The sequence below is a fragment of the Leptobacterium flavescens genome (genome assembly GCF_010671605.1).
GTDB lineage: Bacteria > Bacteroidota > Bacteroidia > Flavobacteriales > Flavobacteriaceae > Leptobacterium > Leptobacterium flavescens.
This window is the reverse complement of sequence record NZ_JAABOO010000002.1, coordinates 400,931-631,616: the sequence shown is the minus strand read 5'-3', so window position 1 is coordinate 631,616 and position 230,686 is coordinate 400,931. Positions and strand designations below refer to the sequence as shown.

The window sequence follows — 230,686 nt, the reverse complement described above, 5'->3', positions numbered from 1 at the left end:
AACACAGTACTCGGATACGCAACACTCATCATGATAATAGTAGGAATATGTTTAATAGCACTCGGAGCATTCAGATATCACGAAGTATCGGGATACGGTTTTGCTGCCGTTGGTATTGGCTTCTTTGCTATAGCATGGGTATTTAATGCACTTAAGGGAAGAGTGTGATCATATAATTACATAACCAACTTTTTACAATTAACTAATTATGTCAGACGATAAGAAGGTTATTTTCTCCATGTCCGGAGTATCAAAGACCTATCAAAGTACCAACAAACAAGTTTTAAAGGATATCTACCTCAGTTTCTTCTACGGAGCCAAGATCGGTATTCTCGGTCTCAACGGATCGGGAAAATCCACTTTGCTGAAGATCATTGCAGGTGTGGAAAAGAATTATCAGGGAAATGTGGTCTTCTCTCCCGGATACTCTGTGGGATACCTGGAGCAGGAGCCTCAGCTTGATGAAGACAAGACCGTAATTGAAGTGGTCAAGGAAGGAGTTGCCGAAGTTGTGGAGGTCCTTGACGAATACAATAAGATAAACGATATGTTTGCGCTGCCGGAAGTTTATGAGGATGCAGATAAGATGCAAAAGCTGATGGACAAGCAGGCAGAACTACAGGATAAGATAGATGCGACCAACGCATGGGAACTGGATACCAAGCTGGAGATCGCCATGGATGCGCTTCGTACCCCGGAACCGGATACTCCTATCAAAGTACTTTCCGGAGGGGAAAGAAGAAGGGTGGCGCTTTGCCGCTTGCTGCTGAAGCAACCCGATATCCTGCTTTTAGATGAGCCTACCAACCACCTGGATGCCGAATCGGTACTCTGGCTGGAGCAGCATTTACAAAATTACAGCGGTACCGTTATTGCCGTAACGCACGACAGGTACTTCCTGGATAATGTTGCCGGATGGATCCTGGAACTTGACAGGGGAGAAGGAATTCCATGGAAAGGGAACTATTCTTCATGGCTGGATCAGAAGTCCAAAAGGCTGGCGCAGGAAGAAAAGCAGGCCAGTAAAAGAAGAAAGACCCTGGAGCGGGAGCTCGAATGGGTTAGGATGGCACCTAAAGGCCGTCAGGCAAAACAAAAGGCACGTCTTAATAATTATGACAAGCTGCTTAACGAAGATCAGAAAAAGCTGGACGAGAAGCTGGAGATCTATATTCCTAACGGACCCCGTTTAGGAACCAATGTTATTGAAGCCAAAGGGGTTTCCAAGGCTTTTGGCGATAAATTACTCTATGAAGACCTGAATTTCACTTTACCTCAGGCAGGTATCGTGGGGATCATCGGGCCTAACGGAGCAGGAAAAACCACGATCTTCAAAATGATCATGGGTGAGGAAGCACCGGATAAAGGAAGCTTTGACCTGGGAGATACGGCTAAGATCGCTTATGTAGATCAGAGCCATTCCAATATAAACGCTGAAAAATCTATCTGGGCTAATTTCAGTGATGAACAGGAACTGGTCATGATGGGAGGGAAGCAGGTAAATTCCAGAGCCTATCTGAGCAGGTTTAATTTCTCGGGAAGTGAGCAGAATAAAAAAGTAGCTACCCTTTCCGGAGGGGAGCGTAACCGACTGCATCTGGCGATGACCCTTAAGGAAGAGGGTAACGTATTACTGCTGGATGAGCCGACTAACGACCTTGATGTAAATACATTAAGGGCTTTGGAGGAAGGTCTGGAGAACTTTGCAGGCTGTGCTGTGGTTATTTCACACGACAGATGGTTCCTGGACAGGATATGTACGCATATCCTGGCTTTTGAAGGCGATTCTCAGGTATATTTCTTTGAAGGAAGCTTCTCCGATTACGAAGAGAACAAACGCAAGCGTCTGGGAGCAGATGTTACGCCTACAAGGATCAAGTACAAAAAACTGATCAGGGATTAGTAATCTCCTGTTTTTAAATTATATAACCCGTTAATTCAAGTAATTAGCGGGTTTTTTGTTGCATCTAAGCTCAGCTTTAAGCTATAACTGTAACAAAAGAAATATTTCCCATACCTATATAATACACGATCACTTTTCGAAAAGAACCATCATGAAAAAAAAGTAGTATTTATTTTACATTTTTTTCAATATTAAAATTATTAATTCGTAATTTTTTACCCTGATTAAGGAAATAAAAAACAGATTTTGTACAACCACTTTAAATACTAACTAACTATGTCTGATGATTTTGATTTATTAGAAACCGATTCTTCCTCCGAACAGGAAAAAGTTGATGTTAATTGGGGCAAGACCATTGACCAGATGAAATCCAAGTTATCTCAGGAGCAGAATCCTGAGGTACGTCAGAAAATATTGAATGCAACATTAGACGATGTTGTAAAAATGGCAGAAACAGACAGAAGATCTCTTCTTGATGCCATTAAAGACCTTACGGATTACCAGGATGAGGTAGGGATCATCTTTGAAAAATTCTCTACCCTTAATGCGGAAGAACAAAGAGTAATCGATGATGCCCAGAAAAGACTGGAAAGAGCAAAAGCAGAATTGGAATCTGCCAGGGCAGTAAAAGATAATTGGTGGAATAACCTCTTTGGCCGCAAAAGCAGGATAAAGAAAAAGGAAGCCGAATTAAAAGCTGCCGAAAAAGAAAGGTCCTATGCAGATTCCAAGGCCAAGCAGATGTTTCAGGAAAGAATTGAAAAGGCCGATATTCAAACCCTGTTAAGCGAACTTTCCTATAAAAGCCAGGCAGCGGTCAATCGTTTAAAGAACCGTGAGGTAGAGATCAAGGAAGTGGAGGATAAATTACAGGTAGCCATTGTAGAAGCCAGTAAGAACCATACCAGAGCCCTTGAAAAAAAGAAAGAGACCGAGGAAAAACTTGAAGAACAATACGCTTTGTTAAAGCAGGCCCGCCAGGAGCTGGATGAGGTCGTGGATAAGCAATCTGCAGAGTATTCCAATGCCATCAGTAAAGTAACCACAATAGAACAGAAGGTTGAAGAACTGGAAGGTTTAAAGAACGCATATATTACTTTGGCCGCCAGTAAGGACAGTTTTGTTCATAAACACAACCTTACGATCAAGGTACTTACTTCATTGAGAAGTAATTTACAGACACACAGGGCCAAACTGAAATCGGATACCGAAGAACGGATCAAGTACTACGACGGATATGTAGTAGCACTTAAGGCCAGGACCGATCAGGAGTTTGCAGCCATTCTTGAACACCTCGGAGTACGCACGGACGAGCATATCGGGCAAACCCTTGCTTCTATGCATACCGCCAGTTCCAAAGCCCGTCAGAGTATGATGGAGAATATTCCGGTACACGAGAAAGTAATGAAAGGAATTTACAGCAGCTATGCCGAATCACTTCAGGAGATAAGGGCAAAAGATTCTGAGATCCGCAAGGATTTTGCCAACAGATACGGAATAGATATGAAAGAGCTGTTCGAAGAGTATTACAATTCGGATAATAACCCACCTTCAGATGAGGGAGGAGATACATCCGGAGATCAGCCTTCAGACAATTCCGGCGACGATCTCCTGTCGTAAGAAATATACTTTAGCCTCCCTGCAGTAGGCAGGGAGCTTGTTTTATGTTTTAAGTTTAAACCGATCAAATGCCTGTTAATCAGATAGTCACCCCTTTGGACTCTGCGGTTTTAGATTCTAAGGAGCAATACTCTTTTTACTTTAAAATGGTAGATCATGTGCTGAACGAATTGCTTTCGGCACTGAGAAAATACTATATCTGCTCCAATCAGGAAACCGTATTCTTTAAGCAGTATTGCGAGCTTCTGAGCTATTCCATAGAAGCAATGCGGGTTAAATATATGTATGATGAAGAAGAGAACCTGAGAGTGGATCTTACGGATTCGGGTTTTCCGAATTACCTGGAACTCAGATACCTGTATAATGACTTACTCTTAAGGCATGAGCATATCGGTAAACTCCCGGCAGTAGAAGAGTTGAAAGCAGAATTTCTCGATAGCCTGATGAAAGACAAAAAGCATGTTTCCAAAGAAAAACTGCACCAGGCATCTTCTATTATTTACTATACCACAATCGATAAGAACTACATTTTTAAGCGCTTTGTACAGGGTAAAATAATAGAGACCGAAGAATACGATGCTTCCTATCTGGTGAGCTGGAGTTTTTACGATATAGGCAGCAACCGTCCTTTCGTATGCTTTATGTACTTTGATTATGACGGAAAACGAATAGATGAATACACTCCGGAGATCTACGAGACCCTGCAGCAGGTAGCTGACAGGAATATGGACCTGGATGCTATGGCCTACGGAATAGATAAAAAACTGGATAAGGTCCGGCCGAAGAAGATCAGAAGGATAGACCTGGGGCCTTTACACACGGTTTTTGCAAAGGACGAGAATAATATAACCCATGTGCTGCTGAGCAGTATTGCTAAAAAAGATATCGAACTGTCTTCTTTTGCGCTTTCCCTGAAAATAGATCAGGCGGTCAGTACCGGGGTTTTTAAGGAAGGAGGCCTGTTATCCAGCCAGAAGCTTCAGATATGGAAGGTAGAGCGTGCAGAAAAGTATCTTTTTGCGCCACACAGGATCATTCAGCTTTTATATGCTAAACTGCCTAAGTTGATAGATTCGTTATCGGCAGAACCTTTTGAAGCTAAAGAATTAAGAATTTAAAGAACAACTAATCACATCTTCATGGAACACAATACAACTTTTCCCATTAAGAAATCGGAACTCGCTATCGTAAGGGACGAGGCATCCTCCTATTTAAAAGGAATACAGTGGGAGCAGGGGTATAAAGCCAAAAACAGGGATAATTCTAACAAAAAGGAAGATAATATCCTCCTTTATTTATCTAAAGCAACCAGCGGGAGCGGTACCAGGGAAATTACCTCGGTATCCAAGACCATCCTGGCCTTGAAAAAGAGGCTGCTTCCCGATTCTATTGCTATTCCCCTGTATCTGAACCAGACCCTTTTTTCAGTTCAGGAAGGAATAAGTATTGGTATCTGGCTTAAAGACAGTTATTATGATGCATCCGGGCTTTCCGTACTCAATGAGGCTAAAGCTACCCTTAGCGGGGAACAGAAACGGGAATACGAATCCAAACTAAATACGGCCACGGCATTTATGCTGTTCGGTACGGCCTACTATATTTTATACGAACTCAGAGATAAAGCTTCGGACGACCTGAGTGTGATGAAGAATAAATTTGCCGGGATCCCGGAACTTTCCCTTCAATCACCTCTAAAAGGTATTTCCTGTGCCTTATTTTATTTTGACAGGTATTTAAACCATCCGGACCTCATTACTTCCGATAAGGATGTAATTGATTTTGCTGCGGTGTATTTTGAGGCTCTTATCGATGAAATTCAGCTTCGCAGAAGTTCTCTCGATCATACCGAGGTAATAACAGATCGCACCTATAAACTGGAAGATTCGGAATTTGCCGTTTCCGGCTGGGAAAATGTATTTGCCGGAGCAGCTAAGAGTGTGGAGTTTAACCAGGTAAAGTTTGAAGATATAGTCGGGAATAGAGATGCCAAGCACTTTGCCCGAAGGCTTACCGAACGTATTTTAAGTTACGATTTCAGCACCAAGAAAAACCCTTTTCAGGAACTGGGAGGTTTTATGCCGGTATTTATGGGCTATGGTATCCCCGGAACCGGGAAGAGTATGCTTATCGCTGCCATAGCTACTATGCTCAAGGAGCGATGTGAGCACCTGTCTATCCCTTTCCTTTTTCACCCTATGCCCGATACGCTGATATCGACTTTTCAGGGCGGCTCGGCCGAAAAAATGGTACAATGGATGAAACCTATGCAGGATCCAACCCGGATCATTTTTGCGCCTATAGACGATGCCGAGAATAACCTCCAGGAAAGAACAGCTCAGGGAGTCTCCGCCGGGGTTAAGGAAGTGATAGGTGTATTTTTAAGATATACGGAAGGAGCTTATGCCGTGAATTACGGGAATAGTTCCATTGGGCTGTTTACCAACCTGCCGGAACAGCTGGACAAAGCGGTTATTTCGAGAATACAGGGAAGGTTTAAAATAGACGGGGCCAGGACAACTGCAGACTTTCTTGATCAGGATTATCTGTGGTGGAATAAACTGGAAAAAACAATGCCCGATTTTGTAAATATGAAGGATCCGAAATATACCTACCTGAGCGATCAGGGCCTTGCTGCCAATCTGGGGGAGATCCTTCAGCAGGTAGAAAAACCGACCGAAGAGCGGGTACTGGAAATATACGATAGAATTGAAAAGGATCACAAGACTTCGGAACATGAGTTTTATGCAGACCTGTATAAGGAGATACAGAAGCAGTTTCCCTTCTTCTCTTCGAGGGATGTGCGAAATATTCAGAGTGCCGTATCTCTCAGACTAACCGATTTTGACCTGCCGGAAGAATGGTTTGATAATCCGGAGGCCTATTTTCAAAAGGATTACGATACCAAATATGCCATGTTGCAGGAATTGATGAGAGCGAATATGAAAGGATTGAACTTTTCAGATATCAGAAGGCAGGAAGTCGTAAGGTATCTGGATAATATGGCCATTATTGCCGATACCGACTTTAAACGCAAAGTAGACAAGCAGGTAATGCAGATGAATATTAATCTGGAAGCCGGAAAGGCTTTTGACAAGCAGAACGGAAAGTAAAATGGATAAATTAAAAGCAGAAAAACTATTTGGAGGTGCTTTGGTACCTGTTACCGGATCGTTGGTAGAGCGGTATAATCAATGCCTGACCATGATCGGGCAGACCCCTACCGGGCTGGATGGCTTTTCTGTGGACGGGATCGGATGGAGCCCGGAAATTGCAGAGGAAAAGAACGATCTGTACTATCTGAATAACGGAGAGGCAAATCCGCATGCTATTATTATCAGCCCTATGCAGGAAGGAAGGCCGGTTTATGTTCCTTTTCACAGTTTTGACAGGGAGATCATGGCTATCATATTCGATACCTATAGCGCGGTTTTAAAAGATATTACCAAGGACGGAGCGGTCTGTGTGGACCTCGATCAGTATATAGATGCATTTTACGAGCCATTCGATCTCTTAAAATATAAGAATATCTCCGTAGGCTTTAAGCTCCTGAACGAACTGGATAAAGTGCAGAAAGAGCAGCAGGATCTTATAACTCATTTTAATGAAGGCAATAATTTTATAGATGAGGAAATACATATTCAGCTTTTGGCTTCCGCCCGTAAATACGGCGACCTGAGAAAAAGGAAGCTAAGCCTGAAACCTATTGATTATAAGACTTCCTCCTTCTATACTAGGGCATTTGGCGGGGTTTTTATCATCAGGAAGTTCGCCAGGCCTATTATGATCTTCGAATCGCGGGAATGGCATCAGAAGGCAATTCAGGATACGTTGCACGATGTGCTTATCTATCATATTCAGGACAGAGAACTGATCGCGCAGCTGGAAAAGAACATCCTTATAGATTACAACCTCAAAAAGGTTGTTGAGACCGAGCGTTATGAAAGGATCAAAAAACACATCCTTATCGAACAGCTTGAAGAAATAGAACACAGTACGGAAGAGATCATCAGTAACCAGATATTATTTAAGAGTTATCTGAACAAAATGGATATTTCAAGGAGAAATATCGTAATGGGAGTAGAAAGGTATAACGAAAAAGTGCTGATCGATAAACAGTTAAATGTATATGATCATATAGACCATCAGTTTTTTCATGCCCTCTGTGAGCCGCATGCTACCTTATCTGAAAAGCAAAAGGACCTGATCTGGAAGCTTTTGATCAAAATAGCTCCCAAAGACCCTTTATTCCTGTATTGGTACGACAAGGAATCTTTTTATGAAACCTATAAAAAGTGGGACTCGTCCTATCAGGAATGGATTATAGATTATATTAAAGAACAACATAAAAATGAAGAATCATGACACTGGAGATCATTGTTTTTATAGCCGCTATATTACTTGGGATCCTCCTGTACTGGAGGGAATCCAGAAATAATTCACTTTACCGCTTTTTTAATAAGCTGGCAAATGCCAAAAAGCTACAGATGAAACCCGACGACCGCAAAGGTTTTTTGCATCAGCAATCCTTTATAGCCCGCCTGGTTTATATTCTGCTGTTCTTTTTGCTAATATATGGAGGAGTGAGTGTACTTACTCCCCTGAACATTTTTAGTTTTCAGCTGTTTACCGCTTCTGTGGTAGGAATGCTTATAGGGACCTATATTGCTTCAGCCATTGTATTTGCCAATAAGAAGATAGATGACAATAAAGGAGCCTTTGATGAAAAGTTCGAAAAAGGGAAGGAAATGGTATCTGATATTTTCTCAGATAAGAAAGAAGAGACCCCAGAGGAGGATGTAGAAAAGAAACCTGCTCCCGAAAAGGAAGAGAAGAGCGCCAGGGAGCGCTTAAAAGATCAGGGATTGCTGTAACCTAACTTAAAAATACCAAAAATGATTAAACGAATCTGGCAAAAAGGAAGAAAACAGAAGGTTGTACTTATAGTAACGGGCTTTGTCCTGTTGCTCCTTCTTATCATTATGAGGGATGATTATCAGCCGGCATTGCTGTTCCTGAGGAAATACATCTTTATGGGGCTTCTGGCTGGGGTTGTTTTATATTTTGGGATATCCAGGTTCAGGAATTCGGAAAAGATAGGCAGGCGGATGCTTATTTTGGGGCTTACAGGCCTGTTCCTGGCTGCGGTTTATTTTGTGGGATGGAATATGGGGATGTACAGCTATATGCAGAAGTACAATATTTTTAACGACCTGAACTTAATAGAAATAAATGAACTCCCTCTAACAAGGAATGAACGTATACAGCCTTATAATAATATTGTGACCATGGCTTATGAGTCGGTTTCGGAGACCCAGGAGGTTTCCCCTCCGCAATTGGTAAGGGTAGATAATGTAAACCAGTGGACGATGGCCGTACAGCCAGCCAAGGAATATTTCTGGCAGCGGGTTAATGACAATACCGAAGAGATCTTTTCGGTTTCCAGCACTTCACCTTTTCCCAGGTTTTCCGGGGAGAACAGGGTGGGAGTAACCTTTTCCATCGGGGAATCCCTGGCTTTTAGCAGGAATACCTATAATGCAGTGGTACAAAGGTTCAATCCCTGGCAATTATTGACCATGGAGCCCGATCAGGTGTTTTATATGAAGAATGATGAAGGGAAATGGGTTCAGGTGGTCAGTCTTATCAGGTGGAAAGGTTTCTTTTTTCCGTATCCCGTATTTGGAGGGGTGATGGTCATAGAGTCCGGAGAGCATAATTTTGGAGATTATCTGGAACGTATCTTTTTGGGAAAGGGAACCTATATCAGCCCGAAAAAAATGAAGAACTATTCCTATTTACGGGGGCAGAATACATTATCCGAAAAAGTATCCCGCTTGCAGGCACAATCGCTTATGTTCCTGGGTGGGTTTACAGACCCCCTTCCGTGGAATATGGAAACCGCGGTAAAGATCCCCGATCTTAAAGAAGATCAGAATGAGCAACCCTTTGTTACCGATTTTAATTTTGACGGAGTAGACAAGGAGGCCTACGAAGGGCTGTATCACTGGTTTGGCCTGGAACCGGTGGGAGAGGAGCGAACCAGTCTTGCCTTTAGTGTTTTTGTTCCCGCCGATGGTACCGACAGGCTCTGGTATTACAACCACGCCAAAAAGAAAGAAGGTAAGGCAGGAGTATCTGCAATGCCTTTAAAGGTAATGGAATCTAAAAAAGAATACGACTGGTCTGTAAATGCCCCGGTAGAATTCAGACCGTATATAAAGGAAATAGCCGGAAGGAAAAGAATGTTCGTCCTGACCACTATAGCTGCCAAACGGGACGAGAGCAAGAAATTTGACGGATCGGCCACTCCGGATCTGGCTTTGGTAGATGTAGAATACAGAGATGTGATCTGGATAGATGCAAAACACCCTTCAGACTGGGATAAAAGTATTTATACACAATTAAATGAAGTATGGAGGTCTTCTGAGAAGATCGGACATTATTTTCAGGAGGAAAACCGGTTAAAGGATTCTGTTCCGGAATTACCGCTAAAGGAGCTGGATTCTGTTGTTATGGACAAACGGGCGGAAATTAAAGCAGAGACAGACAGTCTGAAGCTATCAGACAGCCTGCCTGCGGGAAAACAATAATATTATTGATACCAGTTCCTTAAACGAACCTCTATTTTCTTGTTTTTATCATTTACAAGCTTTTTAAAAGCCTGGGTATCGCTTATGTTGGGCCTTCCCCTGTAATGATAAGGATATACGATCTTAGGTTTAAAATCGAGAACTGCATCTGCTGCCTGCTCCACGTTCATGGTAAACGGAAGGTTCATACATACAAAAGCAATATCAATATTCTTCAGCGCCCTCATTTCCGGGATATCCTCGGTATCCCCGCTCAGATAGATCCTGTTTTTACCCAGTTTTACCACATATCCGTTACCTCTGCCTTTGGTATGGCGTGAAGTTTCATCTTCCGGAAGGTTATACATAGGAATGGCTTCGATATTAATATTCTGAATGTCTTTTTTCTCACCATTATTAATGACCACCAGTGTTTTTTTGAATTCTCCCGGTAGTCTGTCTGCAACAGCCTGAGGAACTACAAATGTAGCTTTGGACGTTTCTATGGCTTTTAAAGTAGCGGGATTGAGGTGATCTCCGTGTATATCAGTGATCAAAATAATATCGGGGGCCTTCAGGCCTTCAAACTTGGCGCCTCCGCCAAAGGGATCCACATATATTACTTTATTGTTCCATTCAAGGGCCAAAGTACCGTGAGTAATAGGGTGAATACTGATATCATCTATTTTATCCGGACTGATACGTTGTGAAAATACCGTAGTGACCATTAATAATACGGGAAGGATAATTAGTTTTTTCATGATTCTTTTTTTATAAAGATAGTTGCTTCTTCTTTTATATGGTAATCAGGGCGTTTTTAAAACAGATTTACAGACGGATGTTTTCTTTATAAATGCAAAAAAAGAAATTTTTCACTCCCGAATAATTTTTTTGACTTTTTCCCGTTCTATAAAATTTGCTTCTTTTCAGGAAAAAAATCCAACTCATATAGACGATTTTTAACATTACTTCCAAGAAATTAATCATTTTATCGTCTAATTGGTCGAAAAATTTTTTGGCTGCATTTAAATCCTTAAAATTGTTCGGTTATTGTTCAAAAAATTGAAAAGAATCCTCATTTCAATACTTGTATTTTTATGCTGTTTTTCTGTAAGGGCACAGGAAGATAACAGTCGCGTTATGGACAGCATACACAGTGCTTTTTCTCTAGCAGAAGAGTATCAGGCCAGATATCAGCTGGTGAACTCTACGGAAAAAGCATTCGATGTCATCCGTTTGGCTAAACGCCTGGAAAACAGCTACTACCAAAGTATCGCCTATAACTTAATAGGTATTAATTACGAGACCATCTTAGATTTTCAGAAGGCACAGGACAGTTATAACAGTGCTCTTTCCCATGCGTTAAAGATAAAGAACGATACCCTTACAGGGCGGATCTATAACAACCTGGGGAATATAGAATATATGGCATACGACGATTTTGACAAGAGTAATGAATATTACAATAAGTCTATCGACATTGCCAGTAAGCAAAACGACATAAGAGAGGTGATCCCGCCTACATTGAACCTTGCCTGGAACCATCTGGACAGAGATGAGCTGGAAACAGCCTTTAGTTACCTGACCAGTGCAAAAAGCTATATAGAGTTACTGGACGAGCTTGATGATCATATCTATATTAATTACCTCTTCGGAATATACCATACCAAGAACAGGGAATACGGACAGGCAATGGAAAGCTTTAACAACGCCATTGCAATAGGGGAGCGCCTGGGTAGTTTTCTGGAACTCTCCGATGTGTATCTGGCGCAGTCAAAGTTATTTGCTTCGATCAATGAGCCAACAAGGGAAACAGCAGCCCTGGAAAAGTATTATGAATACAGGCTTCAGGTTTCCGATATAGAAAATCTAAAGCAACTGGCTATTGTTGAGTCTAATAATAAAGATGAGATCACGGCTACGGAAAGCAGGGATAGAAGGAACGGAGACCCGGTAGCGGGCCCGGATGAAGATGCAGGTTTCTTTGAAAAATACAAACAACTTATTATTTATGCTTTACTCGGGTTGGCGTTTGCTGCAGTTGTTTCTGTAATTGTATACCGAAGCAGAAAGTCGCAAAAAAGACTGACCGATATGCTGGAAACGAGAAATGAGCACCTGGAAGAAGCCAAGGAAGAAGCCGAAAAACTTTCCCGATTAAAGTCGCAGTTCATTTCTACGGTAAGTCACGAGTTGAGAACACCGCTGTACGGAGTTGTCGGGTTGACTTCCCTCTTACTGGAAGGAAATACCTTGTCATCTGAGGAGAATCAGTATTTAAAATCCCTTAAATTCTCCGGGGATTACCTTTTAAACCTGATTAACGATATCCTTCACCTGAGTAAGATAGAATCTAATAAAGTGATCCTGGAAAAACGTCCTTTCAATATCCGCGACCTGGTTGAGGATGTGATCAGTTCGTTTAAATTCCAGCTGGATCAGAAAAATAACAAGATCCACCTGTATATCGATAAAAAGATCCCTCCGTTCCTTCGTGGAGATGAGGTGCCTCTTTCCCAGATACTGATCAACCTTATCGGGAATGCCGTAAAGTTCACCTCTTACGGAAATATCTGGATCTTCTTAAAACTGACGAATATTTCGGAAGAAACGGCGGCTATCAACTTTATTATAAAAGATGACGGACCAGGTATACCCAAGGAAAAACACGATGAGATCTTTGAGAATTTCTCTCAACTGGACAGAGAGAACAACGAATATCAGGGTACAGGGCTCGGATTGTCTATTGTAAAGAAGCTGGTTGACCTTCTTCAGGGAGAGATCAAGCTGATAAGCGATGAAGGAGAAGGAGCTACCTTCAGTTTTAACCTTAAGTTCGATACCGTTAAAGAGAGCAATGCTGCCATTGAAAGGCGTCAGACAGAAAGTGTATCTGCTCCCAGCACTATGCCTTCGGAAAGTATTTTCGGCAAGGGTTACAGAGTGCTTATCGTAGAAGATAACAAGATCAATCAGATCGTAACTAAAAATATCCTCCTTAGAGAGAGTTTTGAATGCGAGGTGGTAGATAACGGACTCTCAGCTATAGAATACGTTAAGAACAGCAAATTCGACCTGGTGCTGATGGATCTGAATATGCCGCTGATGAGCGGAATAGAGGCTTCGGCCAAAATCAGGGAATTTGACCAGGAAACCCCTATAGTTGCTCTTACCGCCGTAGAAATTGAGGATGTTAAGGAAGATATTATCAGGGCCGGTATCGATGATATTATCAATAAACCTTTCGATAAAAGCGAATTCTACAAGGTAATTATCAGAAATATCAACAGGAGGGCAGGTAAAAAAAAAATGAGTGTTAGCTAAGTGGTAATTCCATCTTTATATTGCTCCTTAAATAAGGTACATTCTTCTCCAATTCAATTTCTTTAAAACCGTATTTTCTGTAAATGTGTATTGCGTTCTCTAATTTGGTGTTGGAGTAGAGAAGAAGCTTGTCCCACGACTGTTTCCTGGAAAAATCAATACAGAATTCCATTAGTTTCTGGCCTATCCTTTGCCCCTGGAATTTAGGGTCAACAGCCATCTTTCCTAATTCGTAAACCCCTTCTTCTACCTTGATAAGAGAAAAAGTGCCTGCTATTTCCTCGCCCATTCTCGCAAAGAAAATATGTCCGCCTTTGTTAATTATATTCTCCTCACATCTGCTCAGCAGATCTTCGTCGTGAGGTTCAACAACAAAATATTTCTTTAGCCAGGCTACATTCAGTTCTTTAAAATCTTCTGCATATCTGGTTTCAAATGGAATGATCTCCATTTCCTGTGTCAATGTGGTCTGATATTTATTCATGATCCTGTCGCTTAGTTTTTCTTTTTCCATTTGTGTTTCAAAATGATGTAAATGTTCAATAAGATTGTCTGTTTGCTTTTGAGTGAGTTGTTTTACTTCACTTTCAATAACTCTCCATAGTACTTTTAATTCTGGCAGGAGTGCTTTTCCTTGTGAACTAAGACTGATAAGTTTGATCCTTCCATCGGTTTTATCATCTGCAAATTCGATCAGCTGTTTCTTTTTTAGTTTGTTAATTGCCTGTGTAACAGCTGGTTGTGAAATATGCAATAACTCCTTGATCTGAGTAGTCGTGGTAATTTCCTGATCTACAATGATCTTGAAGATAGGGAAGTGGTAAGGATCGAAATCTATATTTGCTCTGTCATAAACCAGTTGGATCTCTTTCATTACCCGCTCACTTAACCGGGCCATTCGCGACCCTAATCCTAGTTCTTTATAAGTATTAAATACATCCATATAAATATTTATATAAGTACTTATGCAAATATAATAATTTTAATCAAAACAAAAGGGAAGAGTCTATTTTTTAATAAAATCGGAAATAAGGTAACTGATAAGTTTCCCGGTCTGCTGTGTTTCCCTGGCATCTTCCGGGTTGGGGGCAGCTTCACAGATATGAATATAAGAGGCCGTTTTCATAGCCCCCAGATTATGGATCATTCGCCTGACCTCCGTGCTGCTAAAGCCTGAGGGGGTCATAGCACTGCTGGGAACATTTTCTATGGCATCGCAATCTATTTCGATCCCGAAGTTATTTCCGCAGATAAAATCCCTGATCTTTTCAAAAGCCCTGGTCTCATCAACCGTTTTTCTGAGTTTCAAGCTTTCGAAGGTTGCGTATTTAACCCTTCTATCCTTTTCCATAAGCTGAAAAACAGCTTTGGAAGTATAATTTTCATGAATACCGTAGATAAAGTAATTTTTCAGAAAACCTTCCTTCATCGCAAAGGTAAATCCGTTCCCGCTATGCCTGCCCTCGCGATCTCTCAGATCGGTATGAGCGTCGATATTGATGGCATTTACGGAACGCCCCAATCCTAATGCCACTCCCTTGATGATACCATAGGCATTATTATGACCGCCTCCTATAACAACAGGGATCTTTCCGGCAGAGACGATGGTCTGGATAATAAAAACCACTTCTTTATCTATCGTATCCGTAAATTTTCTGGCGACTTTTACTTTTTCCAGCGGATCCTTATCTAATTTTTCCAATGCTTCCATCTCTTTGCTGAAATCGAGATATCCCATTAAGAACATTTTAGATTCTTTGAGGTAGGATGTGTATTGAATATTCAGCAGGGAACGCAGGCCGGTTTCCCAGGCATATCTTGTTCCCGGCTTGCCTAGATTGCCTACTACACCAAGATCTTCCGGAATACCCAACAGTACGAACCTGGCCTTTGAAGCCCTGAGTTGATCGCCTATTTCCATATCGGGAGAGGGGAGTTCTATCTTCTCTCCAAACTTGGTTTCTCCCTTCCTCTTATTGATATAGGTGTTAATTTCTTTGTGAGAATAAGTCTTCAGGTATTGGTACATGGAATCTTTAAAGTTGTAAATTTGAAAAAATAAACTATCTGTAAATCTAAAAAACTATTTTAACTCGTATATACAAAACAAGCGCAAAAACGTTAAAAAAAAAAGCGCGAATTTAAAATCGAAATATTATGACTGAATCTAAAAACAACAATGGATTAAAAGTAATTGCAATTTTACTTGGTGTGGTTTTGGCCGGAACATTATTCTATACGGCTAGTCTTTACAACGATAAAAAAGAGACTACTGCAAAACTCACAAACGAGAAAAATTTGGTTGTTGAGGATCTAAACAATCTTAAAGCTGATTACGATCGAGCTATCGAAGAGAGCGAAACCACAAATCAGGAACTTGTAGAAGCTAGAAACAGAATAGCACAATACATCGACTCTGTTAAAACTATGAAGGCAGATATCTCTGCACTTTACAGATACAGAAGACAGGTGAGATCTCTTGAAAAGGAAAGAGAGTTTCTTTTAGCTCAAAATGATTCATTGCGTAAGTCGAACACTTTATTAGCTATGGAGCGTGACAGCACCTTTGTAGCTTTGGAGAAACAAACAATTTTATCGGATTCTCTTGTTACACAGAACACGCAGTTAGCTAAAGTAGTAGAGATAGGTTCTGCACTGAATCTTTCTAAATTCTCAATCGACGCTGTAAAAGAGCGTACAAGCGGAAAACTGGTTTCTACCAACAGAGCTACCAGAGCTGATAAAATTAAAATTTGTTATACAGTTGCAGGAAACAACATTGCAACTTCAGGAGACAGACAATTCTATATTCAGGTAGTTGATCCTGCAGGAAACATTCTTGGAGAAAACGGAACAGCTTCTACAGAAGAAGGACAGAGCGTTACCTACAGTAAAGTTTCTAATTTCTTCTATGAGAACAGTGCACTGGATGTTTGTGATTACGTAAGCAAATCAGGTGATAAATTTGCTAAGGGAAATTATGAAGTAAAAGTTTACGATGCTAAACTAAGAGAGTTAAGTACTTCAAAATTTGCACTTAAGTAAGCAATTCACTAATCAATAACTGAAAAACGCTCCCATCGGGAGCGTTTTTTTATGCTTTTTACTGAAGTTTTCCGTTTACCAGAACCTTATATATCAGGTCTTCCCCAAAGGAATAGGGGAGATAGTAGTAGGAAGATATCTTTTTTGTTATGATAAGGTTGGCGGCCTTACCTTCTGTAATACTTCCGTGGGTGTCGCTTATTCCCATGGCATAGGCACCGTTAATGGTTGCTGCATTAATTGCCTCTTCAGGGGTCATTTTCATTTTAATACAGGCTGTACTTACGACAAAGTTCATATTTCCGCTGGGAGATGAACCCGGATTGTAATCGGTGGCCAGTGCAAGTGCCAGACCCGCATCTATCATTTTCCTTGCCGGAGTATAGGGGATACTCAAAAAATAAGAACAGGCGGGTAAAGCAACGGGCATTGTAGCCTCTGCCTGAAGCAGGCTATCTATATCCTCTGTCCTCATTTCTTCCAGATGGTCTACCGATAGTGCATTGTATTTTATCCCGGCCTGAACCCCTCCGATAGCATTAAACTGATTGACGTGGATCTTAGGGATAAGTCCGTGTTCCTGCCCTGCTTTTAAGAGACGTTCCGTATCGGCTACGGAAAAATACCCTTCTTCACAGAAAATATCTATATAATCGGCGAGTTTCTGCTCTGCAATTTCCGGGAGCATGGAAATAACCTGGTCCAGATATCCGTCTTTATCCGATTTAAAGTCGGAGGGTAGAGCATGTGCCCCTAGAAAAGTAGCTCGTACAGGAAGCTCGTAATTCCTTTTTAAACGCTGAATAACCTTTAGCATTTTAATTTCGGCCTCCGGGTTGAGTCCGTATCCCGATTTTATTTCTATAGCCGTTGTTCCCTGACATATTGCTGTTTCCAAACGCAACCTCGATTGCTCGTAGAGTTCGCTTTCGGAAGCTTCCTGAAGCTTTTTTGCCGAATTGAGAATACCACCGCCACGTTTGGCTATTTCTTCATAACTAAGACCGTTGATCCGATCTACGAACTCCTGTTCTCTGTTTCCGGCATAGACAATATGAGTATGGCTGTCACACCATCCGGGCATGACAATTCTCCCCTCAGCATCTATGATCTTATCTACCTGCATTCCTGAAGTATCCAGATTGCTCATCAGGCCGAAATCCTCAATCTTTCCGTCCTTTACATAGACATAGGCCTTTTTAAGGCTGGGGAGCGATTTCATTTCTTCTCCGGCCACCTTTTTTACGCTCTGATCCCGTATCTGTAGTAATTCTTTTATGTTCGTTATTAGTAAGTTCATCAAAATCTAAATTATTCGGTTTAAAGGTAATTAAAAAGAAAAACCCTGACGGTAATGCCAGGGTCTCTTTTTGTATTTTCAAAAACTCTTATTTAAGAGATCCTGTCATGTCTTCGGGTCTTACCCATTCATCATATTCTTCCGGACTTACATAGCCTAAGTTGATGGCTTCTTCCTTCAGGGTAGTTCCATTCTTATGTGCTGTATTAGCTATTTCTGCCGCCTTGTAATAACCTATCTTGGTGTTAAGAGCGGTAACCAGCATAAGCGAATTGTTCAGTAACTCCTTTATTCGGGTGTGGTTGGGCTCAATACCGGAAGCGCAGTGCTCTTCAAAAGAAACACAGGCATCTCCCAGTAACTGGGCAGACTGAAGCAGGTTAGCAGCCATCACGGGTTTGAATACGTTTAATTCGTAATGTCCTTGTGTTCCACCAACGGTAACAGCTACATCATTCCCCATAACCTGAGCACATACCATGGTAATGGCTTCTGCCTGGGTTGGGTTTACTTTTCCAGGCATAATAGAACTTCCTGGTTCGTTGGCCGGGATAATGATCTCTCCGATACCACTTCTTGGCCCGGAAGCCATTAAACGGATATCATTGGCAATCTTGTTCAGGGAAACTGCCAGTTGCTTAAGTGCTCCGTGCGTTTCAACGATCCCGTCGTGAGAAGCTAAAGCTTCAAATTTATTTTCCGCAGTTTTAAACGGCAATTCCGTAAAAGTGGCAATAAATTCTGCAACCTTTTCTGCATAACCTTCCGGCGTATTTAATCCGGTTCCTACTGCAGTACCTCCCAATGCCAGTTCGGAAAGGTGATCCAAAGTATTGTTCAGCGCCTTTAATCCGTGGTCCAGTTGGGAAACATAACCGGAGAATTCCTGCCCGAGGGTGAGGGGAGTGGCATCCATCAGGTGGGTCCTTCCAATCTTCACCACATCTTTAAATTCTTCCGACTTTCTTTTAAGTGTATCTCTTAACCGGGTAACTCCCGGGATCGTAACTTCTACGATCTTTTTATAGGCCGCAATGTGCATCCCCGTGGGAAAGGTATCGTTGGAAGATTGAGATTTGTTTACATCGTCATTAGGCTGGATCGTCTTTTCACCTTCACCGATTACTTTTCCGGCAAGCTGATGGGCTCTGTTGGCAATAACCTCATTAACATTCATATTGCTCTGTGTCCCCGAACCTGTTTGCCAGATCACCAACGGAAATTGATCATCGTGTTTTCCTTCCAGAATTTCATCACATACCTGGGCGATCAGATCTCGTTTTTCGACGGGTAATACCCCCAATTCACAATTCGTATAAGCAGCTGCCTTTTTTAAATAGGCAAAACCGTATACAATTTCCAAAGGCATTGAAGCCGATGGTCCGATCTTAAAATTATTTCGGGAACGTTCGGTCTGGGCTCCCCATAATTTATCGGCGGGTACTTTTACCTCGCCCATGGTATCTTTTTCTATTCTGAATTCCATTATGACTGTTAATTTTAGTGCTACAAATTTACTATTTTGTCGTCTATTTGCTTCCGGCTTTACTGCTTTTTTTAACAAAGTACGAACGATCGGATTTTTAAGGCCTCAAGAAAATTTTAAAAATGCCCGGAATGCTTATGAAAAATGGATTTTATGCAATATCTTTGGGCTCGAATTCGAAAATTTCCGGAAATTATGTTTGATTTTGATCAATACTTAGGCTTTTTAGCATTTTTGACCATCCTTACCATAGGTTTTTGGTTAATGATCTTTTTGTTAACCTTCGTTATCCCTTATTGGATAGGTGGTTCGGTTATCGAGCTTCTTAAAGAGCGAAAAGAAGCTAAAAAAGCCAGACGAATCGAATAAAAAAAAGAAGCCATTTGGCTTCTTTTTTGTTTATAGGGGTCGGGGTATTTCTTAAGGCCTTCCGAATTCTTCTCCTTCTTCAAAATCCTGTTGCTGTCCGCGTCTGTTTCTACGCTGAGAATCTCTCTTACTCTGATTAAATCTGTAGGTGAATGCCAATCTGGCTGTCGTTTGCCTGAACTGGAACTCACTGTCTATAAAATTAAAATCGGTAAGGGTTTCACTTCGCCTTCTCGAAGAATTGAACACGTCGCTTATATTGAGAGATATGGATCCTTTATCTTTTAAGACATCTTTGCTGAATGCCAGGTTAAGTGAAAATAGTCCCTGGGTCTTTGTCTGAGCATTCTCATTTGGACCTCTGTAGAACAAACGGGTTTGCCAGTCGATCTTAGCCGGTAAATTAATGGTCGAATTCAATCTGGCGAACCAGCTGACATTGGAATTGTCGAAATTCTGGAAGAATTCGTCACCGTCGTCATTTACAAAGGTGAAATCGCCGTCTGTTACCGAATAGAAGAGATTGAAGTTCCCGTTCAGTCTCCACCATTTGTACGGGCTGTATGAAAGCGTAAACTCAACTCCATAACGGTCGTTGGTAGACAAGTTGGTGGGGAATCTTATATTGATAAGATCTCCGTTATCCGTTCTTTGATCCGGATCCGTAAAGGTGATAAACTGGAATACATCTGTAGATCTCTGATAGAAGATAGATCCGTTAAAGGTGAATTTTTTCCATCGCTTTAAATAACCCAGGTCAAAACCATTGGTAAATGCCGGCTGTATATCCGGATTTCCCTGGAAGAGGTTCGCTTCACTACTTCTTGATGGGAAAGGGTTGATAAAACGTGATCTCGGCCTTCTGATCCTTCTGTTATAACCAAAAGTAATGCTTTCGGTCTGGTTAAATTCATAACCCAGGTTAACAGTAGGGAAGAGGCTGGTATAATTCTGTGTAGACACATCGTTGGTCGTTACCTGATTAACCACCACATTGGTCACTTCCGTTCTCAGACCTAAAAGGAAAGACAGTTTTCCTACCTTGCTACCGAACTGAGAGTAAAATGCGTTTACATCCTCATCATAGATAAGGCGGTTAGACAGGTTGGTATCTCTGTCCAGAACCCCTGTGTTGATATTTAAGGTATCCACACTGAAATCGGTATCCAGTTCTCTGAAATTCCCTCGATATCCGGCTTCAAACTGTGCATTTTCTCCGATAGGAAGTACATAATCTGCCTGAAGCAGGATCCTGCTCTGGTCTTCCAGGGTTTGTACATTTTCCAGTTCGTCCGGAGTAGCTGCGATAAACTCTTCTTCCGTAATGATCGAGAACTCATCTTCCTGACTGTTCTCTACCTGGAAGTCTACGGTGAGGGTATGACCGTCCTTTTTAAAGTTCTGACTGTAATTAAAGGAGTACTGAAAGGTCTTGTCCTCTTCATCTTCATTGTCTATACGCAAACTTCTACTCGTCAGGGCCCTGTTAGGATCGAACCTGAGCGTATTGTTATCTGTAGTGCTTGAGTTGTTACTATTCCTGTAGAATACAGAGTTGATAATGGTGATCTTATCGGAAAGGAAATATTCCAGGCCGAGATTGGTATTAAATCCTTTTCGTATCCTGTCAAAATTCCTGTCTTCTTCAATAAAACGGTTATCACTGAAGAAGTTTTCTGAGTTGTTTTCTGCGTTTCCGGGAACTTCCCTGTAATTATAACCGGAAGTGTTGAAAAGGTTAAAGTTCTTGCTTCGGTAATTAAGGTTTACAGAAGCTCCGTGATTGTCGGGGACCCCTGTATTCACACTTACGGAACCGTTCAAGCCCTGTGCTTTTCCTCTTTTAAGGATGATATTCAGGATCCCTACAGTACCTTCCGCATCGTATCTTGCAGAAGGGGAGGTGATCACCTCTACTTTTTCTATGGCGTCTGCCGGAAGCTGACGCAGGGCATCGGTAGAACTCAATCCTACCAGTCCGGAAGGTTTTCCGTTAATAAGGATCCTTACATTGTCATTCCCTCTTAACGACACATTTCCCTCAACATCAACGGAAACCGAAGGAACATTATCCAGTACATCACTTATAGTTCCTCCTTTTACGGTAAGGTCCTTTCCGACATTGTATATTTTTTTATCCAGCCTGATCTCTACCTGGGTGCGCTCTGCAACTACTTCAACTTCATCCAGGGCGGCTACATCCAGCTGAAGGGAGATAGGCCCGAGATCCATATTTCCTCTGATCTGTTTATCCTTGATCTCCACAGATTTAAAGGAGATATATTCTACTTTTATATTGTAGGTACCGGGAAAGATCTCGATTTCAAAGGCCCCTTGTTCATCTGTAATACCCCCTGTAAGGAGGTTTGCCCTTTGGGTATGCTGCAAGCTCACCGTTGCATACTCCAAAGGCTGATTGGTGTCTTTATCCAAGACGGTACCTGATATTTTTACTTTTTTAAACCCCTGACGTTGTTGTGCCAGAGAAAGGTTTGATGCAGCCAGGACGGCTACGATCAACATCAAAATTTTCTTCATTTTAGTGTTTAGTTAGCAATTTCTATTAAAACCGTCTCCTACCCCTTCTGGATCGGGTTCTTCTACTTTTTCTCTCTTTTTCCTGGAGTTCTTCCAATTTGGTAAGTTGCTCTTCAGAAAGGAATGTTGCCAGTTCGGTACGTTGTTCTTCCCGAAGTGCTCGCATCATTTCACCGGTAACCCCCTGGGTTTCCCTTTTGTCAAGGATTTCCTGGGTCTTTTTGTTGTACTTCAGGAAATTACTTTTCAAAAGCGCTTTTTGGAGGTCATCTAATTCTAACTCTTTTCCGTATTTTTCTACCTGGTCATCAATAAAATTCTCGATGTCTTTCTGATTCCATTTCTTGCCCTGCCCTTGCTGGGCCTGAACAGAAGAAGATAACCCGCAGAAAAGAAGGAAAAAAAGAACAAGTCTTAGTGTTTTCATTAGTGGTGTTTGTTAGAGTTACTGAGCTTTAGATTGCTAAAGTAAATGAAGGTTTAATGGGCCTTGGTTAAATATTTGTTAAATAAAAAACCGGCATTTTTACACCGATTTTGTATTCAAAAAAGTGTATTGCTAAATAATATCGATTATACTTTCGGGCGGTCTTCCAATAACGGCTTTAGTTCCGTTAATGACGATAGGCCGCTCAATAAGTTTTGGATTTTCTATCATGATGCTGATGAGTTGTTCGTCATTTAACAATTTTCCTTTAAATTGTTCTTTCCAGATAGCTTCATTTTTCCTGATAAGATGCTCCGGTTTAATATCGAGAATATTGAGAATATCTCTTAACTCCTTCTCGGTAGGTACATCTTCCAGATATTTTACAACTTCGTATTCTTTTCCTGAATTCTCCAGTATTTCAAGGCCTTGCCTTGATTTACTACATCTTGGATTGTGGTATATTTTAATCATTTTTTTAAAGTGTAATTCCGTATTCGTTTAAACTTGTTTTCAGGTCTGAAGCAGAAGTAAAACGTATTCCGTTTATCCCCAGGGCTTCAGCTCCTTCTATATTTCTCTGATTATCATCGATAAAGAGGGTGTTTTCGGGCTTAATATTAAAACGATCTATGGCAATATCATAGATCTCCTTAAAAGGCTTTCGGGTATTTTCTGCCCCTGAAACAACAATATCCTTAAACCAGTGCAGGAATTCATAGCGTTCCAGCGCAACAGGGAAGGTCTCGGCACTCCAGTTGGTAAGCGCATAGATCTCGTAACTGTCTTTGTCGAAAAGAGATTTCAGAAGGCTTACCGTTTCATCAATCGGGCCTCCCAGCATTTCTTCCCATCTGCCGTAATACATCCTGATCAGTTCTTCATGTTCCGGAAAAAGCGCTATACGTTCTTCGGTAGCGGTTTTAAGCGGTCTGCCTGCATCCTGTTCTTCGTTCCAGTCGGAAGTGCAGATATGTTCGAAGAACCACTGCATCTTTTCTCTGTCTCCTTTAAAAACATCCAGGTATACATATTCCGGGTTCCAATCGATCAAAACGCCTCCTAGGTCGAAGATAATGGTGTTTATTGTTTTCAAAATGGCTGGTTTTGGTTTATTCCTCTACTTTTTGCCCCATCATCATCAAATAGGCTTTTAAGAACTCGTCTATCCCTCCGTTCATAACAGCATCCGTATTTCCGGTTTCATATCCCGTTCTTACGTCTTTTACCAGTTTATAGGGGTGAAGCACATAATTCCTGATCTGCGACCCCCATTCGATCTTCATTTTGGAAGATTCGATCTCATCACGGGCAGCCTGGCGTTTTCTCAACTCTATCTCATACAACTGAGATTTCAGCATTTGCATGGCTTTTTCCCTGTTTTCCAGCTGAGAACGGGTCTCAGAGTTATGGATCACGATCCCCGAAGGATGGTGAGTAAGAATAGCTTTGGTCTCTACCTTGTTTACATTTTGCCCTCCAGCTCCGCTCGATCTGGCAAAATCCCATGAAATATCTGCCGGATTGATGTCTATTTCAATAGAATCATCCACCAGGGGATATACATATACCGAAGCAAAAGAAGTATGGCGTTTGGCATTACTGTCGAAAGGAGAAATACGAACCAGTCGGTGTACCCCGTTCTCTCCCTTGAGGTAACCAAAAGCGTATTCGCCCTCGATCTCCAGGGTAACGGTCTTTATTCCGGCAACATCGCCTTCCTGAAAGTTAAGTTCCTTGATCTTGTAGCCGCTCTTCTCGCTCCACATCATATACATTCTCATAAGCATGGAGGCCCAATCACAACTTTCCGTTCCTCCGGCACCGGCCGTGATCTGCAGTACGGCACTCATCTGATCTCCCTCTTCCGAAAGCATGTTCCGGAATTCTATATTCTCTATATGTACTGATGCTTTTTCAAATTGCTGATCCACATCCTCTTCGGAAGCTTCTCCTTCTTTGTGGAATTCATAGAGAACCTCCAGATCTCCCACCAGGGTCTTGGCAGTTTCATAATCTTCCACCCACTTTTTCTTGCTTCGGAGAGATCGCATTAAAAGTTCGGCTTCCTTGGGTTTCTCCCAGAAATCGGGAGCAAAAGTTTTTTCTTCTTCGTTGGTTATTTCTATCAGTTTGGCATCAATGTCAAAGATACCTCCTTAACGCGCCAAGGCGTTCCATAAGATCCTTTATCTGATCTGTAGTTACCATATAAATTCAATTTTGAACAAAAATACTATTTACGTGATGGTAAGAAAACTATTTTGTATAATTTTATAGCTTCTTCAACCAAAAAATTGATATGAAATGAGCGTACATAAAGTGAAAGATATTTTCGGTTTGTGTTGCCATTTGCATTAAAAAATGAAAACATTAAAATATTTCAGAATGAAAAAAATTCTACTCCTGCTCGCAGTCTTCACAGGCTTCGTAACGCACGCCCAATTCCTGGAAAAAAAGAAAGACCTTAAGAAATACGAAGGTTTTTTTGATTTTTATTACAGTCAGAAAGAAGATAAAATATTCCTGGAAGTATCCGATCTGAATAAGGAATTCCTTTATGTTTATTCGCTTAGCAGCGGAGTGGGAAGTAACGATATTGGCCTGGACAGGGGACAATTGGGGAACGAACAGGTAGTAAAATTTCAAAGGGCAGGGAATAAGCTCTTACTGGTACAACCCAACCTGGATTACAGAGCTATTACCGATAATGAACTGGAGCGCCGCTCTGTAGAGCAGGCATTTGCCAAGTCGGTTCTTTACGGTTTTAAGATAGAAGAGGAGAAAAACGGGAAGTTTGTCATAGATATTACTTCTTTCCTTCTTCAGGACGCTCATGGTGTTAAAAGGCGCCTGGCACAGCAAAACCAGGGGAACTACAGCGTAGATGCTTCCAAGAGTGCCCTGGCCATGGAACGCACCAAAGCTTTCCCTAAAAATGTAGAGTTCGAAGCCCTTCTTACTTTTAAGGGAGAGGCAAGAGGAGGAAATATCCGTTCGGTAACCCCGAACCCCAATCTGGTTTCGGTTATAGAACATCATTCTTTTATTGAGCTTCCGGATGCGAATTACGAAAAAAGGATCTTCGATCCGAGAAGCGGAGCTATTTCCATTTCTTATCTGGATTACGCAACCCCGGTATTTGAGCCTATCAGAAAAAGATATATCATTCGTCACAGACTGGAGAAAAAGGATCCGAATGCAGCTGTGAGCGAAGCTAAAGAACCCATTGTTTATTACCTGGACAACGGTACTCCCGAACCGATCCGATCGGCTTTGTTAGAGGGAGGAAAATGGTGGAACCAGGCTTTTGAAGCTATTGGTTTTAAAGATGCTTTCCAGGTGAAAATATTACCCGATGATGCAGATCCGATGGATGTAAGATATAACGTTATTCAGTGGGTACACCGTTCTACCAGGGGATGGAGTTACGGTGGAAGCGTGATAGATCCGAGAACGGGAGAGATCCTTAAAGGACACGTAAGTCTTGGAAGCCTCAGGATCCGTCAGGACTTCCTTATTGCACAGGCCCTGATGAACAAGCCTTTTGCAGAAAGAGATGATAATTACCAACCCATGCTGGAGCTGGCACTGGCCAGGATACGCCAGCTTTCGGCGCACGAGATAGGACATACGATCGGTTTTGCCCATAATTTTGCTGCCAGTGTAAGCGGAAGAGCATCGGTAATGGATTATCCTCATCCTCAATTCAGTGTAAATAACGGAGAGATCGATTTTAGTAATGCCTATGACACGGGGATCGGAGAATGGGATAAGGTAACCGTAGCATACTCGTACAGTCAATTCCCTCAGGGAACGAATGAAAGAAATGCGTTGAACGCTATCCTTGCCAAAGCAGGACAGGACGGTCTTAGATTTATTTCCGACAGCGATGCACGGCCAAGAGGTGGTGCGCATGCCCTTGCACATTTATGGGATAACGGAGCAGATGCTGTAAACGAGCTGGAAAATGTTCTGGAAGTAAGGAAAACAGCGATCTCTAATTTCTCTAAAGACAATATCAGGACGAACGAACCCTATTCGGTTCTGGAAGATGTTTTTGTACCCCTGTATTTCTTCCACAGGTACCAAACGGAAGCTGCTGTAAAGCTTATTGGTGGTCTGGATTATAATTATGCGGTAAAAGGAGATGGGCAACAGATCACGAAAGTAGTTGACAGCAAAGAGCAGAAAAAAGCGCTGGACGGGCTGCTTAATACCCTGAGTACGGAAGTACTGATCATTCCCGAAGACAAGCTGGCACTTTTTCCTCCAAGAGCTATGGGCTACGGAAGAAGCAGGGAATCGTTCAGAAGCAAGGCGGGAGTGGCTTTCGATCCTGTAAGCGCTGCTTCTACTGCCAGCGATATGACCCTGGGACTTCTTCTTCATCCGCAAAGAGCAACAAGATTGATCCAGCAAAAAGCGATCGACAAAAGACAACTGGGACTGGAAGAGGTACTGGACGAGCTTATCTCCAATACCATAAAGGCAAAAGCACAAAGTGGGTATGAAGGAGAGATCCAGCGTGCAGTGAATTACAGTGTATTAAGGCATATCATCAACTTATCTGCAGGAGAGCAAGGACCTTCTCAGCTAAAAGCCATTACCGATTACAAACTTGCCGAATTGAGGGATTGGCTGAAAACCAGGACTGGTGATGCTTCGGCAGCATTGATGAGCAGTGAAATAGATAAGTTCCTGAAGAATCCTAAAGGCTTTAAAAATACCCCGGCTCCTCAGATTCCTGACGGTTCTCCTATAGGTATGCCGGCCTGCGATTTTAACGGGTTTTAAAATTGAATAATGCTAGAAAAAGAATATAAATTATAACTAAAGAATCAATGAAAATCAATTTAATCAGCGACACTACTACACATCCTACACCGGGAATGCTGGATGCTATGATGAATGCCAGAGTAGGGGATGATGTGTTTAAGGAAGATGAGACCATTAACCTTCTGGAAGCTAAGGTAGCCGATCTTTTCGGGATGGAGGCTGCTCTTTTCTTCCCCAGCGGGACCATGGCAAATCAGACAGCTATTAAAGTACATACACAGCCCGGAGATCAGTTAATATGCGATAAATACGCCCACGTATACAATTATGAAGGCGGAGGTGTGAGTTTTAACGGGGGAGTATCCTGTAAACTGGTAGATGGAGACCGGGGAATGATGACGGCAGAACAGGTGGCGGCATCGATCAACCCTCCCGACTTTTATCACAGTCCGCTAAGTTCTCTGGTATGTATTGAAAACACAACCAATAAAGGAGGAGGTGCCTGCTGGGATTTTAGCGAAATAGAGAAGATCAGAAAAGTTTGTGATGATAATAAACTGGGCTATCATTTGGATGGCGCCCGTCTGTGGAATGCCCTGGTAGCTAAAAATGAGTCGCCGAGACAATACGGGGAAATATTCGACAGTATTTCGGTTTGTTTCTCTAAAGGCCTCGGATGCCCGGTTGGTTCTGTGCTGGTAGGAAGTAAGGATTTTATGGATAAGGCACTTCGCATCCGCAAGATACTGGGTGGAGGAATGAGACAGGCAGGATATCTGGCTGCTGCTGCGGTATACGCCCTTGACAATAATATAAGCCGCCTTGCCGAAGATCACAGGAAAGCAAAGGAGATCGGTAAACTACTGGAAACCCTTCCGTACATTAAGAGTGTGGAACCAATAGAGACCAATATTATCATTTTTAACCTGGAAGATGGAATTGAGGAAGGTGAGTTCCTGAATACACTAAAGGAAAATGATATACATATTATCGGAATGGGACAGGGGAAACTCAGAATAGTTACCCACCTTGATTATACAGATGCCATGCATAAGCGTTTGCTTGAAATACTGCAGGGTCTGGCCATAAAAAAAGTATAGTCGGAAGACTATACTTTTTTATAATTTTTTACGAGTTAAATATTCAAATTACTCCGTAGCGTCATTAACATCGGCATCGGGAGCATTGGTCTTAACAGATTCTATTCCGTTTTCCATTCCTGCTTCAGATGCATACATCTGGCTACTTCCGATAATCTGACCGTTAGCAGCTTTTAAGTTAAAATGGAATTTTCCGTTAGAAGCAGTTTTACGCTCGTATTTGCTGTCATCCCCACAGTTTGTCTTGATAGAATCGATCCCGTTTCTGGCGCCGTTTCTGTCAGCATACCCCTGACTGGATAAAATAACCTGTCCGTTCTTAGCTTTCAGGTTGAAGTAGTACTTCTGATTGTTTTCACTTTGAAATAACTCGAACATATTCTTATTGATTTGAAAATTGATATTGTTATAAAAATAATAAAATATATCTACAATTGTTGATTTTTTTATCAATCCTTTTGACAGATCATTTAAAGAGATCGAGTCCGGGAATATTCGGCATCCCTTCCTTGGCAACCGCAGCCAGTTCGGCTTCCTGAACTTTAGTGGCTTTTTCTATCACTTTGTTCAGTGTAAGAATAAGAAAATCCTCCAGTTGCTCCTTATCTTCCAATAATTCGTCAGAAATATTTATAGATTTAATCTCCCTGTTGGCCGTCATGGTTACGGAAATTTCTCCATTAGGAGAGGTTTCTTCCACCATTACGGTATTCAACCTGTTTTTAGTCTCTTCAATTTTGGCCTGGGTTTCCTTGAGTTTCCCCATCATGCCCATCATATCTCCTAACATGTGTACTGATTTTAAAAATTAGGTATACAAAACTATTAAATAGATTCGTTTTATGATAAATAAACAACCTAAATTCTTTCATGAAAAAGCTCATATCTATCTTAGTAATATATCTTATTTTTGCAGCTTCCTGTAAACAAAATAATAAGACACAAGTGGCAGAACATATAATTCCACCATCGGCAGACAAGATCCCGACTACCCTGGAGAAGCACGAGGATATCAGGATCGATAACTATTTCTGGATGAATGACAGAGATAATCCCGAAGTGATTGACTATCTGGAACGAGAAAACGATTATTGCGATAAAATGACGGCCCATACCAGGGATTTTCAAACAGACCTTTTCGAGGAAATGAAAGCGAGGATAAAGGAAGATGATGAATCTGTACCCTATAAATTCAACGGATACTGGTATATTACCCGTTATGAGGAAGGAAAGGATTATCCTGTTTATCTGAGAAAAAAGGAAAGCCTGGATGCCCCTGAGGAAATTTTATTCGATTGTAATGAAATGGCTGAAGGTCATGCCTATTTTAATCTTGGAGGGATTAATATTAGTCCGGACAACAAATTAGCTGCTTTCGGAGTAGATACGGTAAGCCGGAGGATATATACCATTCAGGTGAAAAACCTGGAAACAGGAGAGATCTATCCGCTTAAAATAGAGAATACAACCGGTGGCAGTACCTGGGCGAATGACAATAAAACCCTCTTTTACACAAGAAAGGATGAACAGACCCTCCGTTCAGACAGGATCTATAAACACCTTTTGGGAACAGATCCTACAAACGATATGCAGGTGTTTAAGGAAGAAGATGAGACTTTCTATTCTTTTGTCTATAAAACGAAGTCCAGGAAATATATAGTTATAGGATCTAGCAGCACGCTGACTTCGGAATACAGGATCCTGGATGCAGATCATCCGGAAAGGGATTTTAAGATATTCCAGCGACGCATAAGAGGATTGGAATACAATATTTATCACTATAATGGCAGTTTTTATGTACTGACCAATGCCGATAAGGCCACCAATTTTAAATTGATGGTCACTCCCGACACAGCGACTGGGAAAGAGAACTGGAAAGAGGTTATTCCTCACAGAAAGGGTGTACTCCTGGAAGATATAGATATCTTTAAGGATTACCTGGTTATTAATGAGCGGGATAACGGCCTGAACAAAATAAGAATACAGACCTGGGACGGAAGCGAAGATTATTACCTGCCTTTCGATAATGAGACCTATACTGCCTATACGGCGACCAATCTGGATTTTGAGACCCACATTTTAAGATATAGGTATAATTCTATGACCACCCCTAATTCTACGATCGATTTTGATATGCGAAGCAGGGAAAAAGAGGTTAAAAAAGAACAGGAAGTCCTCGGAGGAAAGTTTTCCAAGGATAACTATACATCCGAAAGGGTATGGGCAACTGCCCGTGACGGTTCCAGGATCCCGATCTCTCTCGTGTATCGAAAGGGCATCAGTAAAACAGGAAACAACCCTTTGCTGCTGTACGGATACGGTTCTTACGGGGCTACGGTAGATCCGTATTTTTCCACAACCCGGCTAAGCCTGCTGGACAGGGGCTTTATTTATGCTATAGCCCATATCAGAGGTGGAGAATATCTCGGAAGGGATTGGTATGAGAACGGAAAACTCCTGAGCAAGAAAAATACATTTACCGATTTTATAGATTGCTCCGCTTACCTTATAGAACAGAATTATACCTCGGCAGATCATCTTTATGCCATGGGAGGCTCTGCAGGCGGATTGCTAATGGGAGCAGTACTGAATATGGCCCCGGAATTGTATAACGGGATAGTGGCTTCGGTACCTTTTGTAGATGTGGTTACCACGATGCTGGATGATTCTATTCCGCTAACCACCGGAGAATACGACGAATGGGGAAATCCGAATAAGAAAGAATTTTATGATTATATGAAATCCTATTCGCCTTATGATAATGTAAGGGCACAGGAATACCCTAATATCCTTATAACTACGGGCTATCACGATTCTCAGGTACAGTACTGGGAGCCGGCAAAATGGGTAGCTAAACTGAGAGAACTGAAGACGGATTCGAATATCCTTCTGTTCCGTATTAATATGGATGCGGGTCACGGAGGAGCATCGGGACGTTTTGAAGCTCTGAAGGAAATAGCTGAGGAATATGCCTTTTTACTGGATATGGAAGGAATAAAAGGCTAATAAAAAAAAATAACTAAATTTGCACTGTTTTGTTATATTTCAAAACACATCCTATACCTAATCGACTTATATGGAAAAAAAGATAGACGCTTATAATAATATCCTCGAACTTATAGGCAATACTCCACTCATAAAGTTAAATACTATTACCAAGGAGATCCCCGGCGATTTTTACGCGAAAGTAGAAGCTTTTAACCCAGGGCACTCTACCAAAGACAGGATAGCTTTGCATATTCTGGAGGAGGCGGAGCGCGCAGGGATATTAAAGCCCGGAGATACGATTATAGAGACTACTTCCGGGAATACCGGTTTTAGTATTGCCATGGTAAGTATCATTAAAGGATACGAGTGCGTTCTGGCGGTGAGTTCTAAATCGTCTAAGGACAAAATAGATATGCTGCGTTCTATGGGAGCAAAAGTATTTGTTTGTCCTGCGCACGTAAGTGCAGATGATCCTAGATCGTACTACCAGGTAGCCAAAAGAATGCACGAGGAGATAAAAGGGTCTGTATATATCAACCAGTATTTTAACGAACTTAATATAAACGCTCATTTTGTTACCACCGGACCTGAAATCTGGGAGCAAACCAAAGGGCAGATCACCCACTTGGTAGCATGTAGCGGTACGGGAGGAACTATTTCCGGAACTGCAAAGTTCCTAAAGGAGCAGAATCCGAACATCAGGATCCTGGGAGTAGATGCTTTTGGTTCCGTACTTAAAAAATATCACGAAACCAGAGAATTCGATTCAAACGAGATCTATCCGTACAGAATTGAAGGTCTTGGGAAAAACCTGATCCCGACAGCTACGGATTTTGATATGATCGATAAGTTTACCAAGGTATCCGATGAGGAAAGCGCCCATACGGCAAGAGAAATTTCCAAAACAGAAGGGATATTTGTCGGATATACCTCCGGAGCAGCCATGCAGGCGGTAAAACAACTTGCAGCAGAAGGGGAGTTTGATGAGAACAGCAAAGTAGTGGTTATATTCCCGGATCACGGATCCAGGTATATGAGTAAGATCTATTGTGATCACTGGATGAACGAACAGGGATTCTATGACAGCAAGCACAGTGAGGCAGCTCAGAAAATCGAATATATAAAATAAAGAGACCAAACAAATTTAAATAAGGACCGTCCGGAATAATATTTCGGGCGGTTTTTTTGGCTATTAGTATTGAGTACAGAGTATTAAGTAGTGAGAAGAATGTCACTTCGAGCGCAGTCGAGAAGTACGGTTGGGAAATGATGAATGTTGAGTGTTAAATGCTGAAATATATCTCTGGCTAATGCTATCAACCAACACCCAAATTCCAAATTCCAATTATCAACCACCAACCACCAACCACCAACCACCAACCATCAACCAACAACCAACAACCAGTCCCTGCTTTTAAATATACAAAGGGATATGAAGCGGTGATCAATCACGGAGAAACGCTGTTTATCCCTCAGTTGTGGTGGCATTATGTTTATTACTCCAGGGTAGGGTATTCTCTTGCACTCAGGGTAAATAATAAATTTTCGACAAAATTAAAGGGAATGTATAATATTATCCGTTTATTTACTATAGATAATAGTATGAACTTTCTCTTAAGGGAAAGATGGAAGAAATGGAAGTATAAAAAGGCCCGGAAAAAGGCCGATAATGCCTTAAAAAAAATAATTAATGAATAATATTCTGATTACGGGGGTTTCAAGTGGAATAGGACATGAAACCGCTTTAAAGTTTTTGCGTAGCGGAGACAGGGTATTTGGGAGTGTGAGAAAAGAAGAAGATGCCCGGTCATTATCTGCAGAATTCGGAGAAATGTTTGTTCCCCTGTTATTCGATATAACCGATGAAAAAGCTATAGGGGAAGCCAGGGAAAAAGTAGCCGGAATTATAGGAGATGCCCACCTTCATTGCCTGATCAATAATGCAGGAATGTCTGTAAACGGGCCTATGGCCTATGTAAGCATAGAAGAGTTCAAAAAACAGTTCGATATAAACATTTACGGACTTATACGTGTTACGCAGATATTTCTTCCTCTACTTGGTTTTAACAATGAAAGAAAGAAGGGAAAGATCATCAATATAGGATCTGCCGCAGGAAGGGTTACCAGGCCGTTTATGGGGCCGTATGCTGCTTCCAAGCACGCCGTAGAAGCCATTTCGGATGCCTGGCGCCGCGAATTAATGGCTTTTGGGATAGACCTTGTGCTGGTAGAACCCGGGCCTATTAAATCCAAAATATGGTCCAAGGCAAAACAATACGACAACAGTTATGCCGATACACCTTACGCAGCTCAGTACTCAAATCTGAGCGCTGCTATAGATCAGATAGAAGACAATGCAATCCCGACAGAACAACTGGCCAATCTTCTTTATACCATTGCATATCGCAAAAAGAACAGGGCCAGATACCTGATAGCCCCAAAGAAATGGATGGTTTGGCTGGCAATTCATGTATTCCCGGATCGCATGTTGGACAAAATGTTCTTTAAACAACTCAAAAAACTCAGGGGCGAATAATAATGGATATTTCTGACAGTCGTAATATTCAAACCAATAATTATGAAACCCGATGAAAAATAATTATTTTTGCCTCTTGGAAAAAATTAACATTTATTTAATAAACACCTCAGACCTAAATGAAAGATTTATTTGATAGGATTATAAAGAATAAAGGACCTCTTGGAAAATGGGCATCTCAAGCCGAAGGTTATTTCGTATTTCCGAAGATTGAGGGGGAGATTTCGAATAGAATGAAGTTCCAGGGAAAGGATGTGATTACATGGAGTATCAATGATTATTTAGGTTTAGCCAATCATCCGGAAATAAGAAAAGTAGATGCGGAAGCAGCTGCAAACTACGGTTCGGCTTACCCGATGGGGGCCAGGATGATGTCCGGGCATACCGATCTTCACGAGCAACTGCAGGATGAACTGGCAGCATTTGTTAACAAGGAAGCAGCTTATCTTTTAAATTTCGGGTATCAGGGAATGGTATCAACTATAGATGCCCTGGTAACCAAAGACGATATTATTGTTTACGACGTAGATTCCCATGCCTGTATCATAGATGGGGTACGTCTGCATATGGGAAAACGTTTTACCTATAAGCACAATGATATTGAGAGTATAGAAAAGAACCTGGAGCGTGCCAAGAACATGGCCGAACAAACAGGAGGAGGGATCCTGGTTATTTCCGAAGGTGTATTCGGAATGCGTGGAGAGCAGGGGATCCTGAAAGATATCGTAGCGCTTAAAAAGAAATATAACTTCCGTCTGCTGGTAGATGATGCTCATGGTTTTGGAACTCTTGGAAAAACCGGAGCAGGAGCAGGAGAAGAACAGGGAGTTCAGGACGATATAGACGTTTATTTTGCAACTTTTGCTAAATCTATGGCCAGTACCGGTGCTTTTATTGCCGGAGATAAGGAAGTCATAGATTACTTAAAATACAACCTGCGTTCTCAGATGTTCGCAAAATCCCTTCAGATGCAGTTAGTGGTAGGTGCTTTAAAGCGTCTTGATATGCTTCGCACTATGCCTGAACTTAGAGAAAAACTATGGGAGAATGTAAATGCATTGCAGAACGGATTAAAAGAAAGAGGTTTCGATATAGGAACAACCCAGAGTTGTGTTACTCCTGTATACCTTAAAGGAAGTATTCCGGAAGCAATGGCCCTGGTTAAGGATCTGAGAGAAAATTACGGGATCTTCTGTTCTATTGTAGTATATCCTGTAATTCCAAAAGGGCTTATCCTTCTGAGGATGATCCCGACGGCTACACATACGCTGGAGGATGTTAAGGATACACTGGATGCTTTCTCTGCTATCAGGGATCGCCTTGTAAATGGTACCTATAAGAGATTATCGGCTGCTGTAGCTGCTGCTATGGGAGAATAATCTCCATCCGCATAAAAAACAAAACCCCTGATATTCATTGTCAGGGGTTTTTTGTTTACAGTGTCTTTCTGTAGGTTCTCCTTCGCTTGTGCAATCGGTGATCATAACTGTTCCACAAGGCCTGGATAGCTTTATTCTCTTCCAATTCCGGATTGGTTTCAACCCTGGTGATTCCCCGGCGGTGGAATACTTTCAGCATTTCCTTAAAAATAATAGCTGTAACTCCTTTGTTCTGATATTCGGGATCAATACCGATAAGATAAAAGGAAGCTGTATCATTTTTTTTCTGCGCTCTGAGGATATGAATAAAACCGAAAGGGAAGAGCTTGCCGTTTACCTTCTGAAGCGCCTTCGAAAAAGAGGGCATTGTAATGGCGAAAGCAATAAGTTTGCCTGTTTCGTCGGTTACACAGTTGATGAATTCCGGATGTATATAGCGAATGTATTTTTCTTTGTAATGATCTATCTGGTATTGTTGTATCGGAACAAAGGTCTGCAGGGAATTATACGTCTTGTTAAGCAGGCCGAACATTTCATCCACATAAGGAATGATCTCTTTAGAAGATTTAAAAATCAGGAGCTTAAGTTTATATCTCTCCATCACCATTTTGGAAAACTTTGTCACTTTTTCCGGCGCGCTGTCAGGGATATCTATTCTGTATTCCACCCATTCGGCGGCTTTTTCAAAGCCCAGTTGCTCAAAATGATCTTTGTAATAAGGGTAGTTATACCAGGTGATCATGGTATTCAATTCCTCAAAACCTTCTGTCAGCATTCCCGCTTTATCCATATTGGAAAAACCTACAGGGCCTTCAATATATTCCAATTGCTGTTCCCTGCCTATTTCGTAGACTTTTTCAAGAAGGGCAGAGGTGACCTCTATATCGTCTACAGTATCAAACCAGCCAAAACGGATCTTCTTTTTTTGCTGCTCCTTTACTTCAACCCAGTTAACAATGGCTGCTATCCTGCCAACAACCTTGTTATCTTTATATGCCAGGAAGAAACGGGCTTCCGCATTTTTGAAAACCGGGTTTTTGTCCTTGTCCATACTCTCCAGTTCTTCATTGATGATAGGAGGTACCCAGTATTCGGAATTCTTATATAATTGAAATGGAAATTTTACAAATGTTTTTAAATCATTCTTCTTCGTTACTTCATTTACAATGATCATACACTATTAATTATGATTTCTACCGCTGTTGAAAAGGGTTGTTGTCTGAATTATTTTTTTCGTTGTCTTTTTTTCTGCTTCTCTTGTTTTTCTTCCTTCTTTTAGGAGGTCTGCTGTCGAAGGTCTTAGGTTCATCAGTGTGGTTATCCAGGCGATAGGAAACCCCGATAGTACCGAATAAACGAGAAGGCGTGTCTTTAAAGCTCGTTCCAATGGAAGCATCTACCTGAAAGTTCTCATTGATCAGGCGGGCTGCTCCTCCTCTGAGAGAGATATCGGCAAAGGCATCACTGTTTATTCCCTGGTTTTCCAGGAATACAGACCATTTTGGATTTCTGAGGTTATGAGTAACACTAAGAACGTAACTCAGGATAGGATCGTCTGTAGTGAATTTATCGTAAATAATATTCCCTATAACCACCCATCTTCCGGCAATATGGCTTTGAGTAGCGATGGCCACTCTCGGGCTGATGGAAGGATCTTCCGGTAAAAACGGATTTCCGGAGAAAATAATATTGGCACCTGCATATAGGGAAATGGCCGGAATAAGGTCTTTCCATTTAAAAGAATTATTGGCCTTCCAGCTATACAGATTAGGCTTGGTATTTTCAGGATTTTTATAAGGATCGAATATCAGGTATTTAACACCGAGGGTATGTCTCAGAAAGTTACTGTTATTAAGTACTACCGGAGGATTAACACCATTTAATGTCAATTCCTGGAAAGTATAGGTCCCTTCCCATATTACTTCAAGCTCTTCGAGAAGCAATCCGTAGCGGATCGCAAAATCGACAGCAAAATCCCTCGATTCTGTTCGAAGACCGTCGTGTTCCCTTTTTTCGTAAACAAGCCCGAACTCACCTTGCAGTACATTTTTCCCTACGGCATAGGCTCCCGTAGAGACTCCCGGGCGGTTAGAATTGATAACTTCTGTGTATTGAGCATAAAGAGAGGGGCTTAGTAAAAAAAACGCTATGCATATTAAATTTGGCAGGTGTTTCATTGTATAGGTTTTAGTCAAATATAGGAGAATTTATTATTTTTTTAAGAGAACAAGCTATTTTTTCAGATATTAGAGTCGTATTTTTGAATATTGTTAAAATTTAGATATCCATGGGATTATTAAGAACATTATTTTTTATTGTTTTAGTATACTATCTGATGAAAATTCTCGGAAGAATTTTCGGCCCGGCACTTTTTGGATATGCAACAAGAAAAGCTGAAAAACGTTTTAATGAAAGATTTGGACAGCAGCAACAATACTCAGCAGGACCGAACCGTGAAGGGGAGGTTACCATAGACAAACAACCTGAAAAAAGATCAAAATCAAGCAAGGAAGTTGGAGAGTATATTGATTTTGAGGAAATTGACTAACCAAATATTTCTTAAATGAACCTAGACTTCAAGAAGCTATTTCCGCATGCTATTGCCATTCTTTTATTTATAATTGCTTCCCTGATCTACTTTTCTCCTGTTTTACAGGGAAAGAAGATCTTTCAGAGTGATATTGCGCAGTATACCGGTATGGCCAAAGAGCAGAACGATTATCGCAAGGCCACCGGAGAAGAACCTTACTGGACAAACAGTGCGTTTGGAGGCATGCCAACCTATCAGTTAGGGGCTAATTACCCTCATAATTACGTAAAAAAAGTAGACAGGCTCATCCGGTTTTTACCCAGGCCTGCAGATTACCTCTTTTTGTATTTTATCGGGTTCTATGCCCTGCTTCTTGTTTTAAAAATAGATTATAAGTATGCTATTCTTGGGTCGCTGGCCTTTGGCCTTTCCACCTACCTGGTCATTATTCTGGGAGTAGGACATAATGCCAAGGCGCATGCTATCGGTTATTTTCCGTTGGTTTTGGCGGGGATCCTCCTTACTTTTCAGAGGAAATACCTCTATGGTTTCCTGCTTACGGCTTTTGCCATGGCATTGGAGATAGGGGCGAATCACTTTCAGATGACCTATTACCTTATGTTACTTGTTTTGGTAATGGGTGCCGTATACCTGGTAGATTTTTATAAGAAAAAGGAATTACCACATTTTTTTAAATCGGTTGGGATCCTGGCAGCAGCTGTAGTATTATCTATAGCCGCCAATGCTTCCAACATCCTGGCTACTCAGGAATATGTAAAATGGAGTACCAGGGGACAGAGTGAACTTACGATCAATGAAGACGGAAGCCCGAAGGAAGCTACAAGCGGACTTTCCAAAGATTATATAACTCATTACAGTTACGGAATTAGCGAGTCACTCAATCTTTTTGCATCCAGGCTTTTCGGAGGTGGAAGCTTAGAAGGGTTGGATGAAAGCTCCGAAACCTATCAGTACCTGGTACAACAGGGAGTTCCGCGGGCACAGGCTAAGGAGTTTGTTGCAGATGCCCCCACTTATTGGGGAGATCAGCCCGGAGTGGAAGCTCCCGCCTATGTTGGCGCAGTGGTCATTTTCCTTTTTATTCTGGCACTCTTCCTGATAAAAAGCCCTTTAAAATGGTGGCTGTCACTGGGAGTGGTACTCTCGCTTTTGCTTTCCTGGGGAAAGAACTTTATGCCGCTAACCGATTTTATGATCGATTATTTCCCTCTTTACAGCAAGTTCCGGGCGGTTTCATCTATACAGGTGATTCTGGAACTCTGTATTCCTATCCTTGCTATTCTGGGATTATACGAACTCATAAAAGGAAAAGAAAGTGCTGAAAACAAATTAAAAGCTTTAAAACTGGCCTCAGCTACCACGCTGGGGATCATAATTGTTTTGTTTCTCTTTAAGGGAAGCTTTGATTTTCAAGGAATACGGGATGCTTCCTATCGCCAGCAATTCGGACAGATCGGACTTCCCGAACTGATGGATTTTATCGTGATAGACAGGAAATCGATGTATAATCAGGATCTGCTGAGATCCTTCCTGCTGGTGGCTATTTCTATCGGTGCTCTTTGGCTCAGCCTCAAAGGGAAGCTGAAAGAGACCTTTTTAATAGCTGTTTTTGCAGGCCTAATCGTTTTCGATCTGGGCAGCGTGGATAAGAGATATGTAAATAAAGAAGATTTTGTACAGGCCAGGGTAATGGAAAAACCTTTTCAGCAAAGTCCGATAGATACCGAGATCCTCAAAAATAAAGGATATTACAGGGTTTTTGACCCTGCAGTTGGGCTGAATGGTGCTAGAACTTCCTATTTCCATAAATCTATCGGAGGTTACCACGCGGCTAAACCCAGGCGGATGGAAGAGTTATTCTACCATCAGATAGCTAAAAACAATGTAGGCGTCCTTAATATGCTGAATGTAAAATACATTATCCAGCGAAATGAGCAGGGACAGGCCTATCCTGCTACAAACCCCTTTGCCAATGGTAATGCCTGGTTTGTCGATAGCCTTGAGGTAGTCAGTTCGGCCGATGAAGAAATTAAGGCTCTGACCGATCTGGATGGGAAAACAAAGGCTGTGATCAACAGGAATGATGCACCCGAGGCCGTATGGTCTAAGAGTTTCGAGAAAGATTCTACAGCGGTCATCAACCTGACTTCCTATCAACCGAATCAACTGAAATACGAATCTTCCTCAGAGAAAGATCAGTTTGCCGTATTCTCCGATATGCATTACCCGCATGGATGGAATGCCTATATAGACGGGAATAAGGTTCCTCATTACAGGGTAGATTATGTGCTCAGGGCGATGGAGATCCCGGCGGGAAAACATGAGATCGAATTTAAGTTCGAACCTACCGTGGTGAAAAAAGGAAGTCTGATCACCCTGGGAAGCTCACTTGTATTTCTGATCTTACTGGCCGGAGGCCTGTATCTTGAATGGAAGAAAAAAGGGAAACTCCCTGCTGCCGATGAGTAATCAGAGGCTTTGATCCAATAAAAAACAAATTCGTGAAAAAAACGTTGATCATAACGTATTATTGGCCACCTGCCGGAGGGCCCGGAGTACAGCGATGGTTGAAGTTTGTTAAATACCTGAGAGATTTTGAGGTAGATCCTGTTGTTTATATCCCTGAAAATCCGGATTATCCTTTTAAAGATGAAAGCTTCCTTGGGGAAGTTCCTGAAGATATTACAGTATTAAGACATCCGATCTTTGAACCTTATGCACTTGCATCGGTCTTTTCTAAAAAGAAATCGCAGCAACTGAGCTCGGGGATCATCAGCGAAAAAAAACAATCCTTTACCGAGCGGCTTTTATTATGGATACGGGGAAACTTCTTCATCCCGGATGCAAGGAAGTTCTGGGTTAAACCCTCAGTACGCTTTTTAAGCACCTATCTGAAAGAAAACAATATAGATACCATTATCACCACAGGGCCGCCTCACAGTGTACATCTGATAGGGATGCAACTGAAAGAGAAATGCGGAGTACGATGGATCAGTGATTTCAGGGATCCGTGGACCACTATAGGCTATCACAAAAGGCTTAAGCTCACCGGATCTTCCAGAAGGAAGCATAAACAGTTGGAAAGAGAAGTGCTTAGAAACTCAGATCAGATCGTGGTAACCAGTAAAACCACTAAAAAGGAGTTTGAAGCCATCACTCAGCAACCCATAGAAGTGATCACCAACGGTTATGACCGTCATGGAGGTCGTGCCACAGAACCTGATAAATTATTTAGTTTATCTCATATCGGCTCTCTCCTGTCGGGAAGAAATCCGGAGATCCTCTGGCAAAGTCTCTCCGAATTAACCAGGGAGCGGGAGGATTTTAAAAAGGACCTGGAATTAAAGCTCGCAGGAGTGGTAAGCGAGGATATTTTAAAAAGCATAGAAGCACAGGGCTTAAAGCCTTATCTTAATATGCCGGGATATCTCTCTCATGAAGATGCACTGAAAATGCAAAGATCGGCCCGTTTACTGTTACTTATAGAGATAAACAGTAAAGAGACCGAATGCATTATTCCCGGGAAACTATTCGAATATATGGTTGCCGGGAGGCCTATTCTTGCAATAGGCCCCGAGAATTGGGATGTACGGGATATATTGAAGGACACCAATACGGGAGTGTCTTTTTCCTATGAGCAAAAAACAGAATTAAAAGAAAAGATAGTATCTTGTTACGAAGATTATAAAAGGGGAGCTCTGGAATCGCACCCTATCGGCTTGCAGCAGTACAGCAGAAAGTCGCTTACACAAAAGCTGGCGTCTATAATTCATAAGGGATCTTAAATGGGAATCATTGTAAACCAGTCGTTAAAGAATACTTTTTTTACCTATCTCGGATTTGCTTTTGGCGCGATCAATGCCCTTTTCCTTTATACAAATTTTCTAACCGAAGAATATTACGGCCTGGTTACCTATCTGTTGTCGGCAGCCAATATTGTTATGCCTTTACTCACTTTTGGGGTGCATAACAGCTTTATCAAATTTTTTTCGACCTATAAGGAAGGGAAGGAACAACAGGGCTTTGTGAGTTTTATGCTGTTGTTGCCGCTGGCTATTATTATTCCTGTTGGATTGATAGGAATCCTGTTCTATTCGGGTATTACACAATGGCTGTCTAAAGAGAATACTCTGGTTGAAGGTTATGTATGGACCATCTACGCCATAGCTGCGGCCATTGCCTATTTTGAAGTCTTCTTTGCCTGGTCTAAAGTACATATGAGAACGGTTTTCGGGAATTTTTTAAAAGAAGTCTTTCACCGGGTGGTAGTCATGGTCCTTTTATTTCTGGTATATCTGGGATATATGGATGCCAACCAGTTTATCCTGGCTACAGTAGTGATGTATGCGATAAGAACTGTTCTTATGTTTCTGGTTACCCTTTCAACCAGTAAGCCCCGTTTTAAATGGGCATTACCATCAAATTCGAAAAGTATTCTGAAATATACGGCTTTGATCATTCTGGCCGGTTCTGTTGCCAATGTTTTGCTGGAGGTTGATAAGTTTATGATCGGACAGTACCTGATCCTGGAGAATGTAGCTTTTTACTCGGTGGCTATTTTTATAGTGATGGTTATTACGGTGCCTTCGCGTTCCATGCACCAGATCACCTATCCGATCACGGCCAAGCTGATGAATGAACGGAAGATGAAGGAACTGGGAGAACTGTATAAAAAGAGTTCGCTTACTCTTTTTATTATTGGAGGAGCTATTTTTCTTCTTATCGCTCTTAATATTGGAGAGTTGTATAAGATCGTCCCTGCGGAATATGGAGGAAAAGAAGCGATAATGGTGGTTTTCCTGGTGGGTCTGGCAAAACTGTCGGATACCCTGCTGGGGAATAATAATTCCATTATTTTTAATTCCGATTATTACCGTATGATGCTGCTTTTCGGAGTATTACTGGCTGTATTAACAGTGATCCTGAATATGATCTATATTCCGATCTGGGGAATAAGAGGAGCTGCATTTGCGAGTTTAATGGCTTTTCTGATCTATAACAGTCTGAAAATATGGTTTGTGTATAAAAAATTCGGAATGCATCCTTTTTCCGGAGGAAGTTTAAAGACCGCGGGGCTGTTATTACTTGTTTTCGGGATCTTTTACTTCTGGAACTTTCCTTTTCACCCGCTTATCAATATAGGTTTAAAATCGCTGTTGATAGGAGGGAGCTATGTATTGGCGGTACATCGACTGGCGATATCGGGAGATATTTCGGCCCTGATCTCCCGCTTTATAAAATAGGAAAAACCCGCAGTCTAAAGTTCGACTAACGGGTTTTCTAAAACTAACCAACCAAAAATCTTAATTTCTTCCTCTGCGATCTGATGATCTTCTGCTTCCGGAGTTATTTTTTTTAGTAGAACGACTTCTGGAAGAACTTACCTGTCTTTTAGATGAAGACGGTTTTCTTACCTGCGATCTGCTTCTGCTGTTACTGTTTCTTTTTACTTCCGACTTTCTGCTTACGCTTCTCTGTTGCGTTCTCGTGCTATTTGAATTTCTTCTGGCCGTTGTTGTTCTTCGTTGAACTGAATTATTGCCGGAATTTTTTCTAGTCGTTGTCGTTCTTCGTTGAATATTACCATTGTCATTTCGTCTTGTGGTAGTGGTTCTACGCTGAACATTTCCGTTAGAAGGGTTTCTTCTGGTCGTTGTTGTTCTTCGCTGAACATTCCCGTTGTTATTATTTCTTCTTGTAGTGGTTGTTCTTCGCTGAACATTCCCATTATTGTTATTTCTTCTGGTAGTCGTGGTCCTGCGCTGTACATTTCCGTTATCGGTGTTCCTTCTACTCGTGGTAGTTCTTCTCTCCACTCTGCCGTTCCTTCCGGTAATGGCATCATTCCTTCTAACACCTCTGCGGTTATCTGCATAGTCCCTGTTACTACTTCCTCTTCTGGAATTCACATAACCGTAATCTTTTCGGGTTACACGTCTGTCATTTCTATAGATAGACCTTCTTCTGTTATTATCTCTGTATCTGTACTCTCTTCCAACATTTACATATCTCACTCTCTTATTATACCTGTAAGGTCTGTAATAAGTATATCGTACCGGAGCGTAATACCTTCTGTAAGGACGGTAGTCAATAATACAAAAATCTCTGTAAGGTCTTCTGAAGTATCTATAATAGGGTCTGTATACAAAGCGTCTGTTATAGATGTTTATATATCCTGTATAGTGACTGTATACGCCGTATCTGTTATAGTGAACGTAGAGCCCACCCACACGGATCAATCTTCCGGCATTATAGTAGATATTTACAGATCCGATTCGTGAAACTCTTCCGTAGTAATCGTAGAAGATAGGAACATTCTCAATCTGGATCACGGCTCCGTAATCGTCATACTGCACAAAGGCATCGTAATTATATCCGGAGTTAAAACTGATGTTTACAGCTCCCAGATCTACGTTCGCACCAATAAAAGGTCCCCCGTCAGCATAAAAATCAAATTGACCGTCCGGAAAGACAGAGAAGGTAACTCCACCTTCAACGAAGATAAAAGAATCCCCATAGTCGTAGCGGTAACGGTCTGCGTCTGCAGCACTCAGGGAGTAACTGCTAAAGACGACTGCTGTGAAGAGTAATAATAGTTTTCTCATAACTGTGGTTTTAATGTTTATTAAACTTTATTGGTTGGAACTGCTTTATAAGAATCAAACAGCGTGCCAAAAACCGGAAGAGAGATTTTGATCTATATGATTTTTGTTATTATTTAATTGATAATCAGTTAATTATGATTAAATGTTAAAAAGAGAAGATTGCCGATGTATTAAAATAGTCTAAGATTACGATTTTGATGAGGGGAGGAAAAGTTGAATGACTTCACACTTATTTTTAGGTGTTAAAATTTTGAAATTACATGAAACATTATTTTTTCATGAAATAATTAAACTGCTGATATACAGTACCTTATTTTTCTTTTGATGAAAGAAAATATCGATGCGTGAAAAAAGAAATAAACAGTCTTATTAATTTCTAATTTAATGCCTCAATTAACATATGATCACTTTTAGCGCAGATGTTTATTTGTGAATTATTTAAGGTTGTTTGGTGATCATAATCAGGCGGAACTTTCTAAGATATCCCGACTCATCGAAATCCACTAAACAAATATGTAAAGATCGTGTTATACCACATCTGCTGCATATTGGTTCTCGAAGTTGAATTAGCTAAAACATATCTTATTTGGAATTCCGCCTTTTTTATTCATATGGAAATTATCTTGTGTTAATATGATTGAAAAACTGACTATTCCAGAGGAAACGGTAGTTCGCAGGATTTACCATGTCAGAAATCAAAAAGTAATGTTGGATAGCGATCTGGCAGAACTCTATCAGGTAGCTACCAAAAGACTTAATGAACAAGTAAAAAGGAATGCAGATCGCTTTCCATCTGATTTCATGTTCCGGTTAACCAAGGAAGAGTGGACAAGCTTGAAGTCGCAATACGCGACTTCAAGTTGGGGCGGGCGAAGAAGCGAACCCTATGCTTTTACCGAACATGGGGTATTAATGTTATCCGGTATACTGAATAGCGAACGGGCTATTGCAGTTAATATACAGATCATGAGAATTTTTGTCAGGTTGCGTAAGATGTTAGTTGATAACAAAAGCCTTAAAATGGAGATCGAACGTATAAAAAATAAAATCTCCAAACAAAACAAAAATATTGAGCTGATTTTTGATTGCCTTGACAAACTTATTCTTAAAACGGAAAACTCCAGGGCTCGTCCTAAAATTGGCTATAGGAAAAGATAATTTATAGATATAAGTGCGTTTATACAAGAATATTCCCGGTTCAAAAAGCAATGGTAAACTAAATGATACTTAAAACCTAATAGCCAATTCTAAAATAATAACACAAAAACACCCCTGCCGAAAGCAGGGGTGTAAAACTAACCAACTAAAAAATTTAAAATGAACCTTAGATAAGGTCAATTAATCATCGTAACGATGTCCTTTTTTGTACCTTTTACGTTTCTTATTTTTATAGTAATAAGGATCTTTTTTATAGTAATAATCATCTCTGTAATCATCCCAGTACTCATAACCACATTCCTCACTTACATAACCGCTGGTATCTACAATTCTTCCCCATCTGTCATAGTGGATATAGAGTCCACCGATATTTGAAGCCAAACCTCTTCGGTTATAACCGATATATACGGTACCTGCTCTTTTAATCCTTCCTCGTCTGTCGTAGTTAATGAATACATTACCTATTCGGTGTACTCTCCCGTAATAATCGTACTCAACACGAACACCTCTGTGTCTTCTCTTGGGAGATCTGTAATGAACTCTTGTTCCTGAAGTACCGATACTTACATTAAGATTAGTTCTTCCTCTGTAATAGGCTACTCCTGAAGTGTTGTAATCGAATTCACCATTTGGGAAAACAAAGAATTCAACACCACGCTCCACAAACTTAATAGGCTTTGTATAACGATAGCGTTTGGTTAACCCTTTAGTTTTTCCGTGTTTTACAGGAACGACTCCTCCTGCTAATGCAATTGTACTAACTAATAGTAAACTTGTTGTTAAAAGTAAAACTCTTTTCATAGTGCATAAATTTTGGGTTACGCCTACTCTTTAGCTTTTCGGCTTACGCTATTTACCTCTCATAAACCAAACAGCGTGCCAAAAAATATGAAAAGAATCTAACTTATTTTATATCAGTTTGTTACAATGATTCAAGTACGGCGATGATCTTTGAAGGCTCTGCTCTCTTCGTGTAATCTTCATGGGTAAAACTGTAAATGATCTTCCTGTCTTTATCAATTACATAGGTAGCAGGCATTGGTAATTCGTAATCGTCATTCCCGTTATAATCGTCTACATGAAGACCGAACTCGTGATAGAGTTTCTGTAATTCATCAGGCATTCTGAATACCAGACCGAAATCTTTAGCGGTCTTATTGTTAACATCACTCAGTACTTCAAAACTCAATTCGTTTTTTTCCTGGGTAGACAGGGATTTATCCGGCTGTTCCGGGGAAATGGCAATAAGCTGTGCCCCGTTTTTCTTGATCTGTGGCAATACACTTTGAAGCGCTTTTAATTCTATATTACAATAGGGACACCATCCACCGCGATAGAAAGAAACCACGGCTATTTTTTCTTTTAATACTTCCGATAGGGACACTTGCTTTCCGGTGGCATTGGACAGCCTGAAATCAGGTGCTGTATCTCCTTCACCCAATGCGCTTCTGGATATTTCTTTGGCTAAAAGTTCATTAGTGGCATTTTCCATTATTACCCTTTTTTCTGCCGGAATAGCTTTTTTGGAAGCGGTAAGACGTGCTTCCAACTGATCTTTTAAACTCATAGTATAATTTTTTACTTGTTTTATTAGAATATTAGGCGTTCTCAGTCTTAATGCTTTACAAGTTTTACTATTAAATTTTTGTTATTCTTTAAACTTCTTCCGGCCAGGATTAGTTTGGCAAATGTTAAATTTTTTATATTTTTAATTTCCTTAACTGATCAGAGCCTTGGAAGAACAGCAGACCATTTGCCAGAATTGTGAATCCCCCATGGAGGGTTCTTTTTCGTATTGCCCTAATTGTGGCCAGAAAACAGTTGAAGACCTGACATTCGGGGTCCTGTTTAACAACACGATCAGTAACTATTTCTCTTATGATGCCCGTTTTTTAAAGAGCTTTGTTCCCCTGGTGTTCAAACCGGGCTTTATTGCCAGGCAATTTGTAAACGGAAAGCGACTCAAATACCTGCATCCGGCGCAGTACTATTTATTTGTTTCGGTGGTATTCTTCTTTTTGTTCTCTATCAGTACAAGAAGCGGACAGGAGAATGTAGATAAGATGTTGCAAAAGGGCATGGAGAGCGGCCGTGCTTTTGCTGCCGATTCCCTGAGTGCAGTTAAAGTAGTAGATTCGCTGGCCCTGGCAAAATCGATGGAAATATTAGAAAATCCCAATCTGAATATTCCGAAAGAAGATCTGGAGGTGCTGGATTCCTTAAAAAGATCGAGAACAGTAAATGCCAGCCTTAGCGATATTGAAGGGAATAGCCTTAATACGAGAAAACTGGACTCGCTTATTGCCGCAGGAGCTACCAAGAAAGAAAAACTGGCTGTCTTTGGAGTGACCGATAGCACAGGCGTTTTTGCACGAACGATGGCTACTCAGGGATTAAAATTATATGAGAGCAGCGGGCAGGGGATCCTGGCGGCTTTTTACGATACCATTCCCATTTCTATGTTCTTCCTTATTCCGATCTTTGCACTTATTCTCAAGTTATTGTACTACAGGAGGAGCCGTTTTGCACATAGTATGGTGTTTAGTTTTTACTTTTTCACCTTCCTTTTTATTGTACTCAGCCTGATCTTACTGGTTAATTTTGTTGTAGATATCCCGGATTGGATCGACTGGCTGGTCGCACTCTCCACGATATTCTACCTCCTCATAAGCCTCAAACGGTTCTATGGCCAGGGGTATTTTATAACCATTATAAAACTGTGGATACTTTCTTTTACCTATCTGATGTTTGTCCTGCCTTTCTCTTTCGGAGTTATGGTACTGGCAACCTTCTTATTGTATTAAAGCTTTTCCTTTAAATACTGTGCAGTAAAGGATTCTTTATTCTGAATGACTTCTTCCGGAGTCCCTTCAGCCACCAGTGTGCCTCCGTTCTCACCTCCGTGCGGACCCAGGTCTACAATATAATCGGCGCATTTGATCAGTTCTATATTGTGTTCTATCACAATAATGGAATGTCCTTTTTCTATCAATGCATTAAAAGAGGTCAGCAATTTTTGTATATCGTGAAAATGAAGCCCTGTGGTAGGCTCATCAAAAATAAACAAGGCTTTTTCCTTGGTTTTTCCTTTAATCAGAAAGGAAGCCAGTTTTATACGCTGCGCTTCACCTCCGGAAAGGGTAGAGGAAGACTGACCTAAAGTCACATAACCGAGACCTACGTCCTGCAGGGCTTTGATCTTGTTTATTATCTTGTTTTGCTTGTGCTGACCGAAGAAATCGATGGCCTCATCTATGGTGAGGTTTAAAATATCATCTATATTCTTATCTTCAAATTTCACCTCCAGTACATCCTTTTTAAAGCGTTTCCCTCCACAGGTCTCACACTGAAGGTGTACATCGGCCATAAACTGCATTTCTATAGTTACTTCGCCTTCACCTTTACAGGTTTCACATCGCCCTCCATCAACATTGAAAGAGAAATGTTTGGCCTGATACCCTCTTATTTTAGATAATTTCTGAGAAGCAAACAGGCTTCTGATATCATCATAAGCCTTGATATAGGTAACAGGATTGGAACGGGAAGAGCGACCAATAGGGTTCTGATCTACAAATTCTACCGTACCAACGCCATCGTATTTCCCTTCAATAGAAGTAAACTGCCCGGCTTTTTCTCCATAACCTCCTGTTTCTTTCAGGATTGCCGGATAAAGGATCTTTTTAATTAGGGTACTTTTTCCACTTCCTGATACTCCGGTTACAACCGTAAGCATATTTAGAGGGAAGGTTACATCTATATTCTTCAGATTGTTCTCTCTGGCTCCCAGGATACGGATATGACTCCTTGAAGTACGGCGGTTTTCAGGGACTTTGATCTCCATTTTTCCGCTCAGGTAACCAGCCGTAAGGGTTTCATTGCTTAAAATGGTATCGAAATCGCCGGTAGCTACCACATGACCTCCATTTATTCCTGCTTCGGGCCCTATATCGATAATTTCATCCGCAGCCCTCATAATATCCTCATCATGCTCTACAACAATTACCGTATTCCCTAGATCTCTAAGCGATTTCAGAACGGTTATCAGTTTCTCTGTATCCTTCGGATGCAGACCAATACTGGGTTCATCGAGGATATACATAGACCCTACCAGACTGCTCCCAAGAGAAGTAGCCAGGTTAATACGTTGGGATTCCCCTCCCGAAAGTGTATTCGATTTACGGTTCAGGGTGAGGTATTCCAGTCCCACATTCGAAAGGAACATCAATCTGTTGTTGATCTCCTTTAGCAGGCGGGAAGCAATTTTCTGATCGTATTTATTAAAACTGAGATCTTTAAAGAAATCAGCCAGTTTATTTAATGGCATTTCCACCAGATCGGTAATGGTCTTTCCGCCAATTTTCACATAATTAGCTTCCGGACGGAGGCGCTTGCCTTTACACTCGATACAACGGGTCTTCCCTCTGTATCTGGAAAGCATTACCCGATTCTGTATTTTATAACTTTTCTCTTCCAGGAAGGAAAAGAAGTCGTTCAGACCTTCAAAATGCTCATTTCCATCCCATACCAGTTGTTTTTGTTCCTCGCTGAGTTCAAACCACGGTTTGTGGATGGGGAAGTCAAATTTATAGGCATTGTTTACCAGCTGATCCCTGTACCAGCTCATGCTTTCACCTCTCCATGGGAAAACGGCATTCTCATAAACCGACAGGGCCGTATTCGGGATTACCAGATTTTCATCGATCCCGATCACATCTCCGTAACCTTCACATTTAGAACAGGCACCGAAGGGGTTATTAAAACTGAACAGGTGTACATTGGGCTCCGGGAACTGCATCCCGTCTAATTCGAACCTGTTACTGAATTCCGTTTGCTTACCCGAATCCACTTCTTCAATGATACAGCCTCCTTTTCCTTCGAAGAATGCGGTATCTGCGGCATCGGCCAGTCGATTCTGAAAATCTTCATCCTTTTGTACCACGATACGATCTACTACCAGGAAAAAATCGTGATCGATCTCTTCGGTTATTTCGTCAATACGCAGGACTTCGCCTTTATATTTAATACGGGCGTATCCCTGTTGTGCAAGGATCTTAAGTGTCTGAAGGGTATCTCGCTCCTCAGGAACATGAACCGGCGATAATAAAAGCAGTTTTGAGCGTTCCGGAAAAGAGATGACAAAATCTATAATATCGGAAACCGTGTGTTTTTTTACTTCCTTACCCGAAACAGGGGAGTAGGTCTTCCCGATCCTGGCATATAACAATTTAAGGTAATCGTATATTTCTGTGGTGGTACCTACGGTAGATCTCGGATTGGTGGAGTTCACCTTTTGCTCAATAGCAATTGCCGGAGCAATACCTTTTATATAATCTACCTTGGGTTTGTCCAATCGCCCTAAAAACTGACGTGCATAGGAAGACAGGCTTTCCACATAGCGCCTTTGCCCCTCGGCATAGAGCGTATCGAAGGCGAGGCTGGATTTCCCGGAGCCCGAAAGCCCGGTAATAACCACTAATTTATTTCTCGGGATGCAAACATCTATATTTTTAAGGTTATGAAGTTTGGCCCCTTTTATAAGTATATTTTCCTTAGGATCTAGAAGTGAAATATCGTTCATAGCAGTAAACAAAAGCCAAAGATACTAATCTGATTCCGTCCTGTAAAATGATGGCTTAAAAAGATTTATAGTTAAAAAAAACAAAAAAAAATTTGCATTTTCGGTTGCAATCACCTTATATTTGGAATCCTTATAGGAACCAAAACTATTTGCTTATACAATAAAATTACTTTTTAGTCAACCAAATTTTATTTAACATCATTCGCCAGAATGGTGTTGCCAGTTTAACCTAAAAAGTAATTGTATGGAGCAACTTCATCAAGATTCGACCTTATTAGAATGGTATCTAGCAGGAGATGAGAATGCATTGGAAACTCTCATCAACCGACACTCGCAACGAATTTACAGTTTTATTTTTTCTAAAGTTTTTGACAAAGATGTAGCTGAAGACATTTTTCAGGACACTTTTATCAAGGTAATTAAGACCTTAAAAAGAGGCTCTTATAACGAGGAGGGTAAATTTTTACCCTGGGTTATGAGAATCGCCCACAACCTTGTGATCGATCATTTCAGAAAGAACAACAGAATGCCCAAGTTCGAAGGAAATGACGATTTTAATATCTTTTCTCTTATTGGGGATTCGTCCTTAAACGCTGAAAAACAAATCATTAAAGATCAGGTGGAGACCGACCTGAGAAAACTGATCGAAGAATTGCCCACCGATCAGAAAGAGGTGTTGATCATGCGTATGTATAAGGATATGAGCTTTAAAGAAATATCGGAGATCACAGGCGTTAGTATTAATACTGCTTTAGGTAGAATGCGCTATGCGATCATTAACCTGAGAAAAATAATCAACAAGCACAATATCGTTTTAACCAACTAATACAAACTAATACAATAAAGTAAGTTTTGCCCCGTTATTATTTTATAATAATCTAAAAATCACATATGGCAAAACTTTACTCTAGGTATTCATCAGAGATGAAAAACTTAAAACCCCGAAAAGAAACTATAGAATTTTTATTAAATTATTCTAAAGCTTTAAGTGTTATTAATTATAAGAAAATGAAGTTTGAAATGCTTCTAAACTAAACTTTGTTGAAGGCTCGTTTTTAACGAGCCTTTTTTGTTTTTGCACGGTATTCGTCCAATACGCTTTTCCTTCCGATAGTTTTTGTAATGATATCCTTTTCCAGGTCCCATCCGCGGGCCGGAGAATATTCTCTTCCGTACCAAATGATCTGAAGGTGCAGATTATTCCATTTTTCCTCCGGAAAGAGGCGCTTGGCATCTTTTTCGGTCTGAACAACGTTCTTTCCGTTAGAGAAACCCCATCGATACATTAAACGGTGTATGTGTGTATCTACCGGAAAGGCAGGTACGCCAAAAGCCTGCGACATAACCACACTGGCTGTTTTGTGCCCTACGGCCGGCAAGGATTCCAAAGCCTCAAAACTCTGAGGCACCTCTCCGTTGTATTTATCGATCAGAATATGGGATAGCTCATAGATCCCTTTGGATTTCATGGGGGAAAGCCCCACGGGTTTTATGATCTCCCTGATCTCTTCCTGAGATAATTTGATCATCCGATAAGGATTATCGGCTTTTTCGAAGAGCAGGGGAGTGATCTGATTTACTCTTACATCGGTACTCTGGGCAGAGAGCAATACTGCTATTAAGAGGGTGTAAGGGTCTTTATGATCTAGTGGAATGGGTATTTTCGGATAAATTTTTTCGAGGGTGTTGATAGTAAATTCTACTTTTTCAGCTTTGGTCATTTTTCTTTATTTTTAGGCAAAAATAATCAAATTAAAAATTGACTATGAATACACTTCAGGCAGGTGATAAAGTACCTGAGTTTACAGTTAAGGATCAGGACGGAAACGATATCTCATTATCAGACTATAAAGGAAAGAAACTGGTGGTTTTTTTCTATCCCAGGGCAAGCACTCCGGGATGTACGGATGAGGCCTGTAACTTAAGGGATAACTATTCCGAACTTCAGGCTGCGGGCTATGAATTACTGGGAGTAAGTGCAGATACCCAGCGCAAACAGACCAATTTCAGGAATAAATACGATTTTCCTTTTCCGCTGCTGGCAGATACCGAAAAAGAAGTGATCGATGCTTTTGGTGTATGGGGACCGAAAAAATTTATGGGAAGAGAATTCGACGGAATTCACAGAAAGACCTTTATTATAGATGAAAGCGGAACGGTAGAACGGGTTATCGATAAAGTAAAGACCAAGGATCACGCAGCACAGATCCTCTAAATATAAAACCCTGACATTTATCGTCAGGGTTGTTTTTTATTATACCACTTCTTTTTGTTTAAACCCTTCCGTCTTTAACTGCGTTAAAGCCACCTTCCCTTAACAAGGGAAGGAATTTTTTAAGCCTGGTAATATTGGAACTTTCCTTTTGTCACCCTGAGCGCAGTCGAAGGGAAAGGCGGGGTGGTTTTTTATCCCCCTCTTGTTTTCTCCCCTCCAGGGGAGAACAAAATTTGTCAATTCGAGTGATCCCAAAAGGATTGTATCGAGAATCAAATTTTGTGTTTACCTATGTTCAACTGTTCTCGATACTTTTTCCTGCGGAAAAAACTCGAACTGACATTTTTCTCATCCCGATAGCTATCGGGACTTAATACTTTGTACTCAATACTCATTACTAACCACCAAATTCCAAACTCCAAGCACCAAAATTCAACATTTCCAATCATACTTCTCGACTGCGCTCGAAGTGACATTTTTCTCATCCCGATAGCTATCGGGACTCAATACTTTGTACTCAATACTCATCGCTAACCACTAACAACTAACAACCACCAACGTGCTCTGAAGCTTCAGCGTAGGAGCAACAACCAAACCAGCCTTCCATAAAACAAAAAGACCCCAGCAAATAAGGCTTTGCTGAGATCTGTTTTTTATGAATTTGATCCTGTAAAACCGTAAAGGTTATTTAAGATCAATTGAATATGGTTCTATTTTTTCTTCTGCAGGGCTGCCCGTCTTCTGGAATATCCAAATAATCGATGCTCCTTAATAAGTTCCGCAATCCCTTTTGGTAACATCTCTTCCCAACCGTCTTCCTGATTGGCGATCATAGAAAGCACCTTTCTGGAGAAGATATTAAGGATCTTATCGTTGTATTCCTGAATATCGACGATCTTCCCGTTGTATTTAAAGAACTTGTACAATTCTTTCATACGCGGATGAACCTTCAGGTTGTCGCTGTTCATCACTTCCTTGGTTTCCTGATCTACAAACGGATACAGGTAGATCTTCAGGTCTCTGAAGAACAACTTACCAAAGGCCTCGAGGATCCCTCCACTGAGGTTGCGATAGTATTTCTCATCAAAAATGTCGATAAGGTTGGTAACTCCCATGGCAATAGCCATCCTACTCTTGGTAAACCTCGAGAAGTAATCAACTACCTTATAATACTCCTGGAAATTAGAGATCATTACGATCTGTCCCAGCGAGCACAGTAATTCTGCCCTGTCCAGGAAGTCCCGCTCATCTATCTTTCCTTCCGCCCGTAAATTGGAGAGGGTGATCTCAAAGACCACCTGGGTATTATCTTTTTCTACCCGGTTTTCGTTTACGAACATTTCGTAAGACTTCTCGAGCATATCCATATTAACCTTGGTAACAGGCCTGAAACTACCTCTCAATGCAAGAAGGTTCTTTTTATAAAGTACCTGTGCCGGTAATACGTTAAAGCCGTCAGAACCGAACATTACCGCATCGGTCATTCCGTTCTTAACCAGTTGTAAACTCATCAGGCGGTTATCTACATACATAAAGCGGGGTCCGGAGAAATTGATCATATCAATCTCGATCTGGTACCTGTCTAAATGATGATAAAGCGATTTCAGGAGCTCCTTCGGCTGATCGTACATATAGAAAGCCCCGTAGATAAGGTTAACCCCCAGGATCCCCAGGGTTTCCTGCTGGGACTGGGCATCGGTCTGATGAAACCGAATATGAAGGATAATTTCATTATAATCTTCCAAAGAATCCAGTTGGTAACGGATACCAACCCATCCATGGCCTTTAAATTTTTTGGCAAAGTCTATTGTAGCTACGGTATTGGCGTAACTAAAAAAGAGTTTGTCCGGATGTTTCTTCCTGCTCAGTCGGTCTTCGATCAGTTCTACCTCATGGCGAAGCATCCTTTTTAAGCGCGATTCTGTTACATATCGCTGATCGTCCTCTACACCGTAAATCGCATCACTAAAATCTTTATCATAGGCAGACATAGCCTTCGCAATAGTACCCGAAGCTCCACCGGCCCTGAAAAAGTTACGAACTGTTTCCTGACCTGCGCCTATTTCTGCAAAAGTTCCGTAGATATAGTCATTAAGATTAATGCGTAGTGTTTTTCTCCTTATGGAGGGGATATTTTCAATTTCTTTATCCCCTTTCAGTGTGACACTCATTATGATAGGAATTTAGAGTTTAAAGCCGTTAACAAAAGTACTAAATCCGAATGGTAAACAAAAAATAAGATTTATTTTTGTTAAAATTATTATCGCATTTGAAAGTTACTTTTTTAGGCACGGGAACCTCTCAGGGAATCCCGATTATCGGTAGTACACATCCGGTTTGTCTCAGTGAGGATTCACGGGACAAGCGTCTCAGGGTTTCCATTCTTGTAGAGTGGGGGACCCATACTTATGTGGTTGACTGTGGTCCTGATTTCCGCCAGCAAATGCTCAGTAATAATGTGGAAAAGATAGACGGAATACTGTTTACCCACGAGCATGCCGACCATACCGCCGGATTAGATGATATCCGTCCCTTTTTCTTCAGACAGGGTGATATTCCGGTATATGCACATAAAAGGGTATTAGAAGGGCTTAAAAGGCGTTTCGACTATATTTTTGATAATGAGAACAAATATCCCGGAGCACCTTCCGTGCAGACATACGAGATCAAAAACAACAGCCCGCTTAGACTGGGAGGGATAGATATCATTCCCGTTAATGTGTTGCATAACCAACTTCAGGTCTTTGGATTCCGCTTTGGCGACTTTGCTTACCTCACAGATGTGAAACGGGTAGAGGAGGAAGAGATAAAGAAGTTACAAGGGCTCAAGGCATTGGTGGTTAACGCTCTGCGTATAGACCCGCACCCTTCTCATTTTAACCTGGAGGAGGCTCTGGCCTTTATTGAAAGGATACAGCCAGAAAGAGCTTACCTTACCCATATAAGTCATTTACTGGGTTTTCATGCCGAAGTAGAAAAAACTTTGCCCGAAAATGTATTCCTCGCATATGATAATCTGGTAATTGACGTTTAACTGAATAGAAATTTTATACTCATGAAGAGCAGGATCTTTTTATACCTATTTATTTTTACCTTACTTTTTGTTCTCTTTCAATATGTGAACAGCAAGAATTATTTTAAGACGACCGAAGCCAAAATAGGAAAACTGGAAAAGGATATGGCCAGTCAGAAGGATTCTATTCAGGATCTGATCTTCGACAATCTGGATCTTCAGTATTTTGCCCTTGAGGGGAATGACGATGCTCTTGTGTATTATGACAACCTCGGTATTCAGGACCTGCCGCTTTATATTTCAGACCGATTGCTGGAAACCAATGAGCAAGGGGGAGATAACCCTCTGGTACCTTATGCGGCTATGACCGATGGCGGAGCAATGAAGATCAATAAGATCAGGGTATTGAATCACAAATGGATCATTGCCGATTTTAGTGACGGGAAATTCTGGGGAGAATTGTTTATCACCTATGAAATTAAAGAAGACAGGAGTGTTACCTTCGAAGTAAAGGAGCACTTACTCTACGGAAGAAGTGGCTTCTAAGATCTAGTCCAGACGCTCTTCCAGCCACTTTTTAAAGGCATAGAAATTCTGAGGCATCACCCCGTGACCTGCCGGATACTCTTCGTAAATATGTTTTATTCCGAGTTCTTTTAGTGCAGGAGATGTATTCCTCGCCCAATCTACAGGGATCACCTGGTCTACCGACCCATGTGAGCAATAAATATCGATGGCTGAATGATCAGAATCCTTATAATTTTCTCCAAGGATATCTTTATTCAGATAACCGCTCAAGGCGATGACATTTTTTACTTTGGAAGGATAGGTGAGAGCTACCGCAAGACTTAGTATGGTACCCTGGCTGAATCCGAGCAAACTTACATTAGAAGCATCAAGCCCATAAGCTGCTATCGCCTCATCAATAAAACTTGCAATGGCATCTCTGGATGATCTTGCCTGCTCATCATCACTCCATTTCCCGTTGGTATTATCGAAATGAATTGCATACCAGGCATGGCCGAAGGGTTGCAACGGATAAGGTGCTCTGACAGAGATCACAAAAAGCGATCCGGGAAGTTCGGGAGCAAAGGAATAAAGGTCTTCTTCATTACTTCCGTAACCGTGAAACATAAAAAGCACCGGTGGTTTTTCGTTAGCTTGAAGAGGTTCTCTGATGATATGATAAAGGGAGAGGTCTTTGGTATTCATTATTTAATAAAAGTAAACCATTTTTGAAATTGTTCGCCAAGGATAGGAATAAGGTTTTTACGTAGCTGTACTGCCCCTACAAATCCGTAGATCCATAGAACGACAAAAAACAGATAGAAACCCGAAGAGATGGTCCAGCTATCAAACTGACTCACCAGTATTCCGATAGCGTAAAACCCTATATTGATCCCGAAAGCCTGCCGGATATGAAAACGGGCAAACTCGTTTTTAGGCTCCATATTCATAAACAGGGCTATGATAGTCCCGACGATGGTAATATAGCTGATAATAGCAGCCGTTTTTCCTTCTTTATAAGTTAGATTTTCCATGATTAGTCGTTTAAGATCAGCTGATCGTTTGCAATGATCCCGTAAGCTTTTCCTTTTAGCTGACGCCCCAAAAAGGCAGAGTTTTTAGAAGCGGAGAAGATATCGTCTTCAGAGAACTCGTATTCAATATCCGGGTTAAACAGGCTCAGATTGGCTTTTTCTCCTACACCGATTCCGGGTGAAGCGATACCAAATCTCTCCTGGCCTCCGGTCAAAAGGGAAACTGCAAGCTCAGTGTCTACGATCGAGTTTAAAGCTCCAAAAGCGCTTTCCAGTCCGATAGTCCCGTCCAGGGCATAATCAAACTCTACATTTTTACGCTCCACATCTATAGGATTATGATCGGAAGTTACAATATCTATGGTTCCGTCCTCAAGTCCTTTGCGGAGTGCCTGCAGATCGTTTTCAGTTCTGAGTGGCGGAAGTACTTTACAGTGAGTGTTGAATTCCTTTAGCACATTATCGCTCAGTAATAGATTGTGAATGGCTACGCTACAGGAAACATCCAAACCTTTTGCTTTAGCTTCCCGAATGAGAGATACTGATTTTGCGGTTGATATGGTGGGGATATGTAGTTTTCCACCGGTATATTCAAGGATAAAGAGGTCGCGGGCAATCTGTAATTCCTCTGCTAGGGCAGGAATACCCTTGAGTCCGAGGAAAGTTGCATTTACTTCCTCGTTAACCACTCCTTTTCCGGCGATCTGATCTTCCTGTGGAAAGGAAAATACCAGGCCGTCAAAACTCTGAACATACTGAAGGGCAATTTTAAGGAGGTTAGGATTGGAGATCGATCGTTGATAGTCACCAAAAGCAATTGCTCCGGCATTTTTCATATCGAATAGCTCTGCCAGGTCCTTTCCTTCGCTTTTAACCGTTAATGCCCCAATGGGATATAGATCTACCGCCTTGTTAAAGGCACGTGATTTTACAAAAGATATATCGGCATTCGTGTCGAGGATGGGGTGGGTGTTAGGGTTTACCGCAACAGCCGTAAAACCGCTTCTTGCCGCTACATTGAGTCCGTTTTCAATGGTCTCTCTGTCTTCGTACCCCGGTTCTCCTAAAGAAACACTACTGTCAAACCATCCGCGTGAAATATGAAGATTCTCTTTTTCAATGATCGTCCAGTCCTTTTTGGCTTCGATAGCAGTAGCTATCTCTTTTATTAATCCGTTTTCTATTAAAATATCCTGAGTCGTCTGATGAAATTTAGAATCTTTAGGATCTATTATTCTGGCCGATTTGATTAGGATGTTCATTAGTATACTATCATTTTAAATATTTCAGCAAAAGGATCTCAGCTAGTAAGAATATCAGTGCAAAAATAACAAACCATTTCCAAAGCTCATTAATATTGTTCTCATCATTTAACTGGCTTAGCGAAACATCAACCGAATCGTTTATCGCATTAACCTGAAAATCACTGATATCACGATAGCTTAAATTACTTTCATTTCTCGGATAATTAAAACTGATATTTTGTAATTCGATGTCGTTGTTTTTAATCGTATAGGTCCCGGATTTACTGGGATTTTCATTAGTGGTGATCGTTACCTTGTCGGGGAACGACTGTTGAAGCGGAATAAACTGAGAAGAACCGTTCTCTATATTGAGAATAGCATCCTGCTGAATGGAAGTCTTTACATCTACCTGGTTCTCTCTTCCTGTCAGATAATATAGTTCGGCCAGCTGAAGGCTCTTTTTCCCGATACTGTAAAAGGTTGGTACAATAAGAGGGGAGTTCTTGAAATTAGATATATCCTTGTTTAAGGGCGATGCAAAAACATATATTCCATTCCTTTCATACAGAAATGGGTTTCCATCTTCAAAATCCAGCAGACTGGGGAGTCTGGCACTGGTGTCAAAACTCATCGAGACCTTCGGATACTGAAAATTACTTACCTGCTTATCAAAGACATCCTGATATACCGGATGAGAGAACTGTATCCCGGTTATTCTTTTTTCATTGGTATTTACGGTGGTAAAAGCTCCCAGTCCGAATGTTCCCATAAATCTGGAATAATCAGAGAAATTAGGGTCTGCAGAAGGGATAAGAATGATCTTCCCGTCCTTTTTATAAAAGGCATCCAGGGCATTGGAAAGCGAATTCGGAATATCTTTCAGTTCGTTCAGAACAATAAGATTCTGGCGTTCTATAGCGCTATAATCTAACTCATTGGATGCGTACGAACCCAGATTGAACTCGTCCTGTGTAAAGATACGGTTCAGAAAATCTCCGTCAGTACCGTTAATGGCCATAACGTTTATTTTCTCGGTAGCATTGATATTAAAATACATGCTATTGTCGTATTGCAGCCCGTCATCTTCTACCGTCAGGCGTCCGTTCACGATCTCATTGGAAGGAATGGTAAAGTTAACTTTAGCACTCCCTGAATTCCCGTTAAAATCGGCACTTACCTTCGCCATCAGTTTATCCTGATTGTAGAAAGAAACAGGATATTCCCCGTTAAGGTTACCATGTGTACTTAAAACGGCTTCCAGCTCTATATTGGATGGAGTGGTGCGCGAAATATAAATACTGTCTATAGAAATGTTATCGGTTCTTACCGGCGATAGTTTTACGACCTCTACATTGATAAGGGAATCCCTTTCGGGAATGCTGTTCCCGTTCTTTTGCTGAAAATCAGAAATAACCAGGAGATTCTTAAGGCTGTTACCGTCTCTGCTGAAGCTATTCCGTCCTTTTAAGAGGATCTCGTTTATATCTAACTGTTCCGGAGAATACGGAAGCTGCAGCAATTCATTTCTGATAGCTTTTATGCTCCCCTTCGGAAAGGAATTATCGTTGGTAAAAAGGGTTATTTCCTCTTCATCCGGAATATTGCTCAATAACTCCTGAACCGCCCTTTCTAAAAGCGGGCCTTTTTCGCCTTTCATCTGCATGCTGAAAGAATTATCGAGATAGATAACCGTTTCCCTGGACGTGGTGGTTATATTCCGGTTGGCAAAATAAGGTTGGGCAAAAGCCAGGACAGCAGCGGCAAATAACAATAACCTGCTGCAGAGGACCAGCCATTTTTTAAGCTGAGAACTTTTTCGAGTTTGTATGGTCACTTCCTTGAGGAACTGAACATTGGTAAAGGGAACTTTCTGGAACCTTCTGAGTTGAAAAAGATGAATAAGGATTGGAATGATCAGTAGTAGTAGTGCCCAAAGAATTTCCGGATGTTTAAACTGCATTCCTATTAAAAATTTCTCAAATATAAATCTTTAAGCTATAATACGGTATTAATTAAGATTTTTTTAAATAGAAACGGGAGCTTTGCAACAGAGTTAAAATTTAGCAAAGCTCCCGATCCGTCTCTAAAATATTGATTTAGTCGTATTTAGCCGGCTTGTTGCCCGGTGTTGTTCTTAAAATAAATTCCCTGATATCCTGATTGGCATTTATAAGGTCTTCATTCCTCAGATACATCATATGTCCGCTTCGGTATCCTTTAAAGCTGAGCCTGTCTTTCATCTTCCCGCTCGGATCCAGTTGCCACATACTGTATTTAGCATTAAAATAGGTGGTAGCACCGTCGTAATAACCGGACTGGTACATCACATGCAAATAAGGATTCTGTGCCATGGCCTGACGCAGGTTATCCCTGGTATTGTCGTTGCTGTTATCCCACGGACGTACGGGCCCGAACATATTGTATTTGATATCGGTCTTAAAGTTAAGTTGTTCCCTGATATAATAGTTTATGGCAGGGGTGAAGGAGTGCAGCCAGGAAGTGATCTCCGAATTGTAATCGGGAGAATCTCCGGCATCCATTTTATCGATCCCCAGATAACGGGAATCCAGCCTTCCGATGGTCCTGCCACGGTCACGTAACAGTTCTTTCCAGAAAAAACGGGTAGGAACATCCAGGTTATGCTGCAGGATGACCTTTTCGGAAAGTCCGGAATAATAAGCCATTTTCTTGGCTACCTGCTGTTTTTCACTTGCGGAGATAAAACCGCCTTTTGCCAGGGCCGGGATCAGGGTGTTGATGGCATACTGCTCTACTTCCGGTAAAACTTCCAGGAGATCCTTTTGCTGAAGCTCCGGCGGCAGTGCCTTTTGATACCAGGCTGCAGCTGCAAAATAGGGGAGGTTGATCCCAGATGAAACAGGGCCTCCAACTCTTAGTACTTTATAATCTGCGGGAGATACCATAATTACTCCGTTCAGGTACATCCACTGTCGGTTCTGAAGTTCCAGGGCCAGTCCGGCTACTCTGGTACCTCCATAACTCTCTCCGATGATATATTTTGGCGATAACCACCGGTTATTCCTGCTTACAAAGGTATTCAGCCATTCAGCCAGGTATTTGATATCGGCATTGATCCCGAAAAACCTGGAGCGGTCCACTTCCTTACCACTGGCAGGGATTGTTCTTGAGTATCCGGTATTAGCGGGATTTACAAAAACAATATCGGCCACATCCAGTATGGAGTTCGGATTGTCTTTTACACCATAAGGCTGAATGGGGTAGCCTTCATCGTCTATCTTCAGGATCTTCGGGCCTGTATAGGCCAGGTGCATCCAAACCGAAGCAGAACCCGGTCCCCCGTTAAACGACATAATAAGAGGACGTTTTTCCTTGTTTTTAATATCAGATCGTTGATAATAGGTGTAAAATAAAGTAGCAATGGGCATACCGTTTTCATCCCAAACGGGCTGAGTTCCGGTAGTTGCAGTGTAGGGTATCTGCTTTCCTTTAATGGTTACTACGTTTTTGGTGATGACGGTCGTGTCTATCGGTATTTTACGATCCTGTGCATTGGTTGAAGTAAACAACAGTAATGCCAGGCTAAAAATAGCTAGAGTGTTTCTCATTTTGGTTGTAATTAGTTTGTGCTATAAGAGAAGCTCAGCTCCTCATTCTCAGCATAAAAATAAGTAAACACAACCAAAGACAATGACCTTTACCGGCGATAAATTGTTAAATCTGTAACTGGTGTATTTGTTTGGAGGCCAGAAATATGATCACTATTCCGGTGAGATATTAAAATTTCTCGAACACCCCCAGACCAAAAAGCGCAAAGTCGTACTTAACAGGGTCTTTGGGATCCATCTTCCTCAGGCTGGTATCGAGCTCGGCCAGGGCTTTGGCATCATTCTGTTTCCTTTTAAGAATTCCCAGTTTACGGGCCACATTCCCGCTGTGTACATCTAAAGGGCAGGACAGGAGGGAAGGAGAAAGGCTTTTCCATATGCCAAAATCCACTCCGGTATCTCCGGGGCGTACCATCCAACGAAGGAACATATTAATACGTTTGGCAGCACTGCCTTTTAAAGGATCGGAAATATGCTTGGTTGTTCTCTGCAGATGATCTGTTTCAAAGAAGACCTGTTTAAAATGATGAATACTGAGTTGAAGAGAATCCTCTGTGGCATTTGCTTTAAACACTTCTTCAAGGCCCCCGTGATTCCGGTAAATGTTTTTCAGGCTTTTGACAAAATAGCTGAGATCTTCTCCGTTAAAGGTGCGGTGAACAAAAGTTTTTAGGGGTTCCAGATCTTCTTCCGAATGTTCCAGGATAAAATCGTAGGGAGTATTTCCCATCAGCTGCATCATCCTGTCGGCATTTTTAATAATGCTTTTCCGGTTTCCCCAGGCGATAGTAGCGGTGAGGAAAGCACATATTTCGATATCCTCCTTAGTGGTATAACGATGGGGGATCTGAATAGGATCGGATTCTATAAAACGGGGATGGTTATAGAGGGCGACTTTTTCGTCCAGGAATTCTTTTAATTCGGCCCGGGTCATTTAGGAGACAATTTTTCCGTCTTTCATGACCAGTTTCCTGTCGGCCATATTTGCCAGCTCTTCGTTGTGGGTAACGATCACAAAAGTCTGCTCGTATTTGTCTCTGAGCTTAAAGAACAACTGATGCAGGTTTTCGGCTGATTCCGAATCCAGATTCCCGCTGGGCTCATCAGCAAAAATAACCGAAGGATCATTTACAAGGGCCCTGGCTACAGCTACCCTTTGTTGTTCTCCTCCCGACAATTCGGAAGGTTTATGATCATACCTGTCTGAAAGCCCCAGGAAATCCAGTAATTCTCTGGCCTTTTTCTCGGCATCTGCTTTGGAGGTCTTTTTTATAAAAGCGGGGATACATACATTTTCGAGGGCCGTAAATTCAGGTAATAACTGATGGAACTGAAAAATAAAGCCTATGTGCTCATTCCGGAATTTTGCCAGCTCTTTATCCTTCAATTTGCTGACATCCGTACCATTGACCTTTAACTCACTCACACCGTTACCACTCATTTTATCGAGTGTTCCGAGGATCTGAAGCAAGGTGGTCTTTCCCGCTCCGGAGGCGCCTACAACAGAGACGACTTCTCCTTTTTTAATGTGCAGGTCCACTCCTTTGAGCACTTCCAGCTTCCCGAAATATTTGTGAATGTTTTTTGCAATGATCATTTTACCGCTTTAGAATGTGTGAAAGTAAAAATTACGGACCGATCCTGCAAATTAGCTTTTAAATGCGTTCCTGATATTATTAACATCCAGGAAGTATACAATACGCAGAGAAAGGGTATGCCTGATAGGTTGATCGAACAGATTACTCAAACTTCTTGAATAGTTGATCTGTGACTGATCGTCCTGATTAAAAATGGCATTTCTGTACAATAGAATTGCCTCACTTCCGGGAGCAAACCTCCAGTTAAAGCTCAGGTCAAGGTTCCAGATATTAAAGTTGGTATTCGGATTGTTTTCCGAAATATCGAAATCTGTTTCCGACCTGCTACCGTCGTCGTTCAGTATAAAGAAAATATCATCGCTGTAATCTGCAGTACTCCAGAAGTTCCTGAAACGCAGGTTGATGGCTTTATAAGGATTAAAATTATAACTCGCCTGCATGGAATTCTCTACACGGGTAATATCTCTTTGCCCCAGGAATACATCGGTCCCGTCATCGCTGATATAACCGAAGTTGTTGTCCTGTTTGGAGATATCGGTACTCCATATAAGCAAAAAGTGATCGGAAAAGCGGTAACGCGGGGATACCCTTAAGGAATAATTGACCTGTGGGTCCGCAAACCAGCTTCTGTAACCTACATTTATATCGTATGCGAATTTCTTTCTGAAATCTGATGATACAAAGGCACTTCCACCGAAATTGGAACTGAAGGTTACAAAACGCCCTTCGATCCTCGGTTCGAAATAATCGTCATCATCACTGTTGTAATTGGCGTTAAGGCCAAATGAAAAACGTTTTGGAGTAGAGAAGAAGGAGTTAAAGGAAATGGAGTTACGTGTAACTACCGAAGGATCGAACAGCCTCCTGTGATTTACCCTCAACGACAACCTGTATCGATTAAAACGCTTGGTAGGCTTAAAGATCTCATAGGAGATCTCTCCCATAAAGTTATTAAAGTTGTTTCGGAACAGGATCCCGAAATCGTTACTGTTATAATTCGTGTCGGCCAGGAAATTGGCAAGGCGCCATCTGAAATTCCCTTTGGTCTTTCGTATTCCCAGATTAGTACGGATACCGGTAGTGGTCCCGTCAAGATCCTTAACATGACTGTAGCGTATCCCACCGTCAAGGTTATAGGAATTTTGTTTGTTGGACAGATTAAAAAGAAGACCCGTAACATTGGCATCTCTGAAATCTCCTGCTCTTGTAACATTGGTATTGATCAGGGAAACCGATGAATTCTGATTGAATTGCTGATCAAATACAAGAATATTGTAATTGGTAAAGGATTCTGTGGTTACCTCCCTGATATCTCCGGTAATGGTATCCCGTACCGTAGCATTTGTCCTTTCGGTAATGGCATTCAGAAAACCGATTCCCAGTTTGTTTTTGGTACGCCCTGAGATCTTTACTGCGTTAAGCAGGTTTACATCGTCGGGATTATCGATGATCTCTTCATTTTCCTCCAGTTGGTCGCTCACGGCTCCTCTTCTTGTGGGCGCATTTCCGATCCTGCGGCTAAAGAAAAGACCCCCGCGGTTAAAGAGCTCGGTCCCTTCGGTAAAGAACTGCCTGTTTTCGGAGAATATCTGTTCAAAAGGCCCCAGGTTGAGCTCCACATTGTCAAAAGCCGCCTGCCCGAAATCCGGAATCAGGGTAGCATCCAGGGTAAAATTATCACTAAGTCCGTATTTTACATCCAGACCGGCACTGAAATCCGTGCTCCTGGTACCGTCAAAAGTAGAGGCGCTTCCCTGAGCAAAAGGAAACAGGATTAATCTGAAAGGAGGATCGATATCTGTTAAACCGGTTACCGTTCCGCTGTATTGTGTTCTGGACCCTACCTGTCGGTCTACATAGTTCCAGCTGTATGATTCGTTAATATGTCTTACCTGTCTGAAGAAGTTAATACTCCAGTTCTGTACTTCCACTTCCGGAAAACGCAGGGCGTTATATGGAATTCTGTATTCTGCATACCATCCTTTTTCATCATAGGAGATATTACACTGGAATACCGCGTTAAAGCTAAAATCTTCCCTGTTGTTCTCTCTCCGGGAATCACCTATGGTACCGGCACTGGTAACATAAAAAACAGTTTCGTTGATCCCGTCGTTCAGGGTATTGATATTTACAGAGAAAAAATCGGACTGAACAAAAATATTGTCCCGTTGGCTAAATTGCTTCAGGATCCTGTCCGGTTCATTGTCGTAAAGATATACAGCAAAGTAAACGGCTTTATCATCATAAGCCATTTTTACCTGTGTTTTGTGGGTCTCTCTTTCCGTTCCGGTATTACTGGGCTGGAACATAAAAAAATCTCCGTAGGCAGGTAAGTCGGCCCATACTTCATCGTCTAACTTACCATCTATTTTAGGAGCATTATCTATACGGGTTGCCTTAAGTGATTTCCTGTCTGTTTGGGAAAATAGGGATAGTGTACTTAAAAGGAATATTAAGACAAGTGTTTTTTGTAACATTGATGACGGACAATAAGGTTCTCTAAGCTTGGTTTTCGGCACACAAAACTAAAAGACTGAAGTAGATAAAAGTCCCAATTAAAAGTTAAAAAAACTGTTAATTGTTCTAATGTTTTGTGAATTAACGCTTTTCTGCTTTTAAGGATAAAAACGATATGAAAGACAATACAAAAATAAGGGTTGCCACTTTTGCCGGAGGTTGTTTCTGGTGTACGGAAGCGGTTTTTAAAAGGCTGAACGGGGTAAAGGAAGTTGTATCCGGCTATACGGGAGGAAATGTTGAAAATCCGACCTATCGGGAAATATGTACGGGAACCACCGGGCATGCCGAAGCAGTACAGATAACTTACGATCCCACAATAATCAGGTTTGAGGAGCTGATGGAGATCTTTTTTGTGACCCACGATCCGACCAGTCTGAACAGGCAGGGGAATGATGTCGGAACCCAGTACAGATCGGCTATTTTTTATTCCGATAACTGGCAAAAGGAAAGAGCTGAAGAATTAATTGCTATATTGGATGCCGATAAAGTGTTTAAAAATAAGATTGTCACCGAGGTGGTGCCTTTGGAAGTTTTTTACAAGGCGGAAAACGAGCATCAGGATTATTACGATTCCAACAGGAAACAACCTTATTGTCAGTTTATCATCAACCCTAAAATAGGGCATTTAAAAAAGTATTATCAACATAAATTAAAGACGCCTGATGTCTCCATATAACAATTTCGAAGAATACAATATCAAGATCACCGACGAGGTGAAAGGCCGTTATAAAACAATCATTACAGAATTAGGAGAGGACCCGGAAAGAGAGGGACTTCTGAAAACCCCGGAAAGGGCAGCCAAAGCCATGCAGTTCCTTACCCAGGGTTATTATAAGGACCCGGCAGAGATCCTGAAAGGAGCTATGTTCAAGGAAGATTATAACGATATGGTTATCATCAAGGATATAGAATTGTATTCGCTTTGTGAGCATCATATCCTTCCGTTCTTCGGAAAGGCTCATATTGCCTATATCCCTGACGGACAGATCGTGGGATTGAGCAAAATACCACGGGTGGTAGATGTTTTTGCCAGGAGATTACAGGTTCAGGAACGCCTGACCCATGATATTCTGGAATGTATAAACAACACATTAAAACCCAAAGGAGTAGCAGTGGTTATTGAAGCTTCCCATATGTGTATGATGATGCGCGGGGTACAGAAGCAGAACTCGGTAACAACTACCTCCGGTTTCAGAGGACAGTTTGAAAAAATAGAGACCAGGAACGAGTTTTTAAAGCTGATAAGTTCTGATCTCTCATAATTTTTTTGGCACTTTTGTTGTTATGTTCTTATAAATGTTAATTTTATAAGATGACGACAAACAATTCCTCCAATAAATTTACCAAATTATTCTTAGGGCTCGTTTTTGATGCAATGGGCTATGTTTCTTTTATTATTCCTGGAATAGGGGAGTTTTCCGATATTATCTGGGCTCCGCTGGCCGCCTGGCTGATGACCAGGATGTACAAGGGCACCTCGGGGCAAATAGCGGGAGTTGTGGCTTTTGTGGAAGAACTGATGCCAGGCCTGGATATAGTGCCTACTTTTACCCTGATGTGGATCTATACTTATGTCCTAAGAGGGAAAAAAGCAGACAAGGCAATAGAGGTATAGGTATAAAAAGGAAAAATCCTCATCCACCGAAGCTTCAAAGGATTTAACACTAACTATCAAATCTTTAGATCTTAGTTCTACAGAATTTATTGAATGGTTACAGGGAAGGTAACTTCTACGTCAGTATCCCCACCTGCATTAGTAATATCTCCATCGGAAACTCCTGCAGCATTTTTATCCAGTTGGTGACGAAGGGTAACTACCAAATTCCCGGTACTTGCATCACCGGTTGTTAAAGTAATCTGGATCCCAACAGGATTTCCATCACCGTCCTGATCTGTATAAGCTGTCGTAACTGCCGCATTTCCGATTACCTGATAAAAGAACTGATGTTCGTCATCTTCTTCCTCTACCTCTTCGGTAATATCTTCTGCCGGGTTCTCTGTTTCATTCAGCACCTGAACAACTCCTGTATAGGTAGTATTGGGAGCCAGATCCGCAACTGTTACCGTTGGAGGGTTAGGACCGTCTGCATCCAGATCACGACTTGTGAATACGATGTCTGCTCCTCCTGCCTGCGGACTAAGCGTTAGCGTCAGGGTGGTAATTACTTCTTCTTCATTCACAATCTGAGGTCCCCCGTCATCGTCGCTGGAACAGGAAGCTATGAATAAAACAAGCATTGATAATGATAATAATTTAATCGTTTTCATGATAATTGGTCTTTTTTAAAAGATTAATAATTAAATTTAAGTCTCAAGGTGAAATTCCTGCCCAGGTCGTCGGCAAATAAGCGAAACCTGTTCAGGTATTGTCTGTAATTCGTATTAAAAATGTTCTCTACCGAGAAGCCTAGTTCCATGTCTGTTCCGCCAAATTTAAACTGCACAGATGAGTCAAAGTGAAGCAAGTGGTAACCAGGAGGCGGTGTGCTTACATCTACCAGGACATCCACAAACTCATTGTTTTCAACTACCTGTGCAATGAAGTTGTTATCGGGAAACCTGTTTTGCCTGAAAAAAGCCTCACTTTTTAGACTCAACTGTAAATTTTTCCACTTTTCGTTCTTATAGGAAAGTGTGTTAAACCAGTTGGTTTGAGGGATATTTATAATGGGCTGATCCCTTTCCGTATCCTGCCCTCGTAAATAAGAAAAGCTGGTCTTAAAGCTAAATTGCTCATTGAGGTCGTAGGTAGCATCAACATCTACCCCATAGAGTGTAGCGTCGTTTTGCAAATACTCAAATACCTGGAAAGTACCACGGCTTGTAGCCAGAACTCCGGTAGGCTCCAGGACAATAAAATCTGAAATAAAATTGGCGTAGGGGGTAAGGTTAAAATTAAGCCTTTTGTCCAAAGCCCTGCCCTGAAAAGAAAAGGACAGTTTATTGGATATTTCCGTATCGATACGAAGATCTCCAAGCTCGAATGCAGCAGATGACTGATTCAGGCCTTCACTAAAAAGTTCGGAAGGGTTTGGGGGTCTGCTGGCAAGGCCATAGTTAAAGAGTAATTCCAGATCCTCCTTAATTTTATAATTAAGCCCTACGGTTGCAGATAAGTTGGTGTAATCAAACTGCGGATTCGTCAATAACTGAGTTCCAAAATCCTGTACCACGATATCTGCAAAGTCGACATCATATCCTCTCGATTCAAAGAAACTGGTTCTGTAGAATTTCTCAGCATCTATATTAGTGTAATCTACTCTTGCTCCCAGGTCCAGAAGTAAGGATTCGTTAAAATTAAAAGCCAATCCTCCGAAAACTCCTATTCCGTATTTTTCATAGTCAGGAATAACACGTCTTACCCCGGTAAGCGGATCTGCAAAGTTTTCCTGGTATATTGCACTGACCCCAGCTGTAACTTCCAGGTCTTTAGTTGGATGGGTTTCTACCACAAGATCCAGGTTATGTGTTGTCAGTTCAAGATCTACAATTGGTATTCCGTCATCTTCACCTCTTCGGTTATCAAACTCCTGGCGGTCGTTGAACTGAAAAGCATACTGAAGGGAGATCTTCCCAAAACGTTCCAGCCGTACAAATGCACTTGCCTTCAGAAGATGATGACTTACTTCCTGTCTTGGAGGGTTGATAGTATATGAGAAATCATCGGTAAATGCTGGTACCGGAGAATTAATAGCTCTTACAAGATCTGTGATATTCCCAAAATCCGCAGCTCTTAGGATACCGATAGCTGTATCGAAATAACTGTAAAACAACTCAGCTCCATACTGAAATTTATTAATTCCGAGATTTACGGAAAAAGATTTCTGTTCGGTTCCCGTATTGGTTAAAAAGTAATCTGGAGCTCTGAAATCCCCGAATTTTTTATAAGTACCTTGTACCCTGACACCTAACCCGTTATCAAAACCTTTGTCGAGGGAAGAGGTAATACTTCCACCGCGACCGTTTGAAGAAGCCGAAAGAATGGTCTTTCCGAAAATAGTATCGTGATTAGCCAGCCGCCTTGGCTTGGCAAGGACAATCCCACCAATGGCATCACCTCCGTATTGCAAAGCTCCCGATCCTTTTACAACGGTGAGCCTGTCTGCAGTATTCAGATCGACATTCGGGGCGTGTTCTATACCCCATTCCTGATCCTGTAATCGTACATTATTGGTAATAATAAGAATTCGACTGCTGTTTAATCCCTGAATAATGGGCTTTACTATGGTACTCCCTGTGTTAAGAGAGGAAACACCACTTATTTCTCTTAATGCATCTCCCAGGGTAGCATCTGAAAACTGAACTAATTCTGCAGCTTTTAATGATTGAGAGTTAACGGTTTCAGCTACCTGACGCCCGTTATCTCCGGTTACTACCACTTCTCCTAACTTTTCCAGATGATGCTCCAGACGAACTTTTTTGAACGTATTTCCTTCTATTTCAACAGGGACGATCTTGGATTTACATTCAGGATGTGATACTTCGATCTCATAAGTCCCTATACAGATATTTTTGATGGAAAATTTCCCTTCCAGATCGGTTATGACCGATTTTGAGGGGGTTCCGTCCTTTAAGAGGATTACGGTAGCACCGACCAGTGGAGTTCCATCGTGAAAATCTATAATTTCACCTTTAAGGTTTGCTTCACATTGCTGTGAAAATGTCTCTGATATCCCGAATAGCAACAGGATAATCATCAAATATGATTTCATAATAAATACGTAAAAATGTGTAATCTGGATAGTCTATACCCCTGGATAGGGTATATTAAAATGAATTAGCCTAATAAAGAGGCAGGAGGGGGGCGATTGAAATATTTTCCCGAAACGGAGCTTGAAGGTACGAATAAAACGAAAGTGAAACTCTCTGTTGGTTCAGGGAAATAAGGATTGAATATTTCAAAGCTTTCCGTAAAGGAGGGTACAATAAGATCGTTATCTTCCTGTACCTGATAATATTCACAAACCTGGCAATTTTCAATAGAATTCTCATCCCCAAAAAGATGAGAATAAGTATGCGCATTGGCAATCTTAACAAAGACAAAAACTGCCAAAAAAGCAAATGAAACTAATCTGAAAATGCCCTTTTTCATTATTAGCAACAAACTTAGGGAAAAAAAGAGATAAAAAAATGTTAATTAAAAATTAAATTTTCAGGAGACTAACTTCCCAAGTCCCATACGTTTAAGCATTTTCTTTTCAAAAGACCAGAAAAATTTAAACTGCCCGAAGAGCCATCCGAAGAAGACCAACAAAACCTGATAGATCGGGAAGATCAATAAAATCCTGACCGGCCAGTAGATCCAGCCATTGGTATTTTCTTTTGTGAGGCCGATATACTCGGTGAGGGGAGCTGCCAGTTTAGCCGAAACACTTCCGGTAATGGCAAATACTATAAATATTACAAGGACTTGAAAATTAGAGTGGATACCCCAACGTTTCTTTAATTTTTCCATTTCTCATTTTTAAAGGGCACAAAAATAAGGAATTATACTCGTGGAACAAATCCGGAAAGCCGCTGGTTGTACCTCCGCTGGAAAAAGATAAAGTAATTGTAAAGAAGATAATTCACTTCATAACCGTAATCAATCCCCGGGCTGTAGTCAATTCGCCATGGATAGAGATTAGGATCAAACCTTAAAGGACTATTTACCCGGATATTGTATTCAATCACCAGGATGCGGTTCCTGTTTTCAAGGAAATTCTGAGAATAATAACCGCGTGGCCGTGCAATACTGTTCAGCCAGAAATTAAAGCCGGGTTCAATGATAATGATCTCGTATTCCAGACTGTCGTTCGCTATACGTACGGTATCCTTGGTTTTAGAACTAAAAGCCTCTTTCTCTTTGCCTATAACAGCTGTATCCGTACTCCTGGTGGAAGTACAACTCAAGGAAATAAAAAGAATTCCGATAAAAAGGCCAATTACATATCTCATAAGCTTAAAATTACTAAAATTAACTTTATTTATCAGTTGATTTAGAAGTTTTTAACAAAAAAACCGGGTGATCTACCCGGTTTATTAGCATCAATATTCATACCATTATTTTTTTCCGAAGAGCCCTCCCAGTAATCCGCCGAGACCGCTTTTCTTCTTTCCGCCGCTCATGACCATTCCTGCAACATCATCTATAATACTTCCGTCTCCGTCAGCATCGATCAGAGATTCTATAAGGCTCTGGTTTTGCTTAGGCTGATTTCCCATTACACTTCCGAGTAAACTTCCAAGTCCGCCTGCATTATTCACATTGCTCTGGCGACTTTGCCTTCCCAGGTATCCCATAAGGATAGGAGCAGCTACCTTCAGGATCTGTGCAATAGTTCCGGTATCCATTCCTGACTTCTGACTTAATGCAGATTCGACACTTGCCTGTCTGTTTCCAAGGACATGCCCCAGGATCCCTGCACCATCATCCATAACAGATTTATCCACGCCACCACTAAAAAGACCTCCAAGGTTATCCAGGATACTTCCGTCATGTTTGCCCGAAAGTGCCCCCATAAGTCCCTCGGCTCCCTGTGGGGATGCAGCGTTCTTTTTCATAGCTCCCATTAAGACCGGAAGCGCCATACTGAGAACATCGGCAGTCTTACCCTCAGATTGCCCGGTTTCACTACTCACTCCTCCTATAATTTGCTTTCCGAGATCGCTATTTAATAAGTCTAAAATTCCTGACATTTTATTTGTTTTATGATTAGAAATTTCAAGATACAAAAAAGTCCCCTACTTAATGTAAAGGACTTTTTAAATTTATATTTATCGACGATCAGACCGATTCTGTCTTTAAAATGCTTATTATCTGCTCCGCAAGCTCTTTTCCGATCCTGTCCTGTGCTTCATTGGTAGCAGCACCGATATGCGGTGTTAAGGAAATATATGGGTTCATTAATACCTTGATAGCAGGGGAGGGTTCGTTCTCAAAAGTATCCAGCCCTGCAAAAGCAACTTTCCTGCTTTCCAAAGCCTCAATAAGAGCAACTTCGTCTATCACACCTCCACGGGCAGCATTAACGATAGCCACACCGTCTTTCATAGATTCTATTTCTTTTTTTCCGATAACGTAATCTTTCTGCGCCGGAACGTGCAGGGTAATAAAATCAGAAAGTTTCAGGATATCTTCCACAGGTTGTGTTTCTATCGCCACATTAATAGATTGTCCGTTATAGAAATCTACTTTGATCTCTGCATTACCTACATACTTATCGGAAGCGATCACCTTCATACCTATTCCGAGAGCTATTTTGGCAACTTCACGGCCAATACGGCCAAAACCGATAATACCCAGGGTCTTTCCTCTTAATTCTATCCCTTTTGCATACGATTTCTTAAGCTGAGCAAATTTGGAATCCCCATCTAAAGGCATATTCCTGTTACTGTCGTGAAGAAAGCGCACTCCTGCAAACAAGTGAGCGAATACCAATTCTGCCACCGAGCTGGAAGAAGCAGCCGGGGTATTGATTACGTGTATCCCTTTTTCACGGGCGTAATCTACATCTATATTATCCATTCCAACACCGCCACGTCCGATAACTCTGATCCCGGGACAGGAATCAATGACATCTTTTTTGACTTTTGTTGCCGAACGTACCAGGATCACATCAACATTGTTCTCGTTAATAAAGCTGATAAGCTGTTCCTGGGCTACTTTGGTTGTAATTACTTCAAAGCCTGCCTGCTGTAGCGTGTCTATTCCGCTTTGAGAAATTCCGTCGTTAGCTAATACTTTCATTTATAGGGTTTAAAAATTAAGTTCTTATTTTCTTTTTTGTGCAATTATTATGCCTTTCTTTCAAGCTCCTTCATAACATCTACCAATACCTGTACACTCTCCAAAGGTAATGCATTATACATAGACGCCCTGTAACCGCCCACACTGCGGTGTCCGTTAAGCCCGTTAATTCCCGCTTCTTTCCACATAGTATCAAAGCTTTCTTTCAGGCTGTCATCGGTCAGATTAAAGGTGGCGTTCATATTGGAACGATCTTCTGTCGCTGCAAAACCTTTAAACAGGGGATTTCTGTCTATCTCGGTATAGAGAAGGTCTCCTTTTTTATCGTTTACCTTTTCTATGGCTGCTATACCTCCCAGGTCTTTCAGCCATTCGAGGGTAAGCATGGATACATATACGGCAAATACCGAAGGAGTATTGAACATACTGTCTTTGGAAATATGCACTTTATAATCCATCATAGAAGGGATCTTACGCTCTACCTTTCCGAGGATATCTTCTTTTACAACAACCAGGGTAGTACCTGCAGGCCCCATATTTTTCTGTGCCCCGGCATAGATAAGGTCGAATTTGGAGAAATCCATTTCCCTGGAGAAAATATCCGAACTCATATCGCAAACCAATGGAACATTCACTTCCGGAAAAGATTTTAATGAAGTTCCGAAAATGGTGTTGTTACTGGTACAGTGGAAATAATCCACATCTCCGGGAACCGTATAATTTTTAGGGATATAATTAAAATTAGCATCCTTGGAAGAAGCTACTTCTATCACCTCACCGAATAAACGGGCTTCCTTGATCGATTTGTCAGACCAGGTACCCGTATTGAGGTAAGCTGCTTTTTTGTTGAGAAGATTATAGGCAACCATCAGGAATTCAGTACTTGCTCCTCCCTGAAGGAACAGCGCCTGATAACCTTTTCCTTGTAACCCGAGTAATTCGAGAGCCAGAGATCTGGCATTTTCCATTACTTCTACAAAATCTTTACTTCTATGAGAGATCTCTATTAATGAGAGATTCAGGTCGTTAAAATTTAAAACTGCATCAGATGCCTTTTTCATAACTTCCTGCGGAAGAATGCAAGGCCCGGCGCTAAAATTGTGTTTCCTCATAGTTTTTTAGAAATAAATGGTTTACGTTTAAAATTTAAAGTTACAAAGGTGATAATTTCTCAGTGATTTTTTGTTATGAAAATGATAATAATTCCGCTATATTTTTAACAAGAATTCAATAGTATCAACATCATCCGCATAATCGTATAATTGAGGGAGTTGGGTTTGCCCGAAATCTACTTCTTTTCGGCTAAAACCATCTGCCACAACACATTGGATGTTCTCCTTTTCATCTTCTAACCTTTTTCTCAACGATTCAACATCCTTATAAGTCTCATAAAACAGCGTAGCGATAGGGGATGCAAACTGCTCATCTTCTTTAAGCATCAGGAAGCCGTTTTCCAGCAGCTCAAATTGACTCATCAGATATACGGCTTTATTATAATCGTAATTATTGGCGTATTTAGCAGAATCTATAATACTTTTCTGTTTGTACATCGCTTTAAAGAAAGCATCGAAATTGTAATTTTCAGGAACAAAGAGTTTTGAGACATTCCTGCAACCCAGGCCGTAGTACCTGAAAACATCTTCGCCTAAAGCCTCCAGTTGTGCCTTGGATTCCGTTCCATCGAGTACGGCAACCGAATTCCGGTTCCTGCGAATGATATGAGGTTTCTTTCCGAAATAATATTCGAAATACCGGGCCGTATTATTGCTTCCCGTAGCAATAACCGCATCAAAACCTTCCAGTTTATCTTCGGTAAAGGATATTTTTCCTTTGAATTCAGGCTCTGCATACTCAAGGTATTTAGAGAGCATGGGTAACAGGTGCTTATCATTGGAAGATTGCTTGACGATCACAGAATGCCCCGCCAGCAATACACATAAGAAATCGTGAAAACCAACCAGCGGAATATTCCCGGCAGTAATAAGAGCTACTTTCCTGGAAACCTGATCTTCATTAAACTCATAAGGTTTCAGCCAATCATTGAACTTTTCCTCGGTAAGGAGCTCACTCCAGCCCTTTATAGCAAACTGTATATTGCTGTCCGTAAACCAGCCATTGTGCTCCTGCGCCAGTTTTAACTGATGTTTGAAGGCGTCAAAGAAAAGATCATTATTTATTACACCCTCTCTTCTTTTTGTGTTTTTAGAGGAGAATTGATCTAAAAAAGAACCTAATTTAACAAAAGCTTTAACTCTGTTCTTCAAGCTACTCATTATATTTGCGTAAAATTACTTTGGGTATTATTTTTGCACAAAAGTATAAAAAGAAAATGCTATGGCTATCATTATAACAGACGAATGTATTAATTGCGGAGCTTGTGAGCCGGAATGCCCGAACACTGCAATATATGAAGGTGCGGACGACTGGAGATACAGCGACGGAACATCTCTTACCGGAGATGTGGTCTTACCCGATGGAAAGTCGGTAAACGCAGACGATGCACAAACCCCGGTTTCTGATGAGATCTATTATATTGTACCTGATAAGTGTACTGAGTGTAAAGGGTTTCACGAAGAGCCTCAGTGTGCTGCAGTATGTCCTGTAGATTGTTGTGTGCCGGATGATGATCACGTAGAAAGTGAAGAAGTACTTCTCGGGAAGCAGCGTTTTATGCATCCCGAATAAGGATATTGACAAAATAAAACAAAAAGCCCTGACATTTCTGCCAGGGCTTTTTTAATAAACAGAACTTGCTTATAGCGACTTAAAAATCAAATCCTAATCTTGCGTAATAAAAGGCTCCGCCAAAACCCATCTGAACAGCGTCCCAATAACCCCCAGACTCTGTTTCACCATCATTTTGCTGTGAAGGGTATTCGTTAAAAATATTATTCCCTCCAATGCTAACCCTCAGGCTTTCAGATAAGTTATATCCAAGATTCAGATCGAAAGTGAATTTTGGATCGTAAACATCTTCTGTTCCAGCGAAATCTATTAAAACGATCTCGCTAAATCGTGTTGCTGCAAGTGCAGCGCTGAATTTTTCTTCTGTATATCCCAGATTAAGACCGAATTTACTATCGGGTGCCGATGCCAGGAGAAAGGCTCTCTCCCTGGGACCGAAAAATGTATCTTCATCCAGATTACCGTTATTAATGCTCTCGATCTTCATATCGTTGATATTTCCGATCAGAGAAGCTGTTAAAGTGGCATTGTCTAATTGTTTCCTCCAGGAAAGCACAATATCCAGACCGGTGGTTCTGGTATCCGCACCATTGGCAAAGAACTGGGCTTCATTTACGTTGGGGATCTGTGGTGCAGCAAATGTACCCGTAAGTACGATCCTGTCCTGAACATCCACAAAATACCCGTCTATGGTAGCGTTAAAGTCCCCGAAAGTAGCCGTAAAACCAAGTGATGCGTTAAAGGCTTTCTCCTCTTTTAGCTGACTGATCCCGAAAGATTGGGTAACAGGACTGTTATTAGGAGATAAAAGCGTTTCCGTGGCCACACCACCCTGGAAATCCGTAAATCTCAGGTTGTAGTAGATCTGGGCCAGGGAAGGAGCCCTGAAGCCTGTACTTACCGATCCTCTGATATTAAAATTATCGGATGCTTTCAGCCTGGCGGCGAGTTTTCCGTTCAATGTACTTCCAAAATCGCTGTACTCCTCAAAACGAACGGCAGCTCCCAGCAGGAAGGTTTCCGTAAAATCGAATTCTGCATCTGCATAGAGAGAGAAGTTCGTTCTGTTCCTGTCTACTTCATTGGCCGGACTGTATCCGGGGAATCCCTGTGAACCTCCGGGGCGTAATTCGCCTGTTTCCGGATCTGTAGGTTGCGTCTGATTGGCCGGATCTGTTATAAGGATACCATTGGTATCGAAAGTCCCGTACGATCCTTCTTCTCCGGCAAAAATGATAAAATTCTCTGTCCTGTATTCCAGTCCGAAAGCCAGGTTCATCCCTTCAAAAACATCGTCAAAATATTTGGAGAAATCGATCCCCGTCGTATTCTGGCTTAAACTGTGCCCTCCCGCATCAAAATCGGTAGGAGAGCTTTCTTCAAGAGATGCATTCAACGTACCCAGAATAAAATAGTGGAAAGTATTTTTTCCATAGGTATTGTTTATATCGATCTTCCATCCGCTGTTGGTCTCTGTTCTGACCCCTACGGATGCCGAGTTATCTATAATATTGGAAGTAATACGTGGTGTAAATCCGTTAGGGTATATGCTCAGAACATTTCTTTCTGTAGGATTGTTCCTGGTAAAGGCAAAGGCGTCCGTATCTCTGTAGTTACGGCCTCCGAAGGCATATACTTCCGTTCTTTCGGATAGTGGTATTGCTGCATTTACAAAGAAATTAAAACCGTCTATAGCCGCCTCACCGAAACCTCTTCTGAAGTCAAATCCGGGACGCAGGGTTTTGTTCTTGCTGATATACTCCGTAGTGAAATTAGCATACCCGCCTTCACCGATCCCGACTCCGTAATTGGCAGTGATCTTAAGTGATCCTCCGTCAAAATTCTGATCGTCTCCTATAGCATTACCATCCCTGTCCGTATCCAGGCGGTTTCCATCGGTATTCGGTGTTCCGTTCGGAAAATCTCCCTGTGCATTGGCGTTGTAAAATCCGTAACTGATACTTCCCGAAAATTGCTCCACATTGTCCTTTAAAACAATATTGATCACCCCGGCAATAGCGTCAGATCCGTACTGGGCGGCAGCACCGTCTCTAAGGATCTCTATTCGTTTAATGGCCGATGCGGGAATGGCATTGAGGTCGGTACCTGAATTACCCCTTCCTCTCGTACCGAATATATTGATAAGAGAAGATGAGTGCCTGCGTTTTCCGTTGATAAGGACCAGGGTCTGATCAGGCCCCAGGCCACGAAGGGTAGCAGGGTCTATATGATCTGCACCGTCTGCTCCCGATTGCTTGTTAGCATTAAAGGAAGGAGCTGCATACTGCAGGAGTTCATTTACTTCTATTTTACCACTTTGGGTAACCACCCCCGATACATTGATCACATCTACAGGTACTGCCGTATCGGTAGAGGTCCTTTTCGGGCTTCTGGAACCCACCAGTTGTATCTCATCCAGCTGCAAGCCGCTGATCAGGGTAACATTAACGGTAGATCTGTTATTTACCTGTATTTCCTGACTCTCATAACCCACATAGCTGAATACCAGAGTAGCATTATCCCCGACAGAAATGGAGTAATTCCCGTCAAAATCGGTAGTAGTACCGTTTGAAGTTCCTTTCTCCACAACATTTACTCCGGCAATAGGTGCTCCCTCCTGATCGACAACTTTTCCGCTTACGTCAGCAAGTCTGGCATCTATGGTCATTTCTTTGAGGTTTGCATTCTTCGGAGCCTGAATTTTCTTCAGAATGCTGGTCTTATTTACCTTGTGATTGGAATTGTAAATGACGTAGTATTTATTTCCGAGGTATTCAAACTGAAGCTTGGTCTGGTTTTCCAGTTTATTAATGATCTTTTTAAGCTTTTTATATTCGTACTTACTTGGGTCGAGTATCCTCCCCTCAAGTAGTTTAGGTTCATATGTAAAGAACACATGATGTTTCTCACTCAGGTGTTCCAGGAATTCGGAAAGAGCGATGGTCTGTTTGCTTTCTATAGCATAGGCCATACTATTTGTTGCCCCCAGGATCAAAAACAGAAGAAGCACTAAATAGGAACTTTTCAATTTTTGTTTCATAATTTAATGTTTATAAAGGTTTGGTTGTTCAATTATTAGACATGATCAATAGTGTATTGTTGTCTCTGTCTATTCTGACATTTGCCGCTTTTTCGATGGCCATAATGCAGATCTCAAAATTCTCGGTGGGAATACCTCCCGATATTACTTTGGTAGCGCTTATTTCATCGGCAAACTCCGCCGGAGTTCCGTAGATATCTTCAATTTTTGTCATTACCTCTTGCAGGGAAAGCTGGTCCAGGATCAGGGTTCCGTCTTTCCAGGAAGTAAGTACTTCCGGTTTTTCAACCTTCTTCCGGGTAAGCAGGGTTTCGCTTTCGGCAGAAAAAGAGATAAACTCGCCCGGGATCATTTCCTTTACGGATCCATCGCTTAAAACAATGTTTATGGCGCCTTCGTCCAGGATAACATCTGTTTTTTGATGCCTGCTGTTCACGTTAAATTCCGTTCCGTATACTTCAACGGTAAGGTCGTCTGTCATTACCTGGAATTTAGCTTTGGCAGAAGGTTTCTTCTTTACCCTGAAATAAGCTTCCCCTTTGAGCCATACTTTTCTGGGATTGTTCTTTTGATACCTGATCTCCGAATTGGCATTCAGGGTAAGATTGGTACCGTCCGGTAATCTCAAATTGATAAACTCTCCGTTTTTTGTCTGATGAATGATCTCGTTTTTTGACAGGGATGATTGATAGAGCCAACCGAGTACCATAAGTGCGCAAATACTGGCAGCTATTGAGATATAACGGTATAGGGGTGCTGTTCGTTTTTTAAGTGAAGGAATGTCGTTTTCGGTCTTGTTTTCAATGGCATTTATGAGGCTTTCCCAGCGGGCTTCTGTTTTCTCCGCCTCATGAGGGGTTTTTTTGAACTGGATCCCGTTTACCACGGCTTTTGCATTCAGGACCAGCTCCAGCTGATCCGGATGTTCTTCTATCCATTTCTCCCAGAAATTGATGTCGCTGAGATTTTCCTTGTTCACCCAGTTAACAAAGGATGCATCTTCAATAAAGTCCTCGATGGACTTGAATTCCCTTTTTGCCATTTTGATCGGAGTTCAGATTAAAATGAGATAGCTCTCTATGGGTATAGAGGAACTTTTTCGGGATCCATACCCTCTTTTTTTAAACTTTTTTATAAAAAAAATGAAAACTGTTCTGTAATTGATTGATTTACAGAAATGTAATTAAAGTTTAATTTTTAAGCAATTGCTGTAGCTTTTGCATTTCTATATCCGATCTGAGCTTTTTAAAAGCTTTCTGAAGTGTATTGATAACGCTCTGATAATTAATGTCCATGATCTCCGTAATATCTTTAATATCTATCTGGCAGTAGTACCTGAGATAGATAACTTCTTTTTCTCTTTTGGAAAGTGTATTCAGGATCTCCGACAGCTTTTCTTTTCGGATATGATGGAATTCTTTCTGGATCGCTAATTCTTCGGGAGAGAATTGCATTTCCATCATCTCTGTATTCAGCTTGTTATACTCTACGGACGGAACGGCTTTTCCCATTTCTTTGAATAACCGTCTTCTGAAGGAGGCAAAAAGATAGGCCCTGATACTGTCGAGTTCTCCAAGTTTTTGTCTGTTATCGTGCAGATAGATAAAAAAATCCTGTAAAGTATCTTCCGTTAAGGCTTTATGGCCACAGAGTTTTGAGCCATAGTGAAACAACTCGGGATAATAGATGCAGAACATACTTTTAAATGCATTCTTATCTCCGTTCTTAAAAGAAAGCCACAATATTTTTTCAGGCAAGTTCTTCAAATTCCTATATGGTTGTTCTCTGTTGGAAATTATTGGTTTATAGTCAGGTGGCGGATATCAAATTTATAATAATTTATTTACATCGATTTAACATCGCCGGAAGGCTTGTAAAAATCTCTGAAAGTATAGGCGGTGTTTTAATTAGAAAACTTGACAGAATTAATTACATTTGCACTCGCAAAAACAAGGCCACCCGGAAACGGGTTTTTATTGAAGGCCCGGCTTTTTGAAGAAATAAAAAAGAATACAAATGAAAGCAGGTATAGTAGGCTTACCCAACGTAGGGAAATCCACATTGTTTAATTGTTTATCAAACGCCAAGGCGCAGAGTGCCAATTTCCCCTTTTGTACTATAGAACCCAATCTGGGAGTGGTAAATGTTCCGGATCCGAGACTGGAGAAGCTGGAAGAGCTGGTAACACCCGAAAGAGTGATCCCGGCAACCGTAGAGATCGTAGATATTGCCGGATTGGTAAGAGGAGCCAGTAAGGGCGAAGGTCTTGGGAACCAGTTCCTGGGAAATATCAGGGAATGCCATGCGATCATTCATGTGCTTCGTTGTTTTGACAATGACAATATTGTACACGTAGACGGGAGTATAGACCCGATCAGAGATAAAGAGACCATCGATATAGAATTACAGCTAAAAGACCTGGAAACAGTAGATAAAAGACTGGATAAGGTAAGCAGGGCTGCAAAGACCGGTGATAAGGACGCAAAAAAGGAACAGGATGTACTTTTGAGGTTCAAAGAAGCCCTGGAAGCCGGAAAATCGGCCAGAGCCGTTGAGGTAAATGAAGAAGAGGAAGAATTTGTAAAAAGTTTCCAGTTACTTACCGCAAAACCCATTTTATACGTATGTAATGTAGATGAAGCTTCGGCCAAGACAGGGAACGCATATGTAGAAAAGGTAAAGGAACTTGTAAAAGATGAAAGGGCAGAGGTAATAGTGCTGGCAGTTGCTACGGAGGCAGATATAGCAGAACTGGAAGATTATGAAGAAAGACAAATGTTCCTGGAAGATATAGGTCTGGAAGAGCCCGGAGTATCCAGACTGATCAGAACAGCCTATAAATTACTCAGTCTGCAAACCTATTTTACGGCCGGAGAGAAGGAAGTAAGAGCGTGGACAGTGAATACGGGAGCTACGGCACCTCAGGCAGCCGGAGTAATACACACCGACTTCGAAAAAGGGTTTATCAGGGCGGAAGTGATAGGATACAACGACTATGTGGAGTACGGAAGCGAGACCAAAGTAAAAGAAGCCGGAAAGATGAGGGTGGAAGGAAAAGAATATATCGTTAAGGACGGAGACGTCATGCATTTCAGATTTAACGTATAAAGAAGATAGAGAAACTTAAAAATCAGCCGAAAAGCCCATGTTCTCAACAATATGGGCTTTTTTATTGTTAATTACTTTATTTGGGCTAAGTTTTATTTTTTAAAGACAGTTGTTATATTAGCGCAGAACCTACAAAATATTCTTATTTAATGTCACAAACCTCCCAATATACTGAAGAAAATATACGTTCGTTAGACTGGAAAGAGCATATCCGGATGCGACCGGGTATGTATATCGGAAAGCTGGGGGACGGATCTTCTGCAGATGATGGTATTTATATCCTTTTAAAAGAAGTTATCGATAACTGTATCGATGAATTCGTTATGGGGGCAGGAAAGACCATCGAGATCACCATAAAGGACAAACAGGTAAGTGTACGGGATTACGGAAGGGGAATACCTCTTGGAAAAGTGGTGGATGTAGTGTCCAAAATGAATACGGGAGGAAAATACGATAGCAGGGCATTTAAAAAATCTGTGGGACTTAACGGAGTAGGTACCAAAGCGGTCAATGCTTTGTCTTCCTATTTTAAGGTGGAGTCCAACAGGGATAATAAAACCAAGGCAGCAGAGTTTGAAATGGGGAACCTCATTAATGACGAACCTGCAGAAGCATCTTCCAAAAGAAAAGGAACCAAAGTAAGCTTTGTTCCCGATGATACGATCTTTAAGAACTACAAATTCAGGAGTGAGTATGTAGAGCGGATGCTGAAGAATTACGTATACCTGAATCCGGGACTTACCATTGTTTTTAACGGAGAAAAGTTCTATTCCGAAAACGGCTTGAAGGACCTCCTGGAGGATTCTACCAACGAAAGCGATATGCTGTATCCTATCATTCACCTGAGGGGGAATGATATTGAAGTAGCCATTACGCACAGCAGGACGCAATACAGCGAAGAATACCATTCCTTCGTTAACGGGCAGAATACCACGCAGGGAGGAACTCACCTTGCGGCCTTCAGAGAAGCGATCGTAAAGACGCTGAGGGATTTTTACGGAAAGAATTACGAAGCTTCCGATATCAGGAAATCCATTATTGCAGCGGTTTCTATCAAAGTGATGGAACCTGTTTTTGAAAGTCAGACCAAAACAAAACTGGGATCTACCGATATGGGTGGCGGTTTACCGACCGTACGTACCTATGTAAACGATTTTATCGGCACCCAGCTGGATAACTTCCTTCATAAGAACGCAGAGGTAGCAGAAATACTTCAGCGTAAGATCCTGCAGGCAGAAAGAGAACGTAAGGAGCTTTCCGGAATACGTAAACTGGCTAAGGAAAGGGCTAAAAAAGCCAGCCTTCACAATAAAAAACTCAGGGACTGCAGGGTACACCTCGGCGATATGAAGAATGACAGAAGACTGGAGTCTACTCTGTTTATTACGGAGGGGGATTCGGCTTCGGGATCGATCACCAAATCCAGGGATGTAAATACCCAGGCAGTTTTTAGTTTAAGGGGAAAACCTTTAAACTCATATGGAATGTCCAAGAAGATCGTTTATGAGAATGAAGAGTTCAATCTGCTGCAGGCAGCATTGAATATCGAAGAATCTCTGGAAGATCTCAGATATAATAATATTGTAATAGCTACCGATGCCGATGTTGATGGAATGCACATCAGGTTGCTGCTCATTACTTTCTTTTTACAGTTTTTCCCCGAACTCATCAAGGAAGGACATCTGTATATTCTGCAGACGCCTTTGTTCAGGGTAAGGGACAAGAAAGAAACTATTTATTGCTACAGTGAAGAGGAGCGTAAGGCAGCTATCGATAAACTCAGGGGGAAACCCGAGATCACCCGATTTAAGGGATTAGGTGAGATATCTCCGGATGAATTCAAGCATTTTATAGGAGATGATATCAGGTTAGACCCTGTAATGCTGGATAAAGCCATGTCTATTGAAAATTTACTTAAATTCTATATGGGTAAAAATACCCCGGACAGGCAGGAGTTTATCATTAATAACCTGAGAGTGGAATTAGATCTGGCAGAAGAAAAATAATTAAGAACCAATAAAACCATACTTCCTTTCATGGAGGAGAATCTCAACCCAAATAACGAGCAGGAAAATCAGGAAGAATCAAGTCATGATACCATTACCAAGGTAACCGGTATGTATAAGGACTGGTTTCTGGATTATGCATCTTACGTGATCCTGGAAAGAGCTGTCCCGGCTATTGAAGACGGTTTTAAACCGGTGCAACGCCGTATTATGCATGCACTTAAGGAACTGGATGACGGAAGATATAATAAAGTAGCCAATGTAGTGGGGCATACCATGCAGTACCACCCTCACGGGGATGCGAGTATTGCAGATGCCATGGTACAGATAGGGCAAAAGGACCTGTTGATAGATACCCAGGGAAACTGGGGTAATATCCTTACAGGTGACGGAGCCGCAGCTTCCCGATATATCGAGGCCAGGCTTTCGAAGTTTGCGCTGGAAGTAATTTATAGCCCGAAAATAACAGAGTGGCAACTCAGTTATGACGGAAGGAAGAAAGAACCTATCAATCTTCCGGTAAAATTCCCTTTACTGCTTGCTCAGGGGGCCGAAGGTATTGCGGTAGGTCTTTCTACCAAAATAATGCCTCATAATTTTGTGGAGCTTATAGATGCCTCCATCAAACACTTAAAAGGAAAGAACTTTACTATTTACCCGGATTTCCCGACTGCGGGGATTATGGATGTTTCCAATTATAACGACGGGAACAGAGGCGGAAAGATCAGGGTAAGGGCCAAAATATCCCAGTACGATAAGAATACGCTGGTAATTACTCAGATCCCTTATGGTACCAACACTTCATCCCTTATCGATTCTATCCTTAAGGCCAATGAAAAAGGGAAAATAAAAATTAAAAGAATTGAAGATAATACGGCCGCTGAGGTAGAGATCCTGGTGCATTTACCATCGGGGATTTCTCCCGACAAGACCATAGATGCCCTTTATGCTTTTACTTCCTGTGAAAGCTCTATTTCTCCTTTAGCCTGTGTTATTGAAGATAATAAACCTCTTTTTATAGGGGTTTCGGAAATGCTGAGGCGATCTACCGACAATACGGTCGATCTCTTAAAGAGCGAGCTCGAGATCCAGCTGGATGAACTGGAAGAACAGTGGCACTTTGCTTCCCTGGAACGTATTTTTATTGAAAACAGGATATACAGGGAAATTGAAGAGGAGGAAACCTGGGAAGGTGTTCTTAAGGCTATAGATGATGGTCTTAAGCCTCATATCAAGCATTTGAAGCGGGAAGTGACCGAAGAGGATATTGTACGCCTTACGGAGATCCGTATAAAGCGTATCTCTAAATTCGATATTGATAAGGCCCAGCAGAAAATAGAAGCGCTCGAAGCCGATATCGCCCAGGTAAAGCACGATATTGAACACCTGATAGACTATGCAATAGCCTATTTTACCAAGCTCAAGAAGACATACGGAAAAGAGAGAGGACGTAAGACCGAGATCCGTGTTTTCGATGATATAGAAGCCACCAAGGTGGTGATCAGGAACACAAAACTATACGTAAACAGGGAAGAAGGATTTATCGGAACCTCGCTGAGGCGTGATGAATACGTGACCGACTGTAGTGATATTGACGATATCATCGTCTTTACCAAAGAAGGCAAGATGATGGTCACCAAAGTAGATAGTAAGATCTTTATTGGTAAGAACATCATTCACGTAGCTGTTTTCAAGAAAGGGGACAAGCGTACCATTTACAATATGATCTATAAGGATGGACGTGGAGGCGCAAGTTTTATAAAGCGTTTCTTTGTCAGCGGGATAACCAGGGATAAGGAATACGACCTTGCCCAGGGGAAGAAACTGTCTGAAGTCCTTTATTTTACTTCTAATCCAAATGGAGAGGCCGAAATTGTCACGGTTCACCTGAGGCAGGCAGGAAGTATTAAAAAATTAAAATGGGATATCGATTTTGCAGATGTCCTGATCAAGGGAAGAGGATCTAAAGGAAATATCGTTACCAAATATGCGGTAAAGAGAATAGAACTCAAGGAAAAAGGAGTTTCAACCCTTAAACCTAGAAAGATCTGGTTTGACGAAACGGTTAAAAGGCTGAATGTGGACGGAAGAGGAGAGTTGCTCGGAGAATTCAGAGGAGAAGATCGTTTATTGATCATTAATCAGAAAGGGTATCTGAAAACGATAGTTCCCGAGCTGAGCACGCATTTTGATGATGATATGATCGTTCTGGAAAAATGGAACCGCAAAAAACCGGTTTCTGCCATTTACTACGACGGAGACAAGGATCGTTATTATGTAAAACGCTTCCTGATCGAGAATGGAAACAAAGAGGAGCTCTTTATCTCCGAGAATTCCAAATCGCAACTGGAATTGGTAGCTACAGACTGGAGACCCGTTGCCGAAGTAGAGTTCGTAAAACCAAGAGGCAAGGATGCAAAACCTAACCTGACCATAGATCTCGAGGATTTTATTGCCATTAAAGGAATAAAAGCCCAGGGAAATCAGTTGACGACAGATAAGGTAAAACAGATCAATCTTCTGGATCCTTTACCTTACGAAGAGCCGGAAGAAACTCCGCCGGAAGAAATTGAAGTGATCGATGAAGAAAATGTAAAGGCAAACGGAAACGGAGAAAACAACGAGGATGACGATAAGCAAATATCAATGGAACTATAAAAAAAAGCGCCGGTCAGGCGCTTTTTTATTATTTGGTGTTTTCCAGTTTCTTTTTCATTCTCAGGTTCAGGAACTCTACCAGTAGCGAAAATGCGATGGCAAAATATAAATACCCTTTAGGTACTGCGCCTATTTCCGAATTGAATATTCTGGTATGAGAGAGGTGTGCTGCCTCCGCAATAAGCATAAACCCGATAAGGATCAGGAATGCCAGACCTAATAGTTGCACGGAAGGGTGCTTCTCTATAAATTCACGCACAGCATTAGCAAAGAGCATCATAACGATAATAGAGATCACTACCGCAACGATCATTAGTATCAGGGCGTGATTGGGATCTTTGGAGATCCCGTTGGTCATTCCCACCGCGGTAAGAATGGAATCTATAGAAAAAATAAAATCGATGATCACGATCTGTACAATGGCCCTGGAAAGAGTGGTAACCTTTATTTTGGCAGCCTGCTGTTCGTCGTGCTCCGGGAGTTCTACTTTCTCGTGAATCTCGGAGGTACTCTTATAAAGCAGGAAAAGGCCTCCGCTAAAAAGAATAATGCTCTGCCAGCTTATCCCGGCATGTAACCAGGAAGTGTCTATATAATAAAAAGGATTTTTAAGGCTTACGAGGAAAGAGATGGCAAAGAGCAGAATAATACGCTGTACCATTGCCAGCAGGAGACCGATGTTAGTAGCTTTCCTTCTCTGATGTTTGGGTAGCTTATTGGCGGTGATCGAAATAAAAACAATATTATCTATTCCTAATACAATTTCAAGAAAGGTGAGTGTTAAAAGCGCTACCCAGGCATCAACACTGGAAAAGATTTCTAACATAATCAGTTTATTTTTTTAGCGGTTCCCCGTTGTTTATTTTTCAGGTCGCCAACCACGGCATATTCAAAAGTATAGGAATCCGCTGTTGTCGACAGTATTTTTATATGAATGGCTTTTTGTTCCGAGATGGTCTTCGGGTTTAATTTCTTTACGATGAATTCGCAGTCATTGATCCATCGCACAGAAGATGTATCTATAGTATTGTTTATTTTGGCAATTTCCAAAGAATCATTCCGGCTGAATCTGTTGGTGATCTCTTTTCCGTCCAAAGTGTAACTGAATTCAAAAGTTCCGGTTCTGAACTCATCACAATTTCTTTCGGCCTGGTAACAGGAAATAAATAATAAAATAAACAAGCAGGATAGTACTGAAGATCTCATAAAACTAATTTGCCCGAAATTTACGGAAAAATCAGTTTTTGTACTCATCAAAACGCCCGTCTTTATAAAAAATAATTATTCGGGATATGGAAGTGTCTCCGGAAGGAGGTAAGCGAAATTCTTTTTTTTCGGTTTGTGTTTTTCCTTCCGCGGTATTTTCTTCGATGGGTTTTTGAATTTCCGTTTCCGGCTTTTCATTTTTTTGGGAAGGGAAGTTGCCTTCATCTTTTAACAACCAGTAAAGATCTACTTCAGAAAAAGTATCACTTAGCTTAATGATAAAATCCAGACTCGGTTTATTTCTTCCCGATAATAAATGTGAAATGGAAGAGCGTTGCACACCAATTTTTTCTGCAAAAGCAGAAGCAGAAAGCTCATAGTATTCTATGATTTTCTGAAGCTTTTCTGCAAAATCTTTACTGGTGATCATTGTAAACGGTAAATCTGAAAATGTTTGTTTACAAAATTAATCATTCCTATTGTTTACAACTATAAATTATCAATATTTAACATTATTGCTTAAACTTTTAGTGTAAATTATAGGTTATAAGTACCTGAATAATAATTTTTTAATTACATATTTTAAAATTGTGTTTCCAAAAGTAACACTCCATTGCTAAAAAGTAAGAGATTTTGTTTACAACAATACACAAATCATTCAAAACAGCTGTTTACAAAAGTGAAACTTTTCTTGTTTACTTTTGTAATCGTATTTTAAACACAGCTATGGAAACAGGATCGATTGCAGAGAACTACAACAATTTTTTTGAGGCCGGATTAAGCGGAAGATATATCCCCCTATCGAGAATAGAACCCCTCTTCGGGAAGCATAAAAAAGTGATCGCTTTGGATAAGATCGGAAGCTCGGTTGGCGGATTGGATATTCATAAATTTAAGATCGGTCATGGTAAAAAGAAGATATTAATGTGGTCTCAAATGCACGGAAATGAATCGACCACCACCAAGGCTGTTTTCGATCTTCTTAATTTTTTCGACTCAGATTCCGATCTGTCAGCATCGATCTTAAATGAATGTGAGATCCATATTATCCCCATTTTAAATCCGGATGGGGCGATGGCATATACCCGAATAAATAAAAATGAAGTGGATCTGAACCGGGATGCCCAGGATCTGTCTCAACCTGAAAGCAGGGTTTTGCGATCTGCTTTTGAGGAAATAAAACCGGATTACTGTTTTAACCTCCACGATCAGCGCACCATTTTTAATGTGGGAAAGACCGATAAACCCGCAACCGTATCTTTTTTGTCCCCGGCAGAAGATCAGGAACGAACGGTTACTTCCACGCGTAAGAAGAGTATGGAGCTTATTGCAGATATGAATAATATGCTTCAGCAAATGATCCCGGGCCAGGTGGGGAGGTATGACGATTCCTTTAATATAAACTGTGTGGGCGATACATTCCAGTCGATGGGGGTTCCTACTATCTTGTTTGAAGCCGGGCATTTTCCGGGAGATTATAAAAGAGAAAGAACAAGGGAATACATTTTTTATGCTCTGGTAGAGGCGCTGAACAGCATTTCCCACCGTAAAATTAATGGGGAAAATTCCGAAAATTACTTCGATATCCCTGAAAACGATAAATTATTTTGCGATATTATTCTTAGAGATTTCCCGGTGGTTCGAGCTGAAAAGATGGAAAAAGTAGATGTAGGTATCCTTTTTAAAGAGAAGAGATCGGGAGAGAATATTCTTTTTGAACCTTATGTTGAAAAAGTAGGAAGTTTACACTATCTTTACGCCCATAAGGAGTTTATCCGATGTGATAGACTTATTTCCCCCTTGAAAGAGAGTGATCTGGATACAAAATGGCTGGAGGATAATTTGCGAATCTTTCAAGAAAATTAACAATTTCATAACAAAAAACCCAATAAAACCTTGCGTTCCATTGGATTTTTTTTAGTTTTTTTGCATATTCTTTAACAAAAATGTAGCCATGGCGAAATTTAAACTTGACGATGTAGACCATCAGATACTTGACATGTTGATTGACAATACCCGTACCCCTTTTACAGACATTGCTAAGAAATTACTTATTTCTGCAGGTACGGTTCACGTAAGGGTGAAAAAGATGGAAGATGCCGGAATTATCAGAGGTTCTTCCCTGACTTTAGACTATGTGAAACTTGGCTACTCTTTTATTGCGTACGTGGGAGTTTTTCTTGAAAAGACACACCAGACAAAATTCGTATTGGAAAGACTTCAGGAGATCCCTTATATAACGGTAGCTCATATTACGACCGGGAAATTTAATATTTTCTGTAAGATCAGAGCGAGAGATACCAAACACGCAAAAGATATTATTTTCAGGATTGATGACATTGAAGGAGTATCCAGAACGGAAACCATGATCTCTCTTGAAGAAAGTATTAATGATAAGAAACGTTTAATGCACTCTATTTTTAACGAAATGTAGAGGGTGGTAAGAATAAAAATTTATTTAAACCCTTTCAAAGTTTTTCGTTGAAAGGGTTTTTTGATTTAATAAACAAGCTATGCCAAGAAAACCAAAAATAGACCGATTTAATGAAAATGTACTTTCCCGATACCAGATTTATAACAGTATTTTTATAACACTTCCTTTTGATGACATTGTCAATACCGGAGTTTTATTACCGCTGTTCAGTGAGATCTGTGAAAAAGGATATGAAAAAAATCAGAACCCTACCCAGATCGTAGACAGGTTCTTTTCCAAGTATGGTAACGGCGGGGATGAGGAGGCCAAAATAGATCTGCTGTTCAAGTTTATTCAATATATAGAACGCCAGGTGGTGTTGTTTGACGCTATAGAAGACGCGGCTTTTCCGGTAGTCAATAATATGGACGGAAGGGGAACCCTCCGAAGTGTAAAGGAAGAAGCAGAAGCTAAAAACAAGATCAAAGAACTCCAGCAGTATTTGGAACGTTTTAAGGTACGCCCGGTACTGACGGCCCATCCGACACAGTTTTATCCGGGATCAGTCCTTGGAATTATTACCGATCTGGCCAATGCCATTGAAGAGAGGGATCTGTCTATGATCAAGAAACTGATGGCTCAGCTGGGGAAAACCCCATTTTTCAAAAAAGAAAAACCCACTCCCTATGATGAGGCGGTCAGCCTGATATGGTATCTTGAAAATGTATTTTACCATGCGGTAAGCAAGATATTCAACTATCTGCAAAATACCGTTTTCGAAGATATAGAACTGAACAACCAGGTGGTGAACCTGGGCTTCTGGCCCGGAGGAGACAGGGATGGAAACCCTTTTGTGACCACAGATATTACCCTGCAGGTAGCCAGGAGACTGAGGTCTACCATTATTAAGAACTACTACAGGGATATCAGGAAACTCAAGAGAAGGATCACCTTCGATGAAGCTGATAAGCTTATCACTTCCATAGAGTCGAGACTGTACGATGAGATCCTTAACGATGGCGGCGGTGATATAAGTCAGCAGGAATTACTGTCAGATCTGAATAAGATCAGGGCCATCCTGGTAGAAAAGCATCAATCTCTCTTTGTAGATGAGATCAACGATATGATCAATAAAGTAAAGATATTCGGGCTTTACTTTGCCTGCCTGGATATTCGTCAGGATTCCAGGGTGCATCACAATGTACTGACCAATATTGTAGATACAACGCTGGAACTGGGATTGGATATCTTCCCTGCAGATTACAATAAACTCACAGAAGAAGAGCAGATAAAAATACTGGGGAAAGTAGGAGGTAAACTCAATCCCGAACTCTTTAAAGATGAGATCACCAGGCGTACACTCGAATCTATCTATGCCATTAAGGAGATCCAGAAACAGAACGGAGAGGCCGGGGCTAACCGTTATATTATAAGTAATAACCAAAGCATGCTGAATGTCATGGAAGCCTTTGCCATGGTAAAGCTTTGCGACTGGAAAAGCCCGACAGTAGATATTATCCCACTTTTTGAAACGGTAGATGACCTTCAGGTGGCCGGAAAGGTAATGGAAGGCCTGTATACCAATAAAGCATACGCTGCTCACTTAAAGGCAAGAGGGAATAAACAGACCATAATGCTCGGATTTTCAGACGGTACTAAAGACGGTGGATATCTGATGGCGAACTGGAGTATCTTTAAAGCCAAAGAAGTGCTTACCGAAGTATCCAGGAAGTATGACATAAAAGTAGTTTTCTTCGACGGTAGGGGAGGTCCGCCGGCAAGAGGAGGAGGAAAGACACACCAATTCTATGCTTCCCTCGGGCCAACCATTGAAGATGAAGAAATACAGATCACCGTTCAGGGACAGACCATCAGTTCTAATTTCGGAACACGGGAATCCTGTCAGTATAACCTGGAACAGATACTCAGTTCCGGAATTGCCAATGAGGTCTTTGCAGATGAAGAGAACTTGTTGAAGAAAGAAGACAGGGCTACTATGCAGCAGTTGGCAGAGATCAGCTATCAGGCCTATACCGATTTTAAGGGACATCCTAAATTCCTTCCATATCTGGAAAGGATGAGCACCCTTAAATATTATGCCAAGGCCAATATTGGTAGCCGCCCTTCCAAAAGGGGAAAATCCAGTGAACTGGTCTTTTCAGATCTCAGGGCTATCCCATTCGTGGGTAGCTGGAGTCAGTTAAAACAGAACGTTCCCGGTTTTTACGGAGTGGGAATCGCAATAGAGGAGTTTGATAAGAAAGGAGAGCTGGATAAAGTGATCTCGCTCTATAAAAATTCTGCCTTTTTCAGAACGCTGTTGGAAAACAGTATGATGAGTCTTACCAAATCTTTCTTTAAGCTCACTGCCTATATGAAAGAGGATGAGGAGTTCGGGGAATTCTGGAATATTATCCACGGAGAGTACGAACGAAGCAGGAACATGATCCTTAAGGTAACAGGCTATAAAGAACTAATGGAAGATACCAGGTCTATGAGGGCTTCCATCCAGGTAAGGGAAAAGATCGTACTGCCATTGCTTACTATCCAGCAGTATGCGCTTAGGGAAATACAGCAGTTGCAGAAGGGCGGTAAAGCGAATGCAGACTTACTGGAAGTATATGAGAAAATGGTGACCCGTTCCTTATTTGGAAATATTAATGCCAGCAGAAACTCAGCTTAAATAAAAAAAATATGAAAAGAACAGAATTAAAAGCGGATGAATATCATCCGTATTACAGCCCGTATATGGAGATCCTCGGAGATGCCGAACTAATGGAAGCTTTAAGTTCCAGTGCAACCGAGCTTGAAGAGTTGATCATTGATCTTCCCCGGGAAAAAATGAGCTACTCCTATGCGGAAGGAAAATGGACTGTTGCCGAGATCCTTTTGCATTTAATTGATGCGGAACGTGTTTTTCAGTATCGCGCCCTGCGTTTTGCGCGAAAGGACATGACAGATCTTCCGGGTTTTGAACAGGACGATTACGTGAAATACTCAAATGCAGAAAAACGAACCAAAAAGGACATTCTGGAGGAGTTTAAAGCGGTACGATCGAGTTCCTTAAATCTATTCGGATCTTTTAGCGAGGATACCCTCCTTCAGAAGGGAACGGCCAACCAAAGCTATATGTCGGTCAGAGCACTGGGATTTGTACTTAGCGGGCATGTTCGCCATCATATGAAAATAATAAGAGAACGTTATCTCGATTAATAAAAAAGGAAGCTAAACAGCTTCCTTTTTTATTCTTCCTTGTCTTTTTCCGGCATCTGAATTTCTTCGCCTGCCGGCTTAAAATCATCTTCGTCATCAAAGAAACTCTCCATAGAGCTGGCGAGTTTAGTACTGACCTTTACCAGGTAAATAGTATCACTTGTCTTTACTTCTACGGCTTCAATAGTCTCATTACTTGCATTTTTAAAAGTAATGATATCGTTGTCTCCGTAACCGTCCGGATACTTGTCAACCAGCATGGTCAGTATTTCTTTGGTTAGTTTTTTGTAATCAACAATAATGCGTTTCATAGTTGCGAGTTGTGCGTTGTTCGGTTAGTTAAATGTATATCAAAAATTTTAAATTCCGATATTTTTTATTCAACAAAAATGTGCTTGTTTATTATAAAAAAACGACAAGAAACGCACAGAAACACGAAAGATATAACTACGCTAAATAAGGATGTAACAATATGTTTTAAAAATATATTTAAGTAGAATAATACTCAAAAGCCTTCAGGATATTTTCATTAGGAACTTTACAGTCGATCCTCGTTTTGGCAATATCCTCCAGAAGCACGAAGTTAATATTGCCATGGGAGTTTTTCTTATCGAATTTCAACAGCTCAATGATCTCCTGAATATCCTGCTCATTAAATTCAACCTTCTCAAAATACGAAAGCATACTTTCCTTAACAGCATCTACTTTTGCTTCCGGAAAATCTGCCAGTTTCGAAGAAATATAGACTTCCAGGATCATCCCGATGGCAATAGCCTCTCCGTGAAGGATAGCTTCCCTTGTTTCACTTTGAAGAAGATATGATTCTATGGCATGCCCCAGGGTATGGCCGAAGTTAAGGATCTTTCTCAGACCCTTTTCAGTCGGATCGGATATAACCACTTCATTCTTTATACCTATGGATTCGTGGATAAGAGCATCCAGATCGTTCAGGTTGAGTTTGGACAGGTCCTGTAATGAATCCCAATGCGATTCCGAATAGATGAGTCCATGTTTCAACATCTCCGCCAACCCGCTTCGCATCTGGTTAGGAGGAAGGGTAGCCAGGTAGGCTGTATCTATCAGTACCATTTCCGGAAGTCGGATGACCCCGACCTGGTTTTTTAACGGCCCGAGATCTACTCCCGTCTTTCCGCCAACGGATGCATCGACCATAGAAAGGAGGGAAGTGGGAATATTGATAAAACTGATCCCCCTCATAAAAGTAGAGGCTACAAATCCGCCCAGATCGGTCACTACACCACCTCCGAGGTTGATAAGTAAACTCTTCCTGTCGGCTCCGAGTTCCGAAAGGGTTTCCCAGACTCCGGCACAGGTGTGTATATTCTTGTGTTCCTCTCCGGCTTCAATTTCAATGATCTCAAAAGTCCTGTCGGTTCCTATAGCATTAAAAAAGGCGGAAAGGCAATGTTCATGGGTGTTCTGATCGACCAGGAGAAAGAGTTTGGAATACTTTTTTTCATCCAGGTGAGCGTTTAATTGTTGATAGGCCGTCTCGTTAAAATGAACCGGACATCCCGCAGAATCTATTGTTGAGAGCATCGTCTGATATTACTTAAAAATGAAAGAACAAAATAAAGGGATTTTCATGAAAAAATATCATTTCAATAACTATATTTACACACATTTTTGAATACTTCAATGGAGAAAATTTTTGAGAACACCGAAATCGCTTTTGCGCTTAAATCGAATTCGGATTTAAAAAAAGCACATTTTTTATTCAGTATGATGGCAAAGCCTGCCATGGTAAGACTTGGAACTTCCCTGACTAATTTTTCACTTAAGATAGGACTCCCTGTTAAAGGACTTATTAAGAATACCATTTTTAAGCAGTTCTGTGGTGGAGTTACCGAAGATGATTGCCTTCCGATCATTAATCAGTTAAGTGAAAAAGGTGTTATGTCCTTATTGGATTATTCTGTGGAAGGAAAAGAAGATGAGGAAGATTTTGATAATGCCATGCGCAAGAAGATCGCTTTGATCGATTTTGCCGATAGCCATAACGGAATTCCCTTTGCTTCGCTTAAGCCGACAGCTCTGGGACGTTTTGCCCTTTGGCAGAAAGTTTCCGAAGGCAAGGAATTGTCATCCGCAGAAACAGCAGAGTGGAAACGTATAGAGAACAGGTTTGATGCGATCTGTAAAAATGCTCATGACAAAAATATACCTGTATTGATAGATGCCGAAGAGAGCTGGATGCAGGATGCAGCCGATAGGCTGACCGAAGAAATGATGCTCAGGTATAATAAAGAGAATACCATTGTATACAATACTATCCAGTGCTATCGTTGGGACAGGCTGGAATATACAAAGCACCTTCAGACCCTTGGAAAAGAAAAGGGGATCAAAGTAGGAGCCAAGATCGTTCGTGGTGCCTATATGGAAAAGGAAAATGAAAGAGCGGAAGAAATGGGATATAGATCGCCTATTTGCGAGAGCAAGGAAGCTACGGATGTAAATTTCGACAAGGTGCTGTCCTATATCCTGGACCATCTGGATACTTTCTCCCTTTTTGTGGGCTCACATAACGAAAGCAGTACTTACCTGGCCATGGAGCTGATGAAAGAAAGGCAAATCGTTCAGGATCACGAAAAAATATGGTTCGGGCAATTATACGGAATGAGCGATCAGATCAGCTATAACCTGGCATTCAATAAATACAATACGGTAAAACTTATTCCTTTCGGACCCGTAAAGGAGGTGATCCCTTACCTGATCAGAAGGGCGGAAGAGAATACTTCTGTTGCCGGACAAACCGGAAGAGAACTTACACTTATCAAAGCGGAGTTAAGAAGAAGAAAATTGTAGCCATTAGCCATTAGCGGTTAGCTATTAGTCTTGTCCCCTTGAGGATTTCGTTCTCCCCTGGAGGGGAGAAAACAAGAGGGGTGTATTTTAATACTGGATACAAAGATTGAATAGTAATAGTGTCACCTTGAGCGCAGTCGAGAGGTGGATGGAGGCACGCGGGCGCTCGATACAGGCTCGTCGAGAGGTGGAATTCCATTGCTGGTTGTTACACCTTCGCTTGGGCTTCGGTGTATGTTGATGGTTGTTGGTTTTTAGTTGTTAGCAATTGGTGATTAGCATTGTCCCCTTGAGGATTTCGTTCTCCCCTGGAGGGGAGAAAACAAGAGGGGTACACGAACCACCCCGCCTACCTAGGGGCAGGCACCCCTCCTTTGAAAGGAGGGGAATTTTGTATATCTCCTGCTTAAAAAAATTCCTTCCCTTATTTAAGGGAAGGTGGCTTTAACGCAGTTAAAGACGGAAGGGTTAAATCTGCAGGAAAAAGTATCGAGAACAGTCATAAAGGGTAAACACAAAATTTGATTCTCGATACAATCCCCTTGGGATCACTCGAATTGACAAATTTTGTTTTCACTTACTTGCAACTTAGAATTTGGAATTTCGATCTTAGCTAAAGACACATTCAAAACTCAGCACTTAACATTCACCACTTCCTGCTTCCTTATTTCATGCAAATACAAAACACATTCTTGTTTGTAAATAACTGATAATCAATTTTTTGATTCCGTTTCATGAAAAAAAAACTTCGTTCGTGAAAAAAAAATAAATCGATCACTTAAGACTGTAATTTAACCTTATAAACAAATCCCTTTTACAGTTTTAACTATGGGGCGAAGAAATTTTTTAAAGAAACTCACATTGGTAGGTACCACAGTAACCATGGGGGCTTTGGGTGCTCTGTTCGGACCTATGCCGGTTTCAGGAAGTACGGGAAGAAAGGGTAAAAAGAGAAAGAAACTAAGGCTTATCCATATTACCGATACCCGTGTTTTTGAAGGAAGGAACTGCCCGGAACATATGGAGTTGTTTATAGAAAAGCTCCTGGCACTGGAACCTAAGCCTGATTTTATGATCCATACCGGAGATGTGATCTACGATGCCCTGGCATCTGAAAGATCAGAAGTTCAAAAGCAATGGGGCATTTGGAGCCAGCTTGCCGAAAAGATCCCTTTCCCCATAAAATATGCGATCGGAGATCACGATGTTTTCGGTAACAGAACTGATAAGGGCTGCTTTGGAAAGCAATGGGCTATAGATGAACTTCAGATCCCCGGCCGTTATTATGATTTTCGGAAAAACGACTGGCACTTTATCATTTTAGACAGTGTTCAGAAAGTCAGGGGAGAGCTATATGATGCCGAGATAGACGGTGAGCAAAAGAGATGGCTGAAGTCAAAACTCTCCGAGATCCCGGAAACAAGGCCGGTAATGATCATTTCCCATATTCCTATCCTGTCCGCTTCTGTCTTTGACTGGGCAAAATCAGAAAACTCATTTTGGTTACTTCCTGCCTGCCTGATGCATAACGATTCTCTGGAGATCCAGCATATACTCACTCAAAAAAAGAATGTGAAGCTCTGTTTAAGCGGACACCTTCATCTGCTGGATATGGTAAGCTATGATGGGATTGACTATCTGGGTGGCGGAGCCGTTAGCGGGAGATGGTGGGATTCGGAAAGCTGGAAGAAGACACATTGTGGTTTTTCCGTGATCGACCTCTTTTCGGATGGCTCCTATAAACGTACCTATCACACTTATAAATGGACCTGATACATCCTGATAACAATGTTTAACCCCTATTAAAACAACGGAAATGTATTCCATCAGATCAAAAGAACAAACAAAGGAAATCACCACTGAAATTGAAGCGGTAAAAGCCTTAAAACAGGGTAATAAATACGCATTTAAACATCTGTTCGAACGTTACTACCAGCGTCTTGTGGCTTATATTATGAGTTATAACAATAATCAGGCTCAGGCAGAAGATATCGTACAACAGGCTTATATCCGTCTTTGGGAAAACAGGAACAGGCTGGATGAGGGTCGGTCACCAAAACATTATCTGTATGCCATTGCTTACAACAACTATATAGACAGTGTAAAAAAAGATAAAAGAAAACAAAAACTACTGAACGAATTGTGGGAACGAGCGTTGCAGGACAGGGTGGAGGAGGATACGGAATCTATGGAAAAGCGGATGCTTAAATTACGCTCGGTCATAGACGCATTGCCCCCGAGATGCCGGGAGGTGATCCGCCTGAATAAAATAAGCGGCGCCGGTTATAAGGAAATCGCAGAACGATTGAGTATTTCGGTCAAAACGGTAGAATATCATATGTGCACTGCCTATAAAAGGATCAGGGAAGCCTTTGAAAAAGACAAGCTATTCCTGCTGATCCTGATCGGGAACTCAAAATAAGTATCATTACCGCCCCGAAAAAAAATCGGATTTAACCCGGGGTTTTTCAAACATTTACAGTATTGGGTATGATAGGTTAATTCATGAAGGGGTTCCTTACCCTTCTGATAAAACCAGTACAGCGGAGAACTTGTAGAACTTCCTTGTCTAAAGTTCATTGATCCGCAGTTTGAGTAGTTTGTTTAGTTTTTGAAAAAGCTCCGGACCGTTTCGGGGCTTTTCTCTTTTTTATTCCTGAAATCGCAGGCATCAAAAAAATCAAAAACAACCTAGGGTTTTTTCCACTCCGGGAGTATTGGGAGTATAAAATTCATAATAAGATATAATGGAAAACCTTAATCCCGGGCTATTTGCGGAAGCTCTTAACACAGAAGAATACGATGTATTCCATAGATGGTTGAGCGATCCGAAAAACCGATCCACGCTTGAGGCCTATATACGTATTCAACACGATCTGAACCTGGCCGTGATAGACTGCGATTGGGAAATGGCCTGTAATAAGGTAATGAAACATATTCATAACGAAAAGAGGCCTGTGAGGGGAATGGTCACAGGTTGGAAAAGGTATGCGGTAGCATCCATAGTGTTCCTGACCATTAGTCTTATTCATCAGCAGGACCATCATACCCCTCAGGGTATTGATGGTGCTCTGATACCCGAATACACCCCTATTACATTAATACTGGAAAACGGACAAAAGGAAGCGATCGATACCGGAGCTGTTAAAAAGATCCGGGATTCCCGGGGACGGCTTATCGGGATCCAGAACGGCTTGCAAATCACCTATAACCGGGCGACTGCTTTTGAAGAAATAGAATACCATACCCTCCAGGTTCCCTATGGAAACCAATTCCGCTTACAATTATCAGATGGAACAAAGGTGTATCTCAATGCGGGAACCTCCCTGAGATACCCGGTAAAATTCCCCGAAGACGGGGATAGGAAAGTGTTTCTGGAAGGAGAAGCCTATTTCGATGTTGCTGCGAATGATCCTTATCCTTTTATGGTTAACGCGGAGCTGTTAAATATAGAAGTGACCGGAACCGAATTCAATGTTTCCGCTTATCCGGAAGATAAGACTACGGAAGTGGTTTTGGTTGAAGGGACTGTAGAACTCTCCGCTGATAGCAGCTCTCCGGAAGCTGAAACTTCACCTACCGCTTTGTCTGCCGGATATAAAGGCTCCCTGAGTAAAAACAACGGGATCATAAAGCGTGAAAAAGTAAATACTTCTGCCTATGTGGCCTGGATGAATGGAGAGCTGGTATTTCGAAACCTGGCATTCAGTGATATCCTTAAAAAGCTGGAAAGGCATTATAACATCAGGATCATTAACCAAAATACAGCACTGGGCAAAGAGCTGTTCAATGCCAGCTTCGGGAAAGAACCTATAGAAGATCTCCTGGAATATTTTAACGAAGCTCATGCGATAGACTATCGCATAGAAGACAACCAGATCATTATTCAATGATGTTTGGTCCGGTGAAATGAATCCTGTTTTGAATTTTAAAAAGATGATAAAGAATTGATTAACCAAGATAAACAATATAAAATATGAGAAAACTACCTAAGTGGGATCGGGATCTTTTTCCTTTTCCGCGATTTGATCTGAAAACAGGACTTGTATTCCTTTTTATGGGCATTGCCATCTTTGGCGCCCGCGCCGATAGTTATTCGCAACATACAAAGATCACTTTAAACCTGACGGGCGCTACAATTGCAGAGGTCATCGATCATATAGAATCTAAAACCGAATTCAGGTTTGTCTATAAGATGACAGAAGTAGATACAGATCGCAAAGTCTCTGTTAAAGTTGTTCGTGAGAAGATGATCAGGGTGCTGGACCTGCTGTTTGCAGGAACCGATACCGAATACAGGATCTTAAACCGGCAGGTTATTCTAAAAAAAGCACGGACTACCAATAATATCCCGAAAAATACAGCATCCGCAGATCAGGAAACCATTCTTATTGATGGAAAAGTGACTGATGAGAACGGAATTCCCCTGACCGGTGCCAGTATTGTGGAAAAAGGAACCTCCAACGGGGTGATCACAGATTTTGAAGGAAGTTATGTAATTAATGTTGCTTCCAAAGATGCCGTTCTGGTATTTAGTTATTTGGGATATATCAGTCAGGAAATACAGGTGGGGGACAGGACCACTATTAATGTTTCCCTGAAAACCGCTGTAGAAAAGCTGGACCATGTAGTGGTAACCGCTTTGGGTATTAAAAGGGCCGAAAAAGCCCTGACCTATTCCGCTCAAAGCGTTGGCGGGGAGGAACTCAGCAGGATAAAAGATCCCAGTCCGATCAATAGCCTGTCGGGAAAAGTGGCGGGCCTGAACATTAACAGAAGTTCCTCCGGAGCCGGAGGATCGGTAAAAGTGGTATTGCGTGGAAATTCTTCAACCAGGAATAATCAGCCCTTATACGTCATAGATGGTATTCCGATCCTGAACGTCAACGTCGGACAACCCAATGACCCTTTCGGAAGCCTTATTGGGGGTGCACGTGATACAGGTGATGCGATCTCTCTTCTCAATCCGGATGATATTGAAAGCATCAACGTATTGAAGGGAGCTTCGGCTTCTGCATTGTACGGAAGCCAGGGAGCCAACGGGGTAATAATAATCAATACCAGAAGAGGAAAAGAAGGAGAGGCAAAAGTGATCATCTCTTCCAATATTACCACAGAAAACGTATTCAATCTGCCCGATTTTCAAACCGAATACGAAGCTACCGCCAGTACGGCACAAACCACATGGGGAGGAAGAGCTACTGTTGAAGATCATGTAAAGGGCTTTTTTCAGACGGGACTGACCGCTATTAATTCGGTTTCCCTCTCATCGGGAAATAAAAAGGCACAAACCTACCTGTCCTATTCAAACACCTCTACCAAAGGAACATTACCAACCAACAATCTTAACAGGCATAATTTAAATGTAAGAGAAACTGCCGGTTTTTTTGATGACCGGCTTAGTTTGGATGCCAGCATCACGGTATCCAAACAGACGATAAACAACAGACCGATAGCCGGTTTTTGGTTTAGTCCGCTTACCGGATTATATCTTATGCCACGCGGAAAAAACGATTTTGATGAATTGCGGGAGAACTTTGAGGTCTTTGATCCGACCCGGAATTTATTTGTTGAGAACTGGCCCATTGATGAGGATATTGAACAAAACCCGTACTGGGTTCTGCACAGACAACCGAGTATTGACAGGAATCAGCGGTTCGTGGGGGCGCTGGCACTTACGGGAAAAATAAATGACTGGTTATCCCTCCAGTCGAGAATAAGTTATGACCGGCTTTATAGCTCTTTTGAAAAGAGGATCCATGCCGGAAGACAAACTACCCTGGGCCATGTAAACGGGCGTTATATAGAAGAGCATTTAGGAAATACCCAGGTTTATGGGGATGTAATAGCCAGCATAGATACAGATATAAACGAAGACCTGGATTTTACAGTAAATATAGGTAGCAGTATTACCAAAAGTACGATCGGAGAACTGACCTATTTTGATTCTCAGGCTACAGGGGGTGGGCTTAAGCTTGCCAACTGGTTTACACTGGCCAATTTCAATTCAACCATAGGTATCGGAAAGGATGTGGGGCAACGTAAGGAGTTACAGTCCTTATTCGGGAGTATACAGGCGGGTTATAAAGGAATGCTGTATGCTGATATTACCGCCAGAAACGACTGGTCTTCAACTTTGGATCGCTCTTATTTTTACCCTTCTTTTGGTCTGAGTGCTATCCTGAGTGAGCTATTGGATATGCCGGAGGATATCAGTTTTTCCAAGATCAGGATCTCTTATGGAGAGGTGGGGAACGATGTTCCTTCTTTCCTGACCAATCCCATCAATTTATACAGAAGAGGAGGAGGGAGTATCACTCCTCTGATCGGAACTCTGGAAGATACTACCCTGAGGCCCGAAAAACAAAGGTCCTTTGAGATCGGGACCGAATGGAAATTCTTCGAAGCCAAACTGGGTCTGGCACTTACCTATTACAGGACCAATACCATAGATCAGTTTTTTCAGATCCCGGCGCCGTCATCCAATCCGCAGGGATACGATTTTTTTGCGGTTAATGCGGGGAATATAGAAAATAAGGGAATAGAGCTTTCCCTGGAGGCAACTTTAATGAGTTCGGAAGGTTTTAACTGGAATACCCTTTTTAACTATGCCTCCAATCAAAGCAAGGTACAACTGGCCGATGTGTTGGGAGGGAAGTCTTTCTTAACACCGCCGACAGGGATCGTAAATTATAACTATGCCCTGGTAGACGGCGAAGCTTTCGGCTCCATAGAAGGAATAAAGCTTACCCGGAACGAAGATGGTAAACCGATCATAGAAAGGGACGATAACGGGAACATTATCGGCCTGACCAAAGATGGTGAAATGACTACGGTTGGAAATGCCAATCCCGATTGGATCCTCGGCTGGAACAATGCCTTTAGCTACGGGAATTTTACGCTTAACTTTTTGATTGATGCAAGATTTGGCGGAGACGTAATGAGCCTTACCCAGGCCATGCTCGACGATTTCGGGGTTTCTCAACAAACTGCAGATGCCCGGAATGCGGGCGGGGTAACACTGGATGCCGTAGAGCAGGACGGAACGCCTTTTACAGGGACTATCCCTGCCGAAATCTACTATAGAAGTGTTGCCGGAAGATCCGGTGCCACAGGCGAATATGTATATGATGCCACCAATATCAACTTTAGGGAACTCAGACTGGGATACAGATTTGACCTCTCACAGGAAAACTTCTTTAAATCCCTGGACCTTTCCCTGATTGGGAGGAACCTGTTCTTTATCTATAAAAAAGCTCCTTTCGATCCGAATGTTTCCTTTAGTACTGCTGAAGGATCGCAGGGGGTGGAATCATTCTCATCCCCAATAACCAGAAGTATAGGAATGAACATTAGAATAACGCTGTAAAACAAAAAAAATGAAAAGGTATAACAAAATAATGATCACAATTTGCACATCGCTTTTTATATGGGGGTGTACTTCCGATTTTGAAGAAGTGAATACGAATCCTGAAGGCTTTTCCAACGAGCAGCTGACACAGGACTTTAATCATGTAAAAGAGCTCCTTCCCCCGATGTTGTACAGTATTTACCCTTTTAGCCTGACCTCCAGTCTGGGGAGTTACCAGCTTCAGGGAAGCTTAATTGCTGATGTATATTCAGGATATATGGGAATCCCGACGCCCTACAGGGGTAATAATAATAATACGCATTACTCATTGGTGGACGGCTGGAATCAGGAACCGTGGACCATTGCCTACGGTTTTAATATGAGTAATTTTCTGAAGTTGGAGGAACGGTCCGAGGACAATGTCACACTGGCCCCTTTTTTGGCCCTGGGCAGGATCGCCAGAGTAGAGGCCATGCACAGGGTATCCGATATCTACGGACCCATAATCTTTTCCAGATATGGAAGCTCGGATACCGCCACCCCATTTGATAGCCAGAAGGATGTATATTACCAGTTTTTTGCGGAACTCGACCTGGCTGTTAACGACCTGACGAAGGCGATTAATTCGGAGCAACCGGAAATAGTCGGGAGTGCCGATGTAAGCAAATATGCCGGGAGTTACCGAGCCTGGATAAAATTTGCAAACTCCCTGAGGCTTAGGCTGGCAATGCGAATAGTGAATGCCGATGGGGACAAAGCCAGATCGGAGGCAGAAACGGCCATGGCAAACGAATTTGGGGTTATCGAAAGCCCTTCGGAGAATTTTATAGTAACCAATACCGCTTCGGTACATCCTGTAGAGATCTTAAGTTCCGGTACAAATGATGTAAGAATGGGAGCAAGTATCGAATCCATTATGGTAGGATACAAGGATCCCCGTTTATCCAGGTATTTTGATTTTTCCACTTTTCCGGGCCTCGAAGACACTTATAAAGGAATGCGGTCAGGTATAAATATAGATGATAAGAACGATTACCTTCCTTTTTCTTTAATCGGAGATGTGGTAGAGGATACACACGATGCATTATTAATGACAGCCGCTGAGGTTTATTTCCTGAGAGCGGAAGGTGCTCTAAGAGGATGGGCCGGAATGGGAGGAACTGCTCAGTTCCTCTATGAAACGGGTATCAGAAGTTCTTTTGAACAACACGGCCTGGCTGGTGCCGAAGAATATATTGCGGATGAAAGCAGCAAACCGATTAATTATATAGATCCGGCTAATAAGGGCTACAATATCGAGGCCGTTAGTACGGCTACCATTAAATGGGATGAAAGCGCAGAGCCAGAGGTTAAACTCGAAAAGATCATTACCCAGAAATGGATAGCCTGTTTCCCGGAAAGTAACGAACCCTGGGCTGAGTTCAGAAGAACCGGCTATCCGAAGCTATTTCCCGTAGCAGAAAACAAAAGCAGAGGTGAGATCAGTACCAAAGAATTTATCAGAAGGATCAATTTTCCTATAACCGAGAAAAACGGAAATCCCCAGGGGGTAGCAGATGCAGTAAAACTGTTGGGTGGTGGCCGCCCTGATACAGGGGGAACACGATTGTGGTGGGATGTTCCGGGAAGTAATTTTTAGACCCTCTTCCGGCAACATCTGATATTATTAAATCTTTAGAACGGGCCTGCCTCCGTCATCGGGGGTAGTGCTCATGCTTTCTGCTGATCTAAAAATTATTTCTTATGAAAAAAACAGTGTCCTTTCTTATATTATTGATGGTTCTTACAGGCTACACCCAAACACAGCGACCAACAATACATTTTTGCGGGAATGCAGATAATGATCTTTATCGTGTTTTACTGGCCGAAGAAAACCTGAATGTAATCCGTTATGATAACCCGGAAACAGCTGTAGATGGAACGCCCCAAGGAGGAGCATTGATCATTGCCGCCGATGAATATGGTATATACGATAGTATTGAAAAAGAATATCGGTGGCAAAGGAATTCGATCCCGCAGGAAGTTTATACAAAGGTCAATGACAGGAACATAAAGCTCTATATAGAATATCCCGAAACTGATGTCCCCGGAGTAATGACCGTTACTTCAACAGATCATGATATTCCCAGATTAAACAGAGGGGTGGTGAATGAGAACATTAATGTATTTGGTGAGGGCCTGCCACCGAGGAGCATTTTAGGGATCAATAATTGCCGTGTTGTAGGGGTGGGATCTCTTAATTATACCCCTTTTATTGTTATTGGCAGGGTAGCAGGTTTTGATTCGGCAATATATGGTCTCGGAGATGTCAATACCCGGCCTGTACTTATTAAAGGAGGAAATACTGTAGTAGCCACAACCAAGCTTACCAATTTCCGGACTGCTCGTTATGGCCCCCATGCCTCCTGGAAGATAGTATGGGAAACCATTCTTGGCTGGTTAACAGAGGAAACCATTCAATTAAATACCTGGTCATCAGCCCGGGATATAGTTCCCATGTATGAAAAGAACGAACCTTTACCCGATGATGTGCTCAGAACATCTATATCCAAGGGGGTGGAGTGGTACTATAATGGACGTTTTTTTGTACATCCGGATTGGAAAAAGATATGGTTAGATAATAATACTTACACTCCTCTGGGTACGCCTTTAGATCAGAATCTTCCTAATGGTGATGGAACTTTGGGGATCCTGGAGGGGCAGGGCACCAAAATATTGGTCGATGGCCCTCAACAATACCGTTACTGGGTACGGGCAGATGTACAGGGAGAAGCAGCTTATACCCTGGCTATGGGTGGGGATTTCCTGCAAAGGCCCGATTATCTGCAACAGGCAGAAAATATAGGGGACTTTTTGTTCTTTAGCGAAGATAGCCCGATAAGGACCGACCCTCAGGCAGCCGACTACGGCCTTATTGGCTGGCGTTGGGGAGGGCAGACAAATGTACATTATGGCGATGACAATGCCCGCCTTATCCTTGGTATGATCGGTGCTTCCGCTCGCCTGGGCACCAATAAATGGAACAAGGAAATTACCCGGAACATTCTTTCCAATTTCAGATTAAGTAGTAGACAGGGATTCCAGAGCACAGATCATACTTTTGAAGCAATAAATGAAAACGGATGGCGGCATTATTTCGATAGGGATTATCAGAGATTTCAGCCCCATTTTGAAATGTGGCTACCGGCCCTTTATCTCTGGCTGTACGATAAAATAGCCTATAAACCCTTACTGGAAAAGGCAAGAACGGCTATACGATTAACTATGGAGGCATATCCTTCTACGGAAGACTTTCCTCATAGTTGGAGGTCGACTAACGGCTTTCAGCAGGAGCGGGCCCGGATGGTTCTGCCCCTGGCCTGGCTGGTACGGGTAGAGGATACCGAACAGCACCGACAATGGCTGGATACCATAGTCTCTGATATCCTGGAAGATCAGGATAGTTCCGGAGCGATCCGGGAGGAATTGGGGCGCATAAATAATTATGGTTTTGATCCTCCATACACTAATGCCCAGTACAGCGGTGCAGAGGCTCCCTTGAATATAACTAATAACGACCCGGTATCCGATATGCTCTATACCTGTAACTTTGCCTTTTTTGCATTGAACGAAGCGGCCCACGCCACAGGGAACAGCAGGTATTATGAAGCGGTAGCCAAACTCTCAGAATTCCTGGCCCGTATTCAGGTAAATGTCCCCGAAGAAGCAAAACAAAAGAATGACAAGCTCAATGCCCTGGACGGTGCCTGGTTCCGGGCTTTCGACTATAATCGCTGGGATTATTGGGGCTCGGACTCCGATACCAATTGGGGGGCCTGGGGTACTCTTACCGGTTGGATCCAGACCTGGATCGTTACCACCCAGGCCCTGGTGGAAGAGCAAAACAGCTATTGGGATCTGACCGACAACCTGGACATTGCCGAAAACGCCAATGATATCATTAATTTTATGATGGAAGAAGAGCCCAATGTGATCGATAGCAAGGCCTATGGTGCCCGATCGGTCCGGGCTGCCGATATAGATGGCGATGGTGATATGGACGTACTTTCGGCCTCTGCAAACGCTCAGCACAATAATATAAACTGGTATGAAAACCTGGGTGAAGGAGAATTTAAGAACCATTTGATCAGCCGACATGCAGAAGGTGCCCGATCGGTACATGCCGCCGACCTGGACGGTGACGGAGATACGGACGTACTCTCTGCTTCCTATGATTCCAATAAGATTGCCTGGTACCGAAACGATGGGACGGGAAGATTCACGAAACATTTTTTTATCAGCCGGCATGCAGAGGGCGCTACTTCGGTTTACACCGCCGACCTGGATGGTGATGGGGACCTGGATGTACTGTCGGCTTCAAAAGAATCCGATAAGATCGCCTGGTACCAGAACGATGGGACAGGAAAGTTTCCCAAACACCATTTTATCAGTCGGCATGCAGAAGGGGCTTCTTCGGTCTATGCAGCCGACCTGGATGGTGATGGCGATATGGACGTGCTCTCGGCCTCAGAGCTGAGCGATAAGATCGCCTGGTATGAGAACGATGGGAGCGGACGTTTCCGTAAACATCACTTTATCACCAGAAGAGCAGATGGCGCGTCTTCCGTTCGTGCTGTCGATCTGGATGGCGATGGCGATCTGGATGTACTCTCAGCTTCCTACCTGGACGATAAGATCGCCTGGTACGAGAACGACGGGCATGGAAATTTCCCTAAGCATCACTTTATCAGTAGAAGTGCAGATGGTGCCGCTTCTGTCCATGCTGTCGATCTTGACGGGGACGGAGATATGGATGTGCTCTCGGCTTCTTTTCTGGATGATACGATTGCCTGGTATGAGAACCTGGGTGGTGGGAATTTTGGCAATTTACGAACCAGTCAACGAATAATAAACAGTAATGCAGACAGTGCTATTTCGGTCTATACGGCGGATCTGAACGGCGATGGTGATCCGGAAATCCTATCAGCTTCTTTCAGAGACAACAAGATCGCCTGGTACTATAATCCTGTTGACAGGAAAAATCCCGGTATCACAGGCCCGGATAAAAAAGTGATCAGCAAAGTGGCCGGAGGTGCCCGATCTATTCACACAGCCGATCTGGACGACGATGGAGACAAGGATGTTATCTCTGCTCATTATGGCGATGACAAGATCGTCTGGTTTAAAAACAAGGATGGCAAAGGGAATTTTGATTTCAGAGCAGGGAATCCCTATTCTAACCAGAATGTGATCGCTGCTACGGTAATAGATGCTGTAACAAAGGACACTATTGTTAAAGTAAATGGTGTTACTTCGGTTTATGCAGCCAGATTGAATGATGACAACCATACAGATATACTTTCGTCCTCCTACCATGACAATAAGATAGCCTGGTACGGAAATGACGGGAACGGAAACTTTGGAGAACAACAGATCATCTCTACAGATGCTAAGGGAGCAATGACTGTACATGCAACAGATTTAGATGGAGATGGGGATCAGGATGTGCTCTCCGCTTCCTATAATGATGATAAGATTGCCTGGTATAAAAATGATGGGGATGGAAACTTTGGAGAGCAGCAAATCATCTCTACAGATGCAAAGGGGGCAATGGCCGTACATGTAGCAGATTTAGATGGGGACGGAAACCAGGATGTGCTTTCTGCCTCCTATAATGATAATAAGATAGCCTGGTATAAAAACGATGGGCATGGAAATTTCACCGATCAGGCGAATATCTCCAACCCATTTGAAGCTAAGGATTTTATCAGTGCCACGGCAATGGGAGCTACTTCGATCTATGCTGCCGACCTGGATAATGATGGCGATATGGATGTACTCGCTGCATCAGCCGGAAATAATACCATTGCCTGGTATGAAAACAGAATAAAACCATTCGGACTCATCTCCGGGATAAGGATACGAATATGGGTAGAACATAAAATATCTATCACAGCATTGGGAGCCAGCTCGGTACGTGCAGTGGATCTGGATAATGATGGCGATATGGATGTTGTGGCAACTTCCCAAAAAGACAATACAGTAGCCTGGTATGAGAACCTGGGTAGAGGATACTTCGGAGATCCCTCAACCAATGAAAAACTGATAAGCAAAGATGCAGACGGCGCCCGATGGGTACATACCGAAGATCTGGACGGCGATGGGTACCCGGATGTACTTTCGGCTTCTTCCGGAGATCATACCATTGCCTGGTACAAAAACAACAGAGAGGGAGGTTTTTCCGAAAAATTTATCTCCACCTGGAAAACTACCACGACCAATGAAAAGATCCGCTTGCCACTGGTAGAAACGGGTTCCTATAATTTTACGGTAAACTGGGGAGACGGCTCTTCCAACAAGATCACAGCCTGGGATCAGGATGCAGTAACACATACCTATACCGGACCGGGGGACTATACCGTAACCATTAGCGGGGAAATTGATGGCTGGAGTTTTAAAGATAATGACAGCAGGGAAAAAATAACAGAGATCTCTTCCTGGGGCTCCTTAAGATTAGGCAGGAACGAAGGGCACTTTTACAAATGCACAAATTTAGAGATCACTGCTCCCGATCTTTTAAATACTTCGGGAACCATTAGTTTTAAGAATGCTTTCCGTAAGGCCAGTACTACTCTCATTCCCCGAATAGAGGACTGGGATACGAGTGAGGTGACCAATATGGGTAGTATGTTTACAGAAGCTCCGGAATTTAACCAGGATATTGGCAATTGGGATGTGGGTAAGGTCACTAATATGGCCTTTATGTTCCATGGAGCTGTCAATTTTGACCAGAACATAGGTAATTGGGATATCAGAAGAGTTATCGATATGAACAGTATGTTCGGTAGGGAAGCAGGTCTTTCCAATGAAAATTATAACGCCCTGCTCGAAGGCTGGGGAGCGCAGGAGGTACAACAGAATGTGGTTTTTGATGCAGGGAATTCTACCTATACTATAGGTTCTCCCGCCGAAATAGCCCGGACCAACCTTATAGAGAACGACGGCTGGCGGATTACCGATGGAGGTGGAGTAGGAGGAGATAATACGGCTCCGACAATTACTAATGTTACTTCCGATGCCCCGGATGGTGATGCCAATGTTTACCGAGCGAATGACCGCATCCAGATCCAGATAGTATTTTCTGAACCGGTCACAGTCACCGGAACCCCTCAACTCACCCTGGAAACAGGCGATAATGACCAGATAATAAACTATACCTCAGGATCCGGTAATAATACCTTAACCTTTACCTATACCGTTCAAACAGGTGATTTTTCCAACGATCTTGATTATGCCAGTACCCAGGCATTGACTCTTGGAGATGGAATAAGGATTAAGGATCCGGCGGGTAATGATGCCAGTCTTACACTTCCCTGGCCGGGTGACCCTCATTCATTGAGAGCCAATAAAGATTTGATTGTCAATGCGCTGCCCACGGTCACTCTTTCGGTAGATAAAACACAAATTCCCGAGACGGATGGAGTGGCCACATTAACTGCCAGCTTATCGGCTGTCTCTACCACAAATGTGGAGGTAGATCTTCTCTATTCCGGAACTGCCAGCAGAGGAACAGATTATGATGCCCCCGAGACTATAAACATTCCTGCCAGGGAAACGGAAGCCGGTATAAGCATTAGCGCAATTCATGACACTGCAGTAGAAGGTGATGAAACCATTATAGTAGAGATTTCTTCTGTGAACAATGGTATTGAAGAAGAAGAACTACAACAATTTATCATTGTCATTTCCGATGACGACCTGCCAACGATCTCTTTTGCAAACAGCGATTCCTCAGCTTATGAGGATACAGGTTCAGCCGATGTGGAAGTTAGCCTTTCTAATATCGTTGAACGAGAGGTAAGTGTAGAATATACGGTTACAGGAACAGCAACGCAAGGCACGGATTATACTCTGGGCAACGGCACATTGACTTTTTCAGCCGGAAGCCTTTCTCAAAGTATTTCCATTACGGACATCATAGATGACAATATCGTTGAAACTGATGAAACTATAATCATTACTTTATCCAACCCTTCATCTGATGTTAGCTTGGGAACCGGCAACCAGCATACCTATACCATTCTCAACAATGATATTGCCGAAGTAACCATAGAAGATGTTTCAGTTTCAGAGGATGAAGGCCCTGTTATGTTAAATGCTATTCTGGACCGTCCGGTGGATGGGGGCTTTGAAGTGAGATTGAGTACTTATAACGGAACAGCTATGTCCGATAGTGATTATACCCCTGTAAACATGCTTCTGACATTTGAAGGGATGGAAGGCGAAACAAAGTCAATTTCCATTCCCTTGATCAATGACATGGAAAAAGAAGGATCGAAAGACCTGACGGTGCTTATGTCCGATCTGACGGCACATAGCGTATCTGAAAACCATATTGACATTACAGATATGGCCACTGTAACCATTATCGATGATGATAACAAGCTTCCGGAAGTGATCAATAATATTGAAGATCAGAAACTCACAGAAGGCTCAGAAAGTGCTCCTATAGCCCTGGCCAATGTTTTTACTGATAAAGATGATCCGGACGAGGAACTTTCCTTTTCTGCTGATTATAACCGAGATATTATGGCTGTATATTTTATTCCCTCAAATGAAGGTGTTCCTCAGTTGGTTCTAAAAGGTATAGGTACAGGAGAAACCGAGGTTACCCTGACGGCCACGGACCCCCACGGCGCTTCGAAAGACCTTAGTTTCAAGGTAGAGGTAAGGGGCTGCGCCCTCCACGGGCTTGCAGCAAACAATTTCCAGCTACAAACCTCCGGGGAGACCTGTACTGACAAAAACAACGGGGCCATTGCCATTACCGTTGAACAGGAAGAGAGTTATACAGCCAGGATCGGGGACAGGTCCTACGAATTTACCGGGGAGCTGAAGGTGGGGGACCTTTCCCCGGGAACCTATGATGTATGTATCAGCCTTCAGGAACCACCTGACTGCAAACAATGTTTTGAAGTAGAAATAGCAGAAGCTCAACAATTAAGCGGAAGAACTACGATAAGTGAAACAAACGGAGTAGCAGATAAGCTATCTGTAGAGATCAGTTCGGGTACAGCTCCCTATAGTGTGCAGATAAATGACAGGCCAGCAGGTCGTTATCATACAAACCGTTTTTCCCTTGCTGTACAGCAGGGAGATAAGATAGAAGTCACTTCCGGTGTGGCCTGTGAAGGGAAACTTCTGCTGGAAACACCCTGGTCTGAAGAGCTCCTGGTGTATCCCAACCCTACCGGATCGGATGTAGAGCTTGTTCTTCCAAGAGATCGAACAAGTATAACCGCAGCTATCTACAATGTATCTGGAGTAAAGGTATCCTCAAAAACATATGCTGTTAGCAATCGTAAAGCAGTGATAGGAATGAAGAAATTACCCGCCGGAGTGTATTTTTTACATCTGGGAAATAAGAACCCAACCATAGTGAAGATCATAAAAGAATAAGGGTATGAATAAAACAAAAAGATCTGCGGTCATTTGTTTCCTGTTGATAATGATAACTGTTCAGGGATATTCCCAAACTCAAAGACCGGAAATAGTTTTTTGCGGAGATGTCAATAACGATCTCTATCGTGTTTTGGCTGCTGAAGAAGGTTTGGAGCTAATTCACTATGATAACCCGGAAGAAGCTGTAGAAGAAACACCTGTAATGGGAGCCTTGATCATTGCCGCCGACGGATATCCGAACCAACGGAATCAGATACCCTCCGGAGTGTATACAGAGGCGAGGGAAAAGAACATAAGGCTCTATGTGGAATACCCCGGCAATACGATCCCCGATATACAGATTGGTTCAGATTACTATAATAGCACAAGATTGGAGCGGGGGATCGTGATCGATGAATCATTCGGAAATAGCCTGCCTCCTATGAGTATACTGGGGATCAATGATGCCCGTATTTTAGCGTCCAACCTGACTTCTGATACCCAACCCGGTGCCTATGCCATGATCAAACTCGGGAAGGTAGCGGGTTTTGATAAAGCCGAATATGGCCTTGAAGGTGTACATACCCATGATGTGCTAAATCATGTTTTTTACACGGGCGATTCCAATTGGGAGATGCTCCTGGCCATGACCAAACTTACCAATTTCCGCACCGCACGCTCTGGCCCTCATGCTTCCTGGAAAATAGTATGGGAAACCATTCTTCGCTGGTTAACGGGAGAAAGGATCCAATTAAATACCTGGTCATCGGCCAGGGATGTGGCTCCTATGTATGAAAAGAATGAACCTTTACCGGATGATGCCCTCACGACTTCGGTGGCCAAAGGGGTTGAATGGTATTACAATGGCAGGTTCTTTATTCACCCTAACTGGAAGGAGTATTGGTTAAAGGAACAGGAAGATGGCAGAAGGCCTTATGGTCCTCCTGTACCTCAGGAATACCCGAATGGAGATGGATCTCTGGGCATCCTCGAAGGGCATGCCTCCAGATTGTCCTATGACGGTTCACAACAATACAGGTATTGGTTAAGGGCCGATGTACAGGGAGAAACAGCTTATGCCCTGGCAGCAGGAGGGGTGCTGTTGCAAAGGCCTGACTATTTACAGCAATCGGAGAATCTTATGGATTTTCTATTTGAGTCCACCTGGAGAAAATCAGATAGAGGAAAGGCTAGTTTTGGCCTGATTGCCTGGGCGTATACCAGCCTGAATGATCATTGGGGAGATGACAATGCCCGCGCAATTCTTGGAGCGATCGGTGCTTCCGCTCGTCTTGGAAACAAGAAATGGAACCGGAAGATCGTAGAGAATATCCTTTCTAATTTCAGGTTGAGTAGCAAACAAGGTTTTCAAAGCAGACGCCTGCATCATTCGAGTATAAACAGGAATGGGTGGAGGCATTATAATAACAGGGATTATCAGAGTTTCCACCCTCATTTCGAGTCGTGGATATGGGCCTGTTACCTGTGGTTATACGATAAAACAGGGTATGAGCCCCTGTTGGAAAAAGCGAGGACGGCTATAGGGCTGACCATGGGAGCCTATCCTGATAACTGGAGATGGACCAATGGGATACAGCAGGAGCGAGCCCGGATGATCCTGCCTCTGGCCTGGTTGGTCCGGGTAGATGATTCCGAAGAACACCGTCAGTGGCTGGATGCCGTAGTCTCCAGATTATTAGAGAACCAGCAACCCTCCGGTGCCATTCAGGAAGAACTTGGAGGAGCAGGTGGTTTATACGGCTCCACGCCCAGTAATGAGGCTTATGGCACTACGGAAGCCCCTTTGATCTTTGAGAATGGCGATCCTGTGGCCGATATGCTCTATACCAGCAACTTTGCTTTTTTCGCTCTGAATGAAGCGGCTCATGCCACCGGAAATAGTAGATATCATGAGGCTGTTGCCAAACTTTCGGAATTTCTGGCCCGTATCCAGATAAAAAGTGAAAAACACAATGATATGGACGGGGGCTGGTTCAGAGCCTTTGAATATGAACGCTGGGATTATTGGGCCTCCAATGCAGATGGTGGCTGGGGAGCCTGGGGTACACTTACAGGCTGGATACAGAGTTGGATCGTTACCACCCAGACTTTGGTTCTCGAACGGAGAAGTTACTGGGAGCTTACCGATGATTTTGATTTTAAGGAAAATATTTCTTTACCCCACAGAGAGCACAGTTTAATTGATGGCTACAAGGATGGTATTGCTTCAATTCCCGAAGCAGGTCATCTAAAATCAGAACATAAATGCATTCCAACCTGTGAAGAATAACAAAGAGATCTTGAGTCAAATAAAAGATCGATTATTAGTAATAAGAACTGTAGTAGAGTAGGAGCTCTTTCTATTTCGCTACTCTCATAATGCCGGAAAAACAAAAAAAATAGAATAACCAAAAGATTAGACAATGCAAGATTTAAATATAAATGACCTGAAAGAAATTTATCATTCCGCCCTTTTTGATGATGTTATCCCCTGGTGGGAAAAATATTCTATCGATTGGGAACAAGGTGGGTACCTTACCCGATTGAACAGAAATGGCACGGCATATTCCGGCGATAAAGATATGTGGATGACCGCCAGGCAGGTATGGATGTTCAGTCACCTGTACAACCATTATGAAAAAAAGGACAGATGGCGGGAACTGGCAAAGCACGGCCTGGATTTTATGATGAAGAATGCTTTTAAGGAGAATGGAAAAATGTATTTCCGGCTGGATCGTCACGGACATCCGCTTTCGGGAGTATTGAGTATCTATACGGAAGTATTTGCTTCTATGGCTGTGGCCGAATATACCGGTTTAACAGCTAATAAAACGCTGGAGCAAAAAGCAAGGTCGATGTATGATTTTCTGGTTCCCAGGCTTGGTTTACCTTCCGATACACCGATGCTTGGCTACTCTCTTTTTCGGGAGTTCCATCTGCACGCTCACGATATGTGCCGTATTACCGTAGCCCGGGTATTCAGGGATCTATGGCCGGAAAAAAGATTTGAAGAAGATATAACCTTATCTATAAATTCTATTTTAACCAGGCATTGGAAAGCAAATGAACAGTGCTTTCTGGAGAATGTAGCTATGGATGGAACTGCAATGACCGATATTCCGGAAGGGCGACTATTTCACCCTGGGCATGCTATAGAAAGTGCCTGGATGATCCTGGAAGCGGCAATTGAGAAAAATAACGACTTATGGGTGAAGGCCGCAGTAGACATCATACTGGATTCCCTGGAAAAAGGATGGGATAAGGATTTCGGAGGGATCAGATATCTGATCAATATTGATGGGTCCCCCTGCCATGAACTGAGCGCCGATCTGAAGCTATGGTGGCCACATTCGGAAGCTCTTTATGCATTGCTTCTGGCCTGGATACACACAGACAGGGATGATCTGAAGCAGTGGTATATAAAGGTGCACAACTATACTTTTAGCTGTTTTCCGGATAAAGAGTATGGAGAATGGTACGGATACCTTAACCGGGACGGGAGCCCCGTGTGGCAGGCAAAAGCCAATGGTTGGAAAGGCTTCTTTCACCTTCCGAGGGCATTGTTTCGCACATATCGACTGCTGAATGATCATGATAATTCCCTAACCGAGCCGAACGATGAATAAACCAATAGTTACGAATGATAAAAGGACTCACAGATCATTTCTGTTACTGATCTGTTTTGTGGCTTCCTTGGGGGGTATTCTTTTTGGTTTTGATACGGCGGTTATTTCAGGAACGTTTTCTATGGTGGAATCTCAGTTTGCCCTGGATAAACTGGCAGTTGGATGGTTTGGGAGTTCGGCCCTCGTCGGAGCTATTGCAGGCTCTCTGGTAGCTGGTACTTTGAGCGATAAATACGGACGAAAACCGATATTGATCCTTTCAGCACTTTTGTTCTTTATATCTGCTTTAGGCTCTGTGATACCTCCTTCCTTTAGCTTTCTGATCCCTGCAAGACTCGTCGGTGGATTTGGAATAGGGATGGCTTCCGTTCTGGCGCCTATGTATATTTCCGAATTTTCCCCTCCCGGGATCAGGGGACGACTGGTGGCTTTTTACCAATTGTCAATAGTACTGGGGATATTACTGGCTTATTTTTCCAACTGGGGTTTACTGAAATTTTCACATAGATACGGAGACGCTTTTTGTAATATTGAATGGTTACATAAAATAATGGTCTCAGAAGTATGGAGGGGAATGTTTGGTGCCGAAATGGTTCCGGCAGCCCTTTTCTTTCTTTTGTTACTCATTATTCCCGAAAGTCCGAGATGGCTGATCAAAGCAGGGAAGGAGCAAAGAGGATATAAGATACTTGAAAAACTCAACGGAAAAACAAAAGCTGAAGCAGAGCTAAAAGCCATTCGAAATTCACTCCTGAGGAAACAGGGGAATTTTAGAGAATTATTTAAACCGGGCTTGAGACTAGCTTTGCTCGTAGGCCTTGGATTATCTGTTTTCGGGCAATTTACCGGGGTCAATATTATTGTCTATTATGGCCCGGAAATCCTGGGAGATGCCGGTTTTAATTTTGATAACGCTCTTAAATTTCAGGTGGCTATTGGACTTATAAACCTGATCTTTACTTCCCTGGCACTCTGGAAAATCGATAGCTGGGGACGCCGAAGCCTGTTAATAGGAGGGATGTCTTCTGTTTGCATTTCCTTATTTGTTATCGGTATATTGTTTTCCCTGACCGGGATACCAGGTATCTGGATCCTGTTAATGCTTTGCGTTTATATGGCCAGCCTGGCATTTTCTATTAATGCGGTAATATGGGTGCTGTTGGGCGAGATCTACCCAAATCGCTTAAGAGGAAAGGCTATGTCGGTAGCCACTTTTGCCAATTGGGGAACCAATTTTGCCACTGCTTTTATTTTTCCCTGGTTTGTTGCGCAAATAGGAATGAATGCCGGGTTCTTTGTATTTGCAGCTTTCTGCTTTATAGCAGTAGTGTTCTTCTACAAATTTGTTCCTGAAACCAAAGGAAAAAGCCTGGAAGAAATAGAGGATTACTGGAAAGGATAGTTATTGATCCTTAGAGACAAATTCCAAACCCCAAATTCCAAGTAAGTAAAAACAAAATTTGTCAATTCGAGTGATCCTAAGGGGATTGTATCGAGAATCAAATTTTGTGTTTACCCTTTTTAACGGTTCTCGATACTTTTTCCTGCGGAAAAAACTCGAACTGACACACTTCTCATCCCGATAGCTATCGGGACTAACCACTAATAGCTAACCGCTAACAATGAAAGGTTTGCTTCGCATGCACTCGCAAAGACAGGAAATGTTGAGTTTTGAGTGTTGAATATACTTTGGCTAATAACCAACAACAATCAACTAACAACCACCAACGTGCTCCGAAGTCTTGACGAAGGAGCAACACCAACAACTAATCCAAATAATTCACCTCCTGCACAACAGCGGTGCTATCGCAGTTCTTTACTTTGAGTTCGATAAGTTTTTCTTCGGATTTCCCTTCAATAACATAGGTTTTGCAGGGTTTACTTTTGGTATCGCTTTTAGAGAAGACGACATCTCCGTTTTTAAGGATAGAATGAATAACAAGTGTATCGCTGTTAGGATAAGTGATCTGTTTGGAACGAATGTTCTTTAATACCCTGCAATTAGGGCTGTAGCAGAATTCTGTGGATTTTTTCCTGAAAAAAAATGCAAGAATAATTAAACCTAGAGCAACGCCGCCCAAATAATATCCGAGTCTCCTGAGGAAAGGCATATGTTTTTAAAAAATAAGTAAATTAATATCGCGGTAGGAAAGGTCAAACCAATCCGCAACCGATTTGTTTGTCAAAATTCCGTGGTAAAAATACAAACCACTTCGCAAACCGCGATCAAAACGCAAAGAATTTTCCAAACCACCGTCTTCTCCGATCTTCAGAAGGTAAGGAGTAAAGATATTACTCAGAGAAACAGAAGCCGTTCTGGCATATCTGGATGGGATATTAGGAACGCAGTAGTGGACTACTCCGTGTTTTTCGAAAGTGGGGTTATCATGGGTGGTGATCTCACTGGTCTCAAAACAACCTCCCATATCAATACTTACATCTATAGCCACCGCTCCCTTTTTCATATGCTCCATCATAGTCTCCGTTACAATAATAGGAGCCCGGTCTTTCCCGCGAACAGCACCTATCACCACATCACAACGCTTCAGCGCCTTTAATAAGGTCTTGGGTTGTAGGGTAGAGGTGTAAAAAGATCTGCCAAGATTGGTTTGTATGCAACGTAGTTTAGTAAGGGAATTGTCAAATATCTTGATATTAGCTCCCATTCCCATGGCGGAACGTGCAGCAAATTCGCCTACGGTCCCGGCGCCAATGATCAATACATCAACCGGAGGTACCCCGGTTATATTTCCGAATAACAAACCGTTTCCTTTATTGGCATTTGCCATCAATTCGGCAGCTATCAGGATAGAAGCGGAACCGGCAATCTCACTAAGAGCACGTACTGCGGGATAATAACCGTCTTCATCTTTTATATATTCAAAGCCAACAGCTGTAATGCGTTTTTTAGCCAAGGTCTCGAAATATTTTTTGGTACGTGTTTTTATCTGAAGTGCAGAAATGATGGTACTCTGAGGGTTCATCATTTCCAGTTCCTCTATAGAGGGTGGTTCTACTTTAAGGATAAGCGGGCAGGAAAATACCTTTTTGGTATCTGCAGTGATCTCTGCGCCTGCATCGCTGTAATTCTTATCTGAAAAGTTAGCGCCTTCTCCCGCATTGGATTCTATCATCACTCTGTGACCGTGTGCAGTAAGGGCATTTACGGCATCGGGGGTAAGGCATACCCGTTTTTCCTGGAATGCCAATTCTTTGGGAACCCCGATAAAAAGTTCTCCTTTTTGTTTAAGTACTTCCAGCATCTCCTCCTGAGGGAGCAGTTCCTGTTTACTAAAAGGGGATAGGGGTTCACTCATTTGAAGTAAAGATTAATAAAACTAAAGATAAGTGAAATTAATGAATATCGGAAAGTCTTTTTTTACGTTCTTCTTCTTTTTTAAGCTTTTCTAAGCGCTCTTTTTCTTTATACTCGTCCAGCTCTCGTTCGATAGCCTTTAAATCAATTCCATAAACCAGTTTGTCGAATAATCGAATACGAATCCAATAAACTAGGGGTATGATGATCATCATTATTGGAATTAAGTAGAATATTTCAACTTCATCAACATAACCAGCTTCGTCATTAAAAGCTTCGAAGAGCTGAAAAGCATACATTGAAATTGGAATTAACAAAATATGATACCACCAATGCTTACAGGTGAAAAACCATATAATAAAAAGGTATAGAGGAACAATTTTGTTCATATATACCCACATTGCAATCTGTACATTGGAGTAATAATTACTATAGAAAGTAAAAAAACGGGTTTCCCAAACTTCAGCATTAGGGAAGCTTTCATACAAATAAAATATGTATGGACTTATAGCGATAAGTGCGGCAACAATACTTGTTTTAACTAAGTACTTTTTTCTTTTGCTCTTGGTTAGGTCTAATTTGTTTTTGTTCTCCGCAGAGGTCATTTTCAAAAAAAAATTTGGTTTTCCGTGACAAGATACGAATAATGCATCACGAAAAACCAAAATATTCGATATACTTTATTATATTCTAGTTGCTTTGACCAGGTATTCTGATTTTGGATTTATCAACTCCACCTTTATCCTGGTATAAACTATCTTCATCAGCTACGCTGTTAGGGCTACAAGAAGCCATTAGAATAGAAACTGCAAAAGCAAGTCCGAGTAAAAGTTTTTTTGTATTCATGATGTATTATTTTTTTGGTTACCGATATTACAAACGTAAGCCAAAAAAAAATATGCATGTTAAATTCTTTTGTTGTATCTTTATCGATTTTTTTATGTGTTTTATCGAATATTTACGGTAGTAAGGTAAGTAAAAATAAGAGCTCAACCATAAATTCTCGTTAAAAGGTAATAAATCGCTGTTGAACGTTAGTCGTGCCTAATTTTAATTCCAAACAGTTTTTTGGTAGGAAATCGATTACTTTTTCAGGCCATTCTATAAAGATATAATCGTCTTTTATCAGGTAATCTTCCAGGCCCATATCCAAAGCTTCGTAGGCGTCTTTTATACGATACAGATCGAAGTGATAAATGTTCTTTTCCCTCCCCTCATATTCATTTACCAGGCTAAAGGTCGGACTGCTGGTTTCGTGTTCCACTCCCAACTGTCTTGCCAGGGCTTTTATTAAGGTTGTTTTCCCGGTACCCATCTCTCCGTAAAACAAAAATATATTCGAGCTAGCATTCTCCAGGATTTTTTGGGCTACCTGGTCTATTTCTTCTAAACTATAGTGTATGGTCATTTTAAAAATGCATCAACGTATTAAATGGATCCCCACTTTCGCAGGAATGACATGGTGGTGTAAAGGATGCAAAATTAGGTTAATTGAATGAACAGTCAATGATTAACAATAAAAAGTTTGCTTCAAGAATGAGAGAAAATGTTGAATTTTAAATTCCGAATTTCACCTCTCGACGAGCCTGTATCGAGCGCCCGCGTGCCGCTGAAGCTATTACGGAGGCGCAAGTCGAGATGCTCGAGATGACATTACTTCTTAAAATTCAATTCTTTGGCTCAGTACTTAAAATACACCCCTAAGGTCCCCTCAAGGGGACAATACTAACCACTAACAACTATCAACCACCAATGTACACCGGAACTTTAGTGAAGGTGTGACAACCAACAACCAATTGCTCATTGCTAATTGTTCATTGGCAATTGTCTACTTCGGTTCCAAAACAACAAAAGGAATGATCATCTCTTCCAGGGAAACCCCGCCGTGCTGATAGGTGTTCCTGTAATAACTTACATAATGATTATAGTTGTTAGGATAGGCAAAGAACAGATCGCCTTTGGCAAAAATAAAAGAACTACTCATATTAATACTTGGGAGGTGACCTTCTTTAGGGTTTTTAATAGCTATTACATCCTTTTCCTCATAGGTAAGACTCCTTCCGGTCTTATAGCGTAGGTTCAGACTGGTCTCTTTATCACCAATTACCCTGGACGGGTTTTTTACATTAATAGTACCGTGATCTGTAGTTATGATCAGTTTAAAACCAAGTTGCTGCGCCTGTTGAATGATCTCCAGAAGCGGAGAGTTCTTAAACCAGCTCTGGGTCAGGGAACGATAAGCCTTATCGTTCGAAGCTAACTCCTTAACCACTTCCATTTCTGTTTTGGCGTGAGAGAGCATATCCACAAAGTTGTAGACCACCACGGTAAGATCGTTATTCTTTTGTGTTCTGAAATTCTCTGCAAGTTTTTTACCTCCCTTAAGGCTCGAAATTTTATGGTATTCCCATTTAATGGATAGGCCCAGTCTGCGTATTTGTTCATGAAGGAAGTCGTGCTCGTGGAGGTTTTTCCCTCCCTCATCCGTATCATTCTTCCATAAATTCGGATGTAAACGCTCCATATCCGAAGGCATAAGTCCGGAAAAAATGGCATTCCGCGCATATTGGGTAGCTGTGGGAAGGATGCTGTAATAAGAGCATTCCTGCTCCTTTTTATAATAGGTACTTACTGTGTTCTCAAAAGCTTTCCACTGATCTAATCGCAGATTATCAATAACCACAAAAAGGGTAGGAGTTCCTTTCTTTAATTCAGGAACTACTTTTTCCCGGAACAGGGTATGCGACATTACAGGAGCATCATCTTCATCGAACCAGGACATATAATTCTTGTCGATAAACTTTGCAAACTGCATATTAGCTTCTGTTTTTTGAGACTCGAGGATCTCAAACATACCTGAATCCTCAATGTCTTCAAGCTCCATTTCCCAGTAAATAAGTTTATTGTATAGCTCTGCCCATTCTTCATAGGAGTTTACCATCGACATGTCCATAGCAATCTTCCTGAATTCCTGCTGGTAATTAGAGGTGGTCTTTTCGGTGATCAGCCGGGAGTGATCCAGGCTTTTCTTAAGACTTAATAGTATCTGATTCGGATTGACGGGTTTAATGAGGTAATCGGCTATTTTAGAACCGATGGCCTCGTCCATAATATATTCTTCCTCACTCTTGGTAATCATTACTACCGGAACATTAGGGCGAATACCCTTTAATTCGGAAAGTGTTTCAAGTCCGGTTAAACCGGGCATATTCTCATCCAGAAAAACAATATCAAAGTTATTATCTTCAATTTCCTCCAGGGCCTCAGTCCCGCTTTTGCAGGTAGTCATTTCGTAGCCCTTTTTCTCTAAAAATAATATGTGTGGTTTAAGTAATTCTATTTCATCATCTACCCATAATATTTTTATTCCACTCATCTGTTCTGCTTTTGTTTATTTAATTACGTTAAAAGATCGTTTTCCGGATATTTACAACAAGAATTAATTCTGTACGTTAGTTAACAAACTATTGATTTTGAAAATGCATTATACGTATATTTGCAACTAATTCTAACAACTTCATCGGGTTTGAAAACAACCAACAAACTTAAGATTTTAAATGATCCAATTTACGGATTTATTACAATACCGAGCACACTCATTTTTGATCTTATTGCGCACAAATATTTTCAGCGTCTGAGACGTATTTCTCAAATGGGACTTTCCTATCTGGTATATCCCGGAGCTCATCATACGAGATTTCATCATGCGCTTGGTTGTATGCATTTAATGCGGAAAGCTGTTCAAGTACTTCGTTTTAAGGGGGTTGAGATAGATGACAGGGAAGAAGAAGCCTTGCTGATAGCCATCCTTCTTCACGATATAGGACACGGTCCTTTTTCTCATGCCATGGAGCACAGTATAGTAGATAAAGTTAATCACGAGCAGATATCTTCCTTTTTTATGGAAGCACTTAACGATAACTTTAACGGAAATTTAACGCTGGCCATAGAGATCTTTAACGGAACCTATCCGAAAAAATTTATGAACCAATTGGTGTCGAGTCAGCTCGATATAGATCGCGCCGATTACTTGAAACGCGACAGTTTTTTTACGGGTGTAGCTGAAGGAAATATCAATTCGGAGCGTATAATCACTATGCTTAACGTATATAATGGAGAACTGGTAGTAGAGGAGAAAGGTATTTATTCGGTTGAAAAATTCCTGGTGGCTCGCAGGCTGATGTACTGGCAGGTATACCTGCACAAGACCAGCCTGGCGGCAGAGCAGCTCCTGATAAGGGTACTTAAACGCGCCAAGGAACTGGCGAGTGAAGGGAAGGAAGTAAAGGCTAGTTCTGCGCTCTCCTTCTTTATACATAACAGGATCAGTAAAGACGATTTTAGTAATGAAGTACTCGATACTTTTTCAAGACTGGATGATTACGATATTATTTCGGCTATGAAAGAGTGGCAATTTCACGAAGATTTTGTGTTGTCTCATTTGTGCAGCATGCTGCTTAACAGAAATATCCTGAGAGTAAAATTAAAGAATAAGCCTATTAAGGAAGAGCTTCTGGACAAGCTCAGGGCAGAAGTGATGAGCAAATACAAACTCGATAAAAAGCAAGCCGATTATTTTGTCTTCGGAGGGGAGATAGAGAATCAGGCGTATAACGTAAATAAACAAAACATTAATATACTTTTAAAGAACGAAAAAGTCGTAGATGTGGCAAAAGCATCAGATCAGTTAAATCTGCATGCGCTTTCCAAACCGGTAAAGAAATACTACATCTGTTATCCGAAGGGATGATTTTAGCAGTTTTTTTATACTTTTGCGAAAATGAAATTTACAGCAACCCAAATAGCAGGAATATTAGAAGGCGATATTGTTGGTAATCCCGACGTTGAAGTTTCTAAATTATCCAAAATTGAAGAGGGCACGGAAGGGTCCTTGACTTTTTTAGCAAACCCGAAATACAAACCATTTATTTATACTACCAGAGCTTCAATTACCATTGTGAATAAGGATTTTGAAGCGGAAAATGATTTGGAGACTACTTTAATACGAGTGGAAGATGCGTACAAATCCTTTTCCAAGCTGCTGGAATACTACAATCAGGTAAAATTAAATAAGACGGGAATAGAACAACCCGTGTTTATTTCTGAATCTGTAGAAATGGGTGAAAACGCCTATGTGGGAGCTTTTTCTTATCTGGGCGATAATGTAAGGATCGGTAAGAACGTAAAAATATACCCTAATGTTTATATAGGGGATAATACCAATATCGGAGATAATGTAGTGGTCTTTGCGGGAGCTAAGATCTATTCGGAATCGATCATTGGTAATAATTGTGTAATACATAGCGGAGCCATAGTTGGAGCCGATGGTTTTGGTTTTGCACCGAATGAGAATGGCGAATTCCAGAAAGTACCTCAAACAGGAAATGTGATCATAGAAGATCATGTAGATATAGGTGCGGGAACTACCATAGATCGTGCTACACTGGGATCGACCGTAATACGAAAAGGAGTGAAACTGGACAATCAGATCCAGATAGCACATAATGTTGAGATAGGAGAAAATACTGTTATCGCTGCTCAAACCGGGATCGCAGGTTCTACCAAGATCGGAAAGAACTGTATGATCGGTGGCCAGGTTGGGATCGTTGGTCATATTACGATTGGAGACAGAGTACGTATCCAGGCACAATCGGGAATAGGAAGGAATGTAAAGGATGATGAAGTTTTACAGGGATCACCAGCCCTTAATTACGGCGACTACAATAAATCTTACGTCTACTTTAAAAACCTCCCCAAATTAGCGGAAGCAATTAATAAAATAGAAAAAAAACATAAATAATAATGAGCAGTAATTCGCTGAGCAATCAACGTACTATTTCTAAGGAAGCTGTATTAAAAGGAGTCGGATTGCATACCGGAAAGGATGTAACGATGACCTTTAAACCGGCTCCCGTAAACCACGGCTTTGCTTTTGTTAGAGTAGATCTTGAAGGGTCTCCCGTTATTGAAGCAGATGCCAATTATGTGGTGAATACCCAAAGAGGAACTAACCTGGAAAAGAAAGGGGTTAAGATCCAGACTTCAGAGCATGTTCTGGCGGCTTTGGTAGGGCTTGAGATCGATAATATTATTATTGAGCTCGATGCTTCCGAACCTCCGATTATGGATGGTTCTTCAAAATATTTTGTGGAAGCTCTGGAGAATGCAGGGATTGTTGAGCAGGATGCTGAAAGAGAAGAATATATCGTTAAGAATGTGATCTCTTATGTGGATGAAGAGTCCGGAAGCGAGATCACTATTATCCCTGCCGATGAATATCAGGTAACAACCATGGTAGACTTCGGAACCAAAGTATTGGGAACGCAGAATGCAACCCTAAAGCATCTTTCCGATTTTAAGGATGAAATTTCCAATGCACGTACCTTTAGTTTTTTACATGAACTTGAAATGCTTCTGGAGCACGGATTGATCAGAGGTGGTGATCTTAACAATGCCATTGTTTATGTAGATAAGGAATTATCTGAGGAGACCATGGATAAACTCAGAGTTGCCTTTAAAAAAGACAATATAGCTGTAAAACCGAATGGTATTCTTGATAACCTTACCCTGCATCATCCGAACGAAGCTGCAAGGCACAAACTGTTGGATGTAGTAGGAGACCTTGCTCTTGTGGGAACCAGGATTAGAGGTAAGGTGATCGCTAACAAACCGGGACATTTTGTAAATACTCAGTTTGCAAAAAAACTATCCAAGATCATCAAGATCGAAAAGAGAAATAAGGTGCCTAGCTTTGATCTGAATCAGCCTCCTTTAATGGATGTGAACAAGATCATGAATATGTTACCGCACAGACCTCCTTTCCTTTTAGTAGACAAGATCATTGAGCTGTCCGATAAGCATGTGGTAGGGGTGAAGAACGTTACTATGAATGAACCTTTCTTCGTAGGGCACTTCCCCGGAGCTCCTGTAATGCCCGGAGTGCTTCAGATAGAGGCGATGGCTCAGGCCGGAGGTGTGCTGGTTCTAAGTACAGTACCTGATCCTGAGAACTACCTGACCTTTTTTATCAAGATAGATAACGTAAGGTTCAAACAACAGGTAGTACCCGGAGATACACTTATATTTAAACTCGAATTACTTTCCCCGATCAGAAGAGGAATCTGTCATATGCAGGCTTATGCCTATGCTAACGGAAAATTAGCAACCGAAGCCGAACTTATGGCTCAAATTGTAAAGAACAAAGAATAAAACTATGAACCAACCTTTAGCATACGTACATCCCGGAGCAAAAATTGCCAAGAATGTCGTTATAGAACCTTTTGCTACTATTCATAATAATGTGGTTATCGGAGAAGGAACCTGGATAGGTTCTAACGTAACCATTATGGAAGGTGCAAGGATAGGTAAGAACTGTAATATTTTTCCCGGAGCTGTTATTTCTGCAATTCCTCAGGACTTGAAATTCAAAGACGAGGAGACCACAACAGAGATAGGAGATAACACTACCATCAGAGAATGTGTTACCATTAACAGGGGAACTATAGACAGGATGAAAACGGTAATCGGGAAGAATTGCCTTATCATGGCCTATTGTCACATTGCACACGATTGTATTGTTGGAGACAATTGTATTTTCTCTAATAACAGTACCCTTGCAGGACACATTAATGTGGGAGATTTTGTGGTACTGGCCGGGATGACTGCAGTACACCAGTTCTGCTCTATCGGAAATCACGCCTTCGTTACCGGAGGATCTTTGGTGAGAAAAGATGTTCCTCCTTACGTAAAAGGGGCCAGGGAACCGCTTTCCTATGTGGGGATCAATTCTGTGGGACTCAGAAGAAGAGGTTTCACAACAGAGAAAATAAGAGAAATTCAAAATATTTACAGGATTCTTTATCAGAAGAATTACAATAATTCACAGGCTGTTGAGATCATTGAGGCAGAGATGGAAGCTACTCATGAAAGAGATGAGATCCTTCAGTTCATTAAGGACTCTCAGCGCGGAATTATGAAAGGATATTATAACACAAACTAACACCATGGCAAATACTTCAGATATCAGAAAGGGATTGTGCATTCGCTATAATCACGACATTTACAAAATAATAGAGTTTTTACATGTAAAACCTGGAAAAGGTCCTGCTTTTGTGAGGACGAAATTAAAGAGTGTTACCACCGGAAAGGTGATCGATAACACTTTTTCTGCCGGGCATAAAATTGAGGATGTAAGGGTAGAAACTCACAGTTTTCAGTATTTATACAACGATGGAGATGATTTCCATTTTATGAATACCAACGATTATACGCAGATCACACTTCAAAAAAACACTTTGGACGCTCCCGGCCTTTTAAAGGAAGGAGAGGTTGTGACCGTTCTGATCAATTCTGAAGACCAGTCTCCCTTATCGGTAGATATGCCTGCCAGTGTAATCCTGGAAGTTACCCATACAGAGCCCGGAATTAAAGGAAATACAGCAACCAATGCTACCAAGCCTGCAACTGTAGAAACAGGTGCCCGTGTTAACGTTCCTCTTTTTATCAATGAAGGTGATAAAATTAAAGTGGAGACGGAAAAGGGAACTTACATGGAGCGTATCAAGGAATAATCATAGCTACAACATATGAAATTCCATCAGCAACATAGCTTAAAACAAATAGCTGCCATCATCGATTGTGAATTTGTCGGACCCGAAGATTTTCCGGTCCTTGGTATGAATGAGATCCATGTGGTGGAACCCGGCGATATTGTTTTTGTAGATCACCCCAAGTATTACGATAAGGCACTTTCATCAGCAGCCACGGTTGTGCTGATCAATAAAGAGGTGGAATGCCCTGAAGGTAAGGCTTTGTTGATATCGGATGATCCGTTCAGGGATTTCAATAAGCTGACAAATTATTTCAGACCCTTTGAGCCTTCGGCTTCAAATATCTCTCCCTCGGCAAAAATTGGTAAGAATACGGTAATTCAACCGGGAGCTTTTATCGGAAATCACGTGACCATTGGAGATAACTGTCTTATTCATTCCAATGTAATGATCTATGACCATGCAGTAATCGGGAACAATGTTACCATTCATGCGGGAACAGTACTGGGGGCAGATGCTTTTTATTATAAGAACAGGCCCGAAGGTTTTGATAAGCTTATCTCAGGCGGAAGGGTAGTTGTTGAAGATCATGTAGACATAGGTGCCCTATGTACAATAGATAAAGGAGTTACCGGAGATACTACTATAAAAGAAGGAACTAAAATAGATAACCAGGTACATATCGGGCACGATACTGTTATCGGTAAAAAATGCCTGATCGCTTCTCAGACCGGAATTGCCGGATGTGTGGTAGTAGAAGACGAGGTTACTATGTGGGGACAGGTTGGTGTTACCAGTGGTATTACCATAGGTGCAAAAGCTGTGATCTCTGCCCAGTCGGGAGTAAGTAAATCCCTGGAAGGGAATAAAAGTTATTTCGGGACCCCGGCAGATGATTTCCGCAAAAAATACAAGGAATTGGCTGCTATAAAGCTCATTCCTGAGATAATGGAAAAACTTAAAGATTGACGGGAGTTCTTTTTGTAAGAACTGTTGAAAATCACGACGAAGTAATGTAGAATTATTGCTTCAAAATACAAATTTCACCCTTCCGTTAACGGATGGGATTTTTGTAGAGATAAAAATTCAAAAAAAACTATTTTATACTTTTTTAAAGTATATTTTTGTGTCGCAGAAAATAAAAAATATATAAATGAGTGTTTTAGTAAATAAAGATTCCAAAATAATTGTTCAGGGATTCACCGGAAGTGAAGGTACTTTTCACGCAGAACAAATGATCGAATACGGAACCAATGTTGTAGGTGGAGTTACTCCCGGTAAAGGAGGACAGGAACACCTGGGTAAGCCGGTATTTAATACCGTAAAAGAAGCTGTTGATAACGTTGGAGCTGATACATCTATCATTTTTGTTCCACCAGCCTTTGCAGCAGACGCTATTATGGAAGCTGCTGACGCGGGGATTAAAGTAATTATCACAATTACAGAAGGTATTCCTGTTGCAGATATGATAAAGGCATTCGATTATATTAAAGATAAAAATTGCAGGCTTATCGGACCTAACTGTCCTGGAGTAATTACCCCGGGTGAAGCTAAGGTTGGTATTATGCCGGGCTTTGTGTTTAAATCAGGTGGTGTAGGGATCGTATCTAAATCAGGTACCCTTACTTATGAAGCTGCAGACCAGGTAGTTCGTCAGGGACTTGGAATTACTACTGCTATCGGGATCGGAGGAGATCCGATTATCGGTACTACTACAAAAGAAGCGGTAGAATTGCTGATGAATGATGATGATACGGAGTGTATCGTAATGATCGGTGAGATCGGTGGACAACTGGAAGCAGATGCTGCTAACTGGGTAAAAGCTAACGGAAACAAAAAGCCGGTAGTTGGATTTATCGCAGGTGAAACTGCCCCCAAGGGAAGAACTATGGGACATGCAGGAGCAATTGTAGGTGGAGCTGATGATACAGCAGAAGCTAAAAAAAGGATCATGAGAGAGTGTGGGATCCACGTTGTTGACTCTCCGGCAGAGATCGGGAAAAAAGTTGCAGAGGTTCTTGGATAAGAATTCTTAAAATATTTAGAAATTTAACTCGTTATTAATCCATCAGTTATATCTTTAACTGATGGATTTTTCTTTTAAAATATATCGAACTCAATTAAACACACATGAAGACACTTAAATTGATGTTTCTTTCTTTTCTGCTGATAGGATTCTACAGTTGTAAAAAAGGAGGAGACGATTCTACCGTTGTTACCGAACAACACACTGATGCTAATGGTTTTAAATACGAAACCGTCACCAACGACCCCACAGGACTGAGGCTTTACACTTTAGATAACGGCCTTCAGGTATACCTGAGTAAGAATACAGATGAACCCAAGATACAAACCCTTATCGGGGTGAGAGCGGGTTCTGTTTACGATCCTTCAGATAATACGGGCCTGGCACACTACCTGGAACATATGATGTTTAAAGGTACCGATGAAATCGGGACCACCGACTGGGAAGCAGAGAAGGTGATCCTTTCAGAGATCTCAGACCTCTATGAAAAACACAAGGCCGAGACCGATCCGGAGAAAAAGAAGGAGATATACAAGGTTATAGACAGTGTTTCTCAGGAAGCATCCAAGATCTCTATTGCCAATGAATACGATAAAATGGTGAGTTCTCTCGGAGCCGAAGGGACCAATGCCTGGACCTGGCATGAAGAGACCGTTTATATTAACCAGATACCTTCTAACGAACTGGATAAATGGTTGAAGCTGGAAGGCGAGCGTTTTACGCAACTGGTACTGCGTTTGTTCCATACGGAGCTTGAAGCCGTTTATGAAGAATTTAATATCGGGCAGGACGATGATGGCAGTAACCTAAGTGAGGCTCTGCTGGCATCGCTCTTCCCTAAGCATCCTTACGGACAACAACCGACCATAGGAGTGGGAGAACATCTGAAAAACCCTTCTATGATCGCCATTCACGACTATTTCAAAAAATACTATGTGCCTAATAATATTGCCATGGTACTGGTAGGAGATATCGATTTTGAAGAAACCATTAAAAAAGTCAATAATAGCTTCGGAAGCCTTGAGGCAGGAGAGGTTAGCTATCCGGAAAGACCGACGGAAGATCCGATCACCGCTCCGATCAGTAAAGAGGTTTTCGGACCCGAATCAGAAAGGGTATTCCTGGCTTACAGAAGTGAAGGAATAGGAACAAAGCAGGAACAAATGATCACCCTCATCGACTATATACTTGCTAACAGTACGGCTGGTCTTATCGACCTGAACCTGAATCAACAGCAAAAAGTACAATCGGCCAGTTCTTATACAACTTTCCTGAATGACTATGGAATGCATACGCTTTACGGTTATCCTAAATCGGGTCAGTCATTAGAGGAAGTGAAAGACCTGTTGCTGGAACAGGTTGAAAGCATTAAAAAAGGAGAGTTCGAAGAGTGGATGATAGAAGCAGTAGTAAATGACCTGAAGCTTAGCGAGACCCGTCAGTATGAAAACGGCCCTTCCATGGCTTTTGCCTATGTTAATGCCTTTGTGCATTTTCAGAAATGGGAAGACAGGGTTAAGTTCCTGGATGAGATGAAAAAGATCACCAAACAGGAACTGGTAGATTTTGCCAACGAGTTTTACAAAGACAATTATGCTGCGGTTTACAAAAGAAAAGGAGAGAACAAAAATGTGGTGAAGGTAGAAAACCCAGGAATTACACCTGTCCAGCTAAACAGGGATAAAAAATCTGCGTTTATTGAGGAGTTCAGTAAAATTGAGGTGCCGGATATTCAACCTAAGTACGTCGATTATAATTCGGAGATCAAGCAAATGAAAACTGCCCACGGATTGGAAGTATCATACATCGATAACGATATAAACGATCTTTCACAGCTCAATATCATTTTCGATATGGGGAAAGACAACGATAAAAAATTAGGCCATGCCATAGGTTACCTGGAATATCTGGGGACCGATAAATATTCTCCGGAAGACCTTAAAAAAGAGTTCTATAAACTGGGAGTGAATTACGGAGTGAGCTCGGGGAATGACAGGTCGTTTGTTTTTGTTTCCGGACTGGAGGAAAACCTGGGCAAGGGACTGGAACTGCTGGAACACCTGTGGAGTAATGCCGTTGCAGATCAGGAAACCTACAACAAATATGTACAGACTGTTCTGAAAAGGAGAGAAGATGGAAAACTGAATAAAGGTAATATCCTTTGGAATGGTTTGATGAACTACGGACAGTACGGAGAAAACTCAAGACTGCGCGATATTTTCAGTATTGAAGAACTGAGAAGCATGGATCCGTCAGAACTGGTAGATCTGGTAAAAGAAATGAGAAATTATAAGCACAGGGTCTTCTATTACGGAAAGGATGTAAACGCGGCGGTTACAGCTTTAAATGAGAAGCACAGTGTTCCTTCGGAGTTTAAGGAGTATCCTGCAAAAAGCATCTACCTGCCCAAAGAAACAGGAGGTAATGTATACTTTGTAGATTACGATATGGTACAGGCGGAAATGCTTTTCCTTGCCAAGGGAGAAAATTTCGATCCTGCAAAAATGGCGGCATCCAACTTGTTTAATACCTATTTTGGTAGTGGTCTTTCTTCTATCGTATTCCAGGAGATCAGAGAGTCCAAATCGCTTGCTTATTCTGCTTTTTCTGCATACAGCAATGCTTCGGAAGCTGATAAACCGAACTATGTATACGCCTATATCGGAACGCAGGCCAATAAGATGTCTGATGCCGTAGATGCCATGATGGACCTGATGACCAATATGCCGGAAGCGGAAGAACAGTTTAATGCAGCCAAAGAATCGACCTTAAAGAAGATAGCTGCCGAGCGTATCAATAAAGCAAGCATTTTCTGGACTTATGAAGGTCTTAAGAAAAGGGGGATAACAAAAGATAACAGGGAAGAGATCTACAATACGATAAAGAACATGACCCTGGAAGACCTTAAACAATTCTTTGAAGAGAACATCAAAGGAGAGACCTACGATATCATGGTTATCGGGAATAAGAAAGATGTAGATGTCAACGCTCTCAGAAGGCTGGGAGAGGTTAAGGAACTCGATGTGGATTATTTGTTTAATTACGAAAAACCACTTCCGCTCAAATCCTGATGCTTATCGAATAAATCTTAAATCCTCGCTAAAATAGCGGGGATTTTCATTTTGGTACCATATGTATTTGTTATATTTGGATTATATAACTAATCAATTAAGAATAAGATAATCTTTATGAAATTATTAGAAGGAAAAACAGCTATCATCACAGGTGCCAGTAGAGGTATTGGAAAAGGAATCGCCCAGGTTTTTGCAGAGCAGGGAGCCAATGTTGCGTTTACATACAGTTCATCGGTAGAAGCAGCTCAGGAATTAGAGAAAGAGCTGAACGGATATGGAGTTAAAGCCAAAGGCTATCAGTCCAATGCCGCCGATTTTGAGCAGGCACAGAAACTGGCAGAAGATGTTGTTAAAGAATTCGGAAGTATAGATGTACTCATTAATAATGCCGGTATTACCAAGGATAATCTCCTGATGCGTATTACCGAAGAAGATTTTGATAAGGTGATCGAAGTAAACCTTAAGTCGGTATTTAATATGACCAAAGCTGTGCAGAGAACCATGCTTAAGCAGCGTAAGGGATCGATCATTAATATGAGTAGTGTGGTAGGAGTTAAAGGAAATGCCGGACAGACCAATTACGCAGCTTCCAAGGCAGGAATACTTGGTTTTACTAAATCGGTTGCCCTGGAGCTTGGTTCAAGAAGCATCAGATGTAATGCTATTGCTCCTGGTTTTATCGAAACGGAAATGACTGCAAAACTGGATGAGAAAGTTGTTCAGGGATGGAGGGATGCAATTCCGTTAAAAAGAGGAGGAACAACTACAGATGTTGCCAATACATGTTTATTCCTGGCATCCGATATGTCTGCCTATGTTACCGGTCAGGTAATCAATGTAGACGGTGGGATGCTTACCTAATCACATATAAATGAAAACTCAACTCAAAACTTTAACGTTTATCGTTAGCTTTTTCTTCTTTTTATCCCTCTCGGCTCAGACCGATTGGGTAACTATTAAGATCGAAGGAGAAGGTTACAGGGTGGATTTTCCATCCCAACCAAAAAAACAAACCAATACGATACCGAGTCAGATCGGGGACCTGGAGATGAAATTCTATATTCTGGATAACTCCTTTAACCCGAATGATGACAATCTGGTATATATGTCGGCCTTTACGGCCTATCCGGAGGAATATATGTCTAATGAAGATCCGGGTTTTAAAGATACTGTGTTGGATGGGGCAGTTAATGGTGCTGTAACCAATGTAAACGGAAAACTCCTTTCCAAGGAAAACATATTTTTTAATGGTTTTCCGGGGAGGACGGCTAAAATAGAGATCCAGGGGAGTACGATTATCAATCAGAAAATAGTGCTGGTAGATAATTTACTCTATATATGCCAGATAATCTGTATGGCAGATAAGGATGATAATAAGAGTATGAAAGCCTTTTTCGATTCTTTCGATCTGATCAAGGTAAAAAAATAAACGCTATGATTTATGTAACTACAGACTATGTTGCAGGCAGGGAAATAGATCAGACCCTCACGGTAGTGAGAGGAAGCTCGGTCAGAGCCAGAGATTTTGGCCGGGATATTTTTGCCGGTCTTAAAAACCTGGTGGGAGGAGAGATCTCCGAGTATACCAAACTGCTTGCCGATGCCCGCGAACAGGCAATTAAAAGAATGCTGGATGATGCATCCCGCTTAGGAGCAGATGCGGTAATAAATGTAAGGTTTATGACATCGCAGGTAATGCAGGGAGCATCCGAAATACTGGCTTACGGTACGGCCGTAAAATTAAAATAGTAAAGATGGAGGGATTTATACTCTTGATTTTTGCACTGTTTGCCGGCTTGAGTTTACTGGCTGTGTTGGTTTATTTCATAGTAAAGCGTATAGAGGAGAAGAACAGGGAAGATTTTGAGAAAAGAGATTATTAATGACGACGCAGACAATTAGCCTTCTTATTTTAACCGCAGTACTCTCTGCTATTGTAGTTTTTTTTCAGTATTTCAGATCTAAAGAAAATGCACCGGTCAGAAATAAACTGATATATGCAATTCTCAGGTTTATAAGTGTTGCTACTATTTTACTGCTCATCTTTAACCCGAAATTCAGGAAGAAGAACAACTATATTGAAAAAGCATCGCTTATCGTAGCTGTCGATAATTCTTCTTCGGTACCTTTTCTCGGTCAGGATGGATCAAGCACGGATTTTATTGAAAAAATAAGAAGCAGTAATTCTATTAACGACAGATTTGATCTGGAGTTTGTCACCTTCGGGAATTCCCTGAAAACCAACAGCAACTTCGACTATGGAGAAGGGCAGACCAAAATAAATGAGGCGCTGTCTTCTTTGGGAAAAGTATACAAGACCAAAAAAGCCCCGGTACTGCTTATTTCTGATGGAAACCAAACCTATGGTGAAAATTACGCGTATAGTTCCGTTAATTACCCTCAGGAGGTTTTTCCTGTTGTTTTGGGAGATACGGTAGAGAAAACAGATCTTAAGATCTCGCAGCTCAATGTTAATAAATACGCTTTTCTAAAGAATGAATTCCCTGTAGAACTGATCCTCAATTACAACGGAGATAATGCGATCGAAACAAATTTCCAGATCAAAAAGGGAAACAGGGTTCTCTTTAACCAGAGGCTGCAGTTCTCCCCTTCTAAGAAATCCGAGATCATATCTACAACTCTTTCTGCAGATGCCGAAGGAACCCAGTTATATGCTGCCGTTCTTCAACCTTTAGCCAACGAGCAGAATACAATAAATAACACCAAGGAATTTGCAGTAGAGGTCATAGATCAGAAAACCAATATCCTTATAATTTCAGATATTGTTCATCCCGATCTCGGGGCATTAAAAAAGAGTATAGAAAGCAACGAAAGAAGGAAAGTAGATATTGAAAAAACTTCTATAGATGTTCAGAAGATAAATGATTATCAACTGGTTATATTGTATCAGCCCAATTCGCGTTTCAGGAATTTCTTTACGGAACTGGAGAGATCAAAGGCCAATAATCTTATTATTACAGGAACAAAAACCGATTGGAATTTTCTTAACAACATTCAACAGAACTTCAGGAAGGAATACAGTCGCCAGCGGGAGGATGTACAGGCCGAATTAAATACGGCTTATAGTAACTTTGCCCTGAATGACCCCGGTTTCCGGGAATACCCTCCTCTGGAGGATTTTCTGGGAGATATCCGCTTCAATATTCCTTTTGAGACCATATTAAATCAGACGATCCGCAATATAGAAACAGGAAACCCTTTACTTTTTACCACAGAAGAAGATGGGAAGCGTCAGGCAGTGCTCCTGGGAGAGAATATCTGGAGGTGGAGGGCTCAGAATTACCTGGATACCAAAACTTTCAGAGATTTTGATGAGTTCTTCGGTAAACTTATCTTCTACCTGGCTACCAACAAAAAACGGAATCGCCTGGATGTGAATTTTGAATCTTTCTACAACGGAAACACCGAAATAAGGATTTCCGCTCAGTATTTCGATAAGAATTACGAATTCGATCCGAATGCAAATGTCTTTATTGACCTGAAAAACACTTCAGATAATAACTCCCGTACAGTCCCCATGCTTCTTAAGAACAATTATTATGAAGTAGACCTAAGCGGGCTTCCTCCGGGAGATTACGATTTCACGCTCAGGGTTCAGAATGAGCAGCTGAGCAGAGCGGGAAGTTTCAGGGTTCTGGACTTTGATATTGAAAAGCAATTTTTAAATGCAGACCTTGACAAACTGAGCAAATTAGCGGAGAATTCCGGGGGCTTATTGTTTTTTCCTGATCAATTCGATACCTTAGAGCAAGAACTTTTAAGCAGAGACTCTTTTAAACCCGTACAAAAGAATAAAGAAGAGATCGTTCCCCTTATCGATTGGAAATATCTATTGTTGCTAATAATGCTTTCTCTGACCGCCGAATGGTTTTTGAGAAAGTACAACGGATTAATTTAATTAAATAAAAAACTAAAAAATGGAGAAATTACCTAAAATAGGTTTGCCGGTATTGATCATATTTATACTGGGAATCATTTTTATTTACAAATCTACAGTTACCATTGGCTCAGGTCAGGCAGGTGTATTGTATAAAACGCTTGGAGGAGGGGTGGTGACTGAAGCTCCGCCTTTAGATGAAGGTTTTCAGTTGGTAGCACCCTGGAACAGGGTTTTTATCTATGAAGTAAGACAACAGGAATTGTCCGAAACAATGGATGTATTATCATCTAACGGATTGGAGATCAAACTAGATGCTACCGCATGGTATCAGCCGGAGAGAATTTCTCTTGGAAAGCTGCATAAGGAAAAAGGAGAGAACTATGTAGATCGTATCCTTCGCCCTGCTATTCGTTCGGCGGCAAGAAGTGTCGTAGGACGTTATACTCCGGAACAATTGTATTCCAGTAAGCGTGATGCGATCCAGGAAGAGATCCAGATCGAAACCGAAAAAATACTTAACGGACAATACATTCAACTAAATGATATACTTGTACGGGATGTAACTTTACCTCCTACGATCAAAGATGCGATCGAGCGTAAACTCCGCCAGGAGCAGGAAGCTCTGGAGTATGAGTTTAGATTGGAGAAAGCCAAGCAGGAAGCCGAGCGTCAGCGTATCGATGCGGAAGGAAAGGCTAATGCAAACAGGATATTGAGTGCTTCCCTTACCGATAAGATCCTTCAGGAAAAAGGTATTGAAGCTACCCTGGAGATGGCTAAATCGCCTAACAGCAAAGTAATTGTTATAGGTAGTGGTAAGGACGGGCTTCCGATTATTTTAGGAAACCAGTAATCCCTGCGCTGTAAAATATAAAAGACCTTCAATGAAGGTCTTTTTTTTATTCGTCTTGTTCCTGCTGTTGTTCTTTCATGAGGTTGGCGGCCTGTTTCATCCAGTCATCTCTTTTGATCCTTCCGGGAAAGAATTCGATCAGCTGAGTTACCGTATCTATATCGTGATCCCTGAATTTGCTGATCTGCTTATAGGTATAGACACCTATTCCGTTTAGCTTTCTCTCGATAAAAGGTCCGATCCCGCTTATCTTTTTCAGATCGTCCTTTTCAGCTTCACTGGCCACGCCTATGCTTCCGAAATTAAGTTCGAGTTTAGGGCCTTTGGAGGCTTTAACGCCTTTAAACATCTGAAGATTGTCTGTTTCACCCATAATGGCTTCGCCTTTGCGCGCCATTGTCTTTACGGCTCTTATTCTGCTTTCTTGTGTTTGAGGGGCTTCTTCTTTACTTTTCTGTTTGTATTCTTCCAGCTCATTCTCATATCTGTTCCTGTAATATCTTCTGGAAAACAAATAGCCGATCAAAAAACAAACAAAACAAATCAGGAACGCTACTACAAATTCTATAGCTGTAACAGGTTGTAATTTGATAATCATTTTAGGTATAGTCTTTTTAGTTTATTTTGATTTCAATCCTTCTGTTCTTTCTTCTGCCTTCCTGGGTCCGATTGTCGTCAATCGGTTCGTTTTCACCCCTGGAAATAGCAGTGATCTTATCGCCGGAGACTCCCTGAGAAACCAGATAACGCATAACGCTGTTAGCTCTTTGTTGTCCGATCCATTCGTTATCTTCGCTTTCACCCACATTATCGGTATGACCTATAATGGTTACTTTCTTGGCCGGATACTTTTCGAGATAGTTCTTTAATTCGATCGTATAGCCCAGTAAGCTGTTGTCCGGCCTGAAGTCATTGGATGCAAAGCCCGAATAAAGGATCTTGTTGGCAATACCTTTTTCTACCCTGGAACTTCTTTCCTCCGGAATTTCCCTGTAGGAATAGGTGATCCCTCCTTCAAAAACACCTTCATTATATATGAGGTCCGACAGTTTCGAACTTACCAGCACCCTGTCTGTATTTAAACCATAGCTGACCAATTCCTGTTTTAACTTACCGGCCCTGGCCAGCGCCGTAGAATCGGTTTCCTGCTTTGTATAAAGCCCGGTTAGGACCAGTTCCTGTTCCTGATTGCGGTTTAAAAAATCAAAAAACGATTGCTTAACCGAATCTAATGCAGGAAGAAATTCGATTTCCCCGCTGTTTTCCCGGATAATAACACCTTTAATATTGTTTTGTATGATTTTAGGGGGAACAGCTTTTGTTACGACCTCTTCTTTAGCTTCTGTTGCCTGTACCGCTTCGGCTTGCTCTTCAAAACACAAACCTTTAAGCTTACAGCTGTAAAACCAGATACCCAAAGCAGACCATAGAAGAAAAATAGTGAATGCTATGAGGAAATTTTTCATATAAGCTGTTAATTTAGAGTAAATAAAAATAGGAATTCATTTTTATTTAGCAATTATAACTTTTTAAAAATAGCGATAAGGAGTGTTACTAATTTAAATTAAAGTTACATATCTGTTAAAAAAAACAATTTTTCTTGTTTGTCTGATCCAATTTAAATTACATTTGTACTGACAAAAGAAAAAAATGAATCTTAATCAATTACATCATCATCATTTTCACATGGTCGCTCAGGCGAGGTGAGAATGATATGTCTGTAAAAAACACATATATAAACCCGTTTGAGTAGCTTCAGGCGGGTTTTTTTATTGTAGCCTGTGCTATTCGGACACAACTAATTAAAAATGAAAAAAATTAAAATTGCTATTCAGAAATCCGGAAGGCTTCACGATGATTCCCTCAAGCTTTTAAAAGATTGCGGAATATCGATAGATAACGGAAAGGATCAGTTAAAAGCCTCCGCCAGGAACTTCCCCATGGAAGTACTTTATCTCAGGAACGGAGATATCCCGCAATACCTGAAAGACGGAGTGGTTGACATTGCCATCATAGGGGAGAATTTGCTAATTGAAAAAGGAAAAGAGATCAAAACAGTAGAGAGGCTTGGTTTTTCCAAATGCCGTGTTTCCCTGGCTGTTCCGAAATCTTCAGCAGATGATTCTGTAAACAGCCTGAACGGGAAACGGATTGCCACTTCCTATCCGAATACCGTTAAAGCTTACCTGGAGGAGAAAGGGATCAAAGCAGACCTGCATATCATTAACGGTTCTGTAGAGATAGCGCCTAATATCGGTCTTGCCGACGCCATTGTGGATATTGTTTCGAGCGGAAGCACCCTCTTTAAGAATAACCTCAGGGAAGTGGAAGTGTTGCAGAAGAGTGAGGCCGTACTGGCAGTTTCGCCTAGAATTAGTGATGAAGACCAGGAGACACTTAACAAACTTCAGTTCAGGATACAATCGGTTTTAAAAGCCAGAAGTTCCAAATACATTCTCCTGAATGCACCCAATGAAAAAATAGAAGCCATCAGCAGAATACTTCCGGTATTAAAAAGCCCGACGGTATTACCGCTGGCCGAAGAGGGATGGAGCTCCCTGCACTCTGTAATAGACGAAGGTACCTTCTGGGAAGTTATAGATGAGTTAAAGGCCAATGGGGCCGAAGGAATACTGATATGTCCAATCGAAAAAATGGTGTTATAATGCAAAAAATATACAAACCAAAACGAGAAAACTGGTCAGAGATCCTGAAAAGGCCCACTCAGACCGTAGAAGATATTGAAGCCACCGTTAATGAGATCTTTAATGAGGTAAAATTAAAGGGTGATGAGGCTATTGCAAAGTACACAAGCCTTTTTGACGGAGTGGCACTGCCCGAAACCAATGTGCTTCCGGAAGAGATCGATGCAGCTGAATCTCTTATAAGTGATGACTTAAAACAGGCGATCCGTCTGGCTAAATCGAATATTGAAAAATTTCACAAGGCACAAAGCACACAGAAAATACAGGTAGAGACCGTAGAGGGTGTATCCTGCTGGCAGGAAAAAAGACCTATTCAGAAGGTGGGACTTTATATACCGGGCGGTACAGCTCCCTTGTTCTCAACTATTCTGATGCTGGCGGTGCCCGCCAAACTTGCGGGCTGCGAAGAGATCGTATTATGTACCCCGCCGGATAAAGAAGGGAAAGTTAACCCGGCTATTCTTTATACCGCAAGCCTCTGTGGTGTAACCAGCATAAACAAGGTGGGAGGGATCCAGGCTATTGCAGCAATGACCTTCGGAACCGAAAAAATATCAAAGGTCTATAAGATCTTCGGACCCGGAAATCAGTTTGTAACCGTGGCAAAACAACTGGCTACCAAATTCGGGGTGGCTATTGATATGCCTGCCGGCCCCAGTGAACTGCTGGTAGCAGCAGATGACAGTTCCAATGCCTCCTTTGTAGCTTCGGACCTTTTGTCTCAGGCAGAACACGGTACGGACAGCCAGGTGATCCTGGTAAGTACTTCCGAAAAACTTATTCAGGAAGTGGAAGGTGAGATCGAAAACCAGCTGGAGCAGCTACCGCGTAAGGAGATAGCCAGGAAGGCTATTGACAATTCCAGGCTTATCTATATGGAAGATCATAAAACAGCTCTGGAGCTGATCAATGAATACGGACCGGAACACTTTATTATCTGTACTTCCGAAAATGATTATTATATTGATAATATCCAGAATGCAGGTTCTGTATTTATCGGGAATTATACCCCGGAAAGCGCGGGTGATTACGCTTCCGGGACCAATCACACCCTGCCGACCAACGGTTATGCCAAGCAGTATAGCGGTGTAAACCTGGACAGCTTTATGAAATCGATGACTTTCCAGGAGATCTCCGAAACGGGGATGAAGAATATCGGGCAGGCTATAGAGTTAATGGCGGAAGCAGAAGGGCTACAGGCCCACAAAAATGCAGTAAGCCTGAGACTTGAAACCTTAAAAGGATAACAGATGAACAGGACTACCGACATAACAGCCCTGGTACGGCCGAATATCATGAAGCTGAAACCCTATTCTTCAGCCAGGGATGAATTCGATCAGAGTGAAAGGGAGATGGTTTTTCTGGATGCCAATGAAAACCCCTTCGAGAATGGAGTGAACCGTTACCCGGACCCTCAGCAAAGAAGCCTGAAAACAGAACTGGCTTCTATCAAAGGAACAGAGAGTTCTCATATCCTTCTCGGAAACGGAAGTGATGAAGTACTCGATCTTATATTCAGGGTATTTTGTGAGCCCGGAAAGGATAATATCATCAGCTTACCTCCAACTTACGGAATGTACTCCGTACTGGCAGCTACCAACGATATAGAGAACAGGGAGGTATTGCTGACAGGCGACTTTCAACCCGATGTAAATAAGATACTCAATGCAGTAGACGAGCAAACAAAGATCGTATTCCTGTGTTCTCCGAATAACCCGACAGGCAATTCCTTTTCAGAGGAAGCCGTTACCGCTTTACTGAACGGGTTTAAGGGAATGGTGGTGATAGATGAGGCTTATATCGACTTCTCCGAAAACGAAAGCTGGCTAAACAGGCTAGAGGACTATCCCAACCTGATCGTTACCCAAACCCTTTCCAAGGCGTACGGGGTTGCCGGGATCAGGATCGGAGTGTGCTATGCTTCTTCTCTGGTGATAGAACTGTTAAACAAGATCAAACCTCCGTATAACGTCAACAAACTGTCTCAGGAAAGAGCTTTAAAGCGACTGCTGAACAGGGAAGAGGTAGAAAAAGAGGTACAGCTGATCCTGGGAGAAAAGCAAAAACTGTACAAGGCTTTGGAGAATGTTTCTTTTGTGAGGGAGCTGTTCCGGTCGGATGCTAACTTTATCCTGGCCCGTGTTGACGATGCTACCAGGAGATACGATCAGTTGATAGCTGCAGGAGTAGTGGTAAGGAACAGGACTTCTCAGCCCTTATGTGAAAATACCTTACGCTTTACGGTAGGTACCTCCGAAGAGAACGAACGGCTTCTCGAAGCTTTAAAAAAATTAGAACAGTAAAAGATGAAAAAAGTTTTATTTATAGATAGAGACGGGACGATCATCAGAGAGCCATCTGACGAACAGATAGATTCTTTCAAAAAACTGGCTTTCTACCCCGGGGCATTTACCTATCTGGGTAAAATAGCGGCCGAACTGGACTTCGAATTGGTAATGATCACCAACCAGGACGGTTTGGGGACCGATGTCTTTCCGGAAGACACCTTCTGGCCTGTACAGGATTTTATCGTGGAAAGCTTTAAAAATGAAGGAGTTGTTTTTAAGGAGATCTTTATAGACAGGACCTTTGCCAAAGACAATGCACCTACCAGAAAACCAAATACAGGGCTTCTTACCGCCTATTTTTCGGATGAATATGACCTGGAGAATTCCTTTGTGATCGGCGACAGGCTAACGGATATTGAACTGGCCAAAAACCTCAGTGCAAAAGGTATTTACATCAACGATGAAACCTATCTCGGGAATGATGAGATAACGGTAAAAAGAGAAGAACTCAATTCTTATATCGCGTTGGAGACCAACGACTGGAAACAGATCTATGAATTCCTGAAATTAAGCGACCGAACTGCGGAGATCTCCAGAAAGACCAACGAGACCGATATTCAGATCGCTCTGAACCTGGACGGAAGCGGAAAAAGCAAAATAGATACGGGGATAGCCTTTTTTGATCATATGCTGGACCAGCTGGCCAGGCACGGGCAAATGGACCTCGAGATCAGCGTTAAAGGCGATCTGGAAGTAGATGAGCATCACACCATAGAAGATACGGCCATTGCACTGGGAGAGGTTTTTAACAAAGCCCTGGGCAATAAGCTGGGAATGGAAAGATACGGTTTTTGCCTGCCAATGGATGATTGCCTTGCACAGGCAGCTATCGATTTCGGTGGAAGGAACTGGTTGGTCTGGGAAGCCGAATTTAAAAGGGAAATGATAGGAAAAATGCCTGCCGAGATGTTCTTCCATTTCTTTAAGTCCTTTACAGACGGGGCAAAAGCCAACCTGAATATAAAGGCAGAAGGCACGAATGAGCACCACAAGATCGAAGCTATTTTTAAAGCTTTCGCAAAGTCGATAAAAATGGCGGTAAAACGGGATGCGGAAAAAATGATTTTACCATCAACAAAAGGAGTATTGTAAACTGATGAAAATAGTAATAATAGATTACGGAGCCGGAAACATTCAGAGTATCAAATTTGCTATTCAGCGGTTGGGCTATCAAGCAACACTCAGCAGTGATCCGGAAGAAATAAAGGCAGCAGACAAGGTTATTTTCCCCGGTGTGGGGGAAGCGAGTAGCGCTATGCAAAAGCTGAGGGCAACCGGGCTGGATAAACTGATCCCGCATTTAAAACAACCGGTACTGGGTATCTGCCTTGGAATGCAGCTTATGTGTAATTATTCCGAAGAAGGAAATACGGAAGGCCTTGGGATCTACGATATTGATGTGGTTAAATTCACCGGGGTTGCAAAAGTCCCTCAGATAGGATGGAACCAGATAACAGAACTGAATTCCCCTCTTTTTGAAGGTATAGACGAGAAAGAACATATGTATCTGGTACATAGTTTTTATGCGCCGAAGAATGAAAATACGGTGGCCGTAACCGATTATGAGACCGAATACGCTTCAGCTCTGCAGAGAGATAACTTTTACGGGGTACAGTTTCACCCGGAAAAGAGCGGGGAAGCCGGAGCGAGGATTTTAAAGAACTTTCTGGAATTATAGAATATGGAAAAACTGGATGTAAACCAACTTACGGAGGGGATCACGGAAAAGTGGAAGAACTTTCCTGTGAGTGAGATCAATGATCATGTGGTGCGCTTAAGCGTACTGGAAAAAGATTTTTTCTGGCATAAACACAGTAAAAGCGATGAATTCTTCTATGTGATCAGCGGGCAGCTCTTTGTTGATTTTGAGGACCGGACGGAAGAACTTACCGAAGGGCAGATGATCAAAGTCCCCAAAAATGTAATGCACAGAACGCGTTCGAATGTCAGAACCACCATTCTGTGTTTTGAGACCATAGATAATGACGTAATGGGAGATGAATCCTAAAGATTAAGGAATTTATGAGAATTATACCGGCCATAGATATTATAGAAGGTAAATGTGTTCGCTTATCAAAAGGCGACTATAACACCAAAAAGATCTATAACGAAAACCCCCTGGAAGTAGCCAAAGAATTTGAGGATCACGGAATACAGTATCTTCATTTGGTTGACCTTGACGGGGCGAAAAGCAAGCATATAGTAAACCACAGGGTACTGGAGCAGATAGCCTCTAAAACCAGCCTTAAAATCGATTTTGGAGGGGGATTAAAGTCCGATGAGGACCTTCGGATCGCTTTTGAGAGCGGAGCTTCCCAGATAACAGGAGGCAGCATCGCGGTAAAAGAACCTGCAACCTTTAAGGAATGGATAAAAAAATACGGGGATGAGAAGATCATTCTCGGGGCCGATGCCAACAATGAGAAGATAGCGGTAAGCGGATGGCAGGAGGAATCGGATCGGGAACTTATTCCCTTTATCCGCTCTTATCGTAAGGAAGGGATAGGATATGTGATCTGTACCGACATCAGTAAGGACGGCATGCTGGAAGGGCCGGCCTTTGATCTGTATCAAAAGATACTAAGGGAAACCGAAGGGGTTAAATTAATTGCATCCGGAGGAATATCCCATTTTGATGAACTGCCGAAACTGGCCGAAATAGGCTGTGAAGGCACGATCATCGGTAAGGCTATCTATGAAGGACGGATAGCCCTTAAACAACTGGAAAATTACATTATAGCACAATAAGCTAAAAGAAAAAGATAAAATGCTTACTAAAAGAATTATTCCCTGCCTCGATATCAAGAACGGGCGAACCGTTAAAGGGGTGAATTTTGTAGATCTGAGAGACGCGGGAGATCCGGTGGAGCTTGCGGCGATCTATGCCGAAAAAGGAGCTGACGAACTGGTATTCCTGGATATTTCAGCTACGGAAGAAAGGAGAAAGACCCTGGCAGATCTGGTTTTGCGGGTTGCGGAAAAGGTAAATATCCCTTTTACGGTAGGAGGAGGGATCTCCTCTGTGGAAGATGTGGACGTTCTGCTGAAATGCGGTGCAGATAAGGTTTCGATAAACTCGTCGGCTGTAAGAGACCCGGAACTGATCAACAGGCTGGTCGCCAAATTCGGCTCTCAGTGTATTGTTGTGGCTATAGATGCCAAACAAATAGACGGTGAGTGGAAAGTACACCTGGTAGGAGGTAAGGTGCCTACAGAACTCAATTTATTTGAGTGGGCAAAGGAAGTTGAAGAAAGAGGTGCCGGGGAGATACTTTTTACTTCTATGGATAACGACGGGACCAAGGACGGCTTTGCGAATAAAGCCCTGGCCAGATTGTCGGAAGAGCTTAATATTCCGGTCATTGCATCCGGAGGAGCCGGAAAGGTTCAGCATTTTATCGATACCTTTAAGGAAGGAAAAGCCGATGCCGCACTGGCAGCAAGTGTTTTTCACTTTAAGGAGATCGAAATAAGAGATTTAAAAGAAGAATTAAACGAAAACAAGATCCCGGTACGCCTTTAAGATACCGGATAAAACAAAATAAAAGTGGAAATAGACTTCTCAAAAAATACGGACGGACTCGTGCCGGCTATTGTCCAGGATGCCATCACTAAAAATGTGCTGATGCTGGGATATATGAATGAAGAGGCATATAAGAAGACATTGGAAACGGAAAAAGTAACTTTTTTCAGTCGCTCCAAGCAACGTTTATGGACCAAAGGAGAGGAAAGCGGGAATTTCCTGAACCTGGTAGCGATAAAAGCAGATTGTGACAATGACAGTCTGTTGGTAAGTGTTCTCCCGGTAGGGCCAACCTGTCACAAAGGAACGGATAGTTGCTGGGGAGAAGAAAATATTCAGGACTACGGATTTGTCACTCAGCTGGAAGCGATCATAACCAATAGAAAAGAAAATGCTTCGGATCAGAATAGCTATGTGGCATCCCTTTTCAGGAAAGGAATAAACAAGATAGCACAGAAAGTAGGTGAGGAGGCTGTTGAAACTGTGATCGAGGCTATGGATAAAAATGACGAGCTCTTTCTGAATGAAAGTGCTGACCTCCTGTTTCACTATTTAATACTGTTGCAGGCTAAAGGATATAAGCTGCAGGATATTGTAGATGTATTAAAAAGCAGGCACTAAGGTCTAGTCCTGCTTTGCTTTAACAAGCTCATTTACCCATTTACCATTTTTGGATTCGCCTAAAACAATAACGTCTTTAGTTCTTTCGTACTCCTTGATGCTTTGTTGCATCTGCTTTTCTGTATCTCTTCTGAGTTTTATTCCGCTTGTTTTAGAACCTTTATTCCTTATCTCTATATAAAAGCCATCCTTAAAACGAATTGGCTTTGTTGCCGGTCTTCCCATAAAATAAAATATTCTTATTATACCCTTCGGTATGTTAAATAAATATACAAAAGTATTCAAAATTTAACAGTTCTTTTCCTAACAAAGCGTTAAACTTATTTGTTTTTAATCTAAATAAGCCAGTAACAGGCATTTACGCTTCTCTAATAACCTTTTGAAAACTAATTACTTGAGATGTTTTTTGACCGAAAACACTGGATTCTTACAAAAAAACCACAATTTTATTATTTTAGGACTCAATACAAATAAGCAAACCCCTTTAGCATGAATAATGCGTTCCCCGACCAGATTTACAATGGTATTATCCTTTGTTTAAGTATTCAGCTCATCCTTATTGGGGTCTTTAAAATACTAAAAAGAGAGAAAAGAGCACTCATGCTGGGGATCTTTTGCCTCTTATTGGGATTGGGGTTTTTTAATAATCTCTTTTGGAATTACGTCAAGGTCAATGCTTTCCTCACCATCCTGATAGGAGGAGGAAAGGATGTGCTTTTCGGCCCTCTGCTTTTTTTGTATATAGCTTTGCTCAACGAATCCAGGGGTTCCAACCGGTTTATCCTGAGTCACCTCTCGGGACCTCTTCTGGTGCACCTGTTTTATATTGGGATTAAAGTACTTTTTAAGGAATTCTATATTGAGAATTATTTTGTTGTTGTAAATATCCTTGCAACTTTTAAGCTGTTTTTCCTTATTTATTTCCTGTTCCTGGGGATACTATTGTTCAGAAAAGAACTCAACGATTCCCTGAAACCAGATGTCAGAAAGCGTTATAAGATATTTTATTTTGGTCTTAACGCCTATTTTTTGGTTTTAGCAGTTTACGCCATTTCAACGAACTTCTTTTTTAATATGGGCGATTTTTTCCTGTTCTTGTCCCGGTATTTCTTTATTCCCGTCAGCCTTATTGTCAATACCTATGTGGTTTTGTTTGCCCTTACGGAATCCAAGCGTTTCCGGGCTCTTTTTGTCAAAAACAAATTGTTTAAGGAAGACAGGTATATAGATGAGGATCACGATATCTCCCGGGTTTTTCATAAGAGTTTTTACGAAGATAAGATCTTCAGGGAACCGGGACTGACCATAGATAAAGCTGCACAGGAACTGGAGGTGTCTAAAAATGTACTGAGAATATACCTGAAACAGGAATACGACACGAACTTCAAGGAATTCATCAATAAGCTGAGGGTAGAGGAGTTTAAAGAGTTATTAGGGCAGGAATCCAACAGATCGTACAGCCTGGTAGGAATATCATCTATGGTGGGCTTTCAGTCGAATGCCACGTTTTTTCGTGTTTTTAAGCAATTAGAGGGGATGACCCCTAAAGAATATCAGAATAAACTTGGTAGTGCATAAAATTTAACCACTTTTGCATTAGTTTATAAAACCAAAATATCTTGAAGCGTTATTATTATTTGATCGGTATACAGTTCCTGGGGTTTCGCTACCACGGATGGCAGAAGCAACCCAAGCTGAAAACCATACACGAAAGAATAGATAAAACACTGAAATTCATCCTGGGGGATGTGAAGTTCAAGACACTTGGTGCCAGCAGGACCGATGCGATGGTATCGGCACTTGAAGCCGGAGTGGAATTGTTTATAGATGAAACGCCTATTGAAAACACAGAAGATTTCCTGAAACTCTTAAATGTAAATTTACCTTCTGACATTAAAGCGATTAGCATTGCCCAGGTAAATAAAAAATTCAATATCATTCAGGATGTGGATTTTAAGGAATACAGGTATTTGTTTTCCTTTCCCTCTAAAAATCACCCTTTTTGTTCAGCCTTTATGGCTAATTTTCAATCGCCTCTGGATATCGAGATCATGAAAGAGGGCGCACGTTTGTTTGAAGGCCGTCATTATTTCAGGAGCTATTGTGCCCGTCCCTCCGAACAGACAGACTTTGAGCGGGAGGTCTTTTTATGTGAATTGATCCCGAATACCGAGTTTACTGCCAGTTTTTTCCCGGAAAAGAGCTATATCCTTAAAGTCTCCGGCAAGGGTTTTATGCGCTACCAGGTAAGATTAATGATGGGAGCTCTTGTCCTTCTTGGGAAAGGAGAGATCGATCTGGATTTTATAAAAAACAGCTTAAAGCCCGGCAGCGAGCAACTGGTGCGCTATATTGCCCCGGCTTCGGGTCTGCATTTGCACAAACTGAGCTTTGATTTCCAAAAAAGCAAATAAACGGCTTTAGCCGGACGATCAGGAGTTTATTCGTCAAAGAGGTCGGAAGACAAATATCTGTCGCCTCTGTCGCAGATAATGGCCACTACAACGCCTTCTTCCAGCTCCTCGCAGAGTTTCAGAGCTGCAGAAATTGCTCCTCCGCTACTCATCCCGGCAAAGATCCCTTCTTCCTTGGCCAGTTTTTTAGCCATCTGACGGGCATCCTGCTCACTTACCTCAATAACCTTATCTACTTTGGAAGCATCAAAGATCCTCGGAAGGTATTCTACGGGCCATTTGCGTATTCCGGGTATTCTGGAATCATCTGTGGGCTGCACCCCGACGATCTGAACTTCCGGTTTCTTTTCCTTCATAAAAGTAGAAGTCCCCATGATGGTACCTGTCGTTCCCATAGAGGAGACAAAATGGGTTATTTTCCCTTCGGTATCCCTCCAGATCTCAGGAGCGGTGGTTTTGTAATGAGCTCTCCAGTTATCATCGTTCCCGAACTGATTCAGCATAAAGTAACCTTCGTTCTTTACCTTGGCCTCCGCATAATCTCTGGAGCCTTCTATCCCAACATCTGAACTGGTCAGGGTTACCTTGGCACCGTAGGCCCTCATGGTCTGTACCCTTTCCTTGGTGGAATTCTCAGGCATAACCAGTTCTATATCCAGGCCGAAGATCCCGGCTATCATAGCCAGTGCAATACCTGTGTTACCACTGGTTGCCTCAATAAGTTTGGTGTTTTTATCTATATCGCCTCTTTCCAGGGCGCTGCTGATCATATTGTAAGCAGCCCTGTCCTTTACGCTTCCGCCGGGATTGTTTCCTTCCAGTTTCAGATAGAGGCTTATATTTGGATTAGTCTGAAGTTTATTAACTTTTACAAGGGGAGTGTTGCCAATCTGGTCAACAATTTTCTTATTCATGGATAGCATTTTTAATTTTTATTTCCGGATCGTGGTATACGATGGAGTTTTCCGGAACAGAACTCGTCAACCAGGCACTTCCTCCAATGATACTGTTAGCACCTATAACCGTTTCACCTCCGAGGATGATGGCATTGGCGTAAATTGTAACATTGTCTTCTACCGTGGGATGCCTTTTAATGTTCTTCAGGTTTTTGGATACGCTTAAAGCCCCGAGGGTTACCCCCTGATAGATCTTGACATTGTCTTTAATAACGGCTGTTTCGCCTATAACAATACCTGTGGCATGATCGATAAAGAAAGATCTGCCTATCTGAGCTCCCGGATTGATATCCACTCCCGTAAGTTTATGAGCGTATTCGGTCATTAAACGAGGGATAAGCGGTAAACCGATCTTGTAAAATTCATGGCTTAAACGATAAATGGCTATGGCAAAGAAGCCGGGGTAGGCCAGGTAAACCTCTTCAATGGAATTGGAAGCCGGGTCATTTTCATAGATCGCCACTGCATCGAGATTCAGCTTTTCCAGGATCTCGGGAAGTTTTTCCACATATTTGTTCCAGATCTTGGTGCAATAGTTAAGCTGGTCCCAGCAGGCAAGCTCTACCAGTTCGGTAAATTGCTTTTCCAAAAGGGACAAATGGGTTTCAACATCGGTTTCGGCATCAAAGAGAGTGTAAAACAACTGATCGGTGAACAACTCCGTTTCTTTTTTCAGCCGGAACTTTAAATGTGGCCGTTGTTTCTGCTTCACGATATTTTTGATAATGGTTGACTTGTCCATTGTTTTTTCTTTTTCTAGCAGTTGTAGTTTTTCAAAAGGACTTAACTTAGTCGGGTTTTTTGATTAAAACTACAATTTGAATGATTAAAAGTAGGCTAATAATGTCAGAACTGACAAGCTTTTAGGCAATAAATAGCTTATTTAACATTTTTTTAATTAAACCAATCAGTCTAATTTTTATATTGCTAACAGATTCAGTTATATGGGTTATAAATATCAAAAAAAGGACATTCTGAAGATAGGTTACGATACCATCCGTAAAAACGGATATCATAATGTCGGGATCAATACGATCCTGCAGAATGCAAATATACCGAAAGGTTCATTTTACAATTTTTTCGCCTCCAAAGAGGATTTTGCTCAGCAGGTCCTGCAGTTTTACGGGGAGAATTCCGGGAAATTCATCAGCGAAATGCTGTCCGATAAACGTCATTCACCTTATAACCGTTTAAAAAATCTGTACAGAGAACTCATCAGTCAAAATGAAGAGGATCAATATGCTAGCGGATGTATATTAAACAATATGGCTAATGAAATAGGAGGTTTGAACAAACCCCTTTCGACGGTGATAGACAAAATATTCATGAACTGGATGTACCTTCTTGCCGATTGTATCAAGGAGGGACAGTTGCTAGGGGAGATCAGGGACGATCACTCCGCCCTGGAACTGGCCGAATATATTCACACGGGTATTTACGGAGCATATTCCAGAATGAAAATGACGCACGACAGGCTTTATTTGGATAATTGGTTTAAAATGACCTTTGAATTTATAAGTTCTTAAGAATATTCTAAATCAAATTAAACAGAATGGTCTAATTATTTTTTGAAAATTACAATAAACCCGTAAAGAGGGGATAATTTATATAGCAAAACCATAATATGAGCATAATAGGCGATGTTACCAGGCTGATAGAAGCACGTAAAGCAGTGTTTCCTGCTTTGTATATTGAAAAGAATATACCAACCAGTATAATAAATAAGATGTTATCCAATGCCAACAGGGCACCTACCCATAAACTTACCGAACCCTGGAGGTTTAAAGTGATCAGGGGAGATGCCAGGGCCCGCCTGGGGAATTTTATGTCCGCCAGGTATAAGAAACTCTATGAGGGGAACGGCTTTTCGGAGCGGAAGTTCAACAAACTCAGGGAGAACCCGCAACTTGCGGATACCGTAATAGCCATAATTATGCAGAGAGACAGGGAAGAACGTATTCCCGAGTGGGAAGAGATCGCAGCGGTTTCCATGGCAGTACAGAATATGTGGCTGACTGCATCTGCTCACGGAGTAGGCAGTTACTGGAGTTCGCCGGCCCTTATCAGTCATCTGGGCGATTTCTTTAAGCTGGAGGAAGGGCAGAAGTGCCTGGGATTGTTTTATATGGGATATTACGAGGAAGAGATCCCCGTTTCCAAAAGAGGCCCCATCGAAGAAAAGGTAGAATGGTTAGATAAATAATAAAAACAACATAAAATGAGCGCTACAATTTCAAAATCCGTTTTTGAATTTTTCAGCAAACTTGAAAAAAATAACAACCGCGACTGGTTTAACGACCACAAAAAAGAATTTAAAGCTATTGAAGCCGATGTCAAGGCTTTTTGTGCCGAACTGATGGAACAAATGCAGAAGCACGATGAGATAGATAAGATGAAAATGTTCAGGATCTACAGAGATGTCCGCTTTTCCAAGGACAAAACCCCTTATAAAACGCATTTTGCGGCTTCCTACGGGCGAAACAAGCCAAAACTGAGAGGTGGATACTATTTGAGATTAAAGGAAGGAGAGAGCTTTATTGCAACCGGTTTCTGGGACCCGAATAAGGAAGACCTGCTGAGGATCAGGAAGGAATTTGAAATGGACGACTCCGAGATCAGGGATATCCTGAACGATAAGACCTTTAAATCTACCTGGGGAGAACTGAGCGGAGAAGAGGTGAAATCAGCACCTAAAGGATTCAACAAAGAGCATAAGGCCATCGACCTGATCAAGAAGAAGCAGTTTATCTTTGTCAGGAATTTTACGGACAAAGAAGTACTGGCACCTGACTTTCTGGATAAGGTAAATGAATCTTTCAGGATCATCCGGCCCTATTTTGATTTTATGAGCGATGTCCTGACGACCGATCTTAACGGTGTATCCCTGATCGATTAGGCTACCTGACTCTTTTCGAAGAGTTGTACCTGATCTTTCAGGCGTTCTATAACAATATTCATCATCCGCTTGTTAAGGGCGGAGGAGTTTTCTATGTAGAGAAGATATTCCTCTACCGAAAACTGCCCGATGATCATTCCCTTGAGGGAATTCCTGAACTTTATATCTTTCTGAATGGCATTTTCAACATACATCAGTTTCTTTTCCAGTACAAAACCGTAAAAGTTCCCTTTGTGTTTATTGATATAATTCCGGAAAGCCTCTACAAGCAGTTCATTTTGCAGTTTGATAACCGGTCTCAGGGTTGCGTTCTGAAATCGCTCATCACTGCTCATGTTCTCGTAAATCAATGCGGTTGGAATTTCCGGACGAATGCGTAACAAATCCTCTGTGCGCGTATCCATAATAGAAGTTTTACTAAAGTTACACATATTCTTATCTCGATTTTTTGCGCCTTCTTCAGACTTGTTCACTTTTTTATGAACAATTTTTAGGCCTCAGATCGCCTCGCGGGAACTTAATTATTTACCTTTATGGAAAATAAGTTTTTATGAAATTCGGAAAAGTCGAAGACCCGTCAATTATAGACTTCAGCATCCCCTCAGATCACGGGGATACAGAAGTGATACTGAACAATATTAAAGAGAAGAATGATACTGCTTTTAACCTCTATGTAGGCTGTGCCAAATGGAACAGGCAGGACCTTAAGAACTTTTATCCCCGGGGCACCAAAGACGAACTGGAGTATTACTCCCGTCAGTTTAACTGTATAGAATTAAATGCTACTTTCTACAGGATCTTCCCGGGAGAACAGTTTGCCAAATGGTACGATAAAACCCCCGATGATTTTAAGTTTTTCCCGAAGCTATCCCAGGATATCAGTCACCTGAGGCGTCTTAACGACAAGGTATACCCCTTTGTAGATGCTTATCTGGATGCGGCCAGCAACCTCAAGGAGAAACTGGGAACTATCTTTTTACAGATGCACAATAACTTCAATCCGAAGAACTGGGACAGGGTGATCACTTTTGTGGAGCGATGGCCCAAGGAGTTTAAACTGGCCATAGAATTCAGGCATACCGATTGGTTTAACGATGAAAAGATAGCCCAGGAACTCTATCATCTTCTGGAAGAGAACAATATGGCGAATATTCTGGTAGATACTGCCGGCAGAAGAGACCTGATGCATATGCGCCTTACCAATAACGAAGCTTTTGTACGCTATGTGGGTGCAAATCACGAAAGCGATTACGACCGGCTGGATGAGTGGGTGGAGCGCCTTGCAATGTGGAAAGACAAGGGCTTGCAGAATATTCACTTTTTTGTTCATCAGAACCTGGAAGTGGAATCGCCTTTACTTTCAGCTTACCTGATCGGAAAACTGAACGAAAGACTGGGTACCTCGCTTAGGATACCACAGACCCTGGTTCCGCCTAAAAGTCTTTTTTAATAGGTAGCTCCCACTTCAACAAAGGTATTTTTACGGTGTAGCCTGGGAGAGAGCGGTGAAGCCATACAACAGGTAGAACCAAGGTGAAAAGCGGCCAGGTCGTCCAGTTTACGGATCCTGGCGTTTAACTTTGTGTTTTTGTTCAGTTCTACGGTTCCCACTGCGGGGCCGCCTACGATGGACAAATACCAGATCTTACCTTCCTCATCTCTGATATCTATATTATACCGTTCGTTGCGAAAAGCAGGAAGGGAAGGATTGTGTTTGTAGATCCACGGACGTAAGACCACAAGATCTCCCGGAATATGTTGTATGCGTACGATCTTTCCATCTATCGGAGCATGAATGCGATGATAGTTCTTATTGTGCAGGAACACATTGGAAAAAGTGTAATGGTCCGGAATATGCCCCTCGTCCAGGCCAAAGATCGTATCCGGTGTTCTTTTATCACATTTTACCCGGGAATACGGAATGTCCTTTATACTTCCCAGATCGCATAGCAGGCCTTCACAGGGCCATACAAAGGTATCCGGGTTGTGTGGCAACTCCCTGAACTCGCGGGTAAAAAAGTCCTGAAAACTCTCATAAGCGGTTTTTCCATTCGGAGGTTTAAACTTGTCGAGATAATCCGGATCCTTATAGTGAAAACGTACATAGGCCTTTATGATACGCCTGGAAAAGCGGCTATCGAACAGCGAACTGTATTTTTTGGAAATACTTCTCTGAAAGGGACTCGGCAAATTACCCCAAAGCTTTACAGAGAAGAAAGTGTACAGATAAGCCCTCCATTGAGGTACTTTAAAAACGTTAAAATGCGGGTCGGAATAATAGGTAGTTACGGGTAGTTCCATAGTATGGGATCTTATTTTTCAGGACGATTATCCCACAATACATTAATGATCTTCCACTGGTCGTTTATCTTGGCAAGGTGCATATAGTCATAAAAGTCGTATTGATTGGTGGAGGCTTTGATGCTGGCTATATTACCGTCTATATCCAGGATCTTAACATCTACTTTTAAGGGCTCATCCTTCTTTTTGGCCCACTTCTTCCCGTCGAGCTTGGTGAGCGAGACCAATTCTGTATATCCCATGTTTTTAACGAGTTGAAAACCTTCACGCTCTATGATATGCCTTTTGGCAACTTCATGATGGACAGCATTTTCCATCTGAGCGGTGTTGGAAGCGTAATAACTTTCCATATAATCGATTGCGGCTTGCTTGATAGCCCTTTCATCACTGGACTGTGCATGGAGTACCAGGGACATAAAAAAGAAGATGAGGAATTTGATGAGAGTGTTCATAATGATGACGTTAGGTGATTGTTCTCTTAAATTTATTTCATCTGTTTGTAGATCGGTAACCGATTAAGAAAAGTTTAAACAAAGATTAACAATAGTGTTATAGGAGTTCTAATTTTTTGTTAAATAGATCGCTAAGTCCTTATTATGCGTAAATTTATGCTTCAAAATTTTTATCCGATGAAAAAAATAACAGCTTTAGTTGGTCTATTCCTTCTCTTGTGTATAGGCGTAAATGCCCAGGAAACCATTAAATTCAAATCCGGAGACGGATTAGGTATCACAGCAGACCTCTATCCGAAAGACGGAGCAGATACTTTTATAATTCTGTTTCATCAGGCCGGATGGAGCAGGGGGGAATACAAAGAGATCGCTCCTAAACTGAATGCTAAAGGATATGCCTGTCTTGCTGTAGACCTGAGATCGGGAGGAGAAGTGAATGGTGTATTGAATCAGACACATAAGAATGCGGCCCTTACGGGTAAAGCAACCGGATATACCGATGCATTTCAGGATATTGAGGCTACGGTAAGCTACGTAAGGAAACAACTAAAAGCTAAAAAGATCATCATCTGGGGAAGTTCCTATTCTTCATCCCTCGTACTGAAATACGGCGGGGATTATCCAAATAAAATAGAGGGGATACTGTCTTTTTCTCCGGGAGAATATTTTGGCAATAAGCTTTCCGTAAAGAAAAGCGCTTCTACCATTACGGCACCTGTTTTTATCACATCGGCCAAGAGCGAGTCGAAGAACTGGAAAGCGATCTATGACGCTATTCCTTCGGCTTCTAAAAAGTCTTTTGTTCCACAAACCAAAGGGAATCACGGTTCAAGGGCACTGTGGGGGAAATTCGGAGACCACACGGCATATTGGACAGCCGTTGATGCTTTTCTGGCAGGATTATAATCGGATACTATGAGATTTCATACCAGAAAATGGGTAAAACCCGAAGACTTAAATCCGAACGGAACTTTGTTCGGAGGAAAATTGCTGGCCTGGATTGATGAGGAAGCGGCACTTTACGCCAATATTCAGCTGGAAAACCAGAAGATAGTAACCAAGCATATGACCGAGATCGATTTTAAAAGTTCTGCCAGACAGGGAGATATTATCGAAATCGGAATAGATGTGGTACGCTTTGGAAAAACATCCCTTATCCTTAACTGTGAGGTGCGAAATAAAATGACACAGGAAACCATTATAACGGTAGACAGTATTACCATGGTAAACCTGGATGAGGACGGGAAACCCGTACCTCACGGAAAGACGAAAATAGAATTCGTTAAGGACCGGCTTAAGAATTCAGATAAGTAGGATTACCCCTTTTTGTTATCTTCTGCTTTTAGTTCCAGAATGTCCTTTCCTTTGGTCAGTTCAAATACTTCAAGATCGAAATAGCTAACCGACGACAGTAAATGATCGAAAATATCGGCCATGATATGCTCGTAATTTTCCCATCGTTTATCACTGCTGAAGGCATATATCTCCAAAGGAATACCCTGAGCTGTAGGCGCCAGTTGCCGCACCATGACCATCATATCTTTATTGATGGCCGGATGCTCATGTAAATACATATTCGCGTATTTTCTGAACACTCCCATATTGGTCTGATTTCTCCCGTTGATGAGGAGTTCTTTATTAACCGAATTGGAACTATTGTAATCTTCAATATCTTCCTGTCTGTGTTGCAGATAGTTTTTTATCAGGCTTATATTGCTCAGTTTTTGAAGATCCTCTTCCTTCAGGAAACGAATACTGTTGGCAGCGATCAGAATAGAGCGTTTGATCCTTCTTCCGCCGCTTTCCTGCATTCCTCTCCAGTTTTTAAAAGAACCTGATATCAGGCTGTAGGTAGGGATGGTGGTGATGGTATTATCGAAATTACGGACCTTTACGGTAGTGAGGTTGATCTCAATAACATCTCCATCGGCCCCGTACTTTTCCAGGGTAACCCAATCTCCAATACGCACCATATCGTTTACGGATACCTGAATACTCGCAACAAAACCTAAAATAGTATCCCGGAATACCAGCAACAGGATAGCGGAGGCCGCTCCCAGAGTGGTCAGGAACTTAAGGATATCCTGCCCCGTAAGCTCCGAGAAAATATAGAGGAAACCGACAAACCAGATAAACATAATAATTACCTGAGAGTAGCTATCCAGCGGTTTGTCCTTGAAGGAATCTTTGCTCTTCAGATATTCTCTTATCGATTTGATGACACTCCTGATGATCCATACAACAAGAATGATCAGATATATATCGGTTACTTTAAGGATAAAATCCTGGAAGTCCGGAAAATCCTGAAAAACATATGGAATACTTTCTTCAAAAAGAAAAAGAGGAGCAAAATGCGCCGCATACCTGGGAAAATTACTCTTGACCAGAAAATCATCGAAAGTAGATTTTGTCTTATTGGAAAAAAGCAGAAAGGCACGGACGATCACCCTTCTCAGAAAGCGGTCCAGTAAAAAGACCAGCAGTACAACCACAATAAGGTTTAGAAACAGATTGGCGTATTGTGCTGTGGTCTCGCTGTAATTATGTTTGATCAGATAGTTATATAACCACCTGCTTATTCTTTGGATATCCTCTTGATAATTCATAGCAGCAAAAATACATCAAATCCCCTTTTCGGAAGAACAACCGCATAAAAAAAGATCCCAAAGCTTTTAAAGGCCCGGAGATCTTTTCGATTGGAGTATATAATAGTTGGGATTACTGTAATTCAGTTGCTATGATCTGTACTTCATCAAGCACTCTCAGGAGGTTCCCGCTCCATAATTTTTCTATCTCTTCTTCGGTATATCCGCGTTTTACGAGCTCGAGGGTTACATTAAAGGTCTCGGATGCATCATCCCACCCTTCAATACCTCCGCCACCGTCGAAATCCGAACTGATCCCCACGTGGTCTATTCCGATAAGCTTTACCATATAATCGATATGATCTACAAAATCCGCTACGTTAACATCCGGTGGAACATTTTCCATCTCTGCTGCCAGATCATTACTTATGGAAACGATCTGCTGCCTGTTCTCAATAAATTTAAGCAGGGTATCATCGTCTAAAGAACCGAATTCCGACCGGTCGTACCATTTCACTCCCAGTGAATCGGCTACTTTTTTATAAAGTCCGGACATGAATTTATTCCTTGCTTCAAATTTTTCTGTATTCAGATACGACCTGAAAGCTACAGTCTGAACCACTCCGCCGTTCTCTTTCAGAAGAAGTAGTTGCTCATCGTCCAGGTTTCTGCTGTGGTCACATAAAGCCCTCGCAGAAGAGTGCGAAGCTATAATAGGTGCCTTGGATAAGGCAACCATTTGTTTCATTGCCTCTTTGGAAGGGTGGGAAATATCGATCATGACCCCCCACTTATTCATTTCGGCCACTGCTTCTTTTCCAAGATCACTGAGTCCGTTGTACAGCCATACATCATCTCTCTCTCCCGTATTGGAGTCGCAGAACTGGCTGTGACCGTTATGGGATAAGGACATATAAAGAGCGCCCAGATCGCGGAACTGCTTAATATTGGCCAGATCGGTGCCTATAGGATATGCGTTTTCCACTCCGATCATGGCTACTTTTTTTCCGCTTTGATGAATGCGGCGGACATCTTCCGAAGAAAAAGCCAGCTCAATCTGATCGGGAGCGATTTCCTCGCATAAACGGTGAATGGCATCAAATTTGGAAATGGCATTCTCATAAGCCTTGGCATAACCATCGGTATTCAGGGAATCCTGTCCGGTATAAACGATCAGCCAGGAAACATCAAGACCTCCGGCATTCATTTTAGGCAGATTAACCTGGGTGTTCAGATCTGAAGTGTAATTGATACTGTCGGAAAAATTATTGACATTAATGTCGTTATGGGTATCAAGGGTGATAACTCTTTCGTGAATGGCTTTTGCCTCATCGATCACGGCCTGGGATATCTCAGGCTCCTGCTGTTCTGTTTTGGAAGCATCTTTTTTGCACCCAACAGCCAGAAGGAATAACAAGAACAGCGAACTGTAGATTATTCTCATAGTGTTTTTAGTCAATTAATTTAATTAGTAATGAACCAAATATACTCATTAAAAAGCAGTTATTTACGACTTTATGATTTTAGGGCGATCCTCATGATAAAATCATCCGCAGTCATAAAAAGCCATTTTCCGTCCTGAGAAAAAGCACAATTGGAAGTTGCCTGCCCGGTCTTTATTTTTCCAAGGACTTTTCCTTCGGGGTTAAATACCCAAACCCCGCCAGGGCCGGTAGCAAAAATATTTCCCTTACTGTCGACCTTCATTCCGTCGGGGAGTCCTTTTTCGTGTTTTGCATTTTCTGTGGCATCGTAAAAGATACTTCCCTCTTTTATCAGGCCGTTTTCATCCAGTTCATATATCATCCAGATAGCTTTTTCCGGATCGGAATTGGCAACGTATAATCTTTTTTCATCAGGAGATAAGGCAATTCCGTTAGGTCTGCTCAGGCTATCCGTTAAAAGATCTGCTTTTCCGTTTGCCAGGCGATAAACTCCCTGAAACGGAATTTCTCTGGAAGGATCTTCCGCCTGTTGTTCGAGTCCGTATGGCGGATCTGTAAAGTATACAGCGTTTCCGGTACTGAATACGGCATCATTCGGGCTGTTAAACCGTTTTCCGTCATGATCTGCTACAAGCGTCTCAAAATTGGCCTCAGGAGCAGAGAGAGGGCTTAACATTTTTGCCAGCCTTCTGTCGCCGTGCTGGCATAAGACGAGCTTGCCGTCTGAATCTATAAGCAGGGCATTGGACCCCAATTCCCCGCCTCTGGGAACAGCACCTGTATAACCGGAAGGTTTTAGATAGAGGCTTGTGCCTTCGTTTACCTTCCATTTGTAAATACTGTTCTTTGGAATGTCTGAAAACAGCAGGTATCCGCCTTCTTCCACCCAAACGGGGCCTTCCGTCCAGTCGAAGCCTTCTCCTATAACCTCTATCTGTGCATGGCTGTCGACAATATCATCAAAGAGGGGATCCAGGCGTTCAATACTTCCTGTTGTGGAATAGGAAGTTTCAACTATAGCGGGCTTTTCTTCCTTTTTAGCTTTGGAGTTGCATCCCCATAAAAAGAGGAGAAGAAGAGAGAAAAAAACAGCTGTAAATATATTTTTCATAATTGAGTTGGTATTAAGGCTGATAAATTAAAAGTAATTTTTGATTTAGAACAAAATGCTGATCAGTAAAATGATAAGTATGGAAACAATCCCGAAAAATAAGGTTCCCAGACTTTGTGTCCTGTATCCCATTTTAATATCCATTCCGGTCATCTGTGTGTAAACCCAGAAAAAGCTATCGTTAATATGAGATATTACCGTAGATCCGGCCCCGATGGCCAGCACCGTCATTGTTTTTAAAAAGGGAGAGTCCAGTCCCAGGGGTGCAAGAAGGGGAGCTACTACGGAAGCAGTGGTGATCAGAGCTACCGTCGAAGATCCCTGAGCAGTCTTTAAAGCGGCTGCTATAAAGAAAGGAACCAGGAGTCCGAGTTTAAACTGAGAGATCAGATCGCCCAGCAATACAATGATATCTGAATTCTGAAGTACTTTTCCGAAAGCACCTCCGGCACCTGTTATAAGTACTATCGGTCCGGAAACTTTTAAGGCTTCGCCAACCCAGCCGGACATACCCAAAAGCGATTTATCGAGCTTTTTAGGCAGGGTAAGTGCAATCAGCAAACCTATAAACAGTGCTACTACCGGATTCCCCGCAAAACGAATGATCTCCGCAAATTTCCCATCTCCGAATGGAAGGGTGGGGTAACTGGCTACCGATTGCAGAATGATCAGGACAATAGGGATCAGAATGGGCAGGAAGGCTTTGATTGCCGAAGTTTTATGTTGAGGCACCGCTTCCGGGGCTTCAGCAGTACTGTTTGCGAAAAACGGAATTTTTGCGGCATACCCCTGAATAAACAAAAGGCTTATTCCCAGGGTCAGGATACTGACAATAATCCCCCAAAGGATCACGCTCCCCAGATCTGCGCCCAGGATCCCGGCTGCAGCAATAGGCCCGGGAGTGGGAGGGACCATTACATGAGATGCCATTAATCCCATGGCCAGTGCCAGGGAGGTTCCTGCAAATGATACTCCGGCCTTTTTAGTGAGTGCCTTGTTGAGGGGGATCAGCATGATAAATCCGCTATCCGCAAATACGGGGATAGACAGCAGATAGCCGGTAAAACTCATAGCCGGGATCAGGAATTTTTCTCCTGTAAATTTTAAAACCCGTTCTGCGATGGCATAAGCACCCCCGGAATTCTGAAGAAAAGTACCGATAACTACTCCCAGAATGATAATGATCCCGATCTTTCCGATCGTTCCTCCGAAACCTTCATTGATAGATTGCATTAAAGTGGTGAGGGGCATCCCCGAGCATAAACCAAAAAATAATGCTGCGATAAGAAGGGAGAAAAAAGGGTGAATATTAAATTTTGCCGAAGCAAGAACAACAATAACGATACTCAGTATCAGTAAAACAATAACTAACATATGGTTGGTTTTATACTATTTGGTTTTTTTACCATTCGGTTATACTTCCGTCTTCATTTCTCCATACCGGATTCTTCCATTGATGGCCTTCTGCAGCCATCTTTCTTACCTTGTCCTCATCGATCTCTATTCCCAGTCCGGGTCTTTCAAGAAGCTTTACATAGCCATTCTCAGTCTTAAAAGCCTCCGGATTCAGCAGGTATTCGGTCATCTCCAGGGCATTGTTATAATGGATACCCATGCTGCTTTCCTGTATCAGGGCATTAACAGAGCAGAAATCTATCTGCAGACAAGCTGCAAATGCTATGGGGCCCAGGGGGCAATGTGGTGCCAGGGCAACGTCATAGGCTTCTGCCATAGAGGCGATCCTTTTAACCTCCGAAATACCTCCGGCATGACTCAGATCGGGTTGTGCAACATCTATGACTCCTGATTCAAAAAGCGGTTTAAAATCCCATCTGCTATACATGCGTTCTCCGGTAGCCAGGGGAGTTGAACCCATAGCTCCCAGGTTCTTAAGGACTTCATTGTTCTCGGGCAGAACCGCTTCTTCAATAAAGAGCAGCTTATAGGGTTCCAGTTCCCTGATTAATATCTTGGCCATTCCTTTGTGTACCCGCCCGTGAAAATCGACGGCTATATCGGCTTTATCTCCGATAGCTTCCCTTACCCGGGCCACCCTTTCAATAACTTCATCTACTTTTTTAGTGGTTTCCAGCCATTCGGTTTCGGGGGATGCATTCATTTTAACTGCCGTATATCCGTCTGATATTCTGGCAAGGGCCGCATCTGCAACCCGCGAAGGCTTGTCTCCGCCTATCCACCCGTATACCCGCATTTTATTCCTGACAGCTCCGCCGAGTAATTCATAGACAGGAACGCCCAGGGCTTTTGCTTTGATATCCCATAAAGCCTGATCTATCCCGGAAATAGCACTCATAAGGATGGGGCCTCCTCTGTAAAAACCACCCCGGTAAAGCATTTGCCAGAGATCTTCTATATGATGGGCCGAATGCCCCAGAAAATATACGGATAATTCTTCGATAGCTGCCTTGACGGTCGCTGCCCGACCTTCGATTACCGGTTCTCCCCAACCCACAGTACCGTTTGCTGTAGTGAGTTTCAGAAATAACCACCTGGGTGGGATCTCAAAGAGTTCGAATTTTACGATATCAAGGCCGCGGTCTGTATGTTGTAATCTTGAAATACTGCTCATATTCACTATTCGGTTTCTCTTAATACATGTAGGTATGATTTTGCTTTTTGGGTCAGCTCATAAAAAGAACGGGACGCAATAAGGTCCTTATCCAGTAAAGACCCGCCAACACCCAAAGCATAGGCTCCGCACTCCAGCCACTCCCGCATATTTTCTTTGTTAACGCCTCCGGTAGGGACCATTTTTATTTTGGGAAAGGGGCCTGCAATGGCTTTCAGATAATCCGTTCCGACACCTGAAGCGGGAAAAATTTTTATAGCATCAGCTCCGTTGCGGTGGGCTTTCTCAATTTCGGTGGGGGTAAAGGCTCCCATAATTACCGGAACATCGCTAAGGTGTGCCTCCTTAATGATAGCGGTATTTACAATCGGGGTGATGATAAACTGTGCCCCTGCGCTGATCGCTTCCCGAGTTTCTGTTTCATTTGTAATGGTTCCTGCACCTATGTTGATTTCCGGAAAATACTGAGATATCTGATGAATTGCTTCCAGATAACCCGGAGTATTGGCAGTAATCTCCAGATTTCGTATCCCTCCCTGTATCATGGCCTCGGCAACCGGAAAAACATCTTCCTTTTTTGTCAGGCGAAGAATAGCAATGATCTTTTCTTTTCCGATCTCCGAGAGAATACGTGCTCTTTTTTCCATTATTATCTTTTTACGAATCCAAAACTTTTATTTTCTATGACCTCCAGGATCTCTTCTGTTGTACTCAGGTTCAGGTCTCCGGGAATACTGTGCTTTAAGGCGAAGGCCGCACTGGCATATTCGATAGCCTTTTCCGGTTCCCACTTATTGGCAAGGGTGTGTAGTAAAGCCGCTGCAAAAGCATCCCCGCCACCGATCCGCTCCATGATCTCTATATCATAGGTCCTGGTCGGATAAAAGTTATGATCCTTAAATAATATACCGCTCAGTTTCTGCCTGCTGTTGGAAGAAGCATCCCTCAAGGTGAAAGCGATGGTCTTTGTTCCGAATTCACCGTTTAACCTTAACATAAGCTCTTCTGCCCGGGCTTGCTGCGATTTTTTTGCGGAACTGAAATCAAAAATATCATCTACGGCTCCCTCGTTTCCAATAACTATATCTGTGTTTTTTATGATCTCCCTGTAAACGGCCTTTGCCTGTTTCATGTCTTTCCATAAGGTCCTTCTGAAGTTCAGGTCGAAACACACTTTGGTACCTGCTTGTCTGGCACTTCGGGTGGCCTGCATGACCTCATGGGCACAGTTAGTCGAAAGGGAAGGAGTGATCCCGCTCAGGAAAAGATAATCCTGGCCTTTAAGTAACTCAGGCCAGTTAAAAGTATTCTTATCGATCATCTGAATGGCCGAATATTTCCGGTCGTAATGTACTTTATAGGGTATGAGGGAAGCGCCCTGCTCGATAAAATAGGTACCGATCCGTTCTCCCTGCCTGAGTATGGAATGGGTTAAAACACCCCATTTTCTCAGGGAGTTAATGGCGGCCTGCCCCAAAGGCGAATCGGGCAAAGCCGTTATATAGGAAACCCGGTTTCCCTGTATGGCCAGAGATACAGCTACATTGGATTCTGCACCGGCAAAACCCATTTTCAAAGCAGAAGCATCAACAAGCGGTTGCAGCGCTTCCTGAGGCGTAAGACGTAGCATGATCTCTCCGAAGGTTACAAAACTTTTCATTGTAATTTATAAGATGTCATACAAATTTAAAAATAATCATAATATTCCAAACAGCTTATACCAAAAGAATTATCTATATGTCCAGAAGGAAGTTATGTTCGGAATGTTCTATATGTTCTTTCATTACCGCATAAGCGGCATCACCGTCCTGTTCCCTGATAGCTTTAAGGATATCTCCGTGAAACCGGAGAAGGAGTTGTTTTTCCGTTGTGAGATTGTAGTCGGTCCTTTTTACAAAGATCTGTTCTTTGTACTGAGACATTAATGAGAACATGGGTTGCATCATTAATTTGATCACCTCGTTTTTGGCGGCTTTAACGATCTCCAGGTGGAATTCGCTGTCTATTTCCGCTTCTTTTTGAATATTATCCAGGGGGCAGGCCTTTAGTTCTTCGAAATTCTGTTCCAGGCGCTGAAGCTGTTCTTCCGTACGTTCCTTTGCGGCTATCCTGGCTATTTCGGGTTCAAATGCCAGGCGTGCTTTTAAGGCCTGCAGGATCAGGTCTTTTTGCGGGGATAGTTCCAGAAAAAGGTTCATCGACCGGATGGCATCATCTGCAGTGATCTCGCTTACATAGACCCCGCTGCCCTTACGAACATCTACCAGACCTCTTGCATTCAGTTTCCTGATAGCTTCTCTTACCGCGGTCCTGCTCACCTTAAAAATATCGCAGAACTCATTTTCCGTAGGCAATTTTTGTCCCGGTTCCAGTTTTTTACTTCTGATGGCCTTTTCGATCTCATTTTCGATCTTCTGGCTTAGCAACAGAGGTTCTCCTACCGAACTGAAATACTTTTTTATGTCTTTTTCATCACTCATTAGAGATCATCCTTAATTCCGGTCAATAAAACTAAGGAATTAAGATCGTACCCGAAAACTTTTTCGGATCGGCTCCGCTATTTCAGGATATTAAAGGTCTCTATAAACGATTCTTTATATCTCCGGCTGATAAGGATGGCTTTTCCGTTATTGAGGATTATCTGGTTATCCAGCAGGTTTAGTTTCTTGATCTTTTGCACGTTTACCAGATAATTCCGGTGTACCCTTAAAAAGTGATTCTCCGGAAGTTTTTGCAAGAGCTGCACCAGGGATTGCTGTACCAGAAAATTGGCTTCGGTGGTATATATTTTACTGTATTTCCCTTCAACCTCTATATACTCGATATCCGTAGCCAGTACTTTGATCAGGGTATTGTTCTTTTTAATAAAAAAGCTTTCCTCTATAAACAATGAAGCATTTTCACCCGAAGAGAATACACCCACTTCGCCGGCAAACTTCTCCAGGGCAAGTTCAATAGCATATTCCAGTTCCAGGATATTGTACGGTTTTAACAGATAACTGTAGGGATCGGTGAGCTTTGCCAGTTCAAAGATCGTTCTGTCCATTGAACTGGTGAGAAAGATAAAGGGTTTTTTAGCCGACTCGTTTTCCGTTATCTTTTGTGCAAACAGGATCCCGTCCGGCTCCCCGTTCAGGAAAATATCTATAATAACCAGATCGGGTTTACGCGCGAAAAAAAAGCCATATGCATCCTTAAGGTTATCTGCAATTACGGTTTCGTATTTCATTTCCTTAAGATGCCCTTCTATCTTTATGGCTTCTTCCTGTTTGTCCTCTATAATCAATACCTGTATGGGTGCTGTCATTTTAAGTATTTGTTGAATTGCTCAATTCTATGGTTACCCTGGTTCCCATTCCTTTTTTGCTTCTGATGTTCAGTTTGCCGTTGTTCTTCTCGATCATTACTCTGCTTAGCCACAAGCCGATCCCGGTACTGGTCTTTCCGGAAGTGTCCTGCTGACGGTAACCTTCTTTCATTTCCCGTATTTGCTTTAAAGCGAGGCTGTCTATACCCATTCCACTGTCTTCAATAATGATCCTGCAATCACCTTCCTTAAACTGAGTGCTTTTGATCTTTACCCATCCGTTAACCGGAGTGAATTTGATGGCATTGTCCAGAAGGTTCCGTATAGCGATCTTAAGCGAGTTGGTATCTGCATGTACAAAGAGGTTCCCGGGGATCTTAATATCGATACTTATCCCTTTTTGTTCTGCTATTTCATTAAAATCGAATGCAATCTGCCGTATAATGGATCTGAGATGTAGTTTTTCCTTTTTAAAATGAAGCTGTTTTGTCTGTTGAAGCGCCCAGTGCAGGAGATTGTCCAGCAGACGATAAACATCATCGGTTATTTTCTTTTTGGACTGTATCAGATTACTCATAGCCGATTTATCACCCAATTTAAAGGCGTTTTCAAATCGCAGGTTCATTTCTTTCATTGAGTAAACCGGCGATCTCAGATCGTGTGCTACTATGGAGAAGAGACGGTCTTTCATTTTGTTCAGATCGGCAAGCTCCCTGCGTTGCGTGTCGATAAGGCGATTTTTCCTGATCCTGTACCGATAGGCCATAAACGCGGCAAATCCGAGGCCGAGAAAGACGATCGCAAAGCCTAAAAAGATATTGCTTTGCAAGCGGCTTATTTTGAGATCTGCTTTCTGAAGGTCTAATTCATCCTGCTTTTTACTGATAGCAAACTGTTTTTCCTGCTCCGCCAGTTCCCATACTTTATCACGGTTGTAAATACTATCCTTCAGCCTCTCATAATTTTTCCTGTAAAACAATGCATTCGGATAATCCCTGGCATCTTCAGACACAACAGCCATATTCAGGAAGCTGTTTTGCTTCAGTTCAAGATTATCGGTGGTTTTTGCCAGTTCCAGGCTCTTTTTAAACAGTGGGATAGCTTTATCGTCCAGGTATTGCTCGTAATACAGATTCCCCAGGTTCATATAGGAGATAGCCAGGCTTACGGTGTCTTTCAGTTCCTTATCGATCGCTATTTCCTTAAAGTGATATGCCTCTGCGTCGGTGTATTTCTTATCATACAGGAACAGTAAAGCTTTATTGTTGTACAATGCTTTCTGAAGAGATAGATCGGAAGCAACAGACGGGCTATTCTCAACCATTTCATAGGACTCCAGAGCTTCCCGGAGCTTCTTTTGTTTAAACTGCAGGTGACCGATAGCTAAAATGATCCGGTTTTTTAATGAATCGGAAACCGGATGCCCGGATGCCAGTGAACTCTTAAAGGCATCAATACTTTTAGCAGGCAGAGAACTGCTTTTGTAAATATCGCCCAGCATATAATTCACAAAAAAGGCTTCTGCCCGGTTTGACTCCGGATCCAACAGAGAGATCAGGAGCTTTTGTGCTTCCGGATAATTTTCTTCGAAAAACAAGACATGGCTGTTGTGAAAATCAACTTCTTTGCTCTTTTTATTCGAGATAAGTTCAGTATGTGTATCTCCGCGATTACAGAGAACACAGTATTCATAGATATCCTCTTTTATCATGAATTTCCTTCCCGACTTCTGTGCCTCCATATATCCGGAAAAAAAGAGGAAACCGGTTAAAAAGGCACAACATAGCCTTTTCATCATGTAGGAGATTCACCCATTACTACTGTTCCCCGCGTGGGCTCGTCCATATGCATCATAAGATCAGCCATAAAATAGAGGCCGCAGCAATAGGGATCTTTCTCTATCCTAAATACAAACTGCCAAAGGGTAAAGGTCGCATCATCATCATGCGGGATCCTCGGGCCGGACGGAGCTATCGTAACGCTTTGAAGTGGCAACAGATTATCATACATAAAAGGAGTATCTCTCATGGTCTGGCCGAATGCGCTGAACTCCGAATTGTAATACACCATGGCATTGATGTGCCACATTCCATTCTGGTTTACAACCCTGACAAAGGGACCGAATTGATGTCTGATCTCACTAAAGGGAACATTTTTTTTGATGCGCTTGGGGATGATTAGAATAGTAGAAGTTTCCATTTTTAAAATAATAAAAGAGTTAGTTAATACTATAAGAAGGCTCTACTCATTAAAAATGGGGCTCTACACTATAAATAAAAAGGGGGGACAAATAACAATTGCAATTTACCTGTGTTATTCGGTCGGGGGGAAGACAATCGGTTTTACTAAACCTGATTAAATATAATAAATATAGAATATATGCCTGCACAAAACAGGCTATAATTTTCATTCCCGGATATCCACCACTTATTCTTCGTATTTCCCCACTGGTGGAAAATGCTCCGTAACAGCTTTATTTTCAGGCTAATATTGGTTTGAGAATAACGACGATCCCAGGGATTGTCACTTAAACCATGAAGTTATGAAGTTTTCAGGACAACAAATACAGCAGGTATTAAACAATAAGGGCTATCGCTTCTTTGACGGAGATCAGCCATATAACGCAAATATTATAGGAATAAGGAGTAATAACGATATAGCCAATTCTTTTGATGACTGGCTTTATCTGATATACAGAAATGAGTCTCTGGCACAGCAGATATTTGAATTTCCGGTAACTACAGATCCCGGGAAATACTGGCTGGAGAATCCCCTTAATGTAAACGGAACTGCAGTATTGGTTCCCGGGCAGTACAGAGGAGCCTATGAGATCGGTTTGCACCAGGGTAAATACGAAGCCCTCCGTCAGAAGGGAAAGGTAAAGGTGTGGAGAGATAATACCGGAGACGACAGGATTGACAAGGGCGGACAGGTCTATGAAGGGGTTTTCGGGATCAATATTCACAGGAGCAATGCACAGAATGAATCCTATATCGTCGAAAAATGGTCGGCGGGATGTACCGTATTCAAAAGGGTAAAGGACTTTAACTTTTTTATGGAGATCTGCAGGCGCGCCAGTAAAATATATGGCAACTCTTTTACCTACACTTTACTCGAGGAAAGAGATTTTCAGGTATACAGCTAAAAAACGAAACATAACAATACTGAATTTAATTATTAACTATTAAACTTTTTAATTATGGACATTGCAAATCAGTTCAAGGGACTTCCCATGGAAGACCTAATCGGAGCCCCTTTGACCGCGGCTGTAAAGTCGAACGTCAATTTGGCAAAAGCCACAGCGGGCTTTATTAATGAGATCGGTTTTGAACAGGTCGATGACGGAAACGGGAACATAATTCCCGGACCTGCCAGGATGGTGGATTTCCTCTATGAGCGCCCGGGAACGGATGCCGAAGGAAACCCAACGGTAGAAGAGGTAAAACTTAAAGTTCCTATCCTCGCTATCGTTCCTGTACCTAACCTTCAGGTAGATTTAGTGGATATCACTTTCGACATGGAAGTTAAAAGTGCTACTTCAACCACTGAAAAATCGGCTAAGGAAGCTAGCTTCTCTGCTTCAGGATCGGCTAAGTACCTATTCTTCAGCGTAAGCGTTTCGGCTTCCGGATCGGTATCCACTTCCAGAGAGAATACCAGATCTACGGATAAATCAGCCAAATATCACGTACAGGTTCAGGCAACCAATCACGGAATTCCGGAAGGTCTTGCCAGGGTACTCGATATTATGCATGACGCTGCTCAGCCACGTCAGGTAAAAGCATATCAGGCAGATGATAAAGGAGAGCTTCCGAGAGGAGACGACGGAAAGCCTACCGGAGAAGGTGTACTTCTTGATGCCGATGGAAACCCCATTGAAAAGAAGGCAGCTTAAATATTAACCCTTAAAGCCAACTGTTATGTTACCAAATAAGAAATCGAACAGGCCGGATTATACAGAGATCGGTTTTGTAAAGAAAGTGACCGTGGGGAATCTGAATCCGAACGCCCCCTTTTCTGAAGAAAAACATGAAGAACAGTTGGCTTTATTGAATAAATGCCTAAGCCAATTTCCCAAGGGAATTATCCTGGGAAAGGATGTGAGTATAGGACAATATATGATCGGGGAGCATCAGCTCACCATGGAAATCACCACTTACCATATCGGTTTTAAACGCAAACCGCACTGGTTGGAACAGAAATAACTAAAACATATATATCATGGCACAACAACGTTTTGACCATTTGCTACAGGCAATACACAATGCGGTATTGCGGGCACAGGAGTTAACAGAAGAGCAACATATTCATCAGCTTGATAAGTATTTCGATGAAGATGGAAAACCGATTACCCAGGAAATCTCGGTTCCGACACTGGATCCTGAGGATGATCCGGATAATATGGTAGTCTTAAAAGTCCCTCTGATGAGTTTACTGCCTCCTTCGGCTATAAAGATCAGGAAACTCAAGTTGAAGTTCCAGGCAGGTCTGGGCAAGATCAAACTTGGGGATGCTGATAGTAAACAAGGACCAAGTCTGGATATAGATATGGGAAGCAGTGGGGGATTCTTTGGTAAAAATCAGGCTACGGCCGATGTGGAGATCACATTCGAATCCGGAGAGCCGTCAGAGTCTTTCTTAAGGATCAATGATTATCTGGTAAAAAGTGTGGTTTAATCCAAAATCTAACTAAAAACATATAAAAATGGCGAAAAAATGCCCGAATTGTGGCTCTTCCCTTCCGAAGAGTGCACCAAAGGAAGCAGTAGAATACTGCAGTAACTGCTCAGACAGCAGCAGGAAGAACACCAATAAAAAGAGAGGTGAGAACAGGAACCAGAGCTTTGACAGGGAAACCCATCAGAAGCAGGCAAAAGGCTCAAACAGCCGAAGTAAAAATTACAGATAACACTAAAAAAAATAAAACTATGTGCAATTATAGCGAAGTAATATCATCAGGCAATTTAAAATTCGGTACCAGGCGTATCGATGGAGATAAGGGGATACCCAGTCTTTACTTTATAGACAGCGAGGGCTGTTTTGTAAGAGTGAGGCCCTATCATGACGACGGATTTGCGGTCATTAAGAAAAGCAGCAGGAACATATACTTCCTGACCGACCACGAATACAGGCATACGGAACATGAGACCGGGGCAAAACTGGCCGAAAAGGCACCGTCCGGTACTAAATATGACGGGCAGAACCTGAGGACCAATTCTTCTCCTCTAAGGGTGGTCGATTATTCCGATCCCGGTATAAAGCCGCATAAGGGACACTACCTTACCGATAAGGATGAACTCGTGAGGCTATATGCCGAATTAGGAATAGATATCAACGCCTTTATTGATTACTGTTCCAATGCTGAAAAGTCGGGGAATTCGAATGAATTCTTAAAAGAACAAAAAAGTAAAATAGTGGGGATCCTAAAAGGCAGGTTCCCTGTAAAATAAGCAATACAGACGATAACGGGTATGTCATTAGATAATGCCCGGAGTTTAGATCCTATTTACCGGATGCGGAAGGTGAGATTCTTCTCTTTAATTATTTAATTACTACAATCATGTTCAACAGGATCCTTATTCTTTTTATGATTAATAGCCTGTTTGTGAATGCACAGCAGCGCTGGTCACTCACAGATTGTATTGCCTACGGCCGTAAACACAGTCAGTTAGCGGTAGAGGCAAGAATATGGAATAAGAGTTTCAGAGAGCAGCAAAAACAGACCCTCCAGCAATTTTTGCCTTCCGTATCCGGTTTCTTTAATTTAAGCTTTCAGCATAACGCTACAGATGCCTATAGCCACCAGGCGGGAATTCAATTATCTCAGGACCTGGGATTGCTGTACAGAAGAAGACATCAGGCAGAACGTATTAAAAATACGATCTCTCAGGCAGATGAAAACATTTCCTTTGCGCAAAATACCATAGAAGAAGGTACACTAAGAGTTTATATCAATGCATTGACCCTGAAACGCAGGGCGGAAGTATTTAACCACTATTACAGACGTAACCTTCGCCTGGGAGAAAAGACAGGTAAGGAGACTCATTATTTTATGACTGCCCTTCAGGCAGAAGACCGCTTAAATCTTCAGGCTGCCAGGAGAAATGCAGATCTGGCATTATTGCAGTTAAAACAGCTGATAAACCTGGATATGGAACAATCTTTCGAGATAGTGGATATTCCCGTTTATATTAATGCCTATGAAGGTCAGGAGGAAGTATATCGGGCCTCAATTCCGATAGATCCTACCATTAACCAGGCAAAATATGCGGTACTGATCGCTGAAAAAAATAAAATACTTTCCGAAATAGATCTGTGGCCCACCGTAAGTCTGTTATATCAAAATACTTTGGGATGGGATCCCGGCAACGGAGGGATTTACCAGAATTTCTTCGGTATTGGTGTAAACATTCCGGTTTTCAACGGTCGTACAGGAAGAACACAGCTCAATATTGCAAAAATAACACTGGAACTGCGCCAGAAACAGCTGGAACACCTGCTTCGGAATTTAGAGGATGCCGTTACTCTTATTATCAGAAGTTTACACAATGCCAGGGAAACACATAAGGAAGCTAGAGATGCCCTTGAAAAGCAAAAACTGGAATTCCTGATAATGGAACAGCAATTTATAAACGGCCGGCTAAGTAATGCAGATTATTTAAGTGCTCGGAACTGGATGATCAATGCAGAATTCAGGGCTATAGATGCCAGGTACAATTATGTGCTTACGGCTAAACTTCTGGACTTTTTTGTGGGTGAAACATTATAAAAATACCGATATGAATATTTACGATAAAATAAAAGAACGGTCAGCATACGATATTCCGGTAGAGGAGAATACGGCTGGAGAAGATATTCAGGCACCATCTGTAGAAACGCCGGAAGAAAATGAAATGCTCACTTTCCACCCGGTTGAAAGCAATGAAACCGTAGCTGAGGATGATATGACCCTTAAAATAAAGGAAGAGCTTCATACAATTACCCATTACGCCATGTATACCGGTAAAAAGATATCGGATGAGGTAGGGCAGCTGATCCATAGTGAGTATACCTCAGATCTGGTAAAGGCTTATAACATGGTATGTGATGCCCTGTTACCAGCAACACCACAGACTATAATGTATATCTCCCGTTACTATGAGAGCAAAAAGAAGTTTTATATTTTCAGTCCTATTCCGTTGGTCAGGAACTTTATGATCGTGGCAATCCTGGCGGTTTTAAGCCTGATGGTCACCGGACTAAGTTCTGAAGTGAATGCCGTTGAATTATCTAAAGGAATACTGGAGAATGACGGAAAGATACTTATGCTAAATCTTTTGTTCCTGAGTTCCGCCTCTGTAACCGGGGCCTCCTTTTTTCTGCTCTCCAAACTGATCCGGGAAGTGAAAGATGCTACCCTCTCTCCTGAAGATTCCACTTATTACTGGATAATGTTACTGATGGGGATGCTGAGCGGGATCATTCTTTCTGAAGGGGTTTCTGTAAACCAGGTCGTACTGGATGATTCTATAGAAGTGAACCGGCTCCTTTTTGCTATTCTGGGCGGATTCTCCTCGGAAATCGTTTACAGGATCCTTCAGAGCATTATGGAAAAAGTACAATCTCTAATTGCGGCTATTTAAATGAAAAGTACCGATAAAATATCGTTATACAATTTTCCCGAAGGAGGGATGGATCCTCTGGACGCCTACGGCGAAATTACCAGAGAACTTGCTCTTGACGGGAATATTCACCTCGATCTGGGAAGCTTCAGCACAACCACGGCACATCCTTATGCCGAAAAGCTGATCGCCGGACAATGGGGGAAGAATTTTATTGACTTTTCGGAATACCCTCAGACCAAAGAAATTCACGATCGTATTATCTGTATGCTCTCAGATCTGCTGAATGCAGACGACCATGGTATCGGTACGGCTACCATCGGTTCTTCGGAAGCAGTTATCCTGGGATTGCTGGCCCATAAATGGTTATGGAAAAAAAGAAGAAGGGAAGAGGGGAAACCCGACAGTTCTCCCAACCTGGTATATGGAGAGAATGCGCATATATGCTGGGATAAGTTTGCAAAATACTTTGATGTGGAAGCCCGTAAAATTTCCTTTTACAGGGACGGCAGTTATGATCCCGATGCTATCCGGGAACTACTGGATGAAAACACGATTTGTGTCGGAGCCGTATTGGGAGATACTTATACGGGAAATGTGGATAAGGTTTGTCGGCTTAACGATCTGCTTCAACAGGTGAATCAGGAGAATGGATGGGATATCGGGATCCATCTCGATGCCGCCATAGGTGGTTTTATCCTGCCTTTTCTTGAAGAATTCCAATGCGAAAAATGGGACTTTCGGTTACCCCTCCTGAGAAGCATTAACCTTTCCGGTCATAAGTTCGGGCTGGTATATCCGGGAGTAGGCTGGCTTCTCTTCCGGGGAAAAGATTATTTGCCCGAAGAACTGATCTTCAGGTCGTCTTACCTGGGAGGTACCGTAGAATCTTATAATTTGAATTTTTCCAGAGGTTCCTCCATGATCCTGATGCAGTACTTTAACTTCCTTTCCCTCGGAAAAAAGGGGTATAGGAAGGTTCTTAGAAAATATATGGATAAAGCTGCTTATCTCAGAGCCCTGATACGGGATTCTGAATGTTTTCAGCTGGTAGATTCGGGTGTTTTACCCGTGGTTGCCTTCAGAACAAGGGAAGAAGGAAATGGATCTCTGAATGCTCTGGCAGATAAAATGAGAGGATTAAACTGGATGCTTCCTGTTTATGAGTTGCCGGAAGGGGGAACCCGCATTTGCAGGGTAGTGGTAAAGGAAAATCTGAGCGAAGCTCTGATAGAAAAATTCGCCGGAGACCTGCTGCGTTGCTATAAGCTTTTGACTAACACCAAACATAATGAAAACGCCTAGAGACATAGTGTTCTTTATCGGGAATGTACTTCTTTTGTTCCCGCTTATGTGTTTTGGCAGGTACGCTCATGAAACATCTCCGCTTGAGATCTCCGTTTCTTTCCACCTCAATAAAATATATGATATCAATTCCATGAACGAGACTTATCTGATAGACGGTTATCTGGTTCTTTTGTGGGAGGATCCGGATAATCCGTTTCCGGATACCGATTCAGCTGAGGTTACCTACGAGAACAGTGAATTCCCCGACAATTATCCGATCCCGACCTTCGAGTTTATCAATGTACTCGGAAAAAGGGAGATCCTTAACAAACAGCTTAAGTTTTTCAGGGGAGGGAAAGTAATGTACAATGAACGCTTTCATGCCAAATTCACTGCAGATATGGATTTCCATCTCTACCCGGTAGACAGACAGGTATTCAACCTTCAAATAGAAGCCTTTTCCAAAGATATTGAACAGCTTGTATTTACCTCGGCTGAACTAACACCCGAGAAACTCGATGCCACCTACCTGAAGGAATGGACCATCATGGGCACCCGCGATACCATCAGTAAGATAACCTACGAACACTTTAACGGTATAAGCGGTACTCCCAAGGTTTTTTCCAGGTGTACTTTTGAGATCATTACCGAGCGGAAATTCAATTATTATTTCTGGCAGGTCCTGCTGCCGATATTCCTGATCATCATCGCCTCCTGGCTGGTATTCTGGGTAAACGACTTTTCCAATCAGCTGAATATCTCTTTTACCCTTATGCTGACTGTGGTAGCCTTTAATTTCTTTACATCTACCTTATTGCCAAGGTTGCCCTATAACACTTTTATAGAGATCATTATCATTTCCGGTTATACATCCATCTTCCTTACTGCGGGGGCCATTATTTTTAACAATGCTGTGGTCCTGAAGAAAAGCAAAAAGATGTCTTTAAGGCTTATCCGGATTTTCAGATGGCTTTTTCCGCTGCTTTACACCGTTTTTTTAGCCATTTTAATAAGTGTACTTTTTCTGGAAGACTAGATTCCCTAACAAATTATTAAAATTTAGTTAATTAACTTATTGATCCTCACCTTATACCTATAAAGTTTCTAATTTTAGTGAGTTTAAAAAACACTAGCGATGAAAAAACTATACGTAATTCCAGCCTTGGCTTTAATAGCACTTCTGGCTATTTCAGCAACAAAAAACACCACCTCCTATACCGATAACTTTATTAGCGGGGATCCGGGTGTACAATCTATCAACGCTTTGACTTTTGGTCCTGAGGGGATCCTGTTTATAGGAGATTCCAAAAGCGCAACCGTATTTGCGGTCGATACTAAAGATGCACAGAACAACGCTTCTGCTTCTGCAGTAAGAATGAGAAACTTCGATGCAAAGCTTGCAGAAAAGCTGGGTACGGAAGCTTCTAATATCAGGATTACGGATATGGCCGTTAATCCATTATCTAAAAATATTTATCTATCCGTACACAATGCCGACGGAACTCCATTATTGTTCAGACTAAAAGGAGATCAGTTAGAAGCTGTTTCCCTTAAGGATGTAAGCTATTCCAAAGCAGAGATCGAGAATGCGGTAGATGCGAATAAAAAAGACAGAAGAGGACGTTCTCAAAGAGTGTGGGCAATTGCCGATATGGGCTTCCACAACGGTAAATTAATGGTTAGCGGATTGTCTAACAAGGAATTCAGCTCTACTTTCAGAAGTATTCCTTTCCCATTCAACAAAAACCAGGATCATGCATCCCTGGAGATCTACCATGCCGCTCACGCACAATTTGAAACTTTTGCACCGATAAAAACCTTTACGGTTGCCAATATTAAAGGGAAGGAACAACTGGTAGCCAGTTATACCTGTACACCATTAGTACTTTTTCCTATGGATCAGCTTAAGAACGGAAAGCACGTAAAAGGAAGAACAGTAGCCGAACTCGGAGCAGGAAACTCTCCGTTGGATATTATCAGCATGGAAAAAGACGGGAAGTCTTTCTTTGTAATGTCTAATACCAACAGAGCGGTTATGAAAGTAAGATATACCGATGTTGAGAAATTTGAAGGAACCCTTACGGAGCCCGTTCGCGAGCTTGGAAAGACAGAGGGAGTGCCTTATGTTTCACTACCGATGGTAAACGTCCTTCAACTGGACAAGCTTGATGATACTCAGTTTGTATATATACAACGTACCTCAAGCGGAGAAATGATACTGAATACAGCCAATAATAGATGGTTATAAAATACAGAAGCATACAGACCAGGCCGTTTCTTAAAACAGGCCTGGTTTTTTTATTACTCTTATTAAATTCTATTTCCTGTTCCCACCAACCAAGATCAAAAGAAGAACAGACAGTTATCCTGTGGGATAATATGCAGGCAGTTGCCCTGGAAATTCCAAAAGCCGGGCTGGGAACCTCCAAACTCAATAAACTTAAGGTTAGCCTTCATTCTTCCTCCTCTAAGACCGCTATTCTGGGCGATTTTGTAGACGAGGGCACTACCGTTATCTTTCATCCCTTAGTACCCCTGACCCCAGAGCTTGAATACGACATTTATTACGAAGAAAAACATATTGAAACCATTGTAATTCCTCTTCCGGAGAATTCAGAACCTCCTCAGGTAACACAGATCTTCCCTTCGTCAGACACGGTCCCGGAAAACCTCCTTAAAATGTACTTCAGGTTTTCGGAACCCATGCAGGAAGTTAGATCCCTCGATTTTATTAAGGTGAGAAACCTGACAACAGACAGCATTGCCGATGTCTTTCTGGAACTTCAACCCGAACTGTGGAATAAAGAACACACCCAACTCACACTCTGGCTCGACCCGGGGCGTATCAAGACAGACCTGATCCCTAACCGGGAAAGAGGACTGCCTATTGTACGGGATAACACCTATGAAATAACCATATCCGGCACATGGAAGGATTACAGGGGAATTGCCCTGGGAAAGAACTATACGAAAATATTAAAGGTAGGAGAGCGGGACAGCCGGAGTCCTGATTCCGATAGCTGGGAGATCACATCCCCGCAGGCAGATCGTAAGGAACCGCTCAGGGTCCGGTTTAATGAAGTAATGGATGCGATAGTGAGTGAGGAAATGATAAGGATCTTCAGCAATGACCGGGAAATTGACGGAGTTATAAGCTTTGAAGATGATGAAAGAGTATTGCTTTTTACACCTGCAGAGAATTGGAAAGCAGGAAAGTACGAACTCAGGATAAATGCTAAAATAGAAGACCTGGCCGGGAACAGCCTCAATAAATTATTTGATGTTGACCTGAAAAAAAAGGATCAGATCCGGGAAAAAGATTTTTATATGCGTTCTTTTGTGATTGAATAAGATCCCGATATGAGCAAAAGAGCACTGGTAAAATATTTAAAGGAATTAGATAAAGAGCAACTGGAAGAGCAACTGATAGATCTTTACGATCGCTTTAAGGAAGTGAAGACCTATTACAATTTTGTTTTTAATCCCAAAGAGGAAAAGCTTATCGGAGAATGTAAATTAAAGATCTCCAATGAATACTATCCGCAGGGAAAACGAAAACGACCTAAAATGCGAAGGTCGGTGGCTCAGAAATATATAAAACACTTTATGTCCATTGGGGTAGACGCACCTCTTATTGCAGACGTAATGCTGTTTAATATAGAAATAGCGCAAAGCTATTCGGCAGAGAAGCCGGTAAAACAGGAGGCCTTTTACACCAGTATGTACAAGTCCTTTAGACAGGCTGTAGAATTTATTATACACAACGGTATATTAGAGGCGTACAGACCGAGGATCATTAAAATATATGAAGAAACGCAAAAACAAAACTGGATGAACGATCAGGAATTTGAACATCTGGTAGATATGATAGAAGAACTAAATTAACAGAACTTAAATAACCATTTTAATCAAAACCGAAATGAAAAGGCTCATTTTATTAATGCTGGCGGTGTTGTTTATCGCTCCCGGCATGTATTCGCAAAAAGTACAGAAACAGAGAAGGAACAAGAAGAAGGCCAAGAACGAGAAGGTAGTTACGCCTCCGAAACCAAAACCTAAAAAGAACGGGATTAAACCTTATTCGCAGGTAGTTACCAAAGATGCCGTTACTGATGACGGACTTTTTAAATCGCATAAAATAAACGATAAATACTACTTTGAGGTACCACATTCTTTACTGGATAAGGATATGCTGCTGGTAAGTAGAATTGCTCAGATCCCTGCAGGACTGGGTGGAGGATATGTGAATGCAGGCTCCAAAACCAACGAACAGATCGTTGTATGGGAGCGCTTTCAGAACAAGATCCTTTTAAAGGTTAAATCGTATAACGCCGTAGCAGATGATTCTCAGGCCATATCGAATTCCGTTAAGGTAAATAACTACAAGCCCATTCTTTATTCTTTTAAGATCGAGGCTTTTAACGCCGATTCTACGGCTGCAGTTATTGATGTCAGCAAATTCTATTCTTCAGATATCAAGGCTATCAGCGGCTTACCTGCAAGATTCAGAAGGCAGTACAGAGTAAGGAATCTGGACGGTTCGAGGAGTTTTATCAATTCGGTAAAGAGTTTTCCACAGAATATAGAGGTAAAACAGGATTTTACCTATAATGCAGAAGCACCGCCTTCAAATGCTGCTACAGGGTCTATCAGTTTACAGATGAACCAGTCGATGATCCTGTTACCTGAAGAACCTATGAAGCCCCGTATTTTTGATCCCAGAGTTGGATGGTTTACGGTAAATCAGATAGATTACGGATCTGAAGCCTTAAAGGCAGATAACAAAACTTATATTCGTCGCTGGCGTTTGGAGCCGAAGGATCCGGAGGCTTATGCCAGAGGGGAATTGGTAGAACCGGTAAAACCCATTGTATATTACCTGGATCCGGGAACACCGGAAAAACTGAGAAAATATATCAAGCAGGGGATAGAGGACTGGCAGAAGCCTTTTGAAACCGCAGGTTTTAAAAACGCCATCATTGCTAAAGACCCGCCTTCTCCTGAAGAAGATCCTGAATTCAGCCCGGAAGATATACGTTATTCTGTGGTTCGTTATGTTGCCAGTACTACCAGAAATGCAACAGGGCCCAGTGTATCAGATCCGAGATCCGGAGAAATAATAGAGAGTGATATTATCTGGTACCACAATCACCTGAGATCTTACAGAAACAGATATTTACTGGAAACAGGAGCTGCAAACCCTTCGGCAAGGACCCTTAATACTCCCGATGAAGAGATAGGAGAGATGATGCGTATGGTAATTGCCCATGAGGTAGGACACGCCCTTGGTTTCCCACACAATATGGCAGCTAGTTTTGCCTATGGAGCTGAGGATCTTCGTTCCGGTGACTTTACACAGGAAAACGGGATTGCTGCCAGTATCATGGATTATGCCCGTTATAACTATGTGGCACAACCGGGTGATCAGAATATCCGCTTTATCCGTCAGATGGGGCCTTACGATCATTATGCCACTAACTGGGGATACAGGGTGATCCCGAATGCCAACACTCCGGAAAGCGAAGTTGCTACGCTTGATAAATGGATCATGGAGAAGAACGGCGATCCTAAATTTAAGTTCGGAAGACAGGGGAGTAGGTTTGATCCTTCCTCACAGACAGAATGTATAGGAAGCGACCCGATAATTGCCAGTACCTACGGAATAAAAAACCTTAAGTACGTGGCGCAGAACCTTAGTAGCTGGACCTCTGAGACGACGAATAATTATCAGGATCTTGAAGAATTATACGGAGAGTTACTGGGAGTATGGAGCAGATATGTAGGCCATGTGGTGACCAATATCGGTGGTGTATATGAAAATATCAAAAAGCCGGAACAGGGTGGTTTCGTTTATGAGATCGTTCCTGCATCGGTTCAGAGAGAATCTATGAATTGGGTTCAGAATAATGCCTTTAAAACCCCGAGCTGGCTGGTAGATAAAGAGATCCTTCAGAATATAGATCACGCAGGTTATTTCGAAAGATTCAGATCATTACAAACAAGACAATTAAACAATATCCTGAGCTTTGACCGTCTGGGAAGGCTGATAGACGCAGAAACCTTGAATTCTGATTACTACAGTGCCCTAAGTATGTTACGTGATTTGCGTAACGGCCTGTGGTCTGAATTGAGATCGTCTTCTAAAGTAGATCTGTTCAGAAGAAATCTGCAAAGAGCCTATATCGACAGAATGAAATCTATGATGGAGCAGAACCCTCCGGTAAGAAGAGGAGGTCGTCCGGGATTTGAAGGAACTTTGAGCTATAATGTGAATCAATCAGACGTCAGAGCCCTGGTAAGGGGAGAACTCAAGCAATTGAGATCTCGTTTAAACGCTGCAAAAAACCGCACTACGCATACGGTTACAAGGTATCATTATGAGGATTGTATAGCCCGTATTGATGCGATTTTTGAGGCTGGGAAATAAAAACATTTAAGAAGTTTTAAGACGAATTATTTTTTTATTTCATACGAAATCTGTTTTTTTACAGTTATATTTTAAGTTAATAATAAAGTCTAACCCCAAATTCTTATTATTATGTTATATGATATCTATGGTGAAGAATACATCAAGTTTCTTCAAGATCTGAATCAAATTTTAATGACAAATAAGTTAAAAGAACTGGACTTTAATTAGTCCGGTTTTTTTTTGCCCTTTTCTCATCCTTCCCCTTTAATCCTTATTTTTGTTATTATCTGTTTTTTGTTGTTAATAAAAAATTAAGCCTCGTTTTCCTTAAAAGGTTAATTTTACATAATATTAACATTCATATGTTTACAGATAATATTTTGATAAGTTCCTCCCTCAACAAAACCTCTAGATTTATAGATTGTAATGCCCCTTTTATAAGTGACTAATAATCAAAAACTAACAAATAACTATTTATTAAATCCATTAACTATATGAAAAGAAAGTTACTTTTTTTACTGGTGCTTTTCATGGCATCATTTTCCTTTTCCCAATCGGTTTTCATAAATGAGATCCATTATGACAATGCCGGGACCGATGTGGATGAAGCTATTGAAATAGCGGGACCTGCCGGAACAGATCTGACAGGATGGAGCCTTGCGCTTTACAACGGCTCTAACAGCAGTGTTTACAATACTATTAATCTTTCGGGGGTACTGACAAACCAGCAGAACGGTTTTGGTACTTTGGTAGAGGTACTTCCCTCTAACGGATTACAGAACGGGGCGCCTGATGGACTTGCTCTGGTTGATAACAACGGAATTGTAATTCAGTTTTTAAGTTATGAAGGAAGCATTACCGCAGCAAACGGACCGGCTTCAGGAATGAGCAGTACGGATATAGGTGTTTCCGAAACCAGTGGTACGCCGGTAGGAAATTCTATCCAGCTTACCGGGACAGGAAGTGAGTTTACAGACTTTAGCTGGCAGGCAGAAGTTGCCAGTACTTACGGAACCGTAAATGCTGGGCAGACCTTCTCAGCACCTTCTTCCACACCATTGATCAACGAATTTGTTTTTAACCATACCGGATCAGATTCCGATGAATTTGTAGAGATCATCGCTCTACCGGATACCGATTTAAGCAATTTCTGGATTTTAGAGATAGAAGGAGACAGCAACGCCTCCGGTACTATAGATGAAGTTATTCAACTGGGAACGACGAATTCCGAAGGATACTTTACCATTCCCTTTGGAGCAAACACCTTTGAGAACGGAACGGTTTCCCTTTTACTGGTAGAGAATTTTACCGGAACTGCCGGAACTGACCTGGATGCAGACGATGACGGAACATTCGATACAACTCCCTGGGACACACTTATCGATGATATAGGGGTTAATGATGGAGGTGCATCTGATATCAACTATGCCACGGTAACTCTTACACAGTCTTTTGACGGAGGAACCCAGACAGTAGGTGGTGCTTCCAGGATCCCTAACGGATCGGATACGGATGCAGCTTCCGATTGGGTAAGAAACGATTTTGACGGTCAGGGATTACCAAGCTTTCCTGCAGCCGTTGCAGATAACGGAGAAGCTCTTAATACTCCGAATGCAGAAAATGAAATAGCAAATGTAGTGGTTCCGGCCACTGTACTTATCAACGAGGTTGATGCAGATACCCCCGGGACAGATACTATGGAGTTTATTGAACTGTATGACGGAGGTGTGGGTAACACTTCTTTAGATGGACTTGTTGTGGTTCTTTATAATGGTAGTGATGATGCCAGTTACAATGCTTTTGACCTGGACGGATTTTCTACAAATGCACAGGGATATTTTGTATTGGGAAATACCGATGTACCGAATGTATCATTGGTTTTCGGGAGCAACGGCCTTCAGAACGGAGCCGATGCAGTAGCACTTTACACAGGAGATGCCACCGACTTCCCGAATGATACTCCGATCACTACAGATAACCTTATAGATGCTATTGTATATGATACCAACGATAGTGATGATGCAGCTCTTCTGGTTTTACTCAATGCAGGGCAACCTCAGGTAAACGAAGGCGGACAGGGAAATAATGCAGAGCATTCATCTCAGCGTTTTGCCAACGGATCAGGAGACCTTAGAAATACCGACACTTATGTTCAGGCGGTACCAACACCGGGTAGTGCCAACACAAGTGCTACAGAACCTATAGATCTTATCATCAATGAGCTGGATGCAGATACGGCCGGAAGTGATGCTTTGGAATTTGTTGAGATCTATGATGGCGGAACCGGAAATACACCATTGGACGGATTTGTTCTGGTGGCTTATAACGGAAACGGAGATACCAGTTATAACGCTTTCGATCTGGATGGGTTCTCTACCAATGCAGAAGGATATTTTGTTATCGGAAATGTGGGAGTTGCCAATGTAAACCTGGTGGTTCCAAATAACAGTTTCCAGAACGGAGCCGATGCCGTTGCCCTTTATACAGGTGATGCGACCAGTTTCCCTAACGGAACAGCGGTAACTACAGATAATCTGATAGATGCTATAGTATACGACACCAATGACAGCGATGATGCCGGACTTTTAGTATTGCTCAATGCAGGTCAGGCTCAGCTTAATGAAGATGAACTTGGCGATAAGGATGCGCATTCCCTTCAACGTATCCCTAACGGATCGGGTGGAGCAAGGAATACGGCCTCTTACATACAACAGAATCCTACCCCTGGTGTTTCCAATGAAGGTGTGATAGTAGAACCGGGAGAACCTATTACGATTGCAGAAGCCAGAAACACGCCCGACGGAAATGTAGTTACCGTTAGTGGTGTACTTACCGTTTCGGATAATTTCTCAGGACCGGCCTATATTCAGGATGCAACCGGAGGAATTGCCGTTTTTGACGGCCTGGTTCACGGAGACGGGGTTTTCCAGGTAGGAGATTCGATTACTGTTACCGGAATACGCGAAAGTTTCAACAATCAGATACAGATAGGAGATGTTTCTACCGTGGTAAATAACGGACTACCTAACAATCCAATAGAACCTGTTACCATAACACTCAGTGAGCTCGGGCAACATCCGGGAGAGCTGGTTAGAGTAGTAAACACTACCTTCCCGAATCCGGGTAATCTTTTATTCGGAAATTCGAATTATCAATTAACAGATGCAAGCGGAACCGGAGAACTTAGAATAGATAATGATGTTGCAAGTTTAGTTGGCCTTGCACAACCTGAAAATTGTAGCGAGATCATCGGGGTGATTGGAAGATTCAACGAAATTTTCCAGTTATTACCCAGAACAGATACCGATCTTCCTTGTGCCGAGGAATTCGTTCCCGGAGGTGATACGGCCAATATTCCTAAAGAACAAACCCTGGATGTGGTAACCTGGAATATAGAATGGTTCGGAGACGAAGGAAACTCTCCGGCAGCGGGGAACCCGAATTCAGATGCTATCCAGAGAGACAGTGTTAGTACAGTGCTCAGAGGGCTGGATGCAGATATTATTGCCGTTCAGGAAATTACAGACGTAGCATTGTTTACCGAACTGGTAAACGGACTGGAAGAATTTGATTATATCCTTTCGGATGCAGTTTCAGGAGGTCCCGGAGCTTCCGGAGCACAACGTGTAGGTTTTATTTATAGGACAGCTACCGTATCTCCGGTATCTACGAGAGCTATGTTTACTTCTATCCACCCTTTATATAACGGAGGGGACGATTCTGCCCTGGCAGGATATCCTGATGCGACAAACAGGTTCTATGCCAGCGGCCGACTTCCATTCTTAATGACTGCGGATGTGACCATCAACGGTGAAACCGAGCAGATAGATGTGATTGCGTTGCACGCAAGAGCAAACAGCAGTAACGGACCTCAGTCGAGATATGATATGAGAAGGTTTGATGTGGAGCTGTTGAAAGACAGCCTGGATGTGAACTTCTCCGACCGTAACTTTATTATTGCGGGAGATTATAACGATGATGTGGATGTTACTGTTGCTGATGTAAATACAACCGAATCTTCATATCAGGTATATATCGACGATCCCGTAAACTATACGATAGCTACAGCAGTTTTAAGCGAGCAGGGCTTCAGGTCCTTTGTTTTCAGCGATAATATGATCGATCATATTACGATCTCTAATGAACTGGACGATAATCTTATCATTGGTTCTGCCACTGCGCATTTTGAGTTCTTTGATAATGACTATGCCTTTACCACTTCAGATCATATTCCGGTCTCTATAAGATTACAGTTAAGAGAACTGGAACTGGTAAATATCGAAAGCCTGAATGTCAGCTGTAATGGCGCTAATGACGGAACGGCTTCGGTTACGGTAAGCGGGGGGATTGCTCCTTATGAGTACCTGTGGAGTAATGGAGAAACCACTGCTTCTATTGCAGATCTTGCACCCGGAACTTATACGGTTACGGTTACAGATGCTTTGGATGCGACTGTGGAAGCAGAAGTTACCATTACCGAGCCTGAGACACTTGCATTTAACCTGACAGAGGATCAAACGGTATTTATCGGTTATGGTCCCGGATGTACAACCCTCGAAGTATCTGATATTACAGGTGGTACTCCCGATTATTCATTTGAATGGAGTACGGGTGAGACCACTCAGAGTATTGAAGTATGCCCGACAGAAACTGCAATATATACGGTTACGGTAACAGACGCTAACGGATGCTCGTTTACCAAAGAAGTAACGGTAGAAGCAGTTGATATCAGCTGCGGAAACAATCCGTACAACCCTAAAGTAACGCTTTGCTTTAACGGAAGAACCCTTTGTGTGTCTAAATACGCAGCATGGATCTTCTTACAGCACGGTGCGGTACTTGGTTCCTGTGAGGATAATGGTATTGAACCTCCGGTAGTGAACTTTGCGAAAGTATTCCCGAATCCGGTTCGAAACTATACAAATGTATTCCTTAGCGCCAGAGCGGATGCCAACGTAAATATTTCCGTATATAGCAGATATGGATACCTGGTGAAGGAAGTTCAGGCCCAGATAGTAAGAGGAAAGAACAGAATCCCGTTAAACTTGTCTTCTCTGAGACGCGATATTTATATCCTGAGAATCACAGACGACCGATCTAATGTGATCGACAAGCGAATCCTTAAATTATAAAACAGTCTTTTAAAACTGTAAAGATGCCCCGGCTTATGTCGGGGTATTTTTTTTGGTCTAAACCCTTCCGTCTTTAACTGCGTTAAAGCCACCTTCCCTTCAAAAGGGAAGGGATTTTTGAGCGTAGTAATATTAAAATTCTCCTCCTGTCATCCTGAGCGCAGTCGAAGGAAAAGGAGGAGTGGGTTCCGTTTCAGGAACCTGTAACGGAAGACGAGGTGGTTCGTCACACCCCTAAAGTCCCCTCAAGGGGACAGTTCCTATTTACAGGAAATCATCTTAAGCACTAATAAAAGAACCCGACCTATTTTCAATTCCGCCAGAAATCAAAAAGATTTTACCGTGGGGGATGGAAGTTATCCAAAAAGTAATTTGCGAAGCAAATACGATCTGAATTGCGCGGGTGTAAAAGCTTTGTAGGATTTCAAGGAATTTAAAATCAGTCTTGAGTTTCCTGCCTGCCGGCAGGCAGGTTTGGTTCGTTTTTGGGTCAAGCCAAAAATGAATATAACACCTCAAAAAAGCAATTTAAATAACCCGAAACGCCCATATTCAGGGCCTTTTTCAGAGTGGTTAAACAAATCGCCAAAAGTGGTTTAACCTTTTTTCCTGAGTTGTTTAACTTTTTATCTTGAATGGTTTAACTACTCTTCTTAAACCGTTTAACCTTTCTTGTTGAGTTGAATAACATTTCTTTTTAAACTGAATAACAAGTCTTCGGGAGTTATTTAACCCTTCCGTCTTTTTCATACTCCGAAGCTTCAGCAAAGGAGTACAAACCCCACCTCTCGACGAGCCTGTATCGAGCGTAGTCGAGATGCTTGAACCTACCTGCCGGCAGGCAGGGTGACACACTTCTCAATACTCATCCCGATAGCTATCGGGACTTTGTACTCAATACTAACCAATGATCAATAACCAATTGTCAATTAGCAATAACCACCAACCAACAACCACCAACCAAATTCCAATGTTTCAAATCCCACCTCTCGACTGCGCTCGAGATGACACTCGTTTAGGTCATTACGAGAAGCGAAGCGACGAAGTAATCTTTCAATATCATAGCGGGATAGCTTCACCATGCTCGAACTGACATTTTCTCATCCCGATAGCTATCGGGACTCAATACTTTGTACTCAATACTAACCACCAACCAATTATCAATTATCAATGATCAATAACCAACAACGAACAACCATCAACCACCCACGTGCTCCGAAGTAAAACGAAGGAGCAACAACCAACAACTACCAACCACCAACTAACAACTACCAACCAAACAATTAACCCTAAATATTCAATAAAATTCTAATGCATTTCTTATCTTGAAATCAGAGTTAAATATGAATTCATGAAAAAATTAGAACAAAAGACAGCCTTGATCACCGGAGGTAGTAAGGGGATAGGCTACGGAATAGCCGAAGCCATGTTAAACCAGGGAATGCGTGTTGTTATTACCAGCCGTTCTTTGGAATCAGCACAGGAAGCGGCAAGCCAATTAAGCAACCTGGGAAAAGGAGAAATAATTGGTATGCAGGCAGATGTAAGAGATCTGGAAAGTCAGCAGAAAGTAGTAGAGCAACTCATCAAAGAATGGGGTTCCCTGGATGTAGTGGTTGCCAATGCAGGGATCGGACATTTCGCATCCATAGAAGACATGAGCCCGGAACAGTGGCAGGAAACCATCGATACCAATTTAACCGGGGTTTTTAACAGCGTGAAAGCTTCCGTAGAACATATTAAGGCCGCAAAGGGTTATATTTTTACTATTTCCAGCCTTGCCGGAACTAACTTTTTTGCTGGAGGGACCGCCTATAATGCCAGTAAATTCGGTTTAACGGGCTTTACCCAGGCTTTAATGCTCGACCTGAGGAATTACGGGGTAAAAGTTACCACAATCATGCCGGGTTCTGTTGCTACTTATTTTAACGGAAGGACACCCGAAGTAGGCCAGAACTGGAGAATACAGAAGGAAGATCTGGGTCAGATGGTAATAGATCTTCTCCGGATGAATCCCAGGGTACTGCCCAGCAAAGTGGAAGTACGCCCTGCAATGCCACCGACAAAATAAGGGTTTTAATATCAGATCTTAAGGATCTCCTGGATCAGCAGGTAGAGGAATAACAAAATGGAAAGGCTTAGCAGGACATTGGTATACCACTTGTTCCTGTAGTTTTTGACCCATGAGATTTTGGTATTCATAATAAGGAGCAAAGAAGCCAGGAAAGGCATAAAAAAAGCACCTACGATCGAATAAAGAACGATGATCCATACAGGTTTATCCAGGAATAACAGGAGCATGGGAGGGAATGCAAGGTAACAGAGGAAGAGGCGATAGTAATTCGATTTGGTATTGACCTCTGCATTTTTTGTAATTCCCTTTCTGTTGCGGTAGCTAACCACCAGATCGTTAAAAATATAGGGAATACCATTCCATACCCCGAGCATGGATGAAAAAACAGCTCCCCAGAAACCGACCATAAAGATCCATTTTCCTGAAGTCCCCACGGTTTCGGCAAGCTTGTCTGCCAGACCCAGAATAATTTTACTGCCGCTCACCACTTCGGGGTTAACACTGGAGGCCAATACAATAATGGCCACTCCAAACAATCCCGTAAGCATATATGCGATCTTAAGATCGATCTTTATTTTACTGATCCCACCGATCTCGTTCCATCCTTTTTCCCTGATCCAGTAATTATAACACAGCATGGTAACACTTCCGCCAACACCTCCTATAACCCCGAGGATAAGTTCTATACTTCCTTCCGGGATCCTCGGAAGAACAGCAGATTTAAGGATGGCTCCCCATTCTACATCTATAATAAAAAGGTTGATGATGACCGTAGAGAACATCAGCACGATAAATACTTTCATGATGTTTTCAAGAAAGCGGTATTTCCCGATAAGCACCAGCAGAACAGCCAGAATAGAATGAATGATCCCCCAGCTTTCGATAGACAACTGTGGGAAAATGGTATGTGCCACCAGACCGCATGCAGCCATCAGGGCGCCGGCCACGATAAAACTCCAGATAAAAAGGTAGACGGTAAAATAAATCGAAATAAGAGAGTGGAACCTTTTGACCCAGCCTTCCAGCAGCGTGGTTTTTGTGGCGAGTTGCCATCTGGCAACACCTTCGTTAAGTACGTATTTAAATACAGCCCCCACAATACAGGCCCACAGAACCACATGCCCGAACCGGGCACCGGCAACAGTAGCTGCTATCATATCTCCGGCCCCCACACCTGTAGCGGCGATCAAAAACCCGGGGCCTAAAACATTATTGATTCTTTTTGTAAAATTTGTCACTTTTATGTCAAATATGAAGCTTGCCAGCGTCTAAATATAAATAAGATTTAAAAGTTAGGAAGTATGATCATTGTATTTTTTAATTCTTATGTTTAGTATTGCTATATTTATGACGATCGAAAATAATTCATTCAATTAAAATTGTTCCAGTGAAGAAATTTAAAGTTAATGTCAATAATTCCTTCGATTTTGACCTGACAGAGGAAGATGTAAAAGGAGTTGACAGTATTCAAAAAGGAGATTCGGGATATCATATCATAAACAACGACAGATCCCTGGATGTTGTAATAACCGAATCCGATTTCCACAATAAGAATTATACAATTAAAATAGGTACCAATAGCTATTCTGTTTCCATTTCAGATGAACTTGCTCAGCTTATTACCGAAATGGGACTTTCCTTAGGATCGTCCAAACAGGTAAATACCGTTAAAGCTCCTATGCCGGGTCTTATTATAGACGTGAAAGTAGCGGAGGGCGATAGTATAAGTGAGAACGACTCTCTGGTTGTTATGGAAGCCATGAAGATGGAAAATATCCTGATGGCCCCGAGAGACGGAGTTGTCAAATCGGTAACGGTTAATACGGGGGAGACCGTAGATAAAGGAGCCTTGCTGATCGAATTAGAATAGTCTAAAAAAATAAAGTAGGAATAAATGAAGAAAATACTAGTTGCTAACAGGGGGGAAATAGCACTCAGGGTGATGAGAACCGCCAAAAAAATGGGAATTTCAACCGTAGCTGTTTTTTCAGAAGCAGACAGGAATTCACCACACGTGGAATTTGCAGATGAAGCTGTTTGTATAGGGGAAGCCCCTTCCAGCCAATCTTACCTGAAAGGAGATAAGATCATAGAAGTAGCCAAAAAACTAAGTGTAGACGGTATACATCCCGGTTACGGTTTCCTGAGTGAGAATGCAGAATTCGCAGAAGAAGTAGAAAGGAATAACATTGTTTTTATAGGCCCCGGATCCGATTCTATCAGGGTTATGGGAAGTAAGCTTGCGGCCAAGGAAGCAGTAAAGAAATACGATATCCCAATGGTTCCCGGAATAGACGAAGCTATTACCGATGTAGATAAAGCCAAAGACATTGCCCGGGAAATCGGTTTCCCGATCCTTATCAAAGCCTCGGCAGGAGGTGGAGGAAAGGGAATGCGGATCGTTGATAACGAAGAAGAGCTTCCGGAACAAATGGACAGGGCTATTAGCGAAGCGGTTTCAGCTTTTGGAGACGGTTCTGTTTTTATTGAAAAATATATAGCATCTCCGAGACATATAGAGATCCAGGTGCTGGCCGATAAACACGGTAAGGTGCTTCACCTGTTTGAAAGAGAGTGTAGTGTACAGAGAAGACATCAGAAGGTAGTGGAAGAAGCCCCTTCGGTTGTACTTACACCCGAGATCAGGGAAGCTATGGGGCAGGCCGCTATAAGAGTGGCAAAATCCTGCGATTATATCGGTGCCGGTACGGTGGAGTTCCTGGTGGACGATCAGCTTAATTTTTACTTTCTGGAAATGAATACCAGGCTACAGGTAGAGCATCCCGTTACAGAACTGATTACGGGGGTAGATCTGGTAGAGCAGCAGATAAAGATCGCCAGGGGAGAAAAACTTTCTTTTGGTCAGGATGATCTGGAGATAAACGGACATGCCCTGGAATTAAGGGTGTATGCGGAAGATCCCTTAAACGATTTCCTGCCCAGTGTGGGAACTTTATCAACCTATAAAACCCCCGAAGGAGAAGGAATTAGATTGGATGATGGTTTTGAAGAGGGGATGGAAGTACCTATTTATTACGATCCTATGCTTTCCAAACTTATTACTTACGGAAAGAACAGGGAAGAAGCTATTCAGTTAATGATCGATGCCATTGGCGATTATAATATCGAAGGGATCATGACCACTCTGCCTTTCGGAAAGTTTGTTTGCGAACACGAGGCTTTCAGAACAGGGAAATTCGATACGCACTTTGTAAAGAACTACTATTCCTCGGAGAAACTTACCGAAGAGAACGAGCAGGAAGCAAAACTGGCAGCGCTGGTTGGCCTGAAGAAATATCTGGAGGACCGTAAACTACTGAGAGTAGCGCAAAATTAAATTAAACCGACTTTAACTGAAGAGAAATAATGGATTCAAAGATCAATATATTAAAAGATAAAATTGCCAAAGCACATGAGGGTGGAGGAGAAGGCAGGATAAAGAAACAGCATCAGAAAAAGAAGTTAACGGCTCGCGAGCGGATCGAATATTTGATGGATGAAGGTTCTTTTGAAGAAATAGGGGCCCTGGTTACACACAGGACAACCGATTTCGGAATGCAGGATCAGATCTACTACGGAGATGGAGTAGTAACCGGATACGGAACTGTAAATGGCAGGCTGATCTATATTTTTGCACAGGACTTTACTGTCTTCGGCGGAGCTTTGTCTGAAACTCATGCCGAAAAGATCTGTAAAATAATGGATCACGCCATGAAAGTGGGAGCTCCCCTTATCGGCCTTAACGACTCCGGAGGAGCAAGGATCCAGGAAGGAGTTCGTTCACTGGGAGGATATGCAGATATCTTTTACCGCAACGTAATGGCTTCGGGGGTAATCCCTCAGATTTCTGCTATTATGGGGCCCTGTGCAGGAGGAGCTGTGTATTCTCCGGCCATGACCGACTTTACGATTATGGTAGAAGATACCAGTTATATGTTTGTTACCGGTCCGAATGTGGTTAAAACAGTAACCAATGAAGAAGTTACCTCCGAAGAACTTGGGGGTGCCAGTACACATTCCACCAAATCGGGAGTTACCCATATCACCGCAGCAAATGATATCGAATGTCTGGAAGATGTGAAAAAACTGCTGAGTTACCTTCCGCAGAACAATAAAGAGAAAACCAAATCCCTTCCTTTCGAATTAAAAGAAGAAATTAGGCCTTCTTTAAACTCAATAGTTCCCGACAGTGCCAACAAGCCTTATGATATGCACGAGGTGATCTCGGGTATTATTGATGAAGATTCCTTTTATGAGATCCACAAGGACTATGCGGATAATATTATTGTAGGCTTTGCACGCCTGGCCGGAAGAAGCATCGGTATTGTTGCCAATCAACCTATGAGTCTGGCGGGGGTACTGGACGTAAACAGTTCCAAAAAAGCAGCGAGATTCACACGTTTCTGCGATTGCTTCAATATCCCTTTACTGGTACTGGTAGATGTTCCCGGTTTCCTTCCCGGAACCGATCAGGAGTGGAACGGGATCATTGTTCACGGAGCCAAATTGCTTTATGCATTGAGTGAAGCTACGGTTCCGAGAGTAACGGTAATTACCAGAAAGGCTTATGGAGGAGCGTATGATGTAATGAATTCCAAACACATCGGTGCCGATATGAATTTTGCATGGCCTTCGGCAGAGATTGCCGTAATGGGAGCCAAGGGAGCCAGTGAGATCATCTTCAGAAAGGAAATAAGTGAAGCAGATGATCCTGAATTAAAACTATCGGAAAAAGAAAAGGAATATGCCGATAAATTTGCCAATCCGTACAGGGCAGCCGAAAGAGGTTTTATTGATGAAGTTATTCTTCCCGAAAACACAAGAAGAAAACTTATCAAGGCCTATGCGATGCTGGATAATAAGCAGGCAGAACTTCCTTTTAAGAAGCACGGAAATATCCCGTTATAAAACTAAAGATCACTGCTCCTTCGGGGGCAGTGATTCATTTTACTCCCAGTTGTTTCAGGACTTCATCCTTATATAAACCGCCAATAGGGATCTCAAGATCTCCGATCTCCACATCATTCATGGTATAGGCGGTTATTTTTTCCCTGTTCACCACATAAGAACGATGCGTACGGATAAAGATATGTTTGGGAAGCTGCTCATAAAAACCACTGATCTTATCCTTAAGTACTATCCTTTTATTTTCGGTATGTATCCGGATATAATCTTTAATACTCTCCAGATACAGGATCTCGTTAAAGTTTAGTTTCAGGTGTTTTTTGTTATGCCTTACAAAGATATGACCCGGCTCTTTTCCGGTTTTTTCGGTTGTTTCTGTTGATGCAACTTCTCCGGATTCCTGAAATTTATTCACCGCCTTAAAAAAGCGCTCGAAGGTAAAGGGCTTTAACAGATAATCAACCACGTTTAACTCATAACTCTCCACGGCATAATCCCTGTATGCTGTGGTAAAGATCACCCTGGGAGGATTGGAAAGCGAACGCAGGAAATCCATTCCCGAAAGTACGGGCATCTGAATGTCCAGGAATAAAAGGTCTACCTTATGATCCCGGATAAAATCGGAAGCAGCTACTGCATTTTTAAAGGAAGCCAGTAGTTTACAGGCCGGTAACTGTTCTATATAAGTTTCCAGAAGCTCTATAGCCAGGGGCTCATCGTCTATGATCACACAATTAATGGTCTTCATTCCTCAGGTCGATAAAAAGGTTAACCGTATAACTCTTATCGGTTTCCTCGATAGCAAAGTTATACTCTTTATAGATCAATTCCAGCTGTTTCCTGATATTCCTGATCCCTATTCCTTTTTTATAATTTGCAGGATCTGCCTGTTCCAGCGGGTTTTTATCATTGTATACTTTAAAATTAAGTTGTCGATCTCTTAGCTTGAGTTCAATTTTTATTTCGGCATCCTCAGAGGTTCCGCTGGCTCCATGCTTAAAGGCATTTTCTACAATAGATAACAATATTAAAGGTGCTATTTCGGTAGCATTGTTATCGATCTCTTTTAAAAATTCTATCTGTAAACTATCGCCATATCTCAGTTTTTCAAGAGCTATATAGTTGTCCAGTAACTGAACTTCATTCTCGATAGAAACGTATCTGTCACTGCATTTATAGAGCATATAATCCAGCATTTCAGAAAGCTTGATCACTGTGTCCGGCGCCTGGTCCGATTTTTTTAACGTCAATACATAAAGGTTGTTCAGGGTATTGAACAGGAAATGCGGATGGATCTGGGATTTAAGAAAGTTAAGCTCTGCAGCAGCCTTCTCTCTTTCCAGCTCGGCATTGCGCTGCTCTATTTCGAATTTAGACTTGATCAACCGTACAAAGGTCATTGCAAATGCAATAAGATACAGGCGGGGGAAATAATCTGAGATCAGCAGCTTCCAATCGGTCATGATCTCATAAATACTTTCCTTGACAAACTCCCCCTCACGGAAAAGAGGCTCGGCAATATGAACGTTGATGATCCTGTCCAGGGCACATACAAAATAGGTAAAGATTACTCCAAAGACTATAAAAAGCAGATATCTGCCCGACCGGAAATACACCGGGATCAGGTAATAGTTTATAAAATATGCCGTGATAAGCAGAGGAATTATATGCTTCAGGTTCTGAAAAAATATACAAGTAAGATCATCGCTGTTGCCCGCTGCAAAAGATTGTATTAAGGTGATGCCTCCGAAGGAAACGATCCAGAATATCAGATGGTTAACAATGCGATTACCGGAAATTAATGGAAACGGAGTTTGATCTGCTGTGGCCATAAGATCAAATATACTTCTTAATAACCATCAGCCTGGAAAAAGTAGACGAAAATGGGGGATAGGAAGACAGATCTGCCGTAAAAGTAGATAAAAACGGGCTGGAGGGATTTTTGGCTTTCGGTCGCTGTGATCACCCGATCTGTCGATAATCCGGATAAGGCATGCTTCCCTGCATCAACTTTGCAGAAAAGAAACGTAAAACCATTTAAGATGAAAAAAATCTATAAAAGACTTTTAAGGATAACCCTGATACTATTGTCACTGTTTATTCTGTGGAAGGTATACGACCTTTCGAGCTGGGAAAGATCTCCTGAAGCTTCCTCATTACCCGTTACCACTCATATTTACGACAGGGAATACGCTTTATCCATAGATAAGGCCAGTAAATACCTGAAGGAAATTCCCGGAAAACTGAATGTACCTTCCTTCTCTGTGGCTGTAGGGATGAATAATAAGATCATCTGGTCTGAAGCCATCGGATATGCCAGGATAGAAGAAATGCTGGCTGCAAGCCCGGATACCAAATACCGGGTAGGGAGTACATCCAAAGCTATTACTGCAACAGGAGTAGCCAGGCTGGCAGATAAAGGAAAACTGGACCTGGATGCATATGTAGGAGACAGCATTCTGAATTATCCCAAAAAGAAATGGAATTTCACCACACGTCAGTTGATGAGCCATACGGCCGGACTTGGGAATTACGGGGATTTCCCGGTTAAGAGCTGGAAGTATACCCTTTGTAATTGTTATCACTTTCCCACGGTAAGGGAAGCATTGAATATTTTTAATGAAGCTGAACTTCTCTATGAACCCGGAACAGATTATGCATATTCTACCTTCGATATTGTCCTGTCCAGTGCTGTATTGGAACAGGCATCGGGAGAATCTTTTCTGCCGTATATGGAAAAGGAAGTTTTCCGTCCGTTAAAAATGACCAATACCCTTGGGGATCACAGTAAAGAAAATATAGAGCATCTTGCCGGATTTTATGAGACCAAAGGAAGGTCATACAGGGAATGGCGATCCATGGGACTGGTAGCCAATGATATTAACCTTAGCTACAAATGGGCCGGGGGTGGTTTTTTGTCAACTCCCAGCGACCTTGTAAAAATGGGGAATGCATACCTGAACGACACTGTTTTTATATCTCCGAAAATGAGAAAAGAATTCTGGACTCCCCAAAGACTTAGGAACGGAGAGATCAATGAACAACAATATGCATTAGGCTGGAGGTCCTATGAAGACTATACCTATGAACATATTTTTGATGGAGAGAAACCTGTATGGATGGTACACCACGGAGGGGTAAGCAAAGGCTCCATGAATTTCCTGGTACTTTTCCCTGAATATAGTCTTGTAATTAACGCTTCTATGAACGCCAGGGCCGAAAGTTTCGGCCTGTTCTGGACGGAAGTAATGAAACTGGCGGCTATTTTCCTGGAAACGGAAAATCAGTGATTAAAAAAAACTCATCCCTTATGGATCCTATCCTAAGGGATGAGCAAGTCAACAGCTTAATTCATCTCCAGTTTATAGATGTTTCCATCAAAACCGCAGATAAAAAGTTCATTATTATTATCGGTACCAAACGATGATATATTAAATCCAGTATCAATGATAAGATCGTTAACAACACTGTTATCCTGATTCAATGTCAGTCCCCAGATCCGACCCGAAACAAAGTCCGCATAAATATATTGCCCCTGAAGGGAGGGAAGGCTGCTTCCCCTGTAGACATACCCTCCGGTAACAGACAGATCTCCATTACTGTGATTGTACACAAAAACGGGTGCCGTTAAGCCATTTTGATTACAGGTATTCGCCTGAAAGCAATCATTTCCTTCCAGGATATTCCATCCGTAGTTATTTCCGCTTTCTATGATATCGATCTCTTCAAAATTACCTTGTCCCACATCTCCGACCCATAGCGTTCCGGTCTGAGTATCGAAGCTCATACGCCAGGGATTACGCAGGCCATAAGCAAAGATCTCTCCTCTTGCGGTATTATCATTGACAAATGGATTATCTGCCGGAATCGCATAATTGAGTCCCTGAGATACCTGGTCCACATCTATTCTCAGAATAGCTCCGAGCAGGTTGGCCCTGTTCTGAGCATTACCTTGCGGATCTCCTCCCGAGCCTCCGTCTCCGGAAGCGATATATAAGAATCCGTCAGGACCGAACGCAAGTTGTCCGCCATTGTGATTTGTAAACGGCTGAGGAATGGTGAGCAGAACAAGTTCACTCGAATCGTCTGCTGCATTTGCATTGGTTGCCGATACCTGAAAGCGGGATACAAAGGAAGCTCCGGCTGCTCCGGTATAGTTGACATAAAAATAACCGTTATTGGCATAGTCGGGGTGAAAGGCCATAGCCAGTAATCCCATTTCGTTATCCGAATCGTTTACAATACTCTGAATGTCCAGAAAAACAGAAGAAGTGGTAGTATCGGCTTCGTTATTGAAGACGCGTATCACTCCTCTTTGTTCAACTACAAATATGCGATCGGTATTGTCATTCGGACTCTGAAGGTCGACAGGTCGGTTAAAATTCAGGCCGGCAAAGGCATTTGTAACAGTCATTCCCGGAGTTGTTCCTTCATCATCGGTGGGCGTCCCGTCATCATCAGAACTGGAACCATTACAGGAAATAAATAGTGCCATACAAAGAAGGCACCAGTAATTAAGTAGTGTTTTCATAGCAGATATCAGTTAATGTTATGATTATTATAACGTTATATCATATAAAAATATTTAAAAATGAAGAACTTTTCCGTTAACGGGTAAAGATATCAAGGAAATAAGCAGTAAAAACAGCTTAGAAAGTGAGGATGGCCAGAACAATGGCAAGCATAGCTATTCCCAGGTGTTTAAGCCCTTTAACAAGCCAGCTGTTGGCTTCTTTTTCATGATTGGGATCCTGGGTGCTTTGATAAAGATCATTGTAATGTCCGGCATAACGAAAAGATTTGTACATAAAATAACCGAACAGGTTGGAGACTATGATCAGTATGGCCGGAATTAAAAAATACATGAGCTAAAGTTAAATAAAAAATAAAACAAATAGAACGAACAACAATTTAAATAACGGATAAACCGTACTATTTATTCCTGTTAGCATGAATTTTATTCAAGGAGCACCGTCTAAAAAAGCAGGCTTAGCCCGGAAATCCCCAGCAGTATCATAAGTACATTTTTAAAAGTACCGGCATTTAATTTTCCGTAGGCTTTCTTTCCGAGGAACTGAGCCAGGAGAAAGAAAGGAAAGATATAAAGAGAATTGATAAAGTGCTCTGCGTTAAGCATCTGATTATAACCCAACATAGGTACTCTTAATACCGATATAAGTCCCAGAATACCTATCATGGTAGCCCTGATAACCCTCATATCCTTTACCGTATCGTTTATGTAAATAATATAAACAGGACCGCCTGTAGAGAAAAGGCCCGAAACAAAACCACCTAATAAACCAAAGGGAGTTCCGCTTTTGGAGAAGACCGAAGTTTTCTGCTTTGCCAGATAGCTGTAGAGGACGTAGATAATAACAAAAATGCCCAATGCCTTTTTTAAAAGGACCGGTTTCCCGTAGCCCAGCACATAAACCCCTAATGCCAGACCGATTACAGTGGTAAGGGTTAGTTTTAATATAATTTTTCTATCGATATGTCTCCATTCTTTGGCTATCATAAACACACTGGAGAACAAGTAAAAAATAGAGATATAGGCAACCGCATCCGGAAGGTTCATGGCAAATAATAAGATCGGGAGGGAGATAAGAGCCCCCGCAAAACCGATCATGGTTTGAACAAAGAACCCGCAAAAAATTCCGATTATAGCTATTAGTAGGACTTCCAATATCTTCGTATTTGATTTATACAGGCAAAATTAAAAGGTCTTCAGTAGATTGTGAAGTGGTTTTTTATGTAAAATTGTATTTTTGATGTTGAAAAAATGGTTAACATAATTTTTTACCATGGAAAGCGCACTTGATAAAACAGACCTGAAAATAATAGAACTATTAAGGAATAATGCTAGGTACTCCTTTGCCGATCTGGGACGTAAAATATCCCTGTCGCCCTCCGCCGTTCGGGAACGGGTACAGCGCCTCGAAGACGAAGGGATAATTAGAAAGTATAAGACACTTTTCGACAGGGAAAAACTGGGTTATGGCCTGGAAGCCATTGTAATGTTAAAGTTGTTCAGCGGAAAACTCCAGGCATTTATGACTGCCGTTGATCAGTTTCCGGAGATCATGGAGTGCTATCGTGTTACCGGACCGCAGAATATCCATATGAAGGTAGTGTTGAAAGATCAGAGGCATCTGCAAAACTTTATCGACCGCCTTATTATTTATGGAGATACCACAACGCATCTGATCCTTTCCGACCTGGTTGAAAATGAGCATATAGAAAAGCCATTATCCGGTTGAGTTAAAATCATCTTTTTCCGGATAATGACTTTTCCTTACTGCACTAATCAGCCTACATAACTATCAATTTCCCTTTCATGACCTTGTGCAGGTTGCATAGGTAATCCGAGCTTTCAGTAATTACTTTTTTCCAGGATTCTCCCTTCTGTAAGGTAGAAGAGGACCAGGCTCCTTTTTTTTCTTCCGTCACGTCGTGCGGAAAGAAATCCTTATTGATCCAGATAACAGTATCTCCCTTTTTTACAGTGAGTTCTGCCGGAATAAATTTTAGTTTTTTGATCTCCACTATGTGGGTTTTTGGCTCAGGAGTTTTGTTAAGGGCTGTATATCCCATCCCCATAAATACAAACAGAACAAGAAAGCCCGGTACTAACAGTCTTTTCTTCATGATCAATATTTGCTTACTTTTTTCTGAACCATTTTTGCATGCTCCAGGTGTGCTTCTAGTGCCGGAAGGACATTAGTTAACAACTCTTTTAACTCGCTGTTTTCCGACTCCGGGATCAGAAGGTTTTTAATGGCCTCTATTACTGCTTCATGATAGGCAACTTCATTATCTATATATACCTGATCAAATTTTTTCTTACTTGCTTTCTGAAGCATCTTTTTTGTTTCTTTTGCTCCTTCCAGCAGCGACTGGCTTACGGCATTGTCCTTTGGGGTCACACTTAATTTTGTAACCAGGGCCACCGCCTGCTCTATAACTGCCTTATGGTCTGTAAGCATACGTTGCGCAAATTCAAGTACATCTTTGTTCTTGGATCTTTTCATTGCGATCTCGGCATAGCTGATATCAATTTGGTTGGCCACTACCGCTACGGAGGCAACCTCCGGATCGGATAATTTTGGATTTTCCTGGGAATAGGCAGAAAGACAACCAATAAGCATTAATGTCATTCCCGCCAGAATGTGCATTCTTTTTATAGTCCTCATTTTTATTTTTTTTTATGGTTAAACAAGTTTTAGATAAAAAAATGAGTTCCGGGTTACAAAACTTCCCGTTTTTTTAGCAAGATTATGTACATTCAGGGAGGTCTTATTCCATACTATTGTAATTCAAAGTTTCAAATGATGAAAATTGCACATATAACCGATATACATCTGGAGGAAGGGTTTCCGCTTAAGTATAGGATAGATGCCTATAGAAACCTGGAGAGCGTACTTCAGGATGCTTTGGAGAGAAATATAGATAGAATTATCATAGGCGGGGATCTTGGCAACACGGCCAGTAATAAAGCTTTTTTCTCCACATTAAAAAAGTATGATGAACAGGCAGAAATAGTGCTGGGCAATCACGATACCTATGCCGGGATCAGCATGCATTATTCCCATCATCTCAACCAGGGAAAGGGTAAACTTTACTATTCCTATGATGAGAGGTCCTTCAGGTTTGTTTTTATGGATTCTTCATCAGGGATCACAGATAAAGAACAAATGGAGTGGCTGAGACACCAGCTCGACACCGATAAAAAACTGTTGGTCTTTATACATCATCCTGTACTTGACAGTTATTCGCTAATGGACAGGAAATACGCTCTGAATGGGAGGGAAGCTGTTCAGGAAATATTCTCAGCTCATAAAAATGAAGTGTATATCTTTTGCGGGCATTATCATATGGGTGATGAACGGACACATGGAAACATCAGGCAGTATATCAGTCCGGCGGTTTCTTACCAGGTAGAAAAGGATCCGGAGCAGATCAGGATCAACAACAGTAATTTCGGGTATAGAATAATTGAGTTGAATGGTGATGAGTTACGGACTCATATAGTTGAATTTAAAACTTTGCTGAATGAAGGAGGTCTTTGATATTTTTAACAGGTGGTATAAAGAAGAACTGAATAACTCTTCCGAAGATATCCCCTCAGCTTGCTGTCTTTCGACCGTGGGAGAAGACGGATTTCCGAATTCCCGCTTTGTTTCCCTTAAAGAGATCTGCGATGAGCACTTTATCATTTGCGGACCTTTGAATTCCAGAAAAGGCAGGGAGATCCTTTCTTCAGATAAAGTGGCACTTACTTTCTGGTGGCCGGCAACCCAAAAACAAATACGTATTCAGGGTACGGTCTCGCTTATCTCTGAGGAGAATGCATCGGCTTATTTTAAAGAGAGAAGTTTTTCTTCTCAGGTAGTTTCCCATCTATGCAGGCAGGGAGAAGAAATATCCGATTACAACTCTTTAGAAGAGGAGTATAGTGACGCGTGTAAAAAGATGGAAGGGAAGGAAATGCAAAAACCGGAAAACTGGGGAGGCTTTAAGATCTCACCTCTTAGAATAGAATTCATGGAATTTAAAACGAGCAGACTCCATTACAGAGTATTATTCAGCAGGGAAGGGGAACAATGGAAAAAGAGTATTCTTCAACCCTGATCTATTGGGTTACCAAAGCCGATCTGTATTCATTCCAGTTTTTGTGAACAATAGACGGAATATTCCCTTCAATAGCTACAGCTCCCACATAAGATTCTTCGGGTTCGAAGGAAGCGAGGGTCCATTTTAGCTTTTCGTCAGGATCCCATTTGGTTTGAAGGAGTTCCGCTTCTTTACCGGGCTCCAGGCTTACGGCGAATTCGTGCAAAGGAAAGGACAGGCCACTTCCTTTAGCCTTGATAAAGGCCTCTTTTCTCGTCCAGCAATTAAAAAAAGCGTTGGGATGTACTTCTTCCTTCAGGCTCAGCAAGGCATTTACCTCTTCTTTGGAGAAAAAGTTTTTGGCAATATCCTTTAATTCGATATCGTCTTTTATTTTTTCTACGTCTACTCCGATACTGAGATCATGTACAAAGCCAAGTACTATGGCATCTCCCGAGTGCGACAGGTTAAATCTCAGAGAAGTGGAATCATCAAGGTGGGGTTTTCCGTGTGATCCGTATTGAAACCGGATTCCGGATGGGTCTGTTTGCAGGTAGCTGCCGAGCAATGTCCTCAAAGCCCCTTTGGCAATGACAAAACAATGACGGTCTTTGGCAAAATAAAACTTCTCAGCTCTTTTCTTTTCATCTGCGGATAGTAATTCCCCGAATTGTTTAAGCAGTGCCTTATTCTGATCAATACTTATATGCCAGATATGCGCACTTTGCGGTTTCAGTTCAATCCTGTTGAAGGAAATCGGATTCATCGGCTTTCTTCTATACAGTTTTCAATTCTTTCGCCTACAAACTTAACATCAGGCTCCTCAAAAAGAGTACGGTGACTCCCCTCAGAGTAAAGTGTATTGACTCCTTTCAGGGCCAATCGCTTCCAGGAACGGATAAACTCCCTGTTCATGATAGGATCGTCTTTTTCGGTAAGGATCAGAGATACTTGATCATTAAAATCCTTCCACTCATATTTTTTGTAAATGGTAACCAGGTTGGCCTTTAACTGCTGAAGGTCTCTTTCGTACTTATTGCCGAATAATGTGGTTATAAGAGGTTTGACATATCGGTTGTACCGGTCTGTAAACATCATCCCCAGCGCTTTGAAAGGTGTCTTTATCATTCTTTTGGAAAGAGTGAGCAATCGCATTTTTATACGTGTAATGGTCATAAGGCTTTCCTGCTCTGCCATAGTATCTATGACGATCAGATTAGCCTTTTCTCCCAGCTTTTCCAGCTGACGCACCATTTCAATCCCAATGGCAGTACTAAAACAGTAAACCATGATATTGTAAGGGCCTTTATGCTGAATTGACTTCATCTCCGTAAGATAATCCGAAGTCATTTCCTCTATACTGGTATGCGCATATTCCCGTCCGTCTATACCTGAAGGCTGAACCGCATAAACCGGCCTTTCGGCATCCAGATGGGAGGGAAGGAGGTTGTAAAAGAATACATGTCCTCCACCTGCATGAATACAGAACAGGGGAGTTTTAGATCCTCCGGCCCTGATAGGCACCAGGTATTTCCAGGAGTTCTCTTCCTGCTCACCTTTACTGATAAACTCTGCAATGGAAGCAATTGTTGGATGCTCCAGCAGGGTAGTGGGGGCGAGTTTTATATTGATCTTTTTCTCAATAACCGAGAACATCTTTACCGCCAGCAGCGATTTCCCGCCTATTTCAAAAAAGTTATCGTGTATTCCGATCGAACGGGCCCCGAAGAGGTCTTCCCATACTTCCAGTAATTGCAACTCCAGCTTATTCCTCGGAGCAACATAATTTTTGGAGGATACGGCCGATCTTGTTTTCTTTTCTTTAAGCACTTCTTTCTGAGGAGCCTCAGCTTTCTGGGAAAGCCCTTCTAAAGTCAGATCCTTATCGGCAGCTAAAGCATGCAGAAGTGTTGTGAGTTCCTTTAAAAACCACTTTACGGATGATGGTTTAATGATCTCTGAAAAAGTAAGCAGTTTAAATTTTGTGTGTTTTCCGGGCACTACCACCAGTGTAAGCGGGTAGGTAGAGGTGAGGCCGCTCTTAAAATCGCTGATCTCAAGTTCCCCGCCCTGGGAGTCTTCCCACGGGAAATTTTCAAAAATAAGAAGACTGTCAAACAGAGGAAGAGCTGCAGGTCTGTCTATCCACGACATAACCTCATCCATAGTAATATGTTCGTGTTTTCTGGCTTGCTGTTGCTGATCCTGAATGGTTTTTAACCAGCCTGAAACCGTATCATTACCATTGATAAGGATTCTAACGGCCTGTACATTCATAAACATCCCGCTCAGAAGTTCTATGTTAGGAAAATTTGCAGAACGTCCTGAAACCGTTGTACCATAGGTAATATCCTCGCTTTCAAAATAACGGCTTAAAAGGAGTGTCCACAATCCCTGGATCAGGGAATTAGGAGTTATTTTTAATTGCCTTGCCAGGCTGTAAAGTTTATTCGTATCCTCTTCCGATAATTGTATCTCATCGGAGATGGCATCCTTTATTTCGGTTTTGCTTTCCCGTTTATCAAACAGATTGGCTTGTCCGAATCCGGAAAAGGTCTTTTCCCAGAACTCCCTGGCTTCCGAACTGTCATGTGTTTTTGTCCAGTTAAGATAGGATTTATAGGAAGGTAGTGCTTCAAGTACCGGTGCTTTATCTTCCGAAAAAGCCTGGTAATAAGCAAAGACATCTTTTAAAATATTATTGGAAGACCAACCGTCAAGAAGCAGGTGATGACAAGGCCATAAAAGGCAGAAAACATCCTTCTCCATTTCAATAAGGGTGATGTTAAGTAAAGGCCCTTGCTCGAAATCGGTTCCCGCTTCACGATCCGTAGCTTTTAGTTTGGAAAGTTCTTCCTCCTTTTTTTCTTTGGAATAAGTTTTCCAGTCTAAATACCTCCAGTTCATCGACTTTTCGGGATGAACCAGCTGTACCGGTTTTTCAATATTCTTCCAGTGTACTGTGGTTCTCAGTACCTGATGTCGTTTTATTGTATGCTCCCATGCTTTCTCCAGCAGGGAGGTATTTAAAAAACCTTTCAGGCTACACTGAACGTGCAAAAATCCCTGATCATGAGAAGCAGACAGATAATGAAAAAGCAAGCCCTGTTGCATATTCGTAAGAGGGAAAATGGCTTCTATCTTAGGTTTTTTGGCTGTATCCATATTAATTATATTCCTTGCATTAGATTATCCAGATCTTCCTGGCTCAAACCGGCCTCGGGAAAATCGGATGGGGTATATTCTTCTGTATCCGTAGATGTACAGTGTTTTATGATATTCTGTAAATTGTCTTTAAAAGCCCCGGTCAGTTCCGACAGTGTTGTTTCCTTATACAACTCCCTGCTGTAACTCCAGTTCATTTGCAGCTTTCCTTCTTTTACAAAGGCATTGATCTCAATTTTATAGTTGCGTTCACTTTCGGGAGACCTCGTATCTTCTGTAATTTCCTTAAAACTTAAACCAGTTTCATCGTTCATATCCTCCTGATTCCCCAAATAATTGAAAACTACCTGTGGTTGCTGATCAAGGCTTTCTTCTCCAGAAATGTATCTCAGGATCCCGTAGCCGGTTCCGTCGTTCGGAACACTTCGTATTTTTTCTTTGATGCTTTTTATCTTCAGTCCTGTATCATTACCCACCTCTCGCTTAAAAGTCAGGGGGAAATAGGAAGTGAACCATCCTACCGTATTGGATATATCGGGTTGAGTAGCTTCCGACACCCGACCGTGTTTTTCCAGCCCCAGACAGAAGTGTTCTGAAGAGGCCCAATTACATATCGTTTCCTGTAGTGCACAGATAAGCAACTCATGAACCTTGGTGTTATACCTGGTGTTGGCCTCATTTAAAAGCGTTCGGGTATTTTCCTTATCAAAACTATCCGTAAGTACCTCTATGCTGCTTTCCTGAACAACCGAAGTTTCGATATCGAAATCCTGCGGCAGGGGAGCAGCATCATTTTCCTGGGCCTTCCAGAATGCTATTTCTTCCTGTATTTTCTCAGACTGCGACTGCTTTAATAAATGGTCTCCCCATGCTTTTATAGAAGATGTTTTCTTTTCCAGCTCTTCTGTTTGTCCGTTCAGGCTGATGAGATCTTTAATAATTACCTTCCATGAGATCATATCGGTTACCAGGTGATGAGCCAGGAGATAAACTTTGTTGTTCTGCGTATCCCCACAGTCAAAATACAGGCATTTAAAGAGAGAACCTTCTTCCAGCCTGGTTTCCTCCTGTACTTTTACAAAGAGATCGTTGATTTGCTGTTCCTGCTTGTCCCGATCTTTTGCATTGCTGAGATCGAAATAGCGGAAAGCATTTACTTTATCCTGAGTTAATACCTCAGCTTTCCATTCGCTTCCAGTGTTCCTAAAACTAAGGCGAAATGCGTCATGACGGCGGATCAATGTTTTTATATAGTCTTCAACCTGTTGTCTTTTGGGTTCTTTATTTCCGGTTACTTCAACAGCCTGATTCCAGTAATGAGGAGCGTTTTTATGAGTGTCAAAGAACCAATGCTGTATAGGGGTCAGTTCAACTTGTCCTTCTATTGCCTTTTCTTCCGTTTCAGTATTTGCGTCCTGGCTTTTGGCAAAGAGGGCCAGTTCGGCTATGGTCTGATTGTCAAAAAGCTGATTGGCCTGTAATTCGATTCCCGCTTTCCTGGCTTTGGCTATGATCTGAATACTGAGAATGGAATCGCCTCCAATCTCAAAGAAATTATCATTAACACTGATAGGGCTGAAGTTCAGGACTTCTTCCCATATTTTAATTAGTATCTCTTCAGTTTGATTACTCGCCTCCGCAAAACCGGCCTGTGTATCTTCCTGTATCTCTGCGGTTGACGGTAGGTTCTTTCTGTCTACTTTTCCATTCGGAAGCACCGGTATTTTGTGCATAGGTATAATAACGGAAGGGATCATATAGTCCGGTAATTCTCCTTCCAGATAGGTTTTAAGCTGCTCTTTTTCGAAGGATCCCTTCCCCTGAACATAGGCAACAATACGTTTCTTTTCTTCAGAAGAAACCTTTTCAGACTTAGACCGTATTAACTCCTTGAGGTTATTGAGAAAAAGCTCCCTGGCCTCCGGTGATAAGCTGTCTATCCTGTATTTTATATCTGTTTTTTTCATTTTATCGCTTTAACCACAACAATAGAATTCGCCCACCAGGTGTCCTTAACATCTTCAGGCATCTGGAGAGAAACGACCTGTATCTGAAAAGAAGAAAAATGCTTAAGCAGCAGGCGTTGATGTTCCCTGCTAAGCGAATCGATCTCATTGGAGAAATAAGTAAAGGAACCTCCCGGCTTCAGATGTGCGGAAGCATGCGGAAAGAAATGCTCCGCAAAGGTGATACTTTCATTTACGTATTTCATATATTCTTCTTCATTCAGAGGATAGGTGTGAAAAAAGATCCCGTCAAAAAGCCCCAGGTCATCAATAGTGTCCTGCCAGAGGCCCCTGACCATCCTGATATCCTTTCCTTCGTATTTCTGTTTCCATTGATGATATGCATCTATAACACTGTCATTACATTCCATTATGGTATGGGAGTCTACCTGATGCTCCTGTATCATATCTGAAGATATACCTCTTCCGAAGCCTATTTCCAGAATATCTCCTGAACGGTCGCAAACAACATCGGCCATGGTCTGCATAACCGGGATCTGCCAGTCTTCCATGATCTCCTGCTCGCTGAGTTCCCCCTGGCTGCGATCGTCCATAGAATGTGAGGTGGAGCCGGCAACAAAATGCTTGGCCTGTTCGTGAATGGCAAACAGATCTGCGGTAAATTCCTTTAACGCACGGTTTACTACCGCACCCCGCTGCATCTGCCGGGGAGGATTGATAAATGTATCCCGGTTAATGGTAATATTTACCTCAAAATCTTCAGATCTTCTTACTCTTTTCATATTTTATTTCAACTTAAACGGTCCAATACGGCAATCTTTTCTTCTGCATCCAGATTCTCATAAGCCCCGAGGACATCATTTATTTCTTCTTCTGTTAAATATTTTTGCAGGATAGCCACCAGATCCTCGGTAGTATGCTCTCCGAGTTTTTCCGGATCGGGCATTTTCCTGTTGTTTTCGATCAATACGATGGCTTGTTCAACTGATTCAAAGCGAAGGATATGCTGCTCGATCTCATCGAGTTCTATTCTATAACCTCTTACTTTTACCTGCTGATCCTTTCTTCCCAGGAATTCAATATTGCCTTCACTGTTATACCTTACCAGGTCTCCTGTTTTGTAGATCCTCTCAGATGAGGAAGCTTCAAACGGATTGGGAATAAATACCTGAGAGCTTAGTTCCGGTTTATGAAGATAGCCCTTTGCCAGGCCGATACCACCGATATACAGTTCTCCCACGGCTCCGTAGGGAACTCTTTCCAGCAGTTCATTCAATATATAGATCTCGGCATTAGCCACTGCTTTTCCGATCGGGATACTTGTTTTTGCATCTTTTTCCCGAATGCGATGCGCAATACACCAAACTGTCGCTTCCGTCGGTCCGTATTCGTTATAAAGTGCGGTTTGCGGTAAGCGCTCAAAATGCTCGCTCACCAAAGAAGCCGGGCAGGATTCTCCCGCAACCATTACTGTGGTCAGCGAGGAAAGCCGTTCAGGATCTCCGTAACTGAGAATGGTAGAATAGAGAGAGGGAAGCATCAGGGTATGACTTACCTTATGTTTGCTGATAACTTCTGCAATGCGGTCCGTATCTTGTTCCATACGGTCTTCGGAAATGACCAAACACCCTCCGCTGCATAAGGTCCAGAATAAGCCTGCTTTGGAACTGTCAAAGGAAATCGATGACATAAGCAGGAAACTCTCCGGATCACTACCGTAGAAACCGGTCCTTGAAAGTGTAGAATTTACAATGTTTCTATGACTGACAGGTACTCCTTTGGGCTTTCCGGTACTCCCGGAAGTATAAATAACATAAGCCGGATCCGTATCCTTTGTCTGCGGTAATTCTTTCTTATTTGCTTTTTTATTATCGACACATTCTTCAATGCTGAAAGTTTGTATATGAGAACTCTCCAGAGAGGAAAGTAAACTATCCTGTGTAAGCAGGATATAAGCCTTGGCATCGTTCAGTATATAGTCAATACGCTCTGAGGGATAAGCCGGATCTACTGGTAGATAAGCGGCTCCTGCCTTTAATATTCCCAATAGCCCGAGGACCATTTCTGCGGATCGCTCAATACATAAACCGATAATATCTTTTCTCTTGACACCTTTCTTCATCAGGGAAAAAGCAATTGTATCAGCTTTTTTGTTGAGTTCCTCATAGCTGATTTCCTTATCCCCGAAAACCAAAGCCGTTTTCTGCGGATGCTTTTTCGCCTGTTCTTCTATATAGTGATGAATTCCTTTGTTTTTTGCAAATACCCCATCAAGGGAAGTAGTGTATAACTCTTTTTCTTTTTCCGATAACATGGGAATCCCGGATATCGGTCCGTTTGTATCTTTTAAAATGCCTTCCAGCAGTAATTTGAAATGCTCGTGCATCAAACTAATGGTAGAGCTTTCGAAAAGATCGGTCGAATATTCGAAAATCGATGATAATACTCCTTTGTTTTCCGAGATATAAAGGGTAAGATCGAACTTGGAAACCCCGCCGTCTAAAGGAGAATGGGAAAGTTCCAGCTCCTCTCCGAACGATTCGGCTTCAGGAACCGAATGATACAGGAACATGGTCTGAAAGAACGGATTTATGCTCAGCGACCTTTCCGGGTTCAATTCCTTCACCAGGATATCGAAAGGAACATCTTTATTGGAAAAAGCTTCCAGGGTAGTTTGCTTTACCGATTTTACCAGGTCTAAAAAACTGATATTATGAGACAGTTTTGTTCTTAGGACCACGGTATCGTTAAAAAAACCTATCAGATCTTCCAGAGCCACCTGGTCTCTGCTGGAAATAGGGGTTCCTATAAGCAGGTCTTCCTGTTCCGTATATCTGAATAAAAGTGTATAAAAAACACTTAGCATAACCACATATGGAGTGGCATCTATTTTTTTACATAGTTCAAGTAATTCTCCGGAAAACTCCTTCGAATAGTGTTGTTCGTGAAAAGAACCTTCAAAACTGGGTTTGATCTTCCGCTGAAAATCGGTCGGTAAATTCAGGAATGGGATATCTCCTGCAAGTTTTGATTTCCAATAATCCAGCTGTGGCTGATCTACTCCCTTCTTTCGTTGCCAGTAGGCGTAATCCCTGTATTGTATTTCCGTTTTTACCGATTGAGGATGATCTCCGTTACAAAATGCCCTGTAATAGGTGCTCAGCTGATGCCTCAGTACTCCCATAGACCATTTATCAGTAATGATATGGTGCATGCTCAGAATAAGGATATGATCGTCCTCTGTTAATTTTATCAGGCTGGCCTTTAACAAGGAGCCTTCCGATAATTTGAAAACGGTCTGAGAATCCTTCAGCGCGATCTGCATAGCAGCTTCTTCGGCTTCGTCCGGACTCAGATTACTTTTGTCGTATCTGGAAATATCCAGATCGGTATCCGGGTTTATGACAATATGTGTCTTTCCTGACTCAAGACGATAATTGGATCTTAAGATATCGTGCTGCTCATATACCAATTTCAGGCTGTTGAGAAGCGCTTCCTCATTTAGCTTCCCCTTTAATCTGTATAACTCCGTATAATTGTAAAAGGGGTTTTTAGGAAATAACTGCTGAAGGAACCACAGTCGTTGCTGCCCGTAAGACAAGGGGATGGAAACTCCATCGGCAACCTTGCTTATTCCTTTGGTTTCAGGTTTTTTGCTCCTGTTTTTCCATCGGGCTAACAATGAACTTTTTTCTATATGAGACCCTTCTTCTTTTTTCACGATCTTTAGTTGCAATTTATTGTTCGGATAATCCTTTCGGATTACATATATAATTTACGAAAAAACCATCTTATGGGTTTTGTCCTGTCTTTTATCTGAGACCCAGGAATACCGCTGCCCGGTAAAGCAGGGATCTTATGGAATCTTCTACACCCAGGTTTACGTCAAACACTCTTTCTACCACCCAGTAGAGGGAGATAAAAATAAGGAGGACCGAACCATAGGACAGGATCCTTGGGTAAGTCCTGAATTTCCTGATCAGGTAAAGCACCGGGAAGATCAGGAATATAATAGCTACCTGACCGATCTCCACTCCGATATTAAAACCGAGAAGGGAAAGGGTGAGGAACTCATTCTTAAGCCCAAGGTCGCCGAGAACACTGGCAAAACCAAATCCGTGAAACAACCCGAAAACAAAAGCAATTACCCAATCTCTGCCTTTAAAAATAGGCCTGATATTATGGTAAGCTGCCAGTCCTATAGACAGTGCAATAACAGACTCTACAAGCCTGGAGGGTAAATTCACGATCTGAAGAGCTGCAAGGCTCAGGGTGATGGTATGTGCAATGGTGAAAAAAGTGATCACCTTGATGATATAAATAAATGCCGGTTTGAATCGCTCTACAGGAGCCCATTTCCCTACAGACTCGTTGGCTTCCCTCACTCTGCGTACAACCGAAGGAAGGATCAGGGCCAGAAGGAAAAGAATATGATCCAGTCCGATCCAGATATGCCAGACTCCTTGTTTTATCATGGCGATAAAACCTTTGGTTACCGAAGCTTCCGTAAGTGAAAGCGTGGAAGTGGTTTTTCCGGGTTTGAAATCAAGGGAAATAATAGCTTCGTTATTGATAACTCCTGCTTTCCAGTTGTATTCAACAACAAGATAGCCTCTGTGTTTCGGCGCTTTGTCAAATACGGCGCTATAGGTAACATCCAGAGCATCCGGAAGACTGCTGATACCTTCAAGTTTGAAGTGCAGCTGAACAAAATCTCCCAGGTTGGTCGGAAGTATGGAAACATCGCCCAGTACTACCTTGTGAGGCCCTAAAGCAGAGCTGAATGCAGAATTCTTAAGGAAGTAAGCTTTGATCTGTGAAATATAAGGTTCCAGGTCGTCCGGGCTTGTTCCGTTGGTCTTAAGCCCCCATCCGAAAACCTTGTTCAGGTCTCTTGTCTGGACCTCAAAACGACCTTCAATTCCGTCTTTCTCATACACTCTGAGGAAAATATAACTTTGTTCCGATACGTGTGCAGATCCTAAAGAAGGAAGCATCAGAAAAAGGATCAGAAGTAATTTGAATATTCTTTTTTTCATTGTGATTGATTATTTTTTCAGATTATCTCCGGTATTTAACTCCTATTTTAATTCGGCAGGAACTTCTTTTAAAAGGAAATGATAAGGATTCTTGGCATCCTCCAGGATACTTTCCATCTCAAGTTCATTCCCTATTCCTAATTGTTTTGCCAGTCTTAAGAACAGATTCATAACCACCTGGTCTTCGAGAGCCCATCCGGTAGAATCGAATACACTTAAGTTGTCTTTTGCGTAATTATATTTGGATGGATCCTGAACTACTTCAACCAGCTCAGGTCCGATATCACTGGTCTTCATCTGCTGGCATTCGCCTTCAATAATGGCTTGCTCCCTGAAATCAGGACATACCAGGCTGGATTCCAGAAGTTCCAGGGGTAATTCTATCTTCCCCGGAAAATCAGAACCTACTGCATTTATGTGTAGTTTGGGATTTACTTCCAGTTTACTGAACAAAGGCCCGGCTCCTGTATCTATTGAAGTAGCCGTACATACGATATCGGATTTGGTAAGAATGGTCTGCATATCGGCCTGAATGAACTCTACATTCAGCCCCAGCATCTCACATCTCTGCGGAAGAGAGTTCATTGCTTCCTCATCACTATCGTATATAAATACTTTTTGAATATCGAAAACCCTCGAGAGCCCGTGCAACTGTGTTACAGCCTGGGCTCCGCAACCGATAAGCCCCAATGTGGAACTATCACCATCGGCCAGAAGGCGGCTGGCAACTGCAGATGCAGCTCCCGTACGAAGTGCGGTTAATAATACCCCGTCCACAACTCCTTTTAAATGACCGGTGGTCGTATCGTAAGAAGAAATGGTGGAGAGAATGGTCGGTAAATCAAATTCTACAGGGTTCTTAGGATGATACCCCACAACTTTGATCACAACTTCTTTTTCTTTGGAATGTACAGGCATCCATTCTACTAGCCCGGAATAGGGATGATCGTAGTGGAAACCAGACCTGGCCGGAATGTCAATTCTTTCGGGTGTAAAGTCGGCTATTGCCTGATTAAGCTCGGCTATCAACGTATCCATCAACTTGTCTAATCCGTATCGCTCAACAACGGTTTGTACATCAATAGCGGTTAGAACCAAGGTTTTGTTATTTTGTGACACCATGTTGGTTTTAGTTTTCTCTTCTTACGTAAATAGCAGGGGGTGGGTTTGGTTTTTTTAAAAATTTTAACATTTAATTTAGGAAAAAACCGAAAGAAGAAGATAAAAAGACTATGTCCTTCATGTTTATTACGAGGAAATGCATTATTGGTGTTTTTTTTATTTGAAAATCAGGAAATTGTTATTTCCAGAACCAGCTCTCTCCGGATCTCCTGATAGCCCTTTTCTTCGGAATAATAGGTGGTTATCTGAACAACACGTATAAAACTGATCTTATCCTCAGGTTGGGAGGAAGGATCCCCGGAAAAGGTCCATAAAAGATCGGGAGCTTTTAAGAAACTCAGATAAGATGTGTTTGTGTTTTTCTGATTCCTGTGAGATGTGAAGTCCCTTACAAAGTCTACAAAGGCTTCTTTTTGCTTTTCATTATAGATTGAGTAGCCGTGTTCTTTTTCAAATTCAAGGATCTCCTCAACAGACCTGGATGTATTAAAAAAGCCGCTTACCTCAGGATCACCGGTGGCACCCCATACGATGCCCAGTCTTGGGGATCTGTTCAGATAATTAAAATTGCTTAATGTAAACTGATAATCATAAGGAGAAAAGAAATCCGGCCCCAGTTCATATACTTTTCCACTTTCTGTCTCCGCTTCAAACCGATGTGTATAACTCATAGGAACATCATGCCATACCAATTTTACCGGCCTGTTCCACACATAGGCAGTAAGGATCAGGAATACGGAAAGCATAAAATACAGAGGTTTGAAATATGGGCTTCCTTCGAAGATTTCCTTTTTTAGGAGGAAAAGGAGGAAAAACAGATGTATAAGCATCCACTTCCAAAAAAGTATTCCGGTAAAAACAAAGATCCCCAGGTGAAGCATAATCAACCCCATAAGAAGGTACCTGCTGAGTTTTAACCTTAGGAAAAAAAGAATAAGTCCGCACTCTACAGCGAGTGTAAATATTTTTAATGGCAGATTAAACCAGCCCAGGCTTTCTGCCAGATTATTTATGGTATCTCTGTTTAAACCGGCAAGCCAGCCGTTTGAATAGGTGGCCGGAAGTAAATATTTTATCTGATTGTTCAGGATCCATTCCGGATTGAATTTTCCCAGTCCTGAAAAAAAGTAGTTGCTCGCAAGGATACAACCGGCCAGATACAGAAAAGCGGTAAAACTAAAGTAGCCGGTGAGGATCCGGAAAAAGAAAAAGGCAAGGAATAGTAGTAATAACTGCAGGAGGAACAGGGGATCTGCCAGGGAGAAACCCATGAGTACTTCAAACTGACCGATCATAGCCAGTACGGCAATTACAAAAGGAATTAAAAAGACCGGTCGCCAATACACCATGCCGAAAAACACCAGAAGTAACAGGCGATCTGTTAAATGACTCTGATCGAAGAAATAGTTGTAATCATAAAAAGTATATCGCCAGGTCAGAATAGCTGCAATGAACAAAAGAAATTTACGCAGTAAACTCCCTTTGTCCAGATCTTCCCATTTTAACAGAAGGTGCTTGTTCAGAACAACCAGCGTTAAAAGTACCGCTCCTAACAGAATGTAATTATTCCATATTTTATACAGTATTCCTGCGTAAATAGATGGTTCTTCATAAGCTTCAAAGGAAAGTGTAGCCAATCTGAAAAACAGGGTTTTCAGCAAAAAGTAAATGACGATCAAAGAGAAAAAACGAACAGAGGAACGTATAAATCCGCTCCAACGTCCGGTTCCCTCCGCATTCCATTGGTGAAACCATTGTTTTTTGAGGGAAGTCAATGTGCTGAAAAAGGATCCGATAGTTGAAATTTTAACGAATTATAAAACCATTCCATAACAAATTACGTAAAAGTAATCGAAACTTAATCGATATAAAGTGGTGAAGCATCGTAAATCTTTGCTTCTTTGGGCAGATGAAGTTAATTTAAAAAATTGAATACTAACTAAATATATAGATGTTTTGGATTTTTCCTGGACAAAAGAACAACTGGACTATAGGGACAAGGTCATAGATTTTGCCAAAGAGAACTTAAACAACGACCTGGTAGAGCGAGACAGAGACCTGGCCTTTTCCCGTGACAACTGGGAAAAGTGTGCTGAATTCGGAATTCAGGGCCTGGCAGCACCTTCCGAACTGGGAGGAGCCTTTAAAGAGGTAGATATCCTGACCGCTACTCTGGCAATGGAAGGATTAGGCTACGCCTGCAGGGATAATGGGTTATCACTGGGACTTAGCGCGCAAATATGGACTGTACAGCTACCACTTTTACAGTTCGGAACCGAATATCAAAAAGAAAAATACTTAAAGGCAATGGTGAGCGGGAAGGCAATAGCCTGTCATGCCCTGACCGAACCCGAAGCCGGCTCCGATATTTTCAGCATGAAAACCCATGCAAAGAAAGTAGACGGGGGATATATTATTAACGGAAGCAAACGTCTGATCACCTTAGGACCTGAAGCCGATATAGCATTAATATTTGCCAATGTAAATCCCAAAATGGGAAAATGGGGCGTAACGGGCTTTATTGTAGAAAAAGGGACCAAAGGTTTTAGACAGGGAGAAAATCAGGCCAAAATGGGAATGAGAACCGTTCCCCTGGGAGATCTTTATTTTGAAGATTGCTTTGTTCCCGAAGAAAACCGCCTTGGAAAGGAAGGAGCGGGATGGAGTATAACTACTCATTCTCTCGAATACGACCGTTGTGGTATCCTGGCCTCTCAGTTGGGGGCAATGGAGTATCAATTGGAGAAGAGTGTCGAATTTGTAAGGAACAGAAAGCAGTTCGGTAAGTCCATCAGTGAATTCCAGTCGGTGTCCAATCGCATTGCTGATATGAAATTACGTCTGGAAACTTCCAGGCTTTTACTTTATAAGGTAGCCTGGTTAAAGAGTCAGGGAAAATCGGCTATGCTCGAAGCAGCTATGTTAAAGTTGCAGCTCAGCGAAAGCTTTGTGGCTTCCAGTCTGGATGCTATAAGGAATATGGGGGGAAGTGGCTATTTGACCGATTTTGAAATCGAACGAAATCTTCGGGATTCCGTTGGCGGAGTGATCTATGCCGGAACTTCCGATATCCAAAGAAATATTATTTCCGAACTCATGTATGCCGACAGTGCCCTGTCAAAAAAATAAAATGATATATAATTTACCTCAAATATTAGAAAGATCTGCTAAGCTGTATCCCGAAAAGACAGCTTATAGCTTTGTTACGGGATCTTTAAGCTATTCCGAACTCAACGAAAAAGCAGCTCAGCTATCTGCATTCCTTCTCCGTCAGGGGGTCAGGAAAGGGGATAGGGTAGGTATTTATATGAATCGTTGCCTGGAAACAGCAATTGCCGTATACGGTATAATGGGATCAGGAGCGGTTTATGTTCCGCTTGATCCGGCTGCTCCGGCTGCGAGGACGCGTTTTCTTTTAAAAGATTGTGATATTCGCCATCTGATTAGCATTCCTGGACAATCCAGAGCTTTGATAAACCTGCTTTCCGAAGAAACGGGATTGGTTTCTGTTATCGGGCTTAAGCAGGAAATGGCTGTTCGCACTTTTTCCTGGGAAGATGTATTCAGGGATAGAACTCCTTTTAAAAGACCGGAGATCCTCGGGAAAGACCTGGCGTATATTATGTATACTTCCGGATCTACGGGAGCTCCGAAGGGTATTATGCACACTCATAATAGTGGCCTGGCTTATGCAAAACTATCTGCAGAACTTTACGACTTAAATGAGAAGGATGTAGTGGGAAGTCATGCACCCCTGCATTTTGATATATCGACTTTCGCGTATTTCTCGGCACCCTTGGCAGGTGCTTCTACCATTATTGTTTCGGATGCTCATATAAAATTACCGGCCAGTCTTTCTCAATTGATGGAAAAAGAAAAAATAAGTGTCTGGTATTCCGTACCTCTGGCTTTAATACAGTTATTGCAGAGAGGAGTACTCGAAAAAAGAGATCTGAGTTCTCTGCGCTGGGTATTGTTTGGAGGGGAGGTCTTTATTTCCAAATACCTGCTTGCATTGATGAAAATGTGGCCACATGCCCGTTTTAGCAACGTTTATGGCCCGGCCGAGGTTAATCAGTGTACATTCTATCACCTGGAAAACCCACCGTCGATCAATGAAGAGATACCCATCGGAGAAATATGGAATAATACGGAAGCCAGGATCCTGGATGCAAATGATAAGGAAGTTAAAAAAGGAGAAACAGGTGTACTGGCTATACGAAGCGAAACTATGATGCTGGGCTATTGGAACAATCCGGAGTTGACGGAAAGATCCCTGTTCAGAGAAAAAACTACCGAAGGTTTTGAATCTGTCTATTTTAAAACCGGGGATATGGTAAGAAAGAATGAAAAAGGAGAGTTGATGTTTGCCGGCAGAAATGACAGACAGGTAAAGATAAGAGGGTACAGGGTAGAGCTGGATGAGATCGAAGCCCTTCTGAATGCTCATGAAAATATCGAGGCTTCGGCAGCATTTACAACAGAATCAGATAACGATGGAAAGGAGATCACAGCTGTGGCCCTGACCGATAACGAAAAAAAATACGATAGCACGGCCATAAGGGTCTACTGTGAGGATCATCTTCCTGCTTATGCTATCCCAACTAATATATATGTATTTGAAGAGTTCCCGAGGACCTCTTCCGGCAAGATTGACCGGATAAAACTAAAAGAAACGATTACAGAAAAACGCTATGAATAGAATTTTGATCAATTACATCAGCGGAGAATTAATTGGCGGAAGTGAAGATGTTGCCATTAATGCTGATGATGACCTGTTAGGAAGCGGATTGGTGGATTCATTGGGAATGATGAAACTGGTTTTATTTATTGAAAATGAATTTCAGCTTAAGATTCCGCCGGAAGATATGACCATAGAGAATTTTATGACTGTTGAATGTATTTCGAATTACCTGGAGACCAGGATTCAAAATAATACTGCAACTGTAAAATGAAACCTGAGACTATAAATAAGGAAAAGCTTTTACCGCTTACACAAAGCCAGTTGCTGATGTGGGCCGGGCAAAAATTGTATCCCGATGCTCCCTTCTACAATATGGCACATTCTTTTGATATAGAGGGAAGGATAAATACGGATATTTTTCAGAAGGCATTTGCGGAACTGATTGTGAGTTGTGATGCTTTGAGAACTGTTTTCCGGGAAGAAAACGGCTTACCGGGTCAATATATACTTGCCGAAGTTCCCTTTGAGCTACCCCTGATGGATTTTAGCGGAAAGGATGAACAAAGTATCAGACAGTGGTTACAGGAAAGAAGTGAACAGATATTTGACCTGGACAGGCCCCTGTTCGATTCGGTATTGATCAAAGCAGGAGAAGAACGCTTTATCTGGTTCCTTAACCTGCATCACCTGGTCACCGATGCTACTTCTTCCACAATTCTATATGAAGCAATGAATAAATTGTATACTTCTTTTCTTGAAGGAAATGAGGAGGATAGAGCGGCAGAAGTGTTTAGCTTTGAAGATTATATCCGCTTTGAAACAGGGCAGGAGGAGAAGAACACAGAAAACATAGCATACTGGAAGGAGAAGATCAAAGTATTGAGATCGGAGCCTAAACTGTACGGTAATAACAAAACAGTTAAAACCTCCCGTACGGACAGGGTTTCTGTTTCTCTCGGAAAGGAAAGGACTGAAAAATTAAAGACACTCATCGCACAGCCTGAAGTACGCTCCTGGACACAGGATCTCTCCTTGTTTACGGTTTTTACAACTACCTTATTTGCATTCCTGTACAGGGTGAGTGGGCAAAAGACCTTAGCCATAGGAACCCCGTCACACAACAGGCCTACCAAAAAGTTTAAGCAAACTCCTGGTGTCTTTATTGAGTTGTATCCGTTGATTGCCGGGATTGAAGATAATGACTCCTTTTTGAGCCTTCTTCAGAAGATAAAGACCGAAACCAATGATTATTTAAGACATGCCCAACCCGGATGCTCTTCGGCAGAGACCGGGAGGAGTTTTAATGTAGTACTGAATTATATTAATGCAAGTTTTTCCGATTTTAACGGCTATCCGATGAATTCTGAGTGGATACATCCTTCGCATTGCGATCCGATGCACCACCTCCGGTGCCATGTTCAGGATATGGATGCTTCCGGTATTATTGAACTGCAGTTCGATCTTAATAAAGATGTTTTTAATAAAGATCAGATACAGGCCGTACCGGGTCATTTCCTGCAATTACTGGACGCTTTTATCGCAGATATGGAAACCCCGCTTAGCAAACCGGTACTCCTGACTGATAAAGAGATAAGCTCGTATTTTACTGAAGACATTAAAACTGAAAATAAAATAAAACCCCTTATCGAGCGCTTTGAAGAAAATGCAGCTGCTTATCCGGACAGGACAGCTCTGGTCTTTAAGGGAGAAAGCATAACATTTGAAGAATTAAACAACAGATCAAATCAACTGGCCCGATACCTGAAAGATCAGGGAGCTGATGATGGTAAGACCATAGCGGTATATCTGAGGCGAAGCCCGGACTATATCATAAGTCTTCTGGCCATTCTGAAGGCAGGCGGAAATTATGTTCCCATCCCTTCGGACTATCCTTTAAAACGGATTGACTTTATCCTGGAAGAATCAAATGCATCTGTTCTTATAAGCCATTCAGAACTTGCGGATAAGTTAAATGAACGGGAGGTTCCTCTGTTGTGTTTAGATAAAGAACAAGAGAAGATCCTTAAAGAAGGAACGGAAAACCTGAAGCTTGAAGCAGACCCGGAAGCATTGGCCTATACTATATATACCTCCGGATCTACCGGGAAACCCAAAGGAGTAATGATCTCTCATAAGGCCCTCGATTCCTATATAAACTGGGCTGCAGAGTATTATCATACAGGGGAAGCCTTTAATTTTCCTTTGTTTACTTCCATCGGTTTTGATCTTACGGTAACCTCCACTTTTTTACCCCTCATAAGCGGGGGAAAACTGCTGATCTACGGAGAGGCCGTTAGCGGACCGGATATGTCATTACTGAATGTCCTTGAAGACAATCAGGTAAACAGTATAAAACTAACCCCGTCTCATCTTAGCCTGATAGCAGGTACTAAATTCAGTGATTCCGGTATCAGAACGATGATCGTCGGAGGAGAAGACTTTAAAACAAGCCTGGCGGCAACTATTGCCGAAGCTTTTGATAATAAGATCAGGATCTACAATGAATACGGGCCTACCGAAGCTACCGTTGGCTGTGTAGTACACAACTTTGATCCGGAAAAGGACAAGGAAGAAGCTTCTGTTCCTATCGGGAAGGCTATCCCCGGAATGCAGGCACTGATCCTGGATGAATACCTTCAGCCTGTACCACAGGGAGTGATCGGAGAATTGTATTTGGGAGGAAGCGGCCTTGCCAACGGATATGCCAACAGGCCGGAACTTAGCAGGGAAAGATTTATTGAACACCCTCAGCTACCCGGAGAAAGATTATATGTTACCGGAGACCTGGCCAGAAGTGATGGAAAAGGAAATCTCCACTACCTGGGACGAAAAGATGAACAGGTAAAGCTGGGAGGTATTCGAATAGAACTGGCAGAAATAGAAGCCAATATTTCCGAACTGGAAAATATTGATGAAAGTGTGGTAGTGATGATAGATAAGAAGAAGGGAGCAGACGAGGAAGTTAAGAACTGTACCGAATGCGGCCTGCCTTCTAATTTCCCTTCGGTAGATTTTAACGAGGAAGGGGTTTGTCATTTGTGCACCACTTTTAAAGGTTATGAGGAAAAAACCAAAAAGTATTTCAAAGATCCGAAAGAACTTAAAGAGATCCTCACAACTTCCACAGAGAACAATCCGGAATACGATTGCCTTACCCTGTTGAGTGGCGGTAAAGACAGTACATACGTATTGGCAAAGCTGATGGATATGGGGCTTAGGGTACTGGCATTTACACTGGACAACGGTTATATTTCAGACCAGGCAAAAGCCAATATAGACAGGGTGGTTACCCAGCTGGGAGTAGATCATATCTATGGAGACACCCCTGCTATGAATGAAATATTTGTAGACAGTCTGCACCGGCATAAGAATGTCTGTAACGGATGTTTTAAAACCATCTATACCTTGAGTACCAGGATCGCCCTGGAGAAAAAGATCCCTTATATAGTTACAGGACTTTCCAGGGGGCAATTCTTCGAAACCCGTCTTACGGAAGAGTTATTCTGGGATGAAGATGTAGACATCAGAGAGATCGATAACACTATCCTGGAAGCCAGGAAAATATATCACCGGGAAGAAGATGCTGTTTGCAAGCTACTGGATGTGAGTATGTTTGAGAATGATAATGTGTTTGAAAAAGTTCAATTCCTGGATTTTTACAGATATAACGATGTTAGCCTGGAAGAAATGCTCCGCTATCTTAAGGAAAAGATATCCTGGGTACGCCCGACCGATACGGGCAGATCTACCAATTGCCTGATCAATCAGGTGGGGATCTATGTGCACAAAAAAGAAATGGGGTATAGTAATTACGCCTTTCCGTATAGCTGGGATGTAAGAATGGGGCACAAGACCAGGGAAGAAGCCCTGGATGAAATAGATGAGCCAATAGAAGAAAAGGAAGTCTTCCGCATAATGGAAGAGATAGGATATAAATTGCCTGAGGAAAGCAGCTCCGATTCCAATAAACTGATTGCTTATTATACAGGAGATGAAAAACGCAGTTCTTCAGAGTTAAGGCAGGAACTGGGTAAAAGCCTGCCAGGATACATGATCCCGGTTCATTTTAAACATATGGAAGCCCTGCCACTTACCCCTAACGGTAAGATAGACAGGATGGCTCTTCAGGATCTGAATGATGCTCAACTAAGTATGGATACGCCTTATGTAGCCCCTCAAACGGAAATAGAGGAGATCATGGCAGAGATATGGGCAGAAGTGCTGAAAATGGATAAAGTGGGCATACACGACGATTTTATTGCTTTGGGAGGGCACTCTCTGGCCGCTATCCGTGTTACGGCAAGGATGAATGAGGCTTTTGAAATGGATTTTGCATTGAATACGGTTTTTGAATACCCGACCATTGCCGAATTCTCAAAGCATATAGAAAATACAATTATGGAATTACTGTAAAAACAAAACCCTGTAAGCGCTTTTTACGTAAGTTTTTTCAAAGCGTAGGAGCCAGGAAATATAAATGGAAAAAAGAAGTAACATAAGATCAGTTCTGATAAAATACCTGGTAGGTTTTTTATCCTTCTGTTACCTGATGAGCCCTTTTCAGGTACAGCTGGCAGGTTTTATGCATACTTTGGATCATGCCCTGGTGTCTTATGGCGAATTCCAGGAATCGCATTCCCATGCTTTTATGGATCCCAGGGAACGCTTGGCACATAGTGCGGAATCCTTTGAAGGTGATCATTCTCATTCCTTCCTGACTTTTTTCAGCTCTTTATCTGCGGATGAAAATTCTAAAGGCGATCAGACGATCCCGGAATTCAAACCGGATAAACATATAGTTAATAATTCATTGATCTTCAACGTTTTTTATGAAGATCTGCAAAAACATATTTCTGTTCATATGGCACAAAGCCCTCCGGAAGCCTATCTGGAGGAGATCTTTCCGCCTCCCGAAAATCCGTCTTTTACAAACCTTTGATTAAAATACTGATATACTGTATTTAAGCTGGTGTTCTGCCATGCTTCATGGGTTTGTATTCCCCGAGTTTAATGTTTAGCCTGCATATTCCGGATTAAGAATTATTTCGGTACAGGAGAATATTTGCCTGTCTGAAAGATACAATGGGATATGCAATACATTACGGATTTTCAATATATACCAAAATGAAAAAGATACTATGTTTGGCATTCCTGGTTTTTCTGGGAAGGCTGAACGCAAATAATACGGATGTACACCACCTGAACGGGACTATAGTTGATGAGAACAACAGCCCTATAGAAAATGTTGGTGTGTACAATAAAAACACGGGAGATTATTCATATTCCAATGCTTCCGGGAATTTTGTGTTGAACAATATTTCTGTGAACGATGTGATAAACTTCCATATTCTTGGTTTTGAGACCAAGGAAATGATCGTCAAAGAAGATCAACTGGACAGTACCATAACTGTCACCCTTAAGGAATCTGCACTATCGCTGGATCAGGTAGTTCTGGTTTCTAAAATAAATGCGCTGAGCAGCATTGTAAATGTAGATGTAAAGGTCAGTCCTATTAAATCTACCCAGGAGATCCTTAGAAAGGTCCCCGGGCTTATTATAGGACAGCATGCAGGTGGAGGAAAAGCCGAGCAGATCTTTTTAAGAGGATTTGATATCGATCACGGAACCGATATTACCATCAATGTAGATGGTCTTCCGGTTAACCTCGTATCCCATGCTCACGGACAGGGATATGCCGATCTGCATTTTGTGATCCCTGAAACCATAGGTAACCTCGATTTTGGGAAAGGCCCTTATTATGCCGATAAAGGAAACTTCAATACGGCTGGTTATGTGGATCTCAGTCTTAAAAAAGCGATCGATAACAATTTATTGTCCGTAGAAGTCGGACAATTCGATACTTTCCGTACCGTCGGCTTACTCAAAGTGCTCGATGAAGAAAAAAGCAGTGCTTATGTGGCTACGGAACTGGTTTTAACAGATGGGGTTTTTGAGTCTCCCCAGAATTTTAACCGCTTTAATATTTTCGGTCGCTACAATTACAGAGCTTCCGCGAATGAGGAGCTTACGCTAACTGCATCTCACTTTCAGAGTAAATGGGATGCCTCGGGACAGATCCCTCAAAGGGCGGTAGATCAGGGATTGATCAGCAGATTTGGTGCCATAGATGATACCGAAGGAGGAAATACCAGCCGGTCTAATTTATTGGTAAACCACTCCAAGCAATTAAATGAGAATTCCTTTATCAAGACCAAGGCCTATATTTCGAAATACGACTTTGAGTTGTATTCCAATTTCACCTTCTTCCTGGTAGATCCGGTTAACGGAGATCAGATCCGTCAGAGGGAAGATCGTACCATTATCGGAGCGGAAACGGCATACAGCTATTCCTTTGATCATCTGAATAACGATGCTTCCTTTAAATACAAGGCAGGGATCGGATTCAGATATGACGATGTTAATGAAGTGGAGCTTTCGCGTACTTCTAACAGGATAAACACCCTGAGCAGGCTTTCCCTGGGGAATGTAGATGAAGTAAATGCCTATGCCTTTATTGACGGAACGTACAAAAGAGGAAAATGGACATTGATCCCGGGATTAAGGATCGATTATTTTAAGTTCGATTTCGAGAACCTTCTCAGCCCTACGCGCGATAACAGGAGCGAGGATGATTTTTTCATCAGCCCGAAATTCAATGCGATCTATGCGGCATCAGACAATGTACAATTGTTTGCCAAGGCAGGAGTTGGTTTTCACTCCAATGATGCCAGGGTGGTTACTGCCAATACCGGTGAGGAAACCCTTCCCGGAGCTTTCGGGGCCGACCTTGGAGCTATCCTGAAACCAATAGATAAACTGGTGATCAATACTGCATTATGGGGCTTGTACCTTCAGCAGGAATTTGTTTATGTAGGAGATGAAGCCGTTGTAGAACCAAGTGGAAAAACAAGAAGATTGGGAGTTGACCTTGGTCTGAGATACCAGCTTAACGACTGGCTTTTCCTTTATGGCGATATCAACTACGCTTTTGCCAGAAGTACTGAAGAACCGGACGGGCAGGATTTTATTCCGCTGGCACCGGACCTTACCTCTTCAGGGGGATTGAGTATTAAGGACCTCGGGAAGTTTTCCGGGGGAATTAACTATCGTTATATCAAGGACAGACCAGCCAATGAAGATAATTCGATCGTAGCAGAAGGTTATTTTGTAACCGATCTAAACCTCAATTACAACTTTGCAAACAACTGGACCTTCGGACTGATCATTGAGAATTTACTCGATACCGAATGGAATGAAACGCAATTTGCAACAGAAACCAGATTGTTTAACGAGCCTGAGGCGGTAGAGGAGATCACCTTTACTCCCGGAACTCCTTTCTCTGCAAGATTAAAGCTTTCCGTGAGCTTCTAAATAGACAGGGGTAATAAAACCGCAGAACCCTGGCCATAGGCCGGGGTTTTGTTTTGAATAAGAGTTAATAATATTATAGTGATTTTGCTTTTCTGATAGCCATTCTACTGGCCAGCTTACGATTCAGGGCCGCCTCTTTTGCATGAACAATGTTCTCGGTAAAATCGATAATTTGTTGCTGAAGTTTTGTCCTGTTGAGTTTATTTATTCTTGTAATTCCACCGGGGCTAAGTACGTTGATCTCTATGAGTTTCCCGTTAATGATATCCAAACCGGCAAAATAAAGTCCGTCAGCCACTAATTTAGGGCCTACAAGTTCACAGATCCTTTTTTCTGCCTTACTCAGTGAATGCTTGAGAACGCTTCCTCCCGCATGAACATTTGAACGCAGATCTCCTGAAGCCGGAACCCTCTTCATAGCACCGATTGGCTTTCCGTTAAGCATAAGAATGCGAACATCACCTTCATGAGCCCCTTCAATATATTCCTGGAGGATAACATATTTCTGTTCCCTGTCGGTGTTGATATAGAAATCCAGTAAGGAATTAATACTTTGGGATGCTTCCTTTTCCAGGACAATTACGCCACTTCCTCCATAACCATCCAGGGGCTTCAGGATCATTTTATCACTATCACTTTCCTGAATAACTCTTTGTAAATAGTTTTTGTTTTTGGAGACATGTGTTCTCGGAATTATGTCTGTTTCCTTATCAAACATTGAAGCCGTATAAAGCTTGTTATTTGCTTTTCTGATACCTTCAATATCATTGATCATCAGGATATCTCCTTTTAGAGAATCGAGGAAGTTAAGCATTGTAGGGTCTACCGGTGGATTTGATCTTAGAAAGAGCACGTCAAAACCTGACATGGGTAACATTTCTTCCTTGAAGATCACTTTTTTATAGAATTTTTCAATGCTGGAAGGCATTTTTTCCATTTCACATATCATCTTCACAAAACCACAGACCTCATTGTCACGAATAGTCAATCCACTGGGAGTAATGATCCCGACATTGTGGTCTCTGATAAATGCTTCGTGAATAATTCTAAGGGTTGAATCGAACTTAGGATCTACGCGTTCCCAAGGATACATAATAAAACAAATATTCATACTCAATCAATAAGGAGGAACCTCCAATAATTAAAAATTTAAATCTGCTTTACCATCGGGATATTCTGGGGAAATACGCTATTCCTTATTTTACCTCCTAGTAAAAAGTGCGCTAATGTAAAAAATATTCTTGAAATGTATAATAATAAAACTTAAACAATTTTACTGTTAATAAACATGCTGAAAAACAAGGGGTTATATGTACCCTGCCACCAGAAAACCTATATAAGTACCCAGGGCATTTCCTATAGACCCGATAATAATGGATGGCAATATGAGTTCGTTCCTGTTAAAATTCTTGGCCAGCGCCAGGGCAGTGGTACCCCCTCCGATATTTGCCTGGGAGGCTACCGAAATAAGCTGCCAGTCGTACTTGGTAAAAAATCCGGCTCCGTAAGTAAACAGACCGTGTATAAGCACGGTAACCGAAACAAAGATCAGTAAAGCAACTGATAAAGCTCCGGACTGCCCCAAAGCAGCAAAATCGCAATAGGCTCCTACCACGGCAAGAAAGAGATATACAGCCCAACTCCCCAATAACATATTCCCTTTTAATTTAGAAATAGCGGGAACCTGAGCAGCGATCAAAGCAATGGTTGTCAGGATCAGGATAGAAGGAATAACAATCCCCTGTTCCTGAAAAAAGCCAGCTGCAGCATCTGAAATAAACATAGCAAAACAACTTATTCCGATAAGTAGTGACAGCGATTTTAAATTGAGGGTTTCCTGCTCATCAACAGGTGGTTTTCCATCATCCTGAACAGTTTCCGAACCATTATTTGATACAGATCGCGGCATGATCTTTTGGAAGGCTACGGGAATAGCGATCGTAAGGAAGAACCATACGGTTGTGATCACATTATCCACAGCAACGGCATTAGTATAAATAACTCCTTTCTCCACAACTTTATAATGCAGGGCCACTGCATTAAAATTAATACTACCTCCGGTATAAGTTCCGGCTATCATACCTGCAAGG

The 230,686-nt window shown here is 42.0% G+C and carries 197 protein-coding genes (2 of these 197 cut by a window edge); 109 read left to right on the top strand and 88 right to left on the bottom strand.

Translation table 11 applies throughout. From position 1 onward, the window contains the following. From GWK08_RS10465 to GWK08_RS10430, 8 genes are all read left to right on the top strand, one after another. Window positions 1-168: the 3' portion of a CAL67264 family membrane protein gene (locus GWK08_RS10465; protein WP_239524912.1), read on the top strand. Its footprint begins 9 nt before the window's first position; the window shows 168 of its 177 coding nt (coding positions 10-177); its start codon lies off the left edge, out of view; the stop codon is at window positions 166-168. 40 nt (window positions 169-208) lie between these two features. Then, entirely contained in the window at window positions 209-1,903 is a 1,695-nt protein-coding gene (gene ettA, locus GWK08_RS10460; protein ID WP_163607058.1) for an energy-dependent translational throttle protein EttA, read from the top strand. 276 nt (window positions 1,904-2,179) lie between these two features. Beyond that, window positions 2,180-3,523, top strand: coding sequence for a coiled-coil domain-containing protein (locus tag GWK08_RS10455; protein ID WP_163607057.1), 1,344 nt, complete (start codon window positions 2,180-2,182; stop codon window positions 3,521-3,523). Window positions 3,524-3,591: 68 nt separating this feature from the next. After that, window positions 3,592-4,641: a hypothetical protein gene (locus GWK08_RS10450; RefSeq protein ID WP_163607055.1), complete on the top strand. Its 1,050-nt coding sequence runs from the start codon at window positions 3,592-3,594 to the stop codon at window positions 4,639-4,641. Window positions 4,642-4,662: 21 nt separating this feature from the next. Beyond that, on the top strand, window positions 4,663-6,633 hold the full coding sequence (locus GWK08_RS10445; RefSeq protein ID WP_163607053.1) for an AAA family ATPase: 1,971 nt from the start codon (window positions 4,663-4,665) through the stop codon (window positions 6,631-6,633). A 1-nt stretch (window position 6,634) separates the two neighbouring features. Next, window positions 6,635-7,885, top strand: a complete 1,251-nt coding sequence (locus tag GWK08_RS10440; RefSeq protein WP_163607051.1) for a DUF6638 family protein — start codon at window positions 6,635-6,637, stop codon at window positions 7,883-7,885. Continuing rightward, the gene (locus GWK08_RS10435; RefSeq protein ID WP_163607050.1) at window positions 7,882-8,394 is read left to right on the top strand and encodes a hypothetical protein; all 513 of its coding nucleotides are present in this window, start codon (window positions 7,882-7,884) and stop codon (window positions 8,392-8,394) included. The genes GWK08_RS10440 and GWK08_RS10435 overlap by 4 nt, the downstream gene beginning before the upstream one ends. A gap of 21 nt (window positions 8,395-8,415) precedes the next feature. Beyond that, window positions 8,416-10,113, top strand: a complete 1,698-nt coding sequence (locus tag GWK08_RS10430) for a hypothetical protein (protein ID WP_163607048.1) — start codon at window positions 8,416-8,418, stop codon at window positions 10,111-10,113. 2 nt (window positions 10,114-10,115) lie between these two features. On the opposite strand, the gene GWK08_RS10425 is transcribed toward GWK08_RS10430, so the two are convergent. Further along, entirely contained in the window at window positions 10,116-10,853 is a 738-nt protein-coding gene (locus tag GWK08_RS10425; protein WP_163607047.1) for an MBL fold metallo-hydrolase, read from the bottom strand. 379 nt (window positions 10,854-11,232) lie between these two features. Between GWK08_RS10425 and GWK08_RS10420 the strand changes: the two genes are divergently transcribed. Beyond that, window positions 11,233-13,416 carry an ATP-binding protein gene (locus GWK08_RS10420; protein WP_163607046.1) on the top strand — a complete coding sequence of 728 codons (2,184 nt, stop codon included), beginning with the start codon at window positions 11,233-11,235 and terminating at the stop codon, window positions 13,414-13,416. Here the strand turns inward: GWK08_RS10420 and GWK08_RS19390 are convergent. Both GWK08_RS19390 and GWK08_RS10410 read right to left on the bottom strand, forming a co-directional pair. Next, window positions 13,409-14,359, bottom strand: coding sequence for a bifunctional helix-turn-helix transcriptional regulator/GNAT family N-acetyltransferase (locus GWK08_RS19390; protein ID WP_163607045.1), 951 nt, complete (start codon window positions 14,357-14,359; stop codon window positions 13,409-13,411). The genes GWK08_RS10420 and GWK08_RS19390 overlap by 8 nt on opposite strands. Window positions 14,360-14,422: 63 nt before the next feature. After that, window positions 14,423-15,445, bottom strand: a complete 1,023-nt coding sequence (locus GWK08_RS10410) for a formimidoylglutamase (RefSeq protein WP_163607044.1) — start codon at window positions 15,443-15,445, stop codon at window positions 14,423-14,425. A 128-nt stretch (window positions 15,446-15,573) separates the two neighbouring features. Here GWK08_RS10410 and GWK08_RS10405 point away from each other — a divergent pair, with 128 nt between their 5' ends. After that, complete coding sequence (locus GWK08_RS10405) at window positions 15,574-16,461, top strand: hypothetical protein (protein WP_163607043.1); 888 nt, start codon at window positions 15,574-15,576, stop codon at window positions 16,459-16,461. 58 nt (window positions 16,462-16,519) lie between these two features. On the opposite strand, the gene hutI is transcribed toward GWK08_RS10405, so the two are convergent. After that, a complete protein-coding gene (hutI, locus tag GWK08_RS10400) occupies window positions 16,520-17,761 on the bottom strand; it encodes an imidazolonepropionase (protein WP_163607042.1) in 1,242 nt (413 codons plus the stop codon). An 88-nt stretch (window positions 17,762-17,849) separates the two neighbouring features. After that, window positions 17,850-19,247, bottom strand: coding sequence for a class II fumarate hydratase (gene fumC / locus GWK08_RS10395; RefSeq protein WP_163607041.1), 1,398 nt, complete (start codon window positions 19,245-19,247; stop codon window positions 17,850-17,852). A 153-nt stretch (window positions 19,248-19,400) separates the two neighbouring features. Between fumC and GWK08_RS10390 the strand changes: the two genes are divergently transcribed. Then, on the top strand, window positions 19,401-19,616 hold the full coding sequence (locus tag GWK08_RS10390; protein WP_163606318.1) for a hypothetical protein: 216 nt from the start codon (window positions 19,401-19,403) through the stop codon (window positions 19,614-19,616). 51 nt (window positions 19,617-19,667) lie between these two features. Here GWK08_RS10390 and GWK08_RS10385 read toward each other — a convergent pair whose 3' ends face one another. The 5 genes from GWK08_RS10385 to prfB form a co-directional block, all read right to left on the bottom strand. Next, the gene (locus GWK08_RS10385) at window positions 19,668-22,154 is read right to left on the bottom strand and encodes a TonB-dependent receptor domain-containing protein (protein ID WP_163607040.1); all 2,487 of its coding nucleotides are present in this window, start codon (window positions 22,152-22,154) and stop codon (window positions 19,668-19,670) included. Window positions 22,155-22,179: 25 nt separating this feature from the next. Next, the gene (locus GWK08_RS10380; RefSeq protein ID WP_163607038.1) at window positions 22,180-22,581 is read right to left on the bottom strand and encodes a hypothetical protein; all 402 of its coding nucleotides are present in this window, start codon (window positions 22,579-22,581) and stop codon (window positions 22,180-22,182) included. A 132-nt stretch (window positions 22,582-22,713) separates the two neighbouring features. Beyond that, the gene (arsC, locus tag GWK08_RS10375; RefSeq protein ID WP_163607036.1) at window positions 22,714-23,055 is read right to left on the bottom strand and encodes an arsenate reductase (glutaredoxin); all 342 of its coding nucleotides are present in this window, start codon (window positions 23,053-23,055) and stop codon (window positions 22,714-22,716) included. Between the two features lie 4 nt (window positions 23,056-23,059). Continuing rightward, entirely contained in the window at window positions 23,060-23,677 is a 618-nt protein-coding gene (locus GWK08_RS10370) for an HAD family hydrolase (RefSeq protein ID WP_163607034.1), read from the bottom strand. 16 nt (window positions 23,678-23,693) lie between these two features. After that, window positions 23,694-24,792 (bottom strand): peptide chain release factor 2 gene (gene prfB, locus GWK08_RS10365; protein ID WP_163607033.1). Its coding sequence is split into 2 segments (ribosomal slippage): window positions 23,694-24,728 and window positions 24,730-24,792, totalling 1,098 coding nucleotides; the frame shifts between segments, so codons are not numbered across the junction. A gap of 177 nt (window positions 24,793-24,969) precedes the next feature. Here prfB and GWK08_RS10360 point away from each other — a divergent pair. Further along, on the top strand, window positions 24,970-27,378 hold the full coding sequence (locus GWK08_RS10360) for a zinc-dependent metalloprotease (RefSeq protein WP_163607032.1): 2,409 nt from the start codon (window positions 24,970-24,972) through the stop codon (window positions 27,376-27,378). A gap of 47 nt (window positions 27,379-27,425) precedes the next feature. After that, window positions 27,426-28,460 carry a threonine aldolase family protein gene (locus tag GWK08_RS10355; protein ID WP_163607030.1) on the top strand — a complete coding sequence of 345 codons (1,035 nt, stop codon included), beginning with the start codon at window positions 27,426-27,428 and terminating at the stop codon, window positions 28,458-28,460. A gap of 48 nt (window positions 28,461-28,508) precedes the next feature. On the opposite strand, the gene GWK08_RS10350 is transcribed toward GWK08_RS10355, so the two are convergent. After that, a complete protein-coding gene (locus GWK08_RS10350) occupies window positions 28,509-28,838 on the bottom strand; it encodes a YegP family protein (RefSeq protein ID WP_163607029.1) in 330 nt (109 codons plus the stop codon). 88 nt (window positions 28,839-28,926) lie between these two features. Continuing rightward, window positions 28,927-29,250 carry a YbaB/EbfC family nucleoid-associated protein gene (locus GWK08_RS10345; RefSeq protein ID WP_163607027.1) on the bottom strand — a complete coding sequence of 108 codons (324 nt, stop codon included), beginning with the start codon at window positions 29,248-29,250 and terminating at the stop codon, window positions 28,927-28,929. A gap of 80 nt (window positions 29,251-29,330) precedes the next feature. Between GWK08_RS10345 and GWK08_RS10340 the strand changes: the two genes are divergently transcribed. The 5 genes from GWK08_RS10340 (at window position 29,331) to GWK08_RS10320 (ending at window position 35,363) form a co-directional block, all read left to right on the top strand. Next, a complete protein-coding gene (locus GWK08_RS10340; protein ID WP_163607025.1) occupies window positions 29,331-31,466 on the top strand; it encodes a S9 family peptidase in 2,136 nt (711 codons plus the stop codon). 70 nt (window positions 31,467-31,536) lie between these two features. Further along, complete coding sequence (locus tag GWK08_RS10335; RefSeq protein ID WP_163607024.1) at window positions 31,537-32,577, top strand: PLP-dependent cysteine synthase family protein; 1,041 nt, start codon at window positions 31,537-31,539, stop codon at window positions 32,575-32,577. A 209-nt stretch (window positions 32,578-32,786) separates the two neighbouring features. Further along, window positions 32,787-33,146, top strand: coding sequence for a cupin-like domain-containing protein (locus tag GWK08_RS10330; protein ID WP_163607482.1), 360 nt, complete (start codon window positions 32,787-32,789; stop codon window positions 33,144-33,146). Continuing rightward, the gene (locus tag GWK08_RS10325) at window positions 33,139-33,984 is read left to right on the top strand and encodes an SDR family oxidoreductase (protein WP_163607023.1); all 846 of its coding nucleotides are present in this window, start codon (window positions 33,139-33,141) and stop codon (window positions 33,982-33,984) included. The genes GWK08_RS10330 and GWK08_RS10325 overlap by 8 nt, the downstream gene beginning before the upstream one ends. Before the next feature lie 119 nt (window positions 33,985-34,103). Further along, window positions 34,104-35,363: an aminotransferase class I/II-fold pyridoxal phosphate-dependent enzyme gene (locus GWK08_RS10320; protein WP_163607021.1), complete on the top strand. Its 1,260-nt coding sequence runs from the start codon at window positions 34,104-34,106 to the stop codon at window positions 35,361-35,363. Window positions 35,364-35,418: 55 nt separating this feature from the next. Here GWK08_RS10320 and GWK08_RS10315 read toward each other — a convergent pair whose 3' ends face one another. After that, window positions 35,419-36,537, bottom strand: coding sequence for a GNAT family N-acetyltransferase (locus GWK08_RS10315; protein WP_163607019.1), 1,119 nt, complete (start codon window positions 36,535-36,537; stop codon window positions 35,419-35,421). A 19-nt stretch (window positions 36,538-36,556) separates the two neighbouring features. Further along, the gene (locus GWK08_RS10310; protein ID WP_163607017.1) at window positions 36,557-37,540 is read right to left on the bottom strand and encodes a transporter; all 984 of its coding nucleotides are present in this window, start codon (window positions 37,538-37,540) and stop codon (window positions 36,557-36,559) included. A gap of 110 nt (window positions 37,541-37,650) precedes the next feature. Here GWK08_RS10310 and GWK08_RS10305 point away from each other — a divergent pair, with 110 nt between their 5' ends. From GWK08_RS10305 to GWK08_RS10290, 4 genes are read left to right on the top strand one after another with little or no spacing between them, the layout of a single operon-like run. Beyond that, window positions 37,651-37,911, top strand: coding sequence for a DUF4834 family protein (locus GWK08_RS10305; protein ID WP_163607015.1), 261 nt, complete (start codon window positions 37,651-37,653; stop codon window positions 37,909-37,911). Window positions 37,912-37,926: 15 nt separating this feature from the next. After that, entirely contained in the window at window positions 37,927-40,383 is a 2,457-nt protein-coding gene (locus GWK08_RS10300) for a YfhO family protein (RefSeq protein WP_163607014.1), read from the top strand. 32 nt (window positions 40,384-40,415) lie between these two features. Then, entirely contained in the window at window positions 40,416-41,699 is a 1,284-nt protein-coding gene (locus GWK08_RS10295; protein WP_163607012.1) for a glycosyltransferase family 4 protein, read from the top strand. Beyond that, complete coding sequence (locus GWK08_RS10290; RefSeq protein WP_163607010.1) at window positions 41,700-43,157, top strand: oligosaccharide flippase family protein; 1,458 nt, start codon at window positions 41,700-41,702, stop codon at window positions 43,155-43,157. It begins immediately after the preceding gene. Between the two features lie 60 nt (window positions 43,158-43,217). Here the strand turns inward: GWK08_RS10290 and GWK08_RS10285 are convergent, their stop codons facing one another. Further along, complete coding sequence (locus GWK08_RS10285) at window positions 43,218-44,519, bottom strand: hypothetical protein (RefSeq protein ID WP_204336041.1); 1,302 nt, start codon at window positions 44,517-44,519, stop codon at window positions 43,218-43,220. Window positions 44,520-45,152: 633 nt separating this feature from the next. Here GWK08_RS10285 and GWK08_RS10280 point away from each other — a divergent pair. Then, the gene (locus tag GWK08_RS10280) at window positions 45,153-45,677 is read left to right on the top strand and encodes an ORF6N domain-containing protein (protein WP_163607008.1); all 525 of its coding nucleotides are present in this window, start codon (window positions 45,153-45,155) and stop codon (window positions 45,675-45,677) included. Window positions 45,678-45,857: 180 nt separating this feature from the next. On the opposite strand, the gene GWK08_RS10275 is transcribed toward GWK08_RS10280, so the two are convergent. Both GWK08_RS10275 and GWK08_RS10270 read right to left on the bottom strand, forming a co-directional pair. After that, on the bottom strand, window positions 45,858-46,478 hold the full coding sequence (locus GWK08_RS10275) for a hypothetical protein (protein WP_163607006.1): 621 nt from the start codon (window positions 46,476-46,478) through the stop codon (window positions 45,858-45,860). A 121-nt stretch (window positions 46,479-46,599) separates the two neighbouring features. Then, complete coding sequence (locus GWK08_RS10270) at window positions 46,600-47,244, bottom strand: peroxiredoxin-like family protein (protein ID WP_163607005.1); 645 nt, start codon at window positions 47,242-47,244, stop codon at window positions 46,600-46,602. A gap of 166 nt (window positions 47,245-47,410) precedes the next feature. On the opposite strand from GWK08_RS10270, the gene GWK08_RS10265 reads away from it, so the two are divergent. Beyond that, a complete protein-coding gene (locus GWK08_RS10265; protein ID WP_163607003.1) occupies window positions 47,411-48,481 on the top strand; it encodes a DUF3667 domain-containing protein in 1,071 nt (356 codons plus the stop codon). On the opposite strand, the gene uvrA is transcribed toward GWK08_RS10265, so the two are convergent. Beyond that, complete coding sequence (uvrA, locus tag GWK08_RS10260) at window positions 48,478-51,255, bottom strand: excinuclease ABC subunit UvrA (RefSeq protein WP_163607002.1); 2,778 nt, start codon at window positions 51,253-51,255, stop codon at window positions 48,478-48,480. The genes GWK08_RS10265 and uvrA overlap by 4 nt on opposite strands. Before the next feature lie 244 nt (window positions 51,256-51,499). On the opposite strand from uvrA, the gene GWK08_RS10255 reads away from it, so the two are divergent. After that, complete coding sequence (locus tag GWK08_RS10255) at window positions 51,500-52,081, top strand: RNA polymerase sigma factor (RefSeq protein WP_163607000.1); 582 nt, start codon at window positions 51,500-51,502, stop codon at window positions 52,079-52,081. A gap of 229 nt (window positions 52,082-52,310) precedes the next feature. On the opposite strand, the gene GWK08_RS10250 is transcribed toward GWK08_RS10255, so the two are convergent. Further along, a complete protein-coding gene (locus tag GWK08_RS10250) occupies window positions 52,311-52,976 on the bottom strand; it encodes an endonuclease III domain-containing protein (RefSeq protein ID WP_163606999.1) in 666 nt (221 codons plus the stop codon). 44 nt (window positions 52,977-53,020) lie between these two features. Between GWK08_RS10250 and bcp the strand changes: the two genes are divergently transcribed. Further along, window positions 53,021-53,470, top strand: coding sequence for a thioredoxin-dependent thiol peroxidase (gene bcp / locus GWK08_RS10245; RefSeq protein WP_163606997.1), 450 nt, complete (start codon window positions 53,021-53,023; stop codon window positions 53,468-53,470). Window positions 53,471-54,180: 710 nt separating this feature from the next. On the opposite strand, the gene GWK08_RS10240 is transcribed toward bcp, so the two are convergent. Next, window positions 54,181-55,641 (bottom strand): TonB-dependent receptor, encoded by a 1,461-nt coding sequence (locus GWK08_RS10240; protein WP_163606996.1) that lies wholly within the window; start codon window positions 55,639-55,641, stop codon window positions 54,181-54,183. Window positions 55,642-55,739: 98 nt separating this feature from the next. On the opposite strand from GWK08_RS10240, the gene GWK08_RS10235 reads away from it, so the two are divergent. Both GWK08_RS10235 and GWK08_RS10230 read left to right on the top strand, forming a co-directional pair. Further along, the gene (locus GWK08_RS10235) at window positions 55,740-56,504 is read left to right on the top strand and encodes an MBL fold metallo-hydrolase (protein ID WP_163606994.1); all 765 of its coding nucleotides are present in this window, start codon (window positions 55,740-55,742) and stop codon (window positions 56,502-56,504) included. Window positions 56,505-56,525: 21 nt separating this feature from the next. Next, on the top strand, window positions 56,526-57,029 hold the full coding sequence (locus GWK08_RS10230) for a hydrolase (RefSeq protein WP_163606993.1): 504 nt from the start codon (window positions 56,526-56,528) through the stop codon (window positions 57,027-57,029). 3 nt (window positions 57,030-57,032) lie between these two features. On the opposite strand, the gene GWK08_RS10225 is transcribed toward GWK08_RS10230, so the two are convergent. The 8 genes from GWK08_RS10225 to GWK08_RS10190 all read right to left on the bottom strand — a co-directional run bounded on the left by GWK08_RS10225 (window position 57,033) and on the right by GWK08_RS10190 (window position 66,930). Beyond that, window positions 57,033-57,695 carry an alpha/beta hydrolase gene (locus GWK08_RS10225; protein ID WP_163606991.1) on the bottom strand — a complete coding sequence of 221 codons (663 nt, stop codon included), beginning with the start codon at window positions 57,693-57,695 and terminating at the stop codon, window positions 57,033-57,035. After that, window positions 57,695-58,024: a DUF4870 domain-containing protein gene (locus GWK08_RS10220; protein ID WP_163606989.1), complete on the bottom strand. Its 330-nt coding sequence runs from the start codon at window positions 58,022-58,024 to the stop codon at window positions 57,695-57,697. Before GWK08_RS10220 ends, GWK08_RS10225 begins: the two co-directional genes overlap by 1 nt. A 2-nt stretch (window positions 58,025-58,026) precedes the next feature. Continuing rightward, the gene (locus GWK08_RS10215; RefSeq protein ID WP_163606987.1) at window positions 58,027-59,286 is read right to left on the bottom strand and encodes a dihydroorotase; all 1,260 of its coding nucleotides are present in this window, start codon (window positions 59,284-59,286) and stop codon (window positions 58,027-58,029) included. Between the two features lie 10 nt (window positions 59,287-59,296). Continuing rightward, the gene (locus GWK08_RS10210; protein ID WP_163606985.1) at window positions 59,297-61,228 is read right to left on the bottom strand and encodes a BatA domain-containing protein; all 1,932 of its coding nucleotides are present in this window, start codon (window positions 61,226-61,228) and stop codon (window positions 59,297-59,299) included. Window positions 61,229-61,364: 136 nt separating this feature from the next. After that, window positions 61,365-62,855, bottom strand: a complete 1,491-nt coding sequence (locus GWK08_RS10205) for a S10 family peptidase (protein ID WP_163606983.1) — start codon at window positions 62,853-62,855, stop codon at window positions 61,365-61,367. A gap of 169 nt (window positions 62,856-63,024) precedes the next feature. Then, on the bottom strand, window positions 63,025-63,789 hold the full coding sequence (locus GWK08_RS10200; protein WP_163606981.1) for a TIGR02757 family protein: 765 nt from the start codon (window positions 63,787-63,789) through the stop codon (window positions 63,025-63,027). Continuing rightward, the gene (locus GWK08_RS10195; protein ID WP_163606979.1) at window positions 63,790-64,452 is read right to left on the bottom strand and encodes an ABC transporter ATP-binding protein; all 663 of its coding nucleotides are present in this window, start codon (window positions 64,450-64,452) and stop codon (window positions 63,790-63,792) included. Between the two features lie 51 nt (window positions 64,453-64,503). After that, entirely contained in the window at window positions 64,504-66,930 is a 2,427-nt protein-coding gene (locus GWK08_RS10190) for a DUF5916 domain-containing protein (RefSeq protein WP_163606977.1), read from the bottom strand. Between the two features lie 155 nt (window positions 66,931-67,085). Here GWK08_RS10190 and msrA point away from each other — a divergent pair, with 155 nt between their 5' ends. The 3 genes from msrA to GWK08_RS10175 are packed head-to-tail and all read left to right on the top strand — an operon-like array spanning window position 67,086 to window position 68,588. Further along, the gene (gene msrA, locus GWK08_RS10185; protein ID WP_163606975.1) at window positions 67,086-67,649 is read left to right on the top strand and encodes a peptide-methionine (S)-S-oxide reductase MsrA; all 564 of its coding nucleotides are present in this window, start codon (window positions 67,086-67,088) and stop codon (window positions 67,647-67,649) included. Then, on the top strand, window positions 67,636-68,235 hold the full coding sequence (gene folE / locus GWK08_RS10180) for a GTP cyclohydrolase I FolE (RefSeq protein ID WP_163606973.1): 600 nt from the start codon (window positions 67,636-67,638) through the stop codon (window positions 68,233-68,235). Before msrA ends, folE begins: the two co-directional genes overlap by 14 nt. 50 nt (window positions 68,236-68,285) lie before the next feature. Further along, window positions 68,286-68,588 (top strand): hypothetical protein, encoded by a 303-nt coding sequence (locus GWK08_RS10175; RefSeq protein ID WP_163606971.1) that lies wholly within the window; start codon window positions 68,286-68,288, stop codon window positions 68,586-68,588. 86 nt (window positions 68,589-68,674) lie between these two features. Here the strand turns inward: GWK08_RS10175 and GWK08_RS10170 are convergent, their stop codons facing one another. The 9 genes from GWK08_RS10170 to GWK08_RS10130 form a co-directional block, all read right to left on the bottom strand. Further along, entirely contained in the window at window positions 68,675-69,241 is a 567-nt protein-coding gene (locus tag GWK08_RS10170) for a type 1 periplasmic binding fold superfamily protein (protein WP_163606968.1), read from the bottom strand. Between the two features lie 23 nt (window positions 69,242-69,264). After that, window positions 69,265-71,685: a TonB-dependent receptor gene (locus GWK08_RS10165; RefSeq protein WP_163606966.1), complete on the bottom strand. Its 2,421-nt coding sequence runs from the start codon at window positions 71,683-71,685 to the stop codon at window positions 69,265-69,267. A gap of 65 nt (window positions 71,686-71,750) precedes the next feature. Next, window positions 71,751-72,065, bottom strand: coding sequence for a hypothetical protein (locus GWK08_RS10160; protein WP_163606964.1), 315 nt, complete (start codon window positions 72,063-72,065; stop codon window positions 71,751-71,753). A gap of 60 nt (window positions 72,066-72,125) precedes the next feature. Further along, window positions 72,126-72,428 carry a DUF6787 family protein gene (locus tag GWK08_RS10155; protein WP_163606963.1) on the bottom strand — a complete coding sequence of 101 codons (303 nt, stop codon included), beginning with the start codon at window positions 72,426-72,428 and terminating at the stop codon, window positions 72,126-72,128. 32 nt (window positions 72,429-72,460) lie between these two features. Then, on the bottom strand, window positions 72,461-72,910 hold the full coding sequence (locus tag GWK08_RS10150) for a DUF6146 family protein (protein WP_163606961.1): 450 nt from the start codon (window positions 72,908-72,910) through the stop codon (window positions 72,461-72,463). Window positions 72,911-73,015: 105 nt separating this feature from the next. Then, a complete protein-coding gene (locus tag GWK08_RS10145; protein ID WP_163606959.1) occupies window positions 73,016-73,651 on the bottom strand; it encodes a DUF937 domain-containing protein in 636 nt (211 codons plus the stop codon). An 88-nt stretch (window positions 73,652-73,739) separates the two neighbouring features. Further along, window positions 73,740-74,702 carry a D-2-hydroxyacid dehydrogenase gene (locus GWK08_RS10140; protein WP_163606957.1) on the bottom strand — a complete coding sequence of 321 codons (963 nt, stop codon included), beginning with the start codon at window positions 74,700-74,702 and terminating at the stop codon, window positions 73,740-73,742. 47 nt (window positions 74,703-74,749) lie between these two features. Then, complete coding sequence (gene serC, locus GWK08_RS10135; protein WP_163606955.1) at window positions 74,750-75,814, bottom strand: 3-phosphoserine/phosphohydroxythreonine transaminase; 1,065 nt, start codon at window positions 75,812-75,814, stop codon at window positions 74,750-74,752. Window positions 75,815-75,910: 96 nt separating this feature from the next. Continuing rightward, window positions 75,911-76,975: an acyl-CoA reductase gene (locus tag GWK08_RS10130; protein ID WP_163606953.1), complete on the bottom strand. Its 1,065-nt coding sequence runs from the start codon at window positions 76,973-76,975 to the stop codon at window positions 75,911-75,913. A gap of 61 nt (window positions 76,976-77,036) precedes the next feature. Here GWK08_RS10130 and GWK08_RS10125 point away from each other — a divergent pair, with 61 nt between their 5' ends. Continuing rightward, the gene (locus GWK08_RS10125) at window positions 77,037-77,387 is read left to right on the top strand and encodes a 4Fe-4S dicluster domain-containing protein (protein WP_163606951.1); all 351 of its coding nucleotides are present in this window, start codon (window positions 77,037-77,039) and stop codon (window positions 77,385-77,387) included. Window positions 77,388-77,466: 79 nt separating this feature from the next. Here GWK08_RS10125 and GWK08_RS10120 read toward each other — a convergent pair whose 3' ends face one another. The 3 genes from GWK08_RS10120 to GWK08_RS10110 form a co-directional block, all read right to left on the bottom strand. Then, window positions 77,467-80,055 (bottom strand): TonB-dependent receptor, encoded by a 2,589-nt coding sequence (locus tag GWK08_RS10120; protein WP_239524910.1) that lies wholly within the window; start codon window positions 80,053-80,055, stop codon window positions 77,467-77,469. Between the two features lie 400 nt (window positions 80,056-80,455). After that, a complete protein-coding gene (locus tag GWK08_RS10115; RefSeq protein WP_163606949.1) occupies window positions 80,456-81,469 on the bottom strand; it encodes a FecR family protein in 1,014 nt (337 codons plus the stop codon). A 148-nt stretch (window positions 81,470-81,617) separates the two neighbouring features. Further along, the gene (locus GWK08_RS10110) at window positions 81,618-82,193 is read right to left on the bottom strand and encodes an RNA polymerase sigma factor (RefSeq protein WP_163606947.1); all 576 of its coding nucleotides are present in this window, start codon (window positions 82,191-82,193) and stop codon (window positions 81,618-81,620) included. 250 nt (window positions 82,194-82,443) lie between these two features. On the opposite strand from GWK08_RS10110, the gene ychF reads away from it, so the two are divergent. The 3 genes from ychF to GWK08_RS10095 all read left to right on the top strand — a co-directional run bounded on the left by ychF (window position 82,444) and on the right by GWK08_RS10095 (window position 88,199). Then, the gene (gene ychF / locus GWK08_RS10105) at window positions 82,444-83,535 is read left to right on the top strand and encodes a redox-regulated ATPase YchF (protein ID WP_163606945.1); all 1,092 of its coding nucleotides are present in this window, start codon (window positions 82,444-82,446) and stop codon (window positions 83,533-83,535) included. 149 nt (window positions 83,536-83,684) lie between these two features. Beyond that, complete coding sequence (locus tag GWK08_RS10100) at window positions 83,685-85,541, top strand: DNA topoisomerase IV subunit B (RefSeq protein WP_163606943.1); 1,857 nt, start codon at window positions 83,685-83,687, stop codon at window positions 85,539-85,541. 30 nt (window positions 85,542-85,571) lie between these two features. Beyond that, window positions 85,572-88,199, top strand: coding sequence for a DNA gyrase/topoisomerase IV subunit A (locus tag GWK08_RS10095; RefSeq protein WP_163606941.1), 2,628 nt, complete (start codon window positions 85,572-85,574; stop codon window positions 88,197-88,199). A 28-nt stretch (window positions 88,200-88,227) separates the two neighbouring features. On the opposite strand, the gene GWK08_RS10090 is transcribed toward GWK08_RS10095, so the two are convergent. The 3 genes from GWK08_RS10090 to GWK08_RS10080 are packed head-to-tail and all read right to left on the bottom strand — an operon-like array spanning window position 88,228 to window position 89,835. Continuing rightward, a complete protein-coding gene (locus tag GWK08_RS10090) occupies window positions 88,228-89,025 on the bottom strand; it encodes a TerC family protein (protein WP_163606939.1) in 798 nt (265 codons plus the stop codon). A 2-nt stretch (window positions 89,026-89,027) separates the two neighbouring features. Continuing rightward, complete coding sequence (locus tag GWK08_RS10085) at window positions 89,028-89,453, bottom strand: hypothetical protein (RefSeq protein ID WP_317168148.1); 426 nt, start codon at window positions 89,451-89,453, stop codon at window positions 89,028-89,030. Beyond that, window positions 89,437-89,835, bottom strand: coding sequence for a helix-turn-helix domain-containing protein (locus GWK08_RS10080; protein ID WP_163606937.1), 399 nt, complete (start codon window positions 89,833-89,835; stop codon window positions 89,437-89,439). The genes GWK08_RS10085 and GWK08_RS10080 overlap by 17 nt, the downstream gene beginning before the upstream one ends. A gap of 296 nt (window positions 89,836-90,131) precedes the next feature. Between GWK08_RS10080 and GWK08_RS10075 the strand changes: the two genes are divergently transcribed. The 4 genes from GWK08_RS10075 to GWK08_RS10060 all read left to right on the top strand — a co-directional run bounded on the left by GWK08_RS10075 (window position 90,132) and on the right by GWK08_RS10060 (window position 95,031). Next, window positions 90,132-91,271 (top strand): M14 family metallopeptidase, encoded by a 1,140-nt coding sequence (locus GWK08_RS10075; RefSeq protein WP_163606935.1) that lies wholly within the window; start codon window positions 90,132-90,134, stop codon window positions 91,269-91,271. 88 nt (window positions 91,272-91,359) lie between these two features. Next, window positions 91,360-91,839: an Lrp/AsnC family transcriptional regulator gene (locus tag GWK08_RS10070; protein WP_163606933.1), complete on the top strand. Its 480-nt coding sequence runs from the start codon at window positions 91,360-91,362 to the stop codon at window positions 91,837-91,839. Between the two features lie 79 nt (window positions 91,840-91,918). Continuing rightward, window positions 91,919-94,501 (top strand): phosphoenolpyruvate carboxylase, encoded by a 2,583-nt coding sequence (locus GWK08_RS10065; protein WP_163606932.1) that lies wholly within the window; start codon window positions 91,919-91,921, stop codon window positions 94,499-94,501. Between the two features lie 11 nt (window positions 94,502-94,512). Next, window positions 94,513-95,031: a DinB family protein gene (locus GWK08_RS10060; protein ID WP_163606930.1), complete on the top strand. Its 519-nt coding sequence runs from the start codon at window positions 94,513-94,515 to the stop codon at window positions 95,029-95,031. A gap of 29 nt (window positions 95,032-95,060) precedes the next feature. Here the strand turns inward: GWK08_RS10060 and GWK08_RS10055 are convergent, their stop codons facing one another. Together GWK08_RS10055 and aroB are read right to left on the bottom strand one after the other, a co-directional pair. Beyond that, window positions 95,061-95,342, bottom strand: coding sequence for a hypothetical protein (locus GWK08_RS10055; RefSeq protein ID WP_163606928.1), 282 nt, complete (start codon window positions 95,340-95,342; stop codon window positions 95,061-95,063). Between the two features lie 178 nt (window positions 95,343-95,520). After that, window positions 95,521-96,591: a 3-dehydroquinate synthase gene (gene aroB / locus GWK08_RS10050; protein WP_163606926.1), complete on the bottom strand. Its 1,071-nt coding sequence runs from the start codon at window positions 96,589-96,591 to the stop codon at window positions 95,521-95,523. Between the two features lie 99 nt (window positions 96,592-96,690). Here aroB and GWK08_RS10045 point away from each other — a divergent pair, with 99 nt between their 5' ends. The 10 genes from GWK08_RS10045 (at window position 96,691) to GWK08_RS10000 (ending at window position 119,656) form a co-directional block, all read left to right on the top strand. Beyond that, a complete protein-coding gene (locus GWK08_RS10045) occupies window positions 96,691-97,857 on the top strand; it encodes a proline dehydrogenase family protein (protein ID WP_163606925.1) in 1,167 nt (388 codons plus the stop codon). A gap of 828 nt (window positions 97,858-98,685) precedes the next feature. Beyond that, window positions 98,686-99,630 carry a metallophosphoesterase family protein gene (locus GWK08_RS10040; protein ID WP_163606923.1) on the top strand — a complete coding sequence of 315 codons (945 nt, stop codon included), beginning with the start codon at window positions 98,686-98,688 and terminating at the stop codon, window positions 99,628-99,630. A gap of 43 nt (window positions 99,631-99,673) precedes the next feature. After that, window positions 99,674-100,279 (top strand): RNA polymerase sigma factor, encoded by a 606-nt coding sequence (locus GWK08_RS10035; RefSeq protein ID WP_163606921.1) that lies wholly within the window; start codon window positions 99,674-99,676, stop codon window positions 100,277-100,279. A gap of 325 nt (window positions 100,280-100,604) precedes the next feature. Then, a complete protein-coding gene (locus GWK08_RS10030) occupies window positions 100,605-101,750 on the top strand; it encodes a FecR family protein (RefSeq protein ID WP_163606919.1) in 1,146 nt (381 codons plus the stop codon). A gap of 83 nt (window positions 101,751-101,833) precedes the next feature. After that, window positions 101,834-105,226, top strand: coding sequence for a SusC/RagA family TonB-linked outer membrane protein (locus GWK08_RS10025; RefSeq protein WP_163606917.1), 3,393 nt, complete (start codon window positions 101,834-101,836; stop codon window positions 105,224-105,226). Between the two features lie 10 nt (window positions 105,227-105,236). Beyond that, window positions 105,237-106,847 (top strand): RagB/SusD family nutrient uptake outer membrane protein, encoded by a 1,611-nt coding sequence (locus tag GWK08_RS10020; protein WP_163606915.1) that lies wholly within the window; start codon window positions 105,237-105,239, stop codon window positions 106,845-106,847. A gap of 104 nt (window positions 106,848-106,951) precedes the next feature. After that, on the top strand, window positions 106,952-114,646 hold the full coding sequence (locus GWK08_RS10015; RefSeq protein WP_163606913.1) for an FG-GAP-like repeat-containing protein: 7,695 nt from the start codon (window positions 106,952-106,954) through the stop codon (window positions 114,644-114,646). Window positions 114,647-114,650: 4 nt separating this feature from the next. After that, window positions 114,651-116,918 carry a hypothetical protein gene (locus tag GWK08_RS10010; RefSeq protein ID WP_163606911.1) on the top strand — a complete coding sequence of 756 codons (2,268 nt, stop codon included), beginning with the start codon at window positions 114,651-114,653 and terminating at the stop codon, window positions 116,916-116,918. A 133-nt stretch (window positions 116,919-117,051) separates the two neighbouring features. Continuing rightward, window positions 117,052-118,254: an AGE family epimerase/isomerase gene (locus tag GWK08_RS10005; protein ID WP_163606910.1), complete on the top strand. Its 1,203-nt coding sequence runs from the start codon at window positions 117,052-117,054 to the stop codon at window positions 118,252-118,254. Then, window positions 118,247-119,656, top strand: coding sequence for a sugar porter family MFS transporter (locus GWK08_RS10000; protein ID WP_163606909.1), 1,410 nt, complete (start codon window positions 118,247-118,249; stop codon window positions 119,654-119,656). Before GWK08_RS10005 ends, GWK08_RS10000 begins: the two co-directional genes overlap by 8 nt. Window positions 119,657-120,020: 364 nt before the next feature. Here GWK08_RS10000 and GWK08_RS09995 read toward each other — a convergent pair whose 3' ends face one another. The 6 genes from GWK08_RS09995 to porX all read right to left on the bottom strand — a co-directional run bounded on the left by GWK08_RS09995 (window position 120,021) and on the right by porX (window position 124,946). Then, the gene (locus GWK08_RS09995) at window positions 120,021-120,365 is read right to left on the bottom strand and encodes a DUF4258 domain-containing protein (RefSeq protein ID WP_163606908.1); all 345 of its coding nucleotides are present in this window, start codon (window positions 120,363-120,365) and stop codon (window positions 120,021-120,023) included. 6 nt (window positions 120,366-120,371) lie between these two features. Beyond that, window positions 120,372-121,571, bottom strand: a complete 1,200-nt coding sequence (locus tag GWK08_RS09990; RefSeq protein ID WP_163606907.1) for an alanine dehydrogenase — start codon at window positions 121,569-121,571, stop codon at window positions 120,372-120,374. 37 nt (window positions 121,572-121,608) lie between these two features. Further along, window positions 121,609-122,175 carry a hypothetical protein gene (locus GWK08_RS09985; protein WP_163606906.1) on the bottom strand — a complete coding sequence of 189 codons (567 nt, stop codon included), beginning with the start codon at window positions 122,173-122,175 and terminating at the stop codon, window positions 121,609-121,611. Between the two features lie 85 nt (window positions 122,176-122,260). Beyond that, window positions 122,261-122,416, bottom strand: coding sequence for a hypothetical protein (locus GWK08_RS09980; RefSeq protein WP_163606905.1), 156 nt, complete (start codon window positions 122,414-122,416; stop codon window positions 122,261-122,263). 160 nt (window positions 122,417-122,576) lie between these two features. Further along, window positions 122,577-122,978, bottom strand: a complete 402-nt coding sequence (gene tsaE / locus GWK08_RS09975; RefSeq protein WP_163606904.1) for a tRNA (adenosine(37)-N6)-threonylcarbamoyltransferase complex ATPase subunit type 1 TsaE — start codon at window positions 122,976-122,978, stop codon at window positions 122,577-122,579. Between the two features lie 420 nt (window positions 122,979-123,398). Next, on the bottom strand, window positions 123,399-124,946 hold the full coding sequence (gene porX / locus GWK08_RS09970; RefSeq protein ID WP_163606903.1) for a T9SS response regulator signal transducer PorX: 1,548 nt from the start codon (window positions 124,944-124,946) through the stop codon (window positions 123,399-123,401). 150 nt (window positions 124,947-125,096) lie between these two features. Between porX and GWK08_RS09965 the strand changes: the two genes are divergently transcribed. From GWK08_RS09965 to GWK08_RS09905, 14 genes are all read left to right on the top strand, one after another. Next, window positions 125,097-126,320, top strand: a complete 1,224-nt coding sequence (locus GWK08_RS09965) for an HD domain-containing protein (RefSeq protein ID WP_163606901.1) — start codon at window positions 125,097-125,099, stop codon at window positions 126,318-126,320. Window positions 126,321-126,350: 30 nt separating this feature from the next. After that, complete coding sequence (gene lpxD / locus GWK08_RS09960; protein ID WP_163606899.1) at window positions 126,351-127,370, top strand: UDP-3-O-(3-hydroxymyristoyl)glucosamine N-acyltransferase; 1,020 nt, start codon at window positions 126,351-126,353, stop codon at window positions 127,368-127,370. A gap of 2 nt (window positions 127,371-127,372) precedes the next feature. Beyond that, the gene (locus tag GWK08_RS09955) at window positions 127,373-128,779 is read left to right on the top strand and encodes a bifunctional UDP-3-O-[3-hydroxymyristoyl] N-acetylglucosamine deacetylase/3-hydroxyacyl-ACP dehydratase (protein WP_163606897.1); all 1,407 of its coding nucleotides are present in this window, start codon (window positions 127,373-127,375) and stop codon (window positions 128,777-128,779) included. A 4-nt stretch (window positions 128,780-128,783) separates the two neighbouring features. Continuing rightward, a complete protein-coding gene (gene lpxA, locus GWK08_RS09950; RefSeq protein ID WP_163606895.1) occupies window positions 128,784-129,569 on the top strand; it encodes an acyl-ACP--UDP-N-acetylglucosamine O-acyltransferase in 786 nt (261 codons plus the stop codon). 4 nt (window positions 129,570-129,573) lie between these two features. Further along, window positions 129,574-130,140, top strand: a complete 567-nt coding sequence (gene efp, locus GWK08_RS09945; RefSeq protein WP_163606893.1) for an elongation factor P — start codon at window positions 129,574-129,576, stop codon at window positions 130,138-130,140. A gap of 15 nt (window positions 130,141-130,155) precedes the next feature. Next, entirely contained in the window at window positions 130,156-131,088 is a 933-nt protein-coding gene (locus GWK08_RS09940; RefSeq protein ID WP_163606891.1) for a UDP-3-O-(3-hydroxymyristoyl)glucosamine N-acyltransferase, read from the top strand. Between the two features lie 184 nt (window positions 131,089-131,272). Beyond that, complete coding sequence (gene sucD, locus GWK08_RS09935) at window positions 131,273-132,145, top strand: succinate--CoA ligase subunit alpha (RefSeq protein ID WP_163606889.1); 873 nt, start codon at window positions 131,273-131,275, stop codon at window positions 132,143-132,145. 104 nt (window positions 132,146-132,249) lie between these two features. Next, the gene (locus GWK08_RS09930; RefSeq protein ID WP_163606887.1) at window positions 132,250-135,216 is read left to right on the top strand and encodes an insulinase family protein; all 2,967 of its coding nucleotides are present in this window, start codon (window positions 132,250-132,252) and stop codon (window positions 135,214-135,216) included. Window positions 135,217-135,333: 117 nt separating this feature from the next. Continuing rightward, window positions 135,334-136,080 carry a 3-oxoacyl-[acyl-carrier-protein] reductase gene (gene fabG / locus GWK08_RS09925; RefSeq protein WP_163606885.1) on the top strand — a complete coding sequence of 249 codons (747 nt, stop codon included), beginning with the start codon at window positions 135,334-135,336 and terminating at the stop codon, window positions 136,078-136,080. Window positions 136,081-136,090: 10 nt separating this feature from the next. Beyond that, on the top strand, window positions 136,091-136,648 hold the full coding sequence (locus GWK08_RS09920; RefSeq protein WP_163606883.1) for a hypothetical protein: 558 nt from the start codon (window positions 136,091-136,093) through the stop codon (window positions 136,646-136,648). Window positions 136,649-136,653: 5 nt separating this feature from the next. Next, window positions 136,654-136,968, top strand: coding sequence for a YbjQ family protein (locus tag GWK08_RS09915; RefSeq protein ID WP_163606882.1), 315 nt, complete (start codon window positions 136,654-136,656; stop codon window positions 136,966-136,968). Between the two features lie 5 nt (window positions 136,969-136,973). After that, a complete protein-coding gene (locus GWK08_RS19325) occupies window positions 136,974-137,102 on the top strand; it encodes a hypothetical protein (protein WP_262887802.1) in 129 nt (42 codons plus the stop codon). Then, entirely contained in the window at window positions 137,102-139,138 is a 2,037-nt protein-coding gene (locus tag GWK08_RS09910; protein WP_163606880.1) for a VWA domain-containing protein, read from the top strand. Before GWK08_RS19325 ends, GWK08_RS09910 begins: the two co-directional genes overlap by 1 nt. Before the next feature lie 19 nt (window positions 139,139-139,157). Further along, window positions 139,158-139,973, top strand: coding sequence for a prohibitin family protein (locus tag GWK08_RS09905; RefSeq protein WP_163606878.1), 816 nt, complete (start codon window positions 139,158-139,160; stop codon window positions 139,971-139,973). A gap of 46 nt (window positions 139,974-140,019) precedes the next feature. Here the strand turns inward: GWK08_RS09905 and GWK08_RS09900 are convergent, their stop codons facing one another. Both GWK08_RS09900 and GWK08_RS09895 read right to left on the bottom strand, forming a co-directional pair. Beyond that, window positions 140,020-140,571, bottom strand: a complete 552-nt coding sequence (locus GWK08_RS09900) for a hypothetical protein (protein WP_163606876.1) — start codon at window positions 140,569-140,571, stop codon at window positions 140,020-140,022. 16 nt (window positions 140,572-140,587) lie between these two features. Next, complete coding sequence (locus GWK08_RS09895) at window positions 140,588-141,439, bottom strand: OmpA family protein (RefSeq protein WP_163606874.1); 852 nt, start codon at window positions 141,437-141,439, stop codon at window positions 140,588-140,590. Between the two features lie 342 nt (window positions 141,440-141,781). Here GWK08_RS09895 and hisG point away from each other — a divergent pair, with 342 nt between their 5' ends. From hisG to hisIE, 9 genes are read left to right on the top strand one after another with little or no spacing between them, the layout of a single operon-like run. After that, a complete protein-coding gene (gene hisG / locus GWK08_RS09890) occupies window positions 141,782-142,639 on the top strand; it encodes an ATP phosphoribosyltransferase (RefSeq protein WP_163606872.1) in 858 nt (285 codons plus the stop codon). Further along, the gene (hisD, locus tag GWK08_RS09885; RefSeq protein WP_163606870.1) at window positions 142,639-143,925 is read left to right on the top strand and encodes a histidinol dehydrogenase; all 1,287 of its coding nucleotides are present in this window, start codon (window positions 142,639-142,641) and stop codon (window positions 143,923-143,925) included. Before hisG ends, hisD begins: the two co-directional genes overlap by 1 nt. 3 nt (window positions 143,926-143,928) lie before the next feature. Then, complete coding sequence (hisC, locus tag GWK08_RS09880) at window positions 143,929-144,981, top strand: histidinol-phosphate transaminase (RefSeq protein WP_163606868.1); 1,053 nt, start codon at window positions 143,929-143,931, stop codon at window positions 144,979-144,981. A 3-nt stretch (window positions 144,982-144,984) separates the two neighbouring features. Next, window positions 144,985-146,118: a bifunctional histidinol-phosphatase/imidazoleglycerol-phosphate dehydratase HisB gene (hisB, locus tag GWK08_RS09875; protein WP_163606866.1), complete on the top strand. Its 1,134-nt coding sequence runs from the start codon at window positions 144,985-144,987 to the stop codon at window positions 146,116-146,118. Window positions 146,119-146,122: 4 nt separating this feature from the next. Further along, a complete protein-coding gene (hisH, locus tag GWK08_RS09870; protein ID WP_163606864.1) occupies window positions 146,123-146,704 on the top strand; it encodes an imidazole glycerol phosphate synthase subunit HisH in 582 nt (193 codons plus the stop codon). 3 nt (window positions 146,705-146,707) lie between these two features. Beyond that, window positions 146,708-147,034 carry a cupin domain-containing protein gene (locus tag GWK08_RS09865; protein ID WP_163606862.1) on the top strand — a complete coding sequence of 109 codons (327 nt, stop codon included), beginning with the start codon at window positions 146,708-146,710 and terminating at the stop codon, window positions 147,032-147,034. 14 nt (window positions 147,035-147,048) lie between these two features. Next, a complete protein-coding gene (gene hisA, locus GWK08_RS09860; RefSeq protein WP_163606860.1) occupies window positions 147,049-147,774 on the top strand; it encodes a 1-(5-phosphoribosyl)-5-[(5-phosphoribosylamino)methylideneamino]imidazole-4-carboxamide isomerase in 726 nt (241 codons plus the stop codon). 19 nt (window positions 147,775-147,793) lie between these two features. After that, window positions 147,794-148,549: an imidazole glycerol phosphate synthase subunit HisF gene (gene hisF, locus GWK08_RS09855; RefSeq protein ID WP_163606858.1), complete on the top strand. Its 756-nt coding sequence runs from the start codon at window positions 147,794-147,796 to the stop codon at window positions 148,547-148,549. A 24-nt stretch (window positions 148,550-148,573) separates the two neighbouring features. Continuing rightward, the gene (gene hisIE / locus GWK08_RS09850) at window positions 148,574-149,170 is read left to right on the top strand and encodes a bifunctional phosphoribosyl-AMP cyclohydrolase/phosphoribosyl-ATP diphosphatase HisIE (protein WP_163606856.1); all 597 of its coding nucleotides are present in this window, start codon (window positions 148,574-148,576) and stop codon (window positions 149,168-149,170) included. Window positions 149,171-149,173: 3 nt separating this feature from the next. Here the strand turns inward: hisIE and GWK08_RS09845 are convergent, their stop codons facing one another. Further along, window positions 149,174-149,455, bottom strand: coding sequence for a hypothetical protein (locus GWK08_RS09845; protein ID WP_317168147.1), 282 nt, complete (start codon window positions 149,453-149,455; stop codon window positions 149,174-149,176). Window positions 149,456-149,659: 204 nt separating this feature from the next. Between GWK08_RS09845 and GWK08_RS09840 the strand changes: the two genes are divergently transcribed. Together GWK08_RS09840 and GWK08_RS09835 are read left to right on the top strand one after the other, a co-directional pair. Beyond that, window positions 149,660-150,748 (top strand): helix-turn-helix transcriptional regulator, encoded by a 1,089-nt coding sequence (locus GWK08_RS09840; RefSeq protein ID WP_163606854.1) that lies wholly within the window; start codon window positions 149,660-149,662, stop codon window positions 150,746-150,748. A 41-nt stretch (window positions 150,749-150,789) separates the two neighbouring features. Continuing rightward, complete coding sequence (locus GWK08_RS09835; RefSeq protein ID WP_163606852.1) at window positions 150,790-151,584, top strand: tRNA pseudouridine synthase A; 795 nt, start codon at window positions 150,790-150,792, stop codon at window positions 151,582-151,584. Between the two features lie 26 nt (window positions 151,585-151,610). Here the strand turns inward: GWK08_RS09835 and cysM are convergent, their stop codons facing one another. Both cysM and epsC read right to left on the bottom strand, forming a co-directional pair. Continuing rightward, window positions 151,611-152,498 carry a cysteine synthase CysM gene (gene cysM / locus GWK08_RS09830; RefSeq protein ID WP_163606850.1) on the bottom strand — a complete coding sequence of 296 codons (888 nt, stop codon included), beginning with the start codon at window positions 152,496-152,498 and terminating at the stop codon, window positions 151,611-151,613. Continuing rightward, entirely contained in the window at window positions 152,491-153,282 is a 792-nt protein-coding gene (gene epsC / locus GWK08_RS09825; protein WP_163606848.1) for a serine O-acetyltransferase EpsC, read from the bottom strand. Before epsC ends, cysM begins: the two co-directional genes overlap by 8 nt. A 202-nt stretch (window positions 153,283-153,484) precedes the next feature. On the opposite strand from epsC, the gene GWK08_RS09820 reads away from it, so the two are divergent. From GWK08_RS09820 to GWK08_RS09810, 3 genes are all read left to right on the top strand, one after another. Then, window positions 153,485-154,066: a TetR/AcrR family transcriptional regulator gene (locus GWK08_RS09820; RefSeq protein WP_163606846.1), complete on the top strand. Its 582-nt coding sequence runs from the start codon at window positions 153,485-153,487 to the stop codon at window positions 154,064-154,066. 98 nt (window positions 154,067-154,164) lie between these two features. After that, window positions 154,165-154,743 carry a nitroreductase family protein gene (locus tag GWK08_RS09815; RefSeq protein ID WP_163606844.1) on the top strand — a complete coding sequence of 193 codons (579 nt, stop codon included), beginning with the start codon at window positions 154,165-154,167 and terminating at the stop codon, window positions 154,741-154,743. A gap of 15 nt (window positions 154,744-154,758) precedes the next feature. After that, complete coding sequence (locus GWK08_RS09810; protein ID WP_163606842.1) at window positions 154,759-155,436, top strand: DUF2461 domain-containing protein; 678 nt, start codon at window positions 154,759-154,761, stop codon at window positions 155,434-155,436. Here the strand turns inward: GWK08_RS09810 and GWK08_RS09805 are convergent. Next, window positions 155,433-155,840, bottom strand: coding sequence for a glyoxalase (locus tag GWK08_RS09805; RefSeq protein WP_163606840.1), 408 nt, complete (start codon window positions 155,838-155,840; stop codon window positions 155,433-155,435). The genes GWK08_RS09810 and GWK08_RS09805 overlap by 4 nt on opposite strands. A 146-nt stretch (window positions 155,841-155,986) precedes the next feature. Here GWK08_RS09805 and GWK08_RS09800 point away from each other — a divergent pair, with 146 nt between their 5' ends. Next, a complete protein-coding gene (locus GWK08_RS09800) occupies window positions 155,987-156,886 on the top strand; it encodes a DUF72 domain-containing protein (RefSeq protein WP_163606838.1) in 900 nt (299 codons plus the stop codon). Here GWK08_RS09800 and GWK08_RS09795 read toward each other — a convergent pair. Both GWK08_RS09795 and GWK08_RS09790 read right to left on the bottom strand, forming a co-directional pair. Then, a complete protein-coding gene (locus GWK08_RS09795; protein WP_163606837.1) occupies window positions 156,883-157,737 on the bottom strand; it encodes a phosphatidylserine decarboxylase in 855 nt (284 codons plus the stop codon). The genes GWK08_RS09800 and GWK08_RS09795 overlap by 4 nt on opposite strands. A gap of 11 nt (window positions 157,738-157,748) precedes the next feature. Next, complete coding sequence (locus GWK08_RS09790; protein ID WP_163606835.1) at window positions 157,749-158,189, bottom strand: nuclear transport factor 2 family protein; 441 nt, start codon at window positions 158,187-158,189, stop codon at window positions 157,749-157,751. A 177-nt stretch (window positions 158,190-158,366) separates the two neighbouring features. Here GWK08_RS09790 and GWK08_RS09785 point away from each other — a divergent pair, with 177 nt between their 5' ends. Next, complete coding sequence (locus GWK08_RS09785; RefSeq protein WP_163606833.1) at window positions 158,367-159,095, top strand: alpha/beta hydrolase; 729 nt, start codon at window positions 158,367-158,369, stop codon at window positions 159,093-159,095. A 9-nt stretch (window positions 159,096-159,104) separates the two neighbouring features. Continuing rightward, window positions 159,105-159,503 (top strand): acyl-CoA thioesterase, encoded by a 399-nt coding sequence (locus GWK08_RS09780; RefSeq protein ID WP_163606831.1) that lies wholly within the window; start codon window positions 159,105-159,107, stop codon window positions 159,501-159,503. A gap of 2 nt (window positions 159,504-159,505) precedes the next feature. Here GWK08_RS09780 and GWK08_RS09775 read toward each other — a convergent pair whose 3' ends face one another. From GWK08_RS09775 to GWK08_RS09725, 11 genes are all read right to left on the bottom strand, one after another. After that, a complete protein-coding gene (locus GWK08_RS09775; protein WP_163606829.1) occupies window positions 159,506-160,795 on the bottom strand; it encodes a mechanosensitive ion channel family protein in 1,290 nt (429 codons plus the stop codon). A gap of 112 nt (window positions 160,796-160,907) precedes the next feature. Then, window positions 160,908-162,218, bottom strand: coding sequence for a dipeptidase (locus GWK08_RS09770; RefSeq protein WP_163606827.1), 1,311 nt, complete (start codon window positions 162,216-162,218; stop codon window positions 160,908-160,910). A 71-nt stretch (window positions 162,219-162,289) separates the two neighbouring features. Next, the gene (locus tag GWK08_RS09765; protein WP_163606825.1) at window positions 162,290-163,330 is read right to left on the bottom strand and encodes an SMP-30/gluconolactonase/LRE family protein; all 1,041 of its coding nucleotides are present in this window, start codon (window positions 163,328-163,330) and stop codon (window positions 162,290-162,292) included. 45 nt (window positions 163,331-163,375) lie between these two features. Continuing rightward, on the bottom strand, window positions 163,376-164,704 hold the full coding sequence (locus tag GWK08_RS09760; protein WP_163606823.1) for a GntP family permease: 1,329 nt from the start codon (window positions 164,702-164,704) through the stop codon (window positions 163,376-163,378). Window positions 164,705-164,732: 28 nt separating this feature from the next. Then, window positions 164,733-165,920, bottom strand: a complete 1,188-nt coding sequence (dgoD, locus tag GWK08_RS09755) for a galactonate dehydratase (RefSeq protein ID WP_163606821.1) — start codon at window positions 165,918-165,920, stop codon at window positions 164,733-164,735. A gap of 5 nt (window positions 165,921-165,925) precedes the next feature. Then, window positions 165,926-166,567, bottom strand: a complete 642-nt coding sequence (locus tag GWK08_RS09750; protein ID WP_163606819.1) for a bifunctional 4-hydroxy-2-oxoglutarate aldolase/2-dehydro-3-deoxy-phosphogluconate aldolase — start codon at window positions 166,565-166,567, stop codon at window positions 165,926-165,928. Between the two features lie 2 nt (window positions 166,568-166,569). Then, complete coding sequence (locus tag GWK08_RS09745) at window positions 166,570-167,580, bottom strand: sugar kinase (RefSeq protein ID WP_163606817.1); 1,011 nt, start codon at window positions 167,578-167,580, stop codon at window positions 166,570-166,572. A gap of 73 nt (window positions 167,581-167,653) precedes the next feature. Next, on the bottom strand, window positions 167,654-168,400 hold the full coding sequence (locus GWK08_RS09740) for a FadR/GntR family transcriptional regulator (protein ID WP_163606815.1): 747 nt from the start codon (window positions 168,398-168,400) through the stop codon (window positions 167,654-167,656). A gap of 77 nt (window positions 168,401-168,477) precedes the next feature. After that, on the bottom strand, window positions 168,478-169,227 hold the full coding sequence (locus tag GWK08_RS09735) for a LytR/AlgR family response regulator transcription factor (RefSeq protein WP_163606813.1): 750 nt from the start codon (window positions 169,225-169,227) through the stop codon (window positions 168,478-168,480). 1 nt (window position 169,228) lies between these two features. Continuing rightward, window positions 169,229-171,022, bottom strand: a complete 1,794-nt coding sequence (locus GWK08_RS09730) for a tetratricopeptide repeat-containing sensor histidine kinase (RefSeq protein ID WP_204336040.1) — start codon at window positions 171,020-171,022, stop codon at window positions 169,229-169,231. After that, a complete protein-coding gene (locus tag GWK08_RS09725) occupies window positions 171,022-171,426 on the bottom strand; it encodes a hypothetical protein (protein WP_163606810.1) in 405 nt (134 codons plus the stop codon). Before GWK08_RS09725 ends, GWK08_RS09730 begins: the two co-directional genes overlap by 1 nt. A gap of 343 nt (window positions 171,427-171,769) precedes the next feature. Here GWK08_RS09725 and GWK08_RS09720 point away from each other — a divergent pair, with 343 nt between their 5' ends. The 16 genes from GWK08_RS09720 to GWK08_RS09645 all read left to right on the top strand — a co-directional run bounded on the left by GWK08_RS09720 (window position 171,770) and on the right by GWK08_RS09645 (window position 191,727). Then, window positions 171,770-172,372: a hypothetical protein gene (locus GWK08_RS09720; RefSeq protein ID WP_163606808.1), complete on the top strand. Its 603-nt coding sequence runs from the start codon at window positions 171,770-171,772 to the stop codon at window positions 172,370-172,372. A 54-nt stretch (window positions 172,373-172,426) separates the two neighbouring features. Next, complete coding sequence (locus GWK08_RS09715; RefSeq protein ID WP_163606807.1) at window positions 172,427-173,122, top strand: DUF2589 domain-containing protein; 696 nt, start codon at window positions 172,427-172,429, stop codon at window positions 173,120-173,122. A gap of 25 nt (window positions 173,123-173,147) precedes the next feature. Then, window positions 173,148-173,432: a hypothetical protein gene (locus tag GWK08_RS09710; protein WP_163606806.1), complete on the top strand. Its 285-nt coding sequence runs from the start codon at window positions 173,148-173,150 to the stop codon at window positions 173,430-173,432. A 16-nt stretch (window positions 173,433-173,448) separates the two neighbouring features. Then, complete coding sequence (locus tag GWK08_RS09705; protein ID WP_163606805.1) at window positions 173,449-173,904, top strand: DUF2589 domain-containing protein; 456 nt, start codon at window positions 173,449-173,451, stop codon at window positions 173,902-173,904. Between the two features lie 28 nt (window positions 173,905-173,932). Further along, a complete protein-coding gene (locus GWK08_RS09700) occupies window positions 173,933-174,136 on the top strand; it encodes a hypothetical protein (protein ID WP_163606804.1) in 204 nt (67 codons plus the stop codon). Window positions 174,137-174,155: 19 nt separating this feature from the next. Continuing rightward, a complete protein-coding gene (locus GWK08_RS09695; protein ID WP_163606803.1) occupies window positions 174,156-174,677 on the top strand; it encodes a hypothetical protein in 522 nt (173 codons plus the stop codon). A 110-nt stretch (window positions 174,678-174,787) separates the two neighbouring features. Further along, entirely contained in the window at window positions 174,788-175,996 is a 1,209-nt protein-coding gene (locus GWK08_RS09690) for a TolC family protein (protein WP_163606802.1), read from the top strand. Window positions 175,997-176,006: 10 nt separating this feature from the next. Beyond that, window positions 176,007-176,849, top strand: coding sequence for a hypothetical protein (locus tag GWK08_RS09685; protein ID WP_163606801.1), 843 nt, complete (start codon window positions 176,007-176,009; stop codon window positions 176,847-176,849). Further along, window positions 176,850-178,133: a glutamate decarboxylase gene (locus tag GWK08_RS09680; RefSeq protein WP_163606800.1), complete on the top strand. Its 1,284-nt coding sequence runs from the start codon at window positions 176,850-176,852 to the stop codon at window positions 178,131-178,133. After that, window positions 178,120-179,151 carry a ligand-gated ion channel gene (locus GWK08_RS09675; protein WP_163606798.1) on the top strand — a complete coding sequence of 344 codons (1,032 nt, stop codon included), beginning with the start codon at window positions 178,120-178,122 and terminating at the stop codon, window positions 179,149-179,151. The genes GWK08_RS09680 and GWK08_RS09675 overlap by 14 nt, the downstream gene beginning before the upstream one ends. Window positions 179,152-179,250: 99 nt before the next feature. Continuing rightward, window positions 179,251-180,363: a hypothetical protein gene (locus GWK08_RS09670; RefSeq protein WP_163606797.1), complete on the top strand. Its 1,113-nt coding sequence runs from the start codon at window positions 179,251-179,253 to the stop codon at window positions 180,361-180,363. After that, on the top strand, window positions 180,354-181,466 hold the full coding sequence (locus tag GWK08_RS09665; RefSeq protein ID WP_163606796.1) for an Ig-like domain-containing protein: 1,113 nt from the start codon (window positions 180,354-180,356) through the stop codon (window positions 181,464-181,466). The genes GWK08_RS09670 and GWK08_RS09665 overlap by 10 nt, the downstream gene beginning before the upstream one ends. A 9-nt stretch (window positions 181,467-181,475) precedes the next feature. After that, window positions 181,476-182,000: a DUF6155 family protein gene (locus tag GWK08_RS09660; RefSeq protein WP_163606795.1), complete on the top strand. Its 525-nt coding sequence runs from the start codon at window positions 181,476-181,478 to the stop codon at window positions 181,998-182,000. 34 nt (window positions 182,001-182,034) lie between these two features. After that, window positions 182,035-184,542, top strand: coding sequence for a zinc-dependent metalloprotease (locus GWK08_RS09655; protein WP_163606794.1), 2,508 nt, complete (start codon window positions 182,035-182,037; stop codon window positions 184,540-184,542). A gap of 476 nt (window positions 184,543-185,018) precedes the next feature. Further along, window positions 185,019-189,656: a T9SS type A sorting domain-containing protein gene (locus GWK08_RS09650; RefSeq protein WP_204336039.1), complete on the top strand. Its 4,638-nt coding sequence runs from the start codon at window positions 185,019-185,021 to the stop codon at window positions 189,654-189,656. Window positions 189,657-191,007: 1,351 nt separating this feature from the next. Beyond that, on the top strand, window positions 191,008-191,727 hold the full coding sequence (locus GWK08_RS09645) for an SDR family oxidoreductase (RefSeq protein WP_163606793.1): 720 nt from the start codon (window positions 191,008-191,010) through the stop codon (window positions 191,725-191,727). Between the two features lie 11 nt (window positions 191,728-191,738). Here the strand turns inward: GWK08_RS09645 and GWK08_RS09640 are convergent, their stop codons facing one another. Beyond that, window positions 191,739-192,968 (bottom strand): Nramp family divalent metal transporter, encoded by a 1,230-nt coding sequence (locus GWK08_RS09640; protein WP_163606792.1) that lies wholly within the window; start codon window positions 192,966-192,968, stop codon window positions 191,739-191,741. Window positions 192,969-193,117: 149 nt separating this feature from the next. Between GWK08_RS09640 and GWK08_RS09635 the strand changes: the two genes are divergently transcribed. Genes GWK08_RS09635 through GWK08_RS09625 form a run of 3 tightly spaced genes read left to right on the top strand, consistent with a single transcriptional unit; the run spans window position 193,118 to window position 196,638 of the window. Next, the gene (locus tag GWK08_RS09635; protein ID WP_163606790.1) at window positions 193,118-193,600 is read left to right on the top strand and encodes an acetyl-CoA carboxylase biotin carboxyl carrier protein subunit; all 483 of its coding nucleotides are present in this window, start codon (window positions 193,118-193,120) and stop codon (window positions 193,598-193,600) included. Between the two features lie 24 nt (window positions 193,601-193,624). Then, a complete protein-coding gene (gene accC / locus GWK08_RS09630; protein WP_163606789.1) occupies window positions 193,625-195,067 on the top strand; it encodes an acetyl-CoA carboxylase biotin carboxylase subunit in 1,443 nt (480 codons plus the stop codon). Between the two features lie 29 nt (window positions 195,068-195,096). Continuing rightward, the gene (locus GWK08_RS09625; RefSeq protein ID WP_163606787.1) at window positions 195,097-196,638 is read left to right on the top strand and encodes an acyl-CoA carboxylase subunit beta; all 1,542 of its coding nucleotides are present in this window, start codon (window positions 195,097-195,099) and stop codon (window positions 196,636-196,638) included. A gap of 34 nt (window positions 196,639-196,672) precedes the next feature. Here the strand turns inward: GWK08_RS09625 and GWK08_RS09620 are convergent, their stop codons facing one another. Together GWK08_RS09620 and GWK08_RS09615 are read right to left on the bottom strand one after the other, a co-directional pair. Continuing rightward, entirely contained in the window at window positions 196,673-197,383 is a 711-nt protein-coding gene (locus GWK08_RS09620) for a LytR/AlgR family response regulator transcription factor (RefSeq protein ID WP_163606785.1), read from the bottom strand. Continuing rightward, window positions 197,370-198,467: a sensor histidine kinase gene (locus tag GWK08_RS09615; protein WP_163606783.1), complete on the bottom strand. Its 1,098-nt coding sequence runs from the start codon at window positions 198,465-198,467 to the stop codon at window positions 197,370-197,372. Before GWK08_RS09615 ends, GWK08_RS09620 begins: the two co-directional genes overlap by 14 nt. Before the next feature lie 210 nt (window positions 198,468-198,677). Here GWK08_RS09615 and GWK08_RS09610 point away from each other — a divergent pair, with 210 nt between their 5' ends. Then, window positions 198,678-199,925 carry a serine hydrolase domain-containing protein gene (locus GWK08_RS09610; protein WP_163606782.1) on the top strand — a complete coding sequence of 416 codons (1,248 nt, stop codon included), beginning with the start codon at window positions 198,678-198,680 and terminating at the stop codon, window positions 199,923-199,925. A gap of 56 nt (window positions 199,926-199,981) precedes the next feature. Here GWK08_RS09610 and GWK08_RS09605 read toward each other — a convergent pair whose 3' ends face one another. The 3 genes from GWK08_RS09605 to GWK08_RS09595 form a co-directional block, all read right to left on the bottom strand. Then, a complete protein-coding gene (locus GWK08_RS09605; RefSeq protein WP_163606780.1) occupies window positions 199,982-201,166 on the bottom strand; it encodes a PQQ-dependent sugar dehydrogenase in 1,185 nt (394 codons plus the stop codon). 118 nt (window positions 201,167-201,284) lie between these two features. Beyond that, the gene (locus tag GWK08_RS09600; protein ID WP_163606779.1) at window positions 201,285-201,500 is read right to left on the bottom strand and encodes a hypothetical protein; all 216 of its coding nucleotides are present in this window, start codon (window positions 201,498-201,500) and stop codon (window positions 201,285-201,287) included. 110 nt (window positions 201,501-201,610) lie between these two features. Next, window positions 201,611-202,321: a sulfite exporter TauE/SafE family protein gene (locus GWK08_RS09595; RefSeq protein WP_163606778.1), complete on the bottom strand. Its 711-nt coding sequence runs from the start codon at window positions 202,319-202,321 to the stop codon at window positions 201,611-201,613. Window positions 202,322-202,439: 118 nt separating this feature from the next. On the opposite strand from GWK08_RS09595, the gene GWK08_RS09590 reads away from it, so the two are divergent. Then, window positions 202,440-202,895 carry an Lrp/AsnC family transcriptional regulator gene (locus GWK08_RS09590; protein ID WP_163606777.1) on the top strand — a complete coding sequence of 152 codons (456 nt, stop codon included), beginning with the start codon at window positions 202,440-202,442 and terminating at the stop codon, window positions 202,893-202,895. A gap of 52 nt (window positions 202,896-202,947) precedes the next feature. Here GWK08_RS09590 and GWK08_RS09585 read toward each other — a convergent pair whose 3' ends face one another. Next, window positions 202,948-203,283 carry a plastocyanin/azurin family copper-binding protein gene (locus tag GWK08_RS09585; RefSeq protein ID WP_163606776.1) on the bottom strand — a complete coding sequence of 112 codons (336 nt, stop codon included), beginning with the start codon at window positions 203,281-203,283 and terminating at the stop codon, window positions 202,948-202,950. 2 nt (window positions 203,284-203,285) lie between these two features. Beyond that, the gene (locus tag GWK08_RS09580; RefSeq protein WP_163606775.1) at window positions 203,286-203,828 is read right to left on the bottom strand and encodes a DUF4142 domain-containing protein; all 543 of its coding nucleotides are present in this window, start codon (window positions 203,826-203,828) and stop codon (window positions 203,286-203,288) included. Window positions 203,829-203,963: 135 nt separating this feature from the next. On the opposite strand from GWK08_RS09580, the gene GWK08_RS09575 reads away from it, so the two are divergent. Continuing rightward, entirely contained in the window at window positions 203,964-204,704 is a 741-nt protein-coding gene (locus tag GWK08_RS09575; protein ID WP_163606774.1) for a metallophosphoesterase family protein, read from the top strand. Next, the gene (locus GWK08_RS09570) at window positions 204,688-205,266 is read left to right on the top strand and encodes a pyridoxine/pyridoxamine 5'-phosphate oxidase (protein ID WP_163606772.1); all 579 of its coding nucleotides are present in this window, start codon (window positions 204,688-204,690) and stop codon (window positions 205,264-205,266) included. Before GWK08_RS09575 ends, GWK08_RS09570 begins: the two co-directional genes overlap by 17 nt. A 1-nt stretch (window position 205,267) precedes the next feature. On the opposite strand, the gene GWK08_RS09565 is transcribed toward GWK08_RS09570, so the two are convergent. The 8 genes from GWK08_RS09565 to GWK08_RS09530 form a co-directional block, all read right to left on the bottom strand. Beyond that, entirely contained in the window at window positions 205,268-206,014 is a 747-nt protein-coding gene (locus GWK08_RS09565) for a 4'-phosphopantetheinyl transferase family protein (protein ID WP_163606771.1), read from the bottom strand. Next, window positions 206,011-208,413, bottom strand: a complete 2,403-nt coding sequence (locus tag GWK08_RS09560; RefSeq protein ID WP_163606770.1) for a condensation domain-containing protein — start codon at window positions 208,411-208,413, stop codon at window positions 206,011-206,013. The genes GWK08_RS09565 and GWK08_RS09560 overlap by 4 nt, the downstream gene beginning before the upstream one ends. A gap of 5 nt (window positions 208,414-208,418) precedes the next feature. Beyond that, the gene (locus GWK08_RS09555) at window positions 208,419-210,380 is read right to left on the bottom strand and encodes a condensation domain-containing protein (protein ID WP_163606768.1); all 1,962 of its coding nucleotides are present in this window, start codon (window positions 210,378-210,380) and stop codon (window positions 208,419-208,421) included. Then, complete coding sequence (locus tag GWK08_RS09550) at window positions 210,377-211,162, bottom strand: class I SAM-dependent methyltransferase (protein ID WP_163606766.1); 786 nt, start codon at window positions 211,160-211,162, stop codon at window positions 210,377-210,379. Before GWK08_RS09550 ends, GWK08_RS09555 begins: the two co-directional genes overlap by 4 nt. 8 nt (window positions 211,163-211,170) lie before the next feature. Next, complete coding sequence (locus tag GWK08_RS09545; protein ID WP_163606765.1) at window positions 211,171-214,101, bottom strand: non-ribosomal peptide synthetase; 2,931 nt, start codon at window positions 214,099-214,101, stop codon at window positions 211,171-211,173. Between the two features lie 91 nt (window positions 214,102-214,192). Further along, complete coding sequence (locus GWK08_RS09540; RefSeq protein ID WP_163606763.1) at window positions 214,193-215,419, bottom strand: HupE/UreJ family protein; 1,227 nt, start codon at window positions 215,417-215,419, stop codon at window positions 214,193-214,195. A 42-nt stretch (window positions 215,420-215,461) separates the two neighbouring features. Next, the gene (locus GWK08_RS09535) at window positions 215,462-216,541 is read right to left on the bottom strand and encodes an ornithine cyclodeaminase family protein (RefSeq protein ID WP_163606761.1); all 1,080 of its coding nucleotides are present in this window, start codon (window positions 216,539-216,541) and stop codon (window positions 215,462-215,464) included. Window positions 216,542-216,708: 167 nt separating this feature from the next. After that, window positions 216,709-218,316: a hypothetical protein gene (locus tag GWK08_RS09530; protein ID WP_163606759.1), complete on the bottom strand. Its 1,608-nt coding sequence runs from the start codon at window positions 218,314-218,316 to the stop codon at window positions 216,709-216,711. A 181-nt stretch (window positions 218,317-218,497) separates the two neighbouring features. Between GWK08_RS09530 and GWK08_RS09525 the strand changes: the two genes are divergently transcribed. The 6 genes from GWK08_RS09525 to GWK08_RS09500 all read left to right on the top strand — a co-directional run bounded on the left by GWK08_RS09525 (window position 218,498) and on the right by GWK08_RS09500 (window position 228,596). Further along, a complete protein-coding gene (locus GWK08_RS09525; RefSeq protein ID WP_163606758.1) occupies window positions 218,498-219,670 on the top strand; it encodes an acyl-CoA dehydrogenase family protein in 1,173 nt (390 codons plus the stop codon). Window position 219,671: 1 nt separating this feature from the next. Beyond that, the gene (locus GWK08_RS09520; protein ID WP_163606756.1) at window positions 219,672-221,243 is read left to right on the top strand and encodes an amino acid adenylation domain-containing protein; all 1,572 of its coding nucleotides are present in this window, start codon (window positions 219,672-219,674) and stop codon (window positions 221,241-221,243) included. Further along, window positions 221,236-221,496, top strand: coding sequence for an acyl carrier protein (locus GWK08_RS09515; RefSeq protein ID WP_163606754.1), 261 nt, complete (start codon window positions 221,236-221,238; stop codon window positions 221,494-221,496). The genes GWK08_RS09520 and GWK08_RS09515 overlap by 8 nt, the downstream gene beginning before the upstream one ends. Beyond that, complete coding sequence (locus tag GWK08_RS09510; protein WP_163606752.1) at window positions 221,493-225,638, top strand: non-ribosomal peptide synthetase; 4,146 nt, start codon at window positions 221,493-221,495, stop codon at window positions 225,636-225,638. Before GWK08_RS09515 ends, GWK08_RS09510 begins: the two co-directional genes overlap by 4 nt. A gap of 64 nt (window positions 225,639-225,702) precedes the next feature. Beyond that, entirely contained in the window at window positions 225,703-226,164 is a 462-nt protein-coding gene (locus tag GWK08_RS09505) for a hypothetical protein (protein ID WP_163606750.1), read from the top strand. A 185-nt stretch (window positions 226,165-226,349) separates the two neighbouring features. Further along, window positions 226,350-228,596: a TonB-dependent receptor gene (locus GWK08_RS09500; protein ID WP_163606749.1), complete on the top strand. Its 2,247-nt coding sequence runs from the start codon at window positions 226,350-226,352 to the stop codon at window positions 228,594-228,596. A 73-nt stretch (window positions 228,597-228,669) separates the two neighbouring features. Here the strand turns inward: GWK08_RS09500 and gshB are convergent, their stop codons facing one another. Together gshB and GWK08_RS09490 are read right to left on the bottom strand one after the other, a co-directional pair. Further along, window positions 228,670-229,707, bottom strand: a complete 1,038-nt coding sequence (gene gshB, locus GWK08_RS09495; protein WP_163606748.1) for a glutathione synthase — start codon at window positions 229,705-229,707, stop codon at window positions 228,670-228,672. Window positions 229,708-229,902: 195 nt separating this feature from the next. Further along, window positions 229,903-230,686, bottom strand: partial view of a DUF819 family protein gene (locus GWK08_RS09490; RefSeq protein ID WP_163606747.1) — the 3' portion only. The gene runs 374 nt beyond the window's last position; the window shows 784 of its 1,158 coding nt (coding positions 375-1,158); its start codon lies off the right edge, out of view; its stop codon occupies window positions 229,903-229,905.

Excerpts from the sequence above, each read along its gene's own strand:
- GWK08_RS10380 (WP_163607038.1), bottom strand. The coding sequence starts at position 22,581 with ATGAAAACACTAAGACTTGTTCTTTTTTTCCTTCTTTTCTGCGGGTTA.
- GWK08_RS10430 (WP_163607048.1), top strand. The coding sequence starts at position 8,416 with ATGATTAAACGAATCTGGCAAAAAGGAAGAAAACAGAAGGTTGTACTT.
- GWK08_RS10220 (WP_163606989.1), bottom strand. The coding sequence starts at position 58,024 with ATGGAAAATCTAACTTATAAAGAAGGAAAAACGGCTGCTATTATCAGC.
- GWK08_RS10095 (WP_163606941.1), top strand. The coding sequence starts at position 85,572 with ATGGAGGAGAATCTCAACCCAAATAACGAGCAGGAAAATCAGGAAGAA.
- GWK08_RS10350 (WP_163607029.1), bottom strand. The coding sequence starts at position 28,838 with ATGTTCGAGTTATTTCAAAGTGAAAACAATCAGAAGTACTACTTCAAC.
- GWK08_RS09810 (WP_163606842.1), top strand. The coding sequence starts at position 154,759 with ATGAGCGCTACAATTTCAAAATCCGTTTTTGAATTTTTCAGCAAACTT.
- GWK08_RS09905 (WP_163606878.1), top strand. The coding sequence starts at position 139,158 with ATGGAGAAATTACCTAAAATAGGTTTGCCGGTATTGATCATATTTATA.
- GWK08_RS10410 (WP_163607044.1), bottom strand. The coding sequence starts at position 15,445 with ATGTACCAATACCTGAAGACTTATTCTCACAAAGAAATTAACACCTAT.
- GWK08_RS09980 (WP_163606905.1), bottom strand. The coding sequence starts at position 122,416 with ATGAATACAAAAAAACTTTTACTCGGACTTGCTTTTGCAGTTTCTATT.
- GWK08_RS09895 (WP_163606874.1), bottom strand. The coding sequence starts at position 141,439 with ATGAAAAATTTCCTCATAGCATTCACTATTTTTCTTCTATGGTCTGCT.
- GWK08_RS09505 (WP_163606750.1), top strand. The coding sequence starts at position 225,703 with ATGGAAAAAAGAAGTAACATAAGATCAGTTCTGATAAAATACCTGGTA.
- GWK08_RS10065 (WP_163606932.1), top strand. The coding sequence starts at position 91,919 with ATGCCAAGAAAACCAAAAATAGACCGATTTAATGAAAATGTACTTTCC.
- GWK08_RS10450 (WP_163607055.1), top strand. The coding sequence starts at position 3,592 with ATGCCTGTTAATCAGATAGTCACCCCTTTGGACTCTGCGGTTTTAGAT.
- GWK08_RS09955 (WP_163606897.1), top strand. The coding sequence starts at position 127,373 with ATGAGCAGTAATTCGCTGAGCAATCAACGTACTATTTCTAAGGAAGCT.
- GWK08_RS09800 (WP_163606838.1), top strand. The coding sequence starts at position 155,987 with ATGAAATTCGGAAAAGTCGAAGACCCGTCAATTATAGACTTCAGCATC.
- hutI (WP_163607042.1), bottom strand. The coding sequence starts at position 17,761 with ATGAACTTACTAATAACGAACATAAAAGAATTACTACAGATACGGGAT.
- GWK08_RS10270 (WP_163607005.1), bottom strand. The coding sequence starts at position 47,244 with ATGAGTTTAAAAGATCAGTTGGAAGCACGTCTTACCGCTTCCAAAAAA.
- GWK08_RS09725 (WP_163606810.1), bottom strand. The coding sequence starts at position 171,426 with ATGGAAACTTCTACTATTCTAATCATCCCCAAGCGCATCAAAAAAAAT.
- GWK08_RS10435 (WP_163607050.1), top strand. The coding sequence starts at position 7,882 with ATGACACTGGAGATCATTGTTTTTATAGCCGCTATATTACTTGGGATC.
- GWK08_RS09575 (WP_163606774.1), top strand. The coding sequence starts at position 203,964 with ATGATGAAAATTGCACATATAACCGATATACATCTGGAGGAAGGGTTT.
- sucD (WP_163606889.1), top strand. The coding sequence starts at position 131,273 with ATGAGTGTTTTAGTAAATAAAGATTCCAAAATAATTGTTCAGGGATTC.
- GWK08_RS09600 (WP_163606779.1), bottom strand. The coding sequence starts at position 201,500 with ATGTATTTTTTAATTCCGGCCATACTGATCATAGTCTCCAACCTGTTC.
- GWK08_RS10195 (WP_163606979.1), bottom strand. The coding sequence starts at position 64,452 with ATGATCATTGCAAAAAACATTCACAAATATTTCGGGAAGCTGGAAGTG.
- serC (WP_163606955.1), bottom strand. The coding sequence starts at position 75,814 with ATGAGGAAACACAATTTTAGCGCCGGGCCTTGCATTCTTCCGCAGGAA.
- GWK08_RS09915 (WP_163606882.1), top strand. The coding sequence starts at position 136,654 with ATGATTTATGTAACTACAGACTATGTTGCAGGCAGGGAAATAGATCAG.
- GWK08_RS10325 (WP_163607023.1), top strand. The coding sequence starts at position 33,139 with ATGAATAATATTCTGATTACGGGGGTTTCAAGTGGAATAGGACATGAA.
- fumC (WP_163607041.1), bottom strand. The coding sequence starts at position 19,247 with ATGGAATTCAGAATAGAAAAAGATACCATGGGCGAGGTAAAAGTACCC.
- GWK08_RS10055 (WP_163606928.1), bottom strand. The coding sequence starts at position 95,342 with ATGAAACGCATTATTGTTGATTACAAAAAACTAACCAAAGAAATACTG.
- GWK08_RS09550 (WP_163606766.1), bottom strand. The coding sequence starts at position 211,162 with ATGAAAAGAGTAAGAAGATCTGAAGATTTTGAGGTAAATATTACCATT.
- GWK08_RS10355 (WP_163607030.1), top strand. The coding sequence starts at position 27,426 with ATGAAAATCAATTTAATCAGCGACACTACTACACATCCTACACCGGGA.
- GWK08_RS09760 (WP_163606823.1), bottom strand. The coding sequence starts at position 164,704 with ATGTTAGTTATTGTTTTACTGATACTGAGTATCGTTATTGTTGTTCTT.
- GWK08_RS09940 (WP_163606891.1), top strand. The coding sequence starts at position 130,156 with ATGAAATTCCATCAGCAACATAGCTTAAAACAAATAGCTGCCATCATC.
- GWK08_RS10015 (WP_163606913.1), top strand. The coding sequence starts at position 106,952 with ATGAAAAAAACAGTGTCCTTTCTTATATTATTGATGGTTCTTACAGGC.
- GWK08_RS09560 (WP_163606770.1), bottom strand. The coding sequence starts at position 208,413 with ATGGATACAGCCAAAAAACCTAAGATAGAAGCCATTTTCCCTCTTACG.
- GWK08_RS09720 (WP_163606808.1), top strand. The coding sequence starts at position 171,770 with ATGAAGTTTTCAGGACAACAAATACAGCAGGTATTAAACAATAAGGGC.
- GWK08_RS10315 (WP_163607019.1), bottom strand. The coding sequence starts at position 36,537 with ATGATCATTGTAAATGAAGTAACGAAGAAGAATGATTTAAAAACATTT.
- GWK08_RS10120 (WP_239524910.1), bottom strand. The coding sequence starts at position 80,055 with ATGACCATAGATGCCAGACTTGCTGACGTAAGCGGAAAAGTTGTCGAT.
- GWK08_RS10290 (WP_163607010.1), top strand. The coding sequence starts at position 41,700 with ATGGGAATCATTGTAAACCAGTCGTTAAAGAATACTTTTTTTACCTAT.
- GWK08_RS10090 (WP_163606939.1), bottom strand. The coding sequence starts at position 89,025 with ATGTTAGAAATCTTTTCCAGTGTTGATGCCTGGGTAGCGCTTTTAACA.
- GWK08_RS10075 (WP_163606935.1), top strand. The coding sequence starts at position 90,132 with ATGGAAACAGGATCGATTGCAGAGAACTACAACAATTTTTTTGAGGCC.
- folE (WP_163606973.1), top strand. The coding sequence starts at position 67,636 with ATGTCTCCATATAACAATTTCGAAGAATACAATATCAAGATCACCGAC.
- GWK08_RS10425 (WP_163607047.1), bottom strand. The coding sequence starts at position 10,853 with ATGAAAAAACTAATTATCCTTCCCGTATTATTAATGGTCACTACGGTA.
- GWK08_RS09765 (WP_163606825.1), bottom strand. The coding sequence starts at position 163,330 with ATGAAAAATATATTTACAGCTGTTTTTTTCTCTCTTCTTCTCCTCTTT.
- dgoD (WP_163606821.1), bottom strand. The coding sequence starts at position 165,920 with ATGAGCAGTATTTCAAGATTACAACATACAGACCGCGGCCTTGATATC.
- GWK08_RS10060 (WP_163606930.1), top strand. The coding sequence starts at position 94,513 with ATGAAAAGAACAGAATTAAAAGCGGATGAATATCATCCGTATTACAGC.
- GWK08_RS09590 (WP_163606777.1), top strand. The coding sequence starts at position 202,440 with ATGGAAAGCGCACTTGATAAAACAGACCTGAAAATAATAGAACTATTA.
- GWK08_RS09655 (WP_163606794.1), top strand. The coding sequence starts at position 182,035 with ATGAAAAGGCTCATTTTATTAATGCTGGCGGTGTTGTTTATCGCTCCC.
- GWK08_RS10390 (WP_163606318.1), top strand. The coding sequence starts at position 19,401 with ATGCAATATCTTTGGGCTCGAATTCGAAAATTTCCGGAAATTATGTTT.
- GWK08_RS09770 (WP_163606827.1), bottom strand. The coding sequence starts at position 162,218 with ATGAGAATAATCTACAGTTCGCTGTTCTTGTTATTCCTTCTGGCTGTT.
- GWK08_RS09605 (WP_163606780.1), bottom strand. The coding sequence starts at position 201,166 with ATGAAAACACTACTTAATTACTGGTGCCTTCTTTGTATGGCACTATTT.
- GWK08_RS09985 (WP_163606906.1), bottom strand. The coding sequence starts at position 122,175 with ATGACCTCTGCGGAGAACAAAAACAAATTAGACCTAACCAAGAGCAAA.
- fabG (WP_163606885.1), top strand. The coding sequence starts at position 135,334 with ATGAAATTATTAGAAGGAAAAACAGCTATCATCACAGGTGCCAGTAGA.
- GWK08_RS10225 (WP_163606991.1), bottom strand. The coding sequence starts at position 57,695 with ATGAATACCAAAGACCTCTCCCTTTATCATATCATCAGAGAACCTCTT.
- GWK08_RS10275 (WP_163607006.1), bottom strand. The coding sequence starts at position 46,478 with ATGAAAAGAGTTTTACTTTTAACAACAAGTTTACTATTAGTTAGTACA.
- GWK08_RS10150 (WP_163606961.1), bottom strand. The coding sequence starts at position 72,910 with ATGAGATATGTAATTGGCCTTTTTATCGGAATTCTTTTTATTTCCTTG.
- GWK08_RS09735 (WP_163606813.1), bottom strand. The coding sequence starts at position 169,227 with ATGACAGCACCCATACAGGTATTGATTATAGAGGACAAACAGGAAGAA.
- GWK08_RS10310 (WP_163607017.1), bottom strand. The coding sequence starts at position 37,540 with ATGAAACACCTGCCAAATTTAATATGCATAGCGTTTTTTTTACTAAGC.
- GWK08_RS19390 (WP_163607045.1), bottom strand. The coding sequence starts at position 14,359 with ATGGATGTATTTAATACTTATAAAGAACTAGGATTAGGGTCGCGAATG.
- GWK08_RS09775 (WP_163606829.1), bottom strand. The coding sequence starts at position 160,795 with ATGAATTATCAAGAGGATATCCAAAGAATAAGCAGGTGGTTATATAAC.
- GWK08_RS09910 (WP_163606880.1), top strand. The coding sequence starts at position 137,102 with ATGACGACGCAGACAATTAGCCTTCTTATTTTAACCGCAGTACTCTCT.
- GWK08_RS10340 (WP_163607025.1), top strand. The coding sequence starts at position 29,331 with ATGAAAAAGCTCATATCTATCTTAGTAATATATCTTATTTTTGCAGCT.
- GWK08_RS10345 (WP_163607027.1), bottom strand. The coding sequence starts at position 29,250 with ATGTTAGGAGATATGATGGGCATGATGGGGAAACTCAAGGAAACCCAG.
- GWK08_RS10385 (WP_163607040.1), bottom strand. The coding sequence starts at position 22,154 with ATGAAGAAAATTTTGATGTTGATCGTAGCCGTCCTGGCTGCATCAAAC.
- GWK08_RS10300 (WP_163607014.1), top strand. The coding sequence starts at position 37,927 with ATGAACCTAGACTTCAAGAAGCTATTTCCGCATGCTATTGCCATTCTT.
- GWK08_RS10035 (WP_163606921.1), top strand. The coding sequence starts at position 99,674 with ATGTATTCCATCAGATCAAAAGAACAAACAAAGGAAATCACCACTGAA.
- bcp (WP_163606997.1), top strand. The coding sequence starts at position 53,021 with ATGAATACACTTCAGGCAGGTGATAAAGTACCTGAGTTTACAGTTAAG.
- GWK08_RS10040 (WP_163606923.1), top strand. The coding sequence starts at position 98,686 with ATGGGGCGAAGAAATTTTTTAAAGAAACTCACATTGGTAGGTACCACA.
- GWK08_RS10305 (WP_163607015.1), top strand. The coding sequence starts at position 37,651 with ATGGGATTATTAAGAACATTATTTTTTATTGTTTTAGTATACTATCTG.
- GWK08_RS09990 (WP_163606907.1), bottom strand. The coding sequence starts at position 121,571 with ATGAGTGAACCCCTATCCCCTTTTAGTAAACAGGAACTGCTCCCTCAG.
- GWK08_RS09900 (WP_163606876.1), bottom strand. The coding sequence starts at position 140,571 with ATGATTATCAAATTACAACCTGTTACAGCTATAGAATTTGTAGTAGCG.
- cysM (WP_163606850.1), bottom strand. The coding sequence starts at position 152,498 with ATGAATAAGAAAATTGTTGACCAGATTGGCAACACTCCCCTTGTAAAA.
- GWK08_RS10205 (WP_163606983.1), bottom strand. The coding sequence starts at position 62,855 with ATGAGAAACACTCTAGCTATTTTTAGCCTGGCATTACTGTTGTTTACT.
- arsC (WP_163607036.1), bottom strand. The coding sequence starts at position 23,055 with ATGATTAAAATATACCACAATCCAAGATGTAGTAAATCAAGGCAAGGC.
- GWK08_RS10320 (WP_163607021.1), top strand. The coding sequence starts at position 34,104 with ATGAAAGATTTATTTGATAGGATTATAAAGAATAAAGGACCTCTTGGA.
- GWK08_RS09535 (WP_163606761.1), bottom strand. The coding sequence starts at position 216,541 with ATGGTGTCACAAAATAACAAAACCTTGGTTCTAACCGCTATTGATGTA.
- GWK08_RS09675 (WP_163606798.1), top strand. The coding sequence starts at position 178,120 with ATGAAAACGCCTAGAGACATAGTGTTCTTTATCGGGAATGTACTTCTT.
- GWK08_RS10045 (WP_163606925.1), top strand. The coding sequence starts at position 96,691 with ATGGAGAAAATTTTTGAGAACACCGAAATCGCTTTTGCGCTTAAATCG.
- hisB (WP_163606866.1), top strand. The coding sequence starts at position 144,985 with ATGAAAAAAGTTTTATTTATAGATAGAGACGGGACGATCATCAGAGAG.
- GWK08_RS10145 (WP_163606959.1), bottom strand. The coding sequence starts at position 73,651 with ATGTCAGGAATTTTAGACTTATTAAATAGCGATCTCGGAAAGCAAATT.
- GWK08_RS09705 (WP_163606805.1), top strand. The coding sequence starts at position 173,449 with ATGGCACAACAACGTTTTGACCATTTGCTACAGGCAATACACAATGCG.
- GWK08_RS09795 (WP_163606837.1), bottom strand. The coding sequence starts at position 157,737 with ATGGAACTACCCGTAACTACCTATTATTCCGACCCGCATTTTAACGTT.
- GWK08_RS10175 (WP_163606971.1), top strand. The coding sequence starts at position 68,286 with ATGACGACAAACAATTCCTCCAATAAATTTACCAAATTATTCTTAGGG.
- lpxD (WP_163606899.1), top strand. The coding sequence starts at position 126,351 with ATGAAATTTACAGCAACCCAAATAGCAGGAATATTAGAAGGCGATATT.
- GWK08_RS09815 (WP_163606844.1), top strand. The coding sequence starts at position 154,165 with ATGAGCATAATAGGCGATGTTACCAGGCTGATAGAAGCACGTAAAGCA.
- GWK08_RS09585 (WP_163606776.1), bottom strand. The coding sequence starts at position 203,283 with ATGAAGAAAAGACTGTTAGTACCGGGCTTTCTTGTTCTGTTTGTATTT.
- GWK08_RS09995 (WP_163606908.1), bottom strand. The coding sequence starts at position 120,365 with ATGCCTTTCCTCAGGAGACTCGGATATTATTTGGGCGGCGTTGCTCTA.
- GWK08_RS09660 (WP_163606795.1), top strand. The coding sequence starts at position 181,476 with ATGAGCAAAAGAGCACTGGTAAAATATTTAAAGGAATTAGATAAAGAG.
- GWK08_RS10030 (WP_163606919.1), top strand. The coding sequence starts at position 100,605 with ATGGAAAACCTTAATCCCGGGCTATTTGCGGAAGCTCTTAACACAGAA.
- GWK08_RS10070 (WP_163606933.1), top strand. The coding sequence starts at position 91,360 with ATGGCGAAATTTAAACTTGACGATGTAGACCATCAGATACTTGACATG.
- hisF (WP_163606858.1), top strand. The coding sequence starts at position 147,794 with ATGCTTACTAAAAGAATTATTCCCTGCCTCGATATCAAGAACGGGCGA.
- hisC (WP_163606868.1), top strand. The coding sequence starts at position 143,929 with ATGAACAGGACTACCGACATAACAGCCCTGGTACGGCCGAATATCATG.
- GWK08_RS10165 (WP_163606966.1), bottom strand. The coding sequence starts at position 71,685 with ATGAAATCATATTTGATGATTATCCTGTTGCTATTCGGGATATCAGAG.
- aroB (WP_163606926.1), bottom strand. The coding sequence starts at position 96,591 with ATGCTCTCAACAATAGATTCTGCGGGATGTCCGGTTCATTTTAACGAG.
- GWK08_RS09650 (WP_204336039.1), top strand. The coding sequence starts at position 185,019 with ATGAAAAGAAAGTTACTTTTTTTACTGGTGCTTTTCATGGCATCATTT.
- GWK08_RS10280 (WP_163607008.1), top strand. The coding sequence starts at position 45,153 with ATGATTGAAAAACTGACTATTCCAGAGGAAACGGTAGTTCGCAGGATT.
- GWK08_RS19325 (WP_262887802.1), top strand. The coding sequence starts at position 136,974 with ATGGAGGGATTTATACTCTTGATTTTTGCACTGTTTGCCGGCTTGAGT.
- GWK08_RS10200 (WP_163606981.1), bottom strand. The coding sequence starts at position 63,789 with ATGACCCGGGCCGAATTAAAAGAATTCCTGGACGAAAAAGTCGCCCTC.
- GWK08_RS10020 (WP_163606915.1), top strand. The coding sequence starts at position 105,237 with ATGAAAAGGTATAACAAAATAATGATCACAATTTGCACATCGCTTTTT.
- GWK08_RS09520 (WP_163606756.1), top strand. The coding sequence starts at position 219,672 with ATGATATATAATTTACCTCAAATATTAGAAAGATCTGCTAAGCTGTAT.
- GWK08_RS09865 (WP_163606862.1), top strand. The coding sequence starts at position 146,708 with ATGGAAAAACTGGATGTAAACCAACTTACGGAGGGGATCACGGAAAAG.
- GWK08_RS09700 (WP_163606804.1), top strand. The coding sequence starts at position 173,933 with ATGGCGAAAAAATGCCCGAATTGTGGCTCTTCCCTTCCGAAGAGTGCA.
- GWK08_RS09565 (WP_163606771.1), bottom strand. The coding sequence starts at position 206,014 with ATGAATCCGATTTCCTTCAACAGGATTGAACTGAAACCGCAAAGTGCG.
- uvrA (WP_163607002.1), bottom strand. The coding sequence starts at position 51,255 with ATGAACGATATTTCACTTCTAGATCCTAAGGAAAATATACTTATAAAA.
- GWK08_RS10215 (WP_163606987.1), bottom strand. The coding sequence starts at position 59,286 with ATGAACATCCTAATCAAATCGGCCAGAATAATAGATCCTAAAGATTCT.
- GWK08_RS09670 (WP_163606797.1), top strand. The coding sequence starts at position 179,251 with ATGAAAAAACTATACGTAATTCCAGCCTTGGCTTTAATAGCACTTCTG.
- GWK08_RS10455 (WP_163607057.1), top strand. The coding sequence starts at position 2,180 with ATGTCTGATGATTTTGATTTATTAGAAACCGATTCTTCCTCCGAACAG.
- GWK08_RS09500 (WP_163606749.1), top strand. The coding sequence starts at position 226,350 with ATGAAAAAGATACTATGTTTGGCATTCCTGGTTTTTCTGGGAAGGCTG.
- GWK08_RS10445 (WP_163607053.1), top strand. The coding sequence starts at position 4,663 with ATGGAACACAATACAACTTTTCCCATTAAGAAATCGGAACTCGCTATC.
- accC (WP_163606789.1), top strand. The coding sequence starts at position 193,625 with ATGAAGAAAATACTAGTTGCTAACAGGGGGGAAATAGCACTCAGGGTG.
- hisH (WP_163606864.1), top strand. The coding sequence starts at position 146,123 with ATGAAAATAGTAATAATAGATTACGGAGCCGGAAACATTCAGAGTATC.
- GWK08_RS09930 (WP_163606887.1), top strand. The coding sequence starts at position 132,250 with ATGAAGACACTTAAATTGATGTTTCTTTCTTTTCTGCTGATAGGATTC.
- GWK08_RS09625 (WP_163606787.1), top strand. The coding sequence starts at position 195,097 with ATGGATTCAAAGATCAATATATTAAAAGATAAAATTGCCAAAGCACAT.
- GWK08_RS10285 (WP_204336041.1), bottom strand. The coding sequence starts at position 44,519 with ATGAGAAAACTATTATTACTCTTCACAGCAGTCGTCTTTAGCAGTTAC.
- efp (WP_163606893.1), top strand. The coding sequence starts at position 129,574 with ATGGCAAATACTTCAGATATCAGAAAGGGATTGTGCATTCGCTATAAT.
- GWK08_RS09805 (WP_163606840.1), bottom strand. The coding sequence starts at position 155,840 with ATGGATACGCGCACAGAGGATTTGTTACGCATTCGTCCGGAAATTCCA.
- GWK08_RS09685 (WP_163606801.1), top strand. The coding sequence starts at position 176,007 with ATGAATATTTACGATAAAATAAAAGAACGGTCAGCATACGATATTCCG.
- GWK08_RS10360 (WP_163607032.1), top strand. The coding sequence starts at position 24,970 with ATGAAAAAAATTCTACTCCTGCTCGCAGTCTTCACAGGCTTCGTAACG.
- GWK08_RS09645 (WP_163606793.1), top strand. The coding sequence starts at position 191,008 with ATGAAAAAATTAGAACAAAAGACAGCCTTGATCACCGGAGGTAGTAAG.
- GWK08_RS09620 (WP_163606785.1), bottom strand. The coding sequence starts at position 197,383 with ATGAAGACCATTAATTGTGTGATCATAGACGATGAGCCCCTGGCTATA.
- GWK08_RS09790 (WP_163606835.1), bottom strand. The coding sequence starts at position 158,189 with ATGAACACTCTCATCAAATTCCTCATCTTCTTTTTTATGTCCCTGGTA.
- GWK08_RS09750 (WP_163606819.1), bottom strand. The coding sequence starts at position 166,567 with ATGGAAAAAAGAGCACGTATTCTCTCGGAGATCGGAAAAGAAAAGATC.
- ettA (WP_163607058.1), top strand. The coding sequence starts at position 209 with ATGTCAGACGATAAGAAGGTTATTTTCTCCATGTCCGGAGTATCAAAG.
- GWK08_RS09515 (WP_163606754.1), top strand. The coding sequence starts at position 221,236 with ATGAATAGAATTTTGATCAATTACATCAGCGGAGAATTAATTGGCGGA.
- GWK08_RS09785 (WP_163606833.1), top strand. The coding sequence starts at position 158,367 with ATGAAAAAAATAACAGCTTTAGTTGGTCTATTCCTTCTCTTGTGTATA.
- GWK08_RS10140 (WP_163606957.1), bottom strand. The coding sequence starts at position 74,702 with ATGAAAGTATTAGCTAACGACGGAATTTCTCAAAGCGGAATAGACACG.
- GWK08_RS10080 (WP_163606937.1), bottom strand. The coding sequence starts at position 89,835 with ATGATCACCAGTAAAGATTTTGCAGAAAAGCTTCAGAAAATCATAGAA.
- GWK08_RS09920 (WP_163606883.1), top strand. The coding sequence starts at position 136,091 with ATGAAAACTCAACTCAAAACTTTAACGTTTATCGTTAGCTTTTTCTTC.
- hisD (WP_163606870.1), top strand. The coding sequence starts at position 142,639 with ATGCAAAAAATATACAAACCAAAACGAGAAAACTGGTCAGAGATCCTG.
- msrA (WP_163606975.1), top strand. The coding sequence starts at position 67,086 with ATGAAAGACAATACAAAAATAAGGGTTGCCACTTTTGCCGGAGGTTGT.
- GWK08_RS10000 (WP_163606909.1), top strand. The coding sequence starts at position 118,247 with ATGAATAAACCAATAGTTACGAATGATAAAAGGACTCACAGATCATTT.
- epsC (WP_163606848.1), bottom strand. The coding sequence starts at position 153,282 with ATGGACAAGTCAACCATTATCAAAAATATCGTGAAGCAGAAACAACGG.
- GWK08_RS09540 (WP_163606763.1), bottom strand. The coding sequence starts at position 215,419 with ATGAAAAAAAGAATATTCAAATTACTTCTGATCCTTTTTCTGATGCTT.
- hisG (WP_163606872.1), top strand. The coding sequence starts at position 141,782 with ATGAAAAAAATTAAAATTGCTATTCAGAAATCCGGAAGGCTTCACGAT.
- GWK08_RS09840 (WP_163606854.1), top strand. The coding sequence starts at position 149,660 with ATGAATAATGCGTTCCCCGACCAGATTTACAATGGTATTATCCTTTGT.
- ychF (WP_163606945.1), top strand. The coding sequence starts at position 82,444 with ATGAAAGCAGGTATAGTAGGCTTACCCAACGTAGGGAAATCCACATTG.
- GWK08_RS09740 (WP_163606815.1), bottom strand. The coding sequence starts at position 168,400 with ATGAGTGATGAAAAAGACATAAAAAAGTATTTCAGTTCGGTAGGAGAA.
- GWK08_RS10155 (WP_163606963.1), bottom strand. The coding sequence starts at position 72,428 with ATGGAAAAATTAAAGAAACGTTGGGGTATCCACTCTAATTTTCAAGTC.
- GWK08_RS09710 (WP_163606806.1), top strand. The coding sequence starts at position 173,148 with ATGTTACCAAATAAGAAATCGAACAGGCCGGATTATACAGAGATCGGT.
- GWK08_RS10440 (WP_163607051.1), top strand. The coding sequence starts at position 6,635 with ATGGATAAATTAAAAGCAGAAAAACTATTTGGAGGTGCTTTGGTACCT.
- GWK08_RS10010 (WP_163606911.1), top strand. The coding sequence starts at position 114,651 with ATGAATAAAACAAAAAGATCTGCGGTCATTTGTTTCCTGTTGATAATG.
- GWK08_RS10210 (WP_163606985.1), bottom strand. The coding sequence starts at position 61,228 with ATGCAGTTTAAACATCCGGAAATTCTTTGGGCACTACTACTACTGATC.
- GWK08_RS10085 (WP_317168148.1), bottom strand. The coding sequence starts at position 89,453 with ATGAGTACAAAAACTGATTTTTCCGTAAATTTCGGGCAAATTAGTTTT.
- GWK08_RS09730 (WP_204336040.1), bottom strand. The coding sequence starts at position 171,022 with ATGAAAAGGCTATGTTGTGCCTTTTTAACCGGTTTCCTCTTTTTTTCC.
- GWK08_RS10335 (WP_163607024.1), top strand. The coding sequence starts at position 31,537 with ATGGAAAAAAAGATAGACGCTTATAATAATATCCTCGAACTTATAGGC.
- GWK08_RS09715 (WP_163606807.1), top strand. The coding sequence starts at position 172,427 with ATGGACATTGCAAATCAGTTCAAGGGACTTCCCATGGAAGACCTAATC.
- GWK08_RS09695 (WP_163606803.1), top strand. The coding sequence starts at position 174,156 with ATGTGCAATTATAGCGAAGTAATATCATCAGGCAATTTAAAATTCGGT.
- GWK08_RS10420 (WP_163607046.1), top strand. The coding sequence starts at position 11,233 with ATGGACAGCATACACAGTGCTTTTTCTCTAGCAGAAGAGTATCAGGCC.
- GWK08_RS09690 (WP_163606802.1), top strand. The coding sequence starts at position 174,788 with ATGTTCAACAGGATCCTTATTCTTTTTATGATTAATAGCCTGTTTGTG.
- GWK08_RS09580 (WP_163606775.1), bottom strand. The coding sequence starts at position 203,828 with ATGAGGACTATAAAAAGAATGCACATTCTGGCGGGAATGACATTAATG.
- GWK08_RS09780 (WP_163606831.1), top strand. The coding sequence starts at position 159,105 with ATGAGATTTCATACCAGAAAATGGGTAAAACCCGAAGACTTAAATCCG.
- GWK08_RS09510 (WP_163606752.1), top strand. The coding sequence starts at position 221,493 with ATGAAACCTGAGACTATAAATAAGGAAAAGCTTTTACCGCTTACACAA.
- porX (WP_163606903.1), bottom strand. The coding sequence starts at position 124,946 with ATGAGTGGAATAAAAATATTATGGGTAGATGATGAAATAGAATTACTT.
- GWK08_RS10160 (WP_163606964.1), bottom strand. The coding sequence starts at position 72,065 with ATGAAAAAGGGCATTTTCAGATTAGTTTCATTTGCTTTTTTGGCAGTT.
- GWK08_RS10115 (WP_163606949.1), bottom strand. The coding sequence starts at position 81,469 with ATGGCAAAAAGGGAATTCAAGTCCATCGAGGACTTTATTGAAGATGCA.
- GWK08_RS09615 (WP_163606783.1), bottom strand. The coding sequence starts at position 198,467 with ATGGCCACAGCAGATCAAACTCCGTTTCCATTAATTTCCGGTAATCGC.
- GWK08_RS09570 (WP_163606772.1), top strand. The coding sequence starts at position 204,688 with ATGAAGGAGGTCTTTGATATTTTTAACAGGTGGTATAAAGAAGAACTG.
- GWK08_RS10240 (WP_163606996.1), bottom strand. The coding sequence starts at position 55,641 with ATGAGTGTCACACTGAAAGGGGATAAAGAAATTGAAAATATCCCCTCC.
- tsaE (WP_163606904.1), bottom strand. The coding sequence starts at position 122,978 with ATGACCATACACTATAGTTTAGAAGAAATAGACCAGGTAGCCCAAAAA.
- GWK08_RS09745 (WP_163606817.1), bottom strand. The coding sequence starts at position 167,580 with ATGAAAAGTTTTGTAACCTTCGGAGAGATCATGCTACGTCTTACGCCT.
- lpxA (WP_163606895.1), top strand. The coding sequence starts at position 128,784 with ATGAACCAACCTTTAGCATACGTACATCCCGGAGCAAAAATTGCCAAG.
- GWK08_RS10250 (WP_163606999.1), bottom strand. The coding sequence starts at position 52,976 with ATGACCAAAGCTGAAAAAGTAGAATTTACTATCAACACCCTCGAAAAA.
- hisA (WP_163606860.1), top strand. The coding sequence starts at position 147,049 with ATGAGAATTATACCGGCCATAGATATTATAGAAGGTAAATGTGTTCGC.
- GWK08_RS09665 (WP_163606796.1), top strand. The coding sequence starts at position 180,354 with ATGGTTATAAAATACAGAAGCATACAGACCAGGCCGTTTCTTAAAACA.
- GWK08_RS09820 (WP_163606846.1), top strand. The coding sequence starts at position 153,485 with ATGGGTTATAAATATCAAAAAAAGGACATTCTGAAGATAGGTTACGAT.
- gshB (WP_163606748.1), bottom strand. The coding sequence starts at position 229,707 with ATGAATATTTGTTTTATTATGTATCCTTGGGAACGCGTAGATCCTAAG.
- GWK08_RS10170 (WP_163606968.1), bottom strand. The coding sequence starts at position 69,241 with ATGAAAACGATTAAATTATTATCATTATCAATGCTTGTTTTATTCATA.
- GWK08_RS10100 (WP_163606943.1), top strand. The coding sequence starts at position 83,685 with ATGTCACAAACCTCCCAATATACTGAAGAAAATATACGTTCGTTAGAC.
- GWK08_RS10125 (WP_163606951.1), top strand. The coding sequence starts at position 77,037 with ATGGCTATCATTATAACAGACGAATGTATTAATTGCGGAGCTTGTGAG.
- GWK08_RS10005 (WP_163606910.1), top strand. The coding sequence starts at position 117,052 with ATGCAAGATTTAAATATAAATGACCTGAAAGAAATTTATCATTCCGCC.
- GWK08_RS10230 (WP_163606993.1), top strand. The coding sequence starts at position 56,526 with ATGAAGAGCAGGATCTTTTTATACCTATTTATTTTTACCTTACTTTTT.
- GWK08_RS09555 (WP_163606768.1), bottom strand. The coding sequence starts at position 210,380 with ATGAAAAAAACAGATATAAAATACAGGATAGACAGCTTATCACCGGAG.
- GWK08_RS10130 (WP_163606953.1), bottom strand. The coding sequence starts at position 76,975 with ATGAGTAGCTTGAAGAACAGAGTTAAAGCTTTTGTTAAATTAGGTTCT.
- GWK08_RS10025 (WP_163606917.1), top strand. The coding sequence starts at position 101,834 with ATGAGAAAACTACCTAAGTGGGATCGGGATCTTTTTCCTTTTCCGCGA.
- GWK08_RS10190 (WP_163606977.1), bottom strand. The coding sequence starts at position 66,930 with ATGTTACAAAAAACACTTGTCTTAATATTCCTTTTAAGTACACTATCC.
- GWK08_RS09680 (WP_163606800.1), top strand. The coding sequence starts at position 176,850 with ATGAAAAGTACCGATAAAATATCGTTATACAATTTTCCCGAAGGAGGG.
- GWK08_RS10405 (WP_163607043.1), top strand. The coding sequence starts at position 15,574 with ATGACTGAATCTAAAAACAACAATGGATTAAAAGTAATTGCAATTTTA.
- GWK08_RS09610 (WP_163606782.1), top strand. The coding sequence starts at position 198,678 with ATGAAAAAAATCTATAAAAGACTTTTAAGGATAACCCTGATACTATTG.
- GWK08_RS10255 (WP_163607000.1), top strand. The coding sequence starts at position 51,500 with ATGGAGCAACTTCATCAAGATTCGACCTTATTAGAATGGTATCTAGCA.